Annotated in this window: 216 protein-coding genes and 4 tRNA genes (2 of these 220 cut by a window edge); 108 read left to right on the top strand and 112 right to left on the bottom strand. The window is 56.4% G+C overall.

Annotated elements, in window-relative coordinates:
• From argC to ACR0EN_RS01960, 4 genes are all read right to left on the bottom strand, one after another.
• Positions 1–955, bottom strand: the 5' portion of a protein-coding gene (gene argC, locus ACR0EN_RS01975; protein ID WP_480584966.1) for an N-acetyl-gamma-glutamyl-phosphate reductase. 74 nt of this gene lie to the left of the window's left edge; 955 of the gene's 1,029 nt are visible here — the first part of the coding sequence; its start codon is at positions 953–955; the stop codon falls past the left edge of the window.
• 94 nt (positions 956–1,049) lie between these two features.
• A complete protein-coding gene (murI, locus tag ACR0EN_RS01970; RefSeq protein ID WP_170405556.1) occupies positions 1,050–1,859 on the bottom strand; it encodes a glutamate racemase in 810 nt (269 codons plus the stop codon).
• An 8-nt stretch (positions 1,860–1,867) separates the two neighbouring features.
• A complete protein-coding gene (locus ACR0EN_RS01965) occupies positions 1,868–2,746 on the bottom strand; it encodes a lysophospholipid acyltransferase family protein (RefSeq protein WP_480584963.1) in 879 nt (292 codons plus the stop codon).
• 78 nt (positions 2,747–2,824) lie between these two features.
• A complete protein-coding gene (locus ACR0EN_RS01960; RefSeq protein WP_480584960.1) occupies positions 2,825–6,244 on the bottom strand; it encodes an indolepyruvate ferredoxin oxidoreductase family protein in 3,420 nt (1,139 codons plus the stop codon).
• 169 nt (positions 6,245–6,413) lie between these two features.
• Between ACR0EN_RS01960 and ACR0EN_RS01955 the strand changes: the two genes are divergently transcribed.
• The 6 genes from ACR0EN_RS01955 to grxD all read left to right on the top strand — a co-directional run bounded on the left by ACR0EN_RS01955 (position 6,414) and on the right by grxD (position 13,245).
• Positions 6,414–7,322 (top strand): LysR family transcriptional regulator, encoded by a 909-nt coding sequence (locus ACR0EN_RS01955; RefSeq protein ID WP_170393176.1) that lies wholly within the window; start codon positions 6,414–6,416, stop codon positions 7,320–7,322.
• Positions 7,323–7,591: 269 nt separating this feature from the next.
• Entirely contained in the window at positions 7,592–9,838 is a 2,247-nt protein-coding gene (locus ACR0EN_RS01950; RefSeq protein ID WP_480584957.1) for a mechanosensitive ion channel family protein, read from the top strand.
• Between the two features lie 189 nt (positions 9,839–10,027).
• On the top strand, positions 10,028–12,187 hold the full coding sequence (gene purL, locus ACR0EN_RS01945) for a phosphoribosylformylglycinamidine synthase subunit PurL (protein WP_170610483.1): 2,160 nt from the start codon (positions 10,028–10,030) through the stop codon (positions 12,185–12,187).
• Positions 12,188–12,325: 138 nt separating this feature from the next.
• Positions 12,326–12,562: a BolA/IbaG family iron-sulfur metabolism protein gene (locus ACR0EN_RS01940; RefSeq protein ID WP_170393179.1), complete on the top strand. Its 237-nt coding sequence runs from the start codon at positions 12,326–12,328 to the stop codon at positions 12,560–12,562.
• 43 nt (positions 12,563–12,605) lie between these two features.
• A complete protein-coding gene (locus tag ACR0EN_RS01935; RefSeq protein WP_480584954.1) occupies positions 12,606–12,896 on the top strand; it encodes a hypothetical protein in 291 nt (96 codons plus the stop codon).
• Complete coding sequence (gene grxD, locus ACR0EN_RS01930) at positions 12,883–13,245, top strand: Grx4 family monothiol glutaredoxin (protein WP_170393181.1); 363 nt, start codon at positions 12,883–12,885, stop codon at positions 13,243–13,245. Before ACR0EN_RS01935 ends, grxD begins: the two co-directional genes overlap by 14 nt.
• A gap of 1 nt (position 13,246) precedes the next feature.
• Here grxD and ACR0EN_RS01925 read toward each other — a convergent pair whose 3' ends face one another.
• The 3 genes from ACR0EN_RS01925 to ACR0EN_RS01915 are packed head-to-tail and all read right to left on the bottom strand — an operon-like array spanning position 13,247 to position 14,822.
• Positions 13,247–13,597 (bottom strand): MliC family protein, encoded by a 351-nt coding sequence (locus ACR0EN_RS01925; protein ID WP_170405544.1) that lies wholly within the window; start codon positions 13,595–13,597, stop codon positions 13,247–13,249.
• Positions 13,597–13,989: a cell division protein ZapA gene (locus ACR0EN_RS01920; protein ID WP_170393183.1), complete on the bottom strand. Its 393-nt coding sequence runs from the start codon at positions 13,987–13,989 to the stop codon at positions 13,597–13,599. The genes ACR0EN_RS01925 and ACR0EN_RS01920 overlap by 1 nt, the downstream gene beginning before the upstream one ends.
• A complete protein-coding gene (locus ACR0EN_RS01915; RefSeq protein WP_170510519.1) occupies positions 13,989–14,822 on the bottom strand; it encodes a coiled-coil domain-containing protein in 834 nt (277 codons plus the stop codon). The genes ACR0EN_RS01920 and ACR0EN_RS01915 overlap by 1 nt, the downstream gene beginning before the upstream one ends.
• A 234-nt stretch (positions 14,823–15,056) precedes the next feature.
• On the opposite strand from ACR0EN_RS01915, the gene tkt reads away from it, so the two are divergent.
• A complete protein-coding gene (tkt, locus tag ACR0EN_RS01910) occupies positions 15,057–17,078 on the top strand; it encodes a transketolase (RefSeq protein ID WP_480584951.1) in 2,022 nt (673 codons plus the stop codon).
• A 50-nt stretch (positions 17,079–17,128) separates the two neighbouring features.
• Here tkt and ACR0EN_RS01905 read toward each other — a convergent pair whose 3' ends face one another.
• The gene (locus tag ACR0EN_RS01905; protein WP_170610477.1) at positions 17,129–17,929 is read right to left on the bottom strand and encodes a thioesterase family protein; all 801 of its coding nucleotides are present in this window, start codon (positions 17,927–17,929) and stop codon (positions 17,129–17,131) included.
• Between the two features lie 87 nt (positions 17,930–18,016).
• Positions 18,017–18,988: a DUF808 domain-containing protein gene (locus ACR0EN_RS01900; protein WP_480584947.1), complete on the bottom strand. Its 972-nt coding sequence runs from the start codon at positions 18,986–18,988 to the stop codon at positions 18,017–18,019.
• A gap of 182 nt (positions 18,989–19,170) precedes the next feature.
• On the opposite strand from ACR0EN_RS01900, the gene gap (ACR0EN_RS01895) reads away from it, so the two are divergent.
• The 3 genes from gap (ACR0EN_RS01895) to gap (ACR0EN_RS01885) all read left to right on the top strand — a co-directional run bounded on the left by gap (ACR0EN_RS01895) (position 19,171) and on the right by gap (ACR0EN_RS01885) (position 21,475).
• Positions 19,171–20,172, top strand: a complete 1,002-nt coding sequence (gene gap, locus ACR0EN_RS01895; protein WP_170393188.1) for a type I glyceraldehyde-3-phosphate dehydrogenase — start codon at positions 19,171–19,173, stop codon at positions 20,170–20,172.
• A 73-nt stretch (positions 20,173–20,245) separates the two neighbouring features.
• Positions 20,246–20,389 carry a hypothetical protein gene (locus tag ACR0EN_RS01890; protein ID WP_010439846.1) on the top strand — a complete coding sequence of 48 codons (144 nt, stop codon included), beginning with the start codon at positions 20,246–20,248 and terminating at the stop codon, positions 20,387–20,389.
• Between the two features lie 81 nt (positions 20,390–20,470).
• Entirely contained in the window at positions 20,471–21,475 is a 1,005-nt protein-coding gene (gene gap, locus ACR0EN_RS01885; protein WP_170645989.1) for a type I glyceraldehyde-3-phosphate dehydrogenase, read from the top strand.
• On the opposite strand, the gene coaD is transcribed toward gap (ACR0EN_RS01885), so the two are convergent.
• The 3 genes from coaD to ACR0EN_RS01870 form a co-directional block, all read right to left on the bottom strand.
• The gene (gene coaD / locus ACR0EN_RS01880; RefSeq protein WP_170393190.1) at positions 21,467–21,958 is read right to left on the bottom strand and encodes a pantetheine-phosphate adenylyltransferase; all 492 of its coding nucleotides are present in this window, start codon (positions 21,956–21,958) and stop codon (positions 21,467–21,469) included. The two genes, gap (ACR0EN_RS01885) and coaD, sit on opposite strands and share 9 nt — an antisense overlap.
• 82 nt (positions 21,959–22,040) lie before the next feature.
• Positions 22,041–22,478: a CBS domain-containing protein gene (locus tag ACR0EN_RS01875; protein WP_170405529.1), complete on the bottom strand. Its 438-nt coding sequence runs from the start codon at positions 22,476–22,478 to the stop codon at positions 22,041–22,043.
• A 61-nt stretch (positions 22,479–22,539) separates the two neighbouring features.
• Positions 22,540–23,442 (bottom strand): LysR family transcriptional regulator, encoded by a 903-nt coding sequence (locus tag ACR0EN_RS01870; protein WP_170405527.1) that lies wholly within the window; start codon positions 23,440–23,442, stop codon positions 22,540–22,542.
• Positions 23,443–23,546: 104 nt separating this feature from the next.
• Between ACR0EN_RS01870 and ACR0EN_RS01865 the strand changes: the two genes are divergently transcribed.
• Both ACR0EN_RS01865 and ACR0EN_RS01860 read left to right on the top strand, forming a co-directional pair.
• On the top strand, positions 23,547–25,046 hold the full coding sequence (locus ACR0EN_RS01865) for a CoA-acylating methylmalonate-semialdehyde dehydrogenase (protein ID WP_480584944.1): 1,500 nt from the start codon (positions 23,547–23,549) through the stop codon (positions 25,044–25,046).
• Positions 25,047–25,234: 188 nt separating this feature from the next.
• Entirely contained in the window at positions 25,235–25,834 is a 600-nt protein-coding gene (locus ACR0EN_RS01860) for a L,D-transpeptidase (protein WP_170393194.1), read from the top strand.
• A 78-nt stretch (positions 25,835–25,912) separates the two neighbouring features.
• Here the strand turns inward: ACR0EN_RS01860 and ACR0EN_RS01855 are convergent, their stop codons facing one another.
• Both ACR0EN_RS01855 and ACR0EN_RS01850 read right to left on the bottom strand, forming a co-directional pair.
• Entirely contained in the window at positions 25,913–26,389 is a 477-nt protein-coding gene (locus ACR0EN_RS01855; protein ID WP_170393195.1) for a fasciclin domain-containing protein, read from the bottom strand.
• 71 nt (positions 26,390–26,460) lie between these two features.
• A complete protein-coding gene (locus ACR0EN_RS01850; RefSeq protein WP_170817729.1) occupies positions 26,461–27,312 on the bottom strand; it encodes a class I SAM-dependent methyltransferase in 852 nt (283 codons plus the stop codon).
• Positions 27,313–27,447: 135 nt separating this feature from the next.
• Here ACR0EN_RS01850 and ACR0EN_RS01845 point away from each other — a divergent pair, with 135 nt between their 5' ends.
• Positions 27,448–28,563 (top strand): carboxylate-amine ligase, encoded by a 1,116-nt coding sequence (locus ACR0EN_RS01845; protein WP_170393197.1) that lies wholly within the window; start codon positions 27,448–27,450, stop codon positions 28,561–28,563.
• Positions 28,564–28,565: 2 nt separating this feature from the next.
• Here ACR0EN_RS01845 and ACR0EN_RS01840 read toward each other — a convergent pair whose 3' ends face one another.
• Positions 28,566–29,426 (bottom strand): hypothetical protein, encoded by an 861-nt coding sequence (locus ACR0EN_RS01840; protein ID WP_170393198.1) that lies wholly within the window; start codon positions 29,424–29,426, stop codon positions 28,566–28,568.
• A 159-nt stretch (positions 29,427–29,585) separates the two neighbouring features.
• Between ACR0EN_RS01840 and ACR0EN_RS01835 the strand changes: the two genes are divergently transcribed.
• The 3 genes from ACR0EN_RS01835 to mmsB are packed head-to-tail and all read left to right on the top strand — an operon-like array spanning position 29,586 to position 32,653.
• Positions 29,586–30,728: an acyl-CoA dehydrogenase family protein gene (locus ACR0EN_RS01835; RefSeq protein WP_170393199.1), complete on the top strand. Its 1,143-nt coding sequence runs from the start codon at positions 29,586–29,588 to the stop codon at positions 30,726–30,728.
• 8 nt (positions 30,729–30,736) lie between these two features.
• Positions 30,737–31,777: an enoyl-CoA hydratase/isomerase family protein gene (locus ACR0EN_RS01830; protein ID WP_170817728.1), complete on the top strand. Its 1,041-nt coding sequence runs from the start codon at positions 30,737–30,739 to the stop codon at positions 31,775–31,777.
• Between the two features lie 3 nt (positions 31,778–31,780).
• Positions 31,781–32,653, top strand: coding sequence for a 3-hydroxyisobutyrate dehydrogenase (gene mmsB / locus ACR0EN_RS01825; protein ID WP_170817727.1), 873 nt, complete (start codon positions 31,781–31,783; stop codon positions 32,651–32,653).
• Positions 32,654–32,727: 74 nt separating this feature from the next.
• Here mmsB and uvrA read toward each other — a convergent pair whose 3' ends face one another.
• The 4 genes from uvrA to ACR0EN_RS01805 form a co-directional block, all read right to left on the bottom strand.
• The gene (gene uvrA / locus ACR0EN_RS01820; protein ID WP_480584941.1) at positions 32,728–35,586 is read right to left on the bottom strand and encodes an excinuclease ABC subunit UvrA; all 2,859 of its coding nucleotides are present in this window, start codon (positions 35,584–35,586) and stop codon (positions 32,728–32,730) included.
• Positions 35,587–35,691: 105 nt separating this feature from the next.
• Complete coding sequence (locus ACR0EN_RS01815) at positions 35,692–36,234, bottom strand: methyltransferase domain-containing protein (RefSeq protein WP_480584937.1); 543 nt, start codon at positions 36,232–36,234, stop codon at positions 35,692–35,694.
• Positions 36,235–36,361: 127 nt separating this feature from the next.
• A tRNA-Asp gene (locus ACR0EN_RS01810) sits at positions 36,362–36,438 on the bottom strand.
• 52 nt (positions 36,439–36,490) lie between these two features.
• Positions 36,491–36,567, bottom strand: a tRNA-Asp gene (locus ACR0EN_RS01805).
• 213 nt (positions 36,568–36,780) lie between these two features.
• Between ACR0EN_RS01805 and ACR0EN_RS01800 the strand changes: the two genes are divergently transcribed.
• Positions 36,781–36,855, top strand: a tRNA-Val gene (locus ACR0EN_RS01800).
• Between the two features lie 27 nt (positions 36,856–36,882).
• On the opposite strand, the gene ACR0EN_RS01795 is transcribed toward ACR0EN_RS01800, so the two are convergent.
• From ACR0EN_RS01795 to ACR0EN_RS01780, 4 genes are all read right to left on the bottom strand, one after another.
• Positions 36,883–37,146 (bottom strand): hypothetical protein, encoded by a 264-nt coding sequence (locus ACR0EN_RS01795; RefSeq protein ID WP_170817725.1) that lies wholly within the window; start codon positions 37,144–37,146, stop codon positions 36,883–36,885.
• Positions 37,147–37,287: 141 nt separating this feature from the next.
• Positions 37,288–38,502: an adenylate/guanylate cyclase domain-containing protein gene (locus tag ACR0EN_RS01790; RefSeq protein WP_170817724.1), complete on the bottom strand. Its 1,215-nt coding sequence runs from the start codon at positions 38,500–38,502 to the stop codon at positions 37,288–37,290.
• 12 nt (positions 38,503–38,514) lie between these two features.
• Positions 38,515–39,780: an alginate lyase family protein gene (locus tag ACR0EN_RS01785; RefSeq protein ID WP_480584934.1), complete on the bottom strand. Its 1,266-nt coding sequence runs from the start codon at positions 39,778–39,780 to the stop codon at positions 38,515–38,517.
• 632 nt (positions 39,781–40,412) lie between these two features.
• A complete protein-coding gene (locus ACR0EN_RS01780) occupies positions 40,413–41,093 on the bottom strand; it encodes a recombinase family protein (protein ID WP_170817722.1) in 681 nt (226 codons plus the stop codon).
• A gap of 260 nt (positions 41,094–41,353) precedes the next feature.
• Between ACR0EN_RS01780 and ACR0EN_RS01775 the strand changes: the two genes are divergently transcribed.
• Positions 41,354–41,935, top strand: a complete 582-nt coding sequence (locus tag ACR0EN_RS01775) for a hypothetical protein (RefSeq protein ID WP_170817721.1) — start codon at positions 41,354–41,356, stop codon at positions 41,933–41,935.
• A gap of 80 nt (positions 41,936–42,015) precedes the next feature.
• On the opposite strand, the gene ACR0EN_RS01770 is transcribed toward ACR0EN_RS01775, so the two are convergent.
• From ACR0EN_RS01770 to ACR0EN_RS01760, 3 genes are all read right to left on the bottom strand, one after another.
• Positions 42,016–42,975, bottom strand: a complete 960-nt coding sequence (locus tag ACR0EN_RS01770; RefSeq protein ID WP_170817720.1) for a site-specific integrase — start codon at positions 42,973–42,975, stop codon at positions 42,016–42,018.
• A gap of 160 nt (positions 42,976–43,135) precedes the next feature.
• Positions 43,136–43,516 carry a DUF6538 domain-containing protein gene (locus ACR0EN_RS01765; protein WP_480584931.1) on the bottom strand — a complete coding sequence of 127 codons (381 nt, stop codon included), beginning with the start codon at positions 43,514–43,516 and terminating at the stop codon, positions 43,136–43,138.
• A 199-nt stretch (positions 43,517–43,715) separates the two neighbouring features.
• Complete coding sequence (locus tag ACR0EN_RS01760; RefSeq protein ID WP_170405503.1) at positions 43,716–43,943, bottom strand: hypothetical protein; 228 nt, start codon at positions 43,941–43,943, stop codon at positions 43,716–43,718.
• Between the two features lie 248 nt (positions 43,944–44,191).
• On the opposite strand from ACR0EN_RS01760, the gene ACR0EN_RS01755 reads away from it, so the two are divergent.
• Positions 44,192–45,778, top strand: a complete 1,587-nt coding sequence (locus ACR0EN_RS01755; protein WP_170635659.1) for an APC family permease — start codon at positions 44,192–44,194, stop codon at positions 45,776–45,778.
• Positions 45,779–45,829: 51 nt separating this feature from the next.
• On the opposite strand, the gene lon is transcribed toward ACR0EN_RS01755, so the two are convergent.
• From lon to ACR0EN_RS01735, 4 genes are all read right to left on the bottom strand, one after another.
• Positions 45,830–48,238 carry an endopeptidase La gene (gene lon, locus ACR0EN_RS01750; RefSeq protein ID WP_170393206.1) on the bottom strand — a complete coding sequence of 803 codons (2,409 nt, stop codon included), beginning with the start codon at positions 48,236–48,238 and terminating at the stop codon, positions 45,830–45,832.
• A gap of 233 nt (positions 48,239–48,471) precedes the next feature.
• Positions 48,472–48,882 (bottom strand): DUF6636 domain-containing protein, encoded by a 411-nt coding sequence (locus ACR0EN_RS01745; RefSeq protein ID WP_170817718.1) that lies wholly within the window; start codon positions 48,880–48,882, stop codon positions 48,472–48,474.
• Positions 48,883–48,974: 92 nt separating this feature from the next.
• The gene (gene tgt / locus ACR0EN_RS01740; RefSeq protein WP_170817880.1) at positions 48,975–50,105 is read right to left on the bottom strand and encodes a tRNA guanosine(34) transglycosylase Tgt; all 1,131 of its coding nucleotides are present in this window, start codon (positions 50,103–50,105) and stop codon (positions 48,975–48,977) included.
• A 63-nt stretch (positions 50,106–50,168) separates the two neighbouring features.
• The gene (locus ACR0EN_RS01735; protein ID WP_170817717.1) at positions 50,169–51,080 is read right to left on the bottom strand and encodes a nucleoside hydrolase; all 912 of its coding nucleotides are present in this window, start codon (positions 51,078–51,080) and stop codon (positions 50,169–50,171) included.
• Between the two features lie 175 nt (positions 51,081–51,255).
• On the opposite strand from ACR0EN_RS01735, the gene ACR0EN_RS01730 reads away from it, so the two are divergent.
• The 3 genes from ACR0EN_RS01730 to ACR0EN_RS01720 all read left to right on the top strand — a co-directional run bounded on the left by ACR0EN_RS01730 (position 51,256) and on the right by ACR0EN_RS01720 (position 52,882).
• Positions 51,256–52,146, top strand: a complete 891-nt coding sequence (locus ACR0EN_RS01730; protein ID WP_170393209.1) for an SPFH domain-containing protein — start codon at positions 51,256–51,258, stop codon at positions 52,144–52,146.
• Positions 52,146–52,424 (top strand): NfeD family protein, encoded by a 279-nt coding sequence (locus tag ACR0EN_RS01725; RefSeq protein ID WP_170405488.1) that lies wholly within the window; start codon positions 52,146–52,148, stop codon positions 52,422–52,424. The genes ACR0EN_RS01730 and ACR0EN_RS01725 overlap by 1 nt, the downstream gene beginning before the upstream one ends.
• Positions 52,425–52,519: 95 nt before the next feature.
• Positions 52,520–52,882 carry an SUF system Fe-S cluster assembly protein gene (locus tag ACR0EN_RS01720; RefSeq protein WP_170393211.1) on the top strand — a complete coding sequence of 121 codons (363 nt, stop codon included), beginning with the start codon at positions 52,520–52,522 and terminating at the stop codon, positions 52,880–52,882.
• 304 nt (positions 52,883–53,186) lie between these two features.
• Here ACR0EN_RS01720 and ACR0EN_RS01715 read toward each other — a convergent pair whose 3' ends face one another.
• Positions 53,187–53,510: a hypothetical protein gene (locus tag ACR0EN_RS01715; RefSeq protein ID WP_170393212.1), complete on the bottom strand. Its 324-nt coding sequence runs from the start codon at positions 53,508–53,510 to the stop codon at positions 53,187–53,189.
• A 164-nt stretch (positions 53,511–53,674) separates the two neighbouring features.
• Here ACR0EN_RS01715 and ACR0EN_RS01710 point away from each other — a divergent pair, with 164 nt between their 5' ends.
• Positions 53,675–54,040: a HesB/IscA family protein gene (locus ACR0EN_RS01710; RefSeq protein WP_170465407.1), complete on the top strand. Its 366-nt coding sequence runs from the start codon at positions 53,675–53,677 to the stop codon at positions 54,038–54,040.
• Here the strand turns inward: ACR0EN_RS01710 and ACR0EN_RS01705 are convergent.
• The gene (locus ACR0EN_RS01705) at positions 54,037–54,951 is read right to left on the bottom strand and encodes an isopenicillin N synthase family dioxygenase (RefSeq protein ID WP_480584927.1); all 915 of its coding nucleotides are present in this window, start codon (positions 54,949–54,951) and stop codon (positions 54,037–54,039) included. The two genes, ACR0EN_RS01710 and ACR0EN_RS01705, sit on opposite strands and share 4 nt — an antisense overlap.
• Positions 54,952–55,071: 120 nt before the next feature.
• Here ACR0EN_RS01705 and tpiA point away from each other — a divergent pair, with 120 nt between their 5' ends.
• On the top strand, positions 55,072–55,821 hold the full coding sequence (gene tpiA, locus ACR0EN_RS01700) for a triose-phosphate isomerase (RefSeq protein WP_480584924.1): 750 nt from the start codon (positions 55,072–55,074) through the stop codon (positions 55,819–55,821).
• 9 nt (positions 55,822–55,830) lie between these two features.
• Here tpiA and ACR0EN_RS01695 read toward each other — a convergent pair whose 3' ends face one another.
• The 7 genes from ACR0EN_RS01695 to ACR0EN_RS01665 all read right to left on the bottom strand — a co-directional run bounded on the left by ACR0EN_RS01695 (position 55,831) and on the right by ACR0EN_RS01665 (position 63,260).
• Positions 55,831–56,277 carry a nucleoside deaminase gene (locus tag ACR0EN_RS01695; protein WP_170393216.1) on the bottom strand — a complete coding sequence of 149 codons (447 nt, stop codon included), beginning with the start codon at positions 56,275–56,277 and terminating at the stop codon, positions 55,831–55,833.
• A 65-nt stretch (positions 56,278–56,342) separates the two neighbouring features.
• Positions 56,343–56,654, bottom strand: a complete 312-nt coding sequence (locus tag ACR0EN_RS01690; RefSeq protein ID WP_170393217.1) for a DMT family transporter — start codon at positions 56,652–56,654, stop codon at positions 56,343–56,345.
• 156 nt (positions 56,655–56,810) lie between these two features.
• Positions 56,811–58,187, bottom strand: a complete 1,377-nt coding sequence (locus tag ACR0EN_RS01685) for a TRAP transporter large permease (protein WP_170393218.1) — start codon at positions 58,185–58,187, stop codon at positions 56,811–56,813.
• Complete coding sequence (locus ACR0EN_RS01680) at positions 58,187–58,864, bottom strand: TRAP transporter small permease (protein ID WP_170393219.1); 678 nt, start codon at positions 58,862–58,864, stop codon at positions 58,187–58,189. Before ACR0EN_RS01680 ends, ACR0EN_RS01685 begins: the two co-directional genes overlap by 1 nt.
• Positions 58,865–58,980: 116 nt before the next feature.
• Positions 58,981–59,982: a DctP family TRAP transporter solute-binding subunit gene (locus ACR0EN_RS01675; protein ID WP_480438504.1), complete on the bottom strand. Its 1,002-nt coding sequence runs from the start codon at positions 59,980–59,982 to the stop codon at positions 58,981–58,983.
• 318 nt (positions 59,983–60,300) lie between these two features.
• Positions 60,301–61,530 carry a sigma-54-dependent transcriptional regulator gene (locus ACR0EN_RS01670; RefSeq protein WP_480584921.1) on the bottom strand — a complete coding sequence of 410 codons (1,230 nt, stop codon included), beginning with the start codon at positions 61,528–61,530 and terminating at the stop codon, positions 60,301–60,303.
• Entirely contained in the window at positions 61,527–63,260 is a 1,734-nt protein-coding gene (locus tag ACR0EN_RS01665) for a sensor histidine kinase (RefSeq protein WP_480584918.1), read from the bottom strand. The genes ACR0EN_RS01670 and ACR0EN_RS01665 overlap by 4 nt, the downstream gene beginning before the upstream one ends.
• A 46-nt stretch (positions 63,261–63,306) precedes the next feature.
• Here ACR0EN_RS01665 and ACR0EN_RS01660 point away from each other — a divergent pair, with 46 nt between their 5' ends.
• Positions 63,307–64,488 carry a cytochrome P450 gene (locus ACR0EN_RS01660; RefSeq protein ID WP_170406423.1) on the top strand — a complete coding sequence of 394 codons (1,182 nt, stop codon included), beginning with the start codon at positions 63,307–63,309 and terminating at the stop codon, positions 64,486–64,488.
• Positions 64,489–64,594: 106 nt separating this feature from the next.
• Here the strand turns inward: ACR0EN_RS01660 and ACR0EN_RS01655 are convergent, their stop codons facing one another.
• Complete coding sequence (locus ACR0EN_RS01655; protein WP_010439761.1) at positions 64,595–65,068, bottom strand: Lrp/AsnC family transcriptional regulator; 474 nt, start codon at positions 65,066–65,068, stop codon at positions 64,595–64,597.
• Between the two features lie 245 nt (positions 65,069–65,313).
• Between ACR0EN_RS01655 and ACR0EN_RS01650 the strand changes: the two genes are divergently transcribed.
• The 6 genes from ACR0EN_RS01650 to infC all read left to right on the top strand — a co-directional run bounded on the left by ACR0EN_RS01650 (position 65,314) and on the right by infC (position 70,159).
• Positions 65,314–65,628, top strand: a complete 315-nt coding sequence (locus tag ACR0EN_RS01650; protein ID WP_170393224.1) for a DUF2849 domain-containing protein — start codon at positions 65,314–65,316, stop codon at positions 65,626–65,628.
• A 65-nt stretch (positions 65,629–65,693) separates the two neighbouring features.
• A complete protein-coding gene (locus ACR0EN_RS01645) occupies positions 65,694–67,358 on the top strand; it encodes a nitrite/sulfite reductase (RefSeq protein ID WP_170610416.1) in 1,665 nt (554 codons plus the stop codon).
• On the top strand, positions 67,348–68,109 hold the full coding sequence (locus ACR0EN_RS01640; protein WP_170510600.1) for a phosphoadenylyl-sulfate reductase: 762 nt from the start codon (positions 67,348–67,350) through the stop codon (positions 68,107–68,109). The genes ACR0EN_RS01645 and ACR0EN_RS01640 overlap by 11 nt, the downstream gene beginning before the upstream one ends.
• Positions 68,106–68,513, top strand: coding sequence for a DUF934 domain-containing protein (locus ACR0EN_RS01635; protein WP_170393227.1), 408 nt, complete (start codon positions 68,106–68,108; stop codon positions 68,511–68,513). The genes ACR0EN_RS01640 and ACR0EN_RS01635 overlap by 4 nt, the downstream gene beginning before the upstream one ends.
• A gap of 105 nt (positions 68,514–68,618) precedes the next feature.
• The gene (locus ACR0EN_RS01630; RefSeq protein ID WP_170595767.1) at positions 68,619–69,452 is read left to right on the top strand and encodes a ferredoxin--NADP reductase; all 834 of its coding nucleotides are present in this window, start codon (positions 68,619–68,621) and stop codon (positions 69,450–69,452) included.
• A gap of 116 nt (positions 69,453–69,568) precedes the next feature.
• The gene (infC, locus tag ACR0EN_RS01625) at positions 69,569–70,159 is read left to right on the top strand and encodes a translation initiation factor IF-3 (protein ID WP_310793657.1); all 591 of its coding nucleotides are present in this window, start codon (positions 69,569–69,571) and stop codon (positions 70,157–70,159) included.
• 74 nt (positions 70,160–70,233) lie between these two features.
• Here infC and ACR0EN_RS01620 read toward each other — a convergent pair whose 3' ends face one another.
• The gene (locus ACR0EN_RS01620) at positions 70,234–71,550 is read right to left on the bottom strand and encodes an aspartate aminotransferase family protein (RefSeq protein WP_170817710.1); all 1,317 of its coding nucleotides are present in this window, start codon (positions 71,548–71,550) and stop codon (positions 70,234–70,236) included.
• Positions 71,547–72,299, bottom strand: coding sequence for a beta-keto acid cleavage family enzyme (locus tag ACR0EN_RS01615; RefSeq protein ID WP_480584915.1), 753 nt, complete (start codon positions 72,297–72,299; stop codon positions 71,547–71,549). Before ACR0EN_RS01615 ends, ACR0EN_RS01620 begins: the two co-directional genes overlap by 4 nt.
• Positions 72,300–72,408: 109 nt before the next feature.
• Here ACR0EN_RS01615 and ACR0EN_RS01610 point away from each other — a divergent pair, with 109 nt between their 5' ends.
• Positions 72,409–73,308 (top strand): MurR/RpiR family transcriptional regulator, encoded by a 900-nt coding sequence (locus ACR0EN_RS01610; protein WP_480584912.1) that lies wholly within the window; start codon positions 72,409–72,411, stop codon positions 73,306–73,308.
• 47 nt (positions 73,309–73,355) lie between these two features.
• Here ACR0EN_RS01610 and ACR0EN_RS01605 read toward each other — a convergent pair whose 3' ends face one another.
• The 5 genes from ACR0EN_RS01605 to ACR0EN_RS01585 all read right to left on the bottom strand — a co-directional run bounded on the left by ACR0EN_RS01605 (position 73,356) and on the right by ACR0EN_RS01585 (position 79,263).
• On the bottom strand, positions 73,356–74,147 hold the full coding sequence (locus ACR0EN_RS01605) for an FAD binding domain-containing protein (protein WP_170662396.1): 792 nt from the start codon (positions 74,145–74,147) through the stop codon (positions 73,356–73,358).
• A gap of 95 nt (positions 74,148–74,242) precedes the next feature.
• Complete coding sequence (locus ACR0EN_RS01600; RefSeq protein WP_170405437.1) at positions 74,243–76,603, bottom strand: xanthine dehydrogenase family protein molybdopterin-binding subunit; 2,361 nt, start codon at positions 76,601–76,603, stop codon at positions 74,243–74,245.
• Between the two features lie 51 nt (positions 76,604–76,654).
• Complete coding sequence (locus ACR0EN_RS01595; protein WP_170393234.1) at positions 76,655–77,140, bottom strand: (2Fe-2S)-binding protein; 486 nt, start codon at positions 77,138–77,140, stop codon at positions 76,655–76,657.
• Positions 77,141–77,296: 156 nt separating this feature from the next.
• Entirely contained in the window at positions 77,297–78,298 is a 1,002-nt protein-coding gene (locus tag ACR0EN_RS01590; RefSeq protein ID WP_480584909.1) for a molybdopterin-binding protein, read from the bottom strand.
• Entirely contained in the window at positions 78,295–79,263 is a 969-nt protein-coding gene (locus tag ACR0EN_RS01585; RefSeq protein ID WP_170817705.1) for an XdhC family protein, read from the bottom strand. The genes ACR0EN_RS01590 and ACR0EN_RS01585 overlap by 4 nt, the downstream gene beginning before the upstream one ends.
• Before the next feature lie 206 nt (positions 79,264–79,469).
• On the opposite strand from ACR0EN_RS01585, the gene ACR0EN_RS01580 reads away from it, so the two are divergent.
• Positions 79,470–79,970, top strand: coding sequence for a hypothetical protein (locus ACR0EN_RS01580; RefSeq protein ID WP_170510628.1), 501 nt, complete (start codon positions 79,470–79,472; stop codon positions 79,968–79,970).
• Positions 79,971–79,973: 3 nt separating this feature from the next.
• Here the strand turns inward: ACR0EN_RS01580 and ACR0EN_RS01575 are convergent, their stop codons facing one another.
• Both ACR0EN_RS01575 and ACR0EN_RS01570 read right to left on the bottom strand, forming a co-directional pair.
• The gene (locus tag ACR0EN_RS01575; protein ID WP_170817704.1) at positions 79,974–81,230 is read right to left on the bottom strand and encodes a vWA domain-containing protein; all 1,257 of its coding nucleotides are present in this window, start codon (positions 81,228–81,230) and stop codon (positions 79,974–79,976) included.
• 34 nt (positions 81,231–81,264) lie between these two features.
• The gene (locus ACR0EN_RS01570; protein ID WP_170421335.1) at positions 81,265–82,173 is read right to left on the bottom strand and encodes an AAA family ATPase; all 909 of its coding nucleotides are present in this window, start codon (positions 82,171–82,173) and stop codon (positions 81,265–81,267) included.
• Between the two features lie 146 nt (positions 82,174–82,319).
• On the opposite strand from ACR0EN_RS01570, the gene pyrC reads away from it, so the two are divergent.
• Positions 82,320–83,357: a dihydroorotase gene (pyrC, locus tag ACR0EN_RS01565; RefSeq protein WP_480584905.1), complete on the top strand. Its 1,038-nt coding sequence runs from the start codon at positions 82,320–82,322 to the stop codon at positions 83,355–83,357.
• Here pyrC and ACR0EN_RS01560 read toward each other — a convergent pair.
• Positions 83,354–84,649: an MmgE/PrpD family protein gene (locus ACR0EN_RS01560; RefSeq protein ID WP_170421331.1), complete on the bottom strand. Its 1,296-nt coding sequence runs from the start codon at positions 84,647–84,649 to the stop codon at positions 83,354–83,356. The two genes, pyrC and ACR0EN_RS01560, sit on opposite strands and share 4 nt — an antisense overlap.
• 38 nt (positions 84,650–84,687) lie before the next feature.
• Positions 84,688–85,131, bottom strand: a complete 444-nt coding sequence (locus ACR0EN_RS01555; protein WP_170421329.1) for a type II toxin-antitoxin system RatA family toxin — start codon at positions 85,129–85,131, stop codon at positions 84,688–84,690.
• 72 nt (positions 85,132–85,203) lie between these two features.
• On the opposite strand from ACR0EN_RS01555, the gene hpt reads away from it, so the two are divergent.
• Both hpt and ACR0EN_RS01545 read left to right on the top strand, forming a co-directional pair.
• Positions 85,204–85,752, top strand: a complete 549-nt coding sequence (gene hpt / locus ACR0EN_RS01550) for a hypoxanthine phosphoribosyltransferase (RefSeq protein ID WP_010439696.1) — start codon at positions 85,204–85,206, stop codon at positions 85,750–85,752.
• Positions 85,752–85,925 (top strand): hypothetical protein, encoded by a 174-nt coding sequence (locus ACR0EN_RS01545; protein WP_170421327.1) that lies wholly within the window; start codon positions 85,752–85,754, stop codon positions 85,923–85,925. Before hpt ends, ACR0EN_RS01545 begins: the two co-directional genes overlap by 1 nt.
• On the opposite strand, the gene ACR0EN_RS01540 is transcribed toward ACR0EN_RS01545, so the two are convergent.
• Positions 85,915–87,060 (bottom strand): amidohydrolase, encoded by a 1,146-nt coding sequence (locus tag ACR0EN_RS01540; protein ID WP_480584902.1) that lies wholly within the window; start codon positions 87,058–87,060, stop codon positions 85,915–85,917. The genes ACR0EN_RS01545 and ACR0EN_RS01540 overlap by 11 nt on opposite strands.
• The gene (lipA, locus tag ACR0EN_RS01535) at positions 87,057–88,007 is read right to left on the bottom strand and encodes a lipoyl synthase (protein ID WP_480569492.1); all 951 of its coding nucleotides are present in this window, start codon (positions 88,005–88,007) and stop codon (positions 87,057–87,059) included. The genes ACR0EN_RS01540 and lipA overlap by 4 nt, the downstream gene beginning before the upstream one ends.
• A 262-nt stretch (positions 88,008–88,269) precedes the next feature.
• Between lipA and ACR0EN_RS01530 the strand changes: the two genes are divergently transcribed.
• Entirely contained in the window at positions 88,270–88,818 is a 549-nt protein-coding gene (locus ACR0EN_RS01530; protein WP_170393246.1) for a peroxiredoxin, read from the top strand.
• Positions 88,819–88,869: 51 nt separating this feature from the next.
• Here ACR0EN_RS01530 and ACR0EN_RS01525 read toward each other — a convergent pair whose 3' ends face one another.
• Together ACR0EN_RS01525 and ACR0EN_RS01520 are read right to left on the bottom strand one after the other, a co-directional pair.
• Complete coding sequence (locus ACR0EN_RS01525; protein ID WP_480584899.1) at positions 88,870–89,793, bottom strand: hydrogen peroxide-inducible genes activator; 924 nt, start codon at positions 89,791–89,793, stop codon at positions 88,870–88,872.
• 60 nt (positions 89,794–89,853) lie between these two features.
• Positions 89,854–90,951: a DUF6456 domain-containing protein gene (locus ACR0EN_RS01520; protein ID WP_480584896.1), complete on the bottom strand. Its 1,098-nt coding sequence runs from the start codon at positions 90,949–90,951 to the stop codon at positions 89,854–89,856.
• A gap of 241 nt (positions 90,952–91,192) precedes the next feature.
• Here ACR0EN_RS01520 and ACR0EN_RS01515 point away from each other — a divergent pair, with 241 nt between their 5' ends.
• Positions 91,193–91,492, top strand: coding sequence for a DUF6477 family protein (locus ACR0EN_RS01515; protein WP_170817698.1), 300 nt, complete (start codon positions 91,193–91,195; stop codon positions 91,490–91,492).
• Here ACR0EN_RS01515 and ACR0EN_RS01510 read toward each other — a convergent pair whose 3' ends face one another.
• Positions 91,493–93,037, bottom strand: coding sequence for a trimethylamine methyltransferase family protein (locus ACR0EN_RS01510; RefSeq protein ID WP_170393250.1), 1,545 nt, complete (start codon positions 93,035–93,037; stop codon positions 91,493–91,495).
• Positions 93,038–93,171: 134 nt separating this feature from the next.
• On the bottom strand, positions 93,172–93,612 hold the full coding sequence (locus ACR0EN_RS01505; protein ID WP_480584893.1) for a GNAT family N-acetyltransferase: 441 nt from the start codon (positions 93,610–93,612) through the stop codon (positions 93,172–93,174).
• 70 nt (positions 93,613–93,682) lie between these two features.
• Between ACR0EN_RS01505 and guaA the strand changes: the two genes are divergently transcribed.
• The 10 genes from guaA (at position 93,683) to ACR0EN_RS01455 (ending at position 103,762) form a co-directional block, all read left to right on the top strand.
• Positions 93,683–95,242, top strand: coding sequence for a glutamine-hydrolyzing GMP synthase (gene guaA, locus ACR0EN_RS01500; RefSeq protein ID WP_170421311.1), 1,560 nt, complete (start codon positions 93,683–93,685; stop codon positions 95,240–95,242).
• A 58-nt stretch (positions 95,243–95,300) separates the two neighbouring features.
• Positions 95,301–95,891 carry an acyltransferase gene (locus ACR0EN_RS01495; RefSeq protein WP_170393253.1) on the top strand — a complete coding sequence of 197 codons (591 nt, stop codon included), beginning with the start codon at positions 95,301–95,303 and terminating at the stop codon, positions 95,889–95,891.
• A gap of 187 nt (positions 95,892–96,078) precedes the next feature.
• Complete coding sequence (locus ACR0EN_RS01490) at positions 96,079–96,966, top strand: DMT family transporter (RefSeq protein WP_480584890.1); 888 nt, start codon at positions 96,079–96,081, stop codon at positions 96,964–96,966.
• Between the two features lie 137 nt (positions 96,967–97,103).
• Positions 97,104–98,330, top strand: coding sequence for an OmpP1/FadL family transporter (locus tag ACR0EN_RS01485; RefSeq protein ID WP_170393255.1), 1,227 nt, complete (start codon positions 97,104–97,106; stop codon positions 98,328–98,330).
• Between the two features lie 97 nt (positions 98,331–98,427).
• Entirely contained in the window at positions 98,428–99,324 is an 897-nt protein-coding gene (locus ACR0EN_RS01480) for a DMT family transporter (RefSeq protein ID WP_170645960.1), read from the top strand.
• 49 nt (positions 99,325–99,373) lie between these two features.
• A complete protein-coding gene (locus ACR0EN_RS01475; protein WP_170510251.1) occupies positions 99,374–100,246 on the top strand; it encodes an ATPase in 873 nt (290 codons plus the stop codon).
• A gap of 38 nt (positions 100,247–100,284) precedes the next feature.
• A complete protein-coding gene (gene metA, locus ACR0EN_RS01470; RefSeq protein WP_170393257.1) occupies positions 100,285–101,202 on the top strand; it encodes a homoserine O-acetyltransferase MetA in 918 nt (305 codons plus the stop codon).
• Positions 101,192–102,145: an alpha/beta fold hydrolase gene (locus tag ACR0EN_RS01465; RefSeq protein WP_170610374.1), complete on the top strand. Its 954-nt coding sequence runs from the start codon at positions 101,192–101,194 to the stop codon at positions 102,143–102,145. The genes metA and ACR0EN_RS01465 overlap by 11 nt, the downstream gene beginning before the upstream one ends.
• Before the next feature lie 49 nt (positions 102,146–102,194).
• Positions 102,195–103,064, top strand: coding sequence for a polyphosphate kinase 2 (ppk2, locus tag ACR0EN_RS01460; protein WP_170393259.1), 870 nt, complete (start codon positions 102,195–102,197; stop codon positions 103,062–103,064).
• A gap of 83 nt (positions 103,065–103,147) precedes the next feature.
• The gene (locus ACR0EN_RS01455; RefSeq protein ID WP_170393260.1) at positions 103,148–103,762 is read left to right on the top strand and encodes a TetR/AcrR family transcriptional regulator; all 615 of its coding nucleotides are present in this window, start codon (positions 103,148–103,150) and stop codon (positions 103,760–103,762) included.
• Positions 103,763–103,773: 11 nt separating this feature from the next.
• Here the strand turns inward: ACR0EN_RS01455 and ACR0EN_RS01450 are convergent, their stop codons facing one another.
• Positions 103,774–104,991 (bottom strand): tetratricopeptide repeat protein, encoded by a 1,218-nt coding sequence (locus tag ACR0EN_RS01450; protein ID WP_480584887.1) that lies wholly within the window; start codon positions 104,989–104,991, stop codon positions 103,774–103,776.
• A gap of 239 nt (positions 104,992–105,230) precedes the next feature.
• Here ACR0EN_RS01450 and ACR0EN_RS01445 point away from each other — a divergent pair, with 239 nt between their 5' ends.
• The 5 genes from ACR0EN_RS01445 to ACR0EN_RS01425 all read left to right on the top strand — a co-directional run bounded on the left by ACR0EN_RS01445 (position 105,231) and on the right by ACR0EN_RS01425 (position 111,036).
• A complete protein-coding gene (locus ACR0EN_RS01445) occupies positions 105,231–105,509 on the top strand; it encodes a hypothetical protein (RefSeq protein ID WP_480569452.1) in 279 nt (92 codons plus the stop codon).
• Positions 105,506–107,146 carry a sulfatase-like hydrolase/transferase gene (locus ACR0EN_RS01440; RefSeq protein WP_170625986.1) on the top strand — a complete coding sequence of 547 codons (1,641 nt, stop codon included), beginning with the start codon at positions 105,506–105,508 and terminating at the stop codon, positions 107,144–107,146. Before ACR0EN_RS01445 ends, ACR0EN_RS01440 begins: the two co-directional genes overlap by 4 nt.
• 99 nt (positions 107,147–107,245) lie before the next feature.
• Complete coding sequence (locus ACR0EN_RS01435) at positions 107,246–108,913, top strand: sulfatase-like hydrolase/transferase (protein WP_170421294.1); 1,668 nt, start codon at positions 107,246–107,248, stop codon at positions 108,911–108,913.
• 45 nt (positions 108,914–108,958) lie between these two features.
• Positions 108,959–110,203, top strand: a complete 1,245-nt coding sequence (locus ACR0EN_RS01430) for a DUF3179 domain-containing (seleno)protein (protein WP_170817690.1) — start codon at positions 108,959–108,961, stop codon at positions 110,201–110,203.
• An 80-nt stretch (positions 110,204–110,283) separates the two neighbouring features.
• Positions 110,284–111,036, top strand: a complete 753-nt coding sequence (locus ACR0EN_RS01425; protein WP_480584883.1) for an outer membrane protein — start codon at positions 110,284–110,286, stop codon at positions 111,034–111,036.
• Positions 111,037–111,043: 7 nt separating this feature from the next.
• Here the strand turns inward: ACR0EN_RS01425 and ACR0EN_RS01420 are convergent, their stop codons facing one another.
• From ACR0EN_RS01420 to ACR0EN_RS01360, 13 genes are all read right to left on the bottom strand, one after another.
• Positions 111,044–111,751, bottom strand: a complete 708-nt coding sequence (locus ACR0EN_RS01420) for an ABC transporter ATP-binding protein (RefSeq protein ID WP_170393266.1) — start codon at positions 111,749–111,751, stop codon at positions 111,044–111,046.
• Positions 111,751–112,482 carry an ABC transporter ATP-binding protein gene (locus ACR0EN_RS01415; protein ID WP_170393267.1) on the bottom strand — a complete coding sequence of 244 codons (732 nt, stop codon included), beginning with the start codon at positions 112,480–112,482 and terminating at the stop codon, positions 111,751–111,753. The genes ACR0EN_RS01420 and ACR0EN_RS01415 overlap by 1 nt, the downstream gene beginning before the upstream one ends.
• Entirely contained in the window at positions 112,479–113,426 is a 948-nt protein-coding gene (locus tag ACR0EN_RS01410; protein WP_170393268.1) for a branched-chain amino acid ABC transporter permease, read from the bottom strand. Before ACR0EN_RS01410 ends, ACR0EN_RS01415 begins: the two co-directional genes overlap by 4 nt.
• A gap of 2 nt (positions 113,427–113,428) precedes the next feature.
• Positions 113,429–114,280 (bottom strand): branched-chain amino acid ABC transporter permease, encoded by an 852-nt coding sequence (locus ACR0EN_RS01405; RefSeq protein WP_170393269.1) that lies wholly within the window; start codon positions 114,278–114,280, stop codon positions 113,429–113,431.
• Between the two features lie 65 nt (positions 114,281–114,345).
• Positions 114,346–115,626: an ABC transporter substrate-binding protein gene (locus ACR0EN_RS01400; protein WP_170510280.1), complete on the bottom strand. Its 1,281-nt coding sequence runs from the start codon at positions 115,624–115,626 to the stop codon at positions 114,346–114,348.
• 96 nt (positions 115,627–115,722) lie between these two features.
• The gene (locus ACR0EN_RS01395) at positions 115,723–116,133 is read right to left on the bottom strand and encodes a Rid family hydrolase (protein ID WP_480584880.1); all 411 of its coding nucleotides are present in this window, start codon (positions 116,131–116,133) and stop codon (positions 115,723–115,725) included.
• A complete protein-coding gene (locus ACR0EN_RS01390; protein ID WP_170817689.1) occupies positions 116,130–117,311 on the bottom strand; it encodes a malate dehydrogenase in 1,182 nt (393 codons plus the stop codon). The genes ACR0EN_RS01395 and ACR0EN_RS01390 overlap by 4 nt, the downstream gene beginning before the upstream one ends.
• Positions 117,311–117,934 (bottom strand): BMC domain-containing protein, encoded by a 624-nt coding sequence (locus tag ACR0EN_RS01385; protein ID WP_170393272.1) that lies wholly within the window; start codon positions 117,932–117,934, stop codon positions 117,311–117,313. Before ACR0EN_RS01385 ends, ACR0EN_RS01390 begins: the two co-directional genes overlap by 1 nt.
• The gene (locus ACR0EN_RS01380) at positions 117,931–119,310 is read right to left on the bottom strand and encodes an aldehyde dehydrogenase family protein (protein ID WP_480584878.1); all 1,380 of its coding nucleotides are present in this window, start codon (positions 119,308–119,310) and stop codon (positions 117,931–117,933) included. The genes ACR0EN_RS01385 and ACR0EN_RS01380 overlap by 4 nt, the downstream gene beginning before the upstream one ends.
• Positions 119,310–120,494: a hypothetical protein gene (locus ACR0EN_RS01375; protein ID WP_480584875.1), complete on the bottom strand. Its 1,185-nt coding sequence runs from the start codon at positions 120,492–120,494 to the stop codon at positions 119,310–119,312. The genes ACR0EN_RS01380 and ACR0EN_RS01375 overlap by 1 nt, the downstream gene beginning before the upstream one ends.
• Before the next feature lie 23 nt (positions 120,495–120,517).
• Positions 120,518–120,826, bottom strand: a complete 309-nt coding sequence (locus ACR0EN_RS01370; RefSeq protein WP_170393275.1) for a BMC domain-containing protein — start codon at positions 120,824–120,826, stop codon at positions 120,518–120,520.
• A gap of 43 nt (positions 120,827–120,869) precedes the next feature.
• Positions 120,870–121,136: a EutN/CcmL family microcompartment protein gene (locus ACR0EN_RS01365; protein WP_170393276.1), complete on the bottom strand. Its 267-nt coding sequence runs from the start codon at positions 121,134–121,136 to the stop codon at positions 120,870–120,872.
• Positions 121,136–122,428 (bottom strand): glutamine synthetase family protein, encoded by a 1,293-nt coding sequence (locus ACR0EN_RS01360; protein WP_170405351.1) that lies wholly within the window; start codon positions 122,426–122,428, stop codon positions 121,136–121,138. The genes ACR0EN_RS01365 and ACR0EN_RS01360 overlap by 1 nt, the downstream gene beginning before the upstream one ends.
• A gap of 92 nt (positions 122,429–122,520) precedes the next feature.
• On the opposite strand from ACR0EN_RS01360, the gene ACR0EN_RS01355 reads away from it, so the two are divergent.
• Positions 122,521–123,660, top strand: coding sequence for an FAD-dependent oxidoreductase (locus tag ACR0EN_RS01355; protein WP_480584873.1), 1,140 nt, complete (start codon positions 122,521–122,523; stop codon positions 123,658–123,660).
• Here ACR0EN_RS01355 and ACR0EN_RS01350 read toward each other — a convergent pair.
• The 5 genes from ACR0EN_RS01350 to ACR0EN_RS01330 form a co-directional block, all read right to left on the bottom strand.
• A complete protein-coding gene (locus ACR0EN_RS01350) occupies positions 123,657–124,007 on the bottom strand; it encodes a hypothetical protein (protein ID WP_170801038.1) in 351 nt (116 codons plus the stop codon). The genes ACR0EN_RS01355 and ACR0EN_RS01350 overlap by 4 nt on opposite strands.
• Before the next feature lie 89 nt (positions 124,008–124,096).
• Positions 124,097–124,741 (bottom strand): type 1 glutamine amidotransferase, encoded by a 645-nt coding sequence (locus tag ACR0EN_RS01345; RefSeq protein ID WP_170801040.1) that lies wholly within the window; start codon positions 124,739–124,741, stop codon positions 124,097–124,099.
• A 50-nt stretch (positions 124,742–124,791) separates the two neighbouring features.
• Positions 124,792–126,216 (bottom strand): FMN-binding glutamate synthase family protein, encoded by a 1,425-nt coding sequence (locus tag ACR0EN_RS01340; protein WP_170393281.1) that lies wholly within the window; start codon positions 126,214–126,216, stop codon positions 124,792–124,794.
• Complete coding sequence (locus tag ACR0EN_RS01335; RefSeq protein ID WP_170393282.1) at positions 126,201–126,914, bottom strand: GltB/FmdC/FwdC-like GXGXG domain-containing protein; 714 nt, start codon at positions 126,912–126,914, stop codon at positions 126,201–126,203. Before ACR0EN_RS01335 ends, ACR0EN_RS01340 begins: the two co-directional genes overlap by 16 nt.
• The gene (locus tag ACR0EN_RS01330; RefSeq protein WP_170421277.1) at positions 126,911–127,855 is read right to left on the bottom strand and encodes a class II glutamine amidotransferase domain-containing protein; all 945 of its coding nucleotides are present in this window, start codon (positions 127,853–127,855) and stop codon (positions 126,911–126,913) included. Before ACR0EN_RS01330 ends, ACR0EN_RS01335 begins: the two co-directional genes overlap by 4 nt.
• A gap of 128 nt (positions 127,856–127,983) precedes the next feature.
• Between ACR0EN_RS01330 and ACR0EN_RS01325 the strand changes: the two genes are divergently transcribed.
• Positions 127,984–128,655: a GntR family transcriptional regulator gene (locus ACR0EN_RS01325; RefSeq protein WP_170393284.1), complete on the top strand. Its 672-nt coding sequence runs from the start codon at positions 127,984–127,986 to the stop codon at positions 128,653–128,655.
• A 58-nt stretch (positions 128,656–128,713) separates the two neighbouring features.
• Here the strand turns inward: ACR0EN_RS01325 and ACR0EN_RS01320 are convergent, their stop codons facing one another.
• The gene (locus ACR0EN_RS01320; RefSeq protein ID WP_480584870.1) at positions 128,714–130,021 is read right to left on the bottom strand and encodes an aminotransferase class I/II-fold pyridoxal phosphate-dependent enzyme; all 1,308 of its coding nucleotides are present in this window, start codon (positions 130,019–130,021) and stop codon (positions 128,714–128,716) included.
• A 96-nt stretch (positions 130,022–130,117) separates the two neighbouring features.
• Between ACR0EN_RS01320 and ACR0EN_RS01315 the strand changes: the two genes are divergently transcribed.
• Positions 130,118–130,996, top strand: a complete 879-nt coding sequence (locus ACR0EN_RS01315) for a LysR family transcriptional regulator (protein WP_480584867.1) — start codon at positions 130,118–130,120, stop codon at positions 130,994–130,996.
• Positions 130,997–131,102: 106 nt separating this feature from the next.
• On the opposite strand, the gene ACR0EN_RS01310 is transcribed toward ACR0EN_RS01315, so the two are convergent.
• The 10 genes from ACR0EN_RS01310 to pyrH all read right to left on the bottom strand — a co-directional run bounded on the left by ACR0EN_RS01310 (position 131,103) and on the right by pyrH (position 142,393).
• Positions 131,103–131,192: transfer RNA gene (locus ACR0EN_RS01310), tRNA-Ser, on the bottom strand.
• A 64-nt stretch (positions 131,193–131,256) separates the two neighbouring features.
• Positions 131,257–132,084 (bottom strand): exonuclease/endonuclease/phosphatase family protein, encoded by an 828-nt coding sequence (locus ACR0EN_RS01305; protein ID WP_170510728.1) that lies wholly within the window; start codon positions 132,082–132,084, stop codon positions 131,257–131,259.
• 87 nt (positions 132,085–132,171) lie between these two features.
• Positions 132,172–134,625 (bottom strand): DUF3772 domain-containing protein, encoded by a 2,454-nt coding sequence (locus ACR0EN_RS01300; RefSeq protein ID WP_480584863.1) that lies wholly within the window; start codon positions 134,623–134,625, stop codon positions 132,172–132,174.
• Positions 134,625–135,659: a cysteine synthase A gene (locus ACR0EN_RS01295; protein WP_170393289.1), complete on the bottom strand. Its 1,035-nt coding sequence runs from the start codon at positions 135,657–135,659 to the stop codon at positions 134,625–134,627. Before ACR0EN_RS01295 ends, ACR0EN_RS01300 begins: the two co-directional genes overlap by 1 nt.
• A gap of 66 nt (positions 135,660–135,725) precedes the next feature.
• Positions 135,726–136,844 carry an NUDIX domain-containing protein gene (locus ACR0EN_RS01290; RefSeq protein WP_480584860.1) on the bottom strand — a complete coding sequence of 373 codons (1,119 nt, stop codon included), beginning with the start codon at positions 136,842–136,844 and terminating at the stop codon, positions 135,726–135,728.
• A gap of 29 nt (positions 136,845–136,873) precedes the next feature.
• On the bottom strand, positions 136,874–137,314 hold the full coding sequence (locus ACR0EN_RS01285; protein WP_170405320.1) for a TrgA family protein: 441 nt from the start codon (positions 137,312–137,314) through the stop codon (positions 136,874–136,876).
• A gap of 16 nt (positions 137,315–137,330) precedes the next feature.
• Positions 137,331–138,539: an SAM-dependent methyltransferase gene (locus tag ACR0EN_RS01280; protein WP_170393292.1), complete on the bottom strand. Its 1,209-nt coding sequence runs from the start codon at positions 138,537–138,539 to the stop codon at positions 137,331–137,333.
• A gap of 69 nt (positions 138,540–138,608) precedes the next feature.
• Positions 138,609–140,033 carry a cryptochrome/photolyase family protein gene (locus ACR0EN_RS01275; RefSeq protein ID WP_480584858.1) on the bottom strand — a complete coding sequence of 475 codons (1,425 nt, stop codon included), beginning with the start codon at positions 140,031–140,033 and terminating at the stop codon, positions 138,609–138,611.
• 47 nt (positions 140,034–140,080) lie between these two features.
• Positions 140,081–141,307 carry an aminotransferase class V-fold PLP-dependent enzyme gene (locus ACR0EN_RS01270; RefSeq protein ID WP_170817678.1) on the bottom strand — a complete coding sequence of 409 codons (1,227 nt, stop codon included), beginning with the start codon at positions 141,305–141,307 and terminating at the stop codon, positions 140,081–140,083.
• A 333-nt stretch (positions 141,308–141,640) separates the two neighbouring features.
• Entirely contained in the window at positions 141,641–142,393 is a 753-nt protein-coding gene (gene pyrH / locus ACR0EN_RS01265; protein WP_170405311.1) for a UMP kinase, read from the bottom strand.
• A 97-nt stretch (positions 142,394–142,490) separates the two neighbouring features.
• Here pyrH and miaA point away from each other — a divergent pair, with 97 nt between their 5' ends.
• The 5 genes from miaA to ACR0EN_RS01240 all read left to right on the top strand — a co-directional run bounded on the left by miaA (position 142,491) and on the right by ACR0EN_RS01240 (position 150,232).
• Positions 142,491–143,384 carry a tRNA (adenosine(37)-N6)-dimethylallyltransferase MiaA gene (gene miaA, locus ACR0EN_RS01260; RefSeq protein WP_170563056.1) on the top strand — a complete coding sequence of 298 codons (894 nt, stop codon included), beginning with the start codon at positions 142,491–142,493 and terminating at the stop codon, positions 143,382–143,384.
• Between the two features lie 351 nt (positions 143,385–143,735).
• On the top strand, positions 143,736–145,406 hold the full coding sequence (locus ACR0EN_RS01255; RefSeq protein WP_170393298.1) for an ABC transporter substrate-binding protein: 1,671 nt from the start codon (positions 143,736–143,738) through the stop codon (positions 145,404–145,406).
• A 121-nt stretch (positions 145,407–145,527) separates the two neighbouring features.
• Complete coding sequence (locus ACR0EN_RS01250; RefSeq protein WP_170393299.1) at positions 145,528–146,574, top strand: ABC transporter permease; 1,047 nt, start codon at positions 145,528–145,530, stop codon at positions 146,572–146,574.
• A gap of 13 nt (positions 146,575–146,587) precedes the next feature.
• The gene (locus ACR0EN_RS01245; protein ID WP_170393300.1) at positions 146,588–148,051 is read left to right on the top strand and encodes an ABC transporter permease subunit; all 1,464 of its coding nucleotides are present in this window, start codon (positions 146,588–146,590) and stop codon (positions 148,049–148,051) included.
• Positions 148,052–148,144: 93 nt separating this feature from the next.
• On the top strand, positions 148,145–150,232 hold the full coding sequence (locus ACR0EN_RS01240; protein ID WP_170393301.1) for a dipeptide ABC transporter ATP-binding protein: 2,088 nt from the start codon (positions 148,145–148,147) through the stop codon (positions 150,230–150,232).
• A gap of 114 nt (positions 150,233–150,346) precedes the next feature.
• Here ACR0EN_RS01240 and ACR0EN_RS01235 read toward each other — a convergent pair whose 3' ends face one another.
• The 3 genes from ACR0EN_RS01235 to ACR0EN_RS01225 all read right to left on the bottom strand — a co-directional run bounded on the left by ACR0EN_RS01235 (position 150,347) and on the right by ACR0EN_RS01225 (position 153,091).
• Positions 150,347–151,333 carry an MBL fold metallo-hydrolase gene (locus tag ACR0EN_RS01235; RefSeq protein ID WP_170626005.1) on the bottom strand — a complete coding sequence of 329 codons (987 nt, stop codon included), beginning with the start codon at positions 151,331–151,333 and terminating at the stop codon, positions 150,347–150,349.
• Positions 151,334–151,462: 129 nt separating this feature from the next.
• Complete coding sequence (locus ACR0EN_RS01230; RefSeq protein WP_170405297.1) at positions 151,463–152,425, bottom strand: LuxR C-terminal-related transcriptional regulator; 963 nt, start codon at positions 152,423–152,425, stop codon at positions 151,463–151,465.
• Between the two features lie 87 nt (positions 152,426–152,512).
• A complete protein-coding gene (locus ACR0EN_RS01225; RefSeq protein ID WP_170405293.1) occupies positions 152,513–153,091 on the bottom strand; it encodes a lytic transglycosylase domain-containing protein in 579 nt (192 codons plus the stop codon).
• 207 nt (positions 153,092–153,298) lie between these two features.
• On the opposite strand from ACR0EN_RS01225, the gene ssb reads away from it, so the two are divergent.
• Together ssb and ACR0EN_RS01215 are read left to right on the top strand one after the other, a co-directional pair.
• On the top strand, positions 153,299–153,784 hold the full coding sequence (gene ssb, locus ACR0EN_RS01220) for a single-stranded DNA-binding protein (RefSeq protein ID WP_170817676.1): 486 nt from the start codon (positions 153,299–153,301) through the stop codon (positions 153,782–153,784).
• Between the two features lie 18 nt (positions 153,785–153,802).
• Complete coding sequence (locus ACR0EN_RS01215) at positions 153,803–154,873, top strand: site-2 protease family protein (RefSeq protein ID WP_170817675.1); 1,071 nt, start codon at positions 153,803–153,805, stop codon at positions 154,871–154,873.
• Positions 154,874–154,876: 3 nt separating this feature from the next.
• Here the strand turns inward: ACR0EN_RS01215 and aroB are convergent, their stop codons facing one another.
• Both aroB and ACR0EN_RS01205 read right to left on the bottom strand, forming a co-directional pair.
• A complete protein-coding gene (aroB, locus tag ACR0EN_RS01210; protein WP_480584853.1) occupies positions 154,877–155,989 on the bottom strand; it encodes a 3-dehydroquinate synthase in 1,113 nt (370 codons plus the stop codon).
• Positions 155,989–156,576 (bottom strand): shikimate kinase, encoded by a 588-nt coding sequence (locus ACR0EN_RS01205; RefSeq protein WP_170393308.1) that lies wholly within the window; start codon positions 156,574–156,576, stop codon positions 155,989–155,991. Before ACR0EN_RS01205 ends, aroB begins: the two co-directional genes overlap by 1 nt.
• Before the next feature lie 218 nt (positions 156,577–156,794).
• Between ACR0EN_RS01205 and ACR0EN_RS01200 the strand changes: the two genes are divergently transcribed.
• From ACR0EN_RS01200 to ACR0EN_RS01165, 8 genes are all read left to right on the top strand, one after another.
• Positions 156,795–158,321 (top strand): hypothetical protein, encoded by a 1,527-nt coding sequence (locus ACR0EN_RS01200; protein ID WP_170817673.1) that lies wholly within the window; start codon positions 156,795–156,797, stop codon positions 158,319–158,321.
• A 2-nt stretch (positions 158,322–158,323) separates the two neighbouring features.
• A complete protein-coding gene (locus tag ACR0EN_RS01195) occupies positions 158,324–159,280 on the top strand; it encodes a site-specific tyrosine recombinase XerD (protein ID WP_170595842.1) in 957 nt (318 codons plus the stop codon).
• A 63-nt stretch (positions 159,281–159,343) separates the two neighbouring features.
• On the top strand, positions 159,344–160,651 hold the full coding sequence (locus tag ACR0EN_RS01190) for an HlyC/CorC family transporter (RefSeq protein ID WP_170393312.1): 1,308 nt from the start codon (positions 159,344–159,346) through the stop codon (positions 160,649–160,651).
• 105 nt (positions 160,652–160,756) lie between these two features.
• Positions 160,757–163,174 carry a GcvT family protein gene (locus tag ACR0EN_RS01185; RefSeq protein WP_480584849.1) on the top strand — a complete coding sequence of 806 codons (2,418 nt, stop codon included), beginning with the start codon at positions 160,757–160,759 and terminating at the stop codon, positions 163,172–163,174.
• A gap of 31 nt (positions 163,175–163,205) precedes the next feature.
• On the top strand, positions 163,206–163,820 hold the full coding sequence (locus ACR0EN_RS01180; RefSeq protein ID WP_170610304.1) for a nucleotidyltransferase family protein: 615 nt from the start codon (positions 163,206–163,208) through the stop codon (positions 163,818–163,820).
• 746 nt (positions 163,821–164,566) lie between these two features.
• Positions 164,567–166,003 (top strand): DegQ family serine endoprotease, encoded by a 1,437-nt coding sequence (locus tag ACR0EN_RS01175; protein ID WP_170421237.1) that lies wholly within the window; start codon positions 164,567–164,569, stop codon positions 166,001–166,003.
• Positions 166,004–166,166: 163 nt separating this feature from the next.
• Entirely contained in the window at positions 166,167–166,847 is a 681-nt protein-coding gene (locus ACR0EN_RS01170; protein ID WP_170393316.1) for a response regulator transcription factor, read from the top strand.
• Positions 166,804–168,210, top strand: coding sequence for a sensor histidine kinase (locus ACR0EN_RS01165; protein ID WP_480584844.1), 1,407 nt, complete (start codon positions 166,804–166,806; stop codon positions 168,208–168,210). Before ACR0EN_RS01170 ends, ACR0EN_RS01165 begins: the two co-directional genes overlap by 44 nt.
• Positions 168,211–168,245: 35 nt before the next feature.
• On the opposite strand, the gene ACR0EN_RS01160 is transcribed toward ACR0EN_RS01165, so the two are convergent.
• Complete coding sequence (locus ACR0EN_RS01160) at positions 168,246–169,469, bottom strand: cytochrome P450 (protein ID WP_170817671.1); 1,224 nt, start codon at positions 169,467–169,469, stop codon at positions 168,246–168,248.
• Positions 169,470–169,561: 92 nt separating this feature from the next.
• On the opposite strand from ACR0EN_RS01160, the gene ACR0EN_RS01155 reads away from it, so the two are divergent.
• On the top strand, positions 169,562–169,909 hold the full coding sequence (locus ACR0EN_RS01155) for a TfoX/Sxy family protein (protein WP_170563089.1): 348 nt from the start codon (positions 169,562–169,564) through the stop codon (positions 169,907–169,909).
• Here the strand turns inward: ACR0EN_RS01155 and rpiB are convergent.
• From rpiB to ACR0EN_RS01140, 3 genes are all read right to left on the bottom strand, one after another.
• The gene (gene rpiB / locus ACR0EN_RS01150) at positions 169,906–170,355 is read right to left on the bottom strand and encodes a ribose 5-phosphate isomerase B (RefSeq protein ID WP_170817670.1); all 450 of its coding nucleotides are present in this window, start codon (positions 170,353–170,355) and stop codon (positions 169,906–169,908) included. The genes ACR0EN_RS01155 and rpiB overlap by 4 nt on opposite strands.
• A 118-nt stretch (positions 170,356–170,473) precedes the next feature.
• Positions 170,474–170,896: a nucleoside-diphosphate kinase gene (gene ndk, locus ACR0EN_RS01145; protein ID WP_008757405.1), complete on the bottom strand. Its 423-nt coding sequence runs from the start codon at positions 170,894–170,896 to the stop codon at positions 170,474–170,476.
• Positions 170,897–171,000: 104 nt separating this feature from the next.
• Positions 171,001–172,203, bottom strand: a complete 1,203-nt coding sequence (locus tag ACR0EN_RS01140) for a multidrug effflux MFS transporter (protein WP_480584840.1) — start codon at positions 172,201–172,203, stop codon at positions 171,001–171,003.
• Between the two features lie 105 nt (positions 172,204–172,308).
• Here ACR0EN_RS01140 and ACR0EN_RS01135 point away from each other — a divergent pair, with 105 nt between their 5' ends.
• The 7 genes from ACR0EN_RS01135 (at position 172,309) to ACR0EN_RS01105 (ending at position 179,233) form a co-directional block, all read left to right on the top strand.
• Entirely contained in the window at positions 172,309–174,162 is a 1,854-nt protein-coding gene (locus ACR0EN_RS01135) for an ABC-F family ATP-binding cassette domain-containing protein (protein ID WP_170817668.1), read from the top strand.
• Positions 174,159–174,779 (top strand): MarC family protein, encoded by a 621-nt coding sequence (locus ACR0EN_RS01130; protein ID WP_170393323.1) that lies wholly within the window; start codon positions 174,159–174,161, stop codon positions 174,777–174,779. The genes ACR0EN_RS01135 and ACR0EN_RS01130 overlap by 4 nt, the downstream gene beginning before the upstream one ends.
• A gap of 41 nt (positions 174,780–174,820) precedes the next feature.
• Positions 174,821–175,402 (top strand): retropepsin-like aspartic protease family protein, encoded by a 582-nt coding sequence (locus ACR0EN_RS01125; protein WP_170465448.1) that lies wholly within the window; start codon positions 174,821–174,823, stop codon positions 175,400–175,402.
• Between the two features lie 49 nt (positions 175,403–175,451).
• Positions 175,452–176,078, top strand: a complete 627-nt coding sequence (locus ACR0EN_RS01120) for a hypothetical protein (RefSeq protein ID WP_170817667.1) — start codon at positions 175,452–175,454, stop codon at positions 176,076–176,078.
• A 43-nt stretch (positions 176,079–176,121) separates the two neighbouring features.
• Positions 176,122–177,336 carry an MFS transporter gene (locus tag ACR0EN_RS01115; protein ID WP_170510795.1) on the top strand — a complete coding sequence of 405 codons (1,215 nt, stop codon included), beginning with the start codon at positions 176,122–176,124 and terminating at the stop codon, positions 177,334–177,336.
• The gene (locus ACR0EN_RS01110; RefSeq protein WP_480584835.1) at positions 177,333–177,929 is read left to right on the top strand and encodes a YceI family protein; all 597 of its coding nucleotides are present in this window, start codon (positions 177,333–177,335) and stop codon (positions 177,927–177,929) included. Before ACR0EN_RS01115 ends, ACR0EN_RS01110 begins: the two co-directional genes overlap by 4 nt.
• 80 nt (positions 177,930–178,009) lie before the next feature.
• The gene (locus ACR0EN_RS01105; protein WP_170393328.1) at positions 178,010–179,233 is read left to right on the top strand and encodes an MFS transporter; all 1,224 of its coding nucleotides are present in this window, start codon (positions 178,010–178,012) and stop codon (positions 179,231–179,233) included.
• A 30-nt stretch (positions 179,234–179,263) separates the two neighbouring features.
• Here the strand turns inward: ACR0EN_RS01105 and ACR0EN_RS01100 are convergent, their stop codons facing one another.
• The 3 genes from ACR0EN_RS01100 to ACR0EN_RS01090 all read right to left on the bottom strand — a co-directional run bounded on the left by ACR0EN_RS01100 (position 179,264) and on the right by ACR0EN_RS01090 (position 182,822).
• Entirely contained in the window at positions 179,264–180,937 is a 1,674-nt protein-coding gene (locus ACR0EN_RS01100) for a flotillin domain-containing protein (RefSeq protein WP_170635608.1), read from the bottom strand.
• Between the two features lie 35 nt (positions 180,938–180,972).
• Positions 180,973–181,689 (bottom strand): OB-fold-containig protein, encoded by a 717-nt coding sequence (locus ACR0EN_RS01095; RefSeq protein ID WP_480584832.1) that lies wholly within the window; start codon positions 181,687–181,689, stop codon positions 180,973–180,975.
• 206 nt (positions 181,690–181,895) lie between these two features.
• Positions 181,896–182,822, bottom strand: a complete 927-nt coding sequence (locus ACR0EN_RS01090; protein ID WP_480584829.1) for a hypothetical protein — start codon at positions 182,820–182,822, stop codon at positions 181,896–181,898.
• Positions 182,823–183,032: 210 nt separating this feature from the next.
• Between ACR0EN_RS01090 and metG the strand changes: the two genes are divergently transcribed.
• The 3 genes from metG to ACR0EN_RS01075 all read left to right on the top strand — a co-directional run bounded on the left by metG (position 183,033) and on the right by ACR0EN_RS01075 (position 189,361).
• Complete coding sequence (metG, locus tag ACR0EN_RS01085; protein ID WP_480584826.1) at positions 183,033–184,751, top strand: methionine--tRNA ligase; 1,719 nt, start codon at positions 183,033–183,035, stop codon at positions 184,749–184,751.
• Positions 184,752–185,042: 291 nt separating this feature from the next.
• Positions 185,043–186,224: an efflux RND transporter periplasmic adaptor subunit gene (locus ACR0EN_RS01080; RefSeq protein WP_170393332.1), complete on the top strand. Its 1,182-nt coding sequence runs from the start codon at positions 185,043–185,045 to the stop codon at positions 186,222–186,224.
• A complete protein-coding gene (locus ACR0EN_RS01075) occupies positions 186,224–189,361 on the top strand; it encodes an efflux RND transporter permease subunit (RefSeq protein WP_170731957.1) in 3,138 nt (1,045 codons plus the stop codon). Before ACR0EN_RS01080 ends, ACR0EN_RS01075 begins: the two co-directional genes overlap by 1 nt.
• Positions 189,362–189,439: 78 nt before the next feature.
• Here ACR0EN_RS01075 and glpD read toward each other — a convergent pair whose 3' ends face one another.
• Complete coding sequence (gene glpD, locus ACR0EN_RS01070; protein WP_480585666.1) at positions 189,440–191,017, bottom strand: glycerol-3-phosphate dehydrogenase; 1,578 nt, start codon at positions 191,015–191,017, stop codon at positions 189,440–189,442.
• 190 nt (positions 191,018–191,207) lie between these two features.
• Between glpD and ACR0EN_RS01065 the strand changes: the two genes are divergently transcribed.
• The 4 genes from ACR0EN_RS01065 (at position 191,208) to ACR0EN_RS01050 (ending at position 195,147) form a co-directional block, all read left to right on the top strand.
• Positions 191,208–191,966 carry a DeoR/GlpR family DNA-binding transcription regulator gene (locus tag ACR0EN_RS01065; RefSeq protein ID WP_480584822.1) on the top strand — a complete coding sequence of 253 codons (759 nt, stop codon included), beginning with the start codon at positions 191,208–191,210 and terminating at the stop codon, positions 191,964–191,966.
• Between the two features lie 89 nt (positions 191,967–192,055).
• Positions 192,056–192,418: a DUF3302 domain-containing protein gene (locus tag ACR0EN_RS01060; RefSeq protein WP_170393336.1), complete on the top strand. Its 363-nt coding sequence runs from the start codon at positions 192,056–192,058 to the stop codon at positions 192,416–192,418.
• A 21-nt stretch (positions 192,419–192,439) separates the two neighbouring features.
• Positions 192,440–193,585 carry an HlyD family secretion protein gene (locus ACR0EN_RS01055; protein ID WP_170817663.1) on the top strand — a complete coding sequence of 382 codons (1,146 nt, stop codon included), beginning with the start codon at positions 192,440–192,442 and terminating at the stop codon, positions 193,583–193,585.
• Between the two features lie 11 nt (positions 193,586–193,596).
• The gene (locus tag ACR0EN_RS01050; RefSeq protein ID WP_480584819.1) at positions 193,597–195,147 is read left to right on the top strand and encodes an efflux transporter outer membrane subunit; all 1,551 of its coding nucleotides are present in this window, start codon (positions 193,597–193,599) and stop codon (positions 195,145–195,147) included.
• Between the two features lie 3 nt (positions 195,148–195,150).
• On the opposite strand, the gene mprF is transcribed toward ACR0EN_RS01050, so the two are convergent.
• Both mprF and ACR0EN_RS01040 read right to left on the bottom strand, forming a co-directional pair.
• Positions 195,151–197,757, bottom strand: a complete 2,607-nt coding sequence (gene mprF / locus ACR0EN_RS01045; protein WP_480584816.1) for a bifunctional lysylphosphatidylglycerol flippase/synthetase MprF — start codon at positions 197,755–197,757, stop codon at positions 195,151–195,153.
• A 90-nt stretch (positions 197,758–197,847) separates the two neighbouring features.
• Entirely contained in the window at positions 197,848–198,276 is a 429-nt protein-coding gene (locus ACR0EN_RS01040; RefSeq protein WP_170393340.1) for an Lrp/AsnC family transcriptional regulator, read from the bottom strand.
• Between the two features lie 86 nt (positions 198,277–198,362).
• Between ACR0EN_RS01040 and rocF the strand changes: the two genes are divergently transcribed.
• From rocF to ACR0EN_RS01025, 3 genes are read left to right on the top strand one after another with little or no spacing between them, the layout of a single operon-like run.
• Entirely contained in the window at positions 198,363–199,283 is a 921-nt protein-coding gene (rocF, locus tag ACR0EN_RS01035; protein WP_170510398.1) for an arginase, read from the top strand.
• On the top strand, positions 199,283–200,203 hold the full coding sequence (ctlX, locus tag ACR0EN_RS01030) for a citrulline utilization hydrolase CtlX (RefSeq protein WP_480584813.1): 921 nt from the start codon (positions 199,283–199,285) through the stop codon (positions 200,201–200,203). The genes rocF and ctlX overlap by 1 nt, the downstream gene beginning before the upstream one ends.
• Positions 200,204–200,209: 6 nt before the next feature.
• Complete coding sequence (locus ACR0EN_RS01025) at positions 200,210–201,253, top strand: ornithine cyclodeaminase (protein ID WP_304621968.1); 1,044 nt, start codon at positions 200,210–200,212, stop codon at positions 201,251–201,253.
• Positions 201,254–201,303: 50 nt separating this feature from the next.
• Here ACR0EN_RS01025 and ACR0EN_RS01020 read toward each other — a convergent pair whose 3' ends face one another.
• From ACR0EN_RS01020 to ACR0EN_RS01010, 3 genes are read right to left on the bottom strand one after another with little or no spacing between them, the layout of a single operon-like run.
• Positions 201,304–202,707: a TRAP transporter large permease gene (locus ACR0EN_RS01020; protein ID WP_480584810.1), complete on the bottom strand. Its 1,404-nt coding sequence runs from the start codon at positions 202,705–202,707 to the stop codon at positions 201,304–201,306.
• Positions 202,708–202,710: 3 nt separating this feature from the next.
• On the bottom strand, positions 202,711–203,340 hold the full coding sequence (locus ACR0EN_RS01015) for a TRAP transporter small permease subunit (protein WP_170393345.1): 630 nt from the start codon (positions 203,338–203,340) through the stop codon (positions 202,711–202,713).
• Between the two features lie 59 nt (positions 203,341–203,399).
• Positions 203,400–204,416, bottom strand: a complete 1,017-nt coding sequence (locus tag ACR0EN_RS01010; RefSeq protein ID WP_170393346.1) for a C4-dicarboxylate TRAP transporter substrate-binding protein — start codon at positions 204,414–204,416, stop codon at positions 203,400–203,402.
• A gap of 408 nt (positions 204,417–204,824) precedes the next feature.
• Between ACR0EN_RS01010 and acs the strand changes: the two genes are divergently transcribed.
• The 8 genes from acs to ACR0EN_RS00970 all read left to right on the top strand — a co-directional run bounded on the left by acs (position 204,825) and on the right by ACR0EN_RS00970 (position 214,217).
• The gene (acs, locus tag ACR0EN_RS01005; RefSeq protein ID WP_170405196.1) at positions 204,825–206,789 is read left to right on the top strand and encodes an acetate--CoA ligase; all 1,965 of its coding nucleotides are present in this window, start codon (positions 204,825–204,827) and stop codon (positions 206,787–206,789) included.
• A 7-nt stretch (positions 206,790–206,796) separates the two neighbouring features.
• The gene (locus ACR0EN_RS01000; protein WP_170731947.1) at positions 206,797–207,480 is read left to right on the top strand and encodes an adenylate kinase; all 684 of its coding nucleotides are present in this window, start codon (positions 206,797–206,799) and stop codon (positions 207,478–207,480) included.
• 182 nt (positions 207,481–207,662) lie between these two features.
• Positions 207,663–207,947 carry a DUF4212 domain-containing protein gene (locus ACR0EN_RS00995; RefSeq protein ID WP_010439512.1) on the top strand — a complete coding sequence of 95 codons (285 nt, stop codon included), beginning with the start codon at positions 207,663–207,665 and terminating at the stop codon, positions 207,945–207,947.
• Between the two features lie 5 nt (positions 207,948–207,952).
• Positions 207,953–209,737: a sodium:solute symporter family protein gene (locus ACR0EN_RS00990; protein WP_170393349.1), complete on the top strand. Its 1,785-nt coding sequence runs from the start codon at positions 207,953–207,955 to the stop codon at positions 209,735–209,737.
• 108 nt (positions 209,738–209,845) lie between these two features.
• Positions 209,846–211,669: a DUF294 nucleotidyltransferase-like domain-containing protein gene (locus tag ACR0EN_RS00985; protein WP_480584806.1), complete on the top strand. Its 1,824-nt coding sequence runs from the start codon at positions 209,846–209,848 to the stop codon at positions 211,667–211,669.
• 27 nt (positions 211,670–211,696) lie between these two features.
• The gene (locus ACR0EN_RS00980; protein ID WP_170393351.1) at positions 211,697–212,215 is read left to right on the top strand and encodes a hypothetical protein; all 519 of its coding nucleotides are present in this window, start codon (positions 211,697–211,699) and stop codon (positions 212,213–212,215) included.
• Between the two features lie 2 nt (positions 212,216–212,217).
• Positions 212,218–213,630 carry a 3'-5' exonuclease gene (locus ACR0EN_RS00975; RefSeq protein ID WP_480584803.1) on the top strand — a complete coding sequence of 471 codons (1,413 nt, stop codon included), beginning with the start codon at positions 212,218–212,220 and terminating at the stop codon, positions 213,628–213,630.
• A gap of 86 nt (positions 213,631–213,716) precedes the next feature.
• Positions 213,717–214,217: a flavin reductase family protein gene (locus ACR0EN_RS00970; protein WP_170421191.1), complete on the top strand. Its 501-nt coding sequence runs from the start codon at positions 213,717–213,719 to the stop codon at positions 214,215–214,217.
• Here ACR0EN_RS00970 and ACR0EN_RS00965 read toward each other — a convergent pair.
• The 3 genes from ACR0EN_RS00965 to ACR0EN_RS00955 are packed head-to-tail and all read right to left on the bottom strand — an operon-like array spanning position 214,214 to position 216,446.
• Positions 214,214–214,693 (bottom strand): DUF6505 family protein, encoded by a 480-nt coding sequence (locus ACR0EN_RS00965; RefSeq protein WP_170393354.1) that lies wholly within the window; start codon positions 214,691–214,693, stop codon positions 214,214–214,216. The two genes, ACR0EN_RS00970 and ACR0EN_RS00965, sit on opposite strands and share 4 nt — an antisense overlap.
• Complete coding sequence (locus ACR0EN_RS00960) at positions 214,690–215,388, bottom strand: biotin/lipoate--protein ligase family protein (RefSeq protein WP_480584800.1); 699 nt, start codon at positions 215,386–215,388, stop codon at positions 214,690–214,692. The genes ACR0EN_RS00965 and ACR0EN_RS00960 overlap by 4 nt, the downstream gene beginning before the upstream one ends.
• Positions 215,385–216,446 (bottom strand): Mrp/NBP35 family ATP-binding protein, encoded by a 1,062-nt coding sequence (locus tag ACR0EN_RS00955; protein ID WP_480584798.1) that lies wholly within the window; start codon positions 216,444–216,446, stop codon positions 215,385–215,387. The genes ACR0EN_RS00960 and ACR0EN_RS00955 overlap by 4 nt, the downstream gene beginning before the upstream one ends.
• A gap of 132 nt (positions 216,447–216,578) precedes the next feature.
• Between ACR0EN_RS00955 and ACR0EN_RS00950 the strand changes: the two genes are divergently transcribed.
• Positions 216,579–217,307 (top strand): cytochrome c family protein, encoded by a 729-nt coding sequence (locus ACR0EN_RS00950; RefSeq protein ID WP_170510435.1) that lies wholly within the window; start codon positions 216,579–216,581, stop codon positions 217,305–217,307.
• Here the strand turns inward: ACR0EN_RS00950 and ACR0EN_RS00945 are convergent.
• Complete coding sequence (locus ACR0EN_RS00945) at positions 217,301–219,256, bottom strand: 4Fe-4S binding protein (RefSeq protein WP_480585663.1); 1,956 nt, start codon at positions 219,254–219,256, stop codon at positions 217,301–217,303. The two genes, ACR0EN_RS00950 and ACR0EN_RS00945, sit on opposite strands and share 7 nt — an antisense overlap.
• Positions 219,257–219,506: 250 nt before the next feature.
• On the opposite strand from ACR0EN_RS00945, the gene ACR0EN_RS00940 reads away from it, so the two are divergent.
• From ACR0EN_RS00940 to ACR0EN_RS00895, 10 genes are all read left to right on the top strand, one after another.
• Positions 219,507–220,061: a DUF3305 domain-containing protein gene (locus tag ACR0EN_RS00940; RefSeq protein ID WP_170393358.1), complete on the top strand. Its 555-nt coding sequence runs from the start codon at positions 219,507–219,509 to the stop codon at positions 220,059–220,061.
• Positions 220,058–220,639 carry a DUF3306 domain-containing protein gene (locus tag ACR0EN_RS00935; RefSeq protein WP_170817656.1) on the top strand — a complete coding sequence of 194 codons (582 nt, stop codon included), beginning with the start codon at positions 220,058–220,060 and terminating at the stop codon, positions 220,637–220,639. Before ACR0EN_RS00940 ends, ACR0EN_RS00935 begins: the two co-directional genes overlap by 4 nt.
• Before the next feature lie 4 nt (positions 220,640–220,643).
• Positions 220,644–221,255: a molecular chaperone TorD family protein gene (locus tag ACR0EN_RS00930; protein WP_170393360.1), complete on the top strand. Its 612-nt coding sequence runs from the start codon at positions 220,644–220,646 to the stop codon at positions 221,253–221,255.
• 56 nt (positions 221,256–221,311) lie between these two features.
• Entirely contained in the window at positions 221,312–221,500 is a 189-nt protein-coding gene (locus ACR0EN_RS00925) for a ubiquinol-cytochrome c reductase iron-sulfur subunit N-terminal domain-containing protein (protein ID WP_170393361.1), read from the top strand.
• Between the two features lie 105 nt (positions 221,501–221,605).
• Positions 221,606–224,500 carry a formate dehydrogenase subunit alpha gene (locus ACR0EN_RS00920; RefSeq protein ID WP_170393362.1) on the top strand — a complete coding sequence of 965 codons (2,895 nt, stop codon included), beginning with the start codon at positions 221,606–221,608 and terminating at the stop codon, positions 224,498–224,500.
• An 11-nt stretch (positions 224,501–224,511) separates the two neighbouring features.
• Positions 224,512–225,105, top strand: a complete 594-nt coding sequence (gene fdh3B, locus ACR0EN_RS00915) for a formate dehydrogenase FDH3 subunit beta (RefSeq protein ID WP_037307340.1) — start codon at positions 224,512–224,514, stop codon at positions 225,103–225,105.
• A 73-nt stretch (positions 225,106–225,178) separates the two neighbouring features.
• Positions 225,179–226,387, top strand: coding sequence for a formate dehydrogenase subunit gamma (locus ACR0EN_RS00910; protein WP_170421178.1), 1,209 nt, complete (start codon positions 225,179–225,181; stop codon positions 226,385–226,387).
• Positions 226,388–227,650 (top strand): c-type cytochrome, encoded by a 1,263-nt coding sequence (locus ACR0EN_RS00905; RefSeq protein ID WP_170610234.1) that lies wholly within the window; start codon positions 226,388–226,390, stop codon positions 227,648–227,650. It begins immediately after the preceding gene.
• Positions 227,651–227,663: 13 nt separating this feature from the next.
• A complete protein-coding gene (locus ACR0EN_RS00900; RefSeq protein WP_255612119.1) occupies positions 227,664–227,789 on the top strand; it encodes a hypothetical protein in 126 nt (41 codons plus the stop codon).
• The gene (locus tag ACR0EN_RS00895; RefSeq protein WP_170563153.1) at positions 227,790–228,662 is read left to right on the top strand and encodes a helix-turn-helix transcriptional regulator; all 873 of its coding nucleotides are present in this window, start codon (positions 227,790–227,792) and stop codon (positions 228,660–228,662) included.
• A 39-nt stretch (positions 228,663–228,701) separates the two neighbouring features.
• On the opposite strand, the gene ACR0EN_RS00890 is transcribed toward ACR0EN_RS00895, so the two are convergent.
• The 3 genes in view from ACR0EN_RS00890 to ACR0EN_RS00880 are tightly spaced (at most 22 nt apart) and all read right to left on the bottom strand, a layout consistent with a single transcriptional unit that may run on beyond the window.
• Positions 228,702–229,517: an ABC transporter substrate-binding protein gene (locus ACR0EN_RS00890; RefSeq protein WP_480584792.1), complete on the bottom strand. Its 816-nt coding sequence runs from the start codon at positions 229,515–229,517 to the stop codon at positions 228,702–228,704.
• 22 nt (positions 229,518–229,539) lie between these two features.
• On the bottom strand, positions 229,540–230,274 hold the full coding sequence (locus ACR0EN_RS00885; RefSeq protein WP_480561688.1) for an ATP-binding cassette domain-containing protein: 735 nt from the start codon (positions 230,272–230,274) through the stop codon (positions 229,540–229,542).
• A protein-coding gene (locus tag ACR0EN_RS00880) for an ABC transporter permease (protein ID WP_480561689.1) crosses the window boundary here: on the bottom strand, positions 230,267–230,686 show its 3' portion. 294 nt of this gene lie beyond the right edge of the window; only the last 420 of its 714 coding nucleotides appear in the window; its start codon lies beyond the right edge, outside the window — the gene reads right to left on this strand; the stop codon is at positions 230,267–230,269. The genes ACR0EN_RS00885 and ACR0EN_RS00880 overlap by 8 nt, the downstream gene beginning before the upstream one ends.

Below are 230,686 nucleotides of genomic sequence, written 5' to 3'. Positions count from 1 at the left end.
CTTGCCCACTGCTACCTTTTGTCAGGTTATCCAATGCTGCCACCACGATTGCACGGCGTTCGATCCGATCTCCAACGACACCGATATGGCAGAAGTTCGACCCCCGCACATGGTGGGTTGAGGGCGTCTCGCCAAATGGCAGCATCTCAATGAAGGGCTCGGCTTCATAGGCCGATTGAAGTGTCTCATACACGCTCTGCGGGTCGCCCTTTACATAGGTTGTGGCCAGAATACCCCGGTTGGCTGGGATCAGGTGCGGTGTGAACTGCACATGCACCGTCCGTCCAGCCAGTTCCGAAAACTCCTGATCAAACTCGCCCAGATGCCGGTGCGTCCCGCCAACGGCATATGCGTTCGCCCCTTCACTGAGTTCTGCGTGCAATAGATTCTCTTTCAGCGCCCGACCTGCGCCCGAGACCGCGCATTTCAGGTCCAGAATAATGTCATCCAGATCAATCACACCCGCCGATATCAGCGGACGCAGCAAATACTGACCCGTCGCGGCATTGCATCCGGTCCCGGCAACCAGCCGAGCGCCGCGGATTTCGTCACGGTAGAACTCGGTCAGACCATAAACCGCCTCTTCCTGATGCCCAAGCGCGGCATGTGAATTCCCATACCACTTCTTGTATTCGTCGCCATCGCGAAGTCGAAAATCTGCTGACAGGTCAACAATTTTCAAGGTGTTGGGCAGTTCGCGAATGACTTCCTGACTGGTCTTGTGCGGCAGAGCGCAGAAACACAGGTCGATTTGGCTAAATTCGATCTCGGAAATCTTGCAAAGCACCGGCAAATCCATATGGCGCAGATGCGGAAATACCTGCGCCATTGTCTGTCCAGCCTTCCGCTCGGCGGCCAGAGATTTGATTTCCATACTCGGATGCCCGGCGATCAGCCGCACGAGTTCCGCGCCGGTGTAACCAGAAGCGCCAAGAATTGCGATTTTGTGGGTCATGTCAGACCTCTTTCATTCATGTGTCACATGGGGTGACCGCCGCTGTGACGGTCAACGAATTACGGAATCGGAAAAGCGCCGTCCTTGACCTAGGTCAGGCGGCTTCAAAGGTGATTTGTCGTCGGAGGAACTGAGTCGCGCGATCCGTCACAACGCCCGGCTTACCCGTTGTCAGGAAGCCATCAGTGCCCTCACCCAGCATATTCGGATGCCGTTGCAAGTAGTCTGCAAGGCTTTCCGCAACCAGATCACCCTGGCTATAGACTTTCACATCCGGTCCGAGCGCCTGCTGAAACGTCTCTGCCATCAGCGGGTAATGCGTACAGCCCAGAATGGCTGCTTGCGGTTCCGGCATCTTGCGCTTCAGAGCATCCACATGGCTGCGTACCAAAGCCTCGGCCAAGATCATGTCGCCCTCTTCGATGGCGTCCACAACCCCGCCGCAGGCTTGCGCCTCGACATCAACCCCTATCGCCCGAAACGCCAGCTCCCGCTGAAACGCACGGCTCGACACTGTCGCGGGCGTCGCAAACAGCGCAACATGCTGCACCTGAACCTCACGCGGTGGAGAGTTGTCGCCCCATTGCCGTTCAGTCAGCGCCTCAATCAAAGGCACAAATACGCCCAGTACACGCTTTCCTTCTGGCACGCCCGCTTCTTGCATCCGACGCAGGGCGGCGGCGCTTGCGGTATTGCAGGCCAGAATCACCAGATTGCAGCCGCGATCCCAAAGGTCCTGCACAGCGTTTCGTGTCAGGTTAAAGATATCCTCGGCATCGCGCACACCATAAGGCGCATGCGCGCTGTCCGCGAAATAAAGGAAATCAACGTCGGGCAGACGTTTCTGCGCGGCGTTCAGGACGGTCAAACCACCCAATCCGGAATCAAAGATACCTACTGCCATTTGCCCCTTCAGGCGCGATGCCGTTCCTCGAATTCATAGCCATAGTCATAAGACTTCAATGGCTCTGGAGACAGCTCATACGTGGCTTTGCGCAGGAAATCCATCATCTTGCGCGTATCCTTGCCCAGCGGGTCCAGAATGTCGCGCCCAATGGGGTCTCCTACAACCACGCGGACGGGGGTATCGACACGTTTCTTGAACTCTTTGATCAGCAACCCCATCCGCAGAGTGTTGTGCAGATGGCTGGCAATCTGGAACAAACGCGAGGTGTGTCCATCGAAGAAAACCGGCACAACGGTCGCATTGGATTTGGCAACCATCCGCGCTGTAAATCCGCGCCACCCTGGATCCATCGGATGAGAAAATGGCTTGGCCGCAGTGCTGACGGTGCCACCCGGGAAGATCCCGATTGCACCACCATCGCTTAGGTAGTTCAGAGCGGTTTTGCGGGTCGCAAGATTCAGCTTCATCGCATCTTTTGTGGCATCAAACGAAATTGGCAGCACGATGCTGTTCAGGTCTTCAGCTTTGCGAAAAACATGATTGGCGAGAATGCGAAAGTCTGTCCGAGTCTGAGACAGGATGTGTCCCATCATTAGCCCGTCTAGAATGCCATAAGGATGGTTCGCAATCAGGATCAATGGCCCATCTTTTGGGATGTTCGACAACACACCGCCAACCACGTCTAATGTCAGCCCATATCGATCCACCATTACGGACCAAAAATCACGCCCCTGTGCGACCTCCTGCTCATACCCGTCAGCGCGGCGGATAAGACGCAGACGACCGGTCGTGTTTTCCATCAGCTTGATCACTATACGCCCGCTCCGCGTTTCTGCGGAATGGGCGTAAGAGATGTCACGAGCGACGTGATGGCGCGAGGGCATTGGCTACTCCGGTTTGCTGCCGCTTAGATAAGGCCGGGTAGCCAGTTTGCATAGGTTTGATGACAAGCTTGTAAAGCCTCACTCTGCCGCAGCTTTCATCTGAGGCCCGCCATCGCGAATAACAGCCAACAATTCCTCGCGACGTTTCGCAGCCTTGGCTTCATTCGCGACCAAAACCGGACCGAAACCGCGAATGTCCAATGGCAGAGCCGCAAGGGCCGCGATCGCATCACTGGTTTCGGGTGTCAGGCTGGGCAAAACCTCTTTCATGTCCTTTTCATACTGGCGGATCAGAGCACGCTCCATTTTGCGCTCTGTCGTGTAGCCAAAGATATCCAGCGGAGTGCCGCGCAAACCTTTCAGCTTGGCTAGAACCTTCAGCGGACCAAGAAACCACTCTCCGAACGTTTTCTTGGCCGGGCGGCCATTGTCGCCCTTCGTCCCCAGGGTTGGCGGCGCAAGATGGAAGGTCATCTTAAAGTCACCATCAAACTCGGCCTCCGCCTTCTGGCGACTGTCGAGCAGCAATCGGGCGACTTCATATTCATCCTTATATGACAAAAGCTTATGGTAGCCTTTGGCAATAGCCTCACGAACGTGTTGATCTGCAACGCTGTCGACCAGCTTGCGATAACGTTTCGCCAACCGCTTGTTCTGATAGTCGATCAGGTGCGCAGCGCGGAAATCGATCACTTGATCGAGGGTCTTTGGTAACTCTGCTACGTTGGGGCGCAAAATATTGGCCACGTCGTCGGGGTGGGTCACCGCCCAGCGACCAACTTCAAAGGCGCGTTTGTTGCGCTCGACCGCCGCACCATTCAACTCAATAGCACCCATTATCGCTTGGTGACTGATCGGTAGCAGACCACGCTGCCAGGCTGCGCCAAAGACCATCATATTGGAATAGATCGAGTCGCCCATCACGGCTCGCGCCAGATCGGTGGCATCGAAAAGGGCCACCCCATCTTTCAACCGCGCCTGCAGCGCAAGCTGCAATTGATCGCTGGGGATTGTGAATTCTGTATCGCGCGTGAAGTCACCGGTGATAATCTCATGACTGTTCACAACGGCGCCGGTCTGGCCGGTTTGCGTGAGGCCAAGCGTCTTGGCCCCGGCCGATACCACCAGATCACCGCCGATCAGCGCATGCGCCTCGCCAGTGGCAACACGGATCGCGCTGATATCTTCGGGCCGGTTGGCCAGACGGCAATGGATATGTACGGCGCCACCCTTCTGTGCGAGGCCGGCCATTTCCATCATACCGGCACCCTTGCCGTCGATTTGTGCGGCTTGCGCCAGAACCGCCCCGATGGTGACAACGCCTGTGCCACCAACGCCGGTGATCACGACATTATGGGTGCCGTTGATCTGTGGCAAAACGGGGTCCGGTAGGTCGGGCAAGTCGAGGTCGGTCGTCGCCTCTTTGCGGATTTTCGCCCCTTCAACGGTTACAAAAGACGGGCAGAACCCGTTCAAGCAGGAAAAATCCTTGTTGCAGCTTGACTGATCAATCGCACGCTTGCGGCCAAGTTCGGTCTCTTTCGGTACGATGGAAACACAGTTCGACTGAACGCCGCAATCTCCGCAACCCTCACAGATATCAGTATTTATGAACACTCGCTTATCGGGGTCGGGGAACGTGCCGCGCTTGCGTCTCCTGCGCTTTTCAGCTGCGCAGGTCTGGACATAAACAATGACCGATACACCCCCGATTTCGCGGAATTTTTCCTGAACCTGCATCAGTTTTGAACGCTCGAACGTCTCAACACCCGAAGGCAACGCACCAAAATTCACATCTTCTTTTTCGTCGTAAACGACAGCGACGTTGCTGACACCCATCGCACGGACCTCGGCGACGATGCGTTCGGCACTTAGCCCACCTTCGTTCTCCTGACCTCCGGTCATCGCAACGGCGTCGTTATAGAGGATCTTAAAGGTGATATTTGTGCCCGCAGCCAGTGCCGCCCGGATCGCCTGCACGCCGGAATGGTTATAGGTGCCATCGCCGAGGTTTTGGAACACATGCTGTGTGGTTGAAAACGGAGCCTCGCCAATCCAGTTCGCCCCTTCGCCGCCCATCTGGGTGAAACCGGTGGTTTCGCGATCCATCCACTGCACCATGTAGTGACAGCCAATCCCGGCATAGGCTCGGCTGCCATCAGGCAGCTTGGTTGAACTGTTATGCGGACATCCTGAACAAAAGTATGGTAAACGCGCCGCGATTTCCTGCGCATTGTCAGCCCGGCGCGCTTCGGACAGCGCCTCCAGTCCGGCACGAACGCCATCTGTATCGCGCCCCTCTTCGATTAGGATCTCACCCAGCTTCTCGGCAATCATGATCGGGTCGAGCGCTCCTCGGGTCGGGAACAGTTCTTCGCGGTGCAGCGTCCCCGCGCCGCCTTTGTACCAGCCATAAACACGGCGCCCACGACGGTCGTCAAAGATCGCTTCTTTAACCTGAACTTCGATCAGCTTGCGCTTTTCCTCGACGATCACGATCAGGTCCAGTCCCTCAGCCCAATCGTGGAAGCCCTTCATATCCAAAGGGAAAGTCTGACCGACCTTATAGGTGGTAATGCCTAGCCGTTCGGCCTCATCCGCGTTGATGTTCAGCAGCGACATGGCATGAGTCAGATCAAGCCAGTTCTTACCCGCCGCCACAAACCCAATCTTGGCGCCCGGTTTTCCCCAGACCCTCTTGTCTAGCTTGTTGGCGTGCGAAAAGACCTCTGCCGCAAAGCGCTTGTGGTCGATTACGCGCGCTTCCTGCAGATGCGGCGTATCACCCAGCCGAATATTCAGCCCACCCTCTGGCATATCGAATTGAGGGGTGACCAGCTGCATTCGGTCAGGGCGGCCATCTACGACGGAAGTCACTTCGATCGTGTCTTTCATCGTTTTCAGCCCGACCCAGACCCCGGCGAAGCGGCTGAGCGCAAATCCATAGATGCCATAGTCCAGAATTTCTTGCACACCTGCCGGGCTGACCACGGGCATATACATGTCCACCAGTGACCATTCCGACTGATGTAAAACGGTCGAGCTTTCACCCGTGTGATCATCGCCCATGGCCATCAATACACCGCCATGTTGCGCCGTGCCCGCCATATTGGCATGGCGCATCACATCACCGGATCGATCTACGCCCGGCCCCTTGCCATACCAGAGCCCAAAAACACCATCGAATTTTCCGTCGCCACGCAGCCCCGCCTGTTGGCTGCCCCACAATGCGGTTGCAGCCAGATCTTCGTTCAATCCGAATTGAAAGGTGACATCCTTTTCGGCAAGTTGCTTTTCTGCACGAGACATCTGAAGGTCTACAGCCCCAAGCGGAGACCCCCGATAGCCTGTGACCAGACCCGCTGTGTTCAATCCCGCCGCAGTGTCTCGTACTTTTTGCATCAGCATCAAACGCACCAGTGCCTGTGTGCCGTTCAAAAGAACCGGGCTTTTGGACAGGTCGAACCGGTCGTTGAGTGAAATTTTCGGCTGACTCATCTGACGTCTCCCCTCGTCGGATTAGTGTGCTTTATTCTCGTGCATATTAGGTCATAAATACTGACCTGTATAGTGATTTTACTCTATTCCGTAACGATTTCCGGGTTTCATTGTGGAATTTGTTACCTGTTTCATATAGGGCTGCGCGAGGATAACGAAAGTTGCGGCGATGGATTGGGACAAGCTCAGAATATTTCACGCGGTTGCAGACGCTGGCAGCCTCACACACGCGGGAGACAAGCTCAATTTATCTCAATCCGCGGTGAGCCGTCAGATCCGCGCGCTTGAAGAATCACTCGATGCAACCTTGTTCCACCGCCATGCACGCGGTCTGATTCTGACAGAACAAGGCGAATTGCTGTTCGATGCCACGACGGCCATGCTGAAACGTCTGGATGCCGCTGCAGCGCGTATCCGGGATAGTGAAGATGAGGTCTTTGGCGTACTGAGGGTGACCACCACCTTCGGATTCGGCACGCTGTGGCTCGCCCCGCGCTTACCGAAGCTCTATGAACAGTATCCCGACCTTAATATCGACCTCATGCTTGAAGAGCGGGTGTTGGATCTGCCAATGCGTGAAGCCGATGTGGCCATCCGCATGAAAGAGCCCAGCCAGGCCGATCTCGTGCGCAAACGTCTGATGACTGTGCAGATGCTGCTCTATGCAACGCGCAGCTACTTGGATGCTCATGGTGGGGCGCCTGAAACGCTGGAAGATATTTCCAAGCACCGATTGATCTGCCAAACGCCCGCAGCCCCTCAGGTTGGGGCAAGCGCGTCGATGGTTCGTCACCTTATGACATACAATCCCGGCTCGTTGCTGACCGTGAACAACTATTTCGGCGTTCTTCAGGGCGTGCTGCATGATCTGGGTATCGGAGTACTTCCTGATTATGTGACAGAGGACTTCCCGGATCTGGTCCCCGTCATGTCAGACATCGAAAGTGCTGATGTACCGGTTTACCTCGCCTACCCCGAAGAATTGCGTCATTCCAAACGGATAGCGGCATTTCGGGACTTTGTGCAGGATGAGATAATCGCCCATCGCAAACAGCTAAGGCAATTGGGCAAGCTATAGCCATGCACTCAGAGCATAGCGGGCATGACGCCGGGGTCTGCTAATAGACCTTGATCGTTAATAAACTGATCCCTAAATGAGCACATGAAGGCGGTGATGCTGAAACGCTCATCATCTTCATACCTCCCTGTTGGACTACGGCCGAGCTTAGTGCTCGGCCTTTTTTTTGCGCGAGGCTGATGCAATTCAGTGGAAAGCACTGGGAAAATCCAACGCGTAGGCCTATGATCCCGAAAAAACACCTAAATTTCGTGTTCGAGGGCTAATTCATGTTCCACTCATTCCGCCTATTGTTGGCGATGATTTCAGTCTTGTTCCTGGCCGTGCCACTTCATGCACAAGACACAAGCACAACCGCTACAGTTGAAATTCCCGAAGATTTGACGCCAGAACAGGTTGATGATCTGGTTGCGCGCATGTCTGACGACCAAGTACGGGCGATCCTTCTGGAACGCCTTGACGCTGTCGCCGAAAAGCAAGCGGCGGAAAAGGAAGGTCAGGAAGACCCGCTGACCGAGCTCAATGAGATCTGGGCAGAAATGGTCGCATCCTGGACACATGTTCTGACCACAGTTCCCAATATCATCAGTGCGCAAATCACTGCATTTAGCAATTTCTCTGACAAATTGGGGGGCGCTGGTGTTCTGACGCTAATGGGGCTGGTGCTCTCGGTCCTGATAGTCGGCTTCATTGCTGAGAAGCTATTCATTTTCCTGACCCGCCGCTGGCATGAGGCAACCGAGCCCTCGGGTGACGCTGATCTCAGAGGCGCTGTGAACTACCTGTTCCGCCGATTTTGCCGCGAAATTGCAGGGCTTATCGTATTCTACGTCGTCATTCGGGCGATTGGCCGAGGATTGCTGAGCCCCGAGCAGATCATCTATGCAGCCCCATTTGTATTCTACCTAATCTGGGTGCCGCGTCTGGGGGCAGCAGTCTCGCGCTTTGTTCTTGCGCCGCAAAAGCCACAATTCCGATTGGTAAACATTGACGACCACTGGGCAAAATACCTGCATCGCAACCTGATCGGTCTGCTGATCCTGATCGGCTTTACCTTGTTCGTACTAAGGTTCAATGCGCTGAACGGGGTTACCGGCGATCAGACGCGCATCGGTTTCTGGCTGAACGCAGCAATCCACGTCTATATTGGCATAATCGCCTGGACAGCGCGCGAAGGTTTGTCACAGATGATGCTGGGTACCGACCCGGACCACACCAAGTTCGACGAAGAAGTCGCGCGGTATTACCCGTATTTTGCAATCGGCGTTTCTGTCGTGATTTGGCTGCTGGTCGAATTCCTGGTGGCACAACGCAACCCGGCGCTGATCCGCGTGCTGTCCGGTGGGGCGCATTTCACAACCATGTTCTGGCTGTTGATTGCACCTGCACTTGATACATTGATACGTGGTTTGGTGCGTCACCTGCAGCCGCCAATGTCGGGCGAAGGGCCATTAGCAGAACGCGCCTATCGATCGGCCAAGCGCAGTTATATTCGAATCGGTCGAGTGATTGCTGGCCTCTTCGTCGTCTTCATGATTTCCCGTGTTTGGCAGCTAGATCTGCGCCATGTTGCGTCCGCAGGTATCGGTGCCGAAGTTGGCGGCGCAATCATCGAGTTCCTGCTGATCATCGCTGTCGGCTACATCCTGAACGAGATCGTCTCGCTGTGGATTAACCGTCGTCTGGCCAAGGAACAGACAGCGGCCGAGGAGCTGGATGAAGAAGCCGGCGGAGAAGGTGGCGGCGCGGGTGGTTCGCGTCTGGCGACCGTTCTGCCCTTGTTGCGGATTACCGCACAAGTCACCATCTCGGTGATCTTCGGCCTACTCGCCCTGAGCGCTTTGGGCATTAACATCACGCCGCTGCTGGCTGGTGCTGGTGTTTTGGGTCTGGCCATCGGCTTTGGCGCACAGAAACTGGTGGCCGATATCGTTGGCGGCATCTTCTTCCTGATCGATGACGCCTTCCGCGTCGGTGAATATGTAGATGTCGGCGGGACCATGGGAACGGTCGAGAAAATTTCGATCCGCTCAATGCAGCTTCGCCACCATCGTGGTCCAGTCCATACTATACCTTATGGCGAGATTCAAAAGCTCACCAACTTCAGCCGTGACTGGGTGATCATGAAGTTGAAATTTACTGTGCCGTTCGACACCGACCCCAACAAGGTCAAGAAGATCTTCAAGAAGATCGGTGCCGAGATGATGCAGGACGAGGTTCACAAAGATGGCTTCCTGCAGCCCTTCAAATCTCAGGGTGTGTTCGACTTCGACGATGTCGGTATGATCATCCGAGGCAAGTTCATGGCCAAGCCCGGCAAGCAATTCACACTGCGTAAGGAAATCTTTAACCGTGTGAAGGCCGAATTCAACGCAAATGGTATCGATTTCGCCCGCCGCGAGGTGCGCGTCGCCATCCCGGGGTTGGATGAGGCTGAGAACATAACTGAAGAACAAAAAGCTGCCGCCGGCGCAGCCGCCGCAGATGCGGTCAACAAAAGGCAAAACCCCGCCTGACACTTAGGCTTCGACACGTTTCAGCCGCTGGCTGAACCAAATCAGCACGCCTCTCAAATCGGAACCGGTCTTATGGCCGGTTCCATTTTTTATTGCCCGATGACCCCTGTGCGGGTTTGGCTCTTTCCTCAAGCGGCCCATTGCCCTAAAAGGCCCGCAATCTCGGCCCACTTGGACACAGGACAGAAGATGCAAGAGCCCGCCATCACACCCGATCTGATTGCCGCACATGGGCTCAAGCCCGAGGAATACGACATGATCCTTGAGATCATCGGGCGTGAGCCGACCTTTACCGAGCTTGGCATCTTTTCAGCGATGTGGAACGAGCATTGTTCTTATAAGTCATCCAAGAAATGGTTGCGCACCCTTCCGACATCTGGCCCTCAGGTTATCTGCGGCCCAGGCGAGAATGCGGGTGTCGTCGATATCGGCGACGGTCAGGCCGTGGTGTTCAAGATGGAAAGCCACAACCACCCTTCGTATATCGAACCTTATCAGGGCGCGGCGACCGGCGTGGGCGGCATCCTGCGGGATGTTTTCACCATGGGCGCACGGCCCATCGCCTCGATGAACGCACTGTCCTTTGGCGAGCCGGGCCACCATAAGACGCGCCAATTGGTGAACGGAGTGGTCGAGGGGATTGGCGGCTACGGCAACTGCTTCGGTGTGCCTTGCGTGGGTGGCGAAGTTCGGTTCCACCCGGCCTATAACGGCAACTGCCTTGTGAACGCGTTTGCCGCTGGTCTGGCTGACAGTGACAAGATTTTCTACTCGGCCGCTTCGGGCGTTGGGATGCCCGTCGTCTATCTGGGCGCAAAAACCGGTCGTGACGGTGTGGGCGGAGCAACCATGGCATCGGCCGAATTCGATGACACCATCGAAGAAAAACGCCCCACCGTTCAGGTCGGCGACCCCTTCACCGAAAAGCGCCTGATGGAAGCAACGCTGGAACTGATGCAGACCGGTGCCGTGATCTCGATCCAGGACATGGGCGCAGCGGGCTTGACCTGCTCGGCTGTAGAGATGGGCGACAAAGGTGGTCTGGGCGTGCGTTTGGACCTCGAGAATGTCCCGCAACGCGAAGAGAACATGACAGCCTATGAAATGATGCTGTCGGAATCTCAGGAACGGATGCTGATGGTCCTCAAACCTGAGCTTGAGGCTGAGGCCCGCGCCGTGTTCGAAAAATGGGACCTCGATTTTGCCATCGTTGGCGAAACCATTGCCGAAGACCGTTTCCTGATCATGCACAATGGTGAGATCAAAGCCGATCTGGTCCTGTCTAAACTGTCCTCGACCGCGCCTGAATACGACCGCCCGTGGGAACCGACCCCTGAGTCTGCGCCACTGGAAGACGTACCACAGATCGATCCGATCGACGGTCTGCGCGCCCTGCTCTCTTCACCCAATTACGCAGGCAAACAATGGGTCTATGAGCAATACGACACCATGGTCATGGCGGATTCAACTCGCACGCCGGGTCTGGGCGCTGGCATGGTCCGCGTACATGGCACCGACAAGGTGCTAGCCTTTACCAGCGACGTAACCCCACGCTATGTCCGTGCAAACCCGGTGGAAGGCGGCAAACAAGCGGTGGCCGAGGCCTATCGCAACCTGACCGCCGTGGGGGCCAAACCACTTGCCACCACAGACAACCTGAACTTCGGGAACCCCGAAAAGCCCGAGATCATGGGTCAGTTCGTCGGCGCGATCCAAGGTATCGGTGCCGCCGTTGGTGCGCTGGATATGCCCATCGTGTCGGGCAACGTCTCGCTTTATAACGAGACTGACGGCCAGGCGATCCTGCCAACCCCCACCATCGGCGCGGTTGGTCTTCTTGCTCATAGCGACGAGATAATCGGAAACGAAGTTCGGGATGGCCATGTTGCGCTGGTCATCGGCGAAACCAACGGCCATATGGGTCAGTCCGCCCTGCTGGCCGAGGTATTCAACCGCGAGGACGGAGACGCGCCGCATGTTAATCTGGCTGCAGAGGCGCGCAACGGGGAATTCATCCGTGCCAATCGCGAGATGATCAAAGCATGTACTGATCTTAGCGATGGCGGCCTTGCACTGGCTGCGTTTGAACTTGCTGAAGCTGCAGGCGTCGGCGTTTGCCTGGATGATGCATCATCCGAGTTCCTATTCGGCGAAGACCAGGCCCGTTATCTTGTGGCGTGCAACTTCGATCAAGCCGAGGCGCTGATGATCGCTGCCGGTCAGGCCGGTGTCCCGCTGGTCTCGGTTGGTCGATTTACCGGTGACAGCGTTAAGATCGGCAATTCCGAAGCTCCTTTGGCAGAACTGACCGAGACCTTCCGTCAGAGCTTTGCCGCCGCGGTCGCCTGATAAATCGTCTCTTCCGAATTCCAGAATTCTCGCGTCTTCCATAGGCGCGGGATTCGCGTATCTGAAAAATGCTCGACATCTTGCACGCCCGCTCCCATCACTCTACATCTTGGGAAAGACCTACAGGAGTGAACCTACATGCCGATGAGCGCCCACGAGATTGAAACCCTGCTGCGCGAAAGCTTTCCCAATGCGGAAATTCAGGTTGGTGGCAGCGATGGCGTGCACATGTCCGCCATGGTCGTGGACGAAAGCTTTCGCGGCAAAAACCGCGTTCAGCAACAGCGTGCGGTTTACGCTGCGCTGAAAGGCAAGATGGATGGATCTGATGGGGAATTGCACGCGCTGGCGTTGACGACGAAGGTACCTGAATGACACAGAACTACTTTCAAAAAAGCGCCTAAGTGGCTTTGAAAAGATGAGTGGCTGGCCCTTCTGGAAATCTCTTCTTGGTGCATTGATAGTTGTCGCCGCCCTCATCGAAGCCTATGTCAAACGCAACAGAAAACGAAAACTGTCGGATATGCGCCCTGACCCCGATACGCTTAGCAAGGTTGGGGGAATTGAACGATACGGGCTTGATCCGGTGACGCTTGCACAAGCAGAACACCGGCGGCTTGAAGAAGAAGGATGGGCACCTGAACTGCCCGATAACCGAACGACCGCCGCGCAAGCGGATGAAAAGGAAAAGCAAGATGAGCGACGTTAAGACCCAGATCGACGAAACCGTCAAAGCCAACGATGTGGTGCTTTACATGAAAGGCACCAAAGAGATGCCGCAGTGCGGGTTCTCATCCCGGGTGGCCGGTGTTCTGAATTACATGGGCGTCGAATACACCGATGTGAACGTTCTGGCTGACGAAGCTGTGCGCCAGGGCATCAAGGACTACTCCGACTGGCCAACCGTGCCTCAGCTTTATGTCAAAGGCGAGTTTGTCGGCGGTTGCGACATTATCACTGAAATGACGCTGTCGGGTGAGCTAGACACACTGTTCGATGAAAACAGTGTGGGCTACAACAAAGACGCTGCGGACAAAATCCGCGAAGCAAACGCGTAAGCTATCGGCTGCTACAGTCCTTGAACAATACGAGTTCCGGGGCTGTGTCGCCTTCGGCCTGATGGCTGATCGTGGCATCCCACCCCTTGGAGCGCAGGGTGTATGTCCCTGCCCCTCCGACGGATTCATACCGGATGCCCGAACCGCTTGGGACCTGTTTCATGGGGATCAACTGATCATCGATCATCATCGCAGCCGCCCCATCGCCATTTGAGGCGTTAAAGTAGGACACCGGCACTTGCGTGTTGTTTTCACAGGTAAACGTCACGGACAGAATGTCGATATCGGCCTTTGCCATCGTGCCAGTCAGCGAGACGACGGCCGCGCAAAAGGCCATTCGGGCGATCGGCATTAGGCCGTCCTTTCTTCAATGACTGCCGCCAGGGCTTCGGCGCGCGCCGCCATTTCAGCCAGCGTATCCGTGACAGATGGCGGCACTACCGCGACCTCGATCCGTTCAGGTTCCGGCTGCGGTTGGCTGCGGAGCCGCTTCAATTCGGTCTCCAATTCAACCAGCTTGGCCTCGGCCAGTTTCATGCGATCTTCATGCGCGGCTGCCTTGTCTGCCAACATGAGTCCCGCCATCAGCAGCATCCGCGATTCCGGCATACGTCCGATCTGGTCCGACAAAACCTGAGCCTCATCATCCAGCAGTCTGGCTGCCGCTTGCAGAAACGGTTCTTCACCGTCCTGGCACGAGACATCAAAGCCGCGGCCACCGATATGAATGGTTACTTCGGGCATTATTCCACCTCTCCCTCGGCCAGATTGGCATGACTTAGCAATGGCTCAAGTCGAGCCAGGACCGCATGCGCTTCGGCTGCGTCCGACGCGCGCGCGGCACGTATGGCTTCTAATTCGGCTGTCGTCGCCCGGTTCAGCATGTCAGCATCCGTGACACCGTCCTCTGCGGCGGCGCGTAATTCATCGACAGCGCTCCGGAGCTGATCGTTTGCATTGCGAAGCCGTTGCAAATCATCATCCAACCGGGACATCGCGGCACCATGGCTAGCCCGTTCCGCGCGCAGCATCTCAAGCTCGGCATTGAGTTCGGTTAACCGCTCGCTATCGACCAGTTCAGCCCGCAGACGCGCCAGTTCGGCCTCCATCTCTTCCGCGCGATCCGCGATTGGGGTCAATTGCTCGACCTGCGCGCGCAACGTATTCGCCTCTTCTGCAGCGCCCTGATGTGATCGCAGAGTCTCAATCTCAGCCTTCAAGCCCTCGACTTCGTCCGTGTTTTCAAGCGCAGCCTTGGCATCCGCCAACTCGGCCCGCGCAGCCTCAACCGTGGCGAGCTGAGAGGTCGCCTCGGCCAATTGCGCACGCAGCGCATCCACTTCCGAACTCGGTGCCGGTTGCGCACGCAGCGCGTCAATCTCTTGCGCGTGTCTCTCTTTGATCGTTTTCAGCCGTTCCTCAAGCTGGGCATTGGCCACCCGCTCTTCTTCAAGCGCCGTTCGCAGCGACGTGTCATCACCGGCTGCGGATCCAGCATCGTGCAAGGCCTCGACACCATTACCGATCCGCTCCATCGCGGTGATAATACGGCGTTGTAGTTCTTCGATCTGACTCATGCCTGTGTCACCTCTTTATCAAGGTTCGTTCTGATATTCGCCTACCCGAATCAAAAGCGGCGGCGCTCAGCCCTAGTCTAACGGAATGCGACAGAAAATACCCACTGTTTGGTTTCAACCACTTGCACACCGCTCTTGAAGCGCCAATTCGGTGTGCCACGCGGTTCTGCTTGCACTTTGACAATCGGATGGTATTCAGCGCCCATCTGCCCGTAAACCAAAGGAACTACGCCCGTGGACCTGACTGCGCTGCGCAATGCCAACCCCGAACACTGGGACAAGGCTGCGGCCATCCGCACCCTGACCCTCGACGCTGTCGCCGCCGCCAATTCCGGCCATTCCGGTATGCCGATGGGCATGGCCGATGTTGCGACCGTATTGTTCGAAAAGCACCTCAAATTCGACGCCACTGCCCCGAACTGGCCGGACCGCGATCGGTTCATCCTATCGGCGGGTCACGGTTCGATGCTGGTCTATTCGCTGCTGTATCTCACCGGTCATGGCGATGTTACGCTAAAAGAGATCAAGAACTTCCGTCAATTGGGCGCCAAAACTGCCGGGCACCCCGAGAACTTCCTGATCGATGGTGTCGAAACCACTACCGGACCTTTGGGTCAGGGCATTTCGAATGCCGTTGGCTTTGCGATGGCCGAGGAAATTCAGCGTGCGCATTATGGCAAGAAGATCGTTGATCACTATACCTACGTGATTGCGGGCGACGGCTGCCTGATGGAAGGCGTCAGCCAAGAGGCGATCACTTTGGCCGGTCGCCACGAGCTAAGCAAACTGATCGTCTTCTGGGATAACAACAACATCACCATCGACGGCACAGTCGACATCGCCGACCGCACCGATCAGGTGCGCCGTTTTGCGGCCTCGGGCTGGCATGTGCTTGAGATTGACGGCCACGACCCCAAGGCCATCGATGCGGCCATCGTGCAGGCGAAGAAGTCGAACAAACCGACGATGATTGCTTGTGAAAGTCACATTGCACTGGGTCACGCGGCGCAGGACACTTCAAAAGGCCATGGCGCTCTGACCGATCAGGATCAGTTGAACGCCGCCAAAGAAGCATATGACTGGCCGCATGATGCGTTCGTCATCCCTGCTGAGGTCAAAGCCGCTTGGGAGGCCATTGGCGCACGTGGCAAAGCCGAGCGCGCAGCGTGGGAGGAGCGTTTTGCGCAAGTCTCCGAACGTAAACAAGCCGAATTCAACCGCGCCTATGCGTTTGAGGCACCAAAGAAGCTGGCCGGCGCCATCCGGTCGTTCAAGAAACAGATGTCGGAAGACCAGCCAAAGCTGGCCACACGCGCCTCTTCAGAGAAGGTGTTGAATGTCATTAACCCGATCATGCCCGAAACCATTGGCGGCTCGGCTGACCTGACTGGATCGAACAACACCAAATCGGCTGATATGGGCGTGTTCCTCCCGGAAAACCGCAAGGGTCGGTATATCCATTACGGCATTCGTGAACACGGTATGGCCGCTGCTATGAACGGTATGGCGCTGCATGGTGGCATTCGCCCGTATGGCGGTACGTTCATGGCCTTCACCGACTATGCGCGACCCTCGATGCGTTTGGCTGCACTTATGAAGATCCCGACGGTGTTCGTGATGACCCACGACTCGATTGGTCTGGGCGAAGACGGTCCGACGCACCAACCGGTGGAACATCTGGCGATCTCACGCGCGACGCCGAACACTTATGTGTTCCGCCCAGCCGATACGATTGAGACCGCCGAAGCCTGGGAATTGGCGCTGACCTTAAAGGACAGCCCCTCGGTTTTGTCGCTGACCCGTCAAGGCGTGCCAACTGTTCGGACCCAGCACAAAGCCAAAAACCTGACCGCGCAAGGCGCTTATGTATTGGCTGACGCAGAAAACAAGCGTCAGGCGATTCTGATTGCCACAGGTTCCGAGGTTTCGCTGGCGATGGAAGCTAAAGCAATACTTGAGGCCGAAGGCATCGGCACTCGGGTCGTTTCCATGCCCTGTATGGAGCTGTTTGCCGAACAAGACGAAGCCTACCGCAAGCGCGTATTGCCTGCGGGAGCCGTCCGCGTCGGTATCGAGGCTGCGGTTCGCGCCGGAGGCTGGGACCGTTGGCTTCTGGGCGAGCGTGGTCGCGAGGCCAAAGCCGGGTTCATCGGCATGTCCAGCTTTGGTGCGTCGGCACCCGCCGGAGAGCTCTACAAGCATTTTGGCATCACGACCGAGGCAACAGTCGCCAAGGTCAAAGAACTGCTGGGTTGAACCTACCCAAATAAGTCAGAAGGCCTCGGTTAAAACCGGGGCCTTTTTTGTTAGACGAAAATTATTACTGACTGCATACCATCGACAATTAGATCACCATCGGTGTTCCACATCCGCATGACCTGAGAGCTGTAGCCGTCATGTCCAGCTGTCAATTGATGTTCCATCAACCACCATCCATCGCGAGTATGAATTTCTTCGGATAGCACGTTGAAAATCCAGTTCATTGACGAGTTGTTTCCCGGCTTCTTCAATGTCGGGAATATGGCCGGTGGCAATAGGTCCGCAATTGCGATCAACCCTTCGATCCTATCGCGCATGTCGGCATCATTATGGCGCGCCCAAACCTTCACATAGCCACGCTCTGCACCAGCAAATGGCCGCGCCCCGTCGATCAACCGAACGTCGAAGTTCTCAAGAAATGCGATGGGAAGTTTTGGCAAATCTGGCGGGAAATAGTGTTCTGTGATCTCTGGCTGTATCTCTGCCTTAGCCGGATGTTCGAACGCCACATGGCTTTCCTGTGCCTTGCCAAACGTAAATGTCCCAAGCGCGGCTGTATTCCCCTCAATCCTTGCTCGTGTATTGATCGTTGTGACATTCCGCCCATTGCGAAGCACCTCGGTTTCGATCAGCGGAGGTGAACCGATGGGCGCGGTAAAATTGATCAGGGCCGAGCGTAATGGCGGCAGAACATCGACCGCATTTCTCGCAGCAGCCAGCAGCAAGGCAGACGAGAAGCCGCCATATGTTGTGCGGCCTTGCATCCAGTTTGGCGGCACCGGAAACTGCAGCATCCCGTTCAACCGATCTGAACTGGCAAGGACTTGGGAAAGGCTGAGTTTAGTCATCGATCTCACACCGGATATGCTTCGATTGGAACTTACCCCGCTCTTACCGTTGTGCCAGATGAAACCTCACGTCACATGATCCTGATTTCAGTGTTTATTCTCAGATCCCGAAATCGCGCTGATCGCGGGGGACAGCAGCTTGGTTGCCACCGGTATCAGCGCCAGCCCATAGGCCAGACCGAATACACCATCCATCGTCGCCTTCGCGATCCACTTTACCGCGCCTGCCCATTGTTCAGACACAGTATGACTCGCAGCATTTGCCCAGTCGTAAATGTGATGGCCCAGCCAGCCAAAGCCCAGGTCCTCCATACCGTGGATCATGATCGACCCGCCGACCCACAGCATCGCAGCAGTACCAACGATAGATAGAACTTTCATGACAACGGGCATCGCTTTGACTAGGCCCCTTCCCGTTCCGCGCCCTATCGGCGTCGGCGCGTTTTGTGCCAAATACAGGCCGACATCATCCATTTTCACGATCAGAGCGACCGAGCCATAAACGGCGACGGTGACCCCAACGCCCACCACGGCCAGCGTCGCGGCTTGCATCCACACATTCGGCGCTTCAATGGCCGCCAAAGCGATGGTCATGATTTCAGCAGACAGGATAAAGTCAGTCTTGATCGCACCCTTCACCTTCTTTTCTTCCAGATGGCCGGGATCGGGATTTTTCATATCTTCGTCTATCGCATGGCTCCCATGTGGAAACAGGACGTGAAAAATCTTCTCGGCCCCCTCGAAACACAGATATGAACCACCGAGCATAAGCAGCGGTGTGATCAACCAAGGCGCAAAATTGGCTAGTAGCAATGCCACTGGCAACAACAGAATGATCTTGTTGAAAATCGATCCGCGCGCGATGCGCCAGATGATCGGCAGTTCCCGCGCCGGGGCAAAACCCTGAACGTATTTGGGCGTCACGGCCGCATCGTCAATGATCACACCCGCAGTCTTGGCCCCAGCCTTGCCGGCAGCGGCCACCACATCGTCCACCGAGGCCGCCGCAACCTTTGCAATGCCCGCCACGTCGTCCAACAGGGCCAACAGACCACTCATCGCGCTTCCTTTCCATTCATCTGTTCGATCGGACCCTACCTGATCCAACGGCTAGCGCAAGCGTTAGCGCAATCGGCGCAGGTTTGCGCTAACACCTTAAAAATATGCCATTTTTGCCCTTTTGAGATTCAATATTCGCGGCTATATGGCCTGCAACGCAAGCGCATTTTTGGAGACGTCGGATGACCATCAAGGTCGGTATCAATGGTTTTGGCCGCATCGGCCGCTGTACTCTGTCGCACATCGCCGCATCGGCGCGCAACGACATCGAAGTGATCAAGGTCAACGCCACCGGCCCGCTGGAAACCTCGGCGCATCTGTTGAAATACGACAGCATCCATGGACGTTTCCCACGCGACGTCTCGGTCGAAGGCAACACCATGGATCTGGGTCGCGGCCCGATGGAGATGTTCTCGACCTACGATATGAACGAGCTGGACTGGGAAGGCTGCGATGTCGTTCTGGAATGCACCGGTAAATTCAACGACGGCCTGAAAGCCAAAACCCATCTTGAGCGCGGCGCTGGTAAGGTTCTGCTATCGGCTCCCGGCAAAAATGTCGACAAGACCATCGTATTTGGTGTGAACCACAACAGCCTGACCGCAAACGACAATATGGTGTCGAACGGTTCTTGCACCACCAACTGCCTTGCTCCGCTTGCCAAGGTTCTGGACGAAGGTATCGGCATCGAGCATGGCATCATGACCACGATTCACGCCTATACCGGCGACCAACCGACGCTGGACCGTCGCCACAGCGATCTGTATCGCGCCCGCGCTGCCGCGATGTCGATGATCCCGACGTCCACTGGCGCGGCTGCAGCACTGGGAGAGGTTCTGCCGAACCTCAAAGGGCGCCTGGACGGCTCGGCCATCCGCGTACCTACCCCGAATGTTTCGGCCGTTGACCTGTCTTTCCGCGCCTCGCGCGACGTCACTGTCGAAGAGGTCAACGCCATCGTAGAAGAAGCAGCGAAAGGCCCGATGCAGCGCGTTCTGGGCTATGAGCCCGCTCCGCTGGTCTCGACCGATTTTAACCATACCGAAGAAAGCTCGATCTTCGCGCCGGATCAGACCCGTGTGGTCGACAACCGTATGGTGCGCGTGCTGGCGTGGTATGACAACGAATGGGGATTCTCGGTGCGTATGGCGGATGTCGCCGTCGCGATGGGCCGCCTTAACTGACCCTTCGCACATCGCTTGTACCTTTATGCCCGCTCAGGTTATCTGAGCGGGCATTTACGTTCAGGGCGCAGAAATGACAAATCAAATCGCCATCTGGCTTGGAATCCTAATTCTGGGCGGTCTGATGCTGGACGTGGCACTATTCGGCACCGAACACCTGCTGTTCCTGGGCAAGAAGCTCTACGATTTCCTGGATTGGCTCGCCTTCTGGCGCTGACAGAGGTTTTTCTTGACTTTCGCGCCAATCTGGCTTTGTTAGCGCTAACCATCTATGGACCATGTTCTGACGGAGCGCATTATGACACTCAAGCTGGCAATCAATGGATTTGGACGGATCGGGCGCGGCGTTCTTCGGGCCGTCATGGAATCCGGACGTACTGATGTTGAAATCATCGCAATCAACGATCTGGCAAAGCCCGAAATGAACGCACATCTGTTCGAGTTCGACAGTGTGCATGGACGCTATTCCAAACCCGTAAGTCTGACTGATGCAGGTCTGGATGTGGGTGCTGGGCCCATCCGGCTGACCAGCGAGCGTGATCCCGAAGCACTGGACTGGTCTGATGTGGATGTGGTTCTGGAATGCACCGGTGTTTTCCGGACCCGTGAAGCAGCTGAGCGGCACCTGAAAAACGGATCAAAGAAAGTATTGATCTCGGCCCCTGCCCGTGGCGACGGCGGCGTGAAGACAGTCGTGTTCGGCGTGAACGATCATGAGTTAACCGCCGACGATATCGTTGTTTCCAATGCCTCGTGCACCACCAACTGCCTGTCGCCGGTCGCGGCGGCTTTGGACGCAGGACTGGGCATCAAACACGGCAACATGACCACAGTTCATGCATACACGGCCAGCCAACCGGTTCACGACACTGCGGGTAAAGACCCCTACCTGTCGCGCGCAGCAGCACTGTCAATGATTCCGACGACAACTGGCGCGGCATCGGCTGTTGGTCTGGTTCTGCCGCAGCTTGCTGGTAAGTTGACCGGGCAAGCCATTCGTGTCCCAACGCCCAATGTCTCAGTCGTTGATCTGGTTGCTGAGGTTTCGCGACCGACGTCCGAAGAAGAGGTCAATGCCCTCTTTGTAGAAGCCGCCGCCAAAATCCCCGGCGTGCTGGCGGCCGAGAATCGCCCCTTGATCTCGATCGATTTCAACCACGACTCGCATAGCTCGACGGTTTCACTGGCTGAAACCAAAGTAACTGACGGCACATTGGTTCGTGTGCTTGCATGGTACGACAACGAATGGGGCTTCTCGAACCGGATGCTGGACACTGCCGCCGCGATGGGCGCGCTATCCTAACCGCTCTTTCAAGGCGGAATTGACGCGGGGCGTGACGAATTTTGACACGTCCCCGTTCAATCTGGCGATTTCTTTGACCAGTTTCGACGCAATGGCTTGATGCCGTGCCTCTGCCATCAAGAACACGGTCTCAATCGAGTCGTCCAACGCGCGATTCATCCCAACCATCTGGAATTCATACTCGAAATCCGCAACCGCACGCAGTCCGCGCACGATGATCTGAGCCCCTACATCGCGGGCGCAATCGATCAGCAGGTTTTCAAACGGATGCGCGACAATCTCAGTGCCAGTCTGCTCGGTTAGATGGGCGCATTCGGCCTCGATCATCGCGACACGCTCTTCCAAAGAAAACAGCGGGCCCTTGTCCCGGTTGATAGCAACACCAATGACGAGCTTATCCACCAGCGCAGCCGCGCGGCGAATAATGTCTATATGACCCATGGTGATAGGGTCGAAAGTACCGGGATATAATCCAACCCGCATTGGGCTCTCCAGCGCAACAATATTTCTGCGCAAGCAAACATAACTTTGCCGCAGGTGCAAGAGGCTGAAACAGCCCCCGCGTTCAGTGCCCCATGATCATGCCCTCAAGCGCGTCTTTTTCCATAGCAAGTTCAGCCAGTTGCGCCTTGACCGCATCACCCAGCGTAACGATGCCGACCAGTTTGCCATCTTCCAATACAGGCATGTGGCGAAATCGTCCTTCGGTCATCTGGGACAGGATAGACTCAACAGTATCCTGCTGGCTGGCGGTCACAAGTTGCTTGGTCATATAGTTGCTAACGGGTTTATCCAAGCATCCGCTGCCGCTGGCAGCCAACTCGCGAACAATGTCTCGTTCGGATAAAATGCCCGCTGCCGTCTGCCCCCCATCCTCGGAAATGACCACAGTACCAATCCGCTTTTCCGCAAGAATCTCGGCAGCCTGAGAAACGGATGCCGTTGGCTCGACCGTCTCCACACCGCCGCTGGCCTTTGATTTGAGAATGGCCTGTACAAGCATAAGCGAAAACCTCCGGAATTACGTACTGTTTTCCAAAGCGTTGCCGGAATGTGTGAATGTGTCAAGGTGAAGCTTCGCGCTCAAGCCGCGCTACTTCGTCCCGTATTCCGCGCGTCAACGCCTCGGCAAAGCGGTTCAATCGCTCATTGCGCTGATCGCCTTGATGGCGGACCAGATAGAACCCCCGGGTCAGACTGACCTGATCCGTCAGGATTTTCTGCAATCCCCGATGAAACGGCAATGTGAAATCATGTGCCACGCAGACCCCTGTTCCCAGCGAAACTTGTCGCAGCTGAACGGAAACAGAGTTTGATGCAAGCGCGACACGTTCAACACCGATGTCGTTGAGATAGTCCAGCTCGCGGTCGAAAATCATGTCCGGAATATAGCCTATCATCCGATGCCCTTTTAGATCCTCGATGGATCGAATTTCGGCGTGACGACTCAGGTATTCCTTCGTTGCGACCATATGCAGCCGATAGTCGGATATCTTCTGCACCAGCAGTTTCCCTGCGGTGGGCGCACTGACTGTTACCGCCATGTCGGCCTCTCGCCGGGATAGGTTGATGATGCGCGGCAACGCCAGGATCTGAATGTCGAGATCAGGATTGGCATCGCTGATCTTGGCGCAGACCTGTGGCAACAGGTAATTGGCACTACCATCCGGGGCACCAATTCGGATCTGACCGCTTAGCGATTTGGCAGAGCCTGACATGACACCAGTCGCTGCGCGCATAGCTTCTTCCGCCTGCAGCCCATGCTCCATCAGGCGTTGTCCTGCAGTCGTCAACACATAGCCCTGCTGTGATTTCGTGAACAACACCGCGTCCAATGCCGCTTCGAGCCGCGCGATTCTGCGCCCGACTGTCGCCGGGTCGATCTTGAGAACCCGCCCCGCACCCGAAAGGCTTTCATCGCGCGCGACCGCCAGGAAAACCCGCAAATCATCCCAATTCGGCGTCATGCCCTACCCTTTGCATTTTTGCAAAACTGATTTGAAATATTGCCTCTGTTCAGGTGATTTTCGCAAGTCTATTCTTCGCGCAACTTAATCCGGAGGAGTTTGCAATGCAGAACCTGACCCATTTCATCAACGGCGAAAATGTCGCTGGCACATCTGGCCGCTTTGACAATGTATTCAACCCAGCAACGGGTGAAGTGCAGTACCAGTGCCCGATGGCCAGTGTCGCCGAGACCACCGCTGCGATCGAAGACGCTGCAGCAGCTCAGGTCGCTTGGGGCGCAACCAACCCGCAGAAGCGCGCGCGCGTTATGATGGCGATGGTTGGTTTGATGAACCGCAACATGGACAAGCTGGCCGAGGCTCTCAGCCGCGAGCACGGTAAAACCATCCCGGACGCCAAGGGTGATCTGCAGCGTGGTCTGGAAGTGATAGAATACTGCATCGGCGCGCCCCAGATGCTGAAAGGTGAGTTCACCGACAGCGCGGGCCCGGGCATCGATATGTATTCAATGCGTCAGCCGCTGGGCGTGGTCGCTTCGATCATGCCATTCAACTTCCCCGCAATGATGCCACTGTGGCACGTTGGCCCGGCACTGGCCTGTGGCAACGCAGTTGTTCTAAAGCCGTCCGAGCGCGACCCCTCTGTTCCATTGATGCTGGCAGAGCTGTTTGTCGAAGCTGGTCTGCCCAAGGGCGTGTTCCAAGTCGTAAACGGTGACAAAGAGGCCGTGGACACCCTGCTGGACAGCGAAATCATTCAGGGCGTGTCGTTCGTGGGTTCAACCCCGATTGCGCAATACATCTATGCTCGTGCAACCGCCAACGGCAAACGGGCGCAGTGTTTCGGTGGTGCCAAGAACCACATGATCGTTATGCCCGACGCCGATCTGGATCAGGCTGCTGATGCGCTGGTCGGTGCAGGTTTCGGCGCGGCTGGCGAACGCTGCATGGCAATCTCGGTGGCCGTGCCTGTGGGCGAAGAAACCGCAGACGCACTGATCGAAAAGCTGATCCCTCGCGTGGAGAAGCTGAAAGTTGGCCCCTACACAGCGGGCGACGACGTAGACATGGGTCCGGTTGTTACTGCTGCCGCGAAAGAGCGTATCCTTGGCCTGATCAACTCGGGCGTTGAGCAGGGTGCGAAGCTGGTTGTCGACAACCGCGATTTCAGCTTGCAGGGTTATGAGGACGGCTTCTTTGTCGGCCCGCACCTGTTCGACAACGTCACACCCGAGATGGACATCTACAAGCAAGAGATCTTTGGCCCGGTCCTGTCGACCGTACGCGCGGGTTCTTATGAAGAGGCGTTGAAACTGGCGATGGATCATGAATACGGCAACGGCACTGCGATCTTCACCCGCGACGGTGATACGGCGCGCGACTTTGCCAGCCGTGTGAACATCGGCATGGTCGGCATCAACGTTCCGATCCCGGTTCCGCTGGCCTACCACACTTTTGGCGGCTGGAAGAAATCGATGTTCGGCGACCTGAACCAGCACGGTCCGGACAGCTTCAAGTTCTACACCCGCACCAAAACAGTGACATCGCGCTGGCCGTCGGGCATCAAGGAAGGTGGCGAGTTCAACTTCAAAGCGATGGACTGATCATTCAGCTTACAAATCAGGAAACCCGGCCCTACATGGGTCGGGTTTTTTCGTGCCTGCGCCAGTTGCTGCCTGATCGCCTACCTCACAAGAAATTCAGAGGTCGCCCTCTGGAAAAAGCAGGCATTCACTAATATTTTATCGGTAATTCAACTATCCGAGCAGCTCATAACTCCCTGGAGGCAACCTTGTCCCAAAATCGTTTTACCCGTCGTCACGCCCTTTTGGGCGCTGCATCGCTGATTGCGGCCCCTGCTATCGTGCGTGCTCAAAGCACTGATGCTTTCCCACAGACCGAGGAAGCAATCAGCACGCAGCTTCCAGTACGTCGTAACGTTTCATCGTTCTCGCAGCAGAATTGGCAGGATCACTTTGACGAGTTGGGCGTCGGCGCATTGTTGGCCGATATCACCAGTCGGGCTGTTCATTACTGGGGGCCGGATGGAACCTACAAGCTGTACCCCAGTTCTGTCCCGATGAGCGAAGAGCTGACCAAGCGCGGCTATACCAAAGTCACACGCAAGGCGGAGAACCCAAGCTGGACACCAACCCCATCAATGCGCGAGCGCGATCCCTCGTTGCCAATTCGCATGGAGGGTGGTGAACCTGGAAACCCATTGGGAACTCGCGCTATGTATCTTGGCTGGCCTGCCTACCTGGTTCACGGCACCTATGATACCCGCAAGATTGGACGTCAGAGCTCGTCCGGCTGTATTGGTCTCTATAACCAGCACGTTGAAGAGCTGTATCCGCTGGTAAAGGTCGGTACTCAGGTACGTTTGGTCTAAACGGCGAGTTTCTACACGAAACACAAAAAAGCCCCGTCCATCAGGAACGGGGCTTTTGTTTTCGTGAAGGTGGTAGATTTATTCGGGAATGATCACTTCGTCGACAACGTGAATGACGCCGTTGCTGGCTTCGATGTCGGCCTGCACAACTTTGGCACCATTAACTTTCACGCCATTTTTTGCGTTCACGCTTAGTCGGTCGCCTTGCACGGTCAAAACCTTCGCGCGCTTTCCTGCAATGTCGCCGGACATCACTTTGGCTGGCACGACATGGTAGGTCAGGATCGACACCAACTGGTCCTTGTTTTCTGGCAGAAGTAGGGTTTCAACAGTGCCTTCAGGCAGAGCTGCAAAAGCTTCATCCGTGGGTGCAAAGACGGTGAAGGGCCCATCGCCTTTCAGCGTATCAACCAGGCCCGCGGCCTGAACAGCAGCAACCAGGGTGTTGAAAGACCCGGCAGCAACTGCGGTATCTACGATATCAGCGGCCTGTGCCTTGACGGGCAGTGCAAGTGCAAATGCGGCGGCAGCGCCCATGAATGTGCGGCGGAACATGGCTGTTAACTCCTCTCCAGCTTGTTATGGAAAGGGTTACGGGCCTGGGTTCGAACCGGATCACACAGAAATCAATTTTCTTTGAGCTGAACCCAGATGCTCTGCGCACGGCCCTCTTCTAGAAACGGCAGCGCTGCGACGGCGTCGGGGCGATCCTGCTGCAGGTAATATCCGGGCCAAAGCATTGAATAGAAACCGGATTGCAGCAAGGCGTGCAACATGTACTGCTCACCCCATCCTGGGCAGTCATAGAAGAACCGTTTTGGATATTCATAAGGCAGAAAAACATCGTGGACATGAATGACAACGCCGGGTTTCAGCGCCGGAATGATCCGACAGAATAGATGGGCGACATCGTTGCTCATCCGAACCACATGGCTTGAATCGATGAACAGAACATCCCCAGCCTCAAGCTGATCGAACAGCGCGGGATCTACTTCTTCCAGTCGCTTCTGCTCAAACTGATCGACGACATGGGCGATATCTGCGCGCGGGTACGGATCAATTGCCGTGATCGTCGTATCCAAACCACCATCTATGATCGCCTGCCGCGTCACGCGGGTAGAGTTCCCGCAGCCGACCTCGATCACGCGCTTGGGCTGAAAGCGGCGGATCATCAAGTAAAGCGCATCCGCATCCGGGCTATCGTAATATCCGTTGCCGGTGTAATAACCGGTTTGGTTTCGCGCCGGGTCCTTCAAAGCTGCAAGCGCATCGGCATGGCGCGTATACTCTTCGACAAGTTGCGCGATATCGAATCCGTCCATCCCCGGTGACAGGGCATAGGCAGGCCTGTTCAATCCCCCTGCCCGTTCGAACGCTTCGAGCCGCGCCCGTTCATCCTGTTCTGTAACCTTGTCGATCAGCTTAACGCCCAACTCATCCAGGGCGGCATTGATCTGCGGAAATTTTCTGGGTTTCACGAGGACAGCTCCACATTGCGTTGCGCCCGCTCTTTACCTGTGCACGCAGGACCTCTGCAAGAACCGACAGGCCAAACCCTTGGCAAAACGCTAATTTCCGTATTCACTAACGTGAATTGACCAACGAGGACCGCCATGCAGCAGGAATTTACGATCGGCATTGAAGAGGAATACCTGCTGGTCGATCAAGACAGTCTGCAGCTCGCCGAGGCGCCCGCAGCATTGATGGAAGCTTGTCAGGCAGATTTCGAAGGCCAGGTCAGCCCGGAATTTCTGCAGTGCCAGATCGAAGTCGGGACCCGCCCACATGCTACGATCAGATCGGCGCGCGAAGATCTAAAGCGCCTGCGTTCTTGTGTATCAAAACGTGCGTCCGAGTATAATCTGGCTCCGATCGCGGTCTCTTGCCATCCGTTTGCGAACTGGAAAGATCAACACCATACACGGAAAGAACGCTATGACGCCCTGCAGCATGCTTTGGGCGGCGTGGCGCGGCGGATGCTGATCTGCGGAATGCACGTGCATGTGGGCGTCGAAGATCAAGCCTTGCGCGCCGACCTGGTACCCCAGCTTTCTTACTTTCTGCCCCATCTGCTGGCGTTGTCGACCTCGTCTCCTTATTGGAACGGCGAAGATACCGGGCTTTCCTCCTATAGGCTCACCGTGTTCGACAATCTGCCCCGGACCGGTCTGCCCCCGGTGTTCAGCAGTTGGGGCGAATACGAACGCACCACCGGCGTGCTGGTCGAACTCGGCGTGATCGAGGACACCTCTAAAATCTGGTGGGACCTACGTCCATCTCACCGGTTCCCCACCCTAGAAACACGCATCATGGACGTACAGCCAAGGCTTGAACATACGCTTTCGCTTGCAGCGCTAGTGCAGGCGCTGACCCGGATGCTGTGCCGCCTGAAAGACCGCAATCTTCGTTGGCGGCAATATGATAAGTTTCTGATCGGCGAAAACCGTTGGCGCGCGCAGCGCTACGGTGTGGGCGAAGGTCTGATCGATTTCGGTGATCGCTCAATCAAGCCGATGGCTGAACTGATCGGAGAGCTGATGGGCATGTTGGCCGAAGACACCGAGGCATTGGGCACCATGACCGAACTCGCCCGACTTCGGCAGATCGCAGAAAATGGCACCTCCGCCACCCGCCAACGCCGTGTTTACGCTGAAGCTTTAGCGCGCGGGGATGATCCGGGCATGGCGGTGGTCAAGCACCTGATCGAGGAATTTCACGCCGACCTATAAAGTCAAACCGCCGCCAAAATCTCCTTGATCCGGTCCGCTACGGGTTCATACAAATCGCGATCCGTCCAGTATCCGTTATGCGAAAGCGGGTTCCACGACGTAAAGATTTTGCCCGCATTGATCGGCTTATCCTTCAAGGCCCCACTTTGAGCGAGCTGTTCATAGCTTGGCGCGCTTTTGCCCAATGGAAAACCCAAGACATCATGCTTGTCATAGTAGTTTCGCCACCAGGTCGAAAACTGCAACGCAGGCGGCAGCGCGCGGTTCGGGGCCATGATCGGAAAAATCTCATTCTCGGGATATGCGAACAGAAAAATCGGAATATTGCACCCAAACGTCACGAGGCCAGCAACGGTTTTCATGTTTTCAACATCTGTCGGGTGAACCGGTGAACCACCCTGGCGCAGATGTCTTTGCATGTCATAAATATAGTTCGACATTATGTGCCCACCCAGCGAATGCGCCAGGATCAGTACAGGCCCCTGTGGTCCGACCTGGTATTTGACGACCCCCATCACATTCTCGATTTTCTTGTGGATCGCCTCATAGATCTTATCGCCATCATCCGGAGTTGGTCGGTAAGAAGCAGCATCCGACAGATTGCACACTACAAACTCGCGCAGCTTGTCGTATCCTAGGCTGCGGTTGACCTTACGCAGATATGCCTTTTGCCGCCCTTGCAGGATCTGTGCCCAGACCACCTCGTGCCAGATCACATCATCCATATCCGCGCCGACCCGGTTCGAAACGCGTCGTTTCAGCCCTTTGGAAAACGTTGGGGTCGTGGATGGGGGCTGGTTCTGAGGATTGTACTGGCTGCCCATGCCGTGAATCGCGATAACAGCAAGCTTGTGTGACGACATAAGAATACTCCGTAATGATCAAGAAAGCAGAATTCCCGCAGTATACCTCACCGTCCAGAAATCCCCTAAATCGCCGGGTTTGCCGTCATTGAAAAATTTCTGTAAGGATTGAAGAATAAAACGCTCGTTCAATTCTATAGCCATCAGGAAGCACACGTCATGGATTTCGCGCTGACCGAAGAACAAACGGCCATTTTCGACATGGCCTACGCCTTTGGCCAAGACCACGTCGCCCCCTTCGCGCGTCAGTGGGAAGCAGACGGAACCATCCCCAAAGAGCTTTGGCCCAAAATCGGCGAACTAGGATTTGGTGGACTTTATGTCTCGGAAGAGGCTGGTGGTTCGGGTTTGACGCGATTGGATGCGACACTGGTGTTCGAAGCGCTATCGATGGCCTGCCCCTCGGTCGCGGCATTCCTGTCGATTCACAACATGTGCGCCAAAATGCTGGACAGCTTTGGCAGTGACGATCTGAAGTACCGCATTATGCCAAGTATCCTCAGCCTCGAAACCGTCCTCAGCTACTGCCTGACGGAACCCGGATCGGGATCGGACGCTGCGGCGCTGAAAACGCGCGCTGAACGGACCAATGAAGGCTTCACGCTCAACGGCACAAAAGCGTTCATTTCCGGCGGCGGCTATTCGGATGCCTATGTCTGCATGGTGCGCACGGGTGAAGACGGCCCTAAAGGAATCTCTACCGTCTATGTCGAAGACGGTACGCCGGGCCTGAGTTTCGGTGGTCTGGAACAAAAAATGGGTTGGAAAAGCCAGCCAACCGCGCAAGTTCAGTTTGACGATTGCAAAATTCCATCCGGCAATCTGGTCGGGGCTGAAGGCGACGGTTTCAAATACGCGATGATGGGGCTGGACGGTGGCCGCCTGAACATCGCCTCCTGCTCGCTGGGGGCAGCTCAGAACGGTCTGGACATGACGTTGCAGTATATGTCCGAGCGCAAGGCCTTTGGACAATCGATCGATCAGTTTCAGGCGCTGCAGTTCCGACTGGCAGATATGGAGATTGAGCTACAGGCGGCGCGCACCTTCCTGCGTCAGGCAGCGTGGAAACTTGATCAAGGCGCACCGGACGCCACAAAATTCTGCGCGATGGCCAAGAAGTTCGTAACCGAAACCGGATCGAAAGTCGTGGATCAGTGTCTGCAATTGCACGGTGGATACGGCTATCTGGCTGATTATGGCATCGAGAAACTGGTGCGGGATCTACGCGTGCACCAAATACTGGAAGGCACGAACGAGATCATGCGCGTGATCGTCGCGCGCCAGATGCTCTCCAATCGCTGAGGTCTTTGATGTCCGATATCGACATTCGCACCACAGGCCGTGCCGGGCGCATCACACTGACACGACCACACGCCCTGAACGCCCTTAGCTATGAGATGTGCATGGCCATCGATACCGCTCTGCGCAACTGGCGTGAGGATGATCAAGTCGATCTGATCATACTCGATGCCGAAGGCGACAAAGCCTTTTGCGCTGGCGGAGATATTGCCGAGCTTTATGCAACCGGCACCAAGGCGGACTATGCTTATGGCCAAACGTTTTGGCGCGACGAATACCGCCTGAATGCCTTGATTTTTGAGTACTCAAAACCAGTGATCAGCTTCCTGCAAGGTTTCACCATGGGTGGCGGGGTTGGCATCGGGTGCCATGGCAGCCATCGAGTGGTTGGAGAAAGCTCAAAGATCGCGATGCCGGAATGCTCAATCGGGCTGGTTCCTGATGTGGGCGGATCGCTGATGTTGGCGCTGGCGCCGGGGCGATTGGGCGAGTATCTGGGCACCACCGGCCACCGCATGGGGCCCGGAGATGCGATCTATGCCGGGTTTGCCGACCATTTCATTCCCCAAGAGCATTGGGCGGGGCTGATAGACCAGTTGGAAGCCTCTGGACGGGCGGAACTGGTGGATGAGCATGCAGTGCCCGCACCGGATAGCCCCTTGGCTGAAATGCAGGGCGAGATCGACCGGCTATTTAGCGGAGAAAGTCTTGGCGATATCCTGAACAGCTTGCGCAACGATGACACAGAATTTTCGACAAAAATTCTCGGCACCCTGCAGCGAAACTCTCCTATCTCCATGGCTTGTGCTGTCGAGATGTTGCATCGGCTGCGCGGAACCGGCCTGACATTGCAAAAAGCGCTGGATCTGGAGTACCGGTTTACTTATCGCGCGATGAAGCATGGCGATTTTCTGGAAGGCATTCGCGCCCAGATCATCGACAAGGATCGCAACCCGAAATGGCAGTTTGCTGATTTGGATGTGCCTGCAGTCGCGGTGTCCAAGATGCTGCAACCGCTCGGTGCGGATGCTTTAAGCTTTTCAGAGGAGTAAGGGATGAAAATCGCATTCATAGGGCTTGGCAACATGGGCGGCCCGATGGCGGCCAATCTGGCGCGCGCGGGCCATGACGTCATCGGCTTTGATCAAGTTGATGTCGCCATCGAAGGCGTTTCCATGGCGTCCTCTGGCGCCGCTGCAGCTGCGGAAGCCGACGCCGTCATCACCATGCTTCCCAACGGGCAGATTCTGCGAACTGTGGCCAATGAAGTCGTCCCGGCAATGCAAGACGGTGCGGTTGTGATTGACTGCTCTACGGTCGATGTCGACAGCGCCCGCGCGGTGGCGCAGCAAGCTGCTCAGGCTGGTCTGCTATCAGTCGATGCACCTGTATCCGGCGGGATTGGTGGGGCCGCTGCAGGCACTTTGACCTTTATGGCCGGTGGATCTGACGCAGCATTTGCCAAGGCGGCTCCGTTATTTGAAATCATGGGGCAAAAAGCGGTTCACTGCGGTGAAGCTGGCGCGGGTCAGGCCGCCAAAATCTGCAACAACATGATCCTCGGCGTGACGATGATCGCGACCTGCGAGGCGTTTGCACTTGCCGATAAACTGGGACTGGACCGGCAAAAGATGTTCGATGTGGTCAGCACCTCGTCAGGGTACAGCTGGACAATGAACGCCTATTGCCCTGCCCCGGGCGTTGGACCCGAAAGCCCATCCGACAATAACTACACCCCTGGTTTCGCCGCCGAGCTGATGTTGAAAGACCTACGTCTCAGCCAACAGGCTGCCGAAAGTGCGGACGCTGATACGCCCATGGGACAGGTTGCGACAAAGCTATATGAACAGTTTGTCGAACAAGAAAATGGCTTGGGTCGCGATTTCAGCGCCATGTTACCGCGATTTGAGAAGCGGTCCAGAGACTGAACAACCTAAGAACGCAGCGCTCTACGAAGCAACAGAGAAGAAAATTCGCAGCATTTTCTTCTCTCGCTCTGTTCCTATTCGGCAGCTACGGCTTGCCCATCCAGCATTGGCTTCAGATAACGCCCAGTGTGGCTACGCTCACATTCAGCGACGTCTTCAGGCGTACCCTCAGCCACAATCTGACCTCCGCCATCGCCACCTTCCGGGCCAATGTCGATTATCCAGTCGGCGGTTTTTACGACATCGAGATTATGTTCGATAACAACAACAGTATTTCCTTGGTCGACCAGTTCATGCAGGACTTCCAACAGCTTACGCACGTCCTCGAAATGCAGACCCGTTGTGGGTTCGTCCAGAATATACAGCGTTCGACCCGTTGATCGCTTGCTCAGTTCTTTAGAGAGCTTTACACGCTGCGCCTCACCACCGGAGAGCGTGGTCGCCTGTTGACCAACTTTGATGTAGCCGAGCCCAACGCGAGCCAAGGCATCCATCTTGTCACGGATCGATGGCACCGCTTTAAAGAACTCCTGCGCATCTTCCACTGTCATATCAAGTACATCCGCGATGGACTTACCCTTGAATTTGATCTCAAGCGTCTCACGGTTGTATCGCGCGCCTTTACAGGTTTCGCAGGTGACATAAACATCAGGCAGAAAGTGCATCTCGATCTTGATGACGCCATCACCCTGACACGCTTCGCACCGGCCGCCTTTGACGTTAAAGCTGAACCGCCCGGGCTTGTATCCACGCGCTTTGGCTTCTGGCAACCCGGCAAACCAGTCTCGGATCGGGGTGAAAGCCCCGGTGTAAGTCGCTGGATTTGAACGTGGAGTCCGGCCAATGGGTCGCTGATCTATGTCGATCACCTTGTCCAGATGCTCTAGCCCTTTGATCGTTTCACAGGGCGCCGGTGTCTGGCGAGCGCCGTTCAACCGCATCGAGGCGGTTTTGAACAAAGTCTCAATCGTCAGCGTCGATTTTCCACCGCCAGACACACCGGTCACACAAACAAATTTTCCCAGCGGAAATTCGGCCGTAACGTTCTTGAGGTTGTTTCCCGTCGCCTTAACAACGGTCACTTTCTGCTTCTTACCCTTTCGCCGCTCAACCGGCACCGGGATCTCGCGTGTGCCCGAAAGATATTGACCGGTGATCGAGGCCGCATCGCCGGCGATATGCTCGGGCGTACCGTGGCTGACCACCTGTCCCCCATGCACTCCTGCACCGGGACCGATATCAAACACATAATCCGCCTCGCGAATGGCCTCTTCGTCATGTTCAACGACGATGACCGTGTTGCCCTGGTCACGCAAATTCTTAAGCGTTCCCAGCAGACGATCATTGTCGCGTTGGTGCAGACCAATCGATGGCTCGTCGAGCACATACAATACCCCGGTCAGGCCCGAGCCGATCTGGCTCGCCAGACGGATACGCTGACTTTCACCTCCGGACAGGGTGCCACTTGAACGAGACATCGTAAGATATTCTAATCCAACATTATTCAAAAAACCCAACCGCTCGCGAATTTCCTTGAGAATTGCGCGCGCGATCTCGTTCTTTTGTGCGCTCAAATGATTTGGGGCATCCTCGACCCAGGCCAACGCCTCGCGGATCGACATTTCAACGACCTGTCCAACGTGCAAACCCGCAATTTTGACGGCCAGCGCCTCAGCACGTAGACGGTAGCCTTCGCACGTGCCGCAGGGTCGGTTGTTTTGATAGCGTTCGAATTCTTCGCGAATCCAGGCGCTGTCAGTCTCGCGATAGCGGCGCTCCATGTTGGGAATGACGCCTTCAAAGCTTCGGGTAACCTGATAGACGCGGCCACCTTCATCATAACGGAACTGGATCTCTTCATCACCAGACCCGCGCAGAAACACTTGCTGGACTTTCTGGGCCAAGTCCTTCCAGGGAGTGTTCTTGTCAAACTCGTAATGTCGCGCGATTGCTTCGATCGTTTGCAGAAAATACGGTGATTTACCCTTCCGCCAGGGCGCAAGTGCCCCGTCATAGAGTTTCAATGTCTGGTCCGGCACGACCAGACGTTCATCAAAGAACAGTTCGACCCCAAGCCCGTCGCAATCGGGGCAAGCCCCAAAGGGCGCGTTGAATGAGAACAGGCGCGGCTCGATCTCGGGGATGGTGAACCCACTGACCGGGCAGGCAAAATTCTCACTGAATGTGATGCGTTCGGGGTCGCCCTCTTTCGGTGCGGTTTCGAGGATTGCGATCCCGTCCGCCAGATCCAGTGCGGTCCTTAGGCTGTCGGCCAGGCGAGTTTCCATGCCTTCTCGTACCACCAGACGATCGACAACGACGTCGATATCGTGGCGGAACTTCTTGTCCAGTGTCGGCGGCTCATCCAATTCATAGAACTCACCATCTACCTTGACGCGTTGAAAACCCTGCTTGCGCAGCTCAAGGAACTCTTTCCGATATTCACCCTTCCGATCACGAACGATGGGGGCCAGCAGATAGCCGCGCGTGCCCTCCTCCATCGTCATGATCCGGTCGACCATGTCCTGCACCTGCTGCGCCTCAATCGGCAATCCTGTGGCCGGGCTGTAAGGCGTACCTGCACGGGCAAAAAGCAAGCGCAGATAGTCGTAGATCTCGGTTACGGTGCCCACGGTCGAACGCGGGTTTTTTGAGGTCGTCTTCTGCTCGATCGAAATCGCGGGGCTTAGTCCGCTGATGTGATCCACATCGGGCTTCTCCATCATGTCTAGGAACTGGCGCGCATAGGCCGACAGGCTTTCGACATAGCGGCGCTGCCCTTCGGCATAGATCGTATCAAATGCCAAAGAAGACTTACCCGAGCCCGACAGGCCAGTGATCACCACCAGCTGATCCCGTGGGATGTCGACATCAATGCTCTTGAGGTTATGCTCGCGCGCACCGCGCACCTCGATATTCTTCAGCTCAGCCATTCAGGCCCCCAACAACCAACGTCACTCAGAGATAGGCGAGAGCGGCTGAGTCTCCAACCAAAAAATTAGAACAAAGTAAGAACAGGCGATTTTTCGACACTCGGCTTAAGCACTGGTTTTCTTCGCCAGAGCCCATGCGCAGATTGGAAAATCGGGATCGTTCTCCAAATTGTCTGTCTCAGGGTCATAAACAGGAGGCCATTCAAGTTCGAGATTGCGCAAAGCGGCATGCCGATTGCCCCACTGTTCAGCCCGGATGAGATCCGGGTCGAACCCACACTCAGTGAGCAGGTTTTTCAATCCGCGCGCAGACCAGCGCGAACAGTCATGCGGAGCAGCGTGAAACGGAATGAAGAACGGGACGGCCAGCCAGAAATACCCTCCGGGCCTTAGCATCTCTAGCACGTTCAGCGTGGCTTCAACCGGGCGATCCAAGTGCTCCCACACCTGATTGGCCAAAACCAGATCGACCTTTCGCACCTGCTGCTGCTTGTCCAGAACGGGTCCGGTGCAGATATCATGTTGCTTGTGCCAAATCTGTTCATAGCTGCAAAATCCAAATTGCTTACCCCACGAACCAGAAATCTCAATGACATCAAGTGTTTCCGGCTTTAGGCTACGAACCCACTGCCGGCTGCGCCGTGCCATGATAACTCGATTTAGACTGGTCACTGCTTGCCCCTGATGTTTTGCAGGCAATAAACCATAAGATCAGTAAGATGTCGGCACAAAAAAACGCCCACAAGGGCGTATGACTTTCTAAATCGAAGGAAAATGGCGCGGTTGACGGGGCTCGAACCCGCGACCCCCGGCGTGACAGGCCGGTACTCTAACCAACTGAGCTACAACCGCGCATTTAGGGTCTATGTGCGATCCGTTTGCCCGGATCAAAGGCTGGCAGCGATGGCGCGGTTGACGGGGCTCGAACCCGCGACCCCCGGCGTGACAGGCCGGTACTCTAACCAACTGAGCTACAACCGCCCACTGCCCGTTCATCTCTGAACGTTGGGGTGTATTATGGCTACACCCCGGCATCGTCAAGCGGCGTTTTCAAGTTTTTTGCTCGAACCTGATTTTTTCCGATCTATCCGACTTGGCGGGCAATGTGTGAAAACCGGATTTCGTCTGACGCGCTGCAATTTGAACGCTTTGAACTTGCGGCAAAACACAAGCCGCTGTATCAAACGCCGCTATGGGTGATTAGCTCAGTGGTAGAGCGCTTCGTTCACATCGAAGATGTCAGGAGTTCAAATCTCTTATCACCCACCATTCACTATATTATTTAAAAACATGCACTTATCGGAAAAGCGAACGCTCCTTCCATGGTACTTTTGCTACATTTTCCATGGTACATTTGAGCAGGTTGATTGACTGAAAAGGTGCAATTCCCCGCGTCATGGGGCGCTGGATTCGCTCTGCTCGCCCCCCCTCTTTCGACTCAGGTTCGCGCTTAACCGGAAACCCTCGTTCTTCCAGCCCGCGATGCTTGCGGATTTCCTCAAATTTTCCACGGTGCAGCCCGGTCGGATGCGGCAGTGCGTTCTTCGGTAGATACGTCATGTTGGCTCCGTGGTTAGTGGTTGGCCTGAAGCGCGCGCTGGGATACAGCCCGCGTCTCCATGCAAAACAGCAGAGCCAAAAGAGAGTGAAGCCCCCTAAAACACTTCGAGCAGTGAGGCGAACGATACGACGATTTTCATACTACCTATCAACCGAAATTACTTCGCCCGGATTGTCCAAGTCTAATTCCATAACGTAGCCGAAAGCGCTGCTTTCGCCGTTATGATCGTCCCAAAACGGTGACGGTTGAGAAATGGCATTGAAGTACCTTACCACGTGCGCTTTATTTGCAAAATTGTTCGGCTGGCCACTGGCAAAATTGGTGTACGTTACTGGTTCTCCGCTTACGAGCACCCATCCACCATCTGGTTCCTTAGCGCCCGGTTCTTGATACATCCCAATCCAAGGGCCACGAATTCCACCATCCTCAAAAACTTTCCATAACCGTTCATCATTTTTTATCAGGCTGTAGACAAAATCGTTTTCTTCTTCGGAAGTAATCGAGACAAGGTAACCACCACGATATTGGGCGTCCCTCAATGAACTCTGCCAATCACTGCCCCAAGTAAGGACGACGTAGTAAGCGTGTCCGTTCCAAGTACCTGACGCTACTACATCAGACATTTCCGGAAGAGGTGGAGCAAACGCAGGTCGATTTTCATACCACGGAACCACGCCAGCAGACACACTGGCCAACTTTTCTCTGAAGAAGTAGTAGCTTAGCCCTATTGCCAAGCACAGAATGGCAACGAATCCGACGCCTGCAAACGCCAATCTTTTCGCAGTCCACCAACGGTTTCGATCGACCGATTCAGAAACCGTGTAGGTGCGCACCCTTCGCTCAATGTTCTTGAGTCGTCTAGCTCCCAAAGGGCGAAAATCAATTGATAAAACGCCAATGACTTGATCGTGTACTTCACCCGACAAGCAGATTCCGCCCGGTTTTGACAGCCCCTCTAGGCGGGCTGCGATGTTTACACCATCGCCCAATAGATCATCACCCTGCCGGATCACGTCGCCGACGTTTATCCCAATTCGGAAGTTAATCTGCCTGTCGGATGGAATTCCGAGATTTAGTGTCCTAACACCCTCTTGAATATCGAGAGCGCAACGTACTGCCTCTACAGAGCTTCCAAACTCGGCTATGATGCTGTCACCAGCGGTATTCGCTATCCTGCCCCCATATTTCTCAATAAGTTGATCTGTTAGTTGCCGTCTTTCAGACAACATGCGTGCGGTGCCTTCTTCGTCAGCACCGGCGAGGCGACTATATCCGGCGACGTCCGCCGCAAGAATGGCTGCCAGCGTTCGCTGTACGGGAACCTTTTTTTCAGTTTCTGTATCTTCTTGGGTCAAGAGGTTCACCTACTAGCGGGACGAATAGTAGCAAGGCGCCCATACACCCGACATTTTTGGATAAGCCTCGTAGCGTTTTAGCTGATTATGCCTTCCGCTTGGTGGCAAACGAACGCCATACTCTCGCGCCGCGATGGTATAGAGATTCAGTGCCATTTGATGGACATGGGTACGAGCGTCATTCGGGTCATTGCTATATGAGCTACCGCGATTTCCGACGGCTCGAAATTGGGGGTGATTTGTAATCCCCAAAGAGGTCAATTTTACAGCGGAGAAGAGGCGTGGTCCAAGTTTCGGGTCTCTGAAGTAATCAGAACCCCAAGCTCTGGCGATCAACGCGTATGACAAGGCGGCGTCTAAACCGTAGGTGTGATACCAAAACCCACGTACGCCTCGAAATGAGTTTTCGTCGATATATCCAGTCTTTTCGATGTGCTTCAAGAAAATCCGTTTGCGCGATGACAACTCACGTCGCGCGAGGCTCTTGTCGTTCGTCAAAGAGGCATAAGCCAAAATTGCTGCACCCATGTTGCCAAAGTCATAAATTCCACCGGTTTCAGACTTTGCTTCAGGTGAGACGAAATTCTTGTACCCGGCCTTGAACCAAGGGATCAAAACATCCCTGTCTTCTTTGGTCATAAAGGGTTTCAATACGGCGGCTGAAATCATCAAATTCGCATACATACGCGCGACCATTCGCGGCTGATGCCGAGGGCAGCGGCTGTTGGGACCTGAACCGTAACACGAACTCTTGGCCTGGCGTACGGTCAGAAGCCGTGGTTCGCTTTGATAGCGGCGACCCAACGCCAAATTTTTCATGCCATCAATGATCGTTCTGGCAAGGGGCGCATCGTTGGCCGCTGCAGCCGCGTAACTGTTGAATAGGATGACTTCCCAAGGATCTTCGAACCCACCCTTGCTGATACTTAGCGCCGTCGATTGCAACAAAGCGTCAATATAACGTTGGTTGTTTGAATAAAGCGCATTGAGTGCTTGACGCGCTTTGGCTTGGCTACGACCTGATCCTTGAGCATTCTTTAGGCACGCCGGACCTAGTTGGTTGGCGATAAAATATTTGGGTCCCAACGAAGACTGCGCTTTTGCCTGCGATGAACCAAAGACCAAAGATGCTGTCGCAATTACCACAAACGCTGTGAGCCTACCTATACTCATTGTACCGGACCCCATCAAAATAGATTTGAAATATGGGCCTAGACGGTATCCCCAAATGTGTTTTGAGGCAATAAAGCCAAGCTTAACCACCATTTTGTCTGACAATTGGATTCATTTTTCAGTCAAGGTCTGACCTTGCTCGCAAGCCAAAGGTGTTAGGAAAACGATGAGTACCCCTGCTTCGATACGAGCGAGGTGCGGGGCAGACCACTAAACCACCCAGTCGAGCGGAAGCAGCAGAATCCACTACCCAATTCGCGCCGAGTCGCACGATGTTGGCAGGCCGAGTTATACAGGTTTACGCATAAGAAACTTGCCCGAACGGTGCATCCAAACCGGGCAGAGCCCCGAAGCTGCCGGTGCAACATTTTTCCACTGGAATGGAAAATTCTTTGAGGCCGGATTGCGAAACGAACAAGGGGGGTGCAGGTTGCAGTTGGGTCCCCCATTCGTGCAACATCCAAAGCGCTAGATGAGAACCGTGAAGTTCAAAATGCAACCGAAACGGGGCAGATGAGAACCGATGACAACTCGGGGTACTTAACCCGGGTTTTCTGAGGTTTACACGGGGTATGCGGACAGCAACTACGCGCCTTCCCGCGAAAAAGGGTATACCGGCCTTGGGTCCCCTTTCCCTTTATTAACAATTGCTTATACGACGATTCGATATCAAGAGACAATGTGATTTGCCTTTGTTTTCAAGGCGCTAACGCGGACACCACTGCAATTCTGCGCTGTTAAGTAGCCTGAGCCAATCGATGCCGTAGACGAGCCACGGTATTGGGGTGCCATTGCCCACCACGAGCAGTCTTGATGCCACGTTTATTCAACTCATCAGATTGTTCTCGCAAGGTGCAAAAACCTGCTGTTTCAAGTTCTTCCAGTACGTCTGCCAGATCATAGGCGCGAGCGTTAGCGCGGTCCCTCTGAGCGGCGCAGGCAGCACCATTGCCCTTGCCTGCACGACGCAGGGCGGCTGCACCATTCGGGTTCCCGAACTTCTGACCACGGGCCTTTGCAGCCTGCATGGCTGCACGTGTCCTGTCGCCAATCATTCTGGATTCCGCTTGGGCAATGACGCTCATAATCCCTACAGTCAGTGCGTTGGCATCAGGCATGTCACAGCACACGAAATCGACGCCCGAGTCCTGTAATTTAAGGAGAAACGCAGCATTGCGGCTCAGTCGATCCAGCTTGGCGATTACAAGCTTGGCCCCCATCACACGCGCCATTTTCAATGCCTTTTCCAGCTCAGGGCGGGCGTTGTTCCTACCGGATTCCACTTCTTGGAATTCTGCCACCGTCGCCGCGTTAGCGGCCTTGACGTAGGCAGCGATAGCAACCTGCTGCGCCTCCAATCCCAGACCGCTCCGACCCTGCTTATCGGTCGATACTCGGATATATGCGACGATCTTCACGGCAATGCCTCCAAATTACACCTAGCCTAAGGCTCCCTACGCAAGTTGTAACAGTTGCAACGCATGATTCGCGAGTCTTTTCAATAAGTTAAAGAGATAATCTGATGGTTAACCATGCATTAACAATGCTGACCCTCTTCAGGTTGCAAAGTAGCTTGCCGAGGGCGGCCACTGAGGCGATTCAGAACCCTTTAATGCGACTCGTGATTGAGTCGACCTTGTGGTAAGTAACTTAAGAAACACAAGATACGGTGCCCGTTATGAGTGACGAAGGGAAGAACAAAGTGCCGACGACGAAGCCGATACGTGCTTCGGAACGGGTGGACACACTGCAGCCTCTAAGCATCGTTGGACAAGCAATAAAAGCTCACGAAGCAACCAACGTGGGGGCGGTACAGAGTGCATACGACGCCACTATGATCGGAAGCTTGGGTAAGGCTATTGAAGCGGCAAGCTGTGCGTTTGCAATATCTTATGCTGTAACCCAACTCATCCGGCCTAGATTTGAGAACAAATACGCGCCCGTCAAAAATGCAAACTTTTCTATTGCTCACGCTACTGGAATTGACACGGGAACGACCTTCATTGTGCGTGGTGGTGCCCGAGGAACCAATGACCTTATTTCCATTGGGCGAGCGCCTAACTTGGCAGCTAAACTTAGCGACATCCGCTCGGGGAACTATACGACATTCATTTCTTCAAGCATTTTCAACAACATGCACGGCTCGGTAAAAGCCAGACTGAACGGTCAAGAAGACACTTGGGAATATGAAACTTGGAATTTCATTGGCGAAAACGTTGGCTACTATCGAAGTTCATACTGGCGAAAACCGGGTTTGTGAGCTTCATCAGGCAAGACTGGCGACCATACGAACAGTGGATCAATAGTATCCGGCCTTTGTGCGCCCGCTGACGCGGGCACTCACCAATACTCTACTGCATCCAAGGCTTCGCGGAGGATCGACAGCCCCTCAGGCGTGTCGTTCAGGCGTGTTTTGTAGTTCCTCAGGTGCCCCTGCCCCGAAACGTGCCCGGTAATTCCCCGGATAACGTCATCGCTGTGCTTAGCGCGTTGTAGACGGTCCACGAGCGTGTCTTTCGTGCTGTAGAGAACTTGCCGATCATTGGTGAACCCAGCCGCCCTGATTGCTTTGGTAAATGAGTCCGACATCGTTCCGGCAGCACTTTCGGGCTTGCCGTTCAGCTTCCAGCCCCGATCCTGCATAAAGGAATGAAAGTCAGCGATGTGCTTTGACAACGGCAACTTGCGGCTGATTTTAGTCTTGGTTTCGGTGATGTGAATGTACTCAGGTGTCACGTTCTCAGGCTTCAATCTGAAAATCTCGACCGGACGCGCGGCGGTGTACAGAGCAACACGGAACGCCATTTTGAATGCCGCCTGACGGTCTTCATTATACCGGGAACCCGCGCCCCAACATTGTTGCGCCACATCCCAGACGCGTTTGATTTCGTCATCATCGAAGCGCTGCCACCGTGTTTCCTCTATAGGGGTGTCATTGCGAGGCATCGATACCTTGTCTGTCGGCATAGCATCGAAGCCGGGAACGAGTTCCTCCGACAACACCCACCTCATTATGGCTTTGGCGGGGGCAAAATACTCAGCTACGGAGTCCGGCTTCAAACCTTCGTCCAATAGGTAGTCCCGATGCAGACGCAGCTTTTCCGGGGTAAACTGATGCAATGGTAAATCGCCTAGATAGTCCGTCAGGCGCTTATTCTTGTTCTTGTAACTGCGCTTCGTGGCATCCGACGAGTTTTGAAGCTTGAAGTATTTCTCCTGCAACGCAGACAGTCGGTATTCGTCGCTTTCCACGGATTGCCCTACCAACTCCGCAAGGCGTGCGTTCAGCGCGGCTTGCATAGCTGTATAGAGCGTCTGCGCGACAACATCGCCCCCGTCAGGGGGCGGAGATACTGGCATCTCTAATGACTGAACTAAAAGAGGCGATGGGTCCTTGATCTGATCTACGTGTGAACGATCCCCAAACGCCTCGTAAGCAAAACTAGCTAAAGACTCTCGCTCAAACTGAGGTGATAGACAACGCGCCTTTCATGTGCTCTTCGGTATCGCGCCATGTCAAACGCAGCGTTTCTAGGTCCTCTTCCATATCATCTCGCAACTTAGCAGCAGCAATCGTTGCGTGCGCTCGCTGGACGGTATCTGAAAGAGCGTCCTTGTCCGTCAGTTGCGCGATGATACGGTCATGTACCTTCGTGTAAGCCTTGCAGCGATCTTCCGCTTTACTGAAATCACTACCCAGAGACAGGTCCCACCGTTTGCGCCCCAGCAAGGATTGCAACGCCCTTGGAACGTCTCGCTGATACTTGAAGGCGGCCCGGTTCCTTCGGGTGTATGCCGTCATGTATTTGGGAAGCTCAATTTTGTCTTTGGCGGTGGTCATCGAAAGAGAATCCATGGTACTTTTGCGTGAAAATCCATGGTACTTTTTGAAATTTCGGTCAACAAAATAGGGCCTATAAGGGGATTTTGTCCGCGAGACCGTACAAATCTCTTATCACCCACCATATTATTCAAATGCTTATGCGACATAGTTGAAGCGTTTTGGAACCATTTAGTTCAACGCTGCGAACACAATGCTGTCATCCTCCGACATACACGCCGGATTTAGGACGATAAAAAACCTTTTGGTCATGCAGACGCCCCAAAAGGTCGTGTGCCTTGCGCACAAAGTCTTCACGGGTTTCCCGTTCTTCTACCCTCTCGTCAACAGGGACATTCGATCTGGACGCTATGGCATGACGCATGGCCTCTTCGATTATATCCATATCTTCGACCGAAAGCTCGAACATATCATTGTACAGAGGCATCCTGGGTTCTCCTACCTTGGCACAGACGACCAGCGTGCCTCATGTTCCGAGTCGATTCCACTTCAAATACCTATTGCCGGCGATCGCGTTTCGAAGAACACGCCCAGCAGGATTTAGAAAGTGAATCGGGCAGACCTCGTTTTCGCGAATTTTCTGCATGATATGTGGCACTTGCCATGTTTCCCGTGGCCTGCTTATCCTGATGTCATAGCCACCAATAAGGCACCCCTCTTTGGGCGAGAAATAACATGGCGAAACTGAAGCGGGAAATTGGCCTGGTCGGCCTGACCTTCATTTCGGTTGGAGGAATCATTGGGTCAGGCTGGCTTTTCGGCCCCCTGCTCGCCGTGCAACACGCAGGCCCCGCCGCGGTTCTTTCTTGGATTATTGGCGCCGTTGCGATGTTCATACTGGCAATAACATTCGCCGAGATTTCAGCGATGTTACCTATCCCAGGCGGAATCGCACGCGTCCCTCAGTTCTCACACGGCAACATCGTGTCGATGGCGATGGGATGGACGGCCTGGATTGGCTACAACACCACCGCTCCGATCGAAGTTGAAGCCATGCTTAAATACCTCGCACCCTACGCGTCATGGCTCCACGCCGCAGATACCGGCGAACTGACCGGCGCTGGTGTTTCGGTCGCCTTGCTGTTCATGTTGCTGTTCGTCGCTGTGAACGCACTGGGCGTGAAATTTTTTGCACAGGTAAATGCAACGCTGACCTGGGCCAAGATTGCCATTCCGATAGTTTTGTCCGTGTTGTTGATCGCGACCCGCTTTGACGTGCAGAATTTCTCCGCCCCTGACGGTTTCGCCCCCTACGGCCTGAAAGGCATCATGGCCGCAGTATCAACCGGTGGGGTGATCTTTTCCTTTATAGGTTTCCGACATGTTGTTGATATGGCAGGAGAAGTTCGAAACCCAAAATTCGACATCCCGGCCGCTCTGGTTCTATCCATTGTATTATGTGCCTTGATCTACCTTGGATTACAGGTGGCCTTTATCGGCGCGCTTGATCCCGCGATGATCCGCAATGGTTGGGCAAGCCTCAACTTTGGCGGACAAGGTCCCTTGGATGGCGTCATAATGTCTGTCGGAATATTGTGGTTCCTCAGCTTGCTGAACGTCGGGTCAGTCATCGGCCCGTTTGGCAATGGGTTGGTTGCAACAGGATCGAACGCTCGTATCGCTCTGGCCCTGTCGCAAAACGGGTTCCTGCCGAAACGTTTGCAGATCTTGTCATCGTTCGGAGTACCGCTTTGGGCCTTGGCTCTCAACTTTCTGATTGGCACTCTGTTTTTACTGACGGTCCCGTTCGCAACCGTAATCGCCCTGAACGGGGCCGCCATTGTGCTTTCGTTCGCGGTCGGCCCAATCGCCGTGGTGTGCTTACGCGATCTGATGCCTGACCGCCCGCGCTCAATCCGTATTCCCGCCGTCAAACTTGTCGGGCTCACGGCCTTCGCGATCTCAACCCTGATCGTCTACTGGAGCGGATGGGACACGGTCTGGAGGCTGGGAATTGCACTACTCATCGGCATGGCGCTGCTGCTGATCCGCTTTCACAATCGGCTCGATGAAATGGACGCAACCGAGGCGCTTTGGCTGATGCCCTATTTCTGTGGTTTGGGGCTGATCTCCTACATGGGTCAGTTTGGAGAAGGCGCGCAAAAGCAGATCCCGTTTGGTTGGGACATTGTGCTGTGTGCGGCATTTTCGGCGGTGATTTTTGCGCTCGCCGTACGCTCGGCGCTGTCAGACAAAAAATTCCAGGCTTACATCGAAAACGAAGAGGTGCTGGACCCGGCCAAACCTGTCATTGGACTTTGAACAAAAAAAGGCGGGGAATGACCCCGCCTTTCTAATTAATCTGCTTCAGGCTTAGTGGGCTGTTGCCGACGGTCCTGCCCCTTCGGCCGCCTTGGCGGCAGCGGCAGCGGCCTCTTCAGCGGCCTCATCCCATTCAATTGACTCGGGCTTACGTATCAACGCTTGCTCCAGTACTTCCGAGACGTGTTTGACCGCGATGATCTCCAGCCCTTCTTTCACGTTGTCGGGAATATCTGCCAGATCCTTTTCATTCTCTTCGGGAATGAGGACGGTCTTGATCCCGCCACGCAGGGCAGCCAGCAGTTTTTCTTTCAGCCCGCCAATCGGCATCGCGTTGCCGCGCAGCGAAACCTCGCCTGTCATGGCGATGTCCTTGCGCACAGGAATACCGGTCAGGACCGAAACAATCGAGGTCACCATAGCCAAGCCCGCAGACGGACCATCCTTTGGCGTCGCACCATCGGGCACGTGCACGTGGATATCGATTTTGTCGAACTGCGGCGGTTTAACCCCGATCTGAGGCGAAATTGATCGGACGTAAGACGACGCCGCGTCGATCGATTCCTTCATCACATCGCCCAGCTTACCAGTGGTCTTCATCCGCCCTTTGCCGGGCAGTTTCAGAGCCTCGATATGCAGCAGATCACCACCGACCGAAGTCCAGGCCAAGCCAGTGACTACACCAACCTGATCGTCCTGTTCAGCCAAGCCATAACGGAACTTGGGCACTCCAAGAAAATCATCCAGATTGTCGGGCGTCACCTTTACGGTCTCTGCCTCTTTCTTGATGATCTTGGTCAACGATTTCCGCGCCACTTTGGCGATTTCGCGTTCGAGGTTCCGCACACCCGCCTCGCGGGTATAGGTGCGGATGATCGATTGCAGCGCCTCATCGGTCAGCTCAAACTCCTTGGCTTTCAGACCATGGTTTTTGACCTGTTTGTCGATCAGGTGTTGCTTGGCGATCTCGCTCTTTTCCTCTTCGGTGTAACCGGCCAGCGGGATGATCTCCATCCGGTCTAGCAGAGGCCCAGGCATGTTGTAGCTGTTAGACGTGGTCAGGAACATCACGTTGGACAGGTCATATTCGACCTCAAGATAATGATCCATGAACGTGTTGTTCTGTTCCGGGTCTAACACCTCCAGCATCGCCGAGGCTGGATCGCCACGGAAGTCCTGCCCCATCTTGTCGATTTCATCGAGCAGGATGAGAGGGTTTGTGGTTTTCGCCTTCTTCAGCGCCTGAATGATCTTGCCGGGCATCGACCCGATATAAGTCCGACGGTGGCCACGAATCTCAGATTCGTCGCGCACACCACCCAGCGAGATGCGAATGAATTCGCGCCCCGTGGCTTTTGCGACCGATTTACCCAGCGAGGTTTTACCCACACCCGGAGGGCCAACAAGGCACAGGATCGGGCCTTTCAGCTTTTTCGAGCGCTGTTGAACCGCCAGATATTCGACGATCCGCTCTTTGACTTTCTCAAGTCCATAGTGATCGGCATCCAGAATGTCCTGCGCGCGACCCAGATCCTTTTTGACGCGGGATTTGGTGCCCCAAGGCAGTGACAGGATCCAGTCTAGATAATTGCGCACAACGGTCGCCTCAGCCGACATGGGCGACATGTTCTTGAGCTTTTTCAGCTCACCTTCGGCCTTTTCGCGCGCCTCTTTCGACAGCTTGGTCTCGTTGATCTTGGCTTCCAGTTCGGCAACTTCGTTGCTGCCGTCCTCACCATCGCCAAGCTCCTTCTGAATGGCTTTCATCTGCTCATTCAGATAGTATTCGCGCTGCGTCTTCTCCATCTGGGATTTGACGCGGGTCTTGATCTTTTTCTCGACCTGCAGAACCGACATTTCGCCCTGCATCAGGCCATAGACCTTCTCAAGCCGCTCGCTCACCGAGAGCGTCTCAAGCAGTTCCTGTTTCTGTTCAACCTCGATGCCCAGATGACCTGACACAAGGTCGGCCAACTTTGCAGGCTCGGTGGTTTCACCGACGGCGGCCAGCGCCTCTTCGGGGATATTCTTGCGCACTTTTGCATAGCGCTCAAACTCGTCCGCGACGGTGCGCAACAGCGCTTCGGTCGTGGTGACATCGCCCGGAATCTCGGTCAGATACTCGGCGCGCGCTTCGAAAAACTGATCGTTTTCAAGGAATTCTGTGATCTGCACCCGCGCCTGCCCCTCGACAAGCACCTTCACGGTGCCATCGGGCAGTTTCAGCAGTTGCAGCACGTTGGCCAGAACGCCTGAGCGGTAGATACCGTCGATTTCCGGATCATCCTCACCAGGATCAATCTGGCTGGACAACAGAATTTGCTTGTCATCCTGCATCACCTCTTCCAGGGCGCGGACCGATTTGTCACGGCCCACGAACAGCGGCACGATCATATGTGGGAAGACCACGATATCGCGCAGCGGCAGGACGGGGTATGAGGAATTCAGAGGCTCTTGCATGCTCTATCCTTATCATTGGCAAGACGGCGCTGGTCCCTGATTCAGGCAACCTTTGGCCATCTCCTGTCTTGGACGATAAAGGTGGGGCACCTGTTCCCCCATTTCAACCTCATCGTCGTTTGTCGTGATGCAGCATGACCGGATGATTTGGGGACTTCAAGGCATCCGACAGACATATCCACCGATTTTAGCGAACCCAGCATTAAAACGGGCAACAAATCATCCAGCGTGGATCAGAACACCCTCTGCTTAGCTCGGGACAAAAAGAAGCCATGACCGACTTCGTTTCTACATTCCAAGCCCTTTTTCGAGGAATGGCAAACGAACCCGCCAAACTCTCCGGTTACGCCGTAGTCTGCACGGTCAAATCCGTCCCGGTTATGGCTGACTGGTTGACACAGCATGCGGACGGCGCCCGTATTGGTCATGAAAAAATCATGTCCCCAGTCCGACTGGCAATCCGCCGGGCGCGGGAACGCAGGCGCTCCGCTGCGCTCAATTATGGTGCAAGACAGGTCCGAAACACTCGCCCCCTGCCCGACGACACACTGAATATTCTCGGACGGGGTTTCGAAGGTCCAGACATCCGCAAGAGATGTCGAGGCGCAAAAAACGATTGCGACAGAAGCAATAAAGCGAGGCATTGAATCCTCCTGAACAAAACAAATGAAAATGGTAAATAATGCGCGAACAGTATAGCAAAAAATACTACGTTTGTCACCGCAATGGCCACAATCTACAGCGGTTCAATATCGCCTTGCTCCCGAAGCGCGTGGAATTGCGATTGCCACTCTGCGAATGTGCCCTGTGAAATCGCGTCCCGCATTCCCTGCATGATTTCCTGAAAGTAATGCAGATTGTGCCAAGTCAGCAGCATGCCCGAGATCATCTCATTCGAGCGGAACACGTGATGCAAGTAGGCGCGAGAATAACTTGAACACGCGGGGCATGTGCAGTTCTCATCCAGCGGGCGTGGGTCGTCAGCATGGCGGGCGTTCTTGATATTGACCACACCGTAACGCGTGAACACCTGCCCGGTGCGACCCGACCGCGAAGGTAGAACGCAATCCATCATATCTATCCCACGTGCAACGGCACCTACGATATCATCAGGCTTGCCTACGCCCATCAGATAACGCGGTTTATCCTGGGGCAAGAAGTCAGGCGCATAGTCAAGGCAGCTGAACATGGCCTCCTGCCCCTCACCCACGGCAAGGCCGCCGACGGCGTAGCCTTCAAAACCGACCTGCTTAAGTGCCTCGGCACTTTCTTCCCGAAGATCTTGTTCCAGCCCGCCCTGCATGATCCCAAACAGGGCATGTCCAGGGCGGTCTCCAAACGCTTCACGTGACCGTGCAGCCCACCGCATCGAAAGGCGCATGGACTCGGCGATACGGTCGCGATCGGCGGGCAGCGCAGGGCATTCATCAAAGCACATGACGATGTCCGAGCCCAAAAGCCGCTGGATTTCCATCGACCGTTCCGGCGTCAATTCGTGCTTCGAGCCATCGACGTGAGATTTAAAGGTCACGCCCTTCTCAGTCAGTTTACGCAAACCCGCCAGCGACATCACTTGAAACCCGCCCGAATCCGTCAGGATGGGGCGGTCCCAGTTCATGAATTTGTGCAGGCCTCCCAAACGATCAATCCGCTCGGCCGTGGGGCGCAGCATCAGATGATAGGTGTTGCCCAGCAGAATATCGGCACCTGTGGCCCGTACGCTTTCCGGCATCATCGCCTTGACGGTCGCGGCTGTTCCCACAGGCATGAACGCCGGCGTCCGCACCTCACCGCGCGGCGTGTTGATCACGCCTGTGCGGGCCTTGCCATCGGTGGATTTCAGGTCGAAAGAAAATCGCTGGGTCATGGTAACGCCTTGGATCGCTGAACCGGGCAGGCTTTGCCCGATCTGCAAGGGCATTGCAACCCGTCAGGGCAGCGAGGCTACACGGTCCGTAAACAGGCGCACCACCCCTGCCCCATCGACATCCCGGCACACTCGCACTGGTGGCCGTGCAGGGTCAGGACGAGTCGCACCGATCTCAGCCCCGTCCAACGCCACCTGCAAACCCGTTTCGACCATTTCGAACATCGGTTCATGGGTGCAGGCGATAACGGCAGTCGAGTCATGCAGTCCGCACCCTTCAAGCCCACCGATCTCTTTGTAGAACTTTAAATAGAAGCGCGAGATATCACGCAGAAAACCACCCATGTCAGGGGAACGTTCAGCGAGCGCCTCAAAATCAGCGGTCTGGTAGAGCGTTTTCAGAGTCACATCCAATCCCACCAGAATCGTAGGCGGCGGCGCGGCAAAGACTTCGTCTGCAGCTTTGGCATCGTGATAGATATTCGCCTCGGCATGTTCGGTGATGTTGCCCGGGCAGTACACGGCCCCGCCCATGATGACGAGCTTGCCAAGATTCTCTGCAAACTCAGGGTCCAATCGCATGGCATCAGCGATATTGGTCAATGGCCCAACCGCGCATACGACCAGCTCTCCGCGATGGCTGCGCGCCATGTCGACAAGAAACTCTGAGGCGGACAGGGCGTGGTTTTCGCCTATCTCATCAATCTGGGTCAGGTCACCAAAGCCTTCGGGGCCGTGCACATGTTCCGAAGGTGAATGCGTGGTCTCCCCCAAAGCGAATGGCGCGCCTTGGGCCACAGGAATGCCCAGCCCTAGTTTGTCCACCAGAAACCGCGCATTGCGGCTGGATTGATGCACATGGGTGTTGCCGAACACGGTGGTCAGGCCGATCAGGTCAATTTCGGACGCAGCGGCGGCATAGGCAATGGCCATTGCATCGTCGATGCCGGGGTCCGTATCTATTATCAGTTTCATCCTCGTCCGATAACGCAAACACCAGTGGGATGCAAAGCTGCCACAAAAGGGAATTTCTGGCCGGTATGAACGCTTTCACAGATTTGCATTCCAGCCTGTACAATCCATACCAGAGTTGAAATTGAGCGATTCAATCCCAATATGTATACCATAGTACACAATAAATGAGGACAGAATGATAGAAGACCAGATTATCGGACTGATTACTTCGAACATTATCTACCTGCTGGCAGCGGCGCTTATTGCCATTGTCATCTTCAAGGGCATCAAGATCGTGCCTCAATCCGAGAAATACGTTGTTGAACGGTTTGGCCGCCTGCATTCGGTGCTTGGGCCCGGGATCAATTTTATCGTTCCTTTTCTAGATGTTGCCCGCCACAAGATATCCATCCTTGAGCGTCAGTTGCCAAACGCAACGCAAGACGCAATTACCAAGGACAATGTTCTGGTGCAGATCGATACCTCGGTGTTCTACCGCATTCTCGAGCCGGAAAAGACGGTCTATCGCATCCGCGATGTCGACGGTGCGATTGCAACGACTGTAGCCGGTATCGTCCGCGCCGAGATCGGTAAGATGGACCTGGATGAAGTGCAATCGAACCGGGCGCAACTGATTGAACGTATTCAGGAAAGTGTCGAAACCGCTGTTGACGATTGGGGGATCGAAGTAACCCGCGCCGAGATTCTGGACGTAAATCTTGATCAGGCCACTCGTGACGCGATGTTGCAGCAATTGAACGCCGAACGTGCCCGCCGTGCACAGGTGACCGAGGCCGAGGGCCAAAAGCGTGCCGTTGAGCTGCAAGCAGATGCCGAACTTTATGCGGCAGAGCAGACCGCCAAGGCCCGCCGAATCTCGGCTGAGGCCGAAGCTTATGCGACTCAGGTCGTGGCAAAGGCCATTCAAGACAACGGGCTGGAAGCGGCACAGTATCAGGTTGCGTTGAAACAGGTGGAATCGCTGAACGCCCTGGGCAACGGCACCGGCTCGCAGACCATCGTTGTGCCTGCAAACGCACTTGAAGCCTTCGGCAATGCCTTTAACATGCTTAAAGGAGGAAAATGATGGCCGATCCTTTCTGGCTGACGTGGTGGATTTGGTTGGCCGGAGCGCTTGCTCTGGGCATCCTTGAGGTCGCGCTGCCCGGCTTCATTTTCCTGGGTTTTGCCATCGGTGCAGCCATTACCGGAGTGGTTTTGCTGATCCCTGGCCTCACGCCATCCCTGCCCGTTCTGCTGTTGATATTTGCTGTTCTGTCACTGGTCGCATGGCTGGTTCTGCGCCGTATGTTTGCCCTGCCGCACGGTCAGGTCAAAACCTTCAAGCACGACATCAACGACTGATCTGTCGTGGCGCCCAAATCAGGCGCCACGGCACCTCTGGACGCTGCCCGGCACTTTCCCTATATAATTTCTCAGGTAACAGACCCGAGGCATCAATGACCCACCCCAGTGAACAGTTCGAAGGCAGCCCCCTAATCGCTCCCTCGACCATCGATCACCCGCTCTACGAACCCGTGGTCGAAGCTTGCCGGACGGTGTTTGACCCAGAAATACCGGTCAATATCTACGATCTCGGTCTGATCTATACGATCGACATCACCGGAGAAAACGCGGTCAAGGTGATCATGACCCTCACTGCGCCAGGTTGTCCTGTCGCAGGCGAAATGCCCGGTTGGATCGTGGAAGCAATCGAACCCGTTGCTGGCGTCAAAGAGGTCGACGTCGAACTGACTTGGGAGCCACCTTGGGGCATGGAAATGATGTCAGATGAAGCCCGGCTTGAGCTGGGTTTCATGTAACTCTCGACTTACTCACAAAAAACATGGCGATGTTACAAAACGGTGTACTGCGTGTTACTTAACCGTTTTCATGTTGTCACAATGCTGGGTCACAAGGACCTCAGGTACTGACCCAGTGATTAAGCATGCGTTTTTCGATCTGCTGGACGTGCTGGCGCAGGATGTCGAGTAGCGGGCGTCTTATCCGATTGCCCCGCTAAATTGACATACTTCGTGAATTGCATGGGCCTCTGACCATAGCCATCCCCCATTCAATGGGCCCATTCCGGGCCGCTCTTGCCCGAGAGCGGCCCTTTTTGATTGATTATTCGATGTTACAGGTCGACTTGATTTCAGCAGCGCGCGCGTCCAGCTCTTTTATATAGTCGCCTGACAGCATCTTCAGGTGCTTGCTCTCGGTTCCTGTGACGAGACCCAGCAAGGCACCGGCAGGGAGGATCGAGAACACGCTCTCAGCCTGCTGGTCCTCGGCATGTTTCTTTTCAGCTGCGATTGCGCGCAGATCACCGGGTGCGGTAGCACAGTTGACCGGGTGCCGTTTTGTGTCATCTATCGCAAGTGCCGCAGACGCGGACGCCAGCAACATAGATGTGAAAATGGCTGCTCCTGCCCAGTTCTGCGCTCTCATCGATCCAAACCTCTCTGGAATGCCTGTCCTTTACTTCAGATACGCTAAAGCTTCGCGCACCATCGTGACAACCCTGCGCGGAGTGTGTATTTGAACAGGCTCTCTCTTGAGCCCGGCGCGTGTCGGCCTTAGATTAGAGATAACGCGCGATAACGGAGCCCACCATGTTTGGCATTCCCGGCAAACAAGCCGTGACCATGACACCTAAAGCTGCTGAACAGATTGTTCGGCTTATGAAATCCGGCGGTCACACCGGATTGCGCATCGGCGTCAAGAAAGGCGGCTGCGCGGGGATGGAATACACCATGGACTATGTCGATGATGCGGACCCGAATGACGAAGTGGTCGAGCAGGATGGCGCGCGTGTGATGATCGCCCCCATGGCACAGATGTTCCTGTTCGGAACCGAGATCGACTACGAGGTTTCACTGCTTGAGGCCGGTTTCAAGTTCCGAAACCCGAATGTAGTCGATGCATGCGGATGCGGAGAATCGATCAAGTTCGACGAAACCTTGGCTGAACAACGCTAACTCGCAGCTTTTAGGTGGACGTAGGTCTCATTAAATCGCCGCGTCAGGTGCTCTCCGGCGCGGATCGTGGCGTATGAACCCGGCGGCGCAACATTTGTGTCGTAAGAAGGATTAAAGAACAACGGAACCGAGATCCTCTCGTTCACGCTGCCTTTGACCCTATGCTCGGTCGCTTTGACTTCTCCTGCGGTCCAAAACTCCAGCATCTCGCCGAAATTGATGATGAATTGTCCCGGCTTGGCGTTTGCAGCTTGCCAATCGCCATCAGGCATACGAACTTCCAGACCCGGTGTGCCGTCCGTGGCCAGCAAAGTCAGGCAGCCATAATCCGTATGCGCGCCGATACCAAAGTCCTTTTCCCCTGCCCAATCAGGGCGTTGCGGATAGAAGTTACCGCGCAGCAGCGCCATTGGCGTATCAAAGGCCGCATCAAAACTGTTTGCATCCCTACCGATGGCAATCGCAATCGCGCGCAAAACGCGAATGGCAACTGAGCAAGCGTCTGAATAGTAACTCTGGATCGTTCTCCGAAAGGCGTCAGCCCCGTCTGGCCAGAGATTTGGGGCATACACACTTAATCCCCGCCCCGCATAGGGATCATCGGCTGGCAGTTCAAAACCGCTATCAAAGACTTCTTTGAAATCCGGGTTCGCCCTGAGATCCACCTGTTCGGAACGCGGCGCACCCCAACCGCGGTTGGCACCCGTAGCTGCCATATCGACGCTCTGCTTGATCTCATCGGGTTGACGAAAAAAATCGCGATACGCGTCAATCACCAGCTGCACACGGGCGGCATCGAGGCCGGAATTGGAGATTGTTAGAAATCCGATCTGGCGAACAGCATGTCTCAGCTTTTCCATCTCAGCTGGATCACGCAGATCCAATTTGGCGAGATCGAGATCGTCTATCATGCCATCCTCCGCAACAACGCGCGCAATGTGTCCTGACAAGTAGCGCTATGCAACCGGAATTGTCAGCCCCGCCTGCGGGTGATATCCGAGGGTTTAAAGCAGAAAACCGGAGGGATCGCGATGCGGCGTAAGTTGGCGGCAGGCAACTGGAAAATGAATGGAACTGGCGTTGCGCTGAGCGAGTTGGAAGCGTTGAAAGCCTCGCACCCATCTTCTGCGGTAGAAATCCTGATATGCCCACCAGCCACTTTGCTTCATCGCGCGGCAAATACGGTTGAAGGTTCGGGCATTGCCGTTGGCGGCCAAGACTGCCACGCGGCGCTCTCGGGTGCGCATACCGGGGATCTGAGTGCCGAGATGCTGTTGGATGCAGGGGCGAGCGCAGTGATCCTTGGCCATTCCGAGCGCCGTGAAGATCATGCTGAGCAGAACGAAGACATCCGTGCCAAAGCCCGCACCGCCATGGATGCAGGCCTGAAGACGATCATCTGCGTTGGTGAAAGCCTTGAACAGCGCGAAGCAGCAAATACTCTGGATATCATCGGTGGACAGATGTCGGGTTCGATCCCGGATCAAGCGACAGGCGAGAACCTGATTGTCGCATATGAGCCGATCTGGGCCATCGGCACCGGTAAGGTTCCAACTTTGGAAGAGATCGGAGAAGTGCACGATTTCATACGCGCACGTCTGGAACGCCGATTTGGCGAAGGTGTCGGCCGGTCAGTCCGCCTGCTGTATGGCGGATCGGTCAAACCCGGTAATGCTGCCGAGATTTTTGGCGTTTCAAATGTTGACGGAGCGTTGGTGGGTGGCGCCAGTCTGAAAGCAACTGATTTCTCGGGCATCATTCAGGCGCTTGAAAGCGCCTGATCGCCAACCTCATTCGGCAATATCTTCGGCCCAAAGCGCGGGCTTCTCTTCGATAAAACGCCTCATCAATGCAATGCAGTCCGGGTCATCAGCGATGATGACCTCGACACCGCGATCGCGCAGGAAGTCCTCATTTCCGCCAAAATTCACGGTGTCTCCGATCACAACACGCGGGATACCGAACTGTACGATCGTGCCAGAACACATCATGCAAGGCGAAAGCGAGGTATAGAGCACAGTATCGCGATAGGTCTTCTGCCGCCCTGCCTTGCGCAGCGCATCCATTTCCCCATGGGCGATCGGGTCGCCCAGTTGGACACGCTGATTACGCCCTTGCGCAACGACCTCACCACCCCGCGCAAGCACTGAACCGATTGGGCAGCCTCCTTCGTCAAATCCAGCTTTCGCCTCATCATAGGCGACGCGGAGCAAGCGTGCATCGGTGTCGGTCAGCATATGCAGGTGTCCTTTGTTCGGAGTTGTTTCGCAAAGCTGCCCGACACCACTATGGCCGTCAACGCTTAGGCCAGTTTCATGATGATCAAACCCGTCACGATTAGAATCGCAGCGCCGATCCGCATGGGCGTCAGCGCTTCGCCCAGAAATAGGACGCCAACAGTGAACGCCCCTACTGCGCCGATCCCGGTCCAGATCGTATAGGCGGTACCAAGCGGCAGATCCCGCATGGCCATTGCAAGCAGGCCAAATGACCCGATCATCGCAACACCCATGATCGCCGTCGGCCACAGCCGCGTGAAACCAGCGGTCTGCTTCATCGCGACGGCCCAGACGATTTCGAGCAGGCCAGCAAACAACAGTAATATCCAGGGCATAAGAACACCTCACTTTCCGAGATCGGGTCGTCCCGAATAATCGTCCATGATGGTGAGGTCGTCCTCCGACCCTCAGATATGCGTTTGGGCATCAGTTTCAAGACAAAAAAACCGGGCGGATTACATCGCCCGGTTCATATGCTCGGTTTACCCGATCTAGTTGGTTATGATCTCAGGCCCCATGAAAGTGTTGGGTAGGAATGTCGAAATCCACGGGATGTAAGTAACCATGATGAGGAAGACGAACAGCACGGCCAAGAACGGCAACGCTGCCTTCACAACACTCATCATCGGCATACCTGCCACGCCCGAGGTTACGAACAGGTTCAACCCGACCGGAGGCGTGATCATCCCGATCTCCATATTGACCACCATGATAATGCCCAAATGGATCGGGTCGATACCCAACTCGATAGCAATCGGGAAGACCAGCGGGGCCACAATGACCAGCAGACCTGAGGGCTCCATGAACTGGCCACCGATCAGCAGGATCACGTTGACCACAATCAGGAAAGTCACTGGCCCCAGACCCGCCGATAGCATGGCGCTTGCGATATGCTGGGGCACCTGCTCATCCGTCAGCACATGTTTCAGGATCAGCGCGTTGGCGATCACGAACAGCAGCGTGACAGTCAGCTTGCCCGCCTCGAAAAGTGTATGCTTGGTGTCGGGGTGCACAAAGGCCGTGATCAACGCATAGGGTTTCTTGAGCAGCGAGATGTTCTGCGCATCCCCTTCGGTGCTGAGCGGACCCATATCCTTGTAGACAAAACTTGCGATCAGGAACGCATAGACGGCAGCAACAGCCGCGGCCTCGGTTGGGGTAAAGATACCGCCGTAGATACCGCCGAGGATGATGACGATCAGGAACAGACCCCAACCGGCCTCGCGTGCTGACGTGAAGACTTCGCCCCAACCTTTCCAATCGCCTTTGGGAAGGTTCTTGACCTTGGCCATGACGTAAATGGTGATCATCAGCATCAGACCAGCCATCAAACCCGGAATAACGCCCGCAAGGAACATCCGCCCGACCGAAACCTCCACGGCTGCCGCATAGACCACCATCACGATTGATGGCGGAATCAGAATGCCCAGTGTCCCTGCGTTACAGATCACACCGGCGGCGAATTCCTTGGAATAGCCCACCTGACGCATGCCAGCGATGACGATCGATCCGATGGCCACAACTGTCGCCGGAGACGAACCGGACAAGGCCGCAAACAACATACAAGCGAAGACGCCAGCAATTGCCAGACCTCCGGGCAAGTGCCCCACACAAGCGATCGAGAACCGGATGATCCTCCGCGCCACTCCACCTGTGGTCATGAAAGATGACGCGAGAATGAAAAACGGGATAGCCAAGAGGGTGAAATGCCCCTCAAATGCCTCGAACAGCGTGCCAGCGACCGAAGCCAATGAGCTGTCGGAATAGATCAGCAGGAAGAGGGTCGAGCTGAGACCAAGTGCCACCGCGATCGGAACGCCGATCAACAATAGGCCAATGACCATCGAGAAAAGTAGTACGACGTCCATCAGTCATGCTCCCCCTGCTGGGCGCGGACTTCTTCGATCTCGTCCTCAACCTCGTGGCTAGCTACAAGGCGATCAGTTTCACCGCGCCAAATCTGTACTGCGACCTGTGCGAAACGGATCACCAGCAGCAACATCGAAAGAGGCAGAACGAAATACGGAACGACCTTGGGCAGTTTCTCGTAATATTCGCCATAGTTGATCATATCTTCCAGAAACCGCAGCGGCGCGACCATCGGGATATCATCAACTTCATAGAAGCTCTGGCTGCGCGCACTCATGTCAAAGCCGGTCGGAAACCAGCGACCCGAGGTGGGCGGCAGATCGGCAAACACTGCCCAGTAGTCATACGAACCCTTGAGCAGGAGCAGAGAAAACACCAGACAGCAAGCAACGGCTATCAACGCTAAAACCCGGCGTGGCGCGGGGGCCAGCATGTTCAGGATCGCATCAACACCCAGATGTGCATGCTTTTTCACTGCATAAGACGCACCCAGCAGCACCAACCAACCGAAGGTGAATACTGTCAGTTCCAGCGCCCAAAGAATGTTAGAATTGAATACAAACCGCGCGATCACATTGGCGAAGGTGACAATTGTCATCAGACCCAACAGGCACGCAATCATGGTTTCTTCGATATGGTCGACCAGCCCGCCTTGGCCGGGTTTCGCACCAGACATCTCTCTGTCCCCGCATTTTTTTGATGAGAGTGGTGGGAGTGTGGCGGGCCATTAAGGCCCGCCCAGCCTATGCGTCCATAACTCCCCAGTCCCCGGACGCGTGGCTTGAACCGGGATCAGAACCCGGCGTTGATCGCCTGTGCGGCGTCGATCTTGTCCTGACCAACGTCACCGGCAAATTTGTCCCAGACTGGCTTCATCGCATCGACCCAGGCCTGGCGCTGCTCGGGGTTCAGTTCCCGGATGATGCCCCCTGCGTCAGTGATCGAAGCCTTGGCAGCTTCGTTTACGGAAAAGGCCTCCTTGTTACGGGTCTCGGTCACTTCGGCGAGAATCGTCAGGAATTGATCGCGAACTTCAGGCTCCAGGCTGTCCAGCCAGTCAACTGAGGTTACAACCAGATAATCGATTATACCGTGGTTCGTTTCTGTGATGCCGTCCTGCACCTCGAAGAACTTCTTGCCGTAGATGTTCGACCAGGTGTTTTCCTGCCCGTCAACAACGCCCTGTTGCAGAGCACCGTACACTTCTGAGAACGCCATCTTCTGAGGGCTGCCACCAATTGCTTCCATCTGGGCAACCAATACGTCCGAAGACTGAACGCGGAACTTCAGGCCGTTCGCATCCGAAGGATCTTCCAACGGCTTGTTCGCAGACATCTGCTTCATGCCATTGTGCCAGAATGCCAGCCCCTGCAGGCCGCGGCGCTGCATGCTGTCTTTCATCGCCTGACCATCAGCCGAGGCTTGGAACGCATCCACAGCATCGATGTTCTTGAACATGAACGGCAGATCGAACAGGCGGAATTGCTTTGTAAACTTCTCAAACTTCGACAGCGAAGGCGCGGCCAACTGCACGTCGCCCTGCAGCATCGCTTCAAGAACCTTGTCATCGTTGTAAAGAGTGGAGTTCGGATAAACCTCCATGCACATCACGCCGTTCATCTCGTCATTGACGCGCTGCTCAAGCAGCGAAGCGGCGATGCCCTTGGGGTGTTTGTCCGTATTGGTCACATGCGCAAACTTCACGACGATCTCGCCATCATCGCAAGCTGCTACACCAGCGGTCGCTGTCACGGACAGTGCGATTGCGGTTGCTGCCGTTGTCAGGAATTTCATCAGTCTTATCCTCCCAGACTTCCCTAAAACTTCCATCGAGCGCTCAATCAGCGCCGTATGTTGCGGAGTGAACCGAATCGGCTCCTCACTCTCAACATTTTGTTTAGATGTTGCTGAAATCTGTTTTTTCCGAATAATTTCTTACGGTTAAATTATGTTCGTTATAAATCTGGTGTTTCGGCAGAACTACGCTGTGCGATTTTTCGCACAGGCAGTCAGCACCTTGTGCGAATTTCCGCACAATATCCGAATCGATGCGAGCGAATCGCTCGCTTAAGACGCAGCGCAGCCGCGGCTCGCCCTAGCGGAAGTGTTTTGCTAACGACGATAGTCTTCTGGCCTAATGTGGTAGCGGGTAAGCTTGTCATAAAAAGTTTTGCGCGGCAGCTTCAGTGCCTTGGCGGCATCCGCAGCCTTGCCATTGTGGCGCCCAAGGGCTGCAATCAGCAAAGACCTCTCAACACGCGCCAATTGCTCGCTCAACCCCAGATCAGCGGCCTGTGCAACCTCATCCGGCATCCCCAACACAAACCGCATTGCCGCCGACATCAACGATCGGGCATTGCCCGGCCAATCCTGCGCCATCAGCGAGGCCAGATGCTCGGGTGTCACTTCAGGTTCCGCAATCCCGGCCTGCTCAGCGGCCTGCGCCACATAGCGGCGAAAGATGACGGGGATATCCTCGGGCCGTTCTGACAGGGCCGGGATTCGCACCCGCATGACATCCAACCTATAGAACAGATCGGCATTGAATCTTCCTTGTGCAGTAAGTTCAGACAAATTAGCCGTTGCCCCCGCAATGATTCTGGCGTCCGTCCCTTGTTCGATCAGTTCCAGCGCGGCGTATTGCGTGGCATCCGACATCGCCGAGATCTCATCCAGATACAGCGATCCGCCTGCCGCGTCCTTGCAGACACGCAACAAATCATCCGGGTTCAGGCCTGAGGCAGGGCGTTTGACAAATGGCCCCTGTCCAACCGGAGACATCAGATGGACAACTTCAGCGACCTTTGAAACTCCGCTACCCGCTGGCCCGGTAACCAGTACCTCGGCCCGTGTTGGCGCTACGCTCCGCACTCGCTCACGCAAGGCCTCGGCTTGATCTGACAACCCAAACAGCATGCGTGCTGCGGGATCGCCACGCTCAAGTTCGCGCCGTTGCTCGCGTTCCTGCAGAATTTCTGCGCGCGCTGCGAAGGCTCGCTCCAGTACCGCCAATAAGTCCGCTGCTGCACAGGGCTTTTCCAGAAAATCAAATGCTCCCTGCCCCATGGCCTGTACCGCCATCGGGATATCGCCTTCACCTGTCAGCAATACCACCGGAAGCTCAGGATCAACCTCGCGCGCGTATGCGAGCAGATGAAACCCATCCCGCCCCGGCATGCGAATATCCGAGATGATCACACCGCCGAAGTCACGATGAATATGATCCTTTGCGGCCACGAAAGATCCCGCGGTGACCGGTTCATACTCGGCCAATTCGAGGGTTTGCGCCAAGGCCTCACGTACGGCGGCATCATCATCGACCAAAAGCACTTTGCGGATCATGCTGCCTCATCTTCTTCAAAGGGTTCCAGTTCAACCGTGAATTCAGCACCCTCGTCCGTGTTGGCACCGCGAATATCCCCCCCGAAGCTCTGAACCAGACCGTAGGATATCGACAGCCCCAGACCCATCCCCTCGGACGTCCCAACTGTTTTTGTGGTGTAGAACGGCTCAAACACGCGGTCGGGGTCCTCGATGCCGGGTCCGGTATCCCGCACCGACACGCGAATAGGCTTCCCCCCTGACAGAGTGACCAATATCCTGCGCGTCGGTCGATCGACCATCGCATCCGCTGCATTATTGATTAGGTTGACAAACACCTGCACCAGACGCACCTCCCCACCCCAAGCATAGACCGCAGTCTTTGGCGGCACCCACTCCAACGCGACATTCTCATCGCGCAGGCGCGCCTCGGTCAATTCTGTGGCAGTGTTCAGAACCTGAACCAGATCAACGCGCCCCATTGGTTCGCTTTCATTTCTCGCAAAGGCCCGCAGGTTCTTGATGATCCGCGCCATGCGTGCGGCCATATCGGAAATACGGCCCAGATTTTCGCCAGCTCTCTGGCCCTTGCCGCGCTCAAGAAAGGCGGACCCGTTGTCGGCAAACTGCTGAATCGCCATCAAGGGTTGGTTCAATTCATGACTGATGCCAGCCGACATCTTGCCCAAAGCGCTCAACTTACCAGCCTGAACCAAATCGGCCTGCGCTTGTTTTAGCGCGGCTTCCGCCTCCTGCCGCTCGGCAACTTCGTGGCGCAAAGCGCTATTAGCCGCCGTCAAGGCGCGCGTACGTTGCGCGACCCGGCTTTCCAGCACGGTATTTGCCTCTGCAAGTGTCCGACGGCGTTCCGAGGCCAGAAACAACAAAGCACCAAAGGCGAAACAGATCGCCGCAACCGCCGCCGCCTGCAACCCCGCCAACCGACGCGCCGGAGCGACATCAACCAGCATCTCTGCGGTCATCGCAATCACCGGAAGATCGAGCGTCAGATGCAGGGCGCGACGGGGCAGATAGCGACCCCAATTGAGCTTCCACACTTCATATCCCGCAATCCGAGTTGAGGCGAAATCGACATTCTCACCTTCGGGTGACATCAGCCCCTGCTGCCCTTGCCCGCGGCGCCATAGTAGCAGATCCGATCGGTTCGAGATAAAGACAACCCCATCCGTATCAACGAAAAACACCGCATCGGTACTGCCGCGCCATGTTTGTTCCACATCCTGCACATCGGCCAGAACCATCAACGCGCCTTCTATTTGGCCCAAATCCCCAAATGCAGGGGCCGCATATGAATAGATGCGATCGCCGCTTGCGTCTTCGACCCCATGCGCGCTGCCCAAGGCACCTTGCATGGCGCGCTCGAAGGCCGGATGTGCGGACATATCGCGCTGCGTCACCGGTTGGGCCGCGACAAGAACCTGACCCTCCGGATTCAGGTACATAACGTTAACGGCAGCGGTTTTGTCTGCCACATCCAGCAGCACCTTTCGGGCGGCCCGTTGCTGTTCTGATGTTTCTAGCTCCTGCAAAGCAGGATGATCCGCCATCAAGGCGGCCACTTCCTGATAGACCTGCATTTGCGTGCTCAGACGGTCGGCGGCCAGTTCCAAATCAGCCTCGGCCTTCTCGCTCAGTTGCGACAGGGCCTGACGATAGCCATAAGTCCAGACCGCCGCTGACAGCAATCCGACCGCGCATAAGAAACCGGCTATGATCCAAAAACGTTGCATATCTAGGGTCTTGCATTCAGCAGCCGCCATGGCAAGTCTGCACCGCATGAAGACGCTGACCCAATCCCCGACCGACCCGGCATTCGTGCAAAACCCATACCCCTTTTATGACAGCGCACGTCAGTCGGGCGATCTGTTCTACTGGAAAGACTACGGCCTTGTCGCGGCTGTCTCGCACAAAGCGGTGCAAATTCTGCTGCGCGATCGGCGCTTCGGGCGTGAAATCCCGGCGGAACTTGCAAAACCCGGCCCAGAGCATCTTGCACCCTGGCTAGAAGTCGAATCCCATTCGATGTTAGAGCTTGAACCCCCGCGTCATACTCGATTGCGTTCTCTGGTACTGCGGGCGTTTACCTCTCGCGCGATCACGGCACTTGAGGGGTCCACTGAACAGTTGTGCCACGATTTGATCAAGCAGTTCCCCGCTGGCCCCTTCGATCTGCTGGAGGCCTATTGCACCCAGGTCCCCGTGATCACGATCTGCCGTCTGCTTGGTGTGCCAGAAGACATGGCACCGCAACTGTTGCAGTGGTCGCACGCCATGGTGGCCATGTATCAGGCAAACCGGACGCGCCAGACCGAAGACGAAGCCGTCCGTGCCACACAAGCCTTTACCACCTATCTCGAAGAATACATCGAAAAACGCCGCACTGACCCGCATGACGATCTGATCACCCGGTTGATCGCGGCAGAGGAAGATGGTGAAAAACTCTCGCGGGACGAGCTGATCACGACCTGCATTTTGTTGCTGAACGCCGGTCACGAAGCCACCGTGCACGCCATCGGCAATGGCGTGAAGACTATGTTGACGACGGGTACACAGCAGTATGTCCTGACGCCCGGCACCATCGACGGCGCAGTCGAGGAAATCCTGCGTTTCGATCCACCACTGCACATGTTCAGACGCTATGCCTATGAAGATATTGAACTCTTCGGTCACCGCTTTGCGCGTGGTGACGAAGTTGCCTTGCTTCTGGGCGCAGCCAATCGCGACCCTGCTGCTTGGTCCCAACCCGATACATTCGACCCAATGCGAGATGTAAGCGCCAATGCTAGCTTTGGTGGTGGCCTTCACTTCTGTGTAGGCGCTCCGCTGGCCCGGCTTGAGATGCGGATCGCCCTGCCCATGCTGTTCCAGCAATGCCCAAAGCTAAAGCTGACGGCAGAGCCGCAATATTCGGACAGCTACCATTTCCACGGGCTGACCAAACTCATGGTAACGGTCTGACTTAATATCCTGTCAAGAAACCCGGATCCGTTCTTCATCTGGCCATAAATATCTTGGGGGAGTCGCCTTCGGGCGGCGGGGGCGGCGCCCCCATTCACGCTTCAAACTATCCGACAGACTTCAATGGCAGCATTGTGGTCGATTTGATCTCTTCCATCGAAAGCAAGGCTGTGACGTTGTGCACCCGTACCTCTGAAATCAACGCCTGATAAAACGCATCATACGCACGCGCGTTCTTGACGCGCACTTTCAGAATGTAATCGATGTCTCCAGCCAAACGGTGCGCTTCCTGAACCTCTGGACGATCGCGCAACGCTTTCAGGAACTTCTGCTGCCACTCAGCCTCATGTTCCGACGTACGGATCAGCACAAAGAATGTGGCCTCAAAGCCCAACGCTTCGGCATCCAGCAATACGGTCTGCTGGCCAATGACCCCTGCCCCCTTCAGCTTGCGAATGCGATTCCAAACCGGCGTCTTGGAGCTCCCTACACGGGCTGCGATTTCGTCAAGCGACTGGCTGGCATCCCGTTGCAGCTCGGCTAGAATTTTCCGATCCGTGTCGTCTATTCGCACCGACATTCCAATTTCCCTTCCAATTCAGAACAAACCTTCTTCCACTCGCCGCAGATAGAACATCTGTTCTTATTTCTTCACGCATATGGCGATTTGGCGGGAATATTTCCTATATTGGCACACAAGTCAATTCAGTCACGAGATGATCCGATGCAGGTCAAACAAACAAATATGCGCATTCACAAACCCGGCGTCGCCCGAGTTGCGCAATACCCGCACAAAGTCTCGGTTTTCAATAAGGAGCTTGCCTGATGGCCCGCGCTTTTACCCCCAAAGTCGTCACCGCCAACGACTTGTTGGAAGGTGATGTGATTTACCAGACCGAAGATGACCGGTGGTCGCGCGAGTTGTCCGATGCCGAACTGATCACGGACGAAGCCCACGCTCAGGTTCGTCTGCTGGATGCCGCGCGTCAGGCCAACAAGATCGTCGGTGCCTATCTTGCCGACGCGGTGGCCGGAGAAAACGGCCCCGAACCCACCCACTTTCGGGAGGATTTCCGCCGGACTGGTCCGTCCAACTATGCCCACGGCAAACAGGAAACCTCCCCGCAGCCTCGGGCCTGATCTCAGGCCATTCTCTCTCCCCTTCAAGGCCCCGGGTCCGGGGCTGCAACTAAGGACAGCTAAACATGTATCGCTACTCCGAGTTCGACACAGCATTTTTGGCAGAACGCAACGCGCAGTTCCGTGCGCAGGTTGAGCGTCGCATTGACGGTTCGCTGACTGAAGACGAATTCAAGCCACTGCGCCTGATGAATGGTCTGTATCTGCAATTGCACGCTTATATGCTGCGGGTCGCTATTCCATATGGCACGCTGTCCAGTGCTCAGATGCGTCAGCTCGCTTTGCTGGCCGAGAAATGGGACAAAGGTTACGGCCATTTTACCACCCGTCAGAACATTCAGTACAACTGGCCGAAGCTGAACGACGTGCCGGATATGCTGGACGCACTGGCCGAGGTTGGCATGCACGCCATCCAGACCTCGGGTAACACCATCCGCAACGTGACCGCCGATCATTTCGCCGGTGCCGCCGCGGATGAGGTCGCTGATCCGCGCCCCTATGCTGAACTGCTGCGCCAGTGGTCGACCGACCACCCTGAATTCCAGTTCATGCCCCGCAAATTCAAGATCGCCATCACCGGCAGCGAGAATGACCGCGCCGTGATCAAGGCGCATGACATCGGCCTGCAACTGGTCGAGCGTGATGGCGTTCTGGGTGCCCGCGTCATCGTTGGCGGTGGTCTGGGCCGTACGCCCATGATCGGCAAAGAGCTATCGGAATTCGTCGCCTTTGACGACCTGCTGGCCTATCTTGAGGCCACCGTTTCCGTGTGGAACCAGATCGGCCGTCGCGACAACAAGTACAAGGCACGTATCAAGATCACCGTGCATGAGCACGGCATCGACGCCATCCGTGCCAAAGTGAACGAACGCTTTTTGAAGGTTCGCCCGCAATTCAAAGGCGCGGATATGAGCCTGCTGGAAGAAATCAAAGGCCACTTTGCGCCTCCAGCCTTCCGTGATGGTTCGGTTGCCTCGTTCGAGAGTGCCTACACCAACGATCCGGTCTTCCGTTCGTGGGTCGACACCAACATCGCGCCGCACAAGAACGCGGACCACGCGATCGTCACGATCTCGATCAAGAAGCACGGCCAGACGCCGGGCGATGCGACTGCCGAGCAGATGCGCGTAATGGCTGATCTGGCCGAAGAGTTCGCCTATGATGAACTGCGTATCAGCCACGAGCAGAACGTAATCCTGCCGCATGTCCACAAATCCGACCTGCCCGCGATCCACGCATCGCTGAAAGAACACGAGTTGGCGACCGCCAACATCGGCTTGATCAGCGACATTATCGCCTGTCCCGGTATGGATTACTGCGCACTGGCGACGGCACGTTCGATTCCCGTGGCGCAGGAAATCGCGACCCGGTTCGAAGACTTGAAGCTGGAGCATGATATCGGTCACCTGAAGATCAAGATTTCAGGCTGCATCAACGCCTGTGGTCACCACCATGTGGGTCACATCGGCATTCTTGGCCTGGACCGCGCTGGCGTCGAAAACTACCAGATCACTCTGGGTGGTGACGGTACTGAATCCGCCGCCATCGGTGATCGTACTGGCCCGGGCTTCGCCTATGACGAGATCGTTCCGGCGGTCGAGCGCATCGTCGACACGTATCTGGAGCAGCGCGACAGCGCTGAAGAGACCTTCTTGCAGACCTATCGCCGCGTTGGCATGGCACCGTTCAAAGCGGCGCTTTACCCCGAGGCACAGGCCAATGCCGCTTGACCTGATCCAAACGGAACTGGGGGCTGACCGCGCCGAACTGACCGAAAAGGTCGAGGCGCTGAACGCCCGCTTCCGCCACCACAGTGCCCATGATGTGATGCATGGCGCTTTGGACGAGATCGAGGAGCTTGCTCTGGTCTCCAGCTTTGGCGCGGAATCGGTGGTGTTGCTGCATATGGCTGCAGTGGTCGACAAGATGACCCCAGTGCTGTTCGTGGACACCCAGATGCTGTTTGCCGAAACGCTGGAATACCAGCAGGAGGTCAGCGAGCGTCTGGGCCTGCGCAATGTGCAGATCATCCGCGCCGAGGATGAAGATGTTCAGCGCGACGATCCTTATGGCGCGTTACGTCTGCGTGACACCGATGCTTGCTGCAACCTGCGCAAGACCTTCCCGCTGCAGAAAGCTCTGACTGGGTATTGTGGCTGGATCACCGGGCGCAAACGGTTTCAGTCCGGCACCCGTGCCGCGCTGGACTTTTTCGAGGTCGAGGACGGAACCGGCCGGATCAAGGTCAACCCGCTGGCCCATTGGGCACCCGAGGATGTGCGCGCCTATATGGACGAAAACAACCTGCCCCGGCATCCGCTGGTGGCCAAAGGATACCCCTCGATCGGCTGTGCGCCCTGCACCTCGCCGGTCAAAGAAGGCGAAGACCCCCGCGCCGGGCGCTGGCGCGATCAGAACAAGGAAGAATGCGGCATCCATTTCGTTGATGGAAAAATGGTGCGCATCGGAGAGAAAACATGAACGTAATCGTAAACGACGAGGGTTTTGCCCCCGATGATTGGACCGATGGCTATGTCACGCTGGACGATGCAGCGAATGACGTGGTTGCGCTGGATATCGCCTCGGACACTGACCCCGATGAACTGTTTGACCGGCTGGGCAGCGCCCAAATGGTGCGCGTGGACTTTCCATCCTCAGCGGATGGGCGCGGTTTCACCATCGCGCGTGTTCTGCGTCTGAAAGGTTATACAGGTCGCCTGCGGGCAAAAGGCCATGTTCTTGCAGACCAATACGCCATGGCGCGTCGTAGCGGCTTTGACGAAGTCGAAATTGATGACACCTTGGCGAACCGGCAGCCCGAAGATCAGTGGCTGGCCCGGGCTAATTGGCAGGACAACAACTACCAGGCCCGCCTGCGCGGCTGACCCGCCATCGCCAACCTGTGATACGAAAGGGGCAATCTGCCCCTTTTCCTGACTTGGATCAAAGATTAAACGGAGATACCGGTTTAGCAGACCGGCAGTGAAATGATGACAGAGATGAAATCCGTGAGTGAAGCAACCGCCGTTAAGGCCCCCGTCCTGCCCGACGCCCAGACTGTGACCGAGGTCAAACATTGGACCGACCGCCTGTTCTCTTTCAAGGTGTCGCGCCCGGCTTCCTTGCGCTTTCGCTCGGGTGAGTTCGTTATGATCGGCCTACTGGGCGATAATGGCAAACCGCTGTTGCGCGCATATTCCATCGCCTCGCCTTCATGGGATGAGGAACTGGAATTCTACTCGATCAAAGTGCAGGATGGCCCGCTGACCTCAAAACTGCAGCACATCCAGCCTGGTGATCAGATCATTCTTCGGCCCAAACCCGTCGGCACGCTGGTGCATGACGCATTGCTGCCCGGCAAGCGCATCTGGTTCTTCGCCACCGGCACAGGCTTTGCGCCCTTCGCGTCGCTGCTGCGTGAACCGCAGACCTATGAGGATTATGACGAGGTTATCATCACCCATACCTGCCGCGACGTAGCTGAACTGGATTACGGTCGCGAGTTGATCGAGGGCGTCAAACAGGACGAGTTGCTGGCCGAACTGATTGGTGACGGTTTCGCCGACAAGATCCGCTATTATCCCACCACCACGCGGGAAGAGAGCCCAAAGATGGGCCGTATAACCGAGCTGTTAAAAGACGGCACCGTATTTGCCGATCTGGGCATCGAAGGTGGTATCAAGCCAGACACTGATCGCGCGATGGTTTGTGGCAGCCTTGCCTTCAACCATGACATCAAAGCAATTCTGGAAGAGTTCGGCCTGCGAGAAGGCGCCAATTCCGAACCCAAGGAATTCGTGATTGAAAAGGCATTTGTGGGCTAATGGGGTTTGCCGGTGGAGTTATCGACACCCTAAACCGGCAAAAACTCACGAAATTCATGGAAAATTCATGCGGCTTGCAATTTATGCCGCTTGAAACACCTCTCAGCCCGGTCTAAATTCCGGGCTCGAAATTCTGCAATCATCAAAGGAATGAACCCATAGCCCGCAGACCTCACAACGCGCCGCCACAGCGAGATACCGGCCCGCGCGTCAATGACAAGATCCGTGCTCCCGAAATTCGCCTGATTGGCGCCGAAGGTGAAAATGTCGGGGTGGTTCATCCCGCAAAGGCCATGCAGATGGCCGCCGATGTCGGCCTCGATCTGGTTGAGATTTCGCCCAACGCGAACCCGCCGGTCTGCAAAATCATGGATTTCGGCAAGTTCAAGTACGAACAGCAGAAACGCGAAAGCGAAGCCCGCAAGAAGCAAAAGATCATCGAGGTGAAAGAGGTCAAGTTCCGGCCCAACACCGACACGCATGACTATGACGTCAAGATGCGCAACGTGTTCAAGTTTCTTGAGAACGGCGACAAGGTCAAAGTCACCCTGCGTTTCCGGGGCCGCGAGATGGCGCACCAAAACCTGGGGCGTGAGCTGCTGGAACGTGTAGCCGAAGACGTCAAGGATCTGGGCAAGATCGAGAACATGCCCAAGATGGAAGGCCGTCAGATGATCATGATGATTGGCCCGCTGCCACAGAAGTAGGTTTTTTTTTGTAGAATGACAAAAGCCCCTCCGAAATCGGAGGGGCTTCTTTGTTTTCTGGCTTCTCGCCTAAATCAGATCACCGAGGATATCGCCCGATCCAGCTTGTCTACAAGCTCGACCAGTTGGTCATCTTCGATGATAAAGGGCGGAGCCAGTAGAATATGGTCGCCGTTGCGTCCGTCACGCGTGCCTGACATCGGGTAACAGATCAATCCCTCGGCCATGGCGGCCTTCTTGATTTTGCCCGCCACGCCACGCGACGGATCAAACGGGGTTTTCATATCTCGATCCTCGACCAGCTCAATCCCTCGGAACAAGCCGCGACCGCGAATATCCCCGACATTCGGGTGCTGACCGAACTTGTTTTCCAGCATGCTCTGCAGCTTATCCCCCATTACACCTGCCCGCGCCGGCAGATCACGAGAGGTAAGTTCCTGTACAACGGCAAGCGCAGCCGCAGTCGCAACCGGATGACCGATATAGGTGTGGCCATGCTGGAAGAAACCCGATCCATCCCGGATCGCATCATAGATTCGACCCGAACACAGCATCGCTCCGATAGGCTGATACCCTGCACCCAACCCTTTGGCGATACAAAGAATATCCGGCGCGACATCGTCATGATCACAGGCAAACAAATGCCCGGTACGACCCATGCCGCACATTACTTCGTCGAGGATCAGAAGAACGCCGTGTTGATCGCAAATTTCACGGATTCGCTTGTAGTACCCCTCGACTGCCGGAACAGCCCCAAGCGTCGCTCCAACCACCGGCTCTGCCATGAAAGCCATGACCGTTTCAGGCCCAAGGCGCAGGATTTCTGCCTCCAGCTCATTCGCAACGCGCTGACCATATTCAAAACTGCTCTCATCCTCAGGCTTTTCGGCGTACTCATAGCAAGGAGCGATATGTGTCATCTCGATCAGCATCGGTGCAAACTGCGCCCGCCGCCATTCATTGCCACCCGCCGAAAGTGCCCCCAAAGTGTTGCCGTGATAGCTTTGTCGGCGCGCTATGACATGACGGCGTTCAGGCTGGCCGGTTTCCAGATAATACTGCCGCGCCAGTTTGATAGCAGCCTCGGTCGCCTCTGACCCGCCCGAGACAAAGTAGACCCGGTCCAGTTCGCCGGGGGCGTGTTTAATCAGCAGATCGGCCAGTGCCTCGGCCGGTGCCGAGGTCATAAAGCCCGTATGCGCAAAAGCGATCTGCGCCACCTGATCCTGCACCGCTTTGACCACAGCGGCGTTGGAATGGCCGAGGCATGAAACGGCAGCATCCCCGCAATCCAAATAACGACGGCCGGTTGAATCGATCAGATAACAGCCGTCACCACCAGCGGCCTCAGGCAGTTCCGATTTGGTGTGACGTGGAAATACGTGACTCATGTCGACGTCCTTTTCAGAAGATCAATCAGCGCCGCGACGGATGCGGCATTGTCAGCCCAAGCCTGGCCATCCGGACCTGCAAGGCTGTTCTCAAAACCAACGCGCACATCGCCACCCAACTGCGCGGCCTTTTGCAGGCACGCATGCTCCTGCCCTCCAAAGGCACAGACCATCCATGGATCAGCGCTGTGCGGAAACACATCCAGATCATTCGGACTCGATTCCTGCGCCGTGGCATAGCGACCAAGGACAAGCAGACGGTCGACCTGATCCGATTTTACCACCCCTTCAGCCTGCCAATGGGTCAGTAACTCAACGTCAGCGACATCATAGAGTATATGCTGAACACGAGTCCCTTGTTCCGCGCACAGAGCGTAGACCTTTGGCGCAAGTTCGGGCGACCGTGCAATCTCGCGCACCGAAATCGAAGCCCAGTCCGGGCGCACATTCTGCAAACAATCAAGTTGTGCTTGAACGCCGAAAACGCCAGCAGCTTCTGTCGTAATCTGGATGTCCATGTCAGTGACCGCAGCACGCAGTTCAGCAATGGTTTCGCGATACAAACCCGCATCTAGTGAATGGTTACCTGACTGATCGCGAATATGCAGATGCAGACCTTGCGCACCTGCCCTATGGCACGTTTTCGCGACCTTGACGATTTCATCAGTCTTGATCGGCAGGGCAGGATGATCTCCATGCCCTCGTCGCGCCCCGTTCGGAGCCACCAACACATATGGCCTTCTCGTCATCCTCAAACCAGTCCCAGACATTCCGTCACCTGTTTTTTACGATCCCGAATTAGACACCTCGCTCACGTTTTCAATTTGCAATCTTCATAACATTTGTTTTTCTTACCAAATGCAACACACCTCATCCCAACTGACCGAGCAGCTTCGGCACGAAATCGACACCCTGCCTCAGCAAATGCAAGCCGCAGCGAAATACATCATCGACCACCCTGGCGATTTCGGGCTCGACCCGGTTCGGCTTACCGCCGAGAAAATCGGTGTCAGTTCAAACGTTCTGGTTCGGTTGGCACAACGTATGGGGTTCGACAGTTTTGATGCGTTCAGACGGCCCTTTCGCCAGACCCTTGTCACAGACCGGGAAGATCGGCTGGGTCAAGGCTGGCTGGATCGCATGAAATCGGGGGGCCGATTCAGCGCCGCGCAAGCTGGGTTTGCGCAAAACGAACTGAACGTCGTAGCCCGCTCCCTGCGACTGGCCGATCCTGATTTGATGCAACAGGTCACGGAGTACATGATTGCAGCTAATCGCTGTTTCATAACCGCGACCCGGGCCAGCTATGCTTTGGCCTATTATCTCCACTATGCGGGTCGGATGGCACACCCAGGATTTCAGCTTATCCCGCGACATATGGGATCAGCCATCGATGATTTGCTCGAGGCCGATGAAGCGGACTGCCTTTTCGCTATTACCGTTCACCCCTATTCCTCTGACACCATACAATCCATGCGTTTTGCGCGTAAACGCGGCATGCGCATCGTGCTATTGTCGGATAGCGACGTCATCGCCCCTGGTGTTAACCCTGACATCGTGCTGCCTGTAAGTACCCGCGCGCAACATCACTTTTCCAGCTTCTCCGGAGCGATGGCAGTGCTTGAATGCCTGCTAGGTCATCTCTTTGCCGCCGGGGGATCAGCCGCGCGTGACCGCGTGGAACGCTATCAGACGGCACGAGAAGACACCGGCGCCTACTGGCGCCCCGCCAAGCCCCCAAGAGTTTGGAAAGAATAAAGAGCCCCGGCTTTCACCGAGGCTCTCAAAGCTGATTAACAATCAGATCAGCTGCAAGCTTCGACAGCCCGTTTCGTCATAACAGTGACCAGATGCGCCCGATACGTTTTGCTCCCGTGCAGATCACCAATCATGTTCATCGGATTGATGTGCAGCCCCATCAAAGCGTCCGCGCGGAACTCTTTGTTCAGGGCCTCCTCAGCCTCCGCCCAGCGGAAAACTCCGTCCTCGCTTGCGCCGGTTACTGCAACCCGAACGCCATCGGCAAACCGGGCAAGATATACCCCGACCAACGCAAACCGAGACGCGGGCTGCAAAAACTTCTGATAACTCGCCGCCTGAGGCACGGGGAAACGCACCGAAGTGATAATCTCGCCCTCTTCCAGAGCTGTCGTAAACATGCCCTGAAAGAAGTCATCCGCCGCTATCTGGCGATTATTGGTGACAATGGTCGCGCCTGAACCCAGCACTCCCGCCGGATAACAGGCCGCTGGATCATTGTTGGCAATCGAACCGCCAATAGTGCCACGATTACGCACCGCAGGATCACCGATCTGGCCGGCCAGCGCTGCCAGCGCCGGATAGTTACCAGCAGCTTCAGCGGCCACATTTGCGTGGGTTGTCGCACCGCCTATCGCTACCGAGCCATCATCCTCGACGCAGACCCCTTTCATTTCAGCGATTCCATTGACCGAAACCAGCTTGGATGGCGCGGCCAACCGCTGCTTCATTGTGGGGATCAGGGTTTGCCCACCCCCCAATGCCTGAGCATCCTCAACTCCCAACGCAGTAACCGCCTCAGCGATGGTCGAGGGTTTCTCAAACTCGAAATTGTACATTTCGTTCTTCCTTTCCGAAAAGCGCGGATCCGCCCTTCATCTGGCTATAAATATCTCGGGGAGCGCGAGGGGCTGGCCCCTCGCACCCGAACCTCTCAACCATGCATTGCTGTCCAAACACGCGACGGGCTCATCGGCATGTCAATGTGATCAACAGCCTTTCCACCCGAGTTCAGCGCATCCAGAACCGCGTTGACTACCGCAGGCGGCGAGCCAATCGCACCAGCTTCACCGCAGCCCTTCACACCCAACGGGTTGTGCGTACACGGCGTCTGGCTGGAATGGTCGACCGCATAGAACGGCAGATCATCGGCGCGTGGCATCGCGTAATCCATGAAGGATGCGCTCAGCAACTGGCCATTCTCGTCATAGGCGCAGTTTTCCAACAAAGCCTGACCGATACCCTGACCGATGCCGCCATGTACCTGACCATCCACAATCATCGGGTTAACGATGTTGCCAAAGTCATCCGCAGCGGTGAAGGCTTCGATGGTCACCTGTCCAGTCTCGGGATCCACCTCAACCTCGCAGGCATATGCCCCCGCTGGGAAGGTGAAGTTGGCCGGGTCATAAAATGCGGTCTCCTCCAGCCCCGGCTCAACCTCCAATGGGAAGTTGTGCGGTACATAGGCTGTCAGAGTCACATCACCCCAGGCCACCGACTTGTCAGTGCCCGCGACGCTGAACTGACCGTCCTTCAGCTCGATATCGGCCTCGGACGCCTCGAGCAGGTGGGCCGCGATCTTCTTGGCCTTGTCGATCACCTTTTCGGTCGCCTTAACCATGGCCGAACCACAGACCGCCAGCGAGCGTGAGCCATAAGTGCCCATGCCGAATGGGATCTTCGAGGTGTCGCCATGCACAATCTCGACCATCGACTCGTCGATGCCGATCATGTCGGCCACAACCTGCGGGAAAGCAGTCTCATGCCCCTGCCCGTGGCTATGTGCACCAACCATGACGCTGATGGAACCGGTGGCGTTTACCCGAACCGTAGCTGCATCATAGAGTCCTGCCCGGGCCCCCAGCATACCGACGATGTTCGAGGGCGCGATGCCGCAGGCCTCGATATAGCAATTGACGCCTAGGCCACGCAGCTTGCCATTGGCCTCGCTTTCCGCCCGTCGCGCGGCAAAGCCAGCCAAATCAGCAGCAGCTTCAAGCTTATCCATCGTCCCGTTGTAATCCCCGGTGTCGTAGGTCAGCGCCACCGGTGTGTCATACGGGAACTGGGTGATGAAATTCTGGCGACGCAGGGCGATCGGATCGACACCCAGTTCACGCGCCGCCTTGTCGATGACGCGCTCCAGCTGATAGGTCGCCTCTGGCCGACCCGCACCGCGATAAGCGTCCACCGGCACTGTGTTGGTGAACATTGCCTTCACATTCACCTGAATGACCGGCGTTTTGTAGTTGCCCGCCATCAGAGTGCCATGCAGCCAAGTCGGAACCGAGCTTGAGAAGGTCGACAGATACGCGCCCAGATTGGCGTAGGTGTTGGTGCGGAGGCCTGTGAAGTTATTGTCCGCGTCCAAAGCGAGCTCAATCGTGCTGACGTGGTCGCGGCCCTGCGCATCCGACATAAACGCCTCGGACCGGCTGGCGGTCCATTTGACCGGACGGTTGCAGGCCTTGGCAGCGAATGTACAGAACGCCTCTTCCGCGTAGTGGAAAATCTTCGTGCCAAATCCACCACCAACATCAGGCGCTACAACACGCACTTTGTGTTCAGGCAAGCCCAGAACAAATGCGCACATCAGCAAGCGGATCACATGCGGGTTCTGCGAAGTGGTGTAGAGCGTGTACTCATCCGTACCCCGGCTGTATTCGGCCACCGCAACGCGCGGCTCCATCGGATTAGCAACCAGACGGTTATTGATCAGGTCCAGAGTGGTGACATGGGCCGCGTTGGCAAAAACCTCATTGACCTTGTCATTGTCTTCTTCGCCTAGATGCCAGTCATAGCAGATGTTGTTCTTCAAATCCTCATGGATAAGCGTCGCGCCATCCTGCGCTGCGGCTTTCATATCCAGCACGGCGGGGAGCTCTTCGATATCCACTTCAATCGCTTCCGCCGCATCGCGGGCGAGTTCAAGGCTGTCCGCGACAACGGCAGCGATGGGATCGCCTACATGTCGGACCTTGCCTTGCGCCAGAATGGGATGCGGTGGTTCCTGCATCGGGGCGCCATGACGGTCGGTTACTTCCCAGCCGCAAGGCATTCCGCCCACGCCTTCAAAGTCCTTGCCGGTGAACACCTTCACAACCCCCTGCATACCCTCGGCGGCAGATGTGTCGATGTTGGTGATCCGGCCATGCGCGATGTCGGACCGTAGGAAATGCACATAGGCCTGGCCATGTACGTTGATGTCGTCGGTGTAATTGCCTGCTCCGGTCAGAAAGCGTACGTCCTCGCGCCGCTTGGAACTGGCTCCGATGCCACTGTCTTTGGGCATTGCTTGTTCTCCTCCGTGGAAAAGAATTTTCGTCGAAAATTCTTAACCGCCTCACTCGGCGGCGATGCTGGAAACGTCTTGACCCGATGCGGCCATGATTGCCTTGACGATGTTGTGGTAGCCTGTGCACCGGCATAGGTTACCCTCAAGGTACTTGCGAATTTCGCCTTCGGTCGGGCGCGGGTTATCCTTTAGCAATGCTGCAGCGCTCATCACCATGCCCGGAGTGCAAAACCCGCATTGCAGCCCATGATGATCCTGAAAGGCCTGTTGGATCACGTTCAGCGTGCCATCTTCGGCCGCCTGCCCCTCGATCGTGCCCACATCCGCGCCGTCTGCTTCCAGCGCCAGCATGTTGCAGGATTTGACCGCCTCACCATTCACGTGCACTACGCACGCGCCACATTGAGCCGTGTCGCAGCCAATATGTGTGCCTGTCAAATTCAGGTGGTCGCGTAGAAATCCGGATAATAGAGTCCGCCCTTCAACATCACCGCTGACGGCAACGCCGTTCACGGTCATTGAGACCTTGGTCATGAGATCCTCCCCTTTTTTTGGCTTATTTGCTAAGCCAGAGTTAAACACGGTAAATTTCGTTTGAGAACAAAAATATTTGCCTGATTTTTCCGCAGTTTCGCTGATCAGCCTTCTAACAATGATGCGCCCACCAAACAGGGCAAAATTGCCGTTACGTCATTTACTCTTGGCAGCGCGGGGCTGTGGCCGCGTCGGGATTTCTTTTAGCAGCCCACCGACACCCATCCCTGCGATGTCCGCGCCCGTCGTTTCGATTCCGCAAGCAACGCGGGACAAGATCCAATCCGCCCCGTTCAATGCTGGTGAGCGCGCGCATCCGGGCAAACCGATGATGGGGCGCTCGCCGGAAGATCCCAAAAACAACAGGTTCCCCGGATCGACCGGCATTCCAAACCGGTCGACGATACCCCCCGCTGCCCGCACAGAAGCAGGCGCCACATCATCTTTATCCGACGTGGCCGATCCGGTCAGGATCATGACGATCTCACCCCGAATGGCCGAAATCGATGCTGTTAAGTCGCCCATCCGATGCGGCACCACCTGAACATCTGACAGATTCATACCCAAAGCCTCAACCCGGCTACGAATAGCAGCGATACCTTTTTCATTAGATGGCCCACCAGCAATGTCGGTAACGATGAGACCCGCATTTTCGTATTTGGGCACCGATAAGCGAATAGCGTCCTGCGCATGACGGGCCGCACTCTCAACGTCGGATCGAGGTACGGCATAAGAAATCACCTTGATCGTCGCGACCATACCGCCAGCCGTCATCTGCTGATATTGTGGCACCGTGGCAACCGTGATCATCGGGTTGACCTGATTGAACTTTTGCAAGGCATCGGTATCCAGCACCGCGACGCCTGGTCCATTCGCTAAAAGATTGACCCGGCCTGTAAAGGCTTCGGTGACACGCAGATTTGCCTGTGTGGGACTTGGTGCAAGCGCTCCTGCCAGCAGCGCTGCGGCTTCGTCCTCATGACAATCACCTTGCTCCAGTCTGGCGACTGTGACTTCAGTCAGACCGGCTTGGCGCAACTCGGCTATGTGCTCGGACGAAAGCGTTATACCTTTCCTAAGCTTGCGGTTTCCCGCTTTGACGGAATGGGCCAATATCGCGCCGTTGGCGTCGGAAACGGGTACCGGACCAAACTTCACGCTCTGCCTCGCAGGACCGCCGTCATCTGCGCCAGAATCGCAACGGCTATCTCAGACGGTCCAGCCGCCCCGATATCAAGCCCAACAGGTCCGTGAATCAGTGAAATCTGGTCATCGTTGAACCCGGCCTGCTTCATCCGCTCCACGCGTTTGGCATGTGTGCGCTTAGATCCGAGTGCGCCGATGTAGAACACATCGGCCGCCAAACCGGCCTGAAGCGCGGGGTCATCAAGTTTGGGGTCGTGGGTCAGCAACACAAGCGCCGTGCGCGAGTCGAGACCAAGCTTTGACACAGCCTCATCCGGCCAATCCGTCAGGATGGTTTCTCCGGGAAAACGTGCGTCCGATGCGAAGGCCTCGCGCGGATCTATAATCGCCGGGTCATAGCCCGCGATCCGGGCCATCGGCACCAGAGCTTGGGCGATGTGCACCGCTCCCACCACTATCAACCGTAGCGGTGGGTTGTGGACAGCGACAAAGGTTTGCCCATCCTCTTCGAACCCGGACCTGTCCATACGCAAGCGTTCGGAATAGGCATTACGGCGCAACGCGCGCTGGCCCGTCTCGACATTGACTTCATAGGCCAAGGATTCGCGCCGCGCCCGTGCCGCGACCAGTTCGGCCAGCATTGGTTCGGGCAGGACCTTGCCGACCGGTTCAACCAAAACCCTGATCGTACCGCCGCAGGCCAGACCGACGGCAAACGCATCCTCGTCGCTTACACCGAACTCTAGCAGCCTTGCCTCGCCTTCCTCTATGGCTTCCAGCGCTTCGACGATCACGGCACCTTCGACGCAACCACCAGAAACCGAGCCTTCGATCCGACCATCGCCCGCAATGACCAACTGCGCGCCTACACGGCGCGGCGCGCTGCCCCAGGTCTCAACCACAGTGGCCAAAGCCGCGCCCTTCCCGGCGCGATACCATTTTAGTGCGGTTTCCGGGCTGCTATCGAATCGTTCCATTTAGACCTCCGGCCGTGCTTGGGTTCAACATAGTCAGCTTTGGAGCAATGAAAAGCGCTCAGCGGGTCGATCTTGTGGCGCTAACAAGCCGATTTTGAACTCACATTCACAAATTGTTGAATGTTGGAAGGCGTCATTCTAGCCTGCATGCGATTCCGGGGCCTATTCGGGATCGTCCCAACATATTTCATAGCGGAGACAAACAGTTGAAACGCATTCTTACACTCGGAGCAGCGATCGGCCTGTTGACTGCCAGCACCGGCTGGGCTGACACATTTCTGAAATACGGTGAGGTCGAAGGCTGGAAGGTTTTCATCGATCAGGACAAGAAATCCTGCCTTATCGAAGCGGTTGATGACGCTGAAAATGTCGTGCAGATGGGCCTGACCGAAGATCGCGGCGTTGGCTATGTTGGTGTCTTCACCAAGGCCAAAACCAACATCAAGAAAGGCGAGAAAGAGGCTGTTGCCATCCTTATCGGCGACAATATTTATGTCGGAGAAGCCACCGGTATGAAGGGGAACATCACCAAGGGCTATTCGGGCGGGTATGTTCTGTCAGACGACCCTCAGTTCGCAGATGATCTTGCCAAGAAGAAGGTGATGGTCGTTTTCCCGGAGAAAGAGTTCGCCTTCACCGTTGACCTGACTGGCACTTACAAAGCCATGGAAATGGCACGGAAGTGCAATGAAGAGCAGCTTTCGTAACAGCTAGTCTGAAAGCGCGGACATCAGCCGCGCTTTCTGCCCCTGATCATCTGGTTGCGAAATCACGGCGGCCAGATCTTCCAGCGACGCAATCGAATGCCCGGCGCGGAAGCTGTCGACATGTGGAAGCATTGTCGCCACACCCTGAGCTTTCGGTGCGAACCCGTCCCAGCGCAGCAATGGGTTCAGCCAAATCAGACGCCGCGACGACAGGTGCAGGCGCTCGATTTCCTTTTCCAGCATCTCGGGATCGCCCCGCTCTAACCCGTCGGTGATCAACAACACGACCGCCCCCTGCCCCATGACGCGCCGGGACCAGTCGCGATTGAACTGATGCAGGCATTCTCCGATCCGGGTTCCGCCTTCCCAGTCCTGTGCCTCGGCCCCAGCAGCGGCCAGCGCTGCATCGACATCACGTTGATGCAGATGGCGGGTGATGTTGGTCAGGCGTGTGCCAAACGTGAATGCGTGCACTTTGGCCCAACCTGCGCCTTTGGCATTCGAAACCGCGTGTAGAAAGTGCAGAATGATCCGACTGTATTGGCTCATCGACCCGGATATATCGCACAACGCCACCAAATTCGGCCACCGAGGTTTGGGTTGCAAGTGCGCGATATCACGTAGTTCGCCACCCTGCCGCATCGCTGACCTAAGTGTCCGAGCGCGATCAATGCGGTGACCGAGGTGACTGGCCTGACCTCGGCGAGACTCGATGGGTTTGACCGGTAAGTTCAGGCGCGACAGCATGCGTTTGGCCTGGGCGATCTCGGATGTACTCATCTGTTCGAAATCGAGGTTGCGCAAGCGTTCTTCGGATGACGCGGTTTGGGTTGCGTCGATCTCGATCTCGCTTTCCTCTTGTTGCTCGGTTGATTCTGGCAAGTCGCGTTCGACGCCATCCAACAAGGCCTCAGCCGCCCGCTTTTCAGCCGCATCCGCTTTGCGCTCCTCCTGAACACCGCGAATGGCGGGCAGCATCATGGACATCATATGTTCTAAATACCGCGGATCGCGCCAATAGAGGCGGAAGACTTGCGCAAAAACCGTTCGATGTTCCGGCCGGTTCACGAAACAGGCATGCAGCGTCCAGTAGAAATCTCTTTTCTCGGTGAACCCCGCAGCCTGCACGGCGCGGATCGCGTCAACCACGCGCCCAGTTCCTATCGGCAGTCCGGCCTTGCGCAAAGCGCGCGCAAAATGGGTGATGTTCTGGGCCAGTTTGGGGTTGTCCGGGATATCGAGTGGGAGTTGTTCGGCCATCAAACCCCCAAAGTATTTTCGAGCATATGAAGCATCAGGCTGGTTCGAGATCGGCTTTCGCCTGATCCAGAATGCGTTTGGCCTCGGACCCCTGCAACTTTTGGATGTCGTCCTGGTATTTCAGGATGGCACCCAACGTATCGCCGATTACTTCGGGACTGAGGTTGATAACGTCCAGCGCCAGCAGGCACTTCGCCCAATCGATGGTCTCGGCCACCCCCGGTTTCTTGAACAAATCCTCGGTGCGCAAGCGCTGAACAAAGGCGACCACCTCACGGCTCAGCGCTTCTGCCGCTTCCGGCGCTCGGGCGTGCAGGATTTCGATCTCGCGCGCAAAGTCAGGGTAATCAACCCAATGATACAGGCAGCGGCGTTTCAGCGCGTCATGTACTTCGCGCGTGCGGTTCGAGGTAACGATCACAATGGGCGGTTCTGGAGCTTTGACAGTACCAAGCTCGGGGATCGTGACCTGAAAGTCACTGAGCGCCTCCAGCAAGAAAGCCTCAAAGGGTTCGTCGGTCCGGTCCAATTCGTCAATTAGCAATACAGGTGCCCCATTAGCATCCGGACGCATGGCCTGCAGCAAGGGGCGTTCGATCAGATAATCATCCGAGAACAGCTCGGTCTGCAACGCGCCTCGGTCCGCCCCACCCGACGCTTCTGCGGTTCGGATCGCCACCATCTGGGCGGGGAAATTCCACTCATACACAGCGGAAGAGGCATCAAGGCCTTCGTAGCACTGCAACCTGATCAGGCGCCGCCCCAATCCTGCGGCCAGCGCCTTGGCGATCTCAGTCTTGCCGACGCCCGCCTCGCCTTCCAGAAATAGAGGTCGACCAAGTTTCAGCGAAAGAAACACAACCGTCGCCAAAGCCCGGCCACAGACATAACCCTCAGAGCCCAAAAGCTCTTGCACGGCATCGATGGAGTTTGGCTGTGTCATGAGTTCCCCTTTTTCCTGCGCCCCAACAGGTCATGACCACAACCAGAGGTCAAGACCACCATCCGTCAGTGACTTACGGCGATCTGTCTCATCGGCAAGGGCAAGAGGGTCTTTCACCACCCAAGCGGCTGTGTTAGCCGGGGGCCATGACCCAATCCCTGACGATCCGCCGCCCCGATGACTGGCATTTGCATCTGCGCGATGGCGCGATGCTGCAAGCCGTCTTGCCTGAAACCGCGCGCCATTTTGCCCGTGCCATCATCATGCCGAATCTGGTTCCGCCCGTTGTCAAAGGTGACGACGCAGCAGCTTATCGGGACCGCATCCTTGCTGCTCTGCCTGAGGACATGACGTTTGAGCCGCTGATGACGCTCTACCTGACAGAAGACACAGACCCGGCGGATGTGGCCGCCGCACATGCAAGCGGATTGGTCAAGGCGGTCAAGCTTTACCCGGCTGGGGCAACAACCAACTCGTCTTCTGGCGTTCGCGATTTCGACAAGGTGCGCCCGGTGCTGGAGAAGATGGCCGAGATCGGTCTGCCGCTATGTGTGCACGGCGAAGTCACGGATGCCGAGATCGATATATTCGATCGCGAGGCGGTGTTCATCGACCGCGTTCTTGATCCGATTCGCAAAGCAACACCCGGACTGCGCGTGGTGATGGAGCACATCACGACGTCAAACGGCGTGGATTACGTCAAGGCGAACGAGAAAGATCTGGGTGCGACGATTACAACGCATCACCTGATCATCAACCGCAACCACATTCTGGTTGGCGGCATCAAGCCGCACTACTACTGCTTGCCGGTCGCCAAGCGCGAAGAGCATCGGCTGGCGCTGCTGACCGCCGTGACATCAGGCGATACGCGTTTCTTCTTGGGCACAGACAGCGCGCCGCACACGGATGCTAACAAGGAAATGGCCTGTGGCTGCGCCGGCTGTTTCACTGCAACTAATACAATGTCACTGCTGGCCGAAATGTTCGAGCGCGCAGATGCGTTGGACAAGCTAGAGGCGTTCGCGTCACACAACGGCCCGGCCTTCTATCGCCTGCCAGTGAACGAAGAGACCATCACGCTGACCAAAGGCGATGAAGTCGTCTATCCGGCCAAAATCGAAAGCGGCGACGGCCCCGTGACCGTATTCGATCCGGGCTTTCCACTGCATTGGCGCGTCGCTTAATCAGTTAGCCTTTCAGCCAAATCCGCTGCGCGCCCACCGGTGCGTAGCATTGACCAGATGGCGTCTGCCTCATCCCCTCCGATCAGCTTCGCCGCTTTCTCCCTGACGCGATCTTCGCGATCCGATAGAGACATCGGAGCCAGCAGATCATGGCTGGCCTCGCGGCGCGCGCCGTCCCGGCGTAACAGGGACAGATGGGCTTGTGTCTCGGATAGACTCTCATCCGCCTCGACCGTGATCCGGTCCCTTAAGGATTGCAGTCTTGGATCAGCACAAATCTTGTCGGAATAGCTCCCGGGCAGAGCTGTATCGTAGCCCATTGCCTGCATTGCGATCACGGTACGATAGGAAAACTTCGCTCCTAACCCACTGGTCGGCTGCAGTTGATTGCACACGCTCATCCAGCGGGGGTGGGTTTTGATCTTGATCTCGGCCACCTCAGGCTCGGCGATGTCGAGATCGCGCGCAGCCTCAAGCGCCGCGTGCAGGCCATGGCAGCAAGCGTGGAATTTGTGGCTGATGCTTTCGAACAGCCACTCGTCCCCCAAACCATCAAGCGCAGCAGCTAAATCGTCAGCCCCCAAATGTGTCGCCCCAAACCCAAACGGGCCTTCCAATGCGTCAGCACCGGGTTGAAAACCGTTGCGGATCAACTGGGCGGCCTCAACACCGTTCGAGGCCGCAAGTCCAGCGTTATAAGGTTTACCCATGGTCCCGAACTGTGATTTCTGCCCTGAGGCCCGGGTCGCGGTTAGCCCCAACAGATCACGCATCTGCTTTACGTCAAATGCCATAATCCGACCCGCAGCCACCGCAGCCCCAAACGCGCCAGCCGTGGCTGTTTGGTGAAAACCAGCCTGGTAATGACCACGACCAAGCCACAAACCGATGCGGATCGATAACTCCATTCCCACTAGCGCTGCCTCAAGCAGATCGACCAGAGGTCGGTCTTCCCACGCAGTAAGAGCAAGGGCTGCAGGAAAAACAGCAACCGATGGATGACCGATATGAGCGAAATGCGTGTCGTCATAATCAAGCGCATGAGAAATGGTACCATTCACTAGCGCCGCTGCACGTAGCGGCGCATCACCGCCTCCGAACAAACGCGCCTGTGCGGCACCGCTCTCGGAAAGAACCATCTGACGTATGATGCGGGAAACCGGCTCATCTGCGCCTGCCCGCCCCACGGCAAGCCAGTCCAACGCGGATAAAGATGTCACGATACGGGCCTGCGCCGTGGTCGATACAGAACCAGCAGCAAACTCGGCAAGGGCAGTTGTCAAATCGGTCATGTGGCGCAGTCTAGCGCGCGCCGCTCGGGCGTAAAGCCTCAGCCGTACAGGACGGCAGCACGTTGTTCGAATGCTCGGACGATACGGTGCATGGCTTCGTTGAAAACCACGCCAATGATTCCTTGCAGAACCGCGTTCTTGAATTCGAAATCAACGTGGAACGAGACGTTGCAGCCGTCTTCCGTATCTTCAAACTCCCAATCCGAGCGCATGTATTTGAACGGTCCGTCCAGATACTCGGTATCGATCCGTTTCAGCTCATCAAACAGCGTGACGCGGCTGCCGAAGCGTTCGCGGAACACCTTGAATGAAATAACCAAATCCGCCTCCATCACCTTGCCATCTCCGGCTTGATAGGTCCGACGGATGCGGGCCGCAGCGCACCATGGCAGGAACTCGGGGTATTTCGCCACATCCGCGACCAGATCATACATCTGCTGAGCGGTGTAAGGCAGCGGGCGGGTCTCGGAATGGGTTGGCATGATATCCGGGATTAACTGGTGACAATGGCGCGTGATTTCGTATGTTGCGCGCCAAAGATCAAGGGGGCAGCGATGAGCCAGCGCGCATATGTGATAGATGAGATGATCTCGGCCAAGGCAATTGCTGCCCGGATCGAAGAGCTTTGCCGCGAAATAACGGCTGAATTCGGCGGCACCGACAAGCTGGTCGTTGTCGGCCTGCTGCGCGGCAGCTTCGTCTTTATCGCTGATCTGGTGCGTGAGCTGGACCTGCCCATCGAGGTCGATTTTCTTGAGGCATCGTCCTACGGTGACTCGATGGAAAGCAGTCGAGAAGTTCGTATTCTCAAGGACTTACGCGGCGCCATTGAAGGGCGCGATGTTTTGGTGGTCGAGGATATCGTGGATACCGGCCATACCCTGAACCACGTCTCCAAGCTGCTCCGTACCCGCAAGCCGCACCGGTTGAAATCCATCGCCCTTCTGGACAAACCCAGCCGGCGCGAGGTTGATTTCCGCTCGGACTGGATCGGGTTTGAAATCCCTGATGAATTTGTCGTGGGTTATGGCATCGACTATGCGCAGCGCAATCGCAACCTGCCGTTTATCGGCAAGGTTCGATTTGTCGAAGATCAGGACTGATGAGTCTGCGCCACTTTGTTCGCATGTCAAAATGGGGGCGAAACCCGCCCTCGGAACGGCGCGTGAAACTGGTGTTTGGCGCGATCCTTATCTGCCTGATGATTGCCGGAATTGAATATATGGGGTGGTGGCCCGAATGGGCAGAAAGCCAGCCCAGAAAACTCAGGCCTTGAGCGTTTGTTCGATAGCAGCCAGAAAAATATCTGTCCCGATCGGGATCAAAGCATCCGGGAAATCATAGTCGGGGTTGTGTAGCTGCGGATGATCCCGCCCCGCGCCTAACCAGAACATGGCGCTTTTTGCGCCTTTTCCGAACTGCCCGAAATCTTCCGAAAACCTTTGTGGGGTCGCAACCAGCTTGCAAGGGATGTCGCGGCTTTGGCAGGCCTCTGACAGGATCTGCACGGCTTCACCCGAATTTGTGCAAGCCTCAAACACATCGTCATAGGTGATTTCAACACCTAATCCTTGTGCCTGAGCACGTGTAGTCACCAGCTGTTCCGCGTCGCGGATCAGGCTTGCCATCCGGCTGTCCGAGACCGTGCGCAGGGTCACCCACAGTTCGGCCTGACCGGGTGCGATACCAAAAGTGGCCTCACCCAGCCTAGCATGGGTTACCGTTGTCAGCGCATATTCTGCATCCAGCGCCCGACCCTGCCCCAAAATGGCCAAAGCAGGCATAAGCTCTGCCAACGCACCGGCTGGCGATACACCGTCCTGAGGGGCCGCCGCGTGAGAGGTTTTGCCCGTCAAAACAATTCGCATCCCACGCGAGGCGCAATTCGCCGGACCCGAGCAAAGCTCAACCCCGCCCAATTCCAAACCCGGCAAATTGTGCAAAGAAAACACATAGTCCGGAGCGATATCCGCAAACTTGGGATCAGCACGATAGGCAATCGCACCTTGACCGGTTTCTTCGGCGGGTTGAAAAATCAGAACCACCCGCCCCTTGGTCGGACGCTTGTCCCCCAATACAAAGGCAACACCAAGCACCATCGCCATATGGCCATCATGCCCGCAAAGATGCCCCTTTCCGGGATGTTGCGACGCGTATCGTGCACTTGAGATTTCCTGAATCGGCAAACCGTCCAATTCACATCGGATTCCGATGGTTGGTCCGGGCTGTCCGCTATCATAAACCGCCGCGACACCGTGGCCACCGATACCTGTCAGAACCGCATCGGGATCACACGCCTGAAGCAAGTTCGAGATACTCGTCGCGGTTCCACGTTCCTCGCCCGATATCTCAGGCACTTGATGCAGTTCATGGCGCTTTTCGGTAAGCCAGGATTGAAGTTCGGGTTTCACCTCTGGTTCAACTTCTTTTGTCGAGCTTCGCGCAAACGGGCGAAATCATCGCCCGCATGGTAAGACGACCGGGTCAAAGGAGTTGCCGAGACCATAAGGAAACCTTTGCCGAATGCAGCTTTTTCATAGGCCGCAAACTCTTCGGGTGTAACAAAGCGGTCAATGCCATGATGCTTGGGTGTTGGCTGCAGATACTGGCCGATAGTCAGAAAATCGATATCCGCCGCGCGCATGTCATCCATGACCTGACGAACTTGCTGCTCGTCCTCGCCCAGTCCGACCATTATGCCGGATTTGGTGAAAATGGACGGGTCCATCTCTTTGACCCGCTGCAGCAAGCGCAATGAGTGGAAATATCGCGCACCGGGACGCACCTGAGGATATAGGCCCGGCACCGTTTCAAGATTGTGATTGAACACATCTGGCTTGGCCTCGACAACAATCTCAAGCACCGAAGGATCGCATTTCAGGAAATCCGGCGTCAGAATCTCGATCGTAGTCTTGGGCGAGCGGTGTCGCACCGCACGGATGGTCTGTGCAAAGTGATCGGCGCCTCCATCGAGCAGGTCATCCCGGTCCACGGATGTGATGACCACATGGTTCAAGCCCAGCTTCTGCACCGCATGCGCCACGCGACCCGGTTCAAATGCATCCAGAGTATCCGGCTTACCGGTCGCAATGTTGCAGAAGGTACAACCGCGCGTGCAAATCTCGCCCATGATCATCATGGTCGCGTGACCCTGGCTCCAGCACTCACCTACATTCGGGCATCCGGCTTCTTCGCAGACGGTGACCAGATTATTGTCACGCATGATCTTGTGCGTCTCGGCATAGCCCTTGCCACCCGGCGCTTTGACCCGAATCCAGTTCGGTTTGCGCGGAGCCGCATTGTCAGGTCGATGTGCCTTTTCGGGGTGTCTTTGCTCGGGTACTTTCAGATCACGCACGGCTGTCTTTCCTGACTTTGGGTCAATTTTCTTTGTTCATAACATAGACCGACTCATTTGGTTACACCAGCGGCGCATAGCCGCTATGCGGCACGTCTACGCGCGTGCAGCGAAAGTGATCATGCACATCATTTTACGCATTACTTATAATGCTTTATCGCCATCAAAGATATTATGCTTTTGCAGCATATATATCATTGAAGCCGAGTTAGAATCATTTTAACTCTCGCGGCAAACATAAGTGAATCACAGGAGTTTGATGATGAAAACCGGTGCAAAACTGCCTGACGTAACCTTCCACACCCGTGTCCGCGATGAGGCCGTCGAAGGCCCCAACCCATTCCGTTGGGAAGACAAGACAACTGCGGATTATTTTGCAGGCAAGCGCGTTATCCTGTTCTCGCTACCCGGTGCGTTCACCCCGACATGCTCGACCTATCAATTGCCTGGTTTCGAAAAAGGCCACGGCGATTTTGCGGCCAAGGGCATCGATGCAATCTACTGCATGTCCGTCAACGACAGCTTTGTCATGAACAAATGGGCCGCCGATCAGGGTCTGGAAAACGTCAAGGTCATTCCTGATGGGTCCGGTGAGTTCACGCGTAAAATGGGTATGCTGGTCGACAAGGACAATCTGGGCTTTGGCATGCGCTCGTGGCGTTACGCAGCCATCGTCAACGATGGCGTTGTGGAGGCATGGTTCGAAGAGCCCGGCCTGATGGATAACTGCCCCGAAGACCCTTACGGCGTGTCGTCCCCAGAAAACCTAATGAAGCATCTGGACGAAGCCCGCGAACCGGCGCTGGCATAATCCTGTCATGCACTACTTTGAAAGGCCCGCCATTTCGGCGGGCCTTTTTCGTTAGGTTCGAGTTTTAGCTACCACGTCTTCACCGACCTGCCGGATTACTTGCGCCAATCGATCGAACCACTCCTCCGCTCCGGTCGAGCTGCGACGCACCAGGCCAATGGTCCTCGCCGGTTGCGGCGCACCAAATCGCAACAATCGCAGACCAGGGACTGCATCCGTCTCGGCCTGCGCCGCAAGTTCAGGCATTAACGTCAGGCCAAACCCTTCGGCGACCAAACGCGACAACGTGGCAAGTGAGGACGCACCCATATTAATTTGGCCGCTGGTACGATCCTGACCGCAAACTTCTAGCGCCTGATCTGTCAGGCAGTGCCCGTCTTCCAACAGCATCAATTGCGCTGTCTTCAAGTCCACAGGCCGCAACTCTTCCGGGCTGATGGTCAATCGATTCATGCGAGTCTGACTTCCTGCCAGCAAGAACCGATCTTCGAACAGTGGCTGTTCGTGGAAAGTTCCATTTCCCAAGGGCAGCGCCAGTACGGCGGCATCTATTTCGCCCAAGCCCAACATGGATAGCAGTCGCTCAGTCCGGGCCTCGCGAATCTGAACCCGTAACGAGACATCCGCAGCCCGCAACCCGGCTAACACCCCCGGCAGCAAATAAGGTGCAACCGTAGGAATAATCCCGATCGACAGGGACCTATGGCCACCCGAATGGTCGCGTGCAAACCGGTCCAACCGTTCGGCCGCGTTCAGGACATGTTGCGCATAGTCCAAAACGTCTCGACCAAGTGGTGTCAACAGGATGTCGCGGGCCTGCCGTTCGAACAACGGCCCACCGATCGAGTCTTCCAGTGACTTGATTTGAACCGAAAGCGCAGGCTGCGACACATGGCAGACCTGCGCGGCACGGCCAAAGTTACGCTGTTCGGCGACGGCCTGGAAATATTGCAGCTGGCGGAAGGTGAAATTCATAACCCCTGACTATCATTTGGCGTCATTTCCGCAAGGCCGGTATATGGCTGCATGAATCGTTCAGCCGATCATCCGATCCCGCTCGGTCTGGTCCTCGTAGTGGCGCTTCAGCCTTTGCAACGCGATCCTCAGCACGATCTTGCCTGATCGCGCAGACCAGCCCATCCGCTTTTCAGCCAGCTCAAGCCCTTCTAGATAACAACAACAGCGCAGCGCGACGTCGCTCAAACCCGGCCCAAGGTCAGACAGCGCGCGGGCCACACGATCCCTGGCACCAGAAGGTCCTCGCCCCACATGGCTGTCCGAGGCAAAGTCACCGCGTCCACCGCCTGTCAGAAAGCGATCCCAATTTTGTGTGACCTGAGGTCCGATCTGCGCCAGTTCGAAATCCTCACGCAAGCGCTCGCCCGCGCTCACCAGAGTTTCATCCAGAAACGGCTTGCCATCCCGGTCGCGGCGGCGCGCCAAAGCGATCAGCGGGCTTTCCACAGTGCTGTAACGAACGCGGGGCTGCGATGGCGCCCTTGCACCCGCAGTTGCGGGTTTGAATGCGGCCTGCGCTTCCGCCATGCCAAATTCATTCTGCGTACGCGCCCGGTTTTCGGCCTCGGCAATCAAATGACTTAGTGCAGCCCTGCCCGAGGTTGAAATCCGGTAGCGCGAAATCCGACCCGGACTATCGCATGAAATCCAATCATTCAGCGCCAGAGCCTGCGCGATCCGGCAATCTACAACTGCTGTTTTGGTAGTTCCTCCTTTGCCGTTGTCCCGAACCACAACAGCCTTGTCCATATCCTCGGCCACGGCAAGCACGGCACCGGATTCACACATGCGCCTCAGTACACGCAGCGACTCGCGCTCGAATTCGTCGTCTTGGGCTTCGGGCCGTCCTGCCTCAGACGTCACGATTGCAAATGAAGAACCTGTGCGCTCCATTGGCGCAAAGTGTGACTGGGCCAGAGAATGCAGAGCTGCATCCACCAAAGGATCGTCCCTGCGCATCTCAACCCTGCGGATCTGACGCAGAATGGTCGAGGCATGGCATCCTGCGGACCGTGCGATATCCCGAATAGATCGCCCTGACTCCGTATGGTCCAGATATCGTTGCGCCCCTTCGGGAACCCATGCCGGAACAGTGAATGCCACGCTGTTTTCCATAGTTCTTCGCCCTCGTCGACAAAACAAACTGACAGTTTTAGCCGTCGGATTCTTAGTTAACCAAATCTAACTAGAGTTGCTTTCGTTACTCGTTCGTTAATCACAGACGGCACAGAGCAGAATTGATTCAAAAAGATAAACAGTGGTGAAACCATAGTTCGGGGTGATCCCGCACAAGGCAACACCCGCTTAGGTTGTGTCACATTTCAGACAGCGAAATTGAAAAAGAAGGAAAGCTGCCGTGCAGGACCTGATGACCATGATCACCACACTCCGCCGCCCGCGATTACTGGCCCGTGCCGCCAAGATCGGGGCGCAGGACTATTATCGCGACCGCCACCTGCAACGGCTTCTTGGGTATGGATCAACGCCGGCCACTGGAGCAGCGTTGATCCGTTTGCTGGAATTGGAGCGTGAGATTAACGCGCAACGCATCGAAGAAGACGCGGCCTATTCACTGGTGCGCCATCTTGATCTGCTGATTGCATTGAATGGCGAAGCGCAACTGTATCAGGCCAGTCGCGCAACGCAGTATCAGTAATCAGGTGAACGCGTCCGGCATCGATGCTTTCTTTTCGGCAACATATGCGTCGAGCGCCGCCTTTACATCAGGGTCAAGCTGCGGCTGCTGGTAGTTCGCCAACAGATGCTCAACCCGTGCCGAAGCCAGCGTCCGTGTATCGCGGGCGCCTTCTTCTTCCCATGTCTCAAACGGCTTGTAATCCAAGAGATCGGTTTTCCAGAACGCTTCCTTGAAGTTGGCTTGCGTATGGGCACAACCCAAATAGTGACCTCCGGGACCGACTTCGCGGATGGCGTCCATCGCCTGTGCATTCTCATCATAGGCCACACCTTTGGCCAATCCGTGCAAAACGCCGAGCTGATCGGCATCCATGACGAATTTCTCGAAATCCGCCACCAAGCCGCCTTCGAGCCAACCGCAGGAATGCAGCATGAAATTCACACCCGACATCAGGCCCATGTTCAACGAGTTCGCGGTCTCATACGCAGCTTGCGCATCCGGCAATTTTGAACCACAGAACGAACCCGCAGAGCGATATGGCAGACCCAGTCGGCGCGCCAACTGACCCGCGCCATAAGTGACGTGCGAAGCCTCTGGGGTGCCAAAGGTCGGCGCTCCTGAATTCATGTCGATCGACGATACGAACGCCCCAAAGATCGCAGGAGCACCCGGACGGATGATCTGGCTATATGCTACACCTGCCATGACCTCGGCCAGAACCTGCGTCAGCGTGCCCGCGACCGAAACCGGTGCCATAGCACCACCCACGATGAACGGCGAAATAATGCAGGCCTGATTGTTTGCGGCATAAACTTCCAGAGAACCCATCATCACGTCGTCAAAGGTCATCGGCGAGTTGATGTTGGTCAACGATGTCATCACGGTGTTGTTCTGCACGAACTCTTTGCCGAACAGGATCTCGCACATCTCGATCGAATCCTGCGCCCGGCTAGGATCAGTGACCGAACCCATGAACGGTTTGTCGGACAGAGTCATATGCGCCATCAGCATGTCCAAATGGCGCTTGTTTACCGGAATATCTGTCGGTTCGCAGACCGTACCGCCCGAATGGTGCAGCCACTTGGACATGTAGGCCAGCTTCACGAACTTGTTGAAATCGTCCATTGTCGCGTAACGACGTCCGCCTTGCGCATCGCGTACGAACGGAGGACCATAGACCGGAGCCAGAACCATATTGCGGCCGCCGATGACTACCGATTTCTCAGGATTGCGGGCGTGCTGGGTAAATTCGCTAGGGGCGGTCTTGATCAGCTCACGTGCCAGGCCGCGCGGCAGGCGGACGCGCTCACCATCCACATCTGCACCCGCGTCTTTCCAGCGCTCAAGCGCTGCCGGATTGTCTACGAAATTGACGCCAATCTCAGCCAATACGGTTTCCGCATTGGTTTCGATAATCTCCAGCGCCTCTTCGTTGAGGACCTCGAAATTGGGGATATTGCGTTCGATATATTTCGCGGTTTCGATCTTGACCGCCGTACGCTCGGCACGACGGGCGGCACCACCGCCACCCCGTGCCCTGCGCCGGGTGTTTGCCTCTGCCATTGAGTAAATCCCGTGATTGGTTGGTTTGGTAGATGTGTTACATGAACGGCAAACTCCGCCACAGGTAGTTTACGGCGCTCTAGAGGTAAAAGCGACATGAACCGCGGGCCGCTGCGACATATGTCTGTCGGTTACTACTTTGCCTTTTTCTGCATAACGACAGTGTTTCCTGACACCTCGACCTCAACCCACCCCAGATGAGTGTACATTTCGCGGGTTGCACGCATCAGCCGATGTGTCCGCAAGCGCAGGACTGAAAGCCCGGCCTCAACGGCCTTAGCTTCAGCAACTGCAAGCAGTTGCCGCGCAATACCCTTGCCCTGAGCCTCTGGCGAAACGGCGAGATTGAATATCATCATAGCCTCGGCCTGTTGATCAAATATGATGACACCAAAAAATGTACCGTCCACTTCAGCAATGACGACCTGATGCTCTGCGATCTCTTCCTCGATACCAGACGCAACATCCGGCAGATCGGCAATGTCTCTCATCGCATCGGCATAAGCGCTTGCGATACAAACTTGTATCGACTTGGCGTCGTTTCGTTCGGCAGTTCTGAGTTTTATGGTGGTCATGTATCAGCCTCCTCGCTGAATTGACGTCATTACGCTTGCACAAGCAAGGCTTGCGACCTAATAGCCAATCATGACCCAAGACAGCCATGACCGCCTTTTGATCATCGACTTCGGCAGCCAGGTGACGCAGCTTATTGCCCGCCGCTTGCGCGAACTGAACGTCTATTGCGAAATCCACCCCTACCAGAACGTCACGATGGATTTCGTGCGAGAGATGGCGCCCAAGGCCGTCATTTTTTCGGGCGGCCCTGACAGTGTTACGCGCGAGGGTTCACCCCGCGCCCCGCAAGAGATTTTTGACTACGGCGTGCCGATCCTGGGCATCTGCTATGGTCAGCAGGTGATGATGCATCAGCTGGGCGGCAAGGTTGAAAGCGGGCACGGCACCGCAGAATTTGGCCGCGCATTTGTTACTCCGAATAATCGGCTTGATATCCTCGATGGCTGGTTCGCCGAAGGTGACGAGCAGGTCTGGATGAGCCACGGCGATCATGTAAGCGAAATCGCTCCGGGTTTTGAGGTGTTCGGCACTTCACCCAACGCGCCGTATGCCATCACGGCCGACGCCTCGCGTCATTTCTATGCGGTGCAATTTCACCCCGAGGTTCATCACACACCCAAGGGTGCAAAGCTCTATGAGAATTTTGTCAAACTGGCAGGGTTCAAGGGCGATTGGACCATGGGGGCTTATCGGGACGAGATGATCCGCAAGATCCGCGAACAGGTCGGGGACAAAAAAGTCATTTGTGGCTTGTCTGGCGGTGTCGACAGCTCGGTTGCGGCGATCCTGATACATGAGGCGATTGGCGATCAGCTGACCTGCGTGTTTGTCGACCATGGGCTGCTACGCAAGAACGAAGCTGCCGAAGTCGTCGGCATGTTCCGCGACAATTACAACATCCAGTTGATCCACGCGGACGAAAGCGAACTGTTCCTGGGTGAACTTGATGGTCAATCCGATCCTGAGACCAAGCGCAAGATTATCGGCAAGCTGTTCATCGACGTGTTCCAGAAACACGCCGACACAATCGACGGCGCCGAGTTCTTGGCACAGGGCACCTTGTATCCAGATGTGATTGAATCCGTGTCGTTTTCAGGCGGTCCATCTGTGACCATCAAATCGCACCACAATGTGGGTGGCCTGCCTGAAAAGATGGGCCTGAAGCTGGTCGAGCCTCTGCGTGAACTCTTCAAGGACGAGGTCCGCGCGTTGGGCCGAGAGTTGGGCCTGCCCGACAGCTTCATCGGTCGCCACCCCTTCCCCGGCCCCGGCCTTGCCATTCGCTGCCCGGGTGAGATAACTCGCGAAAAGCTTGAGATCCTACGCGAAGCCGATGCCATCTATATCGACCAGATTCGCAAACATGGTCTGTATGATGAGATTTGGCAGGCCTTTGTCGCCATTCTTCCGGTGCGCACAGTCGGTGTAATGGGGGATGGACGAACATACGATTATGCCTGCGCCCTCCGCGCGGTCACATCCGTCGATGGCATGACAGCGGACTACTATCCGTTCAGCCATGAATTCCTCGGTGAAACCGCCACGCGTATCATCAACGAAGTCAAGGGCATCAACCGGTGCACTTACGACATCACCTCGAAACCTCCCGGAACGATTGAATGGGAATGATTATTCCCCCCTCGACAGTGCTGAAATGCACCGCGTTTGACGGGAGAAGGACAATTCGATGAGCAACTACTCGGTACATGAAACGGCAATCGTCGATGAAGGCGCGCAGATCGGAGATGGCTGCCGAATCTGGCATTGGGTGCACATCTGCGGAGGCGCCAAACTGGGCCGAAATGTTTCACTCGGGCAGAATGTCTTCGTTGGGAACAAGGTCATAATCGGCGACGATTGCAAAATTCAGAACAACGTTTCGATCTATGACAACATCACGCTGGAAGACGGCGTATTCTGTGGGCCGAGCATGGTGTTCACGAATGTGTACAACCCGCGTTCATTGATCGAACGAAAGGCCGAATACCGCAATACTCTGGTAAAGAAAGGGGCCACGCTGGGCGCCAATTGCACGATCGTTTGCGGTGCTACAATCGGGGAATACGCTTTTATCGGCGCAGGTGCCGTTGTTAATGCTGACGTGAAGCCATACGCACTGATGGTGGGCGTCGCTGCAAAACAGATTGGCTGGATGAGCGAGTATGGCGAGCAGTTGGATTTACCTCTCACTGGTCGTGGTGAGGTTACCTGCCCTCATACCGGTGCTCGATACGTGTTGAACGGCGATTCGGTCAGCAAAGCTCTGCCAACCACCTGAATATCAGCGCCAGCGCGCTGACCGGTTAAGAACCCCCTTTATTTGCGGGTTCGCGTCAGAATACTGGCATCATCTAAGCCGCTCACCCAAAGCGATCATAGACGGCCAGACTTACATTTAGCCTTGCGTCATCGGGTAAAACGCAATCTATTCAGCCCGTTGCACCACGGCACATGTAAGAGATCTCATGAACAGCAATAAAATGCAGATCGGTAAGGCGGCGCTGTGGATGACAGGGGCGATCGCCTCATTCACATCGATGGCCATTGCCGGCCGCGAGCTGAGCGTGACGCACGACACCTTTGAGATCATGTTCTATCGCAGCCTAGTTGGTATCTGCGTGGTGGCAATCGTCCTCTCGGCTTCACGCAAATGGCATCAGGTAACCACCGAACGTCTTGGTTTGCATGGTATTCGAAACGTGTTGCATTTCACCGGGCAGAACCTGTGGTTCTATGCAGTAACGGTGATCCCGTTGGCCCAGGTCTTTGCACTCGAATTCACTCAGCCCATCTGGGTGATCCTGCTGTCCCCACTGCTGCTGCACGAGAGGTTGACCGCTTTGCGTCTGACCGCAGCCCTAATCGGATTTGCCGGGATTCTCATTGTGGCCCGTCCAGGGGCCGCCACACTTAGTCCCGGCGTTATTGCTGCGGCCGCATCTGCGATTTTCTTCGCGTTAACAGCAATATCGACCAAGTCCTTAACGCGCACAGCCAGCATCGGATGCATTATGTTCTGGCTTACTTTGATGCAGGCCGGTTTGGGTCTGGTTGCATCAGGTTTGGATGGGCAAATCACACTTCCAACCTTAACGACTGCGCCGCTTCTTTTGCTTGTCGGCTTGGCAGGCCTATTGGCCCACTACTGTATTACCAATGCCCTGGCCATCGCGCCTGCGACCGTGGTCGTGCCGTTTGATTTTGCACGCCTTCCGACCATCGCGATCCTCGGGATGGTCCTTTATCACGAGCCGCTGGATCACTGGACGCTTCTGGGGGCCGTGGTGATCTTTGCCGGGATTTTCCTGAACGTTTGGTCCGAGAACCGTAGCAATTCAGCAACACCCGCATAGAGCTATTTTGCTGAATAACGCTCCGTCACCGGTTGACCCAATTTTAAAGTTTAAGACAGTAAAAAGCGGTAACGAGGCCGAATACGCCCAATGAGGATGCGTATAACAGGCAATTTGGACAGTGTAGGGAGGAATATATGAAACGAGTGTTGTTGCACACATGCGCGTTGTGCATTGGGGCAACCGCGGCGCAGGCCGGCGGCCTAGACCGAAGTGGGCAAGGTGTTAACATCCTGTTCGAAGAGGGATCTGTCGTGCAGTTTCGGCTTGGGTATACAAAGCCGGACGTAAGCGGATCGATGGAGGATCAAATCCCGACCAGCCCGACGTTTGGGGAAACGATTGACTCGGGCAATGTCTCGAACAGCTTTTTCACGCCGCATCTGGCATACAAGACTTCTTTAACCGAAAAGCTCGACTTCGCGCTGGTTTATGACGAGCCGTTTGGCGCGGATATCGACTATTCTTCGGATTATCCCTTGTCGCAGAATGTCTTGGCTCTGGCAGGTCTTCCCGGAGCAACAACTGACGTGCTTCGCGCAAAAGCAGATACCGATGCGATCACAGCTTTGCTTCGCTACAAATTGGATGGTGGCTTTAGTGTTATCGGTGGTCTCCGCGCCCAGCGTCTGAAAGCAAGTGTTTCAGTTCCGATCGCTGGTGCAAGCACAACACCATTCGCGTCCGGCGGATACCGCGTTGAAACCGATGCCGAGATCGATTTCGGTTACGTTGTCGGTGTTGCTTGGGAACGGCCAGATATCGCCGCACGGGTCGCTCTGACCTATAACTCGAAAATCACACATGATCTGTCGCAGACCGAAGCGAACGATGCCATCACTGGAATTGTTCCACCCGGAATACCCGTCGTGGGTCGCGTCAGCGCCGATTCATCGACCGAGGTTGTGACGCCTCAATCGGTCAATCTCGATTTCCAGACAGGTGTCGCGCCAAAAACCCTGTTGTTTGGTTCGATCCGTTGGGTTGACTGGCCGCAAACCGTGTACGCACCGCCGGTCTATACTGGTCTGACAGGTATTAACCTGGTCGACTACGAAGAGGCGACATGGACCTACTCACTGGGTCTCGGCTATCAGTTCAGCGAAGAATTCTCTGGCGCGGTAACGCTGGGTTACGAGAGCTCTCAGGGGAACTCGGTCTCGAACCTAGGCCCGACGGATGGGTTCTGGAGTATCGGTCTGGGCGGCACTTACTCTCTTGAAAAGGCCAAGATTTCCGGTGGTGTACGCTACACGGATATTGGGGATGCCACTGCCAACGGTACTGGCCCCGATAACCGTGCCACGTTCACTGGCAACAGCGCATGGAGCGTTGGTATTCAGGTGACTTACGCGCTGAACTAAAGCAGATGCAAATGTGCATATTAAGCCCCGCCATCTCGGTGGGGCTTTTTCGCATGTTCCGGGTCGATATGCTGATTGAGAGATGCCAGAACAAGCCATGACTTCTCAGAAAACACTCACAGCTCGCACTTGGTCCGAATTGATACTGCTTGGTGTCATTTGGGGAATGTCATTCCTTGCGATCCGAATCGCACTTGATACGATTCCCGTCATAACATCAGTTTTCCACAGGGTTTTTTGGGCAGCGCTGGCGTTGTGGATCGTCATCATCTTTCAACGCCAACCGGTCCCGAGCGATCCGAAGGTCTGGGGTATTTTTCTGATCATGGGGCTGTTGAACAATGTCCTGCCATTCTCGCTTATGGCCTGGGGGCAGCTCTATGTCGAAACTGGGCTGACATCGATTCTGAACGCTGCCACCGCGATCTTCGGCGTCCTTCTGGCGGCCTTGTTTTTTCGCGACGAGAGGCTGACCAAAACCCGCCTCCTTGGCGTAGGGCTTGGGTTTCTGGGCGTTTCAATCACAATTGGTCTCAGACAGTTTAGCAACCTAAACCCAAGCAACCTGGGTCAGGTTGCGATCCTGGCTGGGACGCTTTCTTATGCGTTTGCAGCCATCTGGGCGCGTAGCCACATGAGCGCCCTTCCCCCTAAGATCGCCGCAGCAGGTATGTTGACCGGATCTGCGATCCTGATGACGCCTGTTATGTTGTTGGTCGATGGAGTTCCGACCTTCACCCTGCCCCTGCAAACCTGGCTGGCAATCGCCTATTACGCCCTGCTGGCAACAGCCGGAGCCTATTTGCTGTACTATCGGGTGCTGCAACAAGCAGGCAGCGGCAATGTTCTGCTCGTAACGCTCATCATTCCTCCAATCGCAATCCTAATGGGTGCTTTGGTGCGCGATGAAGCTTTGCCACCACGTGCTTTTATTGGTTTTACGGTACTGGCGATCGGCTTGCTCATCCTCAGCCGATCTCGCCGACGCGATTGACGCCGCCAGCGGCCCGTTTTAGCTAGGGCAAAACAAGGGACGGCGGATTATGATCTACAACTCGGCAACGGACTGGCGTCAGGCTGCGCGAAAGAAGGTGTTGTTCTTCGGTATGTCCGGGTTGGGAAAATCCTATGTCTCAAACACGCTGCGAGATGCCGGGGACTGGTTCCACTATTCAATCGATTACCGCATCGGCACCCGCTATATGGGCGAACATATCGCGGACAATGCCAAGGCTGAGGCGATGAAAGTACCCTTTCTCCGCGAGCTTTTGCTGTCGGATTCAATATATATCGGGTCGAACATCACGTTTCAGAACCTGACCCCGGTGTCGACTTATCTGGGCAAGCCGGGCAATCCCGATCTGGGCGGCCTTGAAATCTCGGAATATCAGCTGCGGCAAGACCAGTTTCGGCAGGCCGAAATCCATGCCCTGTTGGATACCAAGTATTTCATAGACCGGGCCAATCGTCTTTATAACTATCCACACTTTATCTGCGATACCGGCGGGTCAATCTGCGAATGGGTAGAGCCTGACAATCCAAATGACCACATTCTGACTGAATTGTCGCGCCAGACCCTGATGATCTGGATCAAGGGCGATGAAGCCCACACTGAAGAACTGATCAAACGTTTCGACAAGGCACCAAAGCCTATGTCCTATAAGGCCGAGTTCCTGCAGAGGGTTTGGGACGAATACCTCGCCCTCAACAAGTGTTCCGGCACCGAGGTTGATCCGGATGCATTCATCCGCTGGACCTATGCGCAAGCGCTGGCGCACCGGCAGCCACGCTATGAAGCGATGGCCCGAAATTGGGGCGTTACAATAGCAGCCGATGACATCGCCAAAGTGCGGAATAGTGGCGATTTCGATGAGTTGATCGAACACACCCTTGAGACCCGCCCCAACCCCGCCTAAGTTCCAGACTTCCTTCGCAGTTTCAACAGCGTGACCAAATGCCGATCAAAATCCCCTCTGACCTGCCCGCCTTTGAAGTCCTGACAAATGAGGGCGTCATGGTCATGGCTGATGATCAGGCCGCACGGCAGGATATTCGCCCCCTTCGGATCGGGCTTTTGAACCTGATGCCAAAGAAGATACAAACCGAAAACCAGTTCGCACGCCTGATCGGAGCGACCCCGCTGCAGATTGAGCTGTCTCTAATCCGTATGACGGAACATCAGACTAAGAATACCGCCGCCGAGCATATGGCCGAGTTCTACCATCCGTTTCAGGAGGTGAAGGACCAGAAGTTTGACGGCCTGATCATAACCGGTGCACCAATCGAACATCTGGATTTCGCTGACGTCACCTATTGGGATGAAATCCGCGAAGTGTTTGAGTGGACCCAGACCAATGTGCATTCCACATTCGGCGTATGCTGGGGTGGTATGGCGATGATCAACCATTTCCACGACGTTGAAAAACACATGCTGGATGCGAAGGCCTTTGGCTGCTTCCGGCACCGGAACCTAGCACCCGCGTCTCCATTTTTGCGTGGTTTTTCTGATGATTGCGTGATACCCGTTAGCCGCTGGACCGAGATGCGGCAATACGAGATCGATGCGGTTCCTGATCTGATCACTTTGCTTGGCAGTGATGATGTCGGCCCCTGCCTGATCGAAGATCCCGTGCATCGGGCGCTCTATATCTTCAATCACTTTGAGTATGACAGCGATACGCTCAAACAGGAATATGACCGGGACATCGCAAATAACACGCCGATTAATGTGCCTATCAACTACTATCCCGACGATGATCCAAGCCAGAACCCTCAGAACAGGTGGCGCAGTCACGCGCATCTGCTTTATGGTAACTGGATCAATGAAATTTACCAGACAACCCCGTTTGATATGAGTAAAATTGGCCAGTAAGCTTTTGATATCACTCAGCGTTGCGCTTGTGGGTCTCGCCCTTGTGACCGCATGGCGCAGCGCGCAGCGTGAAAGCAGCGCCGAGGCTTCGTTTCCGCCAGAAGGCCAGATCGTCGATGTCGATGGCGTTGCTGTGCATGCCGTCGTGATGGGCGTAGGGCCGGATGTGGTGCTTATCCACGGGTCCAGCGGAAACACGCGCGACATGACTTTTGCGCTGGCCCCAATTCTGGCCGAGACCTATCGCGTCATCGTCTTTGACCGCCCGGGTCTTGGATATTCAGATAGCTTTAACTCCGACGGAGAAACCATTGTCGAACAAGCGGAAATCCTACAACGGGCCGCATCGAAACTAGGCGCAGAAAAACCGATCGTCGCCGGGCAAAGCTATGGCGGTTCGGTTTCGCTTGCCTGGGCTGTCACCCGGCCCGACAACATCGCAGCTTTGGTCCTGATCGCTCCGGCGGCGATCCCGTGGGAAACACCTCTGGACGCGTTCAACACTATTGGTGCGACGACAGCGGGCAACGCCCTTGCTTTGCCTTTGGTCAGCGCATTTGTTCCTGACTGGTTTGTTACGAAGGCGTTGGACCAGGTGTTTGCACCGCAAAAAGCCCCCGAAGGATATGCCGAGCATTTCGGGCCGGGCTTGACCATGCGCCAGTCTTCGATGCACGCAAATGCCAAACAGCGTGCAAATCTGCTGGATGAAATCACCGAGCTTCAACCCCGCTATGGCGAGATCTCCGTGCCAACCGAAATTGTCCACGGTACCGCGGATACGACTGTCGGGCTGGGCTGGCATTCCGAGCGCCTGATCGAACAAATCCCTGGCGCTGAGCTGATCGAATTGGACGGCATAGGACACATGCCGCAGGTTGTGGCCGCCCCAGAGGTTGCCGCCGCAATCGACCGCGCAGCCGAGCGCGCGGGTTTGCGTTAAGTCCATCCGTAATTCATAGTAAGATATGGATTTTATGGCGAGGCCGTGCATGACCCAATCAGACCCGGACACTATCGAGAACTATTTTCACAACCACGCCCCAAAACCCATACGCTCGGCTATTGAAGAGGCCAAGAAGGGTGAAATTCTGAACCCGACCTACCCCTACTCCAAAAAGCTTAAAGGCAAGGAATACGATCAGCAGATGGAAGGTCTGCAGATTGAGCTGGTCAAGATGCAGCGATGGGTCAAAGAGAATGACCAGCGCATCGCTATCCTGTTCGAGGGCCGTGACGCCGCTGGCAAAGGCGGAACCATCAAACGGTTCCGCGAGAATTTGAACCCGAGGGGCGCGCGGAACGTGGCGCTCAGCAAACCCTCGGACGCAGAACGCAGCCAATGGTATTTCCAACGCTATATCTCTCATCTCCCATCGGCCGGTGAAATCGTGTTTTTTGATCGCAGTTGGTATAATCGGGGCGTTGTCGAAAATGTCTTTGGCTTCTGCACGACGGAAGAGCGTGAACGTTTTTTCAGGCAGGTCCTGCCCTTGGAAACCGGGTTTAGCAATGATGGCATACATATCTTCAAGTTCTGGCTGAATGTCGGGCGCGCCGAGCAGCTTAACCGCTTTCTTGCCCGCGAAACCGACCCTCTGAAGCAGTGGAAACTCAGCCCGATCGACATCGCAGGCCTACACAAATGGGACGAATACAGCCAGTCGATTACCGAAACCCTTACACGAAGCCATTCCGAAAACTGCCCTTGGACGATCATTCGATCGGATGACAAGAAACGCGCCCGGCTGGCAGCCATTCGCACCGTGCTAAGCCAACTCGACTACGAAGGCAAAAACCTGGAAGTGGTGGGCATGCCGGATGAAAAGATCAGTGGTGGTCCGGAAATCTGGGATGCATAAGCTAATTGCAACACTCTGCTCAGCCTACGCTGGATTAGGCCCTGGCCGCTGCATATATACAATAAAACGCGCCTGAGGCCGGGATGACGAAACGCGGATATCACCACGGAAACCTAAAGCAAGCCTTGATGGAGGCTGCCTTGTCCCTGATCGAACAGAAGGGACCGACCGGTTTTACATTGTCAGAGGCCGCAAAGACCGCTGGGGTCACTCCCGCAGCCGTTTATCGCCATTTCGAAGGGCGTGAGGACCTGATCGCCGAGGCTGCCCGTCAGGGGTTTGAGATGTTCGCCGACCTGATGCAATTTGCCTATGACAAAGGGCAACCCTCGGCACTTGCGGCGTTTGAGGCCACGGGCCGCGCCTATCTCGCCTTTGCCCGCAAGCACCCCGGCTATTATATTGCGATGTTCGAAAGCGGGATTTCAATCAATCGTACACCGGAACTGGCGCTGGCCGCGAACCGGGCCAAAAACGTGCTTGAAAAGGCCGCCAGCGATCTGTCGCAGCATATTCCGCCGGAGAAGCGTCCGCCCGCTTCGATGTTCAGCGCCCATATCTGGGCCATGAGCCATGGTGTTGTCGAACTTTTCGCACGCAATACCGGCGCAAGTTCCCCCTTCCCACCCGAAGACCTTCTGGAGAGCGGAATTGGTATCTATCTGCGCGGTCTGGGTCTGGTCGCACAGGACGAATAAGACCCTGCCAGTCAATCGCTTTCGCGGGCGGTCTCGCCGTCGATCAACGGGACTCCCGCTGCCCTCACGCCTGCAATAAGCGCATCAACCGGTTGCGACTCTTTGAATACGCGGCGCTTCAGGGCCTCCAGCGGAAAACCAGGCCAAGTTTTCTGGTAAACATTGGCGAGACGCCGTGCCTCGACTTGTTCGCCATTGTTCCAATGTGCGGCCATCAGATAGGCCGCTGAAATCGGCCCAAATGGTCCTCCGCGCTCGATCGTGTCCTCGTAAGTTCGGATCGCCGCTGCATAGTCTCCGCTATGAAAATGCGCAGACCCTAGTACATTGCCAAAGACAAGCCCGCCGCTGCGTTCCGCGAGCTCTTCATACCATTCAGATTGCGCCAGGATCCGCTCGAAATTCAGAGTATAGAGTGAAATAAGTGCATCGAACTCAGCGACATGCGGATCGGTGGGGGCCAGATCAACGGCTCTGCGAGACAGGGCCGATGCCCGATCGAAATTGCCCAGTGCAAATTCCAGCCAGGCCCGCGCCGAAAGCGCCCAGGCCTCATCAGGTGCGATATCCATCGCATGGGCGCTTTTTTCATCGGCAGACTTCAAATACCTTTCTGCATCCGGTTCAAAGAACAACAAAATGGCCAGCATGGTCTCGACCTGTGCCGCTCCGGCATAGCCGCAGAAAAAGAGTGGATCTCGTTCAATCGCCGTCTCAAAAATCAGCAAAGCCGGCTGCAGGCGCGATAGGTCAACGACGGGGAACATCACATCGCGGCCAGCACTACAAAGGTTTATCGCTTCTACCCGCGCGGGAGATACGTCATAAATCGCGCTTTGCCCTCGGCCCACAGCGCTGCGAGGCTCATTCTTTGAGTAATAGCCTGATACCCAGATGCCTAAGCCAATCAAAGCCAGAAAGAACGCGATGACCAACGCGCTTCGCCGAATGCCCTGTGGGTTCTGGGCTTGCGAACTCCCCAGCGTAAATTCGGGTGCATAGCTACCGACAGGCAGTGAAATCACCACGGGATCAGCTTCGCCATCACCTCCGTAGTAAGCTTTTAGCTTTCGCCTGACACGACCCGCATCAACGCGCACAACCCCTTCCCGCTTGGTCAAGTCTTCGGCGCTGTAACCATAAACATCCATGGCAATGGTCTTGGCGCGGATCTCATCCGTGCGGCCGGCAAGCGCTTCGGTCACGACATAGTTAAGAAAGGCCCGCATTCGGGCAGATCCTTTGAAACCACCCGAGGCCAAAACCCGCCCAAGGGCACTTCGCACCTCCTCATCCGAGAAAGAAGGCGCTGTGTCACGTTGTTTGTTATCCCCCCGGGAAATCAAGAACTATCCTTTCATGACAATGGCTTGACCCCATGGTGCTACGGTAGCATGCGGCTTTATACGTTCAAGTCATATTCTAGGGAACGCATGCTTTACGAGCAATTTCCACGAAGGCAACGCGGATGGACGAAGAAGACTTCTTTGACGCACAATTCCCGGGAACCTCCGTTCTGATGCGAAACATGCGCGCCCAAGACAGTGAGTTCGACCGGATTTGCCTCGATTATCAGGAGATGATGACCGAGCTGGCACAGTCTCCTCTTTCCGACACGGGCGTTCGCCCTCGGTACCTCGCGGATCTGGCGGAAACCGTTACTGATTTGCGAAGCTCTATCGAAGCAAAGCTGTCAGACGTTCCGGGTACGCTTGGGCATATGGATAAAACGAAAGGCTTGAAATGACCCTGAAACACATTTTGCCCGCGCTAATCCTCACTGCAGGTTCGGCATATGCCCAACAGAACCCGATTATTCACGATGGTGAGTTCGAATTTCTGCGTGCCCAGTTCGGCGCGGTCTGGGATGCCCAGGACATTGAGATTGACGCGAAACTGGCCGAAATCCGCGACGCAAACGGGGGCAAACCACCCAATATCCTGTACATCCTGATCGACGACATCAGCTTTGGTCAGATGGGTGATCGCAAGATGAACTACGTCATGGGCATCGAAACGCCCAGCATCAACCAGTTCGCCACCGAAGGTTTGTCGCTGATGCGAATGTACACGGAACCCTCGTGCACGCCGACCCGCACGGCAATGCTGACGGGGCGACATCCGGTGCGTGCCGGTGTGACAGAAGTCAAAGTGGCTCTGGTAGGCGAAGGCCTTCCAGCCAGCGAGGTGACCCTGCCCGAGATCCTAAAAGAGGTTGGCTACAACACCGTGCATGTCGGCAAGTGGCACCAAGGTGATATCGAACAGGCCTACCCCCACAACCAAGGTTTCGATTGGGCCGCCTTCCCCCTGCATCAACAAGTTCAACTGAGCCTCATGACCCCCGAGGCGATGCGCGCGAATAACATGCTCGGATACGTGCCCGAGGGGCAGAACAATCAGTTTCTGCTGGATGAGCGTTTCAAACCATACGGACTGGTGACTGGTGTCGAGGCAGAAGCAGGCGGCACCGCCCGAGAGGTGGATATGTCACCGGGCGAGGTCTGGACCCAAGCCAAGTATGAAGCGATGAACGAGAGGTATCAGCGTCAGGCTCTTGAGCAATTGGAGCGTGCCGCAGCCGAGGAAGAACCGTTTTTCCTGCAATATTGGCCGCTCTACCCGCTGAATTTCGTTTATTCCGAGAACGCGATCTCTCGCAACGGCGGGTTTCATGCTGACAAACTGCAACTACTGGATGGCTGGATCGGTGACCTGCTGGTCAAGCTCGAAGAAACCGGAGAAGCCGACAACACGATTGTGGTTTTGATGGCCGACAATGGACTGATGTACCACTACGAAGGAACTTCGGGGCTCAATCAACTGATCTATCGTGGCGGTAAGACACAACATCTGGAAGGTGGCGTACGCACGGATGCATTCATTCGCTGGCCCGGAGTAATCGAGGCTGACAGCGCCGCCGGAGATATCTTTCATGTGTCTGATATCTATACCACAATGGCTCGGATCGCAGGCGCGACTGATCATATCCCGCGCGACCGCATCATCGATGGTGTCGATCAGACCGCCCTGCTGCTGAACGGTGAAGGCAACGGTCGCCGCGATTATGTATATGTCTATGAAGGCCCGGTTTTGCGCTCGGTGGTCAAGCAGGAATTCAAAATGCACCTGCCCGCGCCCGGCCAACCCGGAGCGGCGGCCCCGACCTTCAACATCTATCGTGATCCACGCGAACTGCACCCTTTGGTCGGTTACTCACTTTGGGCCGGAGCGTCGTTTCAGGACATGATCAAACGCCATCAGAAGATGATCGCGAAACACCCGCATTCCGAAATCGGGCGCGGCATCCCCTACGAGGGCATCGACAACCTGCGCCCGGAATCTGAACTGGCTCGCGATGTGTTCACCAGCTGGCAGCAGTGAAGGCTACAGAAATTCCTGTTTAAATATGATAATGTTTTGATGTGAAATCAGCGGCAGGAGTGTTTGCGTTCCGCCCAGTACACGATCGGGGGATATCGAATGAAGATTTCAGGGGTATTGGTTTTATTCGTCGGCCTTGCCGCGCGCAGCACGTTCGCGCAAGAAAACCCAATCCAACACGATGCCGAATTCTATATCTTGCAAGCACAGCGCGCAGAGCAATGGGCCCAGGATGATATGGCTGTGGATGAAGCCCTGGCTGCATTTCGCGAAGGCAACAACGGCAAGCCACCGAACATCATCAGCGTTCTGATCGATGATCTGGGATTCGGCGACATGGGGATACCCGAGTTGAACGCCGTTCGGGGTTACTCGACGCCGAATATCAACGATTTCTCCGACGACGCGATGCGCATGGTTCGGATGTATACCGAACCCTCTTGCACCCCTACTCGCGTCGCCCAAATGACGGGGCGGCTGCCTGTACGCATGGGAATGGGTGATACCACCGTTGATATTGCCGGCTTTGGCCTGCCGGGGGCAGAAGTGACGTTGGCCGAAGTGCTGAAACAGGTTGGTTACGCAACCAGCCATGTTGGCAAGTGGCACATGGGAGATATCGCGGAAAGTTGGGCGATGAACCAAGGCTTTGATTATGCGCAACACGCCATTCACCAGCAGGGTCAGCTGACGATTTTCAATGATGATGCAATCAAAGAGCAGGTCTCGGTCGCGATCAGAGATTATGATGACAAATACACGCTGGACGGTTGGTTCAGGCCGGACGCCTCAGCGATGATGACCGTCATCGAAGGCGAAACAGGCGGTCCTATTCGCGAAATTCGGATGGAGTCAGGTGAGCGCTGGAATGCGGCCAAATACGATGAGATGAACCAGGCCTTTCAGGACAAAACCTTGTCAGAGCTTGAACGTCTTGCCAGCGACGATACCCCCTTTTTCCTGCAATATTGGCCGATGATCCCTCTGGATAATACCCGCGCCGGACGCTCTGGTCCCGAAAGCGCGAATGGCGGTCTCTATGTCGACAAGATGCAACTTTTGGATCAATGGTTGGGTGATTTGTTCGCCAGCATGGCAGAGTTGGGGGTCAGCGAGAATACCATCGTCATCGTTATGGGGGACAACGGCCACTTTACCAAATACGCCCCGCAATCGGGCTATACTCCGATGATATATGCTGGTGGCAAAGGGGATACGACTGAGGGCGGCGTTCGGGTAGACGCCTTTATTCGCTGGCCGGGGATGATTCAGGCAGATGGTTTGCTGAACAGCATCATTCACGTTTCGGACCTTTATACAACGCTTTCACGTTTTGCGGGGGCCGAGCAATACATCCCGCGAGATCGTCTGGTGGATGGCGTCGATCAATCCGCAGCGCTATTGTTTGCGGACGAAGCCAAAGCGCGCAGAGATCACGTGATCATCTATTCGGTGAACAAACCCGAGGCGATCGTGAAGGACCAGCTTAAGCTCAAACTGCCGGGAGCCGGGGAAAGCGCTATTCTGGCAAAGTTCTTTGATCTCTACCGGGACACGCGCGAGGAATATTCAGTCTCGACCGAGGTTGGCGCCTGGGGCGGGCAGGAATTCGCACGCATCCTTGGCCGACACATGGCCCGCAAAGAGAAATTCCCCGACACGCCACCCGCGTATGGCGTGCCCTATGAAGGGATCGAGAACCTGCGCCCCGAAACCCAACAAGCGGTCGAGGCTTTCCTGATCAAAAGCCAATCCCCGCAGCAATAGCACGGTGTCGCCGTCGTCATTCACTCAAGTTTCTAGGATCATCACATGCTTGGATTACTCCTATTCGCACTGGGTTTAATCGGATCACTTGGAATCGGGTTCGTCTACTTCCGTGATTTGGGCGACGTGTCCCAGATGCTGTTGAAGGTAAAGCGCGAGAATATGGTGCGTTTCATCCGCAATGAATACCGCTTGATTGCCATCGGGTTGGGCGCATTTGCTCTCGCAACGCTCGCGCATTTCGCCCTGGGAGCCGGGCCGTTCTGGCTTTGGCTCATTGCCGCTTTACTTGTTCTACTTCTCTATGGCTTTCCCTATGTCTGGGTTCATCTAGGTCTGAGAAATCAGCTAAATGACGCGCAGTATTTTCCCATCGACGAGGCCCGCAAATATGTCGGGCCGACTGCCCCCGTGATGGTGATTGAGAATGACGGCCATGCCCGAGCCCATCCTGATGCACAAATCATGCGCCCACATTTGGCGGGCGACGACAAAGGGCTGGGCGGAGAAGACGTCGTGATGACCTATTGCGCCATGGCCAATCTCGGTCAGGGCTATGCGCCAAGCATCGAAGGCAAACGGCTGAACCTTGAGGTTCTCGCCCAGCACGGCAACAACCTGATCCTGCGGGACAACGATACTGGTGAACCCATCCAGCACATATACGGCTTTCGCGAAGCGGATCGTGACACAAATGCAAACGGCCTCGCGTGCCCTCTGCGGCCCGAAGCGCAGATGACACCCTGGCCAACCTATCGGATGACTTTCCGTGGATTTCAAAAGGCTTTCCCGGATGGAGAGGTGTTTTTGAACAAACCCTCCCCAAACCCCTTGCTGCGGTTGCTGGACATGATGACCGAGATCACGTTCGGCTGGGGCATTGGCCGCCAGCATCAGGAAGAGGCTCCGGTGATGGACAACATGGACCGTTCGGACAATCGGCTGCCGAATAAAACCTATGTCTGGGGGATCACAATCGGACAGGATGCCACCTGCTGGACCGACGATTTCGTTGTCGACAACGATTGGATCGTCAACGCGCGTGTCGGCGGGCGGGATATCGTCGTCAGCCTCGATCCAAAATTTGAAAGCTTGGGCGTTTGGTACAATGACAGCGGTCAACCCGTGACCCAATGTGACTTTTGGGGAATGTCTGATCAGGGCCAACTACAACGGGTCGAAACCCTGCGCGCAGGCGTGTTCTGGCATGTCTGGTCCGAGTTTTTTCCCAGCACCGATATCAATCGTGTCGGTGACGGCGCAGGCAAATCCGAAGACGTTGCAGCATGAAAGAACGAACAATGCGCCTGGCTAGGTTGGCATGAGGCGACAATAGAAATCAATTCAAGGTTCTTGGCGGGAGACGGAAAATGGATGTGACAGTAAAGTGGACAGGATTGGCGCTTGGCCTCGCAATGGCAGGTTCGATGGCACCAATGGCCTTGGCCCAACAGTCGGACTGGTCATATGAGGCCTCAATCTATCTTTTCATGCCGGAAACTGAGACCTCACTCAGCACACCGATGGGTACACTGGATGGCACTCTGAGTTTTTCCGATGCGTTAGACAATCTCGATTTTGCCTTCATGGCCGCGTTTGCCGCCACAAATGGCCGGTGGTCCCTGTTGGCCGACTATAACTATACCAATCTGTCTTTCAGCAGCGACACTCCCGGCCCTGCCAGCTCAGGCTTGGACACATCCTTTACCACGCAATTTCTCAGCGGCTATGTCGGCTATAGGGTCTACGAGGATCAAACCGCGAATGTGGATATTGTCGGTGGATTCAGGTGGTTCAGCACGGAAACCGACTTTGAATTGCAACCGGGCGCGGCCCCCGGCCGCCGAACAACGGTTGATTCAAGCTGGACCGATCCCGTGATCGGGGCCCGCGCACGCGTCAATTTCTCGGACAAATGGTCAGGAACTGGGTTTGTAGACTATGGCGGCTTCCGCAGTGGCAGCGAGACATGGCAGGTTCTGCTGACAGCCGACTATGCGATTAATGATCGTTGGCTGATCCGCGGTGGATACCGCTATATCTCATTCGACCACGACATCGACGGGAACGATTTCAAGTTCGACCAATCCGGTCCACTGATTGGCGCGACTTACCGCTTCTAAGCGGCTTCTAGTGACCGCCAAAGTAAGCCTCGAGCAATCGCTTATCATTCCGCAACTCGTCTGCGGTGCCTGATGTCTGCATGCGTCCTGACTCGAGCACGTAAATCCGGCTCGCAAGCGAAAGCGCGAAATTGGCGTTTTGCTCGGTGATTACAACTGTCAGCCCGTATTCCTTGTTGAGCTTGCGCACCACCTCGGCGATTTCGTGACAGATTTTTGGGGCCAGACCAATCGTCGGTTCGTCGACGAGCAACAGCTCGGGGCTGGTCATCAGCGCGCGTCCGAACGAGACCATCTGACGTTCCCCGCCCGACTGGGTCGAGGTCTCCTGCCCTTCCCTCTCTTCGAGACGCGGGAACAGGCTGTGTACCATTGCCAGATTGCTCTGGATGTCCTCGCGGGCCGTGAAGGCACCGACCATTAGGTTGTCACGCACTGACATATAGGGAAACAGGTTGAAGCGTTCGGGCGCATAACCCACGCCATGTCGTACAATTTCGGAAGGCGTCCGACCGGCAAGGCTGTGCCCCCTGAGCCGGATATCGCCCTCGATTTTGACTAGCCCCATGATGCTGTCCAGCAAGGTCGATTTTCCAGCCCCATTTGGACCCACCACAGCGACAATCTCACCGGGTTGGACGGTGATCGAGATGTCGGTCAGCGCTTGCGCCTTGCCATAGAATGCCGACAGGTTTTCGATTTCCAGATACGACATTACGCGCCCCCCAGATACGAGGCCTGAACAGCCTTGTCGTTCATGACTTCGCTGAACGAGCCCTCGGCAATCATCGTGCCCCGTTCAATGGCGATCGCGCGGTCGACCAATGGCTCAAGCGCAGGCAAATCATGGCTGACGATCAGAAAAGTCATCCCATCTTTGCGCATCGACTGAATGAGATCAGAGATTTGGGCGATCTCTCCTGTGGTGAGACCCGCAAACACTTCATCCAGCAGCATCACCTTGGGCGCGGTTGCCATTGTGCGCGCCATCTCAAGTTTACGCAGATCACCCATGGCCAGTTCTGTTGGCGCGCGTTTCAAATCCGCTTCTGTAAACCCGACGCTGAGCGCAAGCTCTCGCTCACGTTCTTTATCTGGGGGTGAGACGATCATCTGCCAGATATTGTCGGGCATTAGGCCAACCCGGATATTTTCGGCAACGCTCATATCACCAAACGGGCGTGGGATCTGATAGGTTCGGCTGACCCCGGCCCGAATGCGTTGTGGCGTCGACAGTGTCGAAATCTCCTGCCCGAACAGTTCGATCGTTCCGCCGTTTTGCCGCAACTCACCCATGATCTGGCTGAACACGGTCGTCTTGCCTGCCCCGTTGGGACCGATCAAGCCAAGCGACTCGCCCTCTTTGAGAGAGAACGAAAGATCATTCGTCGCGACTAATCCGCCGAAACGTTTTACCAGACCTGAAACCTGTAACGCCACGCTCATGTCGTCCGCCCCTTGCCCAGGCCTTTGAAACCACGCCGAACCAGCTCAACAATGCCTTTCGGCTGATACATATAGAGGAGCAGCGCTATGGCTCCGTAGACGAAATACCGTTCGGCGCCAGGAAGGACCGGTCGCAGATACTCCAACAGGAATGTCATGAAGAACGCGCCGATCATGGGGCCAATGATGGTCGAGGTTCCCCCCAGAAGTGCCGCAACGATGATTGTGAACAGGAAGTTAATATCAAACAACGCACGCGGCGCGAGCGATCCCAGATAGTGAACGTAGAAGGCACCACCCAAGCCCGCGATCATCGCACTTGTCAGAAAGGCAAAAGCTTTGAGGCGCGTGGTGCTGAGGCCCGAACCGCGCACACTTTCCTCGTTCATTCCGATGGCAGACAAGGCCGTACCTAGTCGCGTCTTCATCAAAAGCCACATGCTAACGGCGATCGCCAACATCAGCGTCGTGGACAGATAATACCCGTTCGCCGCGCCGCGCGTCAGAGTTTGAATACCCGACATGCCGCGTGTTCCGCCGGTCAGATCCGGGCGAATGACCTGAACCAGTTGGTAGAGCAACTCCATGAACGCCAGCGTGACGAGCGCAAAATAACTTCCACGGATACGCAGCGCTGGTAGCAGCACCAATAGGCCCGCGATCATGGTAACAAGTACGGCGATCGGGATCGAGATTTCGACAGCGACGTCAAAGCGCTTGGTCAGGATTGCCGTGGTGTAGGCCCCGATACCGATCAGGAATGGATGACCAAAGCTCACATAGCCTGTTCGGCCAGACAACACGTCCCAGCTGATAGCGAAGATCGCCAGGTAGTTGGCAAAGATCATCGTGCGCATCGTCCCGTTCGAGACGAATTGCGGAAGCAGGAACATTCCGACGATCAAGCCACCCCAGAGTGCAAAGTGAAACCAGCGTAGCCCCATCGTCACAGCTCCTCTCGGCCGAACAGGCCCTGCGGTCGCGTGACCAGCACCCCGATGATCAACAGCATCGTGAAAACACCGCGCAACTCAGGTGCAAGCGTCGCCACAACGATGACTTCGAGGAAGCCCACAATATGCGCCACCACCAAAGTGCCCAGGATCGATCCGATCCCGCCAACGATAACCACAGCCACCGAAATGATTAGCGGAGCCACCCACATGGATGGCGATAGCTGAGTGTAGCTGGCAAAGAAGACGCCTCCGATTGCGCCCAATGCGCCAGAGATACCCCAGGTGATCAGATTGATGCGATCCGGATCGATCCCGGAAATTGCAGCGCCTTTAGCATCCATCGACACCGCCTGCATCGCCCGTCCGGTATGTGTGAGCCGCACAAAGGCATAGAGCCCTAGCAGAATTGCCCAGCTAATAAGGGTTGCAATCAGGATGTTATACGTGACCGAGGCCCCGGCCACATTGATCACACCGGGGACAATCGGCAAAAGGATTTTGCTGCTGTCGCCAAAGACCAAAACGATCCCGGCCTGAATGACGACAGCAAGGATCAACGTCGAAATCTCGACAGCCACGTGATCCCCTTTGAGCGTTTTGACGATCAGGCGGTACTTCAGAACTCCCATCAAAACACCCAGCACAGCGGCAACGGCAACGCCCATGAGTTTTGGCATACCAAGTGACTGCGATATCCAGAAGTAAATGTAGCCGCCGACCATCAGATAGGCGCCATAGGCGAGATTCAGAACGCGGCCTATACTGAAGATCAGCGTAAACCCCATTGCTATAAGCGCGTAGAGACCGCTGAGCAAAAGCCCCTGAATCAGTATCTGCAACATAAATGGATCCTTGGCTGCGGGTGCGCGCTGCCGCGCACCCGTTTCAAGCTAACGACGCGACCGGGTTACGGCTTGACCCAACTGGGAAGCGTGAATTCGCCCGTCGCGTATTTCTCGGGGTACACAACTGCGGCAGTCCCGTCTTCATACCACTGAACAACGACCATTGACGGGGCCGCATCATCAAACGGCTCAGACAGATCAAAGCGAATGTTGTGAGGATAGGTGCGGCCTGTCACAGGCTCGACCTCATCGTCGCCCCAGAAGGCGTAGCGCAGCCAAAGCTGACCATCCATCTCAAGCACCAGATCCTGCTTCTTCATCGCATCGGCCCAGCCTTCGACATTGTCGAAGCCACCCGCCTCTTCCGCGGCAGCCATAGCCTGTTTCAGACCGTGATAGGCGTTGAACCCATTGAAATGCGGCAGCAGTGGGCGGCTGTCATACTTGGCCTGATAGGTATCAACAAAGGCCTGACTGGCCGGATCTAGCTTGAATCCCACGGAAGGAATCGGAGACAGGGTCGAGATGCCGCCACCGGCTCCGCCAGTGTCTTCCCAATATTCCATACCCAATGCGGCTACGTTCACACCTGTCATCGCCATGGGGACCTGCAGTTTCACATATTGCGACGAAACCACCTGCGAATTTACGGATGAGACCTGATAGATAAAGTCAGCCCCGGTATCCTGCGCACGGCTGAAGATCGGCGCGAAATCAACGGTGGCAACATCATAGGTGATGATGTCCTTGACCTCGATCCCCGCAACCGGCGCAAGCGCCTCGGTCACCAATCCGGTGATCGCTTCGCCAAACGCTGTATCCTCAGCCAGAATGACAACGGAGTCCCAACCCATCTTTTCCTTCAGGACGTCGGCACCAAAATTTATGTAGAGCGTGGCAAGCGCCTCGTCTGAGGCGATGTTCATGAAATATGGTGCCATGCTTTCGGGATCTTCGACCACCATGTCGATGATGCCGATATATGACGTCCACGTGTCCAGCGTCGGAATTCGGTATTCCTGCATTCGCGGCAGCCAGCCCAGCGAAACATCATCGATAGAGCCTGAGATGATGAAATCCACTTCTTCGGTTTCCGCCAAGTATTCATAGGCCCGCACCCCTTCGGTCGGGTCCTGCCCAGTGTCGGCGGACACCAGCGTGATCTGTTCCCCCATAACGCCGCCATTCGCATTAAGCTCTTCAATCGCGATCTCTGCACCACGCAGCGTCGACAGACCGGTGTCTGAGGAAAGAGATCCAATAAAGCCCACCTTGATTTCAGCTGCGGCCGCCGAGGCCACAAGCGCGATACATGTTCCGCTGAGTAGCGCTGTCTTGATCATCACATTAGCTCCCTGTGTCTTATTGTGCCCTTCTTGTATTCTGTATACAGTACACAAGACGATAGTTCGATCAAATCCTTTCTTGGTGACTCATGTTCAGATTCCGCTGATTTCGCCGTTTTCGTCGTGAATTACCGCATCCACATCGATTTCCACCGTCAAACCGGGTTGCGTCAGCCCGGCTTGAACGGCTGTCAGAACAGGATCGATATGTTTGAATACCTCTCCGTGAACGCTCGCGAATTCACCCGCGCGCGACAGATCGGTCAGATATGCGCGGACCCGGCCTACATGGCGCATCTCGGCACCGACGGCCTTAAGCGCCTCTTCTATACGGGACAGAATGTATTTTGTCTGGGCTCCCACATCTCCTGGCGCATGAATACGCCCGCTGGGTTCGATCGCTGTGGTCCCTGCCACCCAAACGAAGGGACCGACGCGCTTTGCGCGGGAATAAGACGCAACTTCTTCGAACCGCCCGCCTGACTTCCAGATGCGGAGGGTCACAGGCCCAACCTCGATCGGATGGCATCCGCCGCTTTCTGCAAGGCTGCTTGTTCCTGATCGGTCAGCCTCAACTCCTCGACTTCGACCAACCCGGAAGACCCCAGATGGGCAGGAACACCAAGCACAACCCCATCGATGCCATATTCCCCCTGCAACATGACCGAGACCGGAACCGGGCCGGTGCGTGCGCCCCGGATATGGTCGATCAACTCGATCGACGCGTGCGCCGGTGCTATGGTTGCGGAACCGGATTTCTTCAGGGCAACTACCTGCCCACCGCCGGTCACGGCGTCCTGAACGCAAGCCTTAATCTGATCAGGCGATAAAAACACGTCTAATGCCCTACCCTTAATTTTGGCCCGGCTTGGGATTGGCGCCATCTCGTCCCCGTGGCTTCCGAGCGTGAAGGCTTCGACATCAGCGGGCGCTACTCCCGCAGCCATAGCAAGGGCGTTGCGAAACCGGCTGCTGTCCAGAGTACCGGCCATTCCCAGCACCCGTTCACGAGGGAACCCGGTTGCGCGCAGCATTTCTACGGTCATTTCGTCAAGCGGATTGGTCACCACGATGACGATGGCATCAGGCGCAGCGGAGCGTATGGCCTCAGCGGCCTGGCGGATCACGCGCGCATTCACATCGATCAGATCCGCGCGGCTCATACCTGGACGCCGGGCACGGCCTGCGGTCACCACGACCACCTCAGCACCTGCCACAAGGTCCAGCGACTCGCCGCCAACACATCGTGACCGAGCGCCGGTAATGCCTGACGTGTGGTTCAGATCCAACGCCGTAGCAGCGGCCATTCCGGGCGCAATATCGATCAGCGCGATCTCATCCGCGATATCCTGCATCGCCGCCAGATGCGCCACATTGCCCCCGACGCCCCCTGCCCCGATCATGGCAAGTTTGCCAAGCCTTCGGGCCTTGCGTTTCGAACGCACCGGAGCAACCCATTTGGGCGAGCGGCGATACAACACACGCTGCATTGAAATAGTAGCGTCTGTACGCGTTGGTTGTGGCTTTTCCAGCGGTCCGTCGACAAGCTTTATGCCAACACGCTCGGCAGTTTCGCGTGCCAAGGCCGTCACGATATCGTCGGGCAGGACTTCAAACACGATCCGACCGCGACGGCGGGCATCTTCGACCGCCTCTGAACCTATGACGCGCGGCGCTGCCATCAGTTGGCTTGCCCGTCCACCGCCTCTATCGCGCGGGTTGCGGCCTCGACGGCGGTCTTGACCGAGTTTTCAGACCCCGAGATGAACAGGCGGCCAAACCGCCCCACGGCGCGCACTTCGACAATATCGATCTCTGCCGCCTTCTCCGCTTCATTCGCGGCAATCGAGATATAAGCAGCCGGGGCACATTCGACGATGCCCAACGTCTGCCCTGGAACGATCAGAGCCCCCTTGCGCCATTTGTTCAGCAGTTGCGCCTGATAGGGTTCGACGCTGGTGATAATCTGCGTGGAACTGATCGCCGGCTTCAACCGGTCAGACATTGTTGCGCCGAGCTCGGCCAGCATCGCATCGCGCGCGGCGGACACCTCCGCATTCGACGGAGACCGCAGGATAAAGAACCCGAACTCGCGCTCGACCATCTGTGTTGTCGCCTCAACCGAAGATGCCTTGAGCGCCCGGTCGATCAGCGAGAATACTCCGTTACCCGGCGCAAACTCTCCGATCAAAACCGTATCCCCGGACAAGGGCACCGACCCTTGCACCGTCGCACCGTTATAGGCGGCGAATTTTGGTTGCAGGTTGTCGATCTGCATCAGCGCCCGGATGGTAATCTCGCTCATGCGCCATACTCCTCGTAAATGTCGCGCCAGGGCCTGCTTTCGTAGGCAACCCGTTTGATGTTGATGAGATGCAGGGCTGTCACATTGTCCGAAGTGATCGAACCTGACCACGTACCGGTGCCCAACATGAAGGATGGTTCCAGATCAGTCGAATATCCCATACCGCCCATGATGCCCGGTGTATTCACCAGTACCCGACCCGTCGGCACGGTGGCAAAACGGGCCACGATCTCAGGGTCGTCCGAATGGATGACCGAGGAATGACCCCACCCTTCGAACTTGGCGATGGATTGCGCCAACTCGATCCCATGGTCTGTGGATTTCGCCGCGTAGAACGCCAGAACGGGGTTCAGCTTTTCTGCAGACAGCGGGCGCTGCCAACCTACTTCAGTTTCTTCCGAGACGAGGCACCGGGTGCGTGGTGGGATGGAAAAACCGGCAGCATCCGCCAGCGCCTGCGGGCTTTGCCCCACCTTCTCAGGGTCCATGGTCTGCACGCCTTTGAAGATCACCCCGGCAAGACGATCCGCTTCGGCCGGAGTGCAGAAATAGGCACCTTTCAATTTTAGCTCGTGGCGCAAATCACGTGCGATCTCGGGATCAGCGACGACGGCCTGCTCACTGACGCAGGCGGTCCCGTAGTCAAAGCTCTTCGACGTCACGATCATCTCGGCGACTTCCGCCAGATCGCGTGCTTTCGACTTGTGTACGTAACACGGCACGTTGCCCGCACCGACCGCGAGCGTGGGTTTGCCGCTGGAATACGCCGCTTTGACCATGGCAGGACCACCGGTTGCCATCACAACCGAGGTACGGCGGTGTTTCATCAACTCGGCTGTGCCCTGAATTGTCACGGAATCCAGACATTGGATTAGACCCTTGGGCGCACCCATTTGCTCAGCCACGCGCGCCATAATTCGCACCGTTTCGATGCCACAACTCACACCACGCGGATGCGGCGCACACACGATCGCATTGCCTGCCTTCACCGCAGAAAGCACTTTGTAGATGATGGTTGAAGTGGGGTTCGTCACCGGGATCAGAGCTGCCACAACGCCCATCGGTTCACCGAAGGCTGCGATCTTTGTCGCATCATCGCGCCAAAGCAATCCCAGCGTTGTCACATCTCTTAGATAATCCGCGACTGAAAGCGCGTTGAACAGGTTCTTGACGCGCTTGTCCGGCACATTCCCATATCCGGTTTCCTCGACGGCCATTTGCCCCAGCCGTTCGGCCTCGGGCTCGATGGCGCGCGCCATGGCGTCGACTATTGCGTCTACCTGCGCCGGGTCAGTGCCCAAAAAGGCGCGATAAGCCTCGAAAGCGCTATCTGCGGCACGCCGTGCGGCGGCGATTGATTTCAGATCTGCATCCATCAAGAAGCTCCGGTGACGATGGTGTCAAAGATACGGCGCGCTTGATCAACGTCGCCCGCTGAAACCCCTATGGCTTCGAGGCGCCGTCCAGCGGCAGCCACATCCGCCCCCAAAATTCGGTCGGACATCGCGATCAGGCTGTTCGTCAACGGGCTCGGGATACCCGCAAGCTCACCCGCTGAGACCAAAGGTACAAGCGAGCCCAACACCCCATCCCGCATCATACCGCGCGACGTTTGCTGATCCGGGATCGGACGCGCGCCCGAGCCACGTTCGGCGCCGGCAAAAGTGGATATCCACTGCCCTGTCTCCGGCAGATTACGAACTCCAAACGCAGCAGCAATGCGTCGCCGTTCGTCTGCAAGACCCTGAATGACCTCTGTCTGGTCCGGACCAATCAGAGACGCAAAGGTCTGGTTATCCTCAAGCGGAACACCACCCATTGGAATGTCAGGACCACCTGTCCGCATTGCGGCACCGCCGAGGATCAGCGCAGGTATCTCGACTGCGGCCGACAGATCGTTGAAGCCGCACGACAAAACCGAGTCGACCGCCTGAACGTTGGACAAATAGGCGGACACGGCGTCCAGAACCTCTTCCCGACCGCGCGGCAAGGTTGCCGCAGCCATCGGTGCCGCCTGCGAAAGCGTCAAAGCTGTGCCCTCGGAACGGAACCAGTATGGCAGACCCTGAACCTCGACCAGCGTGACGTCCGCCGCGCAGCCTCCGATACGCAACAACCAGGCTGTTTCCACAGCCCCCAGAGATCGTCCTGGCGCAAGGACCAAGATTTGCCCGTCGCTGAGGTGGTCGGCCAGCACCATCGCATACGTGCGCTGTTTGTGAAGCGGTCCGGTCAGGAATATCACCTGTGCATCGCGCACCGCTGCATCCAGCTCAGCAGTTGTGCGCACCGACGGCCCATCCCGATCGACTTGATAGGTCCCGACCGGACCCTCACCCCGAAGCGAGATGCCCGAGGACTGGGCCAACAGCGACAGTTCGGCCCCATAGGCCGAAAACAAGGTTACCTCAGCCCCTTCGGCAAGGCAAAGAGCTGCCAACAGGCGTGCATCAGCCCCGCCGCCCAACACCGATATCCGGTCGAGCTTGGGATGTTCAGGTGCACCCCGGGTTGAGCCACGTGTCGCTGCACGTGTGAATTCCTCGAAACCGGCTGACATAGCGTCTCCTCAAGACAGACGGATTAAGCCGCAGAGCCAGCACCAAGGCTGTCGATTATGGCCTCAAGTTCATCATGTGGGCGCGCGATCACGTGGACGGATACGACTTCACCAACTTTATTTGCCGCTGTCGCACCTGCATCCGCGGCGGCTTTGACTGCGCCGACTTCACCACGCACAAGGGTGGTGACTAGGCCTCCGCCAGCCTTGGTTTGGCCGACAATCGAAACGCTGGCCGCCTTGACCATCGCATCTGCCGCTTCGATCGCGCCGACCAGTCCGCGCGTTTCGATCATGCCCAGGGCCATTTGCCCCGCCACTGGTTTCGCCATTTTTAGTTCCTCCAAAGAAATTTAGATGTTTGGTGTTCTTGGTTCAGGTCGTGGACACGCGATCCACAATCGCGATGATCGCCAGATCGACGGGCGCGGTGGACAGACCGGCGGCCATACGCGCCGCCGAGCCGTTGACCAGCAGAACCGTATCCCCCACCCCGGCACCGCAGGTGTCGACGGCGACCCGCGCCGGTTCGATCACCTTGCCTTTGCTATCGACCAAATCCGTCACCAGCAGTTTCGTACCGACCAGTTTTGCGTCTTTGGCCGTGGCTGTGACGGTCCCGGCGACCTTGCCCAAATGCATCAGAAGGTCCTCAGGTAACGGTCCAACTCAACCGGAGTGACCTGTTGATTGAAGAATTCAAGCTCGCGCTCAGCCTGCTGCAGAACCAGCTCCCACAGCATTTCGCCCATGAGATCGCGAAGCCATTCGGATCCTCGCGCCAGTTCGATCGCCGTTGGCAAGTCGGTCGGGATCGGATCGCCGATCCCTTCTTCGTAACCGTTGCCGGTTGTCGGTTCTGACGGAGCCAGGCCCTGCTCGATCCCGTCCAGCCCCGCTGCAATCTCGGCCGCCAGCAGAAGGTAGGGATTGGCATCTGCACCAGCGTCACGTTTTTCTACGCGCACCGCGCTGTCGGATCCTTCAATGACCCGAATACCAACGGTCCGGTTGTCATAACCCCAGCTCGTGTTGATCGGGCAGAAAGTATAAGGCTGACGGCGTCGATAACCATTGACGGTGCCACTGCCACAGATTGCCGTTTCGCACATGCGTTGTTGGAGCCCGGCGATGAAGGATTTGCCGGTATCGTTTATCTTGCCGTTATCGGCAAAGACGTTCTTGCCGTCTTTCCAAAGCGAGTAGTGTGTGTGGAAGCCGTTGCCGGACTGATCGAAGAACGGTTTTGGCATGAAGGTTGCCAGATAGCCGTGGGCGATGCCCAGCTGGCGGATCAGCGACTTAAACAAGACGACACGATCTGCCGCTGCGAGCGCTTCGCCGTAACGGATATTCACCTCAATCTGACCCGCAGCGTATTCGGGGTTCGATTGCTCGATTGGAATACCGCACTCGTTGATCTGTTGGCGGATCGGCCCAACGATGTGCTCCATCCGCGCAGCACGGCCCAGACCGTAGACCTGGATCCCGCTATCGCGCGGCTGTCCGGTCTCCGGATCCAGTAGATAGAATTCAAGTTCAGTACCGACATTGACCTCGAACCCCATTTCGCGGGCCCGTTCAACTTGACGCACCAACGCCTGACGCGGATCGATCGGAACCGGCTTGTGATCCATACCTTCCGCCCGACCAAAGCAAACAGCGACGCCTGGCTCCCACGGCACAGCGACGGGCTGGGTCATTGGGAAGACGTGCATATCGGGGTAGCCGTTGTCGAAATTGACATAAGGCGTATCCCAGACGTCGCACGTCATATCGATCGCCATCAATGCAATCGACAGCGCATTGCCGCTTTTGCAGACGTGGTCCCAGTGGCTGGCCGGAATGCGCTTGCCGCGCATGATGCCGTTGAGGTCACCCACACCGAGTATGACGGTGTGCGTGCCTTCGGGCAGATCAAATCCCGAACTCATTGATGCGCTCTCCCTGTTTTTTGGCTTTATAATTGTTGTATTCTGTATACAGTATTCACAAAGACAATCGATAAACAAGGAAAATCTGCATCATGTCCAAGAACTCGGTCATCGTTGTCGGAGGCGGCATCGTCGGCGTCATGACGGCGCTTACACTGCAACAACGTGGTGAGGCAGTGACTTTGATAGATCGCTGGGAACCGGGACATTCCCGTGCATCTTCAACGGATTACAACCGTGTCATCCGTGCGATTTCCGGGCGGGACGAGTTCTATACACGTTGGGCCCGCGAAAGCCGCTTGCGCTGGCTGGAACTGCAAGCCGAGAGCGGCCAGAACCTGATGTATGAATGCGGTGCGCTGATTCTTGCAACAGGCGGTCATTGCGACTGGGAGAACGCCACAGCCGAAACCTTCGACCGCGTTGGTGTGCCCTACTACAAGTTCGGACGGCAGGACATCGAATCGCGATTTCCGCAGTTTCGCGTTCCTGACATCGAATACGCCCTGTTCGAACCCGAAGCCGGAATGTTAATGGCACATCGCTGCGTCTTGACCGGGCTTGAACTGTTTCGTCGAGCGGGCGGGATCGTACAGCGCGGTCGCGTGACCACCGATGGATCAGAGCGCCCAATGCTGGATGGAAAGCCGCTTGAGGCTGATCTTATCATTGTCTCAACCGGCCCCTGGATGGCGGACATGTTCCCCAGGACGATCAAGCCGATATCGACGGTGGTTGGTGTGAATGTCCTCTATACCTCAACGCCAGATGGGTCCGAGGAGTTCGATATGAGCCGAATGCCCTGCTGGATCGATCATGGTCAGGGCTCATTCGGGCTGCCCTCCTCCGAGGGTTCAGGCGTGAAAGCCGCGGTCGTAATTCCGGACAAGATCGACCTAGACAATGACGAAAGGCTGATCCGGCAGGAAACGCTGGGACGCACTCGCAGCTACATCCGTCATCGACTTCCGGGCCTTGAGGGTGAGCGGGTTGTGGATTCCAAATTCAACCAGATCATCCTGACACCTGACACACACTTTATTGTCGATTGGCACCCCGAGCATGGAAACGTGCTGTTCGCCGGGGGCTGCTCGGGACATCTGTTCAAACACGCGCCGGTTTTTGCAGAGTTTGCGGCAGGTGTTGGAATGAAGGATTTCGGAACTGCTGATCGTTTCAAGATCACTGGTCGAAGAAAACTGAGCCCAAAAGAAAGTCCAAGCGGGCGTTAACCTTCTGAAAGCGCCGCATAGAGCCCTGAATTCGGGCACTTTTCCTGAGGCAGGCGAACACCTGATCGAATTGCATCTCGGCAGGTCTTTGCTTGGCGACAATGTCCACATTTTTCCGCCAACTCAAGGCCAAGCTCAGGATGGGCCTTAAGATCATCTTCACTCAGGCCAAACTGACTAGCCATCGAGAGTATACGCTCTCGCGCGTTGGGCGCGCCAGAGCGTAACATGGCCAAATCAGCGCGGGACAGGCCGAGATCCGATAGCTCCAGATCGCTGATACTTCCCTCGCGTGGAGCATTCACAATCCGCGCAATCCTCTCAAAGAAATCCTTGTATCCCGTCATTGCCAAATCTCCCAACCGATTTCGTATACAGTATACATAATGCGGCTTGGCTGGACTTGATTAGGATCAAGAGCCGTTCGCTCAAAGGCTTATTGTTCAGGGACGTACGTACCGCGAAAAAGCTCTACTGCTTGAAGCGCTGCAATATCGTCCGGCACCTTTGCCGCGTTGATCGAGGACATCCCATCATCCGCCTCCGTAGCTGACAAAAGCACCTCTCGACCTCTGGTGAACAGATCGCGCAAGTGATGCGCCTTGTATTCGGGATGAAACTGAACAGAGCGGGCAGGAAAATCATAATCCAGTGCACCAACTGGACAGTGGCTCGCTGATCCGGTCACCCGAGCCGAGTCCGGAATGCTTGTTACCTGATCCTGATGCCAGACATATGCATCCACGCTATCTCCGCCATAGTCGAAGGGCCGTGCGCCAACGACATTGCCTACCTCGGCTTTCTCGGCCTGACCACCATAGACGTCAGCCATGATCTGATGACCGAAACAGATACCAAAGACTGGTTTTCGGATTTCTCGACAACGATCCAGGAAGGCACGTAGCGGCTGCATCCAATCCGTGTCATCATAAACGCCAAATTCAGATCCGCCGACTATAGCACCGTCGAAATCGCTCTCGTCCGGGAGCGGTTCTCCATCAACAACCCCTACTACTACGAACTCGGCTTCCGGTAGGTGTGGGGCGATCCACTCCTGAATCTGCTGTGAAGTCCGCGGCATTCCCTCCAACAATGGCAGCGGGTGGCTAGTCAACTCAAGAACTGCGATTTTCACCAGTCAAAAGCCCTGTCAATTCCAGCCATTTTCACCCCAGTGAAAGCTGACGCTTGAAAACTAAGCGCACGCAAGTCTTCGGTTTCCAGATTGTGTACCGAGGACTTTCCGCAGGCTTTCGCAAGCGCTGTAATCTCCATGGTCATGGCCGTCAAATAGCGCGCAATGCGCTCCGCCCCTGCATTCGGGTTCATACGAGCTTCGAGACTTTCATCCTGCGTCGCAATCCCGACCGGGCAACGACCTGTGTGACAATGGTGGCAGGCGCCCGGCGAGGTTCCCAACGCCGCGTAATCTTCGAGATAGCGCGGACTGTTGCACCCTAGCGCAACCATAGCCGCGTTGCCGATCATCACAGCGTCAGCACCGAGGGCCAGACACTTCGCGGCGTCCACACCGGACCGAATGCCACCGGCAGCCACGAGAGAGACTTTGCCGGTCATGCCACATTCGTCTAATGCTTCACGCGCGGCACGAATAGCGCTCATCGTTGGGATTCCGGTATGGTTTAGCAATAGCTCCGGAGACGCGCCGGTACCACCTTCGGCACCATCAACTACTACAACATCAGCACCCGCTTTGGCGGCAACTGCCACGTCAAACCGGGGACGTGTCGCACCCATCTTGATGAAGATCGGCACCTGATAGTTGGTGGCGATGCGCAATTCTTCAATCTTCACTGCCAAATCATCAGCGCCGAGAAAATCTGGATGGCGGATCGTAGATCGCTGATCCACGCCTTCGGGCAAAGTTCGCATCTGGCTGACGCGCGGGCTGACCTTCATACCCAGCAACAGACCCCCGGTTCCGGGTTTCGCACCCTGCCCCACGACAAGTTCCAAGGCATCCGCGCGGCGCAGATGATCCAGATCCACACCATACCGCGCGGGTGACATCTGATAGAGCAGGCGTTGGGAGGCTTCGCGCTCCTCTTCCAGCATGCCACCCTCACCCGTGCAAGTCATGGTTCCTACTTTCGAGGCCCCATAACCCAGCGATGCCTTGGCCGATGCCGACAAAGCACCAAAGGACATTGAAGCGATGTAGATCGGGATCTTCAATTCAAGCGGGCGCTCCACAAGGCCGCGCCCTCCACCCAGAACGGTCGTCGTATCGCAATTCTCGCGATAGCCTTCTAGAGGCAGGCGGGTCATCGTTGCAGGAACGAATGTCAGATCATCAAAAGTCGGCAATTGCTTGTTGAACGTGTTGTATCCACGTACCTGATAGCGCCCAAGCTGCGCCAGCGCGTGAACTTCCGAGATCGCCTCGGGTGTCCAGCGGGTCGAACCTCCTTCGTCATACGACGAAGGAACGCCAGCCGGGCGGCCGTCGATCGCTCCCGCATCGCGGAACCTGATTTCCTCTTCCGAGGCAACGTCGAACGGATATTCGTAAGGTTTACTCAGATCATGAGCCATGCGCTTGCGTCCCTGCTTTCAAAATACCAAAGACGCTGGCCCGAAACCATTTTGCGCCAATTTCGCGAACTGTCGACAAGCCCGAGCGGGTCGAGGATCGCATCGACCTCGGCCACTTCTTCAGCAGTCGGTTCGATCACGTCGACATCCACACCTAGGCTGTCGACCTCGCCAGCTACCCAGACCTCACCTTCCCAAAGCGCATCAGCACAGGATTCCCCCGCTCCGCCAAGCGCTATGATCCGACCGGAATGCGCCATGAAGCCGGATTGATAGCCAATCTTTCCTTCGACGACGATGTTTCCACCTTTCATCGCAACGCCCACCCTTGGACCCGCATCGCCTTTGACATGGATCGTGCCGCCGATCATCGCAGCACCACAGGACATACCGGCATAGCCACCGACAGTGATGTGCCCTTTGGCCATACCTTCGCCAACGGCCCACCCACAATTGCGCTCAATTGTGATGTTCGCCCCTGTGTTGAGGCCGCCGCAGTAGTACCCCACAGAGCCCTCAAATGTGATATCCACATTATCTGGCAGACCCACGCCCAAATTATGACGAGACAGCGTATCTACCACGCGGATCGGCCGACCCATTGTGCAGGCTTCCATTATCTCACGATTGACCTCGCGGATATGTCGCTTGCCGACTTCGATGACGATCTCATCCATCTTTGCAGCCACCTCATTCATGCCGCCAAACTCCGGTTTCCGACGCCCCAGATACCGGTCAGCGACGGGCCGTCGTAGTTGATCACATCGCATTCCTCGGTCATCACCCGGCGGACCGCTTGTTCTTCGGTCGCAGCCGCCAGATCGCCATTGCGGTTGACGACGACCAGAGGCTTCATTGCAAATCGGTCTTTGGCAAACCCAATCCCGTTTGGCGTTGCGATCATGTAGGTAAACACACCATCGATAGAGGTAATGGACTTCTTTAGCGCCTGCTCCATGGTCAGGCCCGCCTTCATCTGGTCGCTGACCCAGACGGCAATCAACTCGCTGTCATTCTCAGTCAAGAACCGATAACCCATTCGGGTCAGCTTATCGCGCCAAGTGAAGTAATCGGTGATCTGCCCGTTATGTACGATCGCGACATCCGAAAATGGGCGCGCCCAGAACGGATGCGATGCGTTAGGCAATACCGAACTTTCCGTCGCAAGCCGCGCATGCCCCAGCCCATGTGTTCCTATCATATCGCGAACGCCGTGCTTTTCTGCCACGGCTTCGGCACCACCAATATCCTTGATGATCTCAAGACTGCGGCCGCAGGATTGAACTTCAATGCGGTCTGTCAGCTCATCCGCGTCCGCGACCCAGGCTTGAAGATTCCTTGGGTCTGAAATTTCCATCCGAAAGCAATAGTGACGACTTTGGTCCGTTACGATTTGGGGGTCAGACAGAAAGCTGCTTCCGTGTTCACGCAATATCGTTTCAAACGCGGAGAGATCCGCATCCTGTTGAGACTTGTCGAATCCCATTCCGCGTAAAACGTATCCCGTTTCTCGTGGCAAACCATAAACGGCGAAGCCAGTGCTGTCGGCGCCTCGATGTTCCTGCGCATCCATCAGGTCAACAAGATCCGCCCCAACCTTCCCGGGCGCGGCCAGTATTCTACCAGCAATTCCACACATGAAGAGCTCCCTGTTCATTCTTTCCTGTATACTGTATACAGTACACGAACAATAGCAACCCCATTCGCCTTGGCAGCAGTTGTTTTATTGAATACAGAATTCATGAAGGACAGAAAGAGAGGCTCCGAGTGGCTCTGAAACAAATCAAAACACAGCGCAGACGCCTGGCGGACGAGGTCTATGACCAACTGGTCGAAGCCATCATGAGTCGCGAGATCACCGGTGAAGATCGGCTAGTGCAGGAAAAGTTGGCCGCCGAGTTGAACATCAGCAGGACGCCTGTACGCGAAGCGCTCATGCGGTTGGAGACTGAAGGCGTGTTGGAAGTGGCCGCCAGCGGCGGATTTCGACTGGCGCGCATGGACCAGACCGAGGTTCGGCAACTATACCAGGCACGCGCAGCCATCGAAGGACAAGCCGCGCGCATACTTGCGGTACACGCTGAACCAGAGGTTCTTGATCGATTGCGCGAACTCATTCGTCGCGAAGAAGATCTGAGCCAGCCGACGACCCGAGACTACTTTATCGCAAACCGGCACATTCACCGTGCCTTCATGGTTGAGGCGGGCAACAAATTTCTGATCGACATGTTCGATATGATTTGGGGCAAAGCAATGGCGTTCCATCTGTTTTCGGCGATTGAAAACGTCGATATCTCCAAATCGCTCGGAAACCACCTGACGCTCGTTGACGCGATTGCGACGGGTGATGTCACCGAAGCGCTGGAAACTTTCACCAGCCACATTCAGGAAGGTTTCGACCTTCAGATCGAAGGTCTGAAAGAAGCGGATAACGGCTAAACCGCGTTTCTGATCGAGCGACCAATCAGGGCCTGAGACCTGATTGGCCGCAACTGGTTCAAATCACAAAATGCAACCTATCGAACTCACTGCGCCATCCAGATACCTCGGATAGAACGGATTCACCGCCCAAGCCACGTCGGATCAGTTCTGCCAGACGCTCTGCATCTCCTGCTGTCATACCCCACCGGACCAGCTCGGGCGTGCCGATCCGTAGGCCATTCATGTCGCCTTCCACCGGCTCAACTGGCAATCCGATGCCACATGCCAGAAACCCGGATTTTCGAAGCAGTTTGGAGGCAGTCTGACCGCCACCATACGGCGCTGCCAGTACCGCGAATTGATGAGAATTGGTGAAACCCTCTCCACCCGCGAAGACCGGAACACCTTGCGCATCCAACGCGGCAGCAAGTGCTTTGGACATCGCAATCATCTCATCTGCATAGGCTGAGCCGAACTCTTTCCAATCCAGCATCGTGACGGCAAGTGCAGCCGTTTTGGCTGCATCAAAGTTGGCTGTCATGCCGGGGAAAGCAATTGCATCCAGCGACCGGGCGATTTCTGCATCGTTCGACACAATCAGCCCCCCGGCCGGTCCGCCTAAGCTTTTGTAAGTACTCATGGTCATGAAATGCGCCCCCTCCTTCAGCGGGTTGGACCATGCGCGCCCGGCGATGATACCGCACTGATGGGCGGCGTCGAACATGACCTTTGCGCCGATTTCATCCGCTATGGCACGCACTTCGGCCACAGGATGCTCAAACAGGTTCAGACTGCCGCCTATCGTGATTAGCTTGGGGCATTCGGTCTTCGCCAATGCCCTCAACCGGTCCAGATCAACGGTATACCCATCCGCATTGACGGGGGCCTCAATAGTGCGCAGACCAAACAGCCCCGCACACCCCGCCAAATGATGAGTCACATGGCCGCCAATCGATGCTGGCGGAGCGATTATCGCATCACCGGGTTTGCAGGTCGCCATAAAACCATAGAGGTTGGCAATTGCGCCCGAAGGCACGCGAACCTCGGCGAATTGCGCGTCGAAAACATCGGCACACAACTCTGCTGCGATGACTTCGATCTCTTCGATCGCCTCCAACCCCATTTCATATTTGTCACCGGGATATCCCAGCGATGGTCTGGACCCGATGCCTGACGACAAAAGTACCTCTGCCCTTGGGTTCATGACATTTGTCGCCGGGTTGAGGTTAAAGCACTCTTTTTCGTGAATGCGCCGGTTTTCCTCTGCCAGATTCTCGATTCGGGCCAGTAAATCGCCAGACGACAACGATGCGGCCTTTGTCGCGATGTCCTGGATCAGAGTTTCGCTTGCGGCAGGCACCCAATCTCTTTGTACAAGTGTCATCTGACATCCTCCTGTTTTTCGCAGTTTGGCGGCTTTCGCGTGACACCGCAAAGCAGAATTGTTATTTCTTGGCGTAGAAAAACTAAGGCTAGATCGATGAGTGTCGCCCCCAAACGCCCCAAGGGACCTCCGCTGAACGCAATGCGGGCGTTCGAGGCAGCAGCGCGTCACGTCAGCTTTGTTGCGGCGGCGGAAGAGCTGAACGTTTCTCCGGGCGCGATCTCACAACATGTAAAGGCGTTGGAGGATTGGGCAGGTGCGCCGCTGTTTCGCCGCAACGCCCAAGGGGTGGAACTGACGCCTGAGGGACAATCACTTGTCGCTGTCTTCACCACAGCCTTTGATCAGATGGGCGATGCCGCTCGGGCCCTTCGGAACCTCAAGCCAAATGCCGATTTTCACATCGCCGCCTTGCCTGCTGTTGCCCAACTCTGGTTGCCCAAACGATTACGCCGGATCAGAAAGTGTTTTCCTCATATCAATTTTTCGGTCACGGCGCTGGAAACACCACCCAGCCTTTCGCGTGAGATGTTCGATTTGGCGATCTTCTTCGCGACCTTGGACGAAGCACCTGACCAAATTGTGCTGTGCGAGGATGAAATCCAACCGGTTTGCGCCCCTGCTCTGCTGGATCAGTTAACCGGCAACAACGGGTTTCAAGGCACTCCCTTGTTGCACGATCAGACTTGGAGCAGCGATTGGTCCACATGGTCGCGAAGCACAGGTTGTGAGGTCCCAGATGTCAAAACTGGCCCGCAGTTTTCGCTTTACAGCCTTGCCGTGGAAGAGGCCAAGGCTGCAGCTGGCGTGCTAATGGGGCACCTATGCTTACTCGAGGAGCCATTGAAATCTGGTGCACTCGTTACGGCCCACGCGCAATCCTGCCCGACAGGGCGTGCTCTAGCGGTTCAAGTGCCAGTGGCATCGCGACGAAGACCCGAAACCGATCAAGTCATCGCCTTGTTGTCAGATTGAGTCAAATCTCATCAATCCGGTGCATTGTGCACGACACTTCACATTGAAAGCCGTGCACAAACAGTCTCGCATAGACCGCAAGGCAACTCAGATTACATAGGGCATATGGCGGAGAGACAGGGATTCGAACCCTGGAGACGGTTTCCCGCCTACACACTTTCCAGGCGTGCGCCTTCGACCACTCGGCCACCTCTCCGGTAGAGGTGACTTATGCGAATTTCTGAACCGAGTGCAAGGCCCCATTCGCAAAAATGGACCGGTCAAAAAATACGAAAGCTAGCGACAAAAGGCAGATGGTCCGACACCTCATCCTTGAACGCCTCGCGCCCCATATTCATGGTCCAGTGCATTGGAAACAGTCGCAAGCTGCCGCGGACATAATCGGTGGAATAGGTGCGTGATACGGCAAAACCGTCCAGTAAATTGGCGCGACCCTTATCCAGAATATGTGAAAATCGGTCCTGCAGATCCCAGCACGAAACAAAGTCCATCATGTCGTCCCCACCAAGATGGTGGAAATTGCTGACGTCCTGACCGGGGATCATGTTGAAATCACCCATCAGAAGGATCGTGCGCTGTGTCAGACCGGGGGTCGAGCGGATCTCGGCGATCTTGTCTCCGATAATCCTGCATTGGCTGTCACGTATCTGCTGCTCGGGCCGGTCTCGTCCGGATTTAAGATGCACAGCGATCAGCTTGGCCTTGAATTTGCCGACCTCGACATCGGCGATCAGGGCCTGACGTCCGCCGGGATCGTCACCTTCCGAGCCGTCGATCAGCTGCAAACCTGTCACCGAGACCCCCGGTTTGTGCAGAAACCCGATATGGATATTGCCGTTGGGCTGCGGCAGGATCTTGACCTGATAGTCCAGCCCCTTATCGGCCAGACCCAAGGCCAGCCGATCGATATGTTCAATTGGGCTGACCTCGACCAGAGTGATCAGTTCGGCGTCCAGCAGGGCCAGCCCTTCGATTTGATGGGTGACCCGGTCACTGCTGGCTGGAATACCCAGACTTGTGTTTACTGGATTGAAGCCGGCCAGATTCCAGACGGCAATACGCGCGAGGCTGTGTGAAAATGTAACCATCAAAATTCCTCCTGCAAATGACTTCAGACTACATCAAAATGAAACAGTCCGATAACCATTTGCGGGAAAATGCCGATCGCATCACGCTCAGTGGTTGTCGCCCTCGCCGTCCTGATCCCCTGCCGCGTCCAGATCGTCTGCTGTCATGTCCACTGGTTTTGTCGATGGCGCATGGGGTGATAGGTCGTCATCCACGGCAGAAGCATCATTGGACGGATCGGACTGACCCGTCAGCACCTCAGGGTTACGGAGCCACAGGTCTCGCTGCGCAAACGGGATCTCGATGCCTTCCTCAACGAACCGGCGATTGATCTCGTGGTTCATGTCGGATTTGACAGACAGCACCCAATTCACATCCCGCAGGATTGCGCGGATTTCGAAATCCAACGAGTCTGCACCGAAGCCCTGGAACACTACGCTGGGCGCGGGATTGGCCAGAACCATCGGGTGCCCATTTGCGATCTCGCCCAGAATAGTTTCGACCTTGCGGGTATCGGTACCATAGGCGACGCCTACAGGCACGATCACTCGGCCAATCGTATTGCCCCGGGTGTAATTCGTAACCACCCCACTGATCAGGTCCGAGTTCGGAACGATCACATCCGTCCGGTCGAACGTCTCGATCCGCGTCGACCGGACTGAGATATCGCGCACATATCCCATCATGCCGTTCACATCGATCCAGTCACCTTTGGAGATAGGACGCTCAACCAGCAGGATGATCCCTGAGACAAAATTCGATACGATGGTCTGAAGACCGAAACCGATGCCGACCGACAAAGCACCCGCCACGATCGCAAGGGAGGACAGGTCAAAACCGGCAACCATGATGGCGATCAGTGCCGCTAGAAAAATTCCGACATATCCGGTACCCGACACGATGGCATTCTGCCCGCCGGGATCAATGCTGGTCTTCGGCAGCAGTGAATTGCGCAGCCCGCTTTGCAGCAAACGGGTCAGCGTATATCCAATGGCGAAAATGGCAACGAACGTCAGGAAGTTACTGGGTGAAATCGTAACCCCGCCAATATCGAACCCCAGCAACAATCGCGACCAAGCTTCAAGCAGGTCCGTCTGGCGCGCGCCCCAGTAAAGCGCCAATATCGGCAACGCCAGAATGGCAAGCGCGAACCCGACCAGAACCGAAAACAGTGAATCGCGCGCGGCGTCGCCCTGCCCCGAAAGCCAGCCATACACTGTACCGATAAATCGCTGCACGATCACCAGAGCTGCAATCAGAACCAGCGTTTTGATGGCAGGAAATACGATAGCTTCGGCGGCGTTAATGTATCCGAAGGCCCCCAAGATTGGAGTCGCAATCCCAAGCATGAACAAGGCGCGCCGCAGGAACTCGACCAATTGGCTGAACCCTGCGCCACGGCGGGTAGCTTCTTGGTCTGTCTGTTCTTGCTGAGGCTCTGATTGGCGGACCTGACGCACACGCAGCAAAAGAAGGGCCGATACCACAACGATCGGGAAGCCAACAACGGCGCGGGTCGCGTCCGAGATATTCTCGATCTGCTCGAACAATTGCGCCAGCTCGTGCAAAATAAGCATGACCGCCAACAGGTCGATATAAACCCGCAATTCTCTGATTTTGCCTGCGGACAGTCTTTGGAAGTTCTGCGCCGCTCCCATCAGATAGACCTGCCGGCCGATCCAATCAAAATAGAAGATAATCGCGGCCCAATAGGGAATTTGCTGGAACAAAAGTGTACCGCGCAGGCCCAGCACGCCAGTTAGCACGACAGCGGTGACCAACGCCAACACGCCCAACCAAGGCAATAGAATGCGCAACAGCGAGACAATAAAGGTCCAGACCCCGCTGCCGCTACCTCCTAGCGAGCGGAGATATTCGCCGCCTTTCTCGGACCATTTGCGCCCGAACAGCAATAGAACTGCTGAAACAACCAACAGCACGAGAATGCCAAGACCGCGCTCGCGGATTTGTTCGCGCACCACATCAGAGCGCAAGTTTTCGATGGTTTCGTTAATAAGACTGTGCGTCGCCTCTTTGATGTCGACCCAGGCTGGTCCCCAATAGACGGGGTTGAGCGGCGACGGCCCGCGTTTCAGCATCTCTTTCTTTTGTCTGTCCCGGACGATCCGATCAATTTCGCTGATCAGCCCATTCGCGCGACTGAAAGCCTCTTCCGAGATGATGCGGGGAACACGCAAACTGTTCAACTGGGTTTCGAGTTGCGCGCGCAGCTTGGCAATGTCTTCGGCCTCGCTTTCCCCGTCAGCCGGCTTTGGGCCAAGCGCCTTGAGTTGGCTTTCCAGCGTCTGAATACGATCGGTGTTGGCACCTCGGGCTTTGTTAAAGTCTTCGCGATACTCATTTATTTCCGAACGCAAATTCTCTAATGCTGCGTTGGATGCACGGTTCGCGCGAATAACAGATTCCGCCCGGTCCGCCGTGCTGACCCAGCCCTGATAATACTCGCTCTGCCGGTCAGTAAGTTGGGCAGAGGCGATCCCGCCCAACCCAATCAAGCAGAATAGCACCAGAACCAGACACAGGCGGACCTGTTGCAGCATCACACGTCCTCAAACACGCCAGGAATACTGCGCGGTGCATCGGTCATCCAATCGGGCACGGGAAGTTCCTTTTCACGCAGGAATTCAGGATTGAACAGTTTGGATTGATAGCGGGTGCCGTAGTCACACAAAATCGTAACAATGGTGTGCCCTGGCCCCAGTTCTTTCGCCAAACGGACGGCACCGGCAATGTTGATCGCGGTTGACCCGCCCATCACCAGACCCTCTTCGCGCAGCAGATCGAAGATATAGGGCAGCGCTTCGCTATCGGTAATCTGCCAGGAATGGTCAGGTGTGAACCCTTCGAGGTTCTTGGTAATCCGCACCTGTCCGATACCTTCTGCGATAGAACCTCCCTCCATCGCGATCTCACCAGTGGTGTAGAAGGAATAGAGCCCCGCCCCCATCGGATCAGCCAAACCGATCTTGACACCCTTGGGCTGCAACGCTTCGGCCACCCCGGCCAGAGTACCACCCGATCCAACGGCACAGATGAAGCCATCGACTTTACCGCCGGTCTGCTCCCAGATTTCGGGACCAGTGGTTTCCACATGTGCCTGACGGTTGGCGACATTGTCGAACTGATTGGCCCAAATCGCGCCATTTGGTTCGGTTTGAGCCAATTGTTCGGCCAGTCGGCGCGAATAATGCACAAAGTTGTTGGGATTACGGTACGGCGCCGCAGGCACCTGCACAAGCTGAGCGCCCGCCAGGCGGAGCATATCCTTTTTCTCTTCAGATTGGGTTTCGGGAATGACGATCACCGTCTTGAACCCCATCGAGGCACCAACCAGCGCCAGACCGATGCCGGTATTCCCGGCCGTGCCCTCAACAATCGTGCCGCCGGGTTTCAGATCACCGCGCGCTATCGCATCGCGGATGATAAACAACGCAGCACGGTCTTTGACGGACTGACCAGGGTTCATGAATTCGGCCTTGCCGAGGATCTCGCATCCCGTTTCTTCGCTGACGCGACGCAGCCGGATCAAAGGTGTTTTACCGACGGCGTCGGCAAGGTCTCGTGCAATGCGCATGGCATCCTCTTGTCATATGGTATTGCAGCAGATTTACAGGTGCCCTGACGCGATCACAAGCAGGGATCACTTAGCGCGCAGTCGATCGCGGTTCCGCGCCAACCAATAAGCAAGAGTTAGAAGCGGCAGATCCTTGAAAACATGAGCATCTACCATGCTCATGAATTCATCAAACGGCAGAATTCTGCTGCGGATATCCTCACCTTCCGAAGCGAGGCCACCGCTTTCAACCGTACTAGTCAGATCCCCAAGACCGACATAGAGATAAACATATTCTGTTGACGATCCGCTGGATGAATAGGCACCACCTGCATATTCCAGTTGGTATAGTGAAATCTGCGCTTCTTCCATGGCCTCGCGGGTGGCCGCCTGCTGAGGTGTTTCGCCCGGGTCAATCATGCCAGCCACAGGCTCCCACATCCACGGCTCGGGGTCGTCGATCAAGAACACGGGCGCGCGAAATTGCTCTACCAGCAACACCGTATCGCGCACCGGATCATAAGGCAGGACGATCACTGCAGCCCCTTGCATCAACCCGCTGCGATGCAGCACCGGGCTCAGGGCGCCGTCATACTGACGATGCTGCAGTTCAATTTCATCCATCCCAAAATAATTTATATAGGCGTGCTTGCGGTCATGAACGATCACGTCATCCACAACGCTCCGCTCATCCCCCGTTCCACGTTGTCTTGCCGCTAATCTGGCCCAGGCGCGTGTTCTTATGGCTGGAAAGCTGCGCACGATGTCCGAGGCATCGACTCTTCCATAATGGGCCATCACCTCGTCTGCCGCGAACACCGAAAGCGCACCCCAATCCCTGATCCAGGTTTCAAGATCCCACGGTGCGCCTTTTTTCCAAATGTCAGTATCCGGAAAGAACACCAAGGCCTGATGTTCTTTTCCATCCTCAGTCACGATTGTCTCCGGGCGCAGTTCATATTCGAACCCGCCTTCATAGAAGGCCAATCGACTACGCTCGACGTCACCTAGGCCCTGCACCAGAACGCCACTGGCCTTACTGCCCTTTTCGGTGACAATCATTGGAAAGGGTTGATCTTGAACCGCATATACGGCGTGATCGGGCAAAACAGCCTGCATCGCCGATAAATCGTCTGCGCTGCGACCCATGACGAGTTCCAGCAAAGAGACATGGCGCAGAGTGCCATAGAAAAACAGATTGGACAAAGTTGAGGCCCCGAATTGGCAGATCAGATTTAACGCCAGCGGCGAAAGGCAATTTCGGTAAGTATCCCGCTGAGAACAGCACCAAAACCCAGCGTAAGCAGGATTTCCGGTGCCAGAAGCTGTTCACCATAGCCAATCCCGATCTGAAAGATGGCAAGCAGAGCCTCAAACGGACCACCAAACCGATGGCGCATCGCCTGACTGAACATCTCGTAGGTGCCCTGAACGAACAGCCCCCAGAACACCAGCGCCGCAACACCGGTCAAACCGTTGTTGACGGCCGCGGTCCAGCCACGGCCAGCACGTTTACCCATGACAACCCAGCCGCAGATCCAACCCAGTATTATGTTCACATAGGTGAAATAACCATAGTCCTTACCCTCTTCCCCGTTGTCGATAATCATGCCCGACACAAGGAACGCGATCACCAGCAGACACAACGCGGCGACGAGACGTGAGGCTGTAGGCATTCGATTTTTCCGTTCTTCAACTGGGTTTGGCTATCGTGATCTGTGTCACATCACAATTACCGGTGTCAAAGGCTGCGCCACATGCGGTCAAATAATAATTCCACATGCGGCGAAAACGCTCATCAAACCCCATCTCCGATATCTGATCCCACTTGGCATTGAATGTCTCGTACCAGCGTCGCAGGGTCAGATCGTAGCTTTTGCCAAACTCTTTTGAGCGTACAACGGTCAACCCCGCCTGATCGATCTGATCTCTAAGGATTGACGGTGCGGGCAGCATCCCACCGGGAAAGATGTATTTCTGAATGAAATCAACGCCGTTCTTGTAAATGTCCCAGCGATGATCCGCGACCGTGATGATCTGCAAAGTGGCATGGGCGCCAGGCTTCAACCGATCACGGACCGTGTTGAAATATGCGGGCCAGTATTTCTGACCGACTGCCTCGAACATCTCGATCGAGGCAATTCCATCATATTGACCCTGCTCATCGCGGTAGTCCTGTAGCTTGAACTCCACGAGATCAGAAAGTCCCGCTTTTTCAATTCGCTCTCTAGCAAACTTCAACTGCTCTTGGCTAATGGTCAGCCCGGTGACGCGCAGCCCACGCTCTTTCGCGGCATATTCGGCGAACCCACCCCAGCCGCACCCGATCTCAAGGATATGATCCCCCGGTTTGGCCCCCATTTCATCCACCAGGCTGGCATATTTCGCAGTCTGCGCCTTTTCGAGGCTTTCCTGACCCGTTTCAAATATGGCGCTGGAATAGGTCATCGTGTCATCCAGCCACAGGCCATAGAAATCATTGCCGAGATCATAGTGATACGAGATGTTCTTTTTCGCCTGTGACCGGTTGTTACGATGCAACCAGAACCGCAGTCTTTCATAGGCTCGCACAAGAAACTGTCCGGTAAAATCATCGTAGACCGTCTCAGTTCCCAGATGCACGAGGTCCATGAAACTGCGTAGGTCCGGTGTGCTCCAATCGCCTTCAAGGTAGCCGTCCGAGAAGCCCAGCTCTCCCTCGCGCACCAGCCGGGAAAAGACGTCCGGGTCGTGGATGTCCACATGTGCCACGGGGCCTGGTTGTGGCGCATCCGCGCGGAAAATGCGTCCGTCGGGCAGCGCGATGTCAAGTCGGCCGCGCTCCATCCTCTTCAGCATCTTGAAGACTTGTGTAAAATATCTCGGCAGGTTTTCCTGCCCTTCGGTGCTCGTCAGGAACATCCGCTCTCCCCTCTGCGGTTGCGGGTCAAAGCTAGGACGGGATTCGGTTTCTGGCAAGTTTTCAGTTCCTTACTGGTCTTTTCCGGCATTATACGCGCCCAACGCACGGGCGCGGCCTTCCTTCAGCCCCACCACCGGTGCGGGATACATCTGGTCAGGAGAAAGCCCCCATGATCGCGGCACGGCATCAAAATAGGCTAGCGCGGTCGATGGCGGCTCGAATTGGCCCTCGGCAATCCAGCGACGCACAAAACCTGAGTTTGGATCAAACCGCTCGCGCTGTGTGTCGGGATTGAATATACGGAAATACGGTGCGGCATCAGGGCCGCAACCGGCCACCCATTGCCATCCCATCGCATTTGCAGCTGGGTCCCAGTCGATCAGGCAATCCCCGAACCAGTCTGCGCCGATTTTCCAATGCGTCATCAGATGCTTTGTCAGATAACTCGCGACAATCATCCGAGCCCGATTGTGCATGCGTCCGGTGACATACATTTGTCTTAGACCTGCATCGACAAGCGGAATTCCGGTTCTTGCCTGGCGCCACGCGCGCACTTCGGGCGTGTCGGGATCAGTATTCCAAGGGAATGCGTCCCATTCAGGCTTCCAATTGGCACTCAGAAGATGCGGCCAGTGGTACATTAAGTGATATGCGAACTCACGCCACACAAGCTGACGCAGATAGCCTTCACCACCATGCGCCCCGCTTTGGTCGGCGATTTGCACCCGGTGCCAGATTGTACGCGGCCCGATCTCGCCCAGAGCAAGGTATTCTGAAAGATCAGAGGTACCAGATTGATCCAGTTGATCCCGCTGTTCGCGATACTGATCAATACGTTCCAGAAACGCGTCCAGCTGGTCCAGCGCCGCATTTTCGCCCGGGTGGACAAACGGGCGGACCACTGCGGCCCCGCGCTGCATATCCCGATCCAGTCGCCAATCAGACAATTGATCGGACGCAGGCCAGGTCTTCGGCGTCATAAGCCGCGTGGGCGCGGGCTCGGGCAAAGAGACTTCGCGCCCCTGCACTGATCGCCACATCGGAGTGAAGACCCGAAACGGCTGGCCGGTTTTGGTGGCGATCGTCCAAGGCTCAAACAGAAGTTGGCCAGCAAAAGACTGTGCCTGGATACCCTGTTCCGTCAAAGCAGCCTTGATCTGGGTATCCCTGTTGATCGCCTCTGGATCATAAGCCCGCGTCCAGAATACGGAGCCTGCCCCAGTTTCTCTGACCAGTTCACAAAGAACATCCAGTGCTTGACCCTGGCGCAGTATCAACTTGCTGCCAAGCTGCTCAAGCCTGCTGGCAAAAGCGTCAAGGCCCAGACCAAGGCGCCATTTTGGCGCGGCACCCAAAGTCTGAACCTGATGATCGAGAACAAATACGGGCACGATGGGTCGACCTGATTGCACCGCCGCGCTCAGCGCCGGATGATCTCCTAACCGAAGATCGCGCCTGAACCACAAAATGATCGAAGAATGATCAAAATCCATGTCCGCCCCATGTTTTCTTCGAACTACGAAGCGCCGCAGAAACTGGATCACAAAACGCGGTCAAGCGCCTCCAAAAGCTGATCAATTTCCTGTCGACTGGTGTAGTGTGTAAAGCTAAGGCGCAAGACCCCTTGTTCTGCGTCAACGCCCATCGCTTGCAACGGGCGATGTGCGTAGAAATCACCGCCACCCGCCATGATACCGTGTTTGGAAAGCTCGGCAGCAACAGGCTCGGCCTTCTTATTCAGACTTAAAGCTACCGTCGGTGCGCGCCGACTGGCATCAGACGGTCCGATCAGGCGTAGAGCGTTCCGGTCTTTGACCGCGTCCAGCAGAGGTTGCAATAAAGCGACCTCGTGTTCCCGCATCAGATCATGCACAAAGGACCCCCTTGCCGAAGCTCCTGTTTCCGGTCCTCCATGATGGGCACAAAGTAGGTCCACATAGTCCGCCATGCCTGCGCTGGCCGCGATCTGAGCATGGTCAGGCCCGGCTGGTGTGAACCGCTTAAAAAGAGTGTCGCCGTTGAAATAATGCGCTTGGTTGGGCAGTAATTCACCCAGAGCTCGTCGAATAACCATGCAACCCTGGTGCGGGCCATAGGTTTTGTAGGCGGAAAACAGATAGATATCTGGGCCCAGATCACCGACATTGGGGAACCCGTGCGGTGCGTAAGAGACCCCGTCGACACAGGCAAAAGCACCCGCAGCATGGGCGATCGCGGTGATTTCGGTGACCGGGTTGATTTCCCCAACGACATTCGAGCAATGCGGAAAGCACACCAGCCGCACTTTCTCGTCCAGCAAATTCTCCAAATCTTGCGGGTTCAAAGACCCACTCTCCGGATCAATCTTCCATTCCCGAATTTCGATCCCCTCATCGGCCAATCGCCGCCAGGGCCCCGAGTTTGCTTCGTGGTCCTGATTGGTCACGACAATCGCTTCGCCCGGCTGCATCCACTGCCGGAATGCCTGAGCCAGTACATAGGTGTTCTGCGTCGTCGAAGGGCCAAAGCTCAGCTCATCTGTTTCCACCCCCAATATCGCGGCAAGTCGCGCTCGTGCTTCGTCCATTTCCGCGCCACCCGCACGGCTCGCCTCATAGGGCGCGTAGGGCTGAACCTTTCGCTGGGTGTAGAACCGGCTCAACCGATCAAGCACAGGTTTGCAGGTATAGGATCCACCTGCATTCTCAAAAAAGGCCTGTCCTTGAAGGCTGGGTTCCGAAAAGGCCGGGAACTGTGCCCGAACGAATTCAATATCAAGAGCGCCCATCGCATCTCTCTCCCTTATCATGCACTACAGTCCGGGTCGTTGCCCGCGCAAAGTCCGGACATCCCCGAAAACAAGGCAGGTCTTCCAGCCCAGCCGCAGGTCCTTGGAACGGGTAAGGATCGACGGCAGCCCCCATGATGGCCTCATCACCACCAGCAGACCCGGCCAGATAGCCAGAGGCAGAAGGTTGGGTCAAGTGATTGCGTTAATGGTATTTTTTGCCGCCACGCAATGCGTGCACTGACGAAGTCATTGGCCCACGCGGGGCTTAGTTTCTTTTAGGTAGGAAAGTGCCGGGCAGAGATGCCCGGCTCAGTGTTGCTCAAATCAGCATTAGCCCTGAACTTTGGTATAAGTCCCCTCACCCGCCAGGATGCCGCGGAACCCGCCGGGTTCATCCAGACCGAAAACGATCAGTGGCAGATTGTTGTCGCGCGCCAATGCAATGGCCGATGCGTCCATCACGCGCAGCCGCTTGGCCAAAACATCGTCATAGGAAACCTGATCATAGCGCACTGCATCCGAGTGTACCTTGGGGTCTTTGTCATAAACGCCATCCACACCGTTCTTGCCCATGAAGATCGCCTGACACGCCATTTCGTTAGCGCGCAGAGTCGCAGCGGTATCGGTGGTGAAATAGGGGTTCCCGGTTCCCGCGGCAAAGATGCAAACCCGCTTTTTCTCAAGGTGACGAACAGCACGGCGGCGAATGTAGGGCTCGCACACCTCATCCATCCGAATGGCCGAAATTACACGTGTAAAGACCCCTACCCCCTCCAGAGCGGATTGCATCGCCAGCGCGTTCATGACAGTCGCCAGCATACCCATGTAGTCGGCTGTCGTACGCTCCATCCCCTGCGCAGATCCAGACAGACCACGGAAGATATTGCCACCCCCGATGACCATGCAAATCTCAACACCAAGATCATGAACCGATTTGACCTCTTGCGCGATGCGCTGAACGGTGGGCGGATGCAGTCCGAATCCCTGATCTCCCATCAGCGCCTCGCCGGAAATCTTCAACATGACACGGTCATATGTTGTTTTTGGGGTCTCGGTGGTCTCGACGGAAGGGGAAAGGCTCATGTTGCGCTCCGGGCTGGCACGGGGTTATTTTCCGGCGCAAAATGAAGCAAAACCTCCGCAGGTTCAATGCGGATAGTCAGGAACGGGGCAACCAGTCATGGCCGACAACTCTGAGAACCGGCTTTTGGCGCAATTGCCGTCGATTCCCGATGACAAACCTGTATTGATCGCCGGGCCCACTGCCTCGGGTAAATCGGCGCTGGCGCTGTTGATCGCCGAGCGTTTCGGAGGCGTGATTGTCAACGCCGATGCCAGTCAAATCTATGACTGCTGGCGTATTATCTCGGCCCGCCCCTCGCCCGAGGATGAGGCCCGTGCACCGCACCGTCTGTATGGGCATGTTGCCTATGACCAGACCTATTCGACTGGTCATTGGCTGCGAGAGGTTACGCCGATGCTGTCGCAACGCCCTCGTCCGATAATCGTCGGAGGGACCGGTCTGTATTTCACAGCCCTGACCGAGGGGATGGCCGATATCCCCGCAACCCCGCCGGAAATCCGGGAACAGGCGGATAAGTTGCCGTTGCAAGAACTAATCGCGGGTTTGGACGGTCTGACCCTGCAGAGGATCGACACCCAAAACCGCGCGCGTGTTCAGCGCGCCTGGGAGGTTCAGAGCGCAACCGGGCGATCCCTATCGGATTGGCAGGCTGACACCCCCGCCCCGATACTGGATATTCAAAACACGGTGCCGATTGTTTTTGACGCCAGAAAAGACTGGCTGCTGGATCGCATAAACCGACGGTTCGACCTGATGTTGGACCAAGGAGCTATAGTGGAAGTGGAGGCCATGCGCGATCGCTATGACCCCTCTTTTCCCTCCTGTAAAGCGATCGGCGTTCCGGAGCTAATGGGCTACCTGGACGGCCGCATGACACTGGATGAGGCGCGCGAAAAAGCGACGATCGCGACACGGCAGTTTGCCAAGCGCCAACGCACATGGTTCCGTGCGCGCATGAAGCTCTGGCATCACCTTGACGCTGCGTGTTGAAGGCTGCAGTCGCCGGAGACGATAAAGCCTAATATAACAACGTCTTAATCAGCACCATGGTGAGAGATAGATATATATCCATCTATCCGTCACAACGTGTCTCGTTTCCTTTCACATTGAAACTTTCCGAACCTCACTTTCTGCTCGGATGTCGTTTTTGTACCATCTATGACGATTTCCAACATTGACGCAGGGAAAAAACTGGTGCCGAATGCGGCTATGGGGATGTTGATAAATCGTAAATCCAAGCCCGTGGCCCTACCAACCGAGACCAAACGGTCCCTGTAGTGCCCGGCTCTATCAATCAGAAACACGAAATCTAAAAAAATTATGTGTCACAGGGAGACATCTATGGAAAACCAGACAATCAACGGAAAGCCGATGCATTGGGCGGCAGAGATGCACGCCAAGGAATATCGTGAGGGCAATCTGAGCCGTCGTGAATTTCTGGCCCGTGTAACCGCGCTGGGCGTTGCTGTACCGACGGCATATGGCATGATTGGCCTGCAATCACCGGCAGCCGCTGCCGAACCTCAGCGTGGCGGCACCATCCGCTATCAAATGGAAGTGCGCGCACTGAAAGACCCGCGCACATATGACTGGACGCAGATCGCAACCTTCACGGCTGGCTGGCTGGAATATCTTGTCGAATACAATAATGACGGCTCGTTCAAACCCATGCTGCTGGAAAGCTGGGAAGCCAATGATGACGCCACTGAATACACGCTGAACGTCCGCAAAGGTGTGAAGTGGAACAATGGTGACGATTTCACTGCCGAAGACGTAGCTCGCAATATCGAAGGTTGGTGCGACGGGTCTCTGGAAGGGAACTCGATGGCCTCGCGCATGGCCTCACTGATGGATGAGAGCACTCAGAAAGCCGCAGATGGCGCCATCACCGTTGTCGACTCGCATACAGTCAAGCTGAAGTGCAACGCGCCGGATATCACGATCATCCCCGGCATGGCAGACTATCCGGGTGCAATCGTACACAGCAGCTTTGATGCAAATGATATGCTGTCCAACCCAGTTGGTACGGGTTTCATGATGCCCGAAAGCCATGAGGTCGGCGTGAAGGGCGTACTGGTCCGCAACGAAGGCTTTGACTGGTGGGGCTACGAAGCTGGTAAAGGCGGCTATATCGACCGGATCGAATTCATCGATTATGGCACTGACCCTGCCGCTTTCCTGGCCGCCTATGAGGCCGAAGAGATCGATATGAACTGGGAATCGGTTGGCGAGTTTGTCGACATCTTTGACAGTATTGGCCTTGTCCGCTCGGAAATCCCATCGGGCTTTACCATTGTCATTCGCCCCAACCAGCTGGCTGAAGACGCCGATGGCAACAAAATCTATGGCGACAAGAGAGTCCGTCAGGCCCTCGCCATGGCAGTCGACAACGCCGTCTGCCTTGAACTTGGCATGTCCGGCTACGGCATCACTGCCGACAACTGTCATGTAGGCCCGATGCACCCCGAGTACGACTCGGCTGTGACGCGTATCCCTTACGATCCGGCAGGCGCAAAGGCGCTGATGGACGAAGCGGGTATGGGCGATTTCGAGCACGAAGTGCAGTCGATCGACGATGACTGGCGTCGCAATACCACGGCTGCGGTAGTGGCTCAGTTGAACGATGCGGGCATCAAGGCAAAGCACACGGTTCTGCCCGGTTCGACATTCTGGAACGACTGGACCAAGTACCCGTATTCCTCGACCAACTGGAACCACCGCCCGCTGGGCACGCAGGTTCTGGCACTGGCGTATAAGTCGGGTGTCGCTTGGAACGAGTCTGGTTTTGCCAACGAAGAGTTCGACAAGCTGCTGGCCGAGGCGAACTCGATCGCGGATGTCGATATGCGCCGCGAGGTGATGGCGAAACTGCAGGCGATCATGATCGACGAAGGCGTGGTCATCCAGCCCTATTGGCGGACCGCGATGCGTCACCACCGCGATAATATGGTCGGTGTCGAAAAGCACATTGCGGACCTGCCGCAGCTTTATAAGTTCGGCCTGACTTCCTAAGCCGAAACCTACAAGGGCCGCGCCAATCTGGCGCGGCCCTTCGTCCTCAATACGGCGACCGGAATAATAGCAATGCGTGGGGCGAAATGCCTGTCACGCCAGCCGATCAACAGGGGCTAACATGGGACTTTTTATTCTAAGGCGTGTGGGGATTATGCTGCTGACAGCATTGTGCCTGACATTCCTGGTCTTCTTCCTTACCAATCTCTACCCGAACCTGGAAAAGCTTGCGAAGACGCAGGGCAATTTCAGGATGTCTGATGAACAGGTCGAAAGCTATCTGGAGAAAAACGGCTACCTCCAGTCCACGCCGATCAAATACGGTGAATGGCTCGGTGTCCTGCCCTCGTTCCGACACACAAATGAGGACGGAACCGTTCAGGGTAGATGTATCCTGCCAGGCAAAACTGCCGAGGAATCTCCGAATTTCTGCGGTATCCTGCAGGGGTACTGGGGATATTCAACTGTCTTCAAGGAAGAGGTCTCTACCGTTGTTGGCAACCGGCTGGCACTGACCGGACGGCTGATGTTCTGGGTGATGCTGCTGATGGTCCCTTCGGCACTTATTCTGGGCATCCTGGCCGGGATGAAGGAAGGTTCGGCCACTGACCGGACGCTTTCAACCTTTGCCATTACGACGACGGCGACCCCAGAATACGTCTCGGGTGTGATCTTCATAGCGATCTTCACATCCTCCGCCGTCGGACTCAAATGGTTCAAAGGCACCGCCACTCAGGCGATGGAGAACCCGACATTTGAGAATTTCTTCCTACCAGTGTTGACCATCGCACTTTACGGGATGGGCTATATCGCCCGGATGACCCGCGCCTCAATGACCGAGGTGATGACGGCGCAATACATCAGGACGGCGCGTCTGAAAGGCGTGTCATTCCCGAACATCGTCATGAAACACGCGCTGCGCAACGCGCTTATCGCGCCCTTTACAGTCATCATGCTGCAGTTCCCATGGCTGCTGAATGGTGTCGTGATCGTCGAGACCCTGTTCAACTACAAAGGCTTTGGCTGGGCGCTTGTACAGGCAGCGGGCAACAATGACATCCAGCTGCTGCTGGCGATCTCGGTCGTGTCGGTCTTTGTGGTGCTGGTGACGCAGCTGATCTCGGATATCGGCTATGTCTACCTCAACCCGCGCATCCGCATTTCGTAAGGAGGGATAGATCATGGAACCACTTACCTGGACCGGCTCTATCGCCTTCCTGAACCCGCTGTTGATGCTTGCGTTGGGACTGATGCTTTTGTCCATCGTTGTCTGGATGCTGGCAAGTATCGTGCTGCCCGAAGATCAGATGATTGTGAATGCCGATGGGACGCTCAGTTCGAGCTCTGGCCTGAGAATCCTGATACAATCGGCGCTGCGATATAGCTTTCTGGCAAGTGTGGGAATTGCGGTGGCGTACATTGTCCTTGGCATCCTGATGGGGACCAGTGCTGGCATCATCGGCGCAATCTCTCAGCAGTTTCTGCCCGTCTGGCTGTCGCTGATCATCCTTTATGCGATGTCGATTGCGTTCAAGCGCAAGCTGGGCCTATACGGCAAGCTGTTCGACAGCCCTATTGGTATGATCGGCTTTGGCCTTGTGATGTTCTGGGTGTTCACCGGCATATTTGGCGCACTCGATCTGATCGTAACCCACGATCCGCTGTCGCAGGTCTCAGGCATGAAGAACAAGGTGCCGGGCACCCCGCTTCCCAATCTGGAGGACGGTCAATACGCTTGGTATTTGCTGGGTGGAGATAACCTCGCGCGCGACGTCTTTAGCCGTATGGTTAAAGGTGCCTGGATCGTCGTGCAGATCGCGCCGCTGGCGACGATGTTTGCCTTCATGGTTGGTATCACTCTGGGTTTACCCGCAGGCTACTATGGCGGGCGTCTGGATACGCTCCTGTCATTCCTCGCGAACCTGATCCTGGCCTTTCCCGTGATCTTGCTGTTCTACCTTTTGGTCACGCCCGAGATCGTAGCGACCGGCGTGCCGAACTATATGGCCGCGATCCTGTTCGTGTTCCCGATCATCTTCCTCGGCGTTCTGCTGAATTCGCGTTTCTATACGCGTCCCAGTTTTCGAACGCCTTTGTTGATCGGGGTTCTGGGTGTTGCGCTCTGGCTCTACCTGTCGCTGATTTCGACCGGTGGCTACATCATCAACACCGACAGCTACCGCATCTGGGGTCTCCCGACCTACCTTGATCTGTTCGATATTCCAGGCGGTATTCTGGTGGTGTTCGTCTCGGTGGTCTTCGTGAACTCACCGACCGTGTTCCGCATCGTGCGCGGACTGGCGCTGGACATCAAAACTCGCGACTATGTGGCTGCGGCCCAAACGCGCGGCGAGGGTCCATGGTACATCATGCTGTGGGAAATCCTGCCCAACGCGCGTGGTCCGCTGATCGTCGATTTCTGCCTGCGCATCGGCTACACGACCATCCTGCTTGGAACCTTGGGTTTCTTTGGGCTGGGGCTGCCACCGGAAAGCCCGGACTGGGGCTCGACAATCAACGAGGGGCGCAAGCTTCTGTCGATCTATCTACATCCCGCACTGCCGCCCGCGCTGGCATTGCTGTCGCTGGTTCTTGGCTTGAACCTGCTGGCGGATGGTCTGCGCGAAGAAAGTCTGAAGGACTGATTGTGATCGAGGCCGGGGGCTCTGCCCCCGGACCCCCGAGATATTTTTAGCCAGATGAAGGGGAACCCCCGGACTCTCGCGAGGAGTAATAAGATGAACAAACTGGCGGATTATGACGGGCCAATCCTGGAGATCGACAAGCTTTCGATTTCCTTCTTTACCCGCCTTCGTGAGATCCCTGCCGTGATGGATTTCTCGGTCAGTGTGCAACCCGGCGAAGCCGTCGGTCTGGTGGGTGAATCAGGTTGTGGGAAATCTACCGTAGCGTTGGGTGTCATGCAGGATTTGGGCAAGAATGGCCGCATCGTCGGTGGCTCGATCAAGTTCAAGGGGCGTGATCTGGGTGAAATGACCACTGAGGAGCTGCGCGACATTCGTGGCAATGAAATCGCGATGATCTACCAGGAGCCGATGGCATCGCTGAATCCGGCGATGAAGATCGGCAAACAGCTGATGGAAGTGCCAATGATTCATGAGGGTGTTGGTGCAGAAGAGGCCTATGCTCGTGCGTTGGAAGTGGTCACCGATGTACGCCTGCCCGACCCTGAGCGGATGCTGAACTCGTTCCCGCATCAGCTGTCAGGCGGTCAGCAGCAGCGGATCGTGATTGCGATGGCGCTGATGTCGAAACCTGCCTTGTTGATCTTGGATGAGCCAACAACCGCTCTGGACGTGACGGTCGAGGCCGCCGTGGTCGAGTTGGTCAAGGATCTGGGCAAGAAATACGGCACCTCGATGCTGTTCATTTCGCACAATCTGGGTCTGGTGCTGGAAACCTGCGACCGGCTGTGCGTGATGTATTCAGGTGAGGCCGTCGAGCGTGGCTCTATCAAGGATGTATTCGACGAAATGCAGCACCCGTATACGCAGGCGCTGTTCCGCTCGATCCCGCTGCCGGGCGCCGACAAGAACTCGCGCCCGCTGGTGGCCATACCTGGGAACTTTCCCCTGCCCCATGAGCGGCCTCCGGGATGTAACTTTGGTCCGCGCTGCGACTATTTCGAAGAAGGCCGCTGTGACGCCAAGGATATCCTGATGGAGGCGGTACCGGGCAACGACCGACACCATACGCGATGCTTGAAATTCCAGGAAATCGACTGGAACGCGCCAATCACCGTTGGTGAGCAGAAAGAGAAAGGCGAGATTGGCCGGACTGTTCTGAAAATGGATAACCTCAAGAAATACTATGAGGTGGCTGCGAATGCATTGTTCGGCGGTGGTGAGACCAAAGTGGTCAAGGCCAATGAGACGCTAAGCTTTGAAGCGCATGAATCCGAGACGCTTGCCATCGTCGGCGAATCCGGTTGCGGCAAATCCACTTTTGCGAAGGTCTTGATGGGGCTGGAAACGGCCACCGACGGGCAGATCCTGCTGGACAATCGCAATATCGAGGACGTGCCCATCGAAGAACGCGACGCCAAGACCGTTGGCGAAGTGCAGATGGTGTTTCAGAACCCGTTCGACACGCTGAACCCGTCGATGACCGTAGGCCGTCAAATCATCCGGGCGCTGGAAATCTTTGGTGTCGGTGACTCCGAGGCCGATCGCAAGAAGCGGATGCTGGAACTGCTGGATCTCGTGAAATTGCCCCGCGCCTTCGCGGACAGGATGCCACGCCAGCTATCAGGCGGTCAGAAGCAGCGCGTCGGTATCGCCCGCGCCTTTGCCGGTGATGCACGGATCGTGGTTGCGGATGAACCGGTTTCGGCGCTGGACGTATCCGTACAAGCTGCCGTTACGGACCTGTTGATGGAGATTCAGCGCGAGCACAAAACCACGCTGCTGTTCATCAGTCACGACCTTTCAATCGTACGCTATCTCAGTGACCGTGTGATGGTGATGTATCTGGGGCATGTGGTTGAACTGGGCACCACCGATCAGGTCTTTAGCCCACCCTATCATCCCTACACTGAGGCATTGCTAAGTGCGGTTCCAATCGCGGACACATCGATCGAAAAACAGCACATCGTGCTTGAGGGCGATATCCCCTCGGCCATGAACCCGCCGCCGGGTTGCCCATTCCAAACACGCTGTCGCTGGAAATCAGAAGTGCCGGATGGGCGATGCGAATCCCATGTGCCCCCGGTGCAAACACTTGCGGATGGTCATCAGGTGAAATGTCACCTTGCCGAAGACATTCTGGCCAAAATGGAGCCGGTTATCAAAATTGCGGCCGAATAGATCCGCGCAAACGAAAGAAAAGGGCCGGTCAAAACCGGCCCTTTCAATTTGCGTCACGTTTAGTGGGGAGACAGGCGACGCAGGTCGTGGGTGAGTGGCAGTTTCTGATCGTAATCAGCCCGTCATCACGTTGTTGCCGAAGTGCATGAACTCCTGATTCATACCCGCCACATCTCCGGCTTCCAGTTTTAGACTGGCGCTGTCGAGCATCTTGTAACTCTGCTGGCTTTTGACCCAATCGTCTGCGGCCTGCAGCGTCGTAAGCGTGTATGACGTAACCTCATTGAGGTAGTGCGTCGGGATGATGATCTTGGGCTTGAGCTTGGCGACAATTTCGTTGCCCTGATCGAAGCTAAGGATGTGTTCCGATCCGTCGACGGGCAAAGTCAGCACGTCTACCTGTCCTATAGCATCCCAGAACTCCTGAGGCGGATTGTGGCGGTTGTCGCCCCAGATCAAGGTGCGAATGCCTCCGGTTTCGACAAGGTAGACCACCATGTCCATATGTCCGACGTTGTTGGGCGGACAAGCTTCCGCGCCAAACTCGGCCAAGGCGTTGGTCCATTCGTACCAACCCGGCGCAACGCAGGCATGTTTGTCAGCAAAACCTGTGATCTTAAGATCAGCAAATTCAAAATTGCCCGCCATCCTGTCTAAAACCATTGTGGAACTTGGCCGCTCGATAGCGTCATGGTCAAAATGAGCATGAGTGGACATAGTGATATCAACTGGGATCTGCGGGAACTCGTTGCGGAACCACAGGCCCCATGCGCCGGAGGGATCATCGCGCCAAGGATCAAACAACACGGTCGCTCCGTTTGGTGAGGTAATTTTGATCGCGCAGTGACCGTAATAATCGATTCCAACCGCTCCCGTGCTTGCCTGACCAGTCGAGCCCTGTAGATCGATTACGTGGTTATTGTTGCCAGGCTGCAGCCAGGCCTGCGATTGCGCCTCGGCCGGTTTGCTACCCAGCAGTGAGGCCCCTGCACCGACACCGGCGGCCCCGGCAGCCATAAAGAACGATCGACGCGACAGACCAGTTGCCAATGTGTCGCGTTCTCCGTTTAGAATTGTGGGTTTCAGATCTTTGCGATCCATTTTTATCCTCCCGAGTTGAAAAGGCCCGGCTTGGTCCGCACCCTTGCGACCAGCCTAGCGCGCGTGGCACAGGTTGCTCAGATCAGAAAAATCGGGGGGGAATATGGGGGAAATCCCCATATTCAGAAATCACGAAATCGACAAAAGATGGCTTCGCAAGTTCTGGTCACGGCCTTCGAGGCCAAGTTTTCGACGAATATTGTTACGATGAAAATCAATTGTAGAAGTTTCGCGCGACATCGCCCGGGCGATATCTTTCGTGGTTTTGCCCGACATGACCAGCTGAGCAATTTCGATCTCGGTCGGCGTCATGACCGAAAACGCATCCGAAAGCTTGTCGGAAATCATTGAAGTAATCTCTTGCAGATTACGCTCGGCCAATTCCAGATAAACTTGCGAGGCGTCGCCTTCGGTCAAAAGCCCGCGCAACTTGTCCAGATAAGGCAACACCATCGTGCGAACCTGATCTACGATATCCTGATCCCGGTCTTTCCGATCGTCGTCCAAACTGGTCAACAGCACCCGTAGCGCCGTGTTTGTTTCCTGCAGCTCCCGCGTCCTCGCCGCGACGCGGTGCTCCAGTTGCGCCAGAGTTTCATTCAACTTCACTTCCAGCGCTCGGCGCAGGTAAACCTCTTGGATCAAAGCCAAATCCGATTCAACCATGCGCGCAAACTGTGCCAAACCTTCACGAAACAACAAGGCCCGGCGATTGCGGTGACGGTCCAAGACGCAGATTGTTCCGAATACCGAACCATCCGGCCACTTCAGCGGAAAACCGATATAGAAGGACATGCCATGCTCCATGTCCTCATTGTCGCTCCAGGCCGGGTCACATGTTGCGTCCTCGACAACAAATTCGCCGTCGCGTTCCAGAACGCCCTGACAATAGAGCTTGGGGTTCAGTCGAAAATTCATGCCGACCGGGTATGGGTTTTCTGGATGATCCGATGTGATCAGAACCGCATGATCCGGCGCTTCGGTCTTCATGATCAAAGTGGCGGGCACATCGGCCAGCTGCGAAACAAGGTCGACCAAACGCTGCCAGTTCGCCATTGTTTCGGGTGGTATGTTGGGTCGATCTTGGATCATCGTAATTCGCACAAGTCCGAAAGGTTATCCAATCAGACTAGGACAGCGTTTGGCGGTAGATCAAGAAACAGACACGCTGCGGCGCAGCTAGCCCCCCCAGATCACTTTTACGTAGTTCTGGGTTTCCTTGTAGGGTGGAATTCCGCCGTGCTTTTCAACTGCTTTGGGCCCTGCATTGTAAGCTGCCAGTGCAAGGCGCCAGGACTTGAACTTGCGGTATTGCCAGGAAAGATAACGCGCACCACCCTCCAGATTCTGGATCGGATCGTGCGGATTGACGCCAAGCAGCCGCGCGGTCTGGGGCATCAGTTGCGCAAGACCCAACGCCCCTTTGTGGGATTTGGCATTCGGGTTCCACCCGCTTTCTTGTTGAACAAGTCGCAGGAAAAGTTCTTCCGGCACATTATGTTGCCGCGCTGCTTTTCTGGCATGATCGAGATACTGGCCCCGATAGTTACCAGTGTAACGCTTGACGAATTTCCCACGCTCGGTCTTGGGTTTAAGCCGTTCAGAGCCGCGATATTGCGTAGCGGCCCGATTATCCAAAACCTTGGATTGCTTGAGGAATATCGCCTTGCGATTCTTGGTGGACAGCGTTTCTGCCTGCGTCGCGAACGACGTCAGACAAAGACCCAATACCGAGATACCACCGACCAGAAAACGCATTAATGCCAATCCTGCACCCTCAACAACCAATCAGATTATAGTTAAATCAGCCGGAAATGAAAGCTTGGTTAAGACAGTCCTAATGTTTTCCTGCTCAGCGTTGCACGATCAATCATGTTTCAACCAAGTCGTAGCCCGTATAGGGTCAGCACCAGAATACAGCGCCAGATTCGGGCGCCATCCAGTCAGAGTAAAACGAGGGAATATATGGCGGGTTCAGTCAACAAGGTCATTCTGATCGGCAATCTCGGTGCCGACCCCGAGGTGCGGTCGTTCCAGAACGGTGGTAAGGTGTGCAACCTGCGCATCGCAACATCAGAGACATGGAAAGACCGCAACACTGGTGAGCGTCGGGATCGAACCCAATGGCACACAGTCGCCATCTTCTCGGAACCTCTGGTTCGCGTTGCCGAGCAGTATTTGCGTAAAGGCAGCAAAGTCTATGTCGAGGGCCAGTTAGAGACCCGCAAGTGGCAGGATCAGTCGGGGCAGGATCGCTATTCGACTGAGGTTGTCCTGCGCCCTTACCGCAGCGAGCTGACTATGCTGGATGCCCGCGGAGAAGGCGGTGGCGGCGGTGGTGGCTATGGCGGTGGTCAGGCCGGAGGAGTCTATGGTGATCCCTATGGCGGTCAGTCCAGCGCCCCTGCCCCTGCATCCGGCGGCATCGATGACGACGAGATTCCGTTCTAAACCAAACGGAGAAACAACATGGCATGGTCCTTCTCACTTGGCCGATTGCTCGGCTCGGAACTGAGGGTCCATGTCACCTTCTTCCTGCTGCTCGCCTGGGTTGGTTTTGCGGCGTATTCCAGCGGCGGTTGGCCCGCTGCGCTCAACAACATCCTGTTCGTTCTGGCTTTGTTTGCCTGTGTCGTCGCGCATGAATTCGGTCACGCGCTCATGGCAAGGCGATACGGCATTCGCACCCCTGATATCACTTTGCTGCCAATCGGTGGACTGGCACGTCTTGAGCGGATGCCAGAAAAACCGATGCAGGAGGTTTGGGTCGCCTTAGCAGGCCCGGCCGTAAACGTCGTCATCTGGGCCATCCTTGTGGTTTTAGGCGCGGGGATACAACTTGGATCGCTGGCCCAGATCGACTCGACAGGCACGAACCTATTGAGCCGTCTGGCCTATGTGAATCTGCTGCTGGCGGCCTTCAACATGATCCCGGCATTTCCGATGGACGGCGGGCGTGTATTCCGCGCCTTGCTATGTATGAAGATGGAACGTGCCAAGGCCACGCAGATCGCCGCCCTTGGCGGTCAGATCGTAGCGGTCGGGCTTGGTTTTCTGGGGCTGACCTCTGGCAACCCGATCCTGGTTCTGATCGCCGTATTTGTCTTCATTGCCGCGAATTCCGAAAATCAGGACGTTGCGCTACGTTCGGTTGCGCGGCGTGTGAAGGCCCGGGATGCGATGATCACCGAGTTCAAGGCGTTGTCGCCCGATGATACGTTGGCGACGGCGGCTCAAGCGGTCATTCATACGACCCAGCACGAGTTTCCCGTCTTGGCCGAGGATGGCAGCCTTATGGGATTTGTCACCCGTGACCGACTGTTCGCAGCGTTAGCAAGCGACCATCCCCGATCCGAGCCTGCCGCGTCGATTATGGATAAGAACATACCAGAAGTCGCGCTCACCAGCGGATTGGACCAAGTTCTGAATGGCCTGCATAAAGGCGCACCCGCAATTGCTGTATGCACCAAATCGGGTCACATGGTCGGCTACATCACCCGCGAAAATATTGGCGAGCTTATTGTAATCCAGGGGCGCTGAATCTCAGCAGGCGGCCAGCGCATCATCAAGCACCGAGACCACTGTCTCGCGCGGCACTTCTGAAGTGACGAACGCCTGTCCGATGCCTCGTGCCATAATGAAACGCAACTGGCCATCCATTACCTTTTTGTCCTGCGCCATCAGATCGACCAGCGTTTCTGCATCCGGCAATTCACCCGGAATATCGGCCAGATCAGTCTTCATGCCCATGGCGCGCAAATGCGCCCTGACACGGCTTGGATCTTCTTGCGGGCAAAGCCCCAAGCGAGAAGAAGTTTCAAACGCCAGCGCACAGCCGATGGCGACACCTTCACCGTGCAGCAATCGATCAGAATAATCGGTTGCAGCCTCAAGCGCGTGGCAGAAAGTATGACCCAGATTGAGCAGCGCCCGGTCGCCCTGCTCGGTCTCGTCGCGTGCCACGATATCGGCCTTCATCTGAACCGAGCGTGTGACGGCCTGCACGCGCGCCGCCATGTCGCCGGATGCTAACAGAGGCCCGTTGTCTTCAAGCCACTCAAAGAACTGGGCATCGCCCAACAGCCCATATTTGACGACTTCGCCGTATCCGGCGAGAAAGTCCCGCGCCTGTAACGTGCCCAGCACGTCCGTGTCGGCCAACACCAGTGACGGCTGGTGAAACGCTCCAATCAGGTTCTTGCCCTGTGGCGCATTGATCCCGGTCTTGCCCCCAACCGAGCTGTCGACCTGTGCCAGCAGCGAAGTCGGTATCTGAACAAAGCGTACCCCGCGCCGCATCACTGCTGCAGCAAATCCCACCAGATCACCGATCACACCCCCACCTAGCGCAACGACGATGTCGTTCCGTTCGACCTTCTCCGCCAGCAACCATTCTACCGCGCGCTCAAAATGCGGCCAGCTTTTGGTGGCCTCACCCGCTGGCAGTGCCAGAGCATTCATCCCGATCCCGGCTGAGGCCAGGCCTTCACGCAGTGCATCCAGATGCAGGCCCGCGACAGTCTCATCCGTCAGAACCGCGACACGCTTACGCTTTATCAGTGGAGCAATCCGTTCCCCAGATTGCGCCAAAATGCCGGGACCGATCTCAACATCATATGAACGCTCGGCCAGATCAACATGTACGGTTTGATGCATTAAATTCGTTCCAAAATATCAGGGCGCGTCACCAATGCAGCGATCACCCGATCCACCATATCTTCGATTGCGGTTTCGCCATCTGAGTCAGCCACCAGATCGGCCTGTTCATAGATCGGCACGCGCGCCTCGTACAAACCGCGCAACGTTGCATACGGGTCTGCCGTACGCAGCAATGGGCGCGTGTCTTTATGTTTGACGCGATTCCACAACACGTTCAGATCGGCCCGCAACCAAACAGATGCACCGCGATCTGAGATCATTTTTCGATTGCCTTCTGCCAGAAACGCGCCGCCCCCAGTCGACAGGATGCCTTTTTCCTCGTCCAGAAGCCGCCCGATGATCTGACTTTCCTTGCTGCGAAAGAACGCCTCACCATCGCGGGCAAAGATCTCGGGGATGGTCATGTTGGCGGCCGATTCGATCTCGGAATCGCTATCGAGAAAGGGAACGCCTAGCCGAGCCGCCAGAGCCCGGCCCACCGCAGTCTTTCCAGCCCCCATCATTCCGACCAAAACGACGGTTTTGTGCAGTTGAAACTGCGCCGCTGTGTCGGAACGCACCGTGTTATGCTTAATTTCGCTCATTTCGTCGTGAATGACGTGATCTTAAGAAAAATGCTAGTTATAACTTGGGCAAAAGCAAAAATTGAGGCAGCGTTCACCCATGGGCCGTTTAATCAAGTTCCTGATTTACCTCATCTGCCTGTGTTTCATCGGGCTGGTTGGGTATGCCTATGTCGGGCCGTTTTTTGGTGCGGACTTTTCCGCTCCTCAAAGTGAAGTCCGCGAACCGGTCATCTTGAATGCCGACTAGAACCACTCTTCTGGCGTTTTTTCTAGCCGGAACTGCGCAGGCACAATCGACGGAGCCCTTGTCGATCATCGACTGGCTGACCGACCCGCCTGAGAATCTGCCGGGCACAGTGCTATTAGAGCCACCTGTCACCCAGACAGGGTTGCAGCCGGATATTCAGGTCACCCCGCTTGAGGCGCTGTCGCCACCGCTGGGTTTGGTGGCCTCTTCCGTCACAGGTCTGCCGGTCAACTTGTGGCAGAACAGCGATGCGGATCGTCTGGCGGAACTGATCGGGCAGGTGCGGGTCAAGTCCAACCCCGCAATGCAACGGCTGCTGTTCACCCTGCTCCTTTCCGAGGCACGTCCCCCAAGCGGAGGACAGGCAGAAGACAAATTGCTGATGGCGCGACTGGACCGCCTTATGCAATTGGGCGCATCCGATCCGGTACAATCTCTGGTTCAGCTGGCCGGTCCGACCGATACGCAAGCTCGTTTCAAACGCTGGTTCGATGCGACGTTGCTGACGGGTGACGAAGACCGGAGTTGCACCGCGCTGATCGCGCAGCCGAATTTGTCTCGGGATTACGCAGCGCAAATATTCTGCAAGGCCCGTCGTGGAGATTGGGCGTCAGCTGCTCTGACACTCGAAGCCGCTCATGCGCTGCAGGTGCTGCCCGAAGACCAGCTTGCGTTGCTCGATCGCTTTCTCAGCCCGGAATTGTTCGAAGGGGCTGAGTATCTTCCTCAGCCCGACGACCCGAATCCGCTTACGTTCCGTCTGTTCGAAGCCATTGGTGAACGTTTGCCCACGGCTTCACTGCCACGGGCGTTCGCCAATGCCGATCTGCGCGATGTGGCGGGCTGGAAAGCTCAGGTCGAAGCTGCTGAACGATTGACGCGGATTGGCGCGCTGACACCCAATCAGTTGCTTGGCCTATATACCGAACGTTCGCCGGCTGCTTCGGGTGCTGTCTGGGACCGCGTGGCTGCCATCCAACGGTTCGAAACCGCATTGGAAACCGGAAATCCCGAGGCAGTTTCCAAAACTCTTGTTGAGGTCTGGGCTCAGATGAAAACCGTCGGGCTTGAGGTTCCCTTTGCCGAACTTTTTGCCCCGCGTCTGGCAGCAATGAAACTATCAGGTTCGGCCGCCAAGAATCTGCGGTGGCGTATTCTGCTGTTGTCCGAGCTTTATGAAGACGCAGCGCAAGATGTGCCCGAAGGTTCCGATGCGAATATGTTTCTGGCCGCCCTGGCACAGGGCGATCCGCAACGCGCGCCGTCGCCAACCCCTCTGGCGGATGCCATTTCGCAGGGCTTTGCCTGGTCCGCGCCCATCCCTTCGGATATCGACGGGCTGCTGAGTAACGATCAATTGGGCGAAGCCATTCTGGAAACGATGCAATTGTTCGCCCATGGCGCGCGCGGCAATCTGGTCGACCTGACCGCTGCAATCGCTGCGTTCCGCCGCGTGGGTCTTGAAGACACCGCACGTCGGGCCGCGTTGCAGTTGATGATCTTGAACGGGGCTTGAGCATGACCGCGCCCGCGTCTCAGGAGCTGTGGATTTCCACCTTCCTCGAAGCGCAAGCTGCCGAGCTTGGCGCTGCCACCAACACCCTGCTCGCCTATGGCCGGGATCTGAAAGATTTCTCTGATTGGTTGACGCGTCGGAAATCGGGCTTTTCCGAAGCGGATCGCGATCGGATTGAAGGTTACCTGATCGATTGCGATGCGCAGGGCCTGTCGCGCTCGACAAGGGCACGGCGGTTGTCGGCGATCAAACAATTGTATCGATTTGCTTTCGAAGAAGGCTGGCGCGAAAGCAACCCGGCCATCCAGATCAAGGGACCTGGGCGCCCCAAGCGATTGCCTAAGACACTGGACGTGCCCGAAGTTGACCGCCTGCTTGCAGCAGCGCGGCGCACGGGTCGTTCCGACGCAGACAAAATTCGCAACACGTGCCTGATGGAACTGCTCTATGCGACGGGGATGCGGGTGACAGAACTGGTGTCGCTGCCGGTCAGTTCAGCCAGAGGTGATCCCCGCATGCTGCTGGTCCTCGGCAAAGGTGGGAAAGAACGGATGGTTCCGCTGTCCCCCCCTGCCCGCGAGGCGTTGGCAGACTGGCTGCAAGCCCGCGATACGGCCGAGGAAAAAGCCATTTCCAAAGGGGGGCAAGCGTCGCGTTTCCTGTTCCCGTCGCGCGGGAAGTCCGGGCACTTGACGCGGCATCGCTTCTTTCTGCTGGTCAAGGAACTGGCGATCGAAGGCGGTGTTTCGCCTGAAAAAGTCACACCTCACACGCTACGCCATGCGTTTGCGACGCACCTGCTTGCCAATGGCGCGGATCTGCGATCGATCCAGACGCTGTTGGGCCATGCCGATGTGGCGACGACCGAGATCTATACGCATGTTCTGGATGAGCGATTGTCGGAACTGGTGTTGGAACACCACCCGCTGGCCAAAGACGACACCACAGATCAGGGCTAACCCCTTGATTGGCCGGGCCCGCACCCCCATAACGAATGCAGCAACACGAACAACCTAGGACCAATGGAACCCACTCCTTCTCTGCTTGATGGCGCATTCTGGATCACGACAGGATCCATTCTTCTTCTCCTTGTCCTATCGGGCTTTTTCTCGGGCTCCGAAACTGCGCTGACCGCATCATCGCGTGGCAAGCTGAGAGCGCAGGCTGACAAAGGCTCGCGCGGGGCGAAAAAAGCGCTGGAAATCACCGATGATAACGAACGTCTGATCGGCTCGGTCCTTCTCGGCAACAACCTTGTCAACATCCTTGCCGCTTCGTTGGCAACCGCCCTGTTTACCCGCCTGTTCGGCGAAAGCGGTGTGGCGCTGGCGACGCTCGTGATGACCCTTCTGGTGCTGATCTTTGCCGAGGTGCTGCCCAAGACCTACGCGATTACCAACGCCGAAAAAGCCGCCGCCTTGGTGGCACCCGTTATCAGCGTCGTCGTAACGGTGTTCTCGCCGGTGGTGGCTGCCGTCCGACTGCTGGTGCGCGGTGTATTGCGCCTGTTCGGCGTACAGATCGACCCTGATAGCAACATCCTTGCGGTCCGTGAAGAAATCGCTGGCGCATTGCAACTGGGCCATTCCGAAGGTGTGGTCGAAAAAGAAGATCGCGACCGTATTCTGGGCGCGCTCGATCTTGGCGACCGCGCGGTGGAAGAGATCATGCTTCACCGCTCGAATATCGAGATGATCGATGCGGATGACGAACCCGAGGCGATCCTGAAACAGTGTCTAGAAAGCCCACACACCCGCCTGCCTGTGTTCCGTGAAGAACAGGAAAACATCGTGGGTGTCGTGCACGCCAAAGACTTGTTCCGCGCAATGTATGCGCAGGTAGGTGGCGCCGATGGTGATCCAGAGCGGCTTAAGAATTTCGACATCGCGAAGGTTGCCAACGATCCTTATTTCGTGCCCGAAACCACCACTCTGGACGACCAAATGCGTGAGTTTCTTCGCATGCACAGCCATTTCGCGCTTGTTGTTGACGAATATGGATCGCTGCGCGGGCTGATCACGCTGGAAGATATTCTGGAAGAGATCGTGGGCGAGATCGCAGACGAGTTCGACATCGACGAAGATGTCCCAGTTACCCGATCTGACGACGGCCAGTATCTGGTCGAAGGCGCGATGACCATCCGCGACGCCAACCGCGCGCTAGACTGGTCGCTGCCGGATGAAGAAGCCAACACGCTGGCCGGGTTGGTGATCCACGAGGCTCAGATGATCCCCATTGTGGGCCAAGTATTCTCGTTCCACGGTTTCCGGTTTGAGGTCACGGCCCGCGAAGGCAACAGGATCACCGCCCTCAAGGTTCGTCCTCTCTAAGCCCTACAGCATGCGTATTCAGCAAACGACGCGCGGTGTCGCGAACGGAACAGTAATACGCCAGAGCCCTCGGCAGGCTCGGCCAAAAGCCGAGGGAGAAACATCGTGAAAACCACCACCCGTGTCGCAGTTATCGGAGGCGGCGTTGTCGGATGCTCGGTCCTCTATCACCTGACCAAGCTCGGTTGGTCGGATGTGATGCTGCTGGAACGGTCTGAGCTAACCAGCGGTTCGACCTGGCATGCGGCGGGCGGGTTTCACACCCTGAACGGTGACACAAACATGGCCGCCCTGCAGGGCTATACCATCCGGCTGTACAAAGAGCTGGAAGAGATCACGGGCATGTCGTGTGGACTGCACCACGTCGGCGGCGTCACGCTGGCCGACAATCAAGACCGGTTCGACATGTTGCTCGCCGAACGCGCCAAGCACCGATTCATGGGTCTTGAGACCGAGATCGTCGGGCCTGAGGAGATCAAAAAAATTGCTCCGATCACCAACACCGATGGCATCCTTGGTGCGCTGTATGATCCGCTGGACGGGCATCTTGATCCGTCGGGTACAACACACGCATACGCCAAGGCCGCGCGTATGGGCGGGGCTACGATCGAAACACATTGCATGGTGCGCGAGACCAACCAGCACCCGGACGGAACTTGGGACGTGGTGACCGACAAGGGTACAATTCACGCCGAACATATCGTCAATGCGGGCGGATTGTGGGCGCGCGAGGTCGGTGCGATGGCCGGGATCTATTTCCCGTTGCATCCGATGGAGCATCAATATCTGGTCACCGATAACATACCCGAGATCGAGGCCATCATCGACGCAGGTGGCGAGCACCCGCATGTGATGGACCCCGCTGGCGAAAGCTATCTGCGGCAGGAAGGGCGTGGACTGTGCATCGGCTTTTACGAACAGCCCTGCAAACCTTGGGCGGTCGACGGCACCCCGTGGGAGTTTGGCCACGAACTGCTGCCCGATGACTTCGACAAAATCACCGATAGCATCGAATTCGCCTACAAACGCTTCCCTGTTCTCGCTGAGGCGGGTGTCAAATCCGTCATCCATGGGCCGTTTACCTTTGCCCCGGATGGCAACCCTCTGGTCGGTCCGGTGCCTGGCGTGCGGAACTACTGGTCAGCCTGCGGTGTCATGGCCGGTTTCAGCCAAGGCGGTGGTGTTGGCTTGACCCTTGCTCAATGGATGATCGAAGGCGAACCCGAACGCGATGTGTTTGCCATGGATGTGGCGCGGTTTGGCGATTGGATCAGCCCGGGCTACACGCGCCCCAAGGTGATCGAGAACTATCAGAAGCGGTTCAGCGTCGCTTATCCGAACGAGGAACTGCCTGCAGCGCGTCCCAACCGAACCACACCAATGTACGACATCTTCAGCGATCTCGGTGCCGTTTGGGGGCAGCAATACGGGCTGGAAGTACCAAACTACTTTGCCCAAGGCGATGAACCGGATTTCGAGACACCCTCGTTCCGCCGTTCCAACGCCTTTGAGGCCACCGGCCGCGAAGTTCGTGCCGTGCGTGGAGGTGTTGGGATCAACGAAGTCCACAATTTCGGAAAATACCGTATTACCGGTGCCGGTGCTCGTGCATGGCTGGATCGCATCATGGCGGGCCGCATACCCAAACCAGGCCGCGTTTCACTGACGCCAATGTTGTCGCATAAAGGTAAGCTGATCGGGGATTTCACCGTCTCCTGCTTGGGCGACGACCTTTTTCACCTGACCGCCTCCTACGGCAGTCAGGCATTTCATATGCGCTGGTTCCTGAAAAACCAGGACCATGGCGTGGGCATCGAGAACATCAGCGACCGGTTGAATGGGTTTCAGATCGCAGGCCCCAAGGCCACCGAGGTTTTGTCGGCCTGCACCCGAGAAGCAGTCACCTCGCTCAGGTTCCTCGACGTGCGCGAGATGACAATTGGCATGACGGACTGCATCGTTCAGCGTGTCAGCTATACCGGCGATCTGGGTTATGAGATTTATTGCGACCCAATGGCCCAACGGCAACTCTGGTGGAGTTTGTGGCAAGCGGGTCAAGCTCATGACATGACCCCATTTGGCATGCGCGCAATGATGAGTCTGCGTCTGGACAAGTTCTTTGGCTCGTGGATGCGAGAATTTTCACCCGACTATACAGCGGCAGAAACCGGGTTGGATCGGTTCATCTCATTCTCCAAGAACAGTGATTTCATAGGCCGAGCAGCGGCCGAGGCCGAGCGCGCATCTGGCGCTGATCGCTGCTTGGTGGCTTTTGAGGTCGACGCGGCAGATGCAGATGTAAACGCGTACGAACCGATCTGGTTAGACGGCGTTGTTGTCGGCTTCTGTACATCTGGTGGGTATTCGCACTTTGCGGGCAAGTCGATTGCCATGGGGTTCCTCCCGACTGAACAGGCCACCGAGGGACGTGCGGTTGAAATTGAAATTCTAGGTCAGATGCACAAAGCGCGGGTCATCACGACCCCACTTTTCGATCCCGATGGCGCAAGAATGCGGGGATGACTTATTAATCCACCGACGGCATGCTTGCGAAATGACCCAGATTCCCATCATCCTGCTCGCTGCCGGGCAATCCAGCCGCATGGGTGGTGCTGATAAGTTAATGCAACCGATTGAAGGCGTGCCGCTTCTGCGCCGAGTGGCTCAGCGGGCGCTTGCCGCAGGTCACGTTATCATCGCCCTGCCCCCGGCCCCACATCCCCGATATACGGTGCTGGAGGGCCTCGATGTTCAACTGGTCGAAATCCCAAATGCGCAAGAAGGCATGAATGCCAGTTTGAGAGGCGCAATAGCCTCCGTTCCAGCAAATGCACCTGCGGTCATGATCCTGTTATCGGACCTTCCGGACCTCACAACCCAAGACTTGAACAGTGTTCTCCGATCAGTCAAAACCCACCCTGACAATCTGATATGGCGTGGGGCTACTGAGGAAGGCGCTCCCGGCCATCCTGTCGTGTTTGATCGTTCTCTATTTTCAGAGCTTTCGGAACTGAACGGTGACAGCGGCGCGCAGATTGTCGTGCAACGCTACAAGGGCAAGGTTCATCTGCATCGCCTGCCCGCCCAGAATGCGCTGCTTGATTTGGATACACCCGCCGATTGGACCCGTTGGAATGCGGGCCGACCGCAAAAGCAGCCCCTCAAATAAACGCGACCCGGTCAATAATGACCGGGTCGCATGCCCAAAAACAGGACTACCACTTTCACCAATCTCTAAAGCGCGGTCAGATCGCCAATCAGGCTTCCCGACGTTGTGCTGCTGAACCTAAACAAGACCCCCTCGTTAACATGCCGCTCAGCGCTATGGAGACTGAGATGCGCCTTTGACACCCCCTAGTGCCTAAGGCCCCCCTCACTTGGGCAACTCCAATGTCGCTGATCCGATGCGTTCAAACAATGTAAAATTGGATGAAATGGTAAATTTCAGCGCAGGCGCACTGGCTTTTGAGCAACAATGCAACACTCTGGATTCTACCAATGGTTGCATCGACTTATACTTTTTCCAGAAGTTTCCGTCAGTTGCGCACTTAGAATACGGCTAACTTACCTATTTCAAAGGCATCGACGGGCGTGTTCGAAATTTGAACACTCCATCTCACGCAACTTTTAGGAGAAGTATTTTTGAGACCGCAAAAGCGTCGTTTCTTTGTTAACAAAAATGAATCAATTCAATGCTTTTTCGAAATTATTGACTTTATCGGCAACAATCCACCGATTCGCCACATGGCACCCAAGCTGATTCTTGCTACCCGAGCACGTTGAACGGAGTCATTAAAGCGGCGAAACGTGGCGAAATTAAGGTTTCTTAATATTTCTCTCAGGATATCCCAAGGTTGCCAGTGCATCTCCTGTCTCAATGCGCGGGATCAACCGCCGAAATAGACAGGAGTCAAAATGAGCATCCGTAAATCCTCACTGCTTATTCCACGCACATCCAGCTGGATGGGAGCTACCGCACTGGGCGCGGCCATGATGGCCACCACCGCCCTGCCCGCAATGGCAGACGAGGCTCTGGCCGATCTGGTCGAAACCGTCTCGCCTTCGGTGGTCACGATCACCGCCAAGCAAGATGCCAAACCACGCCCCACACAAGGTCAAGAGTTCGACCTCGAAAACCATCCCTTTGGCGAGTTCTTTAAGCGGTTCGGCGGTCCTGAAGGATTTGACATGCCGCAGCGAGGCCCCAGCCAGGGTTTGGGATCAGGCTTTGTGCTGGATAAGGCAGGATACATCGTCACCAACCACCACGTTGTCGATAACGCTAGCGAAGTGACCGTACGTCTGAGCGATAACCGCACATTCGAAGCTGAAATCGTTGGTACAGATCCGCTTACTGACATCGCCGTGCTTAAAATTGACGCAGGAGAAGACCTGCAAGCCGTTCAAATGGGTGACAGCGATGTCATTCGCGTGGGCGAAGACGTCGTCGCCATCGGCAACCCGTTTGGCCTGAATGCAACTGTTACGACCGGTATTGTTTCCGCGAAGGGGCGCAATATTTCGGAAGGCCCCTACGCCGAATTCATCCAGACCGACGCTGCTATCAACAAAGGCAACTCGGGAGGTCCGCTATTCAACATGGATGGTGAGGTGATCGGTGTGAACTCGGCGATCTATTCGCCCAGCGGCGGCTCAGTCGGGCTCGGCTTTGCGGTGACTTCGAATATTGTAGATCACATCACGGCTGATCTGCGCGATGACGGCGAGGTCAGCCGCGGTTGGTTGGGAGTGTCGATCCAGAATGTCAGCCCCGAACTGGCTGCTGCGATGGGTATCGATACGGCAACAGGTGCACTGGTATCGGATGTTGTACCTGACAGCCCGGCCGATGGCGTACTGCAGCAAGGTGACGTGATCCTGACTTTCAATGACGAAGCCGTTGATTCCAGTAGCGATCTTCCGATCCTGGTTGGCACGACCAAGGTAGGTACTGATAGCACGCTGACTGTTCTTCGAAATGGCAAAGAAGAACAGATCGAACTGACAATCGGTCAGCATCAGTCAGCCTCGGCGGCGACCGATAGCGTGGTTGAAGACAAGTTCGAAGGTACGTCGCTGGGCGTAACCGTGGCACCGCTGACCGAAACCGCCCGCGCCGAGATTGGCGTGGCCGAGAACGTCGATGGTGTTGTTGTCACCGATCTGGAGCCCGAAAGCCCTGCGGCCAAGGCCGGATTGCAGCGTGGTGATGTGATCGTTCGACTGGGCAATCTGGATACAGTTACGCCAGACGCTTTGAAAGAAGCGCTGGAGAACGAAAAGACGGATCCAGCTCTGGTTTTGATCAATCGCGGTGGCAACCAGATCTTCGTCGCGGTCGAAATCGCCTAACCCTACACCTAAGCGCGCCACATGATGGGGAAATCTGGAGCGCTTATTCTGGCAGGCACGGATTGTCCACGTGCCGCCGGAACAGCCGGGTGCACCTTTGCACCCGGCATGTTTTTTTCAAAGAGTATGTGTGTTTAAATCCCATTGGGAAGGAGCCCTGACCATGAGCAGACGCTTGTTGATCGTTGAAGATGACCAAGACACACGGGACTTCATTGCCAAGGGATTTGGTGAAGAAGGCTATGTTGTCGAAGTCGCATCAGATGGCCGCGAAGGCCTGTACCACGCAACTGACGGCGGATTTGATGCGGTCGTACTGGACCGAATGCTTCCCGGGCTGGACGGGTTATCACTGATTAAGTCAATGCGTGCGGCTGGGTTGAAAACACCTGTTCTGATGTTAACCGCCATGAGTGCAGTGGACGAGCGAGTCAAAGGCCTCCGCGCGGGCGCAGACGATTATCTGGTCAAACCATTTTCATTCCAGGAACTTCATGCCCGGATCGAAGCCCTGTTGCGTCGACCGCAAGAAGCCGAAGAAACGCCGACCCTTGCCTGCCGCGATCTCGAAATGGATCTGTTGACCCGCAAGGTCACGCGCAACGGTCGTGAAATCACCCTGACCCCGCGCGAATTTCAAATTCTGGAGTTCTTTCTGCGCCGAAAAAACCGCGTCGTCTCGCGCACGATGTTGCTTGAAGGTGTGTGGGATTACCACTTTGACCCGAACACCAACGTGGTCGACGTCCATATTTCGAAACTGCGCCGCCAGCTTGATGAAGACGGAGCCGACCCGGTGATTGAAACAGTCCGAGGCGCCGGATACATGGTTTCGGATGGATAACCTGCGCCTGTCGCTGAAAAACTCTCGTACTCGCTTGGTTCTGGCCAGCATGGTGCTTAGCACTTTGCTGACGGCGACCGTTCTGACGATGGTGTATTTTACGGCCAATCGCACGATTTCAGGCGAGACGCGTTCGGTCGTTCAGGCCGAGCTTACGGGCCTGGCAGATGAATATGAACGGCGTGGCATGATCGGGTTGATCTCTGCCATCGACCGCCGTTTGCCGACAGCGGCCGAGCGGGATGCCTTGTACCTGCTGACAGGTCGGCAAGGCACGAAACTGGCGGGCAACCTGACGCATTGGCCGGAAGGGATAACTCCGGGCAGCGGCTGGGTCGATCTTCAGCTTCGCAAAGAAGATACGGATCAATATGTCCCGATCTCTGCCGCTTCAGTCCGGCTGCCGGGTGGTGAGAGGCTGCTTGTCGGGCGTGATTCATTGGCCAGACAGCAATTCGACCGGGTTCTGTTCCGGTCTGTCGCGCTGGCACTTGCCACGGCATTGGCGCTGAGTTTATTGACCGGCTGGCTGCTGACCCGGCTGGTGTTTTCACGACTGAAAGACATCGCCAATACAGCCGACAATATCGTTTCCGGAGATTTAGCTCTGCGCATGCCTCTACGAGGCACGGGCGATGAATTCGATCAGGTCGCGGCCACATTGAACAACATGCTGGATCGTATTGAAGAACTGATCAGCAACCTGCGCACAACGTCCAATTCTATTGCTCATGACCTGCGCTCTCCCCTGTCGCGACTGCGGCAACGGGTCGAATCCCTGGCTGAGCCCGGCAAAAGCGATCAAGATCGCGAGATCGACATGGCGCGCGCGACCGGCGAGATTGATCACCTGCTGCGCGTTCTCAGCCAACTGACCGAGATTTCGCGCGCCGAGGCCGGTCTGGGCCGCGAACAATTTGAACCGGTAAAGCTTTTGCAACTGGTCGGTGATGTGGTTGAGTTATACGAACCTGTCGCGTCTGATCAGAACATCCGACTCGAGGTCGTTGGAAACGCGGACCCAATCCAAGGCCATCGCCCTCTGCTGTCTCAAGCACTGTCGAACCTTCTTGAAAACGCCATGCGCTACGCCCCGCCCGGCACAGCGATCACCATCGAAATTCGAGACGACGGCGACTATGCGTTACTCAGCGTTCGCGACCGGGGCCCTGGCGTACCAGAAAGCGATCTGCCCCGATTGCAGATGCCGTTTGTCACGCTTGATCCTGCAAGGACCGGGCGGAATGCCGGCCTTGGACTGGCGCTTGTGGCGGCAATTTCACATATGCACGGCGGCACATTTCTGGCGCGCAATCGTAAACCAGGGCTTGAGACAACCCTGAAGTTGTCACGCAATTCGTAATTGCATGAAGAACATCTACTAGAGCGTTGATCTAATTACATAACTGCAGGCAACGACGCGTATCCGTGAAAACGAATGCGACCACCCTGCACCCGTTTTCCTTGAATCTGGTAATCGGGAAATCGCTTCAGCAATCGATCCAGTGCAACACGACCTTCAAGGCGCGCCAAAGTCAGGCCAACGCAGACATGCGGCCCGCCCGCGAAGGCCAGGTGCCTGTTCGGCTTGCGTGTGATGTCAAATCGGGTCGGGTCGGCGAACACCTCGGGATCACGGTTCGCTGCCCCGATACAGAGATGCAGGTTCGTTCCTTTGGCGATCTGATGTCCTCGGATTTCAACGTCCTCCGTGGTTTCCCGGTTGCCAAATTGGTTGGGTGACCGAAAGCGCAAGACCTCTTCAACCGCCGGAGCAATCAATTCGCCATCTTCCAACAGTCTTTGGCGTTGTTCTGGATAGTCATGAAGCAGCGCCAGCCCATTGCCGATCAAATTAGTGGTCGTTTCGTGACCCGCATTCAGGATAAAGATACAGTTTTGCAGAAGCTCAATCTCGCTCAGCATCTCGTCCGCGCCTTCGCCTCGGATCAGACGTGTCAGAACATCTGTTTCCGGATCTCCCGGATTTGCGCGACGACGGGCAACAAGATCCTGAAGATAGGTTTTGAATTCGCGAACAGCAGTGTGGCCCTTTTCCAGCTGAGCTTCTGTCAAAGCGGGTTCCAAAGCACCAAGGATGGCCAACGACCAATCGCGCAGAGGCGCGCGTTCGTTCATCGGTACATCCAGCAGATTGCCGATGATCTGGATCGGAATGGTCGAAGCAAAATCCGCGATCAGGTCAACCTGCCCCCTGCCCGCTATATCATCCAGCAGCGTATCAACGGTTTCGATCAGACCCGGCTCCATCCGCGCGATTGCCCGGGGCGTCAGGGCTGAGGTCATGATCTTGCGCACACGCGTGTGCAAAGGCGGGTCGGAGAACACCAATGAAGTTGTATGATGTTCGAATAACGGCGAGCCAACACCGAATTTAGGGCCAAACGCCGCCTCCTTATCCGAGGAATAAAGCGTCGTGTTGCGATAAATGGCATCCAGATCCGCATGGCGTGACAACAACACGGAACCGTCCGGCTGTCGCAATACTGGCGCATGCTCAAGCAGTGCATCGTAAAAGGGGAACGGGTCGTCGACAAACCCCTCGGGCGGGTTCATCAGGTCCAGATTTTGCGCGACATTCTCTAGGCTTAGATCGTTCATTCTTGACCCCTCCAATGCTTGGGTAGCGGAAAGGGAAGCCGCAAACAACCTTGAGCGGGTGACAGGCCGCTTCGGGCGGGATAAGACAAGGCATGTCTGATCCGATCTCCTCCATCCGCAATCTTGGCCCGGCATTCGAACAAGCCTGCGCACGAGCGGGCATTATGACAGCTCAGGAGTTGCGCGCGTTGGGAGCAGACGAGGCTTATTCGCGCCTATTGCAGGCCGGAACGCGCCCTCATTTCATCGGCTATTATGTATTGGTCATGGGCTTGCAAGGTCGCCCCTGGAATGACTGCAAGGGCGAGGAAAAGAAGGCCTTGCGCGAACGGTTCGATGCGATCAAGGCCGGAGTCAGCATAGCACCAAAGCATCAGATGATTGCCGATCTTGATGCTTTGGGCGTGCGTATATCGGCCAAGGATTTGGCGGCAGACTAGGCTTCGAGCGCCCCGATCATATCGACCCGCATTGCGTGGCGACCACCTTCAAATTCGGATGTCAGGAAAGCAGCCGTGATTTCCAGTGCTTGCTTTTCATCGAGAATCCGCGCCCCCAGCGAGAGCATGTTTGCGTCATTGTGCTGACGGATCATCTGGGCCGAAAAGACATCACTGCAAACGCCACATCTGACGCCGTTGATTTTGTTCGCCGCCATCATGATACCCTGTCCGGTGCCACACAAGATGATACCAAAGCGACAGTCACCCGAAGCCACCAGGCGTGCGGCGGCGGCTCCGTGTTCGGGATAATGAGTGCTTTCCGAAGTGGTCGGGCCGAGATCTACGGCCTCCCAACCTTGGGCTTCAACGTAAGCAGAGATAGCCTGCCTGAGGTCGATTGCAGCGTGATCACTGGAAAGAACAATGCGTTTGTTTGTGCTCATGACGGCATTTCGCTCCTGTCGACTAAAGCAATGCGGACAAACACTCTTGAGCCCTGCCCTCATAAGAAAGGCCGCACCCGATATGGGGTACGGCCTAAAGCTGTGATCTGACGGCCGATTAGCCGACCAGTTCGATGCCCGAGAAGAAGTAGGCGATCTCAACCGCGGCAGTTTCCGGTGCGTCCGAACCGTGGACCGAGTTTTCACCGACCGATTCAGCGAACTCGGCGCGGATGGTGCCAGGTGCTGCGTCTGCAGGGTTGGTTGCGCCCATGACTTCACGGTTCTTTGCAATGGCGCCTTCGCCTTCGAGAACCTGAACAACAACGGGGGCCGACGACATGAATTCGCACAGTTCGTCATAGAACGGACGCTCGGCGTGCACGTCATAGAACTTGCCAGCTTGAGCTTTGGTCATGTGAATGCGCTTTTGCGCGACGATGCGTAGGCCAGCTTCTTCGAACTTGGCATTGATCTTGCCAGTCAGGTTGCGGCGGGTTGCATCGGGTTTGATGATCGAGAATGTGCGTTCCAGTGCCATATTGGCCTCTCCTTGACTTAAGGGCGCGATACCCGCGCCGAAATCCATCGCGCGCCGCCTAACATGGTATTTGTCTCATGAAAAGCGTTATGATCGTTTATCACTCAGATCGCATCAGGCAGCGGGTCGGTACGATCCAACCGGCGGACATAGAACACTGTCAAAAGACCCGCAAAGCTGCTGCCGCACATCATGCTCAGCACCAGATATGGCCCGTTTTCAGGGCTTACAAACGTCCCGGTCATCATGGTCAAGACAGCCCCCAGTGCCACGATCAAGGCGCCTGATAATCCAGCCGCACTGCCGGCCAGTTTCGGACGTACCGACATCACCCCAGCCGAGGCATTTGCATTGGTCAAACCATTTCCGAAACCAACGCAGATGGCGGATCCAAAAAACACCCAGACCGAGCCCATATTGCCGATGAACAGCAGCAGCCCGCAAAATGGCCCAACCGAGGCCACGACCCGACCGAACAAGATCATTGTCGTCAGCTGGGTACGCTTTGCGATGCGCCCGGTAACAAAGTTGCCGACCATAAACCCGCCCGTGATGATACCGATGCCCAGACCCAGCATTGCTGGGCTCAGGTCGAACCAGGCTGCGGCGACCAGAGGCGCGCCGGTGATAAAACTAAAAAAACCGCCGATGGAGAACGCGGCGCATAAGGCGTAACCCCAGAACCTACGCGCGCGGAACAAATGCGGGTATTCCCGCATCTGCGCCGCGAAAGTCGACGAGCGGTTGGTGTTGGTTTCACCCATGTCAGCCCAAAGCAGCAACAGCACCCCTGCCCCAAGCAGCGAATACAGCACGAACCCGGCCCGCCAACCAAAAAGCATATCCAGCGCGCCACCTAGCATTGGCCCAAGCATCGGTGCCAGTGCCATGGCCATTGCGACATAGCCCAGTTTGCTGGCGGCCTCGTTTGGTGGATATCGGTCGCGGATCGAAGCACTCGACAGCACCGGCCCGGCCACCACCGCCGCCTGAATCATCCGAAACGAAAGGAAAACCCAGATTGACTCGGCTAAAACGCATCCAATTGATGCGGCGACAAATATGACCATCGCGATCAACAAAACCGGCCTGCGCCCGTAGCGATCCGACAGCGGCCCGACGATCAACTGCAAGACCGCCGAGACAAATAGGTACCCTGCGACGGCCACGTTCATCAGGCCATAATCCACGCCGAAATCTTCGCTCATATGCGCCAGCGACGGAAGGAACATGTTCAGTGTCAGAACCGAGAGCGCCGTTGCAAAGATCAGCGTAATCAGGGTTGGAGGAGATTGAGCCGCACGCATATCGAAACCGTTTGGAAGACGAACCGGAACAGCGCTAACACATTGCTTCTGGCTTGAACATGGTGACCTCTGGCGGCGTCTTGGATGCTCTGATAAGAGCGCCTCATGCTACGGATCGATAACATCACATACGCCGTTGAAGGGCGTCCTCTGTTCGACGGGGCCAGTGCGACCATTCCCGATGGCCACAAGGTCGGCCTTGTCGGGCGCAATGGTACCGGAAAGACGACGCTCTTTCGGTTGATCCGGGGCGAGCTGTCGCAGGAATCAGGCAATATATCCCTGCCAAAACGCGCGCGGATCGGGGGCGTGGCGCAGGAAGTGCCGTCCTCGGATGTCTCGCTGATCAACACGGTTCTGGCCGCGGATGTGGAACGCAGCACATTGATGGCCGAAGCAGACAGCGCAATAGATCCGGACCGAATTGCTGAAATCCAGACACGGCTGGCTGATATCGACGCATGGTCGGCTGAGGCTCGGGCAGCCTCAATTCTCAAAGGACTGGGCTTTGACGATGAGGATCAGCTGAAACCCTGTTCGGATTTCTCGGGCGGATGGCGCATGAGGGTAGCGCTGGCGGCCGTACTGTTTTCGCAGCCTGACCTGTTGCTGTTGGACGAACCGACCAACTATCTGGACCTTGAAGGTGCGTTGTGGCTGGAAAGCTATCTGGCCAAATACCCTCACACCGTCATCATCATCAGCCACGACCGGGGGTTGTTGAACCGCGCCGTCGGATCAATTCTGCATCTCGAAGATCGCAAGCTGACATATTACGCGGTTCCCTACGACAAGTTTGCCGAACGTCGCGCTGAACGTCTGGCACAAGCAGAGTCGGAAAACGCCAAGGCCAAGGCCCGCATCGCACATCTGCAAAGTTTCGTGGATCGTTTCCGCTATAAGGCGTCAAAGGCCGTACAGGCCCAGTCTCGTTTGAAGATGATCGAGCGCATCCAACTGGTTTCAACTCCGCAAGAGGCGGCTTTGCGCGCCTTTTCATTCCCCGAGCCAGAAGAACTGTCGCCACCGATCATTCAACTTGAAGGAGGGGTAACCGGTTATGGTGAGACCGAGGTTTTGCGACGACTGAACCTGCGCATTGATCAGGATGATCGCATCGCTCTGCTGGGCAAGAATGGTCAGGGCAAGTCAACCCTTTCAAAACTGCTATCTGACCGCCTACCCCTGATGGCGGGTAAAATGACCCGAAGCTCCAAGCTGCGCATCGGCTATTTCGCGCAGCATCAGGTAGATGAGCTGCATGTGGACGAAACACCATTGGATCACCTGCGCCGCCTACGCCCCAATGAGGCGCCCGGCAAGTGGCGCTCGCGTCTGGCGGGGTTCGGATTGAACGCGGATCAGGCAGAAACGCTGGTCGGTCGCCTGTCGGGCGGACAAAAGGCGCGCTTGTCGCTACTGATCGCTACCATCGACGCGCCGCATATGCTGATCCTTGACGAACCGACGAACCATCTGGACATCGAAAGCCGCGAAGCGCTGGTCGAAGCGCTGACTGCCTATTCCGGCGCGGTCATCTTGGTCAGCCACGACATGCACCTACTGTCGCTTGTCGCTGATCGGCTATGGCTGGTCTCGGATGGCACCGTGAAGCCATTCGATGGCGATCTTGAGGCCTATCGCGCTCTTTTGCTGGCCCGCGAGAAACCGGTCAAAGATAAACTACAGGCGCCCAAACCCAAACGTGCGTCACGCGAGACCGTATTGGCCCTGCGTGCGGATCTGCGCAAATGCGAAGACCGGGTCGAGAAACTGACCAATATGCACGACAAGCTTTCTGCCAAGCTGGCGGATCCTGCGCTTTATGAAGATGACCGGATCAACGATCTGGAAACCTGGAACCGAAAATTCGCCGAGGTGGTCGAAGCCATGCAAAAGGCTGAAGCCCTATGGGTCGCCGCCGCAGAACGGTTGGAACAGGCAGAGAGCGCAGCATGATCGACATGGCCTTTTTCATAACGGCTTTCACCACGATGTTTGTGGTGATTGACCCTTTCGGCACCACGCCAATTTTCGTTGCCTTGACGCAGGACATGGATGCGGCCACACGCCGTAAGATTGCCATTCGCAGCTGCCTGACCGCAGTTTTCATCCTGATCGCCTTTGCCGCTTTTGGTGAAGCGGTTCTTGGATTCGTCGGCATCTCGATGGAAGCCTTCCGCGTTGCAGGTGGCGCGCTTTTGTTTCTGACTGCGCTGGACATGCTGTTCGACCGCCGTACCAAACGCCGCGAGGACCGCGCCGAGGAAGAAGATCATTCTGACCCTTCGGTGTTCCCCTTGGCCATACCCCTGATCGCGGGCCCTGGATCGATCGCAACAATCATTCTTTTGGCCGGACAAAACCCGGGCGTCCCTGGGATCGCAGCGGCCTGCGCTGTTATGCTTGCCGTCATGTTGGTTGTATTTGTGTTCTTTCTGGCCGGAGGCATGATCGCCCGTATTCTTGGTAAGACCGGGCTGAACGTGCTGACACGGCTGCTGGGTATGCTACTGGCCGCACTGTCGGTTCAGTTCATTCTTGATGGCCTCAAAGCCTTTGGTTTCGCCTCGTGAAACACCATATTGGTATGAGACAACTGATTTCGGGTGATTGAATGGACGGCTACGATATTGGGCGATTGACCTATCTGGTTTTGCTGGGTGCTGCCCTGTTGATGTGGTTTATCACTCAGAACCGTCAGTCGTTGGGAAAAACCATGCAGCAGGTCGCGGCTTGGGTGTTTATCTTTATCGGTGTCATTGCCGTTGTCGGATTGTGGGATGACATCCGTTCAACCGTCAGCCCGACCCCGCAACTGACCGTAACTGATCAGCGGATTGAAGTGCCCCGCTCTTATGATGGACACTACTATTTACCAATGCTGGTGAATGGCACAGCGGTGACCTTTCTGGTCGATACCGGGGCCAGCAATATCGTCATCAGCCCGAAAGATGCCGAACGAATTGGAATCGATACGGATCAATTGAACTATCTCGGCCGCGCCTCGACGGCCAATGGCATTGTGCGTACAGCGCCGGTTCGGCTGGACAGCCTGTCTTTGGGCCCCATCACCGATCGCGATATCCCGGCCTCGGTCAATGAAGGCGATCTGGGTCAATCCTTGCTAGGGATGGCGTATCTGCACCGCTTTTCGAACATCCAGTTCGCAGATGGGCGTCTAATCCTGTCGCGTTGACCGCATTCCCCAATTGAGAACAAAATGAGAACATGCTAATTTGATCAGCATGTCCACCAATCTTCTTGGCCGCAAGCCCGCGCGCACCCCACCCGGGGTGGCCCTGCACCCACAGATCAGTCTGCAACTGGCCCGTGTACACGAAGCCTGCGGCCCTGCCCGGCGTAGCTTTGCTCTGTGGGTGGCGGGGCAGACTCAAGGGCCAGTGATGTGGATTGCCCCGGCTTGGGAGGTGGCGCAGCTGCATCCCGAGGGCATGCTGCCTTTTGCCGATCCGTCCCGGTTTCTGCTGATCCACCCTGACAAACCCGAAGACCTGTTGTGGTGCATGGAAGAAGCCTTGCGCAGCGGTGCCGCCCCGTTGGTCATTGGCGATTTGCCCGGCCCGCCGGGTCTGACCCCGGTCCGGCGAATGCATCTGGCTGCCGAACAGGGCGGCATATCGGGACAGGCTCCGCTGGGGCTATTGCTGACGCCTGACGATGGTGGCGCACAGGGGATTGAGACGCGCTGGCATATGGTGCCCACCTATCGGGACGAGGCCTGCAGTTGGTGTCTGACCCGCCGCCGCGCCCGCGCCCTGCCCCCGGCCAGTTGGCACGTGACGCGGGCTGCTCCTCATTCCGGACTGCAGTTAAAGCAGATCAAATCCGAAGACGCCCCGATGATCACATAACTTGTGACTGGCCAAAACCGGACTTGCCCCCTAGCGTGCCGGCATGACACACCCGATCCATGACAGCCGATATTCGTGGCTTCGCCTGCTGATCACCCTGGCCATCGCAACCGTGGTCAATGTGGGCATGTGGGCTGTGATCGTCGTCATGCCCGCCATCGAGGCCGAGTTTGGCGCGGACCGAGCCGCAGCGTCGATGCCCTATACGCTCGCCATGATCGGCTTTGCCTTCGGCAACATGTGGCTGGGCAAGCTGGTGGACCGACTGGGCGTGACAATGGCGTTGATCGGCGCCGCTGTGCTGAGTGCGGTAAGCTATCTGCTGGCAACCCTTGCGCCGAATATCGCGCTGCTGTCGGTTGCGCATCTTCTGCTGGGGCTCGGTACGTCAATCGGATTTGGACCACTGATCGCCGATATCTCGCATTGGTTCATGCGCAGGCGAGGGATTGCTGTGGCACTGGTGGCCAGTGGCAACTACCTGTCTGGCGCGATATGGCCCACGCTGCTGTCGGGCATTCTGCAGCGCGACGGGTGGCAGCAGGTTTATCTGAGTCTCGCCGTCATCACCCTGGTCGCCGTCATTCCTCTGTCCCTGCTTTTGCGCAGACAGGTCCCCGTCGAGGCGCACGGCACGGCAGCAGCGGCAGCACAGGTCAAAGCACAAAGCGTCGGCTTTTCACCCCGCGCCCTGCAGTACATCCTTGGGCTGGCTGGCATCGGCTGCTGCGTGGCCATGTCGATGCCCCAGGTCCATATTGTCTCCTATTGTGTGGGCTTGGGCTATGGCCCAGCCGTTGGGGCCGAGATGCTGTCTCTGATGCTGTTGGGCGGCGTGGTTAGCCGCATCATCTCGGGGCTTGTCGCGGACCGGTTGGGAGGGCTTTCAACACTGCTGATTGGCTCGGTCCTGCAATGTATCGCTCTGTTCCTGTTTCTCCCTTATGATGGGATGGTTTCGCTTTATGTCGTCAGCATGCTATTCGGGCTGGCCCAGGGTGGTATCGTCCCCAGCTACGCGCTGATTGTACGCGAATATATGCCCCCGCAAGAGGCCGGCGCGCGCGTGGGTTTTGTCATGATGATGACTATCCTCGGCATGGCTCTGGGTGGTTGGATGTCGGGCTGGATCTATGACGTGACTGGCAGTTATCAGCTTGCTTTCATCAATGGCATCCTTTGGAACGGGCTGAACATCGCAATCGTGCTGATGCTCATGAAACGCTCGCGCCCGCGTGGACGCACGGCGATGGCATGAGGAACCTTACCCGACGCAGCCTGATTGCAAGCCTTTGCGCGTTGCCAATGGCACGGGCAGCGATGGCCGCCCTCACCCCGTATGTGCTGGCGTCATCGCGCAGTTCCGTTGGCTTCACCTATGATTTGTCCGGCGCGCTTCAGACGGGCACGATGCCAGTACAGTCGGCCCAAATTCTGATTGATACCAATCGCTTGCAAAACAGCCGGGTCGATGTCGTGCTGGACGTGGCCCGGGCGCGGACGAACCTACCATTTGCCCGAGGTCCGATGTTGGGAAAAAGTGTGTTGAACGCTGCCCAATACCCCACCATCCGTTTCATCACGACTAAGATTCAGCTGGGACCCACTGGCCGTATCTCGGAAGGTGCAACCGTGACCGGCGATCTCACAGTGCGCGGTATCACGCGTCCGGTGACTTTGAGCGCCAACCTGTATCGGAGACCGGGAAGCGCGGTGGATGATTTGGACACCCTGTCCATCCGGCTAGAGGGGGCGATCAATCGAAATGAGTTTGGCGCGTCTGGATATCCTGATCTTGTACAACCCACGATCGGCCTGGACATCCACGCCGAAATCATCCGGCAGGATTAACCACAAAAAGGCAAAAAACGACGTCAGGGCGTCGATTAGGCGCGCGCATTTCGTGGCGACAAGGTCAAGTTGCACCTATCATGCGTACGATCATTTCATTTGCCGCCCTCTTTCTTTCGGTCATTCTGCTGCAGCTCTCAACGGGCGGTGTCGGTCCGCTGGATGCAATCTCGGGGCTGACGCTTGATTTTTCGACCGAACAGATCGGTCTGCTGGGGTCATCGCACTTCATTGGGTTCTTTGTTGGTTGCTGGTGGGCTCCGCGGCTTATGGGCAGCGTCGGGCACTCGCGCGCATTTGCGGTCTGCACCGCTTTGGGCGCGATGGGGTTGCTGGGGCATACGCTGACTGAAAACCCTTATGTCTGGGCCGCGCTGCGTATCGCGTCGGGCACCTGTGTCGCCGGTTGTTACACCGTGATCGAGGCTTGGCTGAACGCCAAGGTCACCAACGAAACCCGTGGCCGCGCGATGGGCACCTACCGTATCGCCGATATGGGGGCCTCGCTTTGTGCACAGCTTATCATTGCTGTTCTGCCACCCGCCTCTTACGTTTCATACAACCTGCTTGCGATCCTATGCTGTGCATCGATCTTGCCGCTGGCCCTAACTCGCGCCAGCCAACCCAAGACACCGGACACCCCGCGCCTGCGTCCCAAGCTGGCCTGGCACAGCTCACCACTGGCTGTGGCGGGCGTTATCGTGGCTGCGCTCAGTTCGGCATCATTGCGCATGGTCGGCCCGGTATACGGTCAGGAGGTCGGATTGGGCGTAGATCAGATTGCCTTCTTTCTGGCCTCTTTCGTTCTGGGCGGCGCACTGGCCCAGTACCCCTTGGGTTGGCTCGCAGATAAGTATGATCGACGCTGGGTGCTGATCTGGCTGTCCGTGGCAGCCGTGCTAAGCTGCGGTGTCACGATGTTGGCTAGCGGAACTGGAACGGTCGGCGTTATGCTGGCCGCCGGGTTCTTTGGCCTGACCACATTTCCGATTTTCTCGGTTTCCTCGGCCCATGCGAATGATTTTGCCACGACCGAACAACGCGTTGAATTGGCAGCAGCGTTGATGTTCTGGTATGCATTGGGGGCAATTGCCTCGCCCTACATCTCATCCACGTTGATCCAGCAATTCGGCCCCGGAGCCCTGTTTGCTTTTGTTGCATTGGGTCATGTGTTTCTTATTGTCTTTGGCCTCGCCCGTATGCGTTCGCGCCCGACGCCCGAGAAACGGACGAATTATGTCTATGCACCGCGCACATCCTTTACCATCGGCAGGCTGCTCAAGGGTTCTCGCGAAAAGCAATGAAAAAGGGCCGGGAAATCCCGGCCATTCTGTTTACTGCTGGACCGCTGGCCCGTGGTCCTCGACCGCGTCGACCACCTCATCTGGGTCCACGGTGCTCTCAAGCGCACCGTTCACCACGCCCCCGACGCCGTTCTCCATGGACAAGCCAAGCTCTTCGCCCAGTTTCTTGAGCGCTGGCATCTGCACGGCCATTCCCATGATCGAATCCAACGCCTGATTGACAACCGGCTTTTCACCGCTTGAAACACCACCACCATTGGCAGCTCCGATCCCACCAACCTGATGGATTTTGATCGAGTCGATTTTTTCGGCCGGTTTGACCATTTCCGAGATGATCGAGGGCATGGTTTCAATGCGGGTCAAGTCGACCTTCATCCGGATCTGCTCAGGTGACAGGGCATTGTCGGCCTCTACGATCGCACGCTTACCTTCCGCCTCGGCCAGCATGTCGTTCTTCTTGGCCTCGGCGCGAATGTTCAACGCGTCTGCTTCGGCCTGCGCTTCCTCGCGGCGGGCTTCGGCGCGATCTGCGGCGGCCTCTTTCTCGGCCTGCGCTGACAAACGGATCGCGGTGGCCTGGCGTTCAGCCTCACGGGTGGCTTCAATCAGAACAATCTGCTTCTGGCGCTCGGCCTCGGCCACTTCGCGCGCCGTAGCCACGGCTTCGGTTGCTTTGGTCGCCTCGGCTCGAGCCAGATCGGCGGATGCGCGCGCGCGGCTTTCCTCTTCGGATTTCTGTGCGATGATGATCTGGCGTTCCTGTTCCGCGACTTCGATCTCACGCTCTTTGGCGATCTCGGCATCGCGGATTTTGCGCTCGCGCTCAATCTCGGCCGAACGAATGGCCTCTTCACGGGCAATCCGAGCGCGTTCGGTTTCGCGTACCGAGTCTTCAGTTCGCGCAGCGATCTCCGCCTCTTGCGCCACACGAAGAGTTTCCACCTTCTGCGCCTGCTCGATGCGCGCCTGCTGTTCGTCCTGTTCGATCAGCAACTTCTGACGCTCCGCTTCCATCGCCGCACGACGCACCTCAACCTCGGCCTCGGCGTCGATCTGCGCGCGTTCTTTTTTGGATATGGCGATCACCTCGGCCAGCTTACGCATACCCACGGCGTTAAAGGCGTTGTTCTCGTCCAGCGCTTCAAACGGCGTCTGGTCGAGCGCAGTCAGCGAGACCGATTCCAGCGACAAACCGTTCTTCAGCAAGTCTTCGGACACCGCATTCTGCACTTCCTGCACAAAGTCGGCGCGGTTTTCATGAAGACCATCCATGGTCATCTGAGCGGCCACGGCACGCAGACCGTCGATCAGCTTGCCTTCGATCATCTCACGCAGTTGCTCGACGTCAAAAGTGCGATCACCCAGCGTTTGCGCGGCGCGCGCGATGCCCTCTTCAGTCGCCATCACCGAGACGTAGAATTCGACACCCACGTCGACACGCATCCGGTCTTTGGTGATAAGCGCGGCCTCACCGCTGCGCTGCACCTCAAGGCGCAGAGTCTTCATGTTGACCGGGCTGACTTCGTGCAGCAACGGTACGATGATGACGCCGCCATCCATAATGACCTTTTTGCCACCCGCGCCGGTTTTCACCAGGCTGATCTCGCGCGTGGCGCGTCGATAAAGGCGGCCAAGTACAAGGCCTATGAACAAGAGTACGGCTAAAATAGTCACAACTGTAACGGCCAGGAATGATAGTTCCATGCAATATCCTCCGGATTGGGGTTAAGATTTTTTGGTTAAACTGACATGCGAACCAGAACGAACCGGTCGCGCCGTCGATCACGCAGAACAAGGACTTCTGTTCCCTGCTCCAGCGCATCTTTGTCCTGCAACGGCTCTGCGCGAAGGTAGTGCGTGTTGCCAAAGCGATCCATAACGCGGACTTCGGCTGGACGGCCTCGCGATGCGATACCCTGAGTGATCACGCCACGGCGGCGGGCCAGCATCCGTTCCGACATCGCTTCGGTTTCGGTTTTGGGCAGGAGGCGAGCGAAGACACCACCAAAGCCACGTGCGAACCATAGGCCGAATACTCCGGCCGGAATCGCGGCCAACCATGCAGGTAAGTCAAAGCCCAGCAGATCACGCAGCGCCAGTTGCAGGCCTATGCCACTCAGGCCGAAACCAGCCAGCAGCACAACGAGCCAGATCATGAATGGCATCTTGCCAATGCCCAACCAGACAAACGGGCCGACGGGCGTAGCCGCAGGCACATCGGTTTCAATTTCGGCCAGTTCCAAGTCACTCAGATCGATGTCGGCGTCGATATCCAGATCAAAGTCGACGACGTCCAGATCGGGCGCGTCGACCATGTCCAGATCAACCTCGCCCTCGCCTGCCAGAAGACTTCCCCCGAAAACCAATGCGATCAGTTCAAGGCCCAGAAGACCGAACAAAAGCGCAAGTGCCAAGGTAAAGGGCACAAATGCGCCCTCTAGTAAAAAGTCGAACATTAGCAGATTGCCCTCGTTATTGTATACTTTTGTATACACTACAAATGGGAAGTCATTGCTACAATTTCAAGAGGTTGTGATTCTGTGTTTCAACCTGAGGTTATTTACATCCAAATGTCAGTTACAATCTGCAACCATGACATTAAGCTCAATTTCTTTCGCCCGTGCGAAACGTATCACCTGTTCACACCTGCTGGAGTAATTCTCTAATCGGTGGGCTTTGGCGGTGGTGCCGGGATCATTTCATCCAGGATCGATCCCGCCTCATATCCCAGCAGGTCAACCCGCATCCGTTCCGGGTCTCCGAACACCCACGCACCAACATGCCTCTGCATTCGAACGTATCCGGCGTATCCGGCCAACGCGTCGTTCCCGTGTGCGTTCTCAGCGAACAGAACCTGCCCGGCAGCAACCTTTTCCGGCATCACGCGCTGTAGGTACAGTAGCACGACATTGACGTCTTTGACGCTTGAGCCGCCGTGATGCACCACATACATCTTGGTCCACTCCTCTTCGCTTATGGCTGCGCGTGCGTCGGACACGGCGGAATGAAGTGCGTTCAACTCCGCACGTGCAGATTTCTCCATATTCTCTGCCCAAATGGGCCGCATTTCGTTGATCACCTGCGAAACCGCTTCACGTGTGATCTGATCCTTGTCGAGTGCACCTTGAGCAAATGCCCGGGCTGTTTCGAGCATTTTGCGCTGGCTCGCCAAGTCGCTCTCGGTCATGCCCAGTTCGCCCAATGTCGCAAGAAATACATCTATCTCATTGATGATAATTGCAAACTCCGCCTTCCAGCGCTCATCATCGGTATTTTTATCAGGCCATGGAGTCACCGCCCCGATCAATCCCAACACAACATGCGACGTAGACTTCAGATGTTGATAGGTTGGCGCATCCCTTGGATAGCTCGCCTCTCCGTCTTCGGTCATGACTGTGACATCACGTGCGATAATCATGACGGGCCGGGTTTCAGCCGTCAGCGCATCCTGGCCACGGTGAAAGATCGAGAGCATAGCGTGGTCAAAAGCATGCACCGGATCATCTGTGGCGCTCTGATCGGCGATGGCGCTGGCGGTAAATACAATAGCTGCAACGGCGGCACAGCAGCCCATCCATAAACTCTGCATAATGAAATTCCCCCTAAGCTGGGTTCTCCTGATCATCATACACCATTGGTACACACGGGGCGAAATCGCTGACGAACGCGACACAAACTCCCGGGAATGCACGAAGTCGCGTAGTAATACCCGTTAAATTCAAGCGTGTATGAATGCGGGCTTTTGCTTACTGGCCACATAAGGTAGACGAGCGCGCAGACAGATACGTGGAAGCGCATTATGGCCCGAATTCTCATCACCTCGGCGATCCCTTACATCAACGGGATCAAACATCTCGGCAACCTGATCGGCTCGCAATTGCCTGCCGATCTGTACGCTCGCTATCAGCGCGGCCGGGGCAATGAGGTCATGTTCCTGTGTGCAACCGACGAGCACGGCACCCCGGCCGAGCTGGCCGCCGCCAAAGCGGGCAAACCGGTGGCTGAATATTGCGCTGACATGTACGCAGTACAGGCCGATATTGCCAACCGCTTTGGCCTGAGCTTTGATCACTTTGGCCGCTCGTCCAGCGATCAGAACCGTAAACTGACCCAGCATTTCGCTGGCAAACTGGATGAGGCCGGGCTGATCCGGGAAGTCAGCGAAAAGCAGGTTTATTCCAACGCCGATGGCCGTTTTCTGCCCGACCGCTATATCGAAGGCACCTGCCCCAATTGCGGCTATGATCGCGCACGCGGCGACCAGTGCGAGAATTGCACCAAACAACTGGACCCGACCGACCTGATCGAGCCCCGCAGCGCGATCAGCGGCTCGACCGATCTTGAGGTGCGTGAGACCAAGCATCTGTATTTGCGTCAATCCGCCATGAAAGATCAGCTGGACGCGTGGATCGACAGCAAGACAGACTGGCCGATCCTGACAACCTCGATCGCCAAGAAATGGTTACATGATGGCGACGGCCTGCAGGATCGCGGCATTACCCGCGATCTGGATTGGGGTGTACCAGTCAAGAAAGGTGATCAAGATTGGCCCGGCATGGAAGGCAAAGTCTTCTATGTCTGGTTCGATGCCCCCATTGAATACATCGCCTGCGCCAAGGAATGGGCCGACGCCAATGGTAAGTCTGATGCCGATTGGGAACGTTGGTGGCGCACCGACAAAGGCGCGGATGATGTGCGTTACGTTCAGTTCATGGGCAAGGACAATGTGCCCTTCCACACCCTGTCTTTCCCGGCCACCATTCTGGGATCGGGCGAGCCCTGGAAGATGGTCGACCACCTGAAATCATTCAACTACCTGAACTATGACGGTGGCCAATTCTCGACCTCACAGGGCCGTGGAGTGTTCATGGATCAGGCGCTGGACATTCTGCCCGCCGACTACTGGCGCTGGTGGTTGCTAAGCCATGCGCCAGAAAGCAGCGACAGCGAGTTCACATGGGAGAACTTCCAGCAGTCGGTGAACAAAGATCTTGCGGATGTTCTGGGTAACTTTGTCAGCCGGATCACTAAGTTCTGCCGCTCGAAATTCGGTGAAGCAGTGCCCGAAGGTGGTGCGTATGGCGAACGTGAACAGACCCTGATTGCTGAGCTTACTAGACGAGTACGTGCCTACGAAGGCCACATGGAAGCGATGGAAGTGCGCAAATCCGCGCAAGAGCTGCGAGCGATCTGGGTCGCGGGCAACGAGTATCTGCAGGCTGCCGCACCATGGTCTACCTTTAAGGAAGATCCTGCACAGGCTGCGGCGCAGGTGCGGCTGGGGCTGAACCTGATCCGCCTCTATGCAGTTCTGAGCGCGCCGTTCATTCCCGATGCGTCAGCAAAAATGCTTAGTGCGATGAACACACTCGATACCAGCTGGCCCGAAGATGTCGATGCCGCGCTGCGCGCCCTGCCCGCTGGCCATGAATTTTCGGTTCCCGACGTGCTGTTTGCCAAAATCACGGACGAACAGCGCGAAGACTGGCAGAATCGGTTTGCGGGAACGCGTGAATAACAACAAAATTCGATTTATGAATGCAACGGCGGAGCCCTGAAGCCTCTCCTCTGCTGGTTTTTGGCAGAGAAAATTCGCCCGCCCCTATTGTCATCGGGCAGGTAAACGCCTGCGGATGCAGGCTAAGTCTGCAGACTGGAAAGAAATTTCGGGTCGATTCTTGCCAACGTATTACCTCAACACGCTTGAGAAACCGCGTCAAACCCGCCATCCTGCCTATAAAATCAATCGACTCATCCGGGGGTTTCTGTTGCCCGGTTGTGCAATCTTTACTTTGAACGAGGCGCCAACATGTCCCTTGCATTTAAGAAGCCAGCACTCCGCCCACGCGGCTATTTCAGGGCACTCGGCGTTTCTGCCGCTTTGTTTGCATGTTCCAGCCTGCCTCAGATAGCGGTCGCGCAGGATCAGGGCGATGCCCCTGCGCCCAAGGTGTCGATCGCCGCAGCTTATACCGAAGAGATCACCGATCAGGCCACCTTCATTGGACGGGCCGAGGCAATCGACAAGGTCGATATCATCGCGCGCGTCAGTGGATTCCTGGACAGCCAGAACGTCGACGATGGCTCTCCGGTGAATGAGGATGACCTGCTGTTCACGATCGAACCGGATCTTTACGAAGCCACGCTTGAGGCACGTAAAGCCGATCTGGATCGGGCGCAGGCAAACCTTGAACTGGCCAAAGTCGATCTCGCCCGCAAGGAAGAGCTGTACAAGCGCGACGCTACACCGGAATCAGAACGTGACATTGCCCGAGCCAATGAACTGGTCGCCGAGGCCGAGGTCAAAGCCGCCAATGCAGCGATCCAACAGGCCGAGCTTGATCTCAGCTACACACAGATCCACGCCCCGTTTTCGGGCCGCATCGGCCGCGTGGAAACCAGTGTCGGTGATGTTGTGGGCCCCAACAATCCGCCGCTTGTCACCCTGGTCAGCGAAGCCCCCATCTATGTGAATTTTTCGTTGAATGAAAAGCAGTTCACGTCGGTTCTTGAACAATTTGGTGAAGACCCGGCCACGCTAGCTGAAAGCAGCCAAAGCCCGAATGTTCATGTGACTCTGCCGAACGGTACTGAGCTGGATGAAACCGGCGAAATCATTTTTGTCGACAACCGCATTGATCCGCTGACCGGCGCCATTACGATCACGGCTCAATTCGACAATGCCAAGCGTCTGCTCGTTGATGGTGCCTTCGTGAACGTTCAGATCGAAGCGCTTGAGCCGACGCTGCAGGTATTGATCCCTCAAGCAGCGCTGCAGCGTGATCAGCGCGGCGAATTCGTTCTGGTCGTCAATGACAAGCAGATGGTTGAACAGCGCTACATCACAACCGGAGATACCGTGGACTCGGCGATTATCGTCACAGATGGCCTGCGCGAAGGCGAAAGCGTCATCGTCGAAGGCCTGCAACGCGTGCGCCCCGGCGTCGCCGTTGATGCAGTCGTTGCGTCCGAGCAGCCGGAGAATAACTGATGTTCTCAGCCCTGTTTATCAGCCGGCCCAAGCTGGCGCTTGTCATTTCGCTGGTCCTAACCATTTTGGGCGGGATCGGTTATCTGGTTCTGCCGGTTGCGCAGTTTCCCGATATCACGCCTCCGGTAGTCAGCGTAACGGCCACCTATACAGGTGCAAATGCCGAAACCGTGGAAAACACCGTCGCCGCCCCGATCGAGGCGCAGGTCAACGGTGTGGACGACATGATCTATATGACGTCGACTTCATCGGATAACGGCTCGTACTCGTTGAACGTTACGTTCGAGGTGGGCACCGACCCCGATATCGCCTCGGTCAACGTGCAGAACCGTGTGGCACAGGCGATGGCATCGCTGCCGTCCGAAGTGACCTCATCGGGGGTTGTTACGCAAAAAGCCTCAACCAACATGTTGTTGCTGGTCACGCTGACCTCGCCCAATGGCACATATGACAGTGTGTTCCTGTCGAACTATGCCTCAATCAACTTGAAAGACGCTCTGGCGCGGGTTCAAGGCGTGGGTAAAGCGGATGTTCTGACCAATCTGGAATACGCCATGCGGATCTGGATGGATCCGGACAAGATGGCCGCGCTGTCAATCACTCCGGGTGATGTGATCAATGCCATCCGCGAACAGAATATCGAAGTCTCTGCGGGCTCAATCGGGTCGCCTCCTGTGCCTGAAGGACAAACCTTTCAGTACACGATCAAGACCAAAGGCCGCCTGACCTCGGCCGATGAATTCGGAGATATTGTAATCCGTACAGGCGAAGCCGGTGCGATTGTGCGCGTCAAAGACATTGCGCGCGTCGAGTTAGGGGCGCAGTTTTATTCCGCCTCGGGCTATTTCGAGAGCGTTCCTGCGACCGTTATCGGCATCTATCAGGCCCCCGGCGCAAATGCCCTTGCGGTGTCCGAACGTGTTGAGGCCGAACTTGAGCGCCTGTCACGGTCCTTTCCCACCGATGTCGAATACGATGTTCCATTCAATACGACTGATTTCGTGGAACAGTCGCTCAATGACGTGGTCTCGACCCTCATCCTGACATTCATATTGGTGATCACAGTTGTGTTCATCTTCCTTGGCAGTTGGCGAGCAACGATTATTCCGGCGGTGGCAATCCCGGTTTCATTGATCGGGACATTTGCCTTCCTGCTGGCCTTTGGCATGTCGCTGAACACAATCTCTCTGTTCGCGCTCGTGCTGGCCATCGGGATCGTTGTGGATGACGCCATCGTCGTGGTGGAAAACGTCGAACGTATAATCGCCGATGAAGGCCTGCCTCCTGCCGAGGCGACCCGCAAGGCCATGGGCCAGATCACCGGGCCCGTGATCGCGACCACCCTGGTGCTACTGGCCGTCTTCGTGCCGGTGACCTTCATGCCCGGCATATCCGGACGATTGTATTCCCAGTTTGCCGTTACAATCTCGACCGCTGTTGTGATCTCATCGATCAACGCTTTGACCCTTTCACCGGCCTTGTGCGGGCTTGTGCTACAGGCGCGCTCGGGGCCGCCAAAAGGGTTGCTGGCCGTGTTCGAGAAATTTATCGGCGGAATGCGCAGCGGCTATGTCGCCATCGTGCGAAAGCTACTGATCCTGCCGGTCATTTCGCTGGGGATCATTGCGGCATTCGCAGCGGGCACCGGGACCATTATGGGCAACACGTCCAAAGGGTTCATTCCGCTGGAGGACAACGGATATCTGTTCGTTGATATCCAGCTTCCCGATGCGGCGACGCTTGAACGGACCGAGGCGGTTTCTGCGCGGATCGATGAACAGATTCAACAGATCTCCGGCGTATCCAGTACCGTTCTGGTCAATGGGTTCTCGCTGTTGAACGGGACCACTACCAATGGCGCAGCCATCTTTGTCAACCTGACCAACTGGGAAGAGCGGCAGGAACCCGAGCTCAGTGCGGATGCGATCCTGAACCAGGTTCTGGCGATTGCATATGGTGAGTCTGCCGCATCGATTGTTGCGTTCAACCCGCCACCCATTCAGGGCCTTGGTATGTCTGCAGGGGTTGAAATGGAAGTGCAGCAGACCGGTGGCGGCTCGCCGCAGGATCTGGCCTCGGCCGTTGGGTCTTATGTCTATGCCGCAAACCAGCGGCCTGAGATTGCGCAAGCCTATACCACCTTCCGCGCGAACGTGCCGCAATTGTTTGTCGATCTGGATCGGGAAAAGGCCAAAACCCTGCAAGTCTCGGTGGCCGAGATTTTCCAGACCATGCAAGCGCAGCTTGGCTCGTATTATGTAAATGATTTCAACCTGTTTGGTCGTGTCTACCGCGTAATGATCCAGGCCGAAGGCTCGTATCGGAATAAGGTCGATGATATCTCAGAGCTTTATGTACGTTCCACCAAAGGTGAGATGGTACCGCTTGGCACGCTGATCGATATCGAGAACGTGCTGGGTCCGGTCCTGCTAAAGCGGCATAACCTGTTCCGCTCGGCCACTGTAACAGCGGTTCCGGCACCGGGGCTCTCCACCGGGGACGCCATCAATGTCATGACCGAGGAGTCGGCGACCGCCCTGCCCCCCGGCTATGCCTATGAATGGACCGGAACGGCGCAGCAGCAGCTGGCCTCGGGCGGTCTGGTCGTGGTGATCCTTGGGTTGGCGATCCTGTTTGGGTACCTGTTCCTTGTCGGCCAATATGAAAGTTGGACGATGCCCGTTTCGATCCTAATGTCGGTGACCGTGGCCTTGTTCGGTGCCGTCGCAGCGGTGGCGATCGTTGGCAGCGACATCAACCTCTACACGCAGATCGGGATGATCATGCTTGTCGGGCTTGCGTCAAAGAACGGGATTCTGATCGTCGAATTCGCGATGGAGCAAAGGGCCAAGGGGCTGTCAATCAAGGAGGCCGCGGCCGAAGCCGCATATCAGCGTTTCCGCGCTGTGATGATGACCGCCCTGTCCTTCCTTTTGGGCGTGGTTCCCCTGCTGGCCGCGAACGGGGCCGGAGCTGCCAGCCAGAAGGCCATCGGCGTTGCCGTGTTCGGCGGTATGCTGGCAGCCACTCTGTTCGGGGTCATTCTGGTTCCCGTGCTCTACGCCGTGATGCAGAGCCTGCGCGAGTGGGTCAAAGGCAGCAAGAACGACCCGGAACCGTCAGAAGAAGCCGCGTAAGACCCGCATTGAAATCGAAATACGCCCCGCACATCTGCGGGGCGTTTCTTTTTTTGCACGGATCAACCGATCCGCGCGCTAGTCAGTTAACCGTTTGGCCATCCAGTCGTCTATCCGGCCGATCTGCTCGAGGCTGAGCCTTAGACCCAGCTTATTGCGCCGCCACACGACATCCTGAGCGGTGCGCGCGTATTCCTTGTCCATCAGCCAAACCAGTTCGGCCTCGGTCAACGTCGCGCCGAAATCGTCACCCAGATCGCTCTGATCCTTTGCCGGACCCAGAAGGTCCCAGGTCTCGGTGCCATAGGCCCGGATCAATCGACGGGCCCAAAAATCGGTCAGGAACGGGTACTCCGCTATCAGTTCCCCGATCAAATCCTGCACGCCGTCGACCGGAAAATCCCCGCCGGGCAATGGGACGCCTGCGGTCCATGGTCCGCCAAGATCCGGGAAATGCTCTCCAATCTTCTCCAGCGCGCTTTCCGCGAGGCGTCTGTAGGTGGTGATTTTACCACCAAAGACATTCAACACCGGAGCCCCGCTCTCGGCATCAACTTTCAGCGTGTAATCGCGGGTAGCCGCCGTGGCACTGCTTGCGCCGTCATCATATAGCGGACGGACGCCTGAATAGGTCCAGACAATATCTTCACGGGTAACGGGCTTCGCGAAGTAATTCGATGCGAAAGCGCACAGATACTCCTGCTCGGCCTCGGTACATACCGGAGGCTCGGAGGGGTCAGAATGATCCTGATCCGTGGTTCCGATCAAGGTAAAATCCTGCTCGTACGGGATCGCAAAGATGATGCGCCCGTCTTCGCCCTGAAAGAAATAGCACTTGTCATGGTCAAACAGCTTGGGTGTCACGATATGGCTGCCACGTACCAGACGGACGCCTTCTCGGGAATTGACCCGGATCTTGGTCTGGATGATGTCACCTACCCAAGGTCCGCCCGCGTTGATCAACATCTTCGCAAAGACGGTTTCAGTATTACCACTGTCCCGATCCCGGATCGTGACTTGCCACAGTTCATCGATCCGCTCAGCCGAAAGAACCTCGGTCCTGACCATGATCTTGGCCCCGCGCGCCTCGGCATCGCGGGCGTTCAGGACCACCAGCCGCGAATCCTCGACCCAGCAGTCCGAGTATTCATAGGCGGTTTCAAATTTGTCTTGCAGCGGAGCCCCCTCGGGTGCCGCGCGCAGGTTCAGCGAACGTGTACCCGGCAGGATTTTGCGACCGCCCAGATTGTCATACAAAAAAAGGCCAAGCCGTATTAGCCACGCAGGACGACGCCCGCGCATCCATGGCATCACCGTACTGAGCAACCGTGAGGTCGGCGTTTCAGAGTCAAAACGCATATCGGCGTGATAGGGCAGCACGAAACGCATGGGCCAACTGATATGGGGCATAGCGCGCAGTAAGGTCTCGCGTTCGACCAGCGCTTCACGCACCAAACGAAATTCAAAAAATTCCAGGTACCGTAGCCCGCCATGAAACAGTTTGGTCGAGGCTGACGACGTCGCCGAGGCCAGATCGTTCATTTCAGCCAAGGTGACCGATAGGCCCCGACCTGCCGCATCACGTGCGATACCGCACCCATTTATACCCCCGCCGATCACAAAAAGATCGGTAACTTGGCTGCTGTCCGATGACATATCCAATTGATTCCCCAACGTGGCAGTTTCAAGCGCATTAGCAGCATGATGGTTCGTATCGTCAACTTTATTTTTCGATATTGTTCGTTTTTAGCTGAAACAACGAATATTAATAAGTGCAACTAACGAATTCCCTTGCTTAACCGCAAAATTAGAACAAAAACGAAAACACCGGAACTCAGGACCGCCCATGTCACTATCATTTCGCCAATCGGACATTCTTTTAGTCGCCGAGCAAGAGGGCCGCGTTACTGTCGAAGGACTGGCCGAGCGCTTTCAGGTGACGGTTCAAACCATTCGCCGTGACCTGACTGAACTGTCAGAAGCTGGTAAGTTGGATCGGGTTCACGGGGGTGCCGTTCTGCGTTCTGGCGTGTCTAATATTGGATACGAAGACCGGCGCGCCCTGAATCATGAAGCCAAGACACGCATCGCTGAACGCTGCGCGGCCGACATCCCCGAGGGCAGCTCGATCTTTATGAACATAGGCACCTCGACCGAGGCCGTTGCCCGCCAATTGCTGAAACACAAAAACCTAATGGTCGTGACCAACAATATGAACGTTGCCAATATCCTGGCCGATAACCCCGATTGCCAGATCGTCGTTGCAGGCGGTGTGCTGCGCAGATCAGATAGTGGGTTGGTCGGGAATCTTGCGGTCGCGACCATCCGCCAGTTCAAATTCGATCACGCGATTATCGGCTGTTCCGCATTGGATGCGGATGGGGATCTAATGGATTTCGATCTCCAAGAAGTACTGGTCAGTCAAACCATCGTTGAACAAGCCCGGCAGATCAGCCTTGTAGCGGATGCTTCAAAGTTTCAGCGCACCGCGCCCGCACGCATCGCCTCATTATCCGATGTTGATATGGTTTATACCGATCTACCGCTACCCGGCGACGTCCATCAGAAGTGCATAGACTGGAACACCAAAATTATTGAATGCTGATGCATCCTTCCGATCAGCCAGAAAGTGATTGATTAGCTGGACAACAGCGCCCGAGGATGGAACAGTTTCCAACAACAGGAGGCGCGAGCATGGGACTTTTGGGGCAGCCGCTGGGCTACTATGACTATCTGACATTTGTGGCACTTATCTTGCTGCTGGCAGCGGTGATGGCGTTGTTTCTATTCATAATGGGCCTGCCCGGACGTATCGCGATCAAACGCAATCACCCCCATGCCGAAGCGGTCAAGATCATGGGATGGATGGGATTTTTAGCGATTGTCCCTTGGGTGCATGCCTTTATCTGGGCGTTTCACGACGGCGTCACCGTCGACATGCGCCGCGGCCCTGATGAAGAACGCAAGGCCATAAGGGATGAAATCAAGCGTCTGGGAGGCACCGTCAAACCGGAATACCAGGACCCACTTGATACCGACGAAACAAAGCAAGCCTAAGGCCAAAGGAATTCAGCACTCATGTTCGTCGCCCTAGGCATCACGCTTTTCTACATTATTTTTGTCTGGTTCATCTTCTTCAAGGTGCAATGGCTGAAATTCAACATCATGTGGGGGATCGTCTCATTCTGGGTCGGCGCTCATCTACTGCTGATCTTTTTGGTCGCGCTGCGCTTCTTTCAGCCCTTTTCCGTCGACAGCCACGTCGTGCGCTCCACAATCCAGATTGTTCCGCGCCTGACACAGCCCACAATCCTGTCCGAGGTTTTGGTCGAGCCCAACACCTGGGTCACTAAGGGCGATCCGCTGTATAAGTTCGACGACACGGTGTTTTCGCTGGCCGTGGACAAGGCGAATGCACAGCTGGTGGCGGCGCAGCAAAACGCGAAGATCCTTGAACAGGATGTCATCGCCGCTGGTGAAGCGGTCGAACGCGCAAACGCGCAGCTGGCCTATGCGCTGACCGAGCAAGCGCGATACGAGAATCTCGTTCCCGCCGGAGGTGCCCGTCAGGATGAACTAGACCGCTGGAACGAACAGGTCGCGGAAGATCAGGCGAAGATTAAGGAAGCTCAGGCCAATCTTGAGAAGGCCAACCTTGCGCTGGATTCGCAGATCGACGGCGTGAATACCGGCATTATTGAGGCTGAGGCGCAGCTGGCCGAGGCCGAGTATTTTCTCGACAACACAACGATCTATGCCCCCGAAAATGGCATGATCGTTTCGCAACAGGCCCGCCCGGGGATGGTTGTGGGGGAAATTCGTCTGGGTGCCATTGCCAGCTTTGTCACCGAAGAAGACCCCTATATTCTAGCCACCTTCCGCCAGCAGAACCTGAAATTTGTCGAGGTTGGCCAACCCGTCGAAGTCGCTCTGGACCTCTATCCCGGTGAGATTCTGACCGGCAAGGTCGAAGCCGTTTGGTGGGCCACACGTCAAGGCCAATACCTGCCCTCAGGCCGACTGCCCGGATTTGAGCTGCCGAAGCTGCCCGGTCGGATCGCTGTTCAAATCTCAGTTGAAGTGCCTGAGGGGCACACTTTTCCTGCAGGTGGCCACGCTGCCGTGGCGATTTACACCGGCATGGGCAAAAGCTTTGAGTTTCTGAGGCGCATCAATATCCGCCTCTATTCCTTCGCCAACTTCATCCGGCCACTGGATATCTGAGGATGCGTACGATGACACTCCGCCGGTTGTTGGGCACCGCCCTTTGCGCTGCCACCCTCACCGCCTGTACGCCGGTAGGGCCTGATTTCGTGCGCCCTAACTCTCCGGTCGTGAAACAATGGATGGAGGTCAACAACCCCAGCACGGGTCGAAGCGGCTTGACCTCGCGCAGCGCCCCCGTTGTGCGCTGGTGGGAAACGTTCAATGATCCGACGCTGAACAAACTGATCGCCGAAGCCTATGCGCAGAACCTGACCTTACAGGTCGCAGGTGCCCGCGTACTTCAGGCCCGCGCGCAGCTTGGTATCGCATTCGGAGAGCTCTACCCACAATCGCAGGCCGTGGGCGGTTCGCTCCAACGCCGACAGATCAGCGACAATCTTGGGCCGATTTCGGATATCCGGCGGATCATTCCCTTGGACACCGAATTCTCGACTTCGCAAGTTGGGTTTGATGCGCAATGGGAACTGGACGTATGGGGCCAGCAACGTCGCGGCGTACAGGCCGCGCGATCGAACCTGGCACTGCAGGTTGCCAATTATGACGACGCACTGGTCACGCTGACCGGGGACGTAGCGGCGCTTTATATCAACATCCGTTCGTTGCAAGAGGCTCTGCGCATCGCGCGGGAAAACATCACGATTCAGCAGGCATCGGCAGACCTCACTCAGCTGCGCTTCAACAACGGCGTTACAACCGAGTTAGATGTGCAGGAATCGACTGCCCTGCTCAACAACACCAAGGCACTCGTGCCCGAGTTGGAAAGCGATATCCAACAAGCCAAGAACGCACTGGCGGTTCTGTTGGGCAAAACCCCTTCCCAGATGACTGGCTTGATCGGCAATTCAGGCCGAATTCCAACAGGGCGCAGCAACGTGGCCGTTGGTGTGCCCGCCGAATTGCTGCGGCGACGGCCTGACGTCCGCGCCGCCGAGTTGGCGGCAGCCACCCAATCGGCGCAGGTCGGGATCGCGTTAGCTGATCTCTATCCGCAGTTCATTCTGTCGGGCGCGATCGGTTTGCAGGCCTCGGGTGGGCGCGATCTGTTCAGCACCAACAGCGCCACAGGATTGGCTAGCGCAGGCGTTGTCTGGAACGTCCTGAATTATGGCCGCATTAAGAACAATGTCCGCGCGCAGGATGCCGCCTATCAAGCGTTGATCGCCAACTATCAGAATACCGTTCTGACCGCGTATTCCGAGGTCGAAAGCGCGATGGTTGCTTACGCACAGGCGCGCAAGCAGGTCACCTTTTATCAGCGCAGCGTCGAAGCTTCGCGCAAGGCGGCTGAAATCGCGGTCGATCAGTACCGAGACGGCATCGCCAGCTATTCGCGTATCCTGAACACGCAGACCGCGCTATTACGATCGCAGGCGAACCTGATCGAGGCCCGGCAGGAGGTCTCTTCGAATCTGGTCGCGATCTACAAAGGTCTGGGTGGTGGTTGGCAGATTCGGCAGAATCAGGAATTCCTACCCGAGACGGTGCTGGCCGAGATGGCCTATCGCACCGATTGGGGTGATCTGTTGGAGAAAACGCCAACACGCGCCAGCTTGAACTAAGGCCTATTTCGTCAACCCGCGCAGGCCACCCGAGATCAGGATGTTAACTTCGTAGAGGATACGTGGCGCGGCCAACCCGCCGGGGCTGGCTAGATAGTTGGGGCTCCATTCCGGATCGAATTTCTGCTTGAAGGTGCGCAGGCCTTCGAAGTGGTAGAATTGTTCGCCATGTTCATAAACGAACCCACCGATCCGATTCCAAAGCGAGGCCAACTGCCGGTTTTCGATCCCTGAAAATGGCGCAGCACCCAGTGAGAACCAGTGGAATCCCTGCTCGGACCCCCAGACCATCATCTCAGCAAACAGCGCATCCATGACAAAGCTGGGGCTGTCCGGTTCATAACGCATCAAATCCAGAGACAGTTCGGATTTGTTTCCGCCTTGAAACAGGTTCGCAAAGGCCATGATCTTGCCCGTCTCATCCCGCAGAACCGCATGGTCGAAATAAGAAAGGTAGGCATCATCAAAGCCGCCCAAGGCAAAACCCTTTTCCTCACCTGCCTTTTGCGCCAACCAATCGTCCGAGATCTGACGAAGTTCGGGCAACACCGGTGCAAGCTGTTCTTTGGGGATAATTTCGAACTTGTACCCCTCACGCTCAGCCCTGTTCTTCGCCTGCCGGAACCGTTTGCGCGATTTTCCGTCCAGCGAAAAATTCTGCAGCGGTACGCGGGCCACTTCTCCGATCTTCAGGATCGATAGGCCGAGGTCCAGGAATGTCGGCAGATATTTGGTCGATACACTGTAAAACGCACAAAGCTTGCCTTCGCGATCGGCCATTTCTCGCAATTGCCAGATCAGTTGCTGCCCCGCTTGCTCATCACCCACAGGCTCTCCTTTGGTGATCAGCGCATTGCCAGTATCGGCATAGGCAAGGAATGCGGTTTCGTCAGGCGAGATCAGGAATTGCTTATCACCCGTCAGTGAAATCTGAGATTCGGTGTCTTCGCTCTCCATCACGAGACGTTCGACAACTTCGGGGATTTCAGTCCTAACCGGCGCGGGGATTTCACGGCCGAACAGCGAGTTCACCGCCACGATGCCAACGATCACGGCCACCACGAGGCTGGACCGCAGGAATCGCGAGGCATCTCCACTCCAGGCAAAGTCCCACCACAGCGCGTTTTGATATTCGACATGGGAATAAGCGAACAATCCAATCCAGAAAATCACCGCCAGCAACGCGACGACGCTGACCAGCCAAGGGATATTTAGCCGAAAAATAGATGCACCGCTTACCCGGTAAAACGCACCCCGAAACATCGCCAAAAGGCCAATCGTGAACAGCAATGAAAGGGCTTCATGCGTATCAAGCCCTTTGGCGAGCGAGGCGAAGAAACCCGCCACCATCAAAAGCATGGCAACAACCCATGCCCGATAGAGCTTGCGGAATAGGCCACGTGAGACAAGCAGCAGAAGTACACCCACGGCGCTGCCTGCAAGATGAGATGCCTCGACAAATGACAAAGGCAAAACCTCTCGCAGTACGCCAAGGTTATGCGTACTGGAAGGCAAAGCCCCTGAAACCAACAGGATAACTCCTGCCACAGCCGCGACGCCGGCAGCCACCATCGGGACAATGGGGCGAATTGCGCGATAGACCCAAGTGACCGCGCCCCCGATGCGATGGCGCTGTGTCAGCACCGACGCGACCGCGATCGACAGGCTGGCGATGGCAAACGGAAGGAACGTATAGACCAGTCGGTAGAGCAGAAGCGCAGCGATCACATCAGACCGGCCCGACGCCCCTAGACCAGCGATCAGAGTGGCTTCGAACACACCGATTCCACCCGGTGCATGGCTAAGGATACCCACCGCTATAGCGCCTATATAGACCGCGAAGAAATACGGGTAGCCAACCCCCAGATCGTCCGGCATGAGCACATACAGCGCCATTGAAGCGCCGAACAGATCGCCTACCGCCGCGATTGTCAGCAGACTTGCCAGCTTGCCGCCCGGCAGGTTGAACCCAAACCCGCCATAGGCCAATCGCCGCCCTCCGCTTGAAAGCCAGACAAACAAGACCGCAAGCCCAGCCAACATGCTCAGACCGATCACAGTTTCCGTCGTTTCACTGATCGGCAGGACCTTGGAAATGCCATCCGGGTGTATTGTAAGCAACAGGCCCAAAAGCAGGATCAGTCCCATCCAGAACGCCACCCAAGAGGTCGCGATCACCCCGGCCACGCGGCCAAGATCAAGCCCCAGCGACGCATAGATACGGTATCGGATCGCGGTGCCGGTGATATAGGAGAATCCCAGGCAGTTCGATACCGCATAGCCGCTTGCTCCGGCCATCCCTGCGACGGGCAAAGGCACTTTTCCATCGGCGACGCTCTGCACGGCAAGCACATCGTAGAACGAAAGCGACAGAAAACTGAAAGCCGTCCAGCACATCGCAAAAAACATGAATTTCCATGGTTTCGCTGCGATATCGCTTTGGATATCTGACCATTTCACATGCGCAGAGAGGTCATGCAGAACCGCAAGCGCGATTCCTGTAATCAGCAACGGAACCGCAATCTTGACCAGCGGCTTTTCCAACAGCCCTGTCACATACTCGGCCAGACGTACGGCGCGTGTCTCTTCCGTTGTCGGCTGTGTCGTCATTCCGTTCGCCCCTGCCCCGCGATCCTCAGATCAGTGTCAATTCAAAGCTTTGCACGAATTTTCCATCCGGCAAAGGCCTAGGCCAACGCGTCACGAGCGTCCCTTGCGTGTCGAGAGCAACAGATTGGTCTCAGATCGTGTAACGCCCTCCATCCGACGGATCTGGAACAGGACTTCATCAAGCTCATCCAGTGTATCGGTTCCGATCTCTGCGATCAGATCCCAACTTCCATTGGTTGAGTGCACCGCCCGAACCTGACGCATCGCAGCGATCCGCGATCTGATCCGCTCGGTCCCGCGGCCTGCGATCTCAAGCATCATCAATCCACGAACAGGGCTTTCCGATACGCCCTGCCGTGTCACAACGGTAAAGCCGACGATTTCGCCAGACTGCTGAAGCCGCTTTAGTCGGCTGCGCACGGTTGTTCGGGTCACTCCGAGCAGTTCAGCCAGTTCCGACAACGATGCCCGAGCGTCCCTGTGCAGTGCGTTCAATAAGCGATTGTCCAGTTCGTCCATGCGTGATTACCAAATCGGAGTTAGCCAATTCACTTTGACCAATTTGATCTCTTTTCTCAATTCATATCGTATCGATAGATAGACTTATGAGCAAAATGAACATCATTCTCGCCGGAGCGCCGATGGATGCCGGCAAACACCGCCAAGGCTGTCGGATGGGTCCAGATGCCTATCGGGTCGCGGGTCTCGCCCAAGCGCTGTCAGATCTCGGGCATTCTGTGTCGGACATCGGTGACACGCGACCAGATGCCGTCGACATTTCGGAAGACACCCATCTGTTCTCTTTACCAGAATGCGTGGGCTGGACACAGGCGCTAAGCCGCACGGCTCAGGAAGCCGCGCTTGAAGGCCTTCCCATTTTCATGGGCGGTGATCACGCCCTGTCGATGGGCACAGTGGCAGGAATGGCGGCACATGCGGACCGTATCGGGCGCCCTCTGTTCGTGCTCTGGTTAGATGCACATAGTGATTTCCATACGCCCAGCAGTACGGCCAGCGGCAATTTGCATGGAACGCCGGTCGCTTATTTCACTGGCCAGTCAGGCTTTGACGCCTTTCCACCGCTGATATCGCCGATCCCAACGGATCGCGTCGGTATGATTGGTTTGCGCTCGGTCGATCCCGCCGAACGCGCGGCATTGGAAAAAGATCACGCGATGCTCGCCGATATGCGTAGCATCGACGAGCACGGGATCAAGGCACCCCTACTGGCCTTCCTTGATAAAGTACGCGCAGCAAACGGCATCCTGCATGTCTCGCTGGATGTAGATTTCCTTGACCCGTCGATCGCACCAGCCGTCGGCACCACTGTCCCCGGCGGTGCCACCGAACGTGAGGCCCATCTGGTCATGGAATTGCTGCATGAAAGCGGCCTTGTCTGTTCGCTGGACCTCGTCGAGCTGAACCCGTTCCTGGATGAGCGCGGCCGAACCGCAAAACTGATGGTCGATCTTGCAGCCTCGCTGATGGGTCGTCGCATCTTCGATCGCCCAACCCGGAGCTTCTGATGATTTCTCTTCAATCTCCTTCAGCTGTCGTGATGGTGCGCCCGCACGCATTTGCGTCGAATCCTGAAACCCGCGACGACAATGCATTTCAAACACTGGCAAATCGATCTGCTGCGGCGACGTCTGCTGCCGCGCGGGATGAGCATGACAAAGCAGTAGAACAGCTTCGCTCTGCTGGTGTGACCGTTCATGTGTTTGACGACGAAGGCGAACGTGACACACCCGACAGCGTGTTCCCAAACAACTGGTTTTCGACCCATCCAGGCGGTCATATCGCTGTTTATCCGATGTTCGTTCCATCGCGCAGACGCGAAAGACGCTCAGATGTAATTGAGTTACTGAAGCGGGAATATCGAGTGCAAGACGTCATCGACTATTCCGGCCTCGAACAGGACGACCTCGCGCTTGAGGGCACGGGCGCAATGGTTCTGGATCACGTGGGCCGTATTGCCTACACTGTTCGATCCAACCGCGCCGATCCGGTGTTGTTGGAGCGTTTCTGTACGCATTTCAACTATGAGCCGATTGCCTTTGATGCAAAGGACGCTGAAGGCCGTGATGTCTATCACACCAATGTTCTGATGGGGATCGGGACGCACTACGCGCTGATTTGTTTGGACATGATTTCCGACCCGGAACGCCGCGCAACAGTTCGGGCACGGCTGGAAGAATCTGGGCGGACTGTCATCGATCTGTCCCATGAGCAGATTGCAGATTTTGCAGGAAACGCGATTGAGCTTAGTGGCAATGATGGTCTTGTCCTGGCGTTGTCCAGCCGAGCGCTACAGGCTCTTACACCTGCTCAAGTCGCGATCATCGAAGCCAGTGCAACTCCGCTGCCGCTCTCAGTTCCCACAATTGAAACAGCCGGTGGATCCGTACGTTGTATGATCGCTGGTATCCATCTTTCTCGCCGATAGGAGTCTTTGATGCAACCTTCTGATAAGGCCCTCGTGCCGTTTGTATCCGTCGACAACATGATGCGTCTGGTCCACCACATCGGGGTCGAACAGATGATCACGCAGATTGCCGCGCAGATCGAATCCGATTTTAAACGCTGGGAGAGCTTTGACAAAACGCCCCGCATCCCGGCCCACTCACCACATGGGGTGATCGAACTGATGCCAACCTCGGATGGTGAGGCATACGGGTTCAAATACGTCAATGGGCATCCCAAGAACACGTCTGAGGGCCTGCAGACCGTGACCGCGTTTGGCCTGCTGGCTGATGTCTATACCGGGTACCCGACATTGTTGACCGAAATGACGATGTTGACTGCTTTGCGGACAGCGGCAACCTCTGCGCTGGTCGGCAAATATCTCGCGCCCAAATCCGCGACGACGATGGCGATGATTGGAAACGGCGCGCAATCCGAGTTCCAGTGCCTCGCCTTCAAAGCCATGTGCGGCATCGATACGGTCCGGCTCTACGACACAGACCCGAACGCGACGGCGAAATGTGCAGCCAATCTGCAGGGCAAAGGGCTGACGGTCGTGCCCTGCAAAACACCGGAGGACGCAATCGAAGGCGCTCAGATCATAACGACCTGCACCGCTGACAAGAAATACGCCACCATCCTGACCGACAACATGGTCGGCCCCGGTGTGCACATCAACGCCATTGGCGGTGATTGCCCCGGCAAAACCGAACTGCACCGCGATATCCTTCTGCGCTCGAATATCTTTGTAGAATACCCCGAGCAAACGCGGATCGAAGGTGAAATTCAAGCTCTGGAGAATGATCACCCTGTCACCGAGATGTGGGAAGTTATGACCGGACAAGCCACAGGGCGTACCGATGATCGACAGATCACGTTGTTCGACAGTGTCGGCTTCGCGATCGAGGACTTCTCGGCACTACGTTACATCAAAAGCGCGATTGAAGGCACTGATTTCTATGAGGCATTGGATATGCTGGCAGACCCTGACGACCCGCGGGATCTGTTCGGGATGTTGATGCGGGCAGGATAAAGAACCCGCACTTCTAAAACTGTGCCCCGGCCTTTGGCCGGGGCTTTTTCTTATCCCGCAAGCGATGGCAGGTAGAGAACAATCCCTGGAAAGGCCACCAGCAGTGCGATGGTAAGTGCATCGGCAATGAAGAACGGCGTTACACCCTTGAAGACATCCTGAACACTAAGATCGGGCCTCACGCCTGCGACAACAAAACAGTTTAGACCAATAGGAGGTGTGATCAGGCAGAACTCGGCCATTTTGACCACCAAGATACCAAACCAGATCGCACACATCGGCCCGGACATACCAAAGGCGCTGTCTGCTGCGCTGACGGCCTCGCCTCCGTTCAGGGCCATAACGGCGGGATACACAACCGGAAGTGTCAAAAGCAACATACCGATCGCATCCATGAACATGCCCAGCACTGCGTAGGCCAGCAGGATGCAAATGAGGATCAACATAGGCGACATTTCGAGCGAAGTGATCCAGTCGGAAAACGCCCCCGGCAGATCTGCGAAACCAAGAAAGCGCACGTAGATCAAAACACCCCAAATAATCGCGAAAATCATGGCGGTCAGTTTGGCGGTTTCAAGCAAGGCCGATTTGAATTCAGGCCAGCGCATGCCGTGGATCAGGGCAAAGCAGAACACGATGAAGGCCCCGATGGCCCCGCCCTCGGTCGGGGTGCCCCAAGCCTTGTCGCCGAAGGGGTTATAGACAAAGCAGATTATGATGAGGATCACCGCCACAATGGGCAGTGCGCCCGGAAGAGCAGCAAATCGTTGTTTCCAGGTAAACCCGGTGACCGGCGGTCCGACGGACTTGAAGATCACGGCGATACCGACGATCAGCAAGCCATAGATCACCGCCGAAAACGCGCCGGGGATGAAGCCTGCGAGCAGCAGTTTTCCCACATCCTGTTCGACAATAATGGCGTAAATCACAAGGATCGCGGATGGAGGGATTAGCGAGGCCAAGGTTCCGCCAGCGGCAACCACACCGGCGGCGAAACGTTTGTTATACCCGACGGCCAGCATTTCAGGGATGGCGATGCGCGCAAAGACGGCTGATGTGGCGACCGATGCACCTGATACGGCGGCGAAACCGGCGGTCGCAAAAATCGTTGAAACGGCCAACCCGCCAGGCACCCATGCCACCCAGCGTTTTGCCGCCTCAAACAAGGCGCGGGTCAGGCCAGCGTAGTAGGCTAGATAGCCGATCAGGATGAATGTTGGGATCAGGCTCAGCGTATGAGACGCCACCTTGGAATGTGGCACCTGGCCAGCCGTTTTGACGGCCACCGCCAGTGCCTTACCAAACCGCTCGGGATCATACCCAAACTTTGCCCAGAATATCCAAACAAGGCCAACCAACCCTGCCAGACCTGCAGCAAATGCCACCCGCATGCCAGTGACGACAAGAACCAACAGTCCGGCAGTGACCCAAAGGCCGATATCAATCGTGTCCATGGGTCAGTTACGTCCTTCGAATTGTTCGGCCTCGGCTGCAGCCTGTGCGGCGGCATCCTGTATCAGCGGTACGGCCACCGGTGCCTCGAGCCCCAGCATGAAGGCGCGTCCATAGCCCCAGACCTGCAAGATTAGCCGGGCGCACAGCACCGAAAAAGCAACGGGTGCCAGCAGCTTGGCTGGCCAAATAGGAATCCCGATATCAATTGAGCTGTCGCGACTCCACATCGGAGCGCCGAAGTCAAAGGACCGGTCAAAGTGGGACCAACTACCCCAAACAAGCGCCAGCATCAGCAGCAGTATCAACAGAACCGAGATCAGCTCGAACAACCACAGCGCCCGCCCTTTCAGACGCGAGATAACGATATCCATTCGGATATGCCCGCCATCACGTTGCACAAACGAGATACCCAGAAACGCGATCAGGGGCATCGCCTGTTCAATCCAGTCAACATATCCGGGCAAAGGCGCGTTTAAGGCGTTTCGGCCGCTGACTGACACAACAGCCAGCACCATGAGCCCGAAAACCGCGAAACCGCTGATCAGCGCCATAAAACGCTCTAGACGTAACAAACGGTGATCCAACCGGCTTAGAAGACTGCCATCCTCAAGCACCGTGGCATGTCCTGCCATCTCAGCATTCCTTTGATTGAAGGAGATGCCGGGTGCCTAATGACACCCGGCTGTGGCGATCAGTTACCGCCGCGCTGCTGTTGCAGCGTCGATTGCACAAGATCATAAAGATCCTGCGCAGGCAGACCCTGGGCGGTCATGTCTTCGATCCACTTCGCGCGAATAGGATCAGCGGCTTTGGCGCGAAACTCCTCAAGCACGGCATCGTCAATCTCGACCTTTTCAACGCCTTTCTCTGCCAGCACGCCATCCCACTTTTCAAGCAGTCCACCGTAGTTGGCCAGATAGTGATCGATAGCCTCATTAATCGAGCTGTCCAGCGCTTCGCGATGTTCGGCTGGCAGCGCTTCATAAGCGTCGATATTCACCACCACCGGACAGTTTACCGTTCCAGGATTCAGATTGGCCGTCCACCAGTCAGCTTCGTTGATCGTCCCGAATGACAAATGCGCATGCTGAGCGAAGGCCACGGTATCGACCACGCCAGATTCCATCGCATTGTAGGCTTCGGTCGCAGGCACGGACGTAGGTACGCCACCAACTGCTTCAAATGCTTGCCCCAAACCGCCAGTTGCGCGTACGCGCATACCGTCGAACTCGGCAAGCTCATCACGAGGGTCACCGGTACCAACAAGATTATATTGAGGCATCGGTGAAGTCATGATGATGCGCGCGTTCCACTGCGCCATCTCGTCCTTGACTGCTGGATGATCGTAGACTGCGTGGCTGACGGCCACCTCTTCATCCAATGTGTTTACGCCAAGGAAGGGCAGTTCCAAAACGGTGATCGCGCGGTTCTTATCGCGGTGATAGCCCGCACAGAACTGCGCCATCTCGAACGCGCCAATCTCGATTCCATCCAGGTTTTCCTTGGGCTTCGACAATCCGCCATAGCTAACATTGATGGTGAAATCGCCGCCGGTTTTTTCGTTCACCAGTTCAGCCAGTTTCTCAACATGCTCGGTAAATGCGCGGCGCTTACCCCAGACCGAGGCATTCCATTCGGTCGCGGCTGCTTCGGTGACAAACGCCACACTCAGGGCGGCAAAAGCCGCACCGCTCAACATCTTTTTCATAGTGGTATCTCCCTTAGTTGCGCCCCCTATCGGGATGCTTGATTGTGAAGCTAGCGCCAAGTCTAGAAGCTGCCAACCCCTGCGAGGAGAAGTGGTGTTATCGCCACCAGACTTCGAGATTAAAGTGAAGCTATCGGCCAAAGCCCCAGACACATGCCAATGAGCGCTGATGTCATTACAGCTATCTTATTGTTTTAAAATATATTTCATGCATAATTTCAGAGTTGTTTACAATATTAGTGCCGGAAATGAAATTTCTTTACAAAGAAATCCAAGGATTATGGCAATTTATTTATTTCTTTTCTGATCCCCGTATTATTCAACTTGGGGAGGAACCGGATCGACATTGCCTGATCGGCTGGCAAAATCGATCCCATGTAATCCAGTCCAGAGGGAGGAGCCTCAAAGATGACTACCGCTGCCCAGGCAGATGCCAAGACATATCCGCCATCCGCAGAAACTGTCGCCCGTGCGCATGTCGACGCCGACAAATACGCAGATATGTACGCTGCGTCGATCAACAACCCCGAAGCATTCTGGGATGAGCAAGGCAAGCGCGTTGACTGGATCAAGCCTTATACTCAGGTCAAAGACGTCAGCTATGATTTTGGTTCGGTTGGTATCAACTGGTATGCGGACGGCACGCTAAACGTCTCGGCCAACTGTCTTGACCGTCATTTGAATACGCGCGGCGATCAGACCGCGATCATCTGGGAACCGGATGATCCAAACGACGAAGCTCAGCACATTACCTACGCCGAACTGCACCGTCGCACCTGCCGCATGGCCAATATTCTCGAGTCGATGGGCGTGCGCAAAGGTGACCGCGTTGTGATCTATCTGCCGATGATCCCTGAAGCAGCCTATGCGATGCTGGCTTGTGCACGGATCGGAGCAATCCATTCGATTGTATTTGCTGGGTTTTCACCCGATGCGTTGGCAGCCCGAGTCAACGGATGTGATGCCAAGGTCGTCATCACTGCCGATGAGGCACCACGTGGTGGCCGCAAGACTCCGCTGAAGTCCAACGCAGACGCGGCCCTGCTGCACTGCAAAGACAGCGTGAAATGTCTGGTGGTCAAACGCACCGGTGGGCAGACCACTTGGATTGATGGCCGCGACTATGATTACAACGAAATGGCGCTTGAAGCGGATGACTATTGCGCACCCGCCGAGATGAATGCCGAAGATCCGCTGTTCATTCTCTATACTTCCGGTTCGACCGGTCAGCCCAAAGGTGTCGTCCATACGACCGGCGGTTATCTGGTCTATGCCGCGATGACGCATGAGATCACATTCGACTACCATGAAGGCGACGTCTACTGGTGCACCGCCGATGTCGGCTGGGTCACCGGCCACAGCTATATCGTCTACGGTCCACTGGCCAACGGCGCGACCACACTGATGTTCGAAGGCGTGCCGACCTATCCGGATGCATCACGCTTCTGGCAGGTGTGCGAAAAGCACAAGGTGAACCAGTTCTACACCGCTCCGACGGCAATTCGCGCTCTGATGGGTCAGGGTACCGAGTTCGTCGAGAAATGCGACCTGAGCGATCTCCGGACGCTGGGCACAGTCGGCGAGCCGATCAACCCGGAAGCCTGGAACTGGTACAATGAAGTTGTTGGCAAAGGTAAATGCCCGATTGTTGACACCTGGTGGCAGACCGAAACCGGCGGTCACCTGATGACCCCCCTGCCCGGTGCGCATGCGATGAAGCCGGGCTCGGCGATGAAACCGTTCTTCGGCATCCAGCCGGTGGTTTTGGACCCGCAATCCGGTGTTGAGATCGAGGGAAATGGCGTTGAGGGTGTTCTGTGCATCAAAGACAGCTGGCCCGGTCAGATGCGCACCGTCTGGGGCGATCATGAGCGGTTCGAGAAGACCTATTTCTCGGACTACAAAGGCTACTACTTCACCGGCGATGGCTGCCGTCGCGATGAGGATGGCGATTACTGGATCACTGGCCGCGTCGATGATGTAATCAACGTCTCCGGCCACCGGATGGGCACGGCCGAGGTGGAAAGCGCGCTGGTCGCCCATGCCGCCGTCGCCGAGGCCGCTGTGGTTGGTTACCCCCATGAAATCAAAGGGCAAGGCATCTATTGCTATGTCACTTTGATGAATGACCGCGAGCCGTCGGATGAGCTGCTGAAAGAGCTGCGCACCTGGGTCCGGACCGAGATCGGCCCGATTGCCTCGCCTGATGTGATCCAGTGGGCCCCCGGCCTGCCCAAGACTCGCTCGGGCAAGATCATGCGCCGAATTCTGCGCAAGATTGCCGAGAACGACTTTGGTTCGCTTGGCGATACGTCGACCCTGGCCGATCCGTCAGTGGTCGAAGACCTGATCGAAAACCGGGCAAACAAGTGAGGATGTGATGGACGCTGCCACGACCATATCCCCCGCTGTTCTGATCCTTCTCGGCCCTCCGGGCGCCGGGAAGGGTACGCAGGCTCGTATGCTTGAAGAGAAGTTCGGGCTTGTACAACTCAGCACCGGTGATCTGCTGCGTGACGCGGTCGCCGCAGGTACCGAGGCTGGTAATGCTGCCAAAGCGGTTATGGAGGCAGGCGATCTTGTCAGCGACGGCATCGTCATCGCGATCCTGCGCGACCGCATGGCGGAACCGGACTGCGCCAAGGGCGTCATACTGGATGGTTTCCCTCGGACCACAGTCCAGGCCGAGGCTCTTGATGGTCTGCTCGCGTCTTCAGATCAGAAGATCAACGCGGCCATCAGCCTTGAAGTTGAAGACGCCGAGATGGTGACGCGGATTTCGGGTCGTTACACCTGCGCCGGATGCGGTGAGGGCTATCACGACACGTACAAGCAGCCCGTCGAAAACGGCAAATGCGACAAGTGCGGACACACAGAATTCAAGCGCCGCGCCGATGACAATGCTGAGACGGTTGCCTCACGGCTTGCTGCCTACCACGCGCAAACCGCACCATTGATTGACTACTATCAAGCCCAAGGTGTGCTGAAAGGCATCGATGCCATGGGTCAGATCGACGACATCGCGCAAGACCTTCAAGGGATTGTCGGCGAGGTCATGAAATAAGGGGAGGAGATAAGCCCTAGGGCTTTGATCCTAAATCAGAATACTTCAATGGACCCGCCTTGGCGGACCAGAGAAGTTATGCCTGACGTCACGGGGCGTTTGGCACAACCGAGAAGCGGCCCACCGCACTGGAGGAGTTGGGCAATGGGCCGCCAATGAGGGAAGCGAAGGAGGAACCCGCGATGGCGGATCATTCAACAAACTCCGCGCAGACTGCCGAAGCCGACAAGGGCTATTGGCAGGCCAACCTGCGCCTCATCTACATCAGCCTCGCGATTTGGGCGCTGGTGTCGTTTGGATTCGGCATTCTGCTGCGTCCGCTGCTGTCCGGCATCGCCGTTGGCGGTACAGATCTGGGCTTTTGGTTCGCTCAGCAAGGATCGATTCTGGTCTTTCTGGTGCTGATCTTCAACTACGCCTGGCGCATGAACAAGCTCGACGCTGAACACGGCGTGGACGAGGAGTAATCGGCATGGATCAGTTTACCATCAACCTGCTGTTTGTGGGCGCGTCTTTTGCGCTTTACATCGGCATCGCGATCTGGGCCCGTGCGGGTTCCACATCGGAATTCTATGCCGCCGGTCGCGGCGTTCACCCGGTCACCAACGGTATGGCGACAGCAGCGGACTGGATGTCTGCGGCCTCGTTCATCTCGATGGCGGGTCTGATTGCCTTTACCGGCTATGACAACTCGACCTTCCTGATGGGTTGGACCGGTGGCTACGTGCTGCTGGCTCTGCTGCTTGCTCCTTACCTGCGTAAGTTCGGCAAGTTCACCGTGTCGGAATTCATCGGCGACCGTTTCTACAGCCAGACCGCACGTATCGTGGCGGTTATCTGTCTGATCGTTGCGTCGGTGACCTACGTGATCGGTCAGATGACCGGTGTTGGCGTGGCCTTTGGCCGCTTCCTCGAAGTGTCCAACACTACAGGTCTGCTGATCGGCGCCGGCGTTGTGTTTGCCTACGCAGTGTTTGGTGGGATGAAGGGCGTGACCTACACTCAGGTCGCTCAGTACTGCGTGCTGATCACCGCTTATACCATCCCGGCCATCTTTATCTCGCTGCAGCTGACCGGCACGCCTGTTCCGGCGCTGGGTCTGTTTGGTGACACCGCCAGCGGTGAACCCCTGCTGACCAAGCTGGACGCCATCGTGACCGAGTTGGGCTTCAACGACTACACGGCCCACCACTCGAATACGCTGAACATGGTGCTGTTCACCCTGTCGCTGATGATCGGTACAGCTGGTCTGCCGCACGTCATCATGCGCTTCTTCACCGTTCCCAAAGTGTCTGACGCACGTTGGTCGGCAGGCTGGGCGCTGGTCTTCATCGCTCTGCTGTACCTGACGGCTCCTGCTGTTGGTGCAATGGCGCGCCTGAACATCACCGACATGATGTGGCCCAATGGTGGCATCGAAGGTGGCGCTGTTTCGGTCGAAGAAATCGACAACGATCCGCGTTATGACTGGATGGCCACGTGGCAGAAAACCGGTCTGCTGGATTGGGAAGACAAGAACGGCGACGGCAAAATCCAGTACTACAACGACAAGTCGGAAGCCATGACCGCGATCGCGGAAGAAAAGGGCTGGGTTGGTAACGAACTGACCAAGTTCAACCGCGACATCCTGGTTCTGGCCAATCCTGAGATTGCCAACTTGCCAGGTTGGGTGATTGGTCTGGTCGCTGCTGGTGGTCTTGCGGCTGCTCTGTCAACCGCTGCGGGCCTGCTGCTGGCGATCTCGTCGGCTGTGTCCCATGACCTTGTCAAAGGTGCAATCAACCCGTCGATCTCTGAAAAGGGTGAACTTCTGGCGGCACGGATTGCCATGGCTGTAGCCATCGTCGTTGCAACCTATCTGGGTCTCAACCCTCCGGGCTTTGCGGCACAAACCGTGGCCTTGGCCTTTGGTCTGGCAGCAGCCTCGATCTTCCCGGCGCTGATGATGGGGATCTTCTCGACCCGCATCAACAACACCGGCGCGGTTGCAGGTATGCTGGCTGGTCTGACCGTAACCCTGGTCTACATCTTCCTGCATAAGGGCTGGCTGTTCATTCCGGGCACCAACTCGTTCACCGATGCTGATCCGCTTCTGGGTCCGATCAAGTCGACCTCGTTCGGCGCCATCGGTGCGATGATCAACTTCGGCGTTGCCTACGTCGTTGCCGGTATGACCAAAGAGACTCCGCAGGAGATCAAAGATATGGTCGAAAGCATTCGCATTCCCCGTGGTGCGGGCGCAGCTCAGGATCACTGAGTGTGATGCGGTCGGCGGCTCTTGTCTTCGATCGCATCTTTCGACTTACTGTTCCCGCCCGGCACACCACCGGGCGGGATTTTTTATTCGGAACTCCGGAGAGCGTAAATGCCCCTGTCCCATGACGAAATCACCCGGTTTCTGAAGTCTGTACACCCCTATGACTCGTTGCCCCATGATGCTTTGGACGATCTGGCCAAGCAGATCGAAGTGCGCGAAGTCGATGCCGATGGCAGCATTTACCAGCTGGGCAACGCTCTGCCCGGCGTCTTTGTGATCTATGAAGGACAGGTAGAAATTACCGATGAAAACGGCGCTGTCGTTTCGCATCTGGGATTGCGCAATTCTTTTGGTGAGCGCGGATTGCTGAAGGACGGCAAAGCCGCCACACATGCGCGCGCGCACACGCCGTCAGTGTTGATCGTGTTGCCGCCAGACCTTGTGAAAAACCTGATCGAAGGTCACGATGTGGTGTCCAAGTTCTTTAACCGTTCACGCGGTGGGCGGAGCGGACCGCAAAGCCTGGCTACCAGTGCAATTGACGTGCTGATGGCTCGTGACCCTGCCACCTGCCCGCCCGATACTCCGGTTCAAAACGCCGCGCAGATCATGCGCGACCGCCATATCTCATCGCTTTGCGTGACCGAAGGGGACAGATTGTTGGGTATCGCAACCCTCCGCGATATTTCCGGCAAATACGTCGCCGAGGCGATGCCCGCTGACACCGCGGTTTCGGCGATCATGACCGCCGATCCAATCATTCTTGCCCCGACAGATATCGGCTCGGACGTATTACACGTGATGATGGAACGTGGCATCGGTCATATTCCAATTTCCGAGGCCGGTAAGCTGGTCGGAATCGTAACCCAAACCGACCTCACCCGCTATCAGGCGGTCAATTCTGCCGAGTTGGTAGGACGAATTGCCCGCGCCGACAGCCCGCAAGAGATGGCTCAAGTCAACGCTGAGATACCACAACTGCTGGTCCAACTCGTAGCGGGCGGCAACCGGCACGAGATCGTTACACGGCTGATCACCGACATCGCAGACACTGCGACGCGGCGGTTGCTGGCACTGGCTGAGGCTGAACTGGGTGCGCCGCCAGTGCCCTACTTGTGGCTTGCTTGCGGCTCGCAAGGACGGCAGGAACAGACCGGAGTTTCTGATCAGGACAATTGCCTGATGCTAGATGACAGTGTGGCGGTCGGTGATATGGCCTACTTCGCTGCGCTGGCCAAATTCGTCTCAGACGGGCTGGATACCTGCGGTTATTTCTATTGCCCCGGTGACATGATGGCGACCAACCCTCGCTGGTGCCAGCCCGTGCGTGTCTGGCGCGAGTATTTCAATGGCTGGATTGCCAAACCCAACCCTGAGGCGCAAATGCTGGCCTCGGTGATGTTTGACCTGCGGCCCATCGGAGGGTCCTTCGATCTGTTCACCGACCTGCAGGCCGATACGCTGGCGGCAGCCAATGCGAATTCGATCTTTGTCGCGCATATGATTTCGAACTCACTGAAACACACGCCTCCTCTGGGCCTGCTGCGTGGATTCGCCACCATACGTTCGGGTGAGCATCGCAATACGCTCGACCTCAAGCATAATGGCGTGGTGCCTGTCGTGGATCTGGCACGCATCTACAGCCTGCAGGGACAATTAACCGAAGCGAACACCCGCGCCCGTCTTAGCGCCGCCGAGGCTGCGGGTGTGCTCAGCGCGTCCGGCGCACGCGATTTACTGGACGCATATGACCTGATCGCTGAGACCCGATTGGAACATCAAGTGCGTCTGGTCAAATCCGGGGATGCACCGGACAATTACCTACCACCCGCTGAATTGTCGGACTTTGAGCGAAGTCATCTCCGCGATGCCTTTGTCGTGGTAAAAACCATGCAATCAGCGGTTGGCCATGGCAAAGGAATGCTGGGTTAAGAAACTGGAAATGAACGGAGAAATCACATGTTTCTGGAACTGATCGGCACGATTTTTGCAGGCTTTGCCTTTGCGGGTGTCGTGATGGTGGTGAACAAGCTGACCGGGGGCCGCTTGCCCAAATGGGCCGCGCCGGTTGCGGCAGGTGCGGGGATGATCGGTATGACGATTACCAGCGAGTATTCTTGGTATGACCGTACGCGCGACCAACTGCCCGACAGCCTCACCATCGTGCAGGAGGTGGAAAGCCGCGCCTTCTATCGTCCATGGACGTATGCCGTGCCCTTTGTCGACCGCTTTGCTGCAATCGACGCCACATCGGTACGCACAAATGCCAATTTGCCGGACGAGCGTCTGGTCGATCTTTACTTCTTTGGACGCTGGGCACCGGTCTCGAAGATGCCGGTCGCTGTAAACTGCGCCGAAAACAGCCGCGCCAACCTGGCAGACGGGGCCGAATTCGCCGATGACGGACGTTTGCTGAACGCCAGCTGGATCAAGATCGACGCTGAAGATCCGGTAATCGAGGCAACCTGCGGGGTCTGACTATGTTGAACCATCTGAGCCTGCGCCTGAGGGTGTTCCTGTTCTTCCTATTACTTGCGGCAGGAGGGCTGATCATCAGCACCCTGGCTTTGTGGGTCGGTTATCAGAGGGCAAGTGATCCCGCGCTTATGGATGCGTTCATCTTCGCAGAGATACTGATCGCGTTTGGAATGTTGGCGCTGGTTGCCGGAGTCTGGCTTCTTTTTGATGATAACGTTGCAAAACCAATCGAGCGGCTCTCGGCCCAACTCCGGGCGCGCGCACACGCCGGGGTCAGCACGGATCTGGACCTTCAAGCGGCGCGCTATTTGGGCGATCTGGCTCCCGCCGCCGCTGGACTGGCCGAACAACTGGCTGCCAACGCCATGACCACGGCTGAGGCCGTGGCCGCGGAAACGGCCCATCTGGCATCGGAAAAACAGCGTCTCACCGCGCTGCTGACCGAGATCCCGGTTGCAATGCTTTTGGCCGGGCCGAAGCATCAGATCGTTCTATATGACGCGCAGGCGGCTGAGGTTCTGGCACAGATCGCACATCCTCGGCTAAACGCCTCGCTTTTTGACTACCTCGAAGCGACCGGTCTGACGGATTCCTACGCGAAGCTGATCAAAACCGGGAAAGACGTCCATTGCACACTAACCAGTGTTGATGGGCGGCAATCCTATTCTGCCCGTATGAAACCATTGGGCGATGCCCCCGGTTACATGCTGGTCTTCGATGACAGTGCCGCGCAAATCGAACCCGACGCGGCCCGCCCTCTGGTTTACGATTTCGAACTTCTCGACACACCCGGTGACGACGCGTTTGAAGATAGACCCCTGTTGGACCTCTGCTTCGTAGTCTTTGACACCGAAACCACGGGCCTGCTCCCGCATAAGGATGAGATCGTACAGATCGGTGCGGTGCGCGTCGTAAAGGGTAAGATCGTCGAAGGCGAACGGCTTGATACCCTGGTCGACCCCGGCATCCCGATCCCCCCAGCCTCAACCAAAGTGCATAAGGTCAGCGACCGGATGGTTCAGGGTGCGCCTGATATTGCCCAGGCCGGTCGCAGCTTTCACCAATTTGCCCGGGATGCCGTCATTGTTGCCCATAACGCACCATTCGACATGGCTTTCCTGCGCCGCCATGCCGAGCGTATGGGGGTGGAATGGAGCCACCCCATTCTGGATACGGTCCTGCTGTCGGCGGTGCTGTTCGGGGCAAGCGAAACGCATACGCTGGACGCGGTCTGCGAGCGGTTAGGCATAACGATCCCGGAAGCCTTGCGTCACACGGCCTTGGGTGATGCCGTCGCGACCGCCGAAGTGCTGGTTCGGATGCTACCGATGCTTACGGCCCGTAATTTGGTGACCTTTGGCGACGTCATCACCGAGACTCGCAAACACGGACGGTTGCTTGAAGACCTGAACTGACCAGAAATTCCTAAAATCACCGCAGCTTTCCGTGGACAATCCCGGCGTCGCGTGGCACCTGAGACAGGCCCATGTACGAGCGCGCGATGACGGAAAAAACTTTCATTCCCAGCCCCGAGCAAAGCCTTGCCTTTCGCGAGGCCTTGGGCTGTTTCGGCACCGGCGTCACCGTTGTGACCACAAATACCTCCGAGGGCCCTGCAGCAATCACGGTGAACTCATTTGCGTCTGTATCGCTGGACCCGCCGCTGGTCCTGTGGTGTCTTGATCGGGGCTCGAACCGGTACGACGCGTTCCACAACTGCGAACATTACGCGATCCATGTAATGGCGCAGGACCAGCACGACCAAGCATTGCAATTCGCGCGAAACGGGTTCGATTTTTCCCATGCGGATTGGCAGGAGGATGACGCCGGGCGCCCCCGACTTGCGGAATGCCTCGCCCGCTTCGATTGCCGCCTGTCGGCCCGTCATGAGGCAGGTGACCACCTGATCCTTGTTGGTCATGTTGAACAGGTCATGCATCGCCCAGGTCAGGGGCTGATCTTCAAGCGCGGACAATTCGGCGGCTTCGCCGATCTGATCTAATCGTCCAGCGAGCCGTGGACGGCCAACGCTTCAAGTTGCGTCTCTTGCGGGGTGATCACTCGGAATGCCTCGTGCACCCCTGCCCCCGTCAGCTCTCGGGCGACGGTCAGCAATGTGTTCGGGGCATGATCTTCGCACAGCTCGGACATATGTGAGACTTCGGCCTGCGCCACTTCTAACGCGGCTTCAACCGAAGGCGCGCCGTAGAATTGCACGAAATGCTCGGCCAGATATTGCGTGATCTGGTCAATCTCGGCCTGCTCGACTTGTGTGACGGCAACAAATGTAACGCGCCCGAAGGTTTCAAGCCCCAGCCATCCATTGGCAAAGGCCTGACGCGCCTTGCCTTCCAGATCAGCCTCACTCCAGTTCGAAAACTCGAATCCGCCCGAGATGCACCATTCACCGGTTCTTGCGGGTGAATGAAACACGTTCATATCGCTTTCATCAAAATGGATAGCACGGGCGAGTTTCATCTGGCGGTCTCCAATAATTCTGTCAGCGGGCGTAAATGTGTGTCCGCGCCGTCGCGGATCAGCATACCGAAGCGCTCGTCGGTGCCCAGAAAGACACCCCCTTCTCCAATAGGTTCTCCGACACCGCGCAGCAGCCCCATCCACTCAGCGTGAATCGGCGCGTTACCGTCCTCGGTCCAGCGGTTCAACCAGGTCAACATGTGACGCGACCAACTCTCGACCAACTGCGTCGCAGAAACCTCGGCGCATCCTTCATCATAGAGCGAGGTAACATCCGGTGTTTCCCCTGGTGCATCGCTGGTTTGAAGCAAGGCCAGTTCCCAACCAACGATCAGCCAATCGGGAACCTCATCCACCTCGGCAGACGACGCTGCAACTTTTATTGCCCCACAATTTGCACCGTTTACACAGATCAGCCCATCCCAACCCAAGTGCACCGCGACCTCGGGTGGGGCCAGCGCGCCCAGCGCATTCTGGAACCCGACAGCACAAAGCGGCAGCATCGCCATAGCATCCCGCAACGGAACCTCGGGCGCGAATACTATCGCAACGCGCAGACGATCCGCCTGAATATTGTGGACCACAGTTCCCGCGTCACAGCCCAGCGCTGCCATCGCCTGGGCACGCTCGAACGGGTCTTCGCCAGCCTTGGCAGGTTGCCCTTTGAGCAATGGGGGAAAGACCGGCTGGGTCACGCTTTGCCCTTGGCAATCATGTCGCGGGCGATCTTGCGGAAGGCTTCGGCTTGCGGGCTGTCAGGTTTGCTGACAACGATGGGAGCACCCCCGTCGGCGGCAACTCGGATATCCAGATGCAGCGGAATTTCCCCCAGCAATGGCACGCCCACCGCCTCGGCTTCTGAGGCAACACCGCCATGGCCAAAGACATGTTCTTCGTGTCCGCAATTCGAGCAAATATGCGTCGACATGTTTTCGATCATCCCAACAATGGGCGTCTTGAGCTGGTTGAACATATCGATCCCCTTGCGGGCGTCGATCAAAGCAACATCCTGTGGGGTTGAGACGACAATGGCTCCATCCACCTGAAACTTTTGGCTCAGCGTCAGTTGCACATCGCCGGTTCCGGGGGGCAGATCAACGATCAACACATCCAATGCGCCCCATTGCACCTGACTCATCATCTGCTGCAAGGCGCCCATCAGCATGGGGCCGCGCCAGACAACCGCCTGCCCTTCGTTGGTCATTAACCCCATCGACATCATGGTGACACCGTGATTGCGCAGCGGCAGGATCGTCTTACCATCTGGGCTGGCCGGTCGCCCCGACACACCCAGCATCCGGGGTTGTGAAGGGCCATATACGTCTGCGTCCAACAGGCCTACGCGACGGCCTTCAGCAGCCAGCGCGCAGGCAAGGTTGGCCGACACGGTGGACTTGCCCACGCCACCCTTGCCCGACGCAATCGCGATGATCCGGTCCACACCGGGAACGGCCTGCGGTCCGGTTTGCGAGGGCTTTGGCTTGGGCTTCAAATCAGGCGGCGCCTTGTCCGAATGCGCGGTCAACATTGCCGAGACCTTGGAAACACCATCAACCATCTGCGCCGCCTGTTCGGCTGTGGCGCGTACGGGCTCCATCTCCTCGGCCTGTTTGGGATCGATCTCCAGCACAAACCGAACGGTATCGCCTTCAACATTCAATGCACGCACGATACCCGCGCTCACAATATCCTGACCAGAAACCGGATCGGTAATCTTCTTTAAGTTCGCTAGAACTGCATCACGGATGCTCATGCCGTCTTCCCCTTGATCCGCCCCACGCTGGGCGCCTTGCGTATCGACAGAATATAGTCGCCGCTCATTGCATGTGTCTCCGTCTCATTTTGTACATTTGACGCATCGGGTCAGCCACCGTTAGGCTTAACCATGCGCTTTGTCCTGTTGTGCCTGAGCCTGACGCTCACCGCCACCCCCTCTTGGTCGCAAGAGGCATTGGGCCTTGCCGCTCCGGATGAAGTGACAAACTCAGGTCTTTTGCAACATATTCTTCCGCGCTTTTCTCTCAAGACCGGTATACGTGTTGTTGCGGATGAAAGCGGCGTCATGTCACTGGCCCCAAGTTCGCCCGGCGATCCGGTCTTTGCCCGTGACGGGGTGGTCTATCATCTAAGAATCGACGACAGCGCCAAGCAGGTAAGGTTTCGTGAATGGCTACTTTCCGACATTGGCAGACGGACGGTTGAAAACTTCATCCCCGACGAGGGCACGCCCTTTAGCGCAAGTTTCGAAACTGCCACTGTTACCAAAGAGGTCGTGGTCGACGGAAACGCGCTGCTTGGCGAAGATCTGTCGATGACCCATTGTGGCCGGTGCCATGTGATTGGCCCACAGAATCGGATGAACGGGCTGGGTTCGACCCCGTCTTTCGCAGTGCTGCGCGCAATGCCCGACTGGTCGGAACGGTTTCAGGCGTTCTTTGCCCTGAACCCACACCCAGCTTTCACGCAGATCGAGGGCGTCACCGAACCTTTCCCGCCCGAGCGCCCCTCGCCGATCCATCCGGTCGAGATGAGCCTGGATGACCTCGAAGCAATTCTGGCTTTCGTGACCGCCATGCGCGCCGCCGATCTGGGCGCGCCACTGCAACTTCAGTGATCCTTGCGCTTTGAAAGGTAATCATCCGTTGTGACAACCCGAGGTCTGGGGGCGGATTGAAACGGATTGTCAGCGCTATGGAACTGGGCGTTCACCCGGCAATTGTCGCACATCTGGATCATCCGCGCCTGATCCGAGGTCGCGAACATCGGATGTGTGCCCGACAACTTTTCCATGATCCGCTCAACCGTTGATTTAACGCCAAACGCTGCGCCGCATTCGACGCATTCAAAGGGTTCCTCTTCATTCAGCACCTGTTGTGACAGCGCTTGGTCGCTCAGATCAAGCTGGGGCACTAGTGTGATCGCCTGTTCTGGGCAGATCGTTCGGCAAATCCCGCATTGCAGGCAGGCGTCCTGCTGGAAATTCAACTGCGGCTTGTCCGGGTTATCGATCAGCGCCCCCGATGGGCAAAGGGACACGCAACTCAGGCACAATGTACAGGTGTCGGTATTCACTGCAATCGCGCCATAAGGCGCGCCCTCGGGCAGGGCCAGCGGCACCTCGACCTCCGGGTTCAAAGCTTGCGCCGCCAGACGCGCTATTTGACGACGATTACCCAGTGGAAGCACCGGATCAGCCAATGGCTGCGGAACATTCTGCGCATAAAGCAGATCTGCCAGCGCATCCGGGTCGGTTTCATCAATCAGACTCAGCGCGTCGTGCACTGCGATAGCCCGAGCCAGCTCTAATTCACGATCAAGCGCGTCCCGTTCGGTCTTGGGGCTAATCAGGATATCGGCGCGCGCAAAGCCATGCGCCAGCGCTGCGAGCATCTCGGCATGTCCAAAGCCCGAAACCACATTCAGCTCAAGCGGAATGACATCCGCTGGCAGTCCCCGTCCAAACCGGGCCGCCATCCGGATCATCTGCGCCCCATGGGCGTCGTGCACCAGTAATCGCGGTGCAACGCCGCCCGCGCGCCGGAAGGTCCGGGCCAGTATGTGCATCCGCGACAATACCGCCGACACCGGAGGATCTTCATATGTAATGGCAGTCGACGGGCACAACGCCGAACACTCACCGCACCCAGCGCAAATCATCGGATCAATGGCTACATGATCGCCAGCCGGTGTGATCGCACCGGTCGGGCAGACGTCCAGACAGTTGGAACACCCCGTTTGTTCCGCTCGCGAATGGGCGCAAAGCGTCTCATCCAATCGGACATAGAGCGGTTTTTCAAAGGTCCCGACCAGTTGCACCGCTTCAAAAGCAAGACGCGCGACGGCCACCGCATCGCGGGGATCAGCGCGCAAGTACCCCTCGCGCTTTTCGGGGGCATTAACCAAAGGTGCTGCTCCGATCAGATCAACAACAATGTCGCAGCGCGACGTTGCACCGTCACGGGGTGCGCTCCAACCAAATTCTCCGCGTCCACCGGTATCTAGTTGCTGCACTTCATCCAGATGCCAAACAAATCCGCCCAGCGCGCCGGTCAGTCTGCGTATTCGTGCGCGCGCAACGTCATAGTTGCGGCTTAGCGGTTCTGCATCGTCAACCAAAAGCACAGTCACGGCCAACACAGCGGACAGCTGTTCGGCCAACGGAAAGACAACCTCTCCGGGCCCCGCAATACAGCAGGTTCCTTCACTGATGACATCGAAACTTGGGGTCACTGGCTGCGGCAGTAATGCCTCAGCCGCGAGCGCAGCCATTTTGGGGGTTGCATCGGTCCCCTGTTCGGACCAGCCAGCTCGGTCGCGCAGATCGACAAATCCGGGCGCTTCAACACCCAGTTCCTCGGCAAGCTCGCTAAAAACTGCACTTTCCTGAGCGCAGGCAAACACCACCTGCTCATCGCCCGTCATCAACTCGGCGGCAGTTTGAATCTGGCGCGTACAAAGGGCGGTATGCACCTTCGAGCACTCTGTATCGCAGGCTGCAGAAATACCATCTGCGTTCAGGGACTGCGTCCCCTCGCAATCACACAATATGAGCTTGCTGGCCATTTCCCCTCCCGACGCTGCGTTCTGCCCCATCAGCAGCTTAGACCCAATCCGCGCCGAGGCAATGCGAAGCATCAGAGAAAATCCCGATATGTGCATTATTTTTCATCACAAATCGCCATCAAAACCTGAAGTTGGAAATAAACTCTAACTGAATGTCTCATATTAGGCGAAACTAGACTTGGCAGGTCGCCAATTTATGTAACATAGTACATCAATGGAAGGCAGGGGAGAGCCTTCCGGGGAGGAGCCAGTGGCCAAGGCCGCAAGCCGGACTGAAATGACAATTGGCGTCGTCGTGCGCAGAACACCCGGGGTGACACGCTGGGCGCGTTGGAACTGGCGCGCGGTCGCTGTTTTGCCAGGTGCAAAGCCTGCCGACTGGCAAGAGTTGCGACGTGAAGGTGAGGCCATCGAATACCATGCAGCCACCCTGCCCCTCACCCTGTGGGCCGATGAAACCGAAGCCTACATGGTCAACCTGTCGGACGGTCAACCTTCGCTATACCTGGTTTTGCGGGATGAGCTGAAAGGCGAAACACCCCTGAATGCCGTATTGATCACCGCCTCACCGTTCGAGGGGCAGGATTATGCGGATACCGGCGAAGAGATCGTTGAGAAGATTCCGATGACCGAAGGGTTGATTGCATGGCTCCGCGATTTCACCCTGCAGCATCATCAGGACGAGGTGTTCATAAAACGTAAACGGGACAAGAAACGCACCGATCTGGTGGAAGACGGCAAGGGCGATGCACGAATCCGGCAGGATTCAGATGTCTACCGGGCTCCGCGTCGGGTGCTGCAATGACCCAGGCCCGCGATTTCTGGTCCCGCCGCAAGGCCGCCGTTCAGGCCGAGACCGAAGCAGAAGCTTTGGCCGCAGAGGAACAGATCATCACAACGCGGCAAGCTGAGCTGGAGGAAAAAAGCGACGCCGAAATTCTGGCCGAGTTTGATCTGCCCGATCCCGATACGCTGGAAGCCGGCGATGATGTCTCGGGCTTCATGGCCAAAGCTATACCTGACCGTTTGCGCCGCCGCGCCTTGCGGCGCCTATGGCGGTTGAATCCTGTTCTGGCCAATGTCGACGGGCTGGTCGATTACGGCGAGGATTATACCGATGCGGCCTGCGTGATTGAGAACATCCAGACCGCATATCAGGTTGGCAAGGGTATGTTGGCGCATGTCGAAGCGCTCGCTGCCGAGGCAGAAATGTCCGAAGCAGAAACAGAAGCTGACATGCCCGAGGCGATCGAGTCCGGTGAAGAACCGATCAACGCCGTCGAACCTGAACCGGAAGCCCCACAGATGGCTGAAATGGAAGAGCCAGAGGAGATCGAACTTCCCCCTGCTCCACGCCGTATGAAATTCGAATTCGAAGGATAACTCTATGACCGCAGACAACGCGCAAACATTGGATATCTCAACTGAGGATCGTCTGCGTGCGGATTTCTATAATTTTCTTGGCCTGCTATTGGCCGGTCCACCGGATCAGTTGCTTTTGGATCAGATGGCCGGGCTAAGCGGTGATGACTCGGATCTAGGTCAGGCCATTCAGGCAATGGCACGGGTGGCCAAGGTGACCAAGCCTGCCGCCGCAGAGCGCGAATTCAACGCACTTTTCATCGGATTGGGCCGAGGCGAACTGCTGCCTTATGCCTCTTTCTACCTGACGGGATTTCTGAACGAAAAACCCCTGGCGCAGCTGCGCAATGACATGGCCGCGCGGGGCATCACCCGGGCGCAGAATGTATATGAACCCGAAGACAACATCGCCTCGCTAATGGAAATGATGGCGGGCATGATCGTCGGTCGGTTCGGCGCGCCCGCCACGCTGGAAGATCAAAAGGCGTTCTGGAGCAAACATATCGGGCCCTGGGCCGCGCATTTCTATTCGGATTTGGAAGGTGCCGAGAACTCGGTTCTCTACGCCTCGGTCGGCACGGCTGGTCGGGTGTTCATGGAGATCGAACGTGAAGCCTTTCGAATGACGGCGGCCTAGCCCGCCACTCGCCGGTGCCTTTAGGCACCAAACCGCAATTGGGACAGGAGGAGCCCATGAGCAAGACCAAGGAAGAAGGCGCAACCCGCCGCGACTTCCTGAAACTGGCCGGAACCGCAGCGCCCGCTGCTGTAGCCGCCGCCAGCCTGTCTGGGAAAGCCGAAGCAGCCGAACTGCCGACGGACGAAACCCGGATGCAGGACACCGCGCATACGCGCGCATACCTCGACAGCGCCCGGTTCTGACCCGGACGTAGTCATACCCGACTGACGGTTGCGATTGGCCCTGAAGTCGGTTTCGCGAAGTACCAAGCCAGCCATGGGTTACATGGCCAGCAAGGGAGGAAAGAAATGCTTAGGAAAAAGACCAACGGGGTTGCGAGACGCCCCCAGCGGACAAGTATCCTGTCCCAGGTCGGCGAGAAAACCGTCGATCGCCGCGCATTCTTGCGTGGCTCGGGCCTGACGATCGGCGGCCTTGCCGCGATCAGCGCCACGGGTGGAACCGTGACGCCCGCCAGTGCCCAGACAGCGGCAAACACCGCCGTTGAGAATATCAAATCCGTATGCACTCACTGCTCGGTCGGCTGCACGGTCGTTGCCGAGGTACAGAACGGAGTCTGGATTGGGCAAGAACCCGGCTGGGACAGCCCATTCAATCTGGGTGCACACTGCGCCAAGGGGGCCTCGGTCCGCGAGCACGCCCATGGCGAGCGCCGCCTGAAATATCCGATGAAAAAGGAAGGTGGCGAGTGGAAGCGCATCAGCTGGGAAGAGGCGATCAACGAGATCGGCGATGGCATGATGAGCATCCGCGAAGAATCCGGGCCGGACAGCGTGTACTGGCTGGGGTCTGCGAAGCACAATAACGAACAGGCCTATCTGTTCCGCAAGTTCGCCGCCTATTGGGGCACGAACAACGTGGACCATCAGGCGCGTATCTGCCACTCAACCACTGTTGCGGGTGTTGCGAATACATGGGGCTACGGCGCCATGACCAATTCGTACAACGACATGCACAACAGCCGGGCCATCTTCATCATCGGTGGTAACCCGGCCGAGGCGCACCCCGTCTCGCTGCTGCATATCCTGCGCGCGAAAGAGCAGAACAATGCGCCTTTAATCGTCTGCGACCCGCGCTTTACGCGCACCGCAGCCCATGCGGATGAATATGTCCGCTTCCGCCCCGGTACGGACGTCGCTCTGATCTGGGGTATCCTGTGGCATATCTTCGACAACGGCTGGGAGGACAAAGAGTTCATCCGCACCCGTGTCTGGGGGATGGACCAAATCCGTGAAGAGGTTGCCAAGTGGAACCCGGATGAGGTTGAGCGCGTCACTGGTACGCCCGGCTCGCAGCTGCGCCGCGTCGCACGGACCATGGTGAACAACCGCCCCGGTACCGTTGTATGGTGCATGGGTGGTACGCAGCACACCAACGGCAACAACAACACTCGCGCCTACTGCGTGCTTCAGCTTGCGCTTGGCAACATGGGCACCTCGGGTGGTGGCACCAACATCTTCCGCGGCCATGACAACGTGCAAGGCGCGACAGACCTTGGTGTTCTGTCCCATACCCTGCCCGGCTACTATGGCTTGTCAAAAGGCGCATGGGGTCACTGGGCCCGTGTCTGGGGTGAAGAGCCCGAGTGGCTTGCAGGCCAGTTCGCCACGATCAAGGATAAGGAAGGCAAGGATAAACCGCTGCAGAATGAGCGCGGCATCCCGGTCTCCCGCTGGATCGACGGTGTTCTCGAAGACCCAGCTAACATGGATCAGGACAACAACGTCCGCGCCATGGTTCTGTGGGGCCACGCGCCCAACTCGCAGACCCGGATGACGGAAATGAAGACGGCGATGGAGAAGCTGGACATGCTGGTCGTGATCGACCCGTATCCCACCGTCTCGGCCGTGCTGCATGACCGCACCGATGGCGTCTATCTGCTGCCCGCCTGTACGCAGTTCGAAACCCGTGGCTCGGTCACGGCCTCGAACCGATCGCTGCAGTGGCGGGACCGCGTGGTCGAACCCCTGTTCGAAAGCCTGCCGGACGAGGTCATCATGGCCAAGTTCGCCAACAAGTTCGGCTGGGCGGATCGGTTCTTCCGCAATATCGAGATGGAAGATCCCGAAACCCCGAATGTTGAAAGCATCACGCGTGAGTTCAACTCGGGCCTCTGGACCATAGGCTATACCGGTCAGTCGCCGGAACGTCTGAAAAGCCATATGGCCAACCAGCACACGTTCGACAGAACCACGCTGCAAGCCATCGGTGGACCAAACGACGGCGAATATTACGGTCTGCCCTGGCCCTGCTGGGGAACGGCTGAGATGGGTCATACTGGGACACCAAACCTGTATGATATGTCCAAACCGGTGGCCGAAGGTGGCCTGACCTTCCGCGCCCGTTTCGGAGTGGAACGTGACGGCGACAACCTGCTGGCCGAAGGGGTCTATAGCGTTGGTTCGGAAATTCAGGATGGTTATCCGGAATTCACGATGCAGATGCTGATGGACCTTGGCTGGGACGGTGACCTGACGGCTGAGGAACGTGCGGCCATCGACGCCGTAGCGGGACCAGAGACCAACTGGAAAACCGACCTTAGCGGCGGTATCCAGCGGGTCGCGATTGCCCATGGCTGTGCGCCCTTCGGGAACGCAAAGGCACGCGCGGTCGTATGGACCTTCCCGGATCCGATCCCACTGCACCGCGAGCCGCTCTATACAAACCGGCGCGATCTGGTGGAGGACTATCCAACCTACGATGACCGTCAGGCCTATCGTCTACCTACCCTTTATGCGTCGATCCAAAAGAACGACTTTTCAAAGGATTACCCGATAATCCTCACGTCTGGTCGTCTGGTCGAGTATGAGGGTGGCGGCGATGAGACGCGGTCGAACCCGTGGCTGGCTGAGCTCCAGCAGGACATGTTCGTCGAGATCAATCCGCGCGATGCCAACAACCTTGGTATTCGGGACGGATCACAGGTCTGGGTCGAAGGTCCTGAGGGCGGCAAGGTCAAGGTGATGGCGATGCTGACCAACAGGGTCGGTGCCGGTGTCGCCTTCATGCCCTTCCACTTTGGCGGCCATTTCCAGGGCGAAGACCAGCGGCACAAGTATCCTGCCGGTGCAGACCCCTATGTGCTGGGTGAAAGTACCAACACCGCCCAGACCTATGGCTATGATTCAGTGACCCAGATGCAAGAGACCAAAGCGACTCTCTGCAAAATCTGGTCAGCGTAAGGAGGACGATAATGGCTAGAGCAAAGTTTCTCTGCGACGCTGAACGCTGCATCGAGTGTAATGCCTGCGTAACCGCGTGTAAGAACGAGCACGAGGTGCCGTGGGGCATCAACCGCCGCAGGGTGGTGACGATCAATGACGGCAATCCGGGTGAACGCTCGATCTCGGTGGCCTGTATGCATTGTTCGGATGCGCCCTGCATGGCGGTGTGCCCGGTCGACTGCTTCTATCAGAACGAAGAAGGGGTCGTCCTGCACTCCAAGGACCTGTGCATTGGCTGCGGCTATTGCTTCTATGCGTGCCCCTTCGGCGCGCCGCAATACCCGCAGGCGGGCAACTTCGGATCGCGAGGCAAGATGGACAAATGTACCTTCTGTGCTGGCGGCCCCGAGGAAACGCACTCGACCGCAGAGTTCGCCAAATACGGACGCAACCGGATCGCAGAGGGCAAATTGCCCATCTGCGCCGAGATGTGTTCTACCAAGGCCCTGCTCGCCGGCGATGGCGACGTGGTCTCGGCTATTTACCGTGAGCGTGTCGTCGCGCGCGGATTTGGTTCGGGCGCTTGGGGTTGGGGCACGGCCTACGATCAGAAAGACGGCTGACCCCGTCTACTAAAGCAAAACGGATGACCCGCAGATGTGGGTCATCCTGCATTGGATTTTTATTGAGGTTCCGATGTTGCGCTTATTCATCGCTTTCCTGCTTTCGCTAACGCTGACCCAAGTTGCGGGCGCTCAAACCAGTGAGGGGGCCGCCCCTGCGGATTCGACCGACCGGTCTACAACCGGCGGCGCGACCACCCTTGAGGACATTCTGGCCCGCCAGCGTGGCGAGAAGGTCGACAACAGCTACAGGTCTGAAAACACCGGTCAGGGCAATGTTGAAGGCCTGCTGGGACAGTTCGGCACCCATGGTGTTGCCTCTGACAGTGACGTCTACCGCGCGCTGCGTTACGGATCTGCGGACGTCACCGTTTCATCCCAGGGACCTGCGGACAGCGTGCTGATTCAAGACGGCGGCATGTGGTGGTTGAACTTCCGAACTGGCCCGTTGCGTGAATATGGAACCTACATTCTGGGCGGAATGCTTGCGATCATTGTGCTTTTCTTTCTGATCCGAGGAAAAATCCGCATCGACGGAGAAAAAACCGGCCGCACGGTCCTTCGTTTCAACAGTTTCGAACGTTTCGGTCACTGGCTCTTTGCCGGGTCGTTCCTTGTGCTCGGCATCACAGGCCTGCTGACCCTTTATGGCCGCGATTTCTTGATCCCGGTCTTTGGCAAAGAAGGGTTCGCCACTATCGCGCAAGGGTGCAAGTGGCTTCACAACAACCTCGCATGGGCCTTCATGCTGGGACTGATAATCATCACCATAAATTGGATTGCCCATAACATCCCCAACAAGACCGACCTGAAATGGTTGGCCGCCGGAGGGGGCTTGTTCACCAAAGACAGCCACCCACCAGCCAAGAAATTCAATGCGGGTCAAAAGATAATCTTCTGGGCTTGCATTCTACTGGGTGTCTCTATCAGCCTGTCAGGCCTGTCGCTGCTATTCCCGTTCGAGCTGCCGATGTTCGCCAAAACCTTCTCAATCGCCAATTCGACAGGTATTCCGCAGGCGTTGGGTCTGAACCTGCCAGTGCAGATGTCACCGCAGGAAGAGATGCAATATGCCCAAGTTTGGCATGTCATGGTCGCCTACGTGTTCATCGCCATCATCATCGCCCATATCTACCTTGGCTCGGTGGGCATGGAGGGTGCGTTTGACGCCATGGGCACCGGTGAAGTCGAAGAACAATGGGCACGCGAGCACCACTCGCTGTGGCTGGAAGAGGTGCAAGAAAAAGAGGCCGGCAAGGCAGCGGCCTCACCTGCAGAATAGATGCGCTGGCTCGCTCTTGCGCTTGTTTTGACCCCCCTGCCCGCCTGGTCCGAGTTTTTCACGCTCAAAGGCCATGGCGGGCCGATCATGGGGATCGCTTCGGCGCCGGATGGGCGCATCGCAACGGCCAGTTTCGACAATTCGGTCGGTCTCTGGACCGGACAGACACCGGAATGGCTGGAGGGGCACGAAGCGGCAGTAAACTCGGTCGTTTTCAATGGCACTGCAATCTATTCTGCCGGGGATGACTTCACCCTCCGCCGCTGGCCCGGCGGGGATGTAGTCGGACAGCACAAAGGCAAGATTATCGGCATTGCAGCGTCAAAAACTCATATCGCGACGGCCAGCTGGGATGGCACCATCGGCCTGTGGCCGGTGGACGGGTCCGAGCCGACCCTGCTTGGGCCAATCGGCAGCGGGGTGAATGCAGTTGTTTTTACGCCGGACGGAAAGCAGCTTTATTCGGCAGGTGTCGACGGAGCGTTGCGTATCTGGGATGTCGCCAGCGGTCAGGAAACAAATCGCTTGATCGAGCATGGTTTTGGCATCAATGAATTGGTCCTGAACGCACAAGACAACTGGATCGCCTACGGTACCGTCGATGGAGTGACACGCATCCTGAGCCTCACCACCGAAGAAGAACATGACTTTACGTTGGATCGGCGCCCGATCCTCGCCATGGCATTGAGCCCCGATCGCAAGCTGTTGGCTGTCGGTGATGGTGAGGGCTTTATAATGGTCATCGACACTTTCGAATGGCGCATTGCACAAGATTTCCGTGCCACCCTGCGCGGTCCGGTTTGGGCGCTCGCTTTTTCTGCAGATGGTCAAAATCTTCACGCAGGCGGCATTGATGAGGCAATGTACAGCTGGCCCGTTTCAGCACTGGGCGATCGCGAACAGATGGCCGCTGCCGAACCCAGCTTTCTGAAAGACCCAAGCGAGATGGGCAACGGAGAACGGCAATTTGCGCGCAAATGTTCGATCTGTCACAGCCTGACGCCGGATGGGGGTCGACGTGCAGGCCCTACCTTGCACGACATCTTTGGGCGGAAAGCGGGCACATTGCCCGGTTATTTGTACTCGGATACGCTGCAAGACTCTGATATTATTTGGAATGAAGAGACAATAAATGCTCTTTTCGACGAAGGCCCGGACCATTACATTCCGGGGTCAAAGATGCCAATGCAGCGGATCACGCAAGCACAGGACCGGTTAGATCTGGTCGCGTTTCTGCGCAGCGCCACCGCACCGCAGGATTGAGCCGGAGGAGAACATGAAAGCCTTTCTGACCGCCGTCGCCGCGATGGTCGTGATCACTGTCGCCGCTCCTTACACGCTGGATCAATTCGGTTTCAGCGCCGCCGACAAGACGTCCGGTTCGGCTGTACGCCTCGACTGAATGCCGCAATACCTGACCACCCGCGAATTGGCGGATCTGCTGCGCATTGGTGAGCGGAAGGCCTATGATCTGGCATCCTCGGGCGAAATCCCCTGTGTACGCGCCATGGGCAAGCTGTTGTTCCCAAAAGCCGAGATCATAGCGTGGCTCAACGCCTCACGCTCTGGCCCCGATGTCGTCGAACCACCCCTGCCGCCGATCGTGGCAGGTAGCCACGATCCCCTGCTGGACTGGGCTTTGCGGGAAAGCGGCTCTGGGCTTGCGACTTACTATGATGGGTCTTTCGACGGGCTGAATCGTCTCGCGGAGCGCAGCGCACAGGCGGCGGCCTTGCATATCCACGAACCGGAAGGCTTCAACACTCAGACCCTGCGCGACACGATTGGCGAAGCACCTGTGATCCTCTACCAGATTGCCAACCGGCAGCGCGGCCTGTTGCTGGCACCTGGCACCTCGGACATCTCGGGGTTTCAGGATCTGAAAGGCATACGGATCATTCTGCGGCAAGACAGCGCCGCCAGCCAGCGTCTGTTCGATGCACTGCTCGACGCCCACGGTCTGGGTCGTGATGATCTGAACACCCTGCCTGTTTGCGCCCGCACCGAAGAAGAGCTGGCCACCGCCCTGCGTGACGGCAAGGCAGAGGTTGGTTTTGGCCTCGGTGCACTGGCGCGCCCGTACGGGCTGAGTTTCGTGCCCACCCATTCCGAGCGTCTGGACCTTGCAATCTGGCGCCGCGCCTTCTTCGAGGCCCCCATGCAGACGCTGACCCAGTTTTTGAAATCCGAGCGTTTTACCGAACGCGCTGATGAACTAGGCGGCTATGACCTCGCAAATCTGGGTCGGATCCACCACAACGGCGCCAGTGGTTGATCTGTCGTCTATTCGCGGTTGCGTTAACCCAAGTCGAACTTACTGTGCGTTTGGAAAAAACAACTGCTCACCATCCAGCGTGTAAGACGCAATCGCCGCCTGTCCATCAGGGCCGATAAGCCAATCGATAAACCTTTGCCCGGCAGCGGCGCGAACGCCGGAGTGCTTTTCAGGGTTCACGAGGATTACACCATATTGGTTAAACAGGCGCGGATCGCCCTCGACCAAGACCTCCAGATTGCCCCGGTTTCCGAAGGATAACCAGGTTGCCCGGTCGGTCAGAGCATACGCGTCCATGCCGCTGGCCACGTTCAGCGTTGCCCCCATCCCCGATCCGGTCTCGCGATACCAAGTCCCCGACGCCTCCGTCGGGTCAACGCCGGTCGCCTCCCAATAGCGCATCTCGGCTTTGTGAGTGCCGCTGTCATCACCGCGCGAGGCAAACGGCAGTTTCGCTTCGGCCAAAGCGGTCAAAGCGGTTACAATGTCGTTGCCACCGGCAATTTCGGCTGGATCAGATTTTGGGCCAACCAATACAAAATCATTGTACATGACATCGAACCGTTCGACACCCCAACCGTCTGCTACAAACTGCTCTTCAGCGGGCTTGGAGTGAACCAGAAGAACATCGCCATCGCCGTTGATTGCGTTCCGGATCGCCTGACCGGTCCCGACGGCCACAACCCGTACATCGATACCGGTTTCGGCCTCGAACCCCGGCAGGATATAGTCCAGCAGACCCGAATTCTGCGTCGAGGTCGTTGATTGCACAACGATAAAGGGTTCTTCGGCCAAACCTGCGCCTGCGGTCAGCCCAAGCGCGACAATTGATGCCCGAACGAAATCAGGGATCATTCGAAGTCTCCATCTCTGTTCATCAGGTTACCAGACCGCCAGCCAGATACCGGCGCGACTCGTTGCTTTTGGGGGCTTCCAGAACCTGCTGCGCCCTTCCGTGTTCCACCACACGCCCTGCCTGCATCATCACGATGTCAGATGCCAGGCGCCGCGCCTGCCCGATGTCATGCGTCACCATCACGATGCGCACACCCCGGGCCGAGGCACGCAGGACCATCCGCTCGATCATCTGCATGGCGCTTGGATCCAATGCGCTGGTGGGTTCGTCCAGAAACAAGGTCCTGGGGTCTAAGGCCAACGCGCGCAGGATCGCCAACCTTTGCGCCTCGCCACCAGACAGCGAACGCGCGGATTGACGTGCCTTGCCATCCAGTCCACCTTCGGCCAGCAAAGCTTCGATACGATGCCTGCGCAAGGCACGGGGCATCGATTTCCGCTTTAGCACAAAGTCCAGATTGGCCGCGACCGAGCGGCGCAGCAGCACGGGGCTTTGAAACACCATCGCCTGCCGCGCTTTGTGGGCTGCATTCAACACAACACCGTCCTGACAGACACGCCCGCTGTCGGGTTGAATCAGACCATGCAGACAACGCAGCAACAGACTTTTGCCAGCGCCGTTTGGACCCAAGATCATGGTCGGACCTGGGCCATCCAGGCACAAATGCGGGACATCGAGCAGCACCTTGCCTTCGCGTGCAATGTGCAACCCTTGGACCTCTAACATACCCGGCGCCTCGGTCACGACATCACGCATGGCGCAGCCCTTCCCGCTCGGCCCGCAGGGTCAACGCGCTGACCATCGCGTTTACCGCCACGGCCAAACCGATCAGGATCACACCCAAGGCCAGCGCCAGCGCCAAATTCCCCTTCGAAGTCTCAAGCGCAATCGTGGTCGTCATCACACGCGTCACGTGATTGATATTGCCGCCGACGATGATCACTGCGCCTACCTCGGCGATTGCCCGGCCAAACCCGGCCAGTAATGCGGTGACCAGAGCCAGACGCGCGTCCCACAACAGCACCGAGATCGAAGCCAACCGCGATACGCCGAGCGAGCGGAGCTGTTCAGAATACTCTTCGGCCAGCATCTCGACCACCTGCCGGGTAAGTGCGGCCATGATCGGCGTCACCAGCACCACCTGCGCTATGATCATTGCGGTGGGGGT

The organism is Ruegeria sp. AB7 (assembly GCF_056542625.1).
Note: the sequence above shows the minus strand (reverse complement) of the source record. Positions and strands in the feature narration are given on the sequence as shown.

Coding starts and splice junctions, on each gene's coding strand:
- ACR0EN_RS01215 (WP_170817675.1), top strand. CDS start 153,803: ATGGCATGGTCCTTCTCACTTGGCCGATTGCTCGGCTCGGAACTGAGG.
- ACR0EN_RS01520 (WP_480584896.1), bottom strand. CDS start 90,951: ATGGAAAACAGCGTGGCATTCACTGTTCCGGCATGGGTTCCCGAAGGG.
- ACR0EN_RS01115 (WP_170510795.1), top strand. CDS start 176,122: ATGACACACCCGATCCATGACAGCCGATATTCGTGGCTTCGCCTGCTG.
- ACR0EN_RS00935 (WP_170817656.1), top strand. CDS start 220,058: ATGACCCAGGCCCGCGATTTCTGGTCCCGCCGCAAGGCCGCCGTTCAG.
- pyrH (WP_170405311.1), bottom strand. CDS start 142,393: ATGAGCCTTTCCCCTTCCGTCGAGACCACCGAGACCCCAAAAACAACA.
- ACR0EN_RS01050 (WP_480584819.1), top strand. CDS start 193,597: ATGACACTCCGCCGGTTGTTGGGCACCGCCCTTTGCGCTGCCACCCTC.
- ACR0EN_RS01765 (WP_480584931.1), bottom strand. CDS start 43,516: ATGACCACCGCCAAAGACAAAATTGAGCTTCCCAAATACATGACGGCA.
- ACR0EN_RS01175 (WP_170421237.1), top strand. CDS start 164,567: ATGAGCATCCGTAAATCCTCACTGCTTATTCCACGCACATCCAGCTGG.
- ACR0EN_RS01240 (WP_170393301.1), top strand. CDS start 148,145: ATGAACAAACTGGCGGATTATGACGGGCCAATCCTGGAGATCGACAAG.
- acs (WP_170405196.1), top strand. CDS start 204,825: ATGACTACCGCTGCCCAGGCAGATGCCAAGACATATCCGCCATCCGCA.
- ACR0EN_RS01935 (WP_480584954.1), top strand. CDS start 12,606: ATGAGTGGCTGGCCCTTCTGGAAATCTCTTCTTGGTGCATTGATAGTT.
- metA (WP_170393257.1), top strand. CDS start 100,285: ATGCCGATCAAAATCCCCTCTGACCTGCCCGCCTTTGAAGTCCTGACA.
- ACR0EN_RS01845 (WP_170393197.1), top strand. CDS start 27,448: ATGCAGCAGGAATTTACGATCGGCATTGAAGAGGAATACCTGCTGGTC.
- ACR0EN_RS00990 (WP_170393349.1), top strand. CDS start 207,953: ATGGATCAGTTTACCATCAACCTGCTGTTTGTGGGCGCGTCTTTTGCG.
- ACR0EN_RS01130 (WP_170393323.1), top strand. CDS start 174,159: ATGATCGACATGGCCTTTTTCATAACGGCTTTCACCACGATGTTTGTG.
- ACR0EN_RS00890 (WP_480584792.1), bottom strand. CDS start 229,517: ATGATCCCTGATTTCGTTCGGGCATCAATTGTCGCGCTTGGGCTGACC.
- ACR0EN_RS01685 (WP_170393218.1), bottom strand. CDS start 58,187: ATGGACGTCGTACTACTTTTCTCGATGGTCATTGGCCTATTGTTGATC.
- ACR0EN_RS01335 (WP_170393282.1), bottom strand. CDS start 126,914: ATGAATGAGGTGGCTGCAAAGATGGATGAGATCGTCATCGAAGTCGGC.
- ACR0EN_RS01650 (WP_170393224.1), top strand. CDS start 65,314: ATGGCCCGCGCTTTTACCCCCAAAGTCGTCACCGCCAACGACTTGTTG.
- ACR0EN_RS01855 (WP_170393195.1), bottom strand. CDS start 26,389: ATGTTCCGCCGCACATTCATGGGCGCTGCCGCCGCATTTGCACTTGCA.
- ACR0EN_RS01605 (WP_170662396.1), bottom strand. CDS start 74,147: ATGTACAATTTCGAGTTTGAGAAACCCTCGACCATCGCTGAGGCGGTT.
- ACR0EN_RS01315 (WP_480584867.1), top strand. CDS start 130,118: ATGAGTGTCGCCCCCAAACGCCCCAAGGGACCTCCGCTGAACGCAATG.
- ACR0EN_RS01355 (WP_480584873.1), top strand. CDS start 122,521: ATGTCCAAGAACTCGGTCATCGTTGTCGGAGGCGGCATCGTCGGCGTC.
- ACR0EN_RS01235 (WP_170626005.1), bottom strand. CDS start 151,333: ATGGATCGCAAAGATCTGAAACCCACAATTCTAAACGGAGAACGCGAC.
- ACR0EN_RS01835 (WP_170393199.1), top strand. CDS start 29,586: ATGGATTTCGCGCTGACCGAAGAACAAACGGCCATTTTCGACATGGCC.
- ACR0EN_RS01955 (WP_170393176.1), top strand. CDS start 6,414: ATGGATTGGGACAAGCTCAGAATATTTCACGCGGTTGCAGACGCTGGC.
- ACR0EN_RS01190 (WP_170393312.1), top strand. CDS start 159,344: ATGGAACCCACTCCTTCTCTGCTTGATGGCGCATTCTGGATCACGACA.
- mmsB (WP_170817727.1), top strand. CDS start 31,781: ATGAAAATCGCATTCATAGGGCTTGGCAACATGGGCGGCCCGATGGCG.
- ACR0EN_RS01900 (WP_480584947.1), bottom strand. CDS start 18,988: ATGAGTGGTCTGTTGGCCCTGTTGGACGACGTGGCGGGCATTGCAAAG.
- ACR0EN_RS01200 (WP_170817673.1), top strand. CDS start 156,795: ATGCCGACTAGAACCACTCTTCTGGCGTTTTTTCTAGCCGGAACTGCG.
- ACR0EN_RS01865 (WP_480584944.1), top strand. CDS start 23,547: ATGCAGAACCTGACCCATTTCATCAACGGCGAAAATGTCGCTGGCACA.
- ACR0EN_RS01640 (WP_170510600.1), top strand. CDS start 67,348: ATGCCGCTTGACCTGATCCAAACGGAACTGGGGGCTGACCGCGCCGAA.
- ACR0EN_RS01065 (WP_480584822.1), top strand. CDS start 191,208: ATGTCACTATCATTTCGCCAATCGGACATTCTTTTAGTCGCCGAGCAA.
- ACR0EN_RS01960 (WP_480584960.1), bottom strand. CDS start 6,244: ATGAGTCAGCCGAAAATTTCACTCAACGACCGGTTCGACCTGTCCAAA.
- ACR0EN_RS01610 (WP_480584912.1), top strand. CDS start 72,409: ATGCAACACACCTCATCCCAACTGACCGAGCAGCTTCGGCACGAAATC.
- ACR0EN_RS01140 (WP_480584840.1), bottom strand. CDS start 172,203: ATGCGTGCGGCTCAATCTCCTCCAACCCTGATTACGCTGATCTTTGCA.
- ACR0EN_RS01745 (WP_170817718.1), bottom strand. CDS start 48,882: ATGCCTCGCTTTATTGCTTCTGTCGCAATCGTTTTTTGCGCCTCGACA.
- ACR0EN_RS01630 (WP_170595767.1), top strand. CDS start 68,619: ATGACAGAGATGAAATCCGTGAGTGAAGCAACCGCCGTTAAGGCCCCC.
- ACR0EN_RS01405 (WP_170393269.1), bottom strand. CDS start 114,280: ATGTTGCAGATACTGATTCAGGGGCTTTTGCTCAGCGGTCTCTACGCG.
- aroB (WP_480584853.1), bottom strand. CDS start 155,989: ATGCATCAAACCGTACATGTTGATCTGGCCGAGCGTTCATATGATGTT.
- ACR0EN_RS01490 (WP_480584890.1), top strand. CDS start 96,079: ATGAACAGCAATAAAATGCAGATCGGTAAGGCGGCGCTGTGGATGACA.
- ACR0EN_RS01575 (WP_170817704.1), bottom strand. CDS start 81,230: ATGGCCGAACAACTCCCACTCGATATCCCGGACAACCCCAAACTGGCC.
- ACR0EN_RS01635 (WP_170393227.1), top strand. CDS start 68,106: ATGAACGTAATCGTAAACGACGAGGGTTTTGCCCCCGATGATTGGACC.
- ACR0EN_RS01385 (WP_170393272.1), bottom strand. CDS start 117,934: ATGAGCGAGATTACCATCCGGGCGCTGATGCAGATCGACAACCTGCAA.
- ACR0EN_RS01055 (WP_170817663.1), top strand. CDS start 192,440: ATGTTCGTCGCCCTAGGCATCACGCTTTTCTACATTATTTTTGTCTGG.
- ACR0EN_RS01120 (WP_170817667.1), top strand. CDS start 175,452: ATGTCCACCAATCTTCTTGGCCGCAAGCCCGCGCGCACCCCACCCGGG.
- ACR0EN_RS01110 (WP_480584835.1), top strand. CDS start 177,333: ATGAGGAACCTTACCCGACGCAGCCTGATTGCAAGCCTTTGCGCGTTG.
- gap (WP_170645989.1), top strand. CDS start 20,471: ATGACACTCAAGCTGGCAATCAATGGATTTGGACGGATCGGGCGCGGC.
- ACR0EN_RS01380 (WP_480584878.1), bottom strand. CDS start 119,310: ATGGATGCAGATCTGAAATCAATCGCCGCCGCACGGCGTGCCGCAGAT.
- ACR0EN_RS00995 (WP_010439512.1), top strand. CDS start 207,663: ATGGCGGATCATTCAACAAACTCCGCGCAGACTGCCGAAGCCGACAAG.
- ACR0EN_RS01915 (WP_170510519.1), bottom strand. CDS start 14,822: ATGAGTCAGATCGAAGAACTACAACGCCGTATTATCACCGCGATGGAG.
- ACR0EN_RS00895 (WP_170563153.1), top strand. CDS start 227,790: ATGCCGCAATACCTGACCACCCGCGAATTGGCGGATCTGCTGCGCATT.
- ACR0EN_RS00925 (WP_170393361.1), top strand. CDS start 221,312: ATGAGCAAGACCAAGGAAGAAGGCGCAACCCGCCGCGACTTCCTGAAA.
- ACR0EN_RS00905 (WP_170610234.1), top strand. CDS start 226,388: ATGCGCTGGCTCGCTCTTGCGCTTGTTTTGACCCCCCTGCCCGCCTGG.
- ACR0EN_RS01425 (WP_480584883.1), top strand. CDS start 110,284: ATGGATGTGACAGTAAAGTGGACAGGATTGGCGCTTGGCCTCGCAATG.
- ACR0EN_RS01495 (WP_170393253.1), top strand. CDS start 95,301: ATGAGCAACTACTCGGTACATGAAACGGCAATCGTCGATGAAGGCGCG.
- ACR0EN_RS01250 (WP_170393299.1), top strand. CDS start 145,528: ATGGGACTTTTTATTCTAAGGCGTGTGGGGATTATGCTGCTGACAGCA.
- ACR0EN_RS01095 (WP_480584832.1), bottom strand. CDS start 181,689: ATGTTCGACTTTTTACTAGAGGGCGCATTTGTGCCCTTTACCTTGGCA.
- ACR0EN_RS01455 (WP_170393260.1), top strand. CDS start 103,148: ATGACGAAACGCGGATATCACCACGGAAACCTAAAGCAAGCCTTGATG.
- ACR0EN_RS01755 (WP_170635659.1), top strand. CDS start 44,192: ATGGCGAAACTGAAGCGGGAAATTGGCCTGGTCGGCCTGACCTTCATT.
- ACR0EN_RS01135 (WP_170817668.1), top strand. CDS start 172,309: ATGCTACGGATCGATAACATCACATACGCCGTTGAAGGGCGTCCTCTG.
- miaA (WP_170563056.1), top strand. CDS start 142,491: ATGGCCGACAACTCTGAGAACCGGCTTTTGGCGCAATTGCCGTCGATT.
- ACR0EN_RS01830 (WP_170817728.1), top strand. CDS start 30,737: ATGTCCGATATCGACATTCGCACCACAGGCCGTGCCGGGCGCATCACA.
- ACR0EN_RS01440 (WP_170625986.1), top strand. CDS start 105,506: ATGACCCTGAAACACATTTTGCCCGCGCTAATCCTCACTGCAGGTTCG.
- ACR0EN_RS01415 (WP_170393267.1), bottom strand. CDS start 112,482: ATGAGCGTGGCGTTACAGGTTTCAGGTCTGGTAAAACGTTTCGGCGGA.
- rpiB (WP_170817670.1), bottom strand. CDS start 170,355: ATGAGCACAAACAAACGCATTGTTCTTTCCAGTGATCACGCTGCAATC.
- ACR0EN_RS01400 (WP_170510280.1), bottom strand. CDS start 115,626: ATGATCAAGACAGCGCTACTCAGCGGAACATGTATCGCGCTTGTGGCC.
- ACR0EN_RS01350 (WP_170801038.1), bottom strand. CDS start 124,007: ATGACGGGATACAAGGATTTCTTTGAGAGGATTGCGCGGATTGTGAAT.
- ACR0EN_RS01365 (WP_170393276.1), bottom strand. CDS start 121,136: ATGCATTTGGGCAAGGTCGCCGGGACCGTCACAGCCACGGCCAAAGAC.
- ACR0EN_RS01480 (WP_170645960.1), top strand. CDS start 98,428: ATGACTTCTCAGAAAACACTCACAGCTCGCACTTGGTCCGAATTGATA.
- ACR0EN_RS00920 (WP_170393362.1), top strand. CDS start 221,606: ATGCTTAGGAAAAAGACCAACGGGGTTGCGAGACGCCCCCAGCGGACA.
- ACR0EN_RS01940 (WP_170393179.1), top strand. CDS start 12,326: ATGCCGATGAGCGCCCACGAGATTGAAACCCTGCTGCGCGAAAGCTTT.
- ACR0EN_RS01505 (WP_480584893.1), bottom strand. CDS start 93,612: ATGACCACCATAAAACTCAGAACTGCCGAACGAAACGACGCCAAGTCG.
- ACR0EN_RS01370 (WP_170393275.1), bottom strand. CDS start 120,826: ATGGCGAAACCAGTGGCGGGGCAAATGGCCCTGGGCATGATCGAAACG.
- ACR0EN_RS01015 (WP_170393345.1), bottom strand. CDS start 203,340: ATGGCAGGACATGCCACGGTGCTTGAGGATGGCAGTCTTCTAAGCCGG.
- ACR0EN_RS01660 (WP_170406423.1), top strand. CDS start 63,307: ATGAAGACGCTGACCCAATCCCCGACCGACCCGGCATTCGTGCAAAAC.
- ACR0EN_RS01760 (WP_170405503.1), bottom strand. CDS start 43,943: ATGCCTCTGTACAATGATATGTTCGAGCTTTCGGTCGAAGATATGGAT.
- ACR0EN_RS01775 (WP_170817721.1), top strand. CDS start 41,354: ATGAGTGACGAAGGGAAGAACAAAGTGCCGACGACGAAGCCGATACGT.
- ACR0EN_RS01645 (WP_170610416.1), top strand. CDS start 65,694: ATGTATCGCTACTCCGAGTTCGACACAGCATTTTTGGCAGAACGCAAC.
- ACR0EN_RS01060 (WP_170393336.1), top strand. CDS start 192,056: ATGGGACTTTTGGGGCAGCCGCTGGGCTACTATGACTATCTGACATTT.
- ACR0EN_RS01655 (WP_010439761.1), bottom strand. CDS start 65,068: ATGTCGGTGCGAATAGACGACACGGATCGGAAAATTCTAGCCGAGCTG.
- ACR0EN_RS00930 (WP_170393360.1), top strand. CDS start 220,644: ATGACCGCAGACAACGCGCAAACATTGGATATCTCAACTGAGGATCGT.
- ACR0EN_RS01420 (WP_170393266.1), bottom strand. CDS start 111,751: ATGTCGTATCTGGAAATCGAAAACCTGTCGGCATTCTATGGCAAGGCG.
- ppk2 (WP_170393259.1), top strand. CDS start 102,195: ATGACCCAATCAGACCCGGACACTATCGAGAACTATTTTCACAACCAC.
- ACR0EN_RS00970 (WP_170421191.1), top strand. CDS start 213,717: ATGACGGAAAAAACTTTCATTCCCAGCCCCGAGCAAAGCCTTGCCTTT.
- ACR0EN_RS01595 (WP_170393234.1), bottom strand. CDS start 77,140: ATGACCAAGGTCTCAATGACCGTGAACGGCGTTGCCGTCAGCGGTGAT.
- ACR0EN_RS01010 (WP_170393346.1), bottom strand. CDS start 204,416: ATGAAAAAGATGTTGAGCGGTGCGGCTTTTGCCGCCCTGAGTGTGGCG.
- mprF (WP_480584816.1), bottom strand. CDS start 197,757: ATGACGACACAGCCGACAACGGAAGAGACACGCGCCGTACGTCTGGCC.
- ACR0EN_RS01925 (WP_170405544.1), bottom strand. CDS start 13,597: ATGCCGATCGCCCGAATGGCCTTTTGCGCGGCCGTCGTCTCGCTGACT.
- murI (WP_170405556.1), bottom strand. CDS start 1,859: ATGGCAGTAGGTATCTTTGATTCCGGATTGGGTGGTTTGACCGTCCTG.
- ACR0EN_RS01890 (WP_010439846.1), top strand. CDS start 20,246: ATGACAAATCAAATCGCCATCTGGCTTGGAATCCTAATTCTGGGCGGT.
- ACR0EN_RS01300 (WP_480584863.1), bottom strand. CDS start 134,625: ATGCTGCAACAGGTCCGCCTGTGTCTGGTTCTGGTGCTATTCTGCTTG.
- ACR0EN_RS01125 (WP_170465448.1), top strand. CDS start 174,821: ATGGACGGCTACGATATTGGGCGATTGACCTATCTGGTTTTGCTGGGT.
- uvrA (WP_480584941.1), bottom strand. CDS start 35,586: ATGGCTGAGCTGAAGAATATCGAGGTGCGCGGTGCGCGCGAGCATAAC.
- ACR0EN_RS01735 (WP_170817717.1), bottom strand. CDS start 51,080: ATGAAACTGATAATAGATACGGACCCCGGCATCGACGATGCAATGGCC.
- ndk (WP_008757405.1), bottom strand. CDS start 170,896: ATGGCACTGGAACGCACATTCTCGATCATCAAACCCGATGCAACCCGC.
- ACR0EN_RS01670 (WP_480584921.1), bottom strand. CDS start 61,530: ATGATCCGCAAAGTGCTTTTGGTCGATGATGATGCCGCCGTACGTGAG.
- ACR0EN_RS01555 (WP_170421329.1), bottom strand. CDS start 85,131: ATGCCAACCCATTCCGAGACCCGCCCGCTGCCTTACACCGCTCAGCAG.
- ACR0EN_RS01570 (WP_170421335.1), bottom strand. CDS start 82,173: ATGACACAGCCAAACTCCATCGATGCCGTGCAAGAGCTTTTGGGCTCT.
- ACR0EN_RS01155 (WP_170563089.1), top strand. CDS start 169,562: ATGTCTGATCCGATCTCCTCCATCCGCAATCTTGGCCCGGCATTCGAA.
- ACR0EN_RS01600 (WP_170405437.1), bottom strand. CDS start 76,603: ATGCCCAAAGACAGTGGCATCGGAGCCAGTTCCAAGCGGCGCGAGGAC.
- ACR0EN_RS01080 (WP_170393332.1), top strand. CDS start 185,043: ATGTCCCTTGCATTTAAGAAGCCAGCACTCCGCCCACGCGGCTATTTC.
- ACR0EN_RS01875 (WP_170405529.1), bottom strand. CDS start 22,478: ATGCTTGTACAGGCCATTCTCAAATCAAAGGCCAGCGGCGGTGTGGAG.
- ctlX (WP_480584813.1), top strand. CDS start 199,283: ATGATTTCTCTTCAATCTCCTTCAGCTGTCGTGATGGTGCGCCCGCAC.
- ACR0EN_RS01430 (WP_170817690.1), top strand. CDS start 108,959: ATGCTTGGATTACTCCTATTCGCACTGGGTTTAATCGGATCACTTGGA.
- ACR0EN_RS01075 (WP_170731957.1), top strand. CDS start 186,224: ATGTTCTCAGCCCTGTTTATCAGCCGGCCCAAGCTGGCGCTTGTCATT.
- ACR0EN_RS01345 (WP_170801040.1), bottom strand. CDS start 124,741: ATGCCGCGGACTTCACAGCAGATTCAGGAGTGGATCGCCCCACACCTA.
- ACR0EN_RS01105 (WP_170393328.1), top strand. CDS start 178,010: ATGCGTACGATCATTTCATTTGCCGCCCTCTTTCTTTCGGTCATTCTG.
- ACR0EN_RS01620 (WP_170817710.1), bottom strand. CDS start 71,550: ATGAGTCACGTATTTCCACGTCACACCAAATCGGAACTGCCTGAGGCC.
- ACR0EN_RS00885 (WP_480561688.1), bottom strand. CDS start 230,274: ATGCGTGATGTCGTGACCGAGGCGCCGGGTATGTTAGAGGTCCAAGGG.
- ACR0EN_RS01710 (WP_170465407.1), top strand. CDS start 53,675: ATGTTTGGCATTCCCGGCAAACAAGCCGTGACCATGACACCTAAAGCT.
- ACR0EN_RS01280 (WP_170393292.1), bottom strand. CDS start 138,539: ATGTTCCTGACGAGCACCGAAGGGCAGGAAAACCTGCCGAGATATTTT.
- fdh3B (WP_037307340.1), top strand. CDS start 224,512: ATGGCTAGAGCAAAGTTTCTCTGCGACGCTGAACGCTGCATCGAGTGT.
- ACR0EN_RS01510 (WP_170393250.1), bottom strand. CDS start 93,037: ATGGCAGAGGCAAACACCCGGCGCAGGGCACGGGGTGGCGGTGGTGCC.
- ACR0EN_RS01435 (WP_170421294.1), top strand. CDS start 107,246: ATGAAGATTTCAGGGGTATTGGTTTTATTCGTCGGCCTTGCCGCGCGC.
- tpiA (WP_480584924.1), top strand. CDS start 55,072: ATGCGGCGTAAGTTGGCGGCAGGCAACTGGAAAATGAATGGAACTGGC.
- ACR0EN_RS01270 (WP_170817678.1), bottom strand. CDS start 141,307: ATGGGCGCTCTTGATATTGAATTCGTTCGGGCACAGTTCCCGGCCTTT.
- ACR0EN_RS00975 (WP_480584803.1), top strand. CDS start 212,218: ATGTTGAACCATCTGAGCCTGCGCCTGAGGGTGTTCCTGTTCTTCCTA.
- guaA (WP_170421311.1), top strand. CDS start 93,683: ATGACCCAAGACAGCCATGACCGCCTTTTGATCATCGACTTCGGCAGC.
- ACR0EN_RS01375 (WP_480584875.1), bottom strand. CDS start 120,494: ATGTCAGCCGGTTTCGAGGAATTCACACGTGCAGCGACACGTGGCTCA.
- ACR0EN_RS01715 (WP_170393212.1), bottom strand. CDS start 53,510: ATGAGAGCGCAGAACTGGGCAGGAGCAGCCATTTTCACATCTATGTTG.
- ACR0EN_RS01225 (WP_170405293.1), bottom strand. CDS start 153,091: ATGCGTTTTCTGGTCGGTGGTATCTCGGTATTGGGTCTTTGTCTGACG.
- ACR0EN_RS00910 (WP_170421178.1), top strand. CDS start 225,179: ATGTTGCGCTTATTCATCGCTTTCCTGCTTTCGCTAACGCTGACCCAA.
- ACR0EN_RS01840 (WP_170393198.1), bottom strand. CDS start 29,426: ATGTCGTCACACAAGCTTGCTGTTATCGCGATTCACGGCATGGGCAGC.
- ACR0EN_RS01160 (WP_170817671.1), bottom strand. CDS start 169,469: ATGAACGATCTAAGCCTAGAGAATGTCGCGCAAAATCTGGACCTGATG.
- ACR0EN_RS01020 (WP_480584810.1), bottom strand. CDS start 202,707: ATGGACACGATTGATATCGGCCTTTGGGTCACTGCCGGACTGTTGGTT.
- lon (WP_170393206.1), bottom strand. CDS start 48,238: ATGCAAGAGCCTCTGAATTCCTCATACCCCGTCCTGCCGCTGCGCGAT.
- rocF (WP_170510398.1), top strand. CDS start 198,363: ATGAGCAAAATGAACATCATTCTCGCCGGAGCGCCGATGGATGCCGGC.
- ACR0EN_RS01560 (WP_170421331.1), bottom strand. CDS start 84,649: ATGACCGATTTGACAACTGCCCTTGCCGAGTTTGCTGCTGGTTCTGTA.
- ACR0EN_RS01585 (WP_170817705.1), bottom strand. CDS start 79,263: ATGGAACGATTCGATAGCAGCCCGGAAACCGCACTAAAATGGTATCGC.
- ACR0EN_RS01815 (WP_480584937.1), bottom strand. CDS start 36,234: ATGGCACGGCGCAGCCGGCAGTGGGTTCGTAGCCTAAAGCCGGAAACA.
- ACR0EN_RS01545 (WP_170421327.1), top strand. CDS start 85,752: ATGAGTCTGCGCCACTTTGTTCGCATGTCAAAATGGGGGCGAAACCCG.
- ACR0EN_RS01690 (WP_170393217.1), bottom strand. CDS start 56,654: ATGCCCTGGATATTACTGTTGTTTGCTGGCCTGCTCGAAATCGTCTGG.
- ACR0EN_RS01390 (WP_170817689.1), bottom strand. CDS start 117,311: ATGGCAGCGCCGCGCGTCATAGGTTCAGAGGCGGTCGAAGATGCCCGC.
- ACR0EN_RS01920 (WP_170393183.1), bottom strand. CDS start 13,989: ATGCCCGAAGTAACCATTCATATCGGTGGCCGCGGCTTTGATGTCTCG.
- glpD (WP_480585666.1), bottom strand. CDS start 191,017: ATGTCATCGGACAGCAGCCAAGTTACCGATCTTTTTGTGATCGGCGGG.
- ssb (WP_170817676.1), top strand. CDS start 153,299: ATGGCGGGTTCAGTCAACAAGGTCATTCTGATCGGCAATCTCGGTGCC.
- ACR0EN_RS01170 (WP_170393316.1), top strand. CDS start 166,167: ATGAGCAGACGCTTGTTGATCGTTGAAGATGACCAAGACACACGGGAC.
- ACR0EN_RS01675 (WP_480438504.1), bottom strand. CDS start 59,982: ATGAAATTCCTGACAACGGCAGCAACCGCAATCGCACTGTCCGTGACA.
- ACR0EN_RS01720 (WP_170393211.1), top strand. CDS start 52,520: ATGACCCACCCCAGTGAACAGTTCGAAGGCAGCCCCCTAATCGCTCCC.
- ACR0EN_RS00950 (WP_170510435.1), top strand. CDS start 216,579: ATGCGCTTTGTCCTGTTGTGCCTGAGCCTGACGCTCACCGCCACCCCC.
- metG (WP_480584826.1), top strand. CDS start 183,033: ATGGCCCGAATTCTCATCACCTCGGCGATCCCTTACATCAACGGGATC.
- ACR0EN_RS01695 (WP_170393216.1), bottom strand. CDS start 56,277: ATGCTGACCGACACCGATGCACGCTTGCTCCGCGTCGCCTATGATGAG.
- ACR0EN_RS01195 (WP_170595842.1), top strand. CDS start 158,324: ATGACCGCGCCCGCGTCTCAGGAGCTGTGGATTTCCACCTTCCTCGAA.
- ACR0EN_RS01285 (WP_170405320.1), bottom strand. CDS start 137,314: ATGCCTACAGCCTCACGTCTCGTCGCCGCGTTGTGTCTGCTGGTGATC.
- ACR0EN_RS01330 (WP_170421277.1), bottom strand. CDS start 127,855: ATGTGTGGAATTGCTGGTAGAATACTGGCCGCGCCCGGGAAGGTTGGG.
- ACR0EN_RS01950 (WP_480584957.1), top strand. CDS start 7,592: ATGTTCCACTCATTCCGCCTATTGTTGGCGATGATTTCAGTCTTGTTC.
- ACR0EN_RS00985 (WP_480584806.1), top strand. CDS start 209,846: ATGCCCCTGTCCCATGACGAAATCACCCGGTTTCTGAAGTCTGTACAC.
- ACR0EN_RS01485 (WP_170393255.1), top strand. CDS start 97,104: ATGAAACGAGTGTTGTTGCACACATGCGCGTTGTGCATTGGGGCAACC.
- ACR0EN_RS01615 (WP_480584915.1), bottom strand. CDS start 72,299: ATGACGAGAAGGCCATATGTGTTGGTGGCTCCGAACGGGGCGCGACGA.
- ACR0EN_RS01230 (WP_170405297.1), bottom strand. CDS start 152,425: ATGATCCAAGATCGACCCAACATACCACCCGAAACAATGGCGAACTGG.
- ACR0EN_RS01340 (WP_170393281.1), bottom strand. CDS start 126,216: ATGGCTCATGATCTGAGTAAACCTTACGAATATCCGTTCGACGTTGCC.
- ACR0EN_RS01530 (WP_170393246.1), top strand. CDS start 88,270: ATGAAAACCGGTGCAAAACTGCCTGACGTAACCTTCCACACCCGTGTC.
- ACR0EN_RS01275 (WP_480584858.1), bottom strand. CDS start 140,033: ATGGATTTTGATCATTCTTCGATCATTTTGTGGTTCAGGCGCGATCTT.
- pyrC (WP_480584905.1), top strand. CDS start 82,320: ATGACCCAATCCCTGACGATCCGCCGCCCCGATGACTGGCATTTGCAT.
- ACR0EN_RS01100 (WP_170635608.1), bottom strand. CDS start 180,937: ATGGAACTATCATTCCTGGCCGTTACAGTTGTGACTATTTTAGCCGTA.
- ACR0EN_RS01665 (WP_480584918.1), bottom strand. CDS start 63,260: ATGCAACGTTTTTGGATCATAGCCGGTTTCTTATGCGCGGTCGGATTG.
- ACR0EN_RS00955 (WP_480584798.1), bottom strand. CDS start 216,446: ATGAGCATCCGTGATGCAGTTCTAGCGAACTTAAAGAAGATTACCGAT.
- ACR0EN_RS01205 (WP_170393308.1), bottom strand. CDS start 156,576: ATGAGCGAAATTAAGCATAACACGGTGCGTTCCGACACAGCGGCGCAG.
- ACR0EN_RS01705 (WP_480584927.1), bottom strand. CDS start 54,951: ATGATAGACGATCTCGATCTCGCCAAATTGGATCTGCGTGATCCAGCT.
- ACR0EN_RS01730 (WP_170393209.1), top strand. CDS start 51,256: ATGATAGAAGACCAGATTATCGGACTGATTACTTCGAACATTATCTAC.
- ACR0EN_RS01905 (WP_170610477.1), bottom strand. CDS start 17,929: ATGACTAAACTCAGCCTTTCCCAAGTCCTTGCCAGTTCAGATCGGTTG.
- ACR0EN_RS01090 (WP_480584829.1), bottom strand. CDS start 182,822: ATGCAGAGTTTATGGATGGGCTGCTGTGCCGCCGTTGCAGCTATTGTA.
- ACR0EN_RS01305 (WP_170510728.1), bottom strand. CDS start 132,084: ATGGTTACATTTTCACACAGCCTCGCGCGTATTGCCGTCTGGAATCTG.
- ACR0EN_RS00980 (WP_170393351.1), top strand. CDS start 211,697: ATGTTTCTGGAACTGATCGGCACGATTTTTGCAGGCTTTGCCTTTGCG.
- ACR0EN_RS01320 (WP_480584870.1), bottom strand. CDS start 130,021: ATGACACTTGTACAAAGAGATTGGGTGCCTGCCGCAAGCGAAACTCTG.
- grxD (WP_170393181.1), top strand. CDS start 12,883: ATGAGCGACGTTAAGACCCAGATCGACGAAACCGTCAAAGCCAACGAT.
- ACR0EN_RS01870 (WP_170405527.1), bottom strand. CDS start 23,442: ATGACGCCGAATTGGGATGATTTGCGGGTTTTCCTGGCGGTCGCGCGC.
- ACR0EN_RS01445 (WP_480569452.1), top strand. CDS start 105,231: ATGGACGAAGAAGACTTCTTTGACGCACAATTCCCGGGAACCTCCGTT.
- ACR0EN_RS01450 (WP_480584887.1), bottom strand. CDS start 104,991: ATGCGGGCCTTTCTTAACTATGTCGTGACCGAAGCGCTTGCCGGCCGC.
- hpt (WP_010439696.1), top strand. CDS start 85,204: ATGAGCCAGCGCGCATATGTGATAGATGAGATGATCTCGGCCAAGGCA.
- gap (WP_170393188.1), top strand. CDS start 19,171: ATGACCATCAAGGTCGGTATCAATGGTTTTGGCCGCATCGGCCGCTGT.
- ACR0EN_RS01360 (WP_170405351.1), bottom strand. CDS start 122,428: ATGAGTTCGGGATTTGATCTGCCCGAAGGCACGCACACCGTCATACTC.
- ACR0EN_RS01410 (WP_170393268.1), bottom strand. CDS start 113,426: ATGGGGCTACGCTGGTTTCACTTTGCACTCTGGGGTGGCTTGATCGTC.
- ACR0EN_RS01725 (WP_170405488.1), top strand. CDS start 52,146: ATGGCCGATCCTTTCTGGCTGACGTGGTGGATTTGGTTGGCCGGAGCG.
- ACR0EN_RS00945 (WP_480585663.1), bottom strand. CDS start 219,256: ATGGCCAGCAAGCTCATATTGTGTGATTGCGAGGGGACGCAGTCCCTG.
- ACR0EN_RS01795 (WP_170817725.1), bottom strand. CDS start 37,146: ATGACGTATCTACCGAAGAACGCACTGCCGCATCCGACCGGGCTGCAC.
- ACR0EN_RS01770 (WP_170817720.1), bottom strand. CDS start 42,975: ATGCAAGCCGCGCTGAACGCACGCCTTGCGGAGTTGGTAGGGCAATCC.
- ACR0EN_RS01475 (WP_170510251.1), top strand. CDS start 99,374: ATGATCTACAACTCGGCAACGGACTGGCGTCAGGCTGCGCGAAAGAAG.
- ACR0EN_RS01965 (WP_480584963.1), bottom strand. CDS start 2,746: ATGCCCTCGCGCCATCACGTCGCTCGTGACATCTCTTACGCCCATTCC.
- ACR0EN_RS01295 (WP_170393289.1), bottom strand. CDS start 135,659: ATGCGCATTGCACGAGACCTTGCCGACGCCGTCGGTAAAACACCTTTG.
- ACR0EN_RS01000 (WP_170731947.1), top strand. CDS start 206,797: ATGGACGCTGCCACGACCATATCCCCCGCTGTTCTGATCCTTCTCGGC.
- ACR0EN_RS00965 (WP_170393354.1), bottom strand. CDS start 214,693: ATGAAACTCGCCCGTGCTATCCATTTTGATGAAAGCGATATGAACGTG.
- ACR0EN_RS00900 (WP_255612119.1), top strand. CDS start 227,664: ATGAAAGCCTTTCTGACCGCCGTCGCCGCGATGGTCGTGATCACTGTC.
- tgt (WP_170817880.1), bottom strand. CDS start 50,105: ATGACCCAGCGATTTTCTTTCGACCTGAAATCCACCGATGGCAAGGCC.
- ACR0EN_RS01040 (WP_170393340.1), bottom strand. CDS start 198,276: ATGGACGAACTGGACAATCGCTTATTGAACGCACTGCACAGGGACGCT.
- ACR0EN_RS01180 (WP_170610304.1), top strand. CDS start 163,206: ATGACCCAGATTCCCATCATCCTGCTCGCTGCCGGGCAATCCAGCCGC.
- ACR0EN_RS01245 (WP_170393300.1), top strand. CDS start 146,588: ATGGAACCACTTACCTGGACCGGCTCTATCGCCTTCCTGAACCCGCTG.
- ACR0EN_RS01680 (WP_170393219.1), bottom strand. CDS start 58,864: ATGTCTGGTGCGAAACCCGGCCAAGGCGGGCTGGTCGACCATATCGAA.
- ACR0EN_RS01525 (WP_480584899.1), bottom strand. CDS start 89,793: ATGAATTTCACCTTCCGCCAGCTGCAATATTTCCAGGCCGTCGCCGAA.
- purL (WP_170610483.1), top strand. CDS start 10,028: ATGCAAGAGCCCGCCATCACACCCGATCTGATTGCCGCACATGGGCTC.
- coaD (WP_170393190.1), bottom strand. CDS start 21,958: ATGCGGGTTGGATTATATCCCGGTACTTTCGACCCTATCACCATGGGT.
- ACR0EN_RS01255 (WP_170393298.1), top strand. CDS start 143,736: ATGGAAAACCAGACAATCAACGGAAAGCCGATGCATTGGGCGGCAGAG.